This is a genomic window from Paenibacillus konkukensis (assembly GCF_023523925.1).
In the GTDB taxonomy this organism is placed as follows: domain Bacteria; phylum Bacillota; class Bacilli; order Paenibacillales; family NBRC-103111; genus Paenibacillus_S; species Paenibacillus_S doosanensis.
On sequence record NZ_CP027059.1, the window covers coordinates 6,080,242 to 6,310,927 of the forward strand.

General features: G+C 54.2%; 199 protein-coding genes and 1 riboswitch (2 of these 200 running past the window's edge). Of the genes, 143 read left to right on the top strand and 56 right to left on the bottom strand.

All coding sequences use genetic code 11. The features are described from left to right. A protein-coding gene (ftsW, locus tag SK3146_RS26455; RefSeq protein ID WP_249861573.1) for a putative lipid II flippase FtsW crosses the window boundary here: on the bottom strand, nt 1–644 show its start. The gene continues 688 nt to the left of window position 1, outside the view; only the first 644 of its 1,332 coding nucleotides appear in the window; it begins with the start codon at nt 642–644; its stop codon lies beyond the left edge, outside the window. A gap of 213 nt (nt 645–857) precedes the next feature. Here ftsW and SK3146_RS26460 point away from each other — a divergent pair, with 213 nt between their 5' ends. The 8 genes from SK3146_RS26460 to SK3146_RS26495 all read left to right on the top strand — a co-directional run bounded on the left by SK3146_RS26460 (nt 858) and on the right by SK3146_RS26495 (nt 9,247). Beyond that, entirely contained in the window at nt 858–1,229 is a 372-nt protein-coding gene (locus SK3146_RS26460; protein ID WP_249861574.1) for an arsenate reductase family protein, read from the top strand. Between the two features lie 40 nt (nt 1,230–1,269). Beyond that, nucleotides 1,270–2,331 carry a site-2 protease family protein gene (locus SK3146_RS26465; protein WP_249861575.1) on the top strand — a complete coding sequence of 354 codons (1,062 nt, stop codon included), beginning with the start codon at nt 1,270–1,272 and terminating at the stop codon, nt 2,329–2,331. Nucleotides 2,332–2,378: 47 nt separating this feature from the next. Then, nucleotides 2,379–3,548, top strand: a complete 1,170-nt coding sequence (locus SK3146_RS26470) for an LL-diaminopimelate aminotransferase (RefSeq protein ID WP_249861576.1) — start codon at nt 2,379–2,381, stop codon at nt 3,546–3,548. Nucleotides 3,549–4,030: 482 nt separating this feature from the next. Further along, a complete protein-coding gene (locus SK3146_RS26475) occupies nt 4,031–5,113 on the top strand; it encodes a Gfo/Idh/MocA family protein (protein WP_249861577.1) in 1,083 nt (360 codons plus the stop codon). A 146-nt stretch (nt 5,114–5,259) separates the two neighbouring features. Beyond that, a complete protein-coding gene (locus SK3146_RS26480) occupies nt 5,260–6,279 on the top strand; it encodes a Gfo/Idh/MocA family protein (protein ID WP_249861578.1) in 1,020 nt (339 codons plus the stop codon). A 242-nt stretch (nt 6,280–6,521) separates the two neighbouring features. Beyond that, on the top strand, nt 6,522–7,490 hold the full coding sequence (locus SK3146_RS26485) for an AraC family transcriptional regulator (protein WP_249866450.1): 969 nt from the start codon (nt 6,522–6,524) through the stop codon (nt 7,488–7,490). 112 nt (nt 7,491–7,602) lie between these two features. Further along, nucleotides 7,603–8,490, top strand: a complete 888-nt coding sequence (locus SK3146_RS26490; protein WP_249861579.1) for a 5'-3' exonuclease — start codon at nt 7,603–7,605, stop codon at nt 8,488–8,490. A gap of 439 nt (nt 8,491–8,929) precedes the next feature. Then, the gene (locus tag SK3146_RS26495; protein WP_249861580.1) at nt 8,930–9,247 is read left to right on the top strand and encodes a cupin domain-containing protein; all 318 of its coding nucleotides are present in this window, start codon (nt 8,930–8,932) and stop codon (nt 9,245–9,247) included. A gap of 189 nt (nt 9,248–9,436) precedes the next feature. Here the strand turns inward: SK3146_RS26495 and SK3146_RS26500 are convergent, their stop codons facing one another. Then, nucleotides 9,437–9,730, bottom strand: a complete 294-nt coding sequence (locus tag SK3146_RS26500) for a DUF3055 domain-containing protein (protein ID WP_249861581.1) — start codon at nt 9,728–9,730, stop codon at nt 9,437–9,439. Between the two features lie 210 nt (nt 9,731–9,940). On the opposite strand from SK3146_RS26500, the gene ilvD reads away from it, so the two are divergent. Continuing rightward, entirely contained in the window at nt 9,941–11,626 is a 1,686-nt protein-coding gene (ilvD, locus tag SK3146_RS26505; protein WP_249861582.1) for a dihydroxy-acid dehydratase, read from the top strand. A 261-nt stretch (nt 11,627–11,887) separates the two neighbouring features. Here the strand turns inward: ilvD and SK3146_RS26510 are convergent, their stop codons facing one another. Beyond that, complete coding sequence (locus tag SK3146_RS26510; RefSeq protein ID WP_249866451.1) at nt 11,888–12,187, bottom strand: hypothetical protein; 300 nt, start codon at nt 12,185–12,187, stop codon at nt 11,888–11,890. Between the two features lie 204 nt (nt 12,188–12,391). Here SK3146_RS26510 and SK3146_RS26515 point away from each other — a divergent pair, with 204 nt between their 5' ends. Next, nucleotides 12,392–13,420: an HRDC domain-containing protein gene (locus SK3146_RS26515; protein WP_249861583.1), complete on the top strand. Its 1,029-nt coding sequence runs from the start codon at nt 12,392–12,394 to the stop codon at nt 13,418–13,420. A gap of 134 nt (nt 13,421–13,554) precedes the next feature. On the opposite strand, the gene corA is transcribed toward SK3146_RS26515, so the two are convergent. Beyond that, nucleotides 13,555–14,490, bottom strand: a complete 936-nt coding sequence (corA, locus tag SK3146_RS26520) for a magnesium/cobalt transporter CorA (RefSeq protein ID WP_249861584.1) — start codon at nt 14,488–14,490, stop codon at nt 13,555–13,557. A gap of 508 nt (nt 14,491–14,998) precedes the next feature. Beyond that, nucleotides 14,999–15,139, top strand: a riboswitch (SAM riboswitch). A gap of 121 nt (nt 15,140–15,260) precedes the next feature. On the opposite strand from corA, the gene metA reads away from it, so the two are divergent. The 10 genes from metA (at nt 15,261) to SK3146_RS26565 (ending at nt 25,922) form a co-directional block, all read left to right on the top strand. Then, a complete protein-coding gene (gene metA / locus SK3146_RS26525) occupies nt 15,261–16,187 on the top strand; it encodes a homoserine O-acetyltransferase MetA (RefSeq protein WP_249861585.1) in 927 nt (308 codons plus the stop codon). Then, nucleotides 16,184–17,371: an aminotransferase class I/II-fold pyridoxal phosphate-dependent enzyme gene (locus SK3146_RS26530; RefSeq protein WP_249861586.1), complete on the top strand. Its 1,188-nt coding sequence runs from the start codon at nt 16,184–16,186 to the stop codon at nt 17,369–17,371. Before metA ends, SK3146_RS26530 begins: the two co-directional genes overlap by 4 nt. A 6-nt stretch (nt 17,372–17,377) precedes the next feature. After that, a complete protein-coding gene (locus SK3146_RS26535) occupies nt 17,378–18,559 on the top strand; it encodes a trans-sulfuration enzyme family protein (protein WP_249861587.1) in 1,182 nt (393 codons plus the stop codon). A gap of 295 nt (nt 18,560–18,854) precedes the next feature. Continuing rightward, nucleotides 18,855–19,991 (top strand): cyclic dehypoxanthinyl futalosine synthase, encoded by a 1,137-nt coding sequence (gene mqnC, locus SK3146_RS26540; RefSeq protein WP_249861588.1) that lies wholly within the window; start codon nt 18,855–18,857, stop codon nt 19,989–19,991. A 201-nt stretch (nt 19,992–20,192) separates the two neighbouring features. Next, entirely contained in the window at nt 20,193–21,110 is a 918-nt protein-coding gene (locus SK3146_RS26545; protein ID WP_249861589.1) for a putative sporulation protein YtxC, read from the top strand. A 319-nt stretch (nt 21,111–21,429) separates the two neighbouring features. Further along, a complete protein-coding gene (gene thrS / locus SK3146_RS26550) occupies nt 21,430–23,373 on the top strand; it encodes a threonine--tRNA ligase (protein ID WP_249861590.1) in 1,944 nt (647 codons plus the stop codon). Between the two features lie 172 nt (nt 23,374–23,545). Continuing rightward, nucleotides 23,546–24,238: a 3D domain-containing protein gene (locus tag SK3146_RS26555; protein WP_249861591.1), complete on the top strand. Its 693-nt coding sequence runs from the start codon at nt 23,546–23,548 to the stop codon at nt 24,236–24,238. A 62-nt stretch (nt 24,239–24,300) separates the two neighbouring features. Further along, on the top strand, nt 24,301–24,429 hold the full coding sequence (locus SK3146_RS35060; protein WP_259619109.1) for a hypothetical protein: 129 nt from the start codon (nt 24,301–24,303) through the stop codon (nt 24,427–24,429). 441 nt (nt 24,430–24,870) lie between these two features. Beyond that, nucleotides 24,871–25,215, top strand: a complete 345-nt coding sequence (locus tag SK3146_RS26560) for a hypothetical protein (RefSeq protein ID WP_249861592.1) — start codon at nt 24,871–24,873, stop codon at nt 25,213–25,215. A 230-nt stretch (nt 25,216–25,445) separates the two neighbouring features. Beyond that, the gene (locus SK3146_RS26565; protein WP_249861593.1) at nt 25,446–25,922 is read left to right on the top strand and encodes a hypothetical protein; all 477 of its coding nucleotides are present in this window, start codon (nt 25,446–25,448) and stop codon (nt 25,920–25,922) included. Between the two features lie 157 nt (nt 25,923–26,079). On the opposite strand, the gene SK3146_RS26570 is transcribed toward SK3146_RS26565, so the two are convergent. Continuing rightward, a complete protein-coding gene (locus tag SK3146_RS26570; RefSeq protein ID WP_249861594.1) occupies nt 26,080–27,372 on the bottom strand; it encodes an ammonium transporter in 1,293 nt (430 codons plus the stop codon). 193 nt (nt 27,373–27,565) lie between these two features. Between SK3146_RS26570 and SK3146_RS26575 the strand changes: the two genes are divergently transcribed. The 8 genes from SK3146_RS26575 (at nt 27,566) to glnA (ending at nt 38,515) form a co-directional block, all read left to right on the top strand. Continuing rightward, nucleotides 27,566–27,982 (top strand): YugN-like family protein, encoded by a 417-nt coding sequence (locus tag SK3146_RS26575; RefSeq protein ID WP_249861595.1) that lies wholly within the window; start codon nt 27,566–27,568, stop codon nt 27,980–27,982. Between the two features lie 2,228 nt (nt 27,983–30,210). Further along, nucleotides 30,211–31,782, top strand: coding sequence for a S1C family serine protease (locus SK3146_RS26580; RefSeq protein WP_249861596.1), 1,572 nt, complete (start codon nt 30,211–30,213; stop codon nt 31,780–31,782). 119 nt (nt 31,783–31,901) lie between these two features. Then, entirely contained in the window at nt 31,902–32,594 is a 693-nt protein-coding gene (locus SK3146_RS26585; protein ID WP_249861597.1) for a response regulator transcription factor, read from the top strand. A gap of 2 nt (nt 32,595–32,596) precedes the next feature. Next, nucleotides 32,597–34,123 (top strand): sensor histidine kinase, encoded by a 1,527-nt coding sequence (locus tag SK3146_RS26590; protein WP_249861598.1) that lies wholly within the window; start codon nt 32,597–32,599, stop codon nt 34,121–34,123. 24 nt (nt 34,124–34,147) lie between these two features. Next, on the top strand, nt 34,148–35,101 hold the full coding sequence (locus SK3146_RS26595) for a 4-hydroxy-3-methylbut-2-enyl diphosphate reductase (protein WP_249861599.1): 954 nt from the start codon (nt 34,148–34,150) through the stop codon (nt 35,099–35,101). A gap of 21 nt (nt 35,102–35,122) precedes the next feature. Beyond that, complete coding sequence (locus SK3146_RS26600; RefSeq protein WP_249861600.1) at nt 35,123–35,662, top strand: DUF2062 domain-containing protein; 540 nt, start codon at nt 35,123–35,125, stop codon at nt 35,660–35,662. Nucleotides 35,663–35,796: 134 nt separating this feature from the next. Continuing rightward, on the top strand, nt 35,797–36,840 hold the full coding sequence (gene aroF, locus SK3146_RS26605) for a 3-deoxy-7-phosphoheptulonate synthase (protein WP_249861601.1): 1,044 nt from the start codon (nt 35,797–35,799) through the stop codon (nt 36,838–36,840). Nucleotides 36,841–37,090: 250 nt separating this feature from the next. After that, on the top strand, nt 37,091–38,515 hold the full coding sequence (gene glnA, locus SK3146_RS26610) for a type I glutamate--ammonia ligase (RefSeq protein ID WP_249866452.1): 1,425 nt from the start codon (nt 37,091–37,093) through the stop codon (nt 38,513–38,515). A gap of 110 nt (nt 38,516–38,625) precedes the next feature. Here the strand turns inward: glnA and SK3146_RS26615 are convergent, their stop codons facing one another. Beyond that, complete coding sequence (locus SK3146_RS26615; protein WP_249861602.1) at nt 38,626–39,450, bottom strand: 2-phosphosulfolactate phosphatase; 825 nt, start codon at nt 39,448–39,450, stop codon at nt 38,626–38,628. After that, the gene (locus SK3146_RS26620) at nt 39,438–39,908 is read right to left on the bottom strand and encodes a GNAT family N-acetyltransferase (protein WP_249861603.1); all 471 of its coding nucleotides are present in this window, start codon (nt 39,906–39,908) and stop codon (nt 39,438–39,440) included. Before SK3146_RS26620 ends, SK3146_RS26615 begins: the two co-directional genes overlap by 13 nt. Before the next feature lie 409 nt (nt 39,909–40,317). On the opposite strand from SK3146_RS26620, the gene SK3146_RS26625 reads away from it, so the two are divergent. The 3 genes from SK3146_RS26625 (at nt 40,318) to SK3146_RS26635 (ending at nt 44,066) form a co-directional block, all read left to right on the top strand. Continuing rightward, nucleotides 40,318–41,562, top strand: coding sequence for an IS110 family RNA-guided transposase (locus tag SK3146_RS26625; RefSeq protein WP_249860219.1), 1,245 nt, complete (start codon nt 40,318–40,320; stop codon nt 41,560–41,562). A 518-nt stretch (nt 41,563–42,080) separates the two neighbouring features. Next, nucleotides 42,081–42,374, top strand: a complete 294-nt coding sequence (locus SK3146_RS26630; RefSeq protein WP_249861604.1) for a hypothetical protein — start codon at nt 42,081–42,083, stop codon at nt 42,372–42,374. 15 nt (nt 42,375–42,389) lie between these two features. Further along, a complete protein-coding gene (locus tag SK3146_RS26635) occupies nt 42,390–44,066 on the top strand; it encodes a S9 family peptidase (RefSeq protein ID WP_249861605.1) in 1,677 nt (558 codons plus the stop codon). Nucleotides 44,067–44,085: 19 nt separating this feature from the next. Here SK3146_RS26635 and thpR read toward each other — a convergent pair whose 3' ends face one another. Then, entirely contained in the window at nt 44,086–44,649 is a 564-nt protein-coding gene (gene thpR / locus SK3146_RS26640; RefSeq protein ID WP_249861606.1) for an RNA 2',3'-cyclic phosphodiesterase, read from the bottom strand. 182 nt (nt 44,650–44,831) lie between these two features. Between thpR and serC the strand changes: the two genes are divergently transcribed. Next, the gene (gene serC / locus SK3146_RS26645) at nt 44,832–45,920 is read left to right on the top strand and encodes a 3-phosphoserine/phosphohydroxythreonine transaminase (protein ID WP_249861607.1); all 1,089 of its coding nucleotides are present in this window, start codon (nt 44,832–44,834) and stop codon (nt 45,918–45,920) included. Nucleotides 45,921–46,070: 150 nt separating this feature from the next. On the opposite strand, the gene SK3146_RS26650 is transcribed toward serC, so the two are convergent. Further along, entirely contained in the window at nt 46,071–46,784 is a 714-nt protein-coding gene (locus SK3146_RS26650; RefSeq protein WP_249861608.1) for a response regulator transcription factor, read from the bottom strand. Nucleotides 46,785–46,908: 124 nt separating this feature from the next. Between SK3146_RS26650 and SK3146_RS26655 the strand changes: the two genes are divergently transcribed. Beyond that, nucleotides 46,909–47,373, top strand: a complete 465-nt coding sequence (locus SK3146_RS26655) for a tRNA (cytidine(34)-2'-O)-methyltransferase (protein WP_249861609.1) — start codon at nt 46,909–46,911, stop codon at nt 47,371–47,373. 194 nt (nt 47,374–47,567) lie between these two features. Continuing rightward, nucleotides 47,568–47,822: an AbrB/MazE/SpoVT family DNA-binding domain-containing protein gene (locus SK3146_RS26660; RefSeq protein ID WP_249866453.1), complete on the top strand. Its 255-nt coding sequence runs from the start codon at nt 47,568–47,570 to the stop codon at nt 47,820–47,822. A 251-nt stretch (nt 47,823–48,073) separates the two neighbouring features. Here the strand turns inward: SK3146_RS26660 and SK3146_RS26665 are convergent, their stop codons facing one another. From SK3146_RS26665 to SK3146_RS26680, 4 genes are read right to left on the bottom strand one after another with little or no spacing between them, the layout of a single operon-like run. Continuing rightward, nucleotides 48,074–49,147 (bottom strand): phosphodiester glycosidase family protein, encoded by a 1,074-nt coding sequence (locus SK3146_RS26665; RefSeq protein WP_249866454.1) that lies wholly within the window; start codon nt 49,145–49,147, stop codon nt 48,074–48,076. A 15-nt stretch (nt 49,148–49,162) separates the two neighbouring features. Continuing rightward, nucleotides 49,163–49,603: a hypothetical protein gene (locus SK3146_RS26670; protein ID WP_249861610.1), complete on the bottom strand. Its 441-nt coding sequence runs from the start codon at nt 49,601–49,603 to the stop codon at nt 49,163–49,165. Continuing rightward, nucleotides 49,600–51,216 carry a response regulator gene (locus SK3146_RS26675; RefSeq protein ID WP_249861611.1) on the bottom strand — a complete coding sequence of 539 codons (1,617 nt, stop codon included), beginning with the start codon at nt 51,214–51,216 and terminating at the stop codon, nt 49,600–49,602. Before SK3146_RS26675 ends, SK3146_RS26670 begins: the two co-directional genes overlap by 4 nt. A 44-nt stretch (nt 51,217–51,260) precedes the next feature. Further along, on the bottom strand, nt 51,261–53,054 hold the full coding sequence (locus tag SK3146_RS26680; RefSeq protein WP_249861612.1) for a cache domain-containing sensor histidine kinase: 1,794 nt from the start codon (nt 53,052–53,054) through the stop codon (nt 51,261–51,263). A gap of 195 nt (nt 53,055–53,249) precedes the next feature. Between SK3146_RS26680 and SK3146_RS26685 the strand changes: the two genes are divergently transcribed. The 4 genes from SK3146_RS26685 to SK3146_RS26700 all read left to right on the top strand — a co-directional run bounded on the left by SK3146_RS26685 (nt 53,250) and on the right by SK3146_RS26700 (nt 58,034). Further along, on the top strand, nt 53,250–54,134 hold the full coding sequence (locus SK3146_RS26685) for a carbohydrate ABC transporter permease (RefSeq protein WP_249861613.1): 885 nt from the start codon (nt 53,250–53,252) through the stop codon (nt 54,132–54,134). Further along, the gene (locus tag SK3146_RS26690; protein ID WP_249861614.1) at nt 54,134–54,970 is read left to right on the top strand and encodes a carbohydrate ABC transporter permease; all 837 of its coding nucleotides are present in this window, start codon (nt 54,134–54,136) and stop codon (nt 54,968–54,970) included. Before SK3146_RS26685 ends, SK3146_RS26690 begins: the two co-directional genes overlap by 1 nt. Nucleotides 54,971–55,135: 165 nt before the next feature. Then, nucleotides 55,136–56,440, top strand: coding sequence for an ABC transporter substrate-binding protein (locus SK3146_RS26695; protein ID WP_249861615.1), 1,305 nt, complete (start codon nt 55,136–55,138; stop codon nt 56,438–56,440). 316 nt (nt 56,441–56,756) lie between these two features. After that, the gene (locus SK3146_RS26700) at nt 56,757–58,034 is read left to right on the top strand and encodes an MFS transporter (protein WP_249861616.1); all 1,278 of its coding nucleotides are present in this window, start codon (nt 56,757–56,759) and stop codon (nt 58,032–58,034) included. Between the two features lie 86 nt (nt 58,035–58,120). Here the strand turns inward: SK3146_RS26700 and SK3146_RS26705 are convergent, their stop codons facing one another. Continuing rightward, nucleotides 58,121–60,661 (bottom strand): PEP/pyruvate-binding domain-containing protein, encoded by a 2,541-nt coding sequence (locus SK3146_RS26705; RefSeq protein WP_249861617.1) that lies wholly within the window; start codon nt 60,659–60,661, stop codon nt 58,121–58,123. A 244-nt stretch (nt 60,662–60,905) separates the two neighbouring features. Continuing rightward, nucleotides 60,906–61,367: a MarR family winged helix-turn-helix transcriptional regulator gene (locus tag SK3146_RS26710; protein WP_249861618.1), complete on the bottom strand. Its 462-nt coding sequence runs from the start codon at nt 61,365–61,367 to the stop codon at nt 60,906–60,908. 207 nt (nt 61,368–61,574) lie between these two features. Here SK3146_RS26710 and SK3146_RS26715 point away from each other — a divergent pair, with 207 nt between their 5' ends. Next, on the top strand, nt 61,575–62,528 hold the full coding sequence (locus tag SK3146_RS26715; protein ID WP_249861619.1) for an NAD(P)/FAD-dependent oxidoreductase: 954 nt from the start codon (nt 61,575–61,577) through the stop codon (nt 62,526–62,528). A gap of 83 nt (nt 62,529–62,611) precedes the next feature. On the opposite strand, the gene SK3146_RS26720 is transcribed toward SK3146_RS26715, so the two are convergent. Next, nucleotides 62,612–63,484 carry a polysaccharide deacetylase family protein gene (locus SK3146_RS26720; protein ID WP_249861620.1) on the bottom strand — a complete coding sequence of 291 codons (873 nt, stop codon included), beginning with the start codon at nt 63,482–63,484 and terminating at the stop codon, nt 62,612–62,614. A gap of 96 nt (nt 63,485–63,580) precedes the next feature. Further along, nucleotides 63,581–64,501: a DUF2161 domain-containing phosphodiesterase gene (locus SK3146_RS26725; RefSeq protein WP_249861621.1), complete on the bottom strand. Its 921-nt coding sequence runs from the start codon at nt 64,499–64,501 to the stop codon at nt 63,581–63,583. Between the two features lie 244 nt (nt 64,502–64,745). Between SK3146_RS26725 and SK3146_RS26730 the strand changes: the two genes are divergently transcribed. The 3 genes from SK3146_RS26730 (at nt 64,746) to SK3146_RS26740 (ending at nt 68,954) form a co-directional block, all read left to right on the top strand. After that, entirely contained in the window at nt 64,746–66,095 is a 1,350-nt protein-coding gene (locus SK3146_RS26730) for a sn-glycerol-1-phosphate dehydrogenase (protein ID WP_249861622.1), read from the top strand. Between the two features lie 397 nt (nt 66,096–66,492). After that, nucleotides 66,493–68,388 (top strand): PrkA family serine protein kinase, encoded by a 1,896-nt coding sequence (locus tag SK3146_RS26735; RefSeq protein ID WP_249861623.1) that lies wholly within the window; start codon nt 66,493–66,495, stop codon nt 68,386–68,388. A 257-nt stretch (nt 68,389–68,645) separates the two neighbouring features. Beyond that, entirely contained in the window at nt 68,646–68,954 is a 309-nt protein-coding gene (locus SK3146_RS26740) for a hypothetical protein (RefSeq protein WP_249861624.1), read from the top strand. Between the two features lie 93 nt (nt 68,955–69,047). Here the strand turns inward: SK3146_RS26740 and SK3146_RS26745 are convergent, their stop codons facing one another. From SK3146_RS26745 to SK3146_RS26760, 4 genes are all read right to left on the bottom strand, one after another. Continuing rightward, the gene (locus SK3146_RS26745; RefSeq protein ID WP_249861625.1) at nt 69,048–70,601 is read right to left on the bottom strand and encodes a PAS domain-containing sensor histidine kinase; all 1,554 of its coding nucleotides are present in this window, start codon (nt 70,599–70,601) and stop codon (nt 69,048–69,050) included. Nucleotides 70,602–70,631: 30 nt separating this feature from the next. Next, nucleotides 70,632–70,964, bottom strand: a complete 333-nt coding sequence (locus tag SK3146_RS26750; protein WP_249861626.1) for a hypothetical protein — start codon at nt 70,962–70,964, stop codon at nt 70,632–70,634. 162 nt (nt 70,965–71,126) lie between these two features. Next, nucleotides 71,127–71,297: a hypothetical protein gene (locus SK3146_RS26755; protein ID WP_249861627.1), complete on the bottom strand. Its 171-nt coding sequence runs from the start codon at nt 71,295–71,297 to the stop codon at nt 71,127–71,129. A 31-nt stretch (nt 71,298–71,328) separates the two neighbouring features. After that, nucleotides 71,329–72,105, bottom strand: coding sequence for a YwaF family protein (locus SK3146_RS26760; protein WP_249861628.1), 777 nt, complete (start codon nt 72,103–72,105; stop codon nt 71,329–71,331). Between the two features lie 201 nt (nt 72,106–72,306). On the opposite strand from SK3146_RS26760, the gene SK3146_RS26765 reads away from it, so the two are divergent. The 4 genes from SK3146_RS26765 (at nt 72,307) to SK3146_RS26780 (ending at nt 77,434) form a co-directional block, all read left to right on the top strand. Continuing rightward, nucleotides 72,307–73,077, top strand: a complete 771-nt coding sequence (locus SK3146_RS26765; protein WP_249861629.1) for a class I SAM-dependent methyltransferase — start codon at nt 72,307–72,309, stop codon at nt 73,075–73,077. Nucleotides 73,078–73,265: 188 nt separating this feature from the next. Continuing rightward, nucleotides 73,266–75,194, top strand: coding sequence for a DUF2334 domain-containing protein (locus tag SK3146_RS26770; protein ID WP_249861630.1), 1,929 nt, complete (start codon nt 73,266–73,268; stop codon nt 75,192–75,194). A gap of 221 nt (nt 75,195–75,415) precedes the next feature. Next, nucleotides 75,416–76,114: a response regulator transcription factor gene (locus SK3146_RS26775; RefSeq protein WP_249861631.1), complete on the top strand. Its 699-nt coding sequence runs from the start codon at nt 75,416–75,418 to the stop codon at nt 76,112–76,114. Nucleotides 76,115–76,135: 21 nt separating this feature from the next. Further along, nucleotides 76,136–77,434, top strand: a complete 1,299-nt coding sequence (locus SK3146_RS26780) for a cupin domain-containing protein (RefSeq protein WP_249861632.1) — start codon at nt 76,136–76,138, stop codon at nt 77,432–77,434. Between the two features lie 101 nt (nt 77,435–77,535). Here the strand turns inward: SK3146_RS26780 and glsA are convergent, their stop codons facing one another. Beyond that, nucleotides 77,536–78,474: a glutaminase A gene (gene glsA / locus SK3146_RS26785; RefSeq protein ID WP_249861633.1), complete on the bottom strand. Its 939-nt coding sequence runs from the start codon at nt 78,472–78,474 to the stop codon at nt 77,536–77,538. Between the two features lie 228 nt (nt 78,475–78,702). On the opposite strand from glsA, the gene SK3146_RS26790 reads away from it, so the two are divergent. Next, complete coding sequence (locus SK3146_RS26790; RefSeq protein WP_249866455.1) at nt 78,703–79,632, top strand: manganese-dependent inorganic pyrophosphatase; 930 nt, start codon at nt 78,703–78,705, stop codon at nt 79,630–79,632. 118 nt (nt 79,633–79,750) lie between these two features. Here SK3146_RS26790 and SK3146_RS26795 read toward each other — a convergent pair whose 3' ends face one another. Continuing rightward, nucleotides 79,751–81,178, bottom strand: coding sequence for a SpoVR family protein (locus SK3146_RS26795; RefSeq protein ID WP_249861634.1), 1,428 nt, complete (start codon nt 81,176–81,178; stop codon nt 79,751–79,753). Then, complete coding sequence (gene yhbH, locus SK3146_RS26800; protein ID WP_249861635.1) at nt 81,175–82,332, bottom strand: sporulation protein YhbH; 1,158 nt, start codon at nt 82,330–82,332, stop codon at nt 81,175–81,177. The genes SK3146_RS26795 and yhbH overlap by 4 nt, the downstream gene beginning before the upstream one ends. A 416-nt stretch (nt 82,333–82,748) precedes the next feature. Here yhbH and SK3146_RS26805 point away from each other — a divergent pair, with 416 nt between their 5' ends. The 16 genes from SK3146_RS26805 (at nt 82,749) to SK3146_RS26880 (ending at nt 102,184) form a co-directional block, all read left to right on the top strand. Beyond that, the gene (locus SK3146_RS26805) at nt 82,749–83,642 is read left to right on the top strand and encodes an AraC family transcriptional regulator (RefSeq protein ID WP_249861636.1); all 894 of its coding nucleotides are present in this window, start codon (nt 82,749–82,751) and stop codon (nt 83,640–83,642) included. 27 nt (nt 83,643–83,669) lie between these two features. Continuing rightward, nucleotides 83,670–85,490, top strand: a complete 1,821-nt coding sequence (locus SK3146_RS26810; protein WP_249861637.1) for a cache domain-containing sensor histidine kinase — start codon at nt 83,670–83,672, stop codon at nt 85,488–85,490. Next, nucleotides 85,487–87,016 carry a response regulator gene (locus tag SK3146_RS26815; RefSeq protein ID WP_249861638.1) on the top strand — a complete coding sequence of 510 codons (1,530 nt, stop codon included), beginning with the start codon at nt 85,487–85,489 and terminating at the stop codon, nt 87,014–87,016. Before SK3146_RS26810 ends, SK3146_RS26815 begins: the two co-directional genes overlap by 4 nt. A 148-nt stretch (nt 87,017–87,164) precedes the next feature. After that, entirely contained in the window at nt 87,165–88,514 is a 1,350-nt protein-coding gene (locus tag SK3146_RS26820; RefSeq protein WP_249861639.1) for an ABC transporter substrate-binding protein, read from the top strand. 136 nt (nt 88,515–88,650) lie between these two features. Next, a complete protein-coding gene (locus tag SK3146_RS26825; protein ID WP_249861640.1) occupies nt 88,651–89,517 on the top strand; it encodes a carbohydrate ABC transporter permease in 867 nt (288 codons plus the stop codon). Then, nucleotides 89,514–90,347 carry a carbohydrate ABC transporter permease gene (locus tag SK3146_RS26830; RefSeq protein WP_249861641.1) on the top strand — a complete coding sequence of 278 codons (834 nt, stop codon included), beginning with the start codon at nt 89,514–89,516 and terminating at the stop codon, nt 90,345–90,347. The genes SK3146_RS26825 and SK3146_RS26830 overlap by 4 nt, the downstream gene beginning before the upstream one ends. A gap of 215 nt (nt 90,348–90,562) precedes the next feature. Beyond that, nucleotides 90,563–91,186 carry an adenylyl-sulfate kinase gene (cysC, locus tag SK3146_RS26835; RefSeq protein ID WP_249861642.1) on the top strand — a complete coding sequence of 208 codons (624 nt, stop codon included), beginning with the start codon at nt 90,563–90,565 and terminating at the stop codon, nt 91,184–91,186. After that, nucleotides 91,183–92,616: a sulfatase family protein gene (locus SK3146_RS26840; protein ID WP_249861643.1), complete on the top strand. Its 1,434-nt coding sequence runs from the start codon at nt 91,183–91,185 to the stop codon at nt 92,614–92,616. The genes cysC and SK3146_RS26840 overlap by 4 nt, the downstream gene beginning before the upstream one ends. Nucleotides 92,617–92,882: 266 nt before the next feature. Beyond that, nucleotides 92,883–93,989 carry a Gfo/Idh/MocA family protein gene (locus tag SK3146_RS26845; RefSeq protein ID WP_249861644.1) on the top strand — a complete coding sequence of 369 codons (1,107 nt, stop codon included), beginning with the start codon at nt 92,883–92,885 and terminating at the stop codon, nt 93,987–93,989. 94 nt (nt 93,990–94,083) lie between these two features. Beyond that, nucleotides 94,084–94,890: a sugar phosphate isomerase/epimerase family protein gene (locus SK3146_RS26850; RefSeq protein ID WP_249861645.1), complete on the top strand. Its 807-nt coding sequence runs from the start codon at nt 94,084–94,086 to the stop codon at nt 94,888–94,890. 42 nt (nt 94,891–94,932) lie between these two features. Then, nucleotides 94,933–96,321, top strand: coding sequence for a sulfatase family protein (locus tag SK3146_RS26855; protein WP_249861646.1), 1,389 nt, complete (start codon nt 94,933–94,935; stop codon nt 96,319–96,321). Nucleotides 96,322–96,468: 147 nt separating this feature from the next. Then, nucleotides 96,469–97,473, top strand: coding sequence for a Gfo/Idh/MocA family protein (locus SK3146_RS26860; protein WP_249861647.1), 1,005 nt, complete (start codon nt 96,469–96,471; stop codon nt 97,471–97,473). A 22-nt stretch (nt 97,474–97,495) separates the two neighbouring features. After that, nucleotides 97,496–98,440, top strand: a complete 945-nt coding sequence (locus SK3146_RS26865) for a carbohydrate ABC transporter permease (RefSeq protein ID WP_249861648.1) — start codon at nt 97,496–97,498, stop codon at nt 98,438–98,440. 10 nt (nt 98,441–98,450) lie between these two features. Beyond that, nucleotides 98,451–99,269, top strand: coding sequence for a carbohydrate ABC transporter permease (locus tag SK3146_RS26870; RefSeq protein WP_249861649.1), 819 nt, complete (start codon nt 98,451–98,453; stop codon nt 99,267–99,269). A gap of 30 nt (nt 99,270–99,299) precedes the next feature. Further along, nucleotides 99,300–100,775, top strand: coding sequence for an ABC transporter substrate-binding protein (locus tag SK3146_RS26875; protein ID WP_249861650.1), 1,476 nt, complete (start codon nt 99,300–99,302; stop codon nt 100,773–100,775). Then, nucleotides 100,772–102,184: a sulfatase family protein gene (locus SK3146_RS26880; protein WP_249861651.1), complete on the top strand. Its 1,413-nt coding sequence runs from the start codon at nt 100,772–100,774 to the stop codon at nt 102,182–102,184. The genes SK3146_RS26875 and SK3146_RS26880 overlap by 4 nt, the downstream gene beginning before the upstream one ends. 178 nt (nt 102,185–102,362) lie before the next feature. Here SK3146_RS26880 and SK3146_RS26885 read toward each other — a convergent pair whose 3' ends face one another. Both SK3146_RS26885 and SK3146_RS26890 read right to left on the bottom strand, forming a co-directional pair. Next, nucleotides 102,363–104,177: a sensor histidine kinase gene (locus tag SK3146_RS26885; protein ID WP_249861652.1), complete on the bottom strand. Its 1,815-nt coding sequence runs from the start codon at nt 104,175–104,177 to the stop codon at nt 102,363–102,365. Beyond that, the gene (locus SK3146_RS26890) at nt 104,167–104,919 is read right to left on the bottom strand and encodes a response regulator transcription factor (protein WP_249861653.1); all 753 of its coding nucleotides are present in this window, start codon (nt 104,917–104,919) and stop codon (nt 104,167–104,169) included. The genes SK3146_RS26885 and SK3146_RS26890 overlap by 11 nt, the downstream gene beginning before the upstream one ends. Before the next feature lie 180 nt (nt 104,920–105,099). Between SK3146_RS26890 and SK3146_RS26895 the strand changes: the two genes are divergently transcribed. From SK3146_RS26895 to SK3146_RS26910, 4 genes are all read left to right on the top strand, one after another. After that, nucleotides 105,100–106,425: an ABC transporter substrate-binding protein gene (locus SK3146_RS26895; protein WP_249861654.1), complete on the top strand. Its 1,326-nt coding sequence runs from the start codon at nt 105,100–105,102 to the stop codon at nt 106,423–106,425. A gap of 112 nt (nt 106,426–106,537) precedes the next feature. Continuing rightward, a complete protein-coding gene (locus SK3146_RS26900) occupies nt 106,538–107,434 on the top strand; it encodes a carbohydrate ABC transporter permease (RefSeq protein ID WP_283942786.1) in 897 nt (298 codons plus the stop codon). Beyond that, nucleotides 107,434–108,294, top strand: coding sequence for a carbohydrate ABC transporter permease (locus SK3146_RS26905; RefSeq protein ID WP_249861655.1), 861 nt, complete (start codon nt 107,434–107,436; stop codon nt 108,292–108,294). The genes SK3146_RS26900 and SK3146_RS26905 overlap by 1 nt, the downstream gene beginning before the upstream one ends. 55 nt (nt 108,295–108,349) lie before the next feature. Beyond that, nucleotides 108,350–109,723, top strand: coding sequence for a sulfatase family protein (locus SK3146_RS26910; RefSeq protein ID WP_249861656.1), 1,374 nt, complete (start codon nt 108,350–108,352; stop codon nt 109,721–109,723). Nucleotides 109,724–110,016: 293 nt separating this feature from the next. On the opposite strand, the gene SK3146_RS26915 is transcribed toward SK3146_RS26910, so the two are convergent. From SK3146_RS26915 to SK3146_RS26940, 6 genes are all read right to left on the bottom strand, one after another. Beyond that, nucleotides 110,017–111,045, bottom strand: coding sequence for a stalk domain-containing protein (locus tag SK3146_RS26915; protein WP_249861657.1), 1,029 nt, complete (start codon nt 111,043–111,045; stop codon nt 110,017–110,019). Nucleotides 111,046–111,292: 247 nt separating this feature from the next. Next, complete coding sequence (gene cyoD, locus SK3146_RS26920) at nt 111,293–111,625, bottom strand: cytochrome o ubiquinol oxidase subunit IV (RefSeq protein WP_249861658.1); 333 nt, start codon at nt 111,623–111,625, stop codon at nt 111,293–111,295. A 1-nt stretch (nt 111,626) separates the two neighbouring features. Further along, nucleotides 111,627–112,241: a cytochrome o ubiquinol oxidase subunit III gene (cyoC, locus tag SK3146_RS26925; protein ID WP_249861659.1), complete on the bottom strand. Its 615-nt coding sequence runs from the start codon at nt 112,239–112,241 to the stop codon at nt 111,627–111,629. Continuing rightward, on the bottom strand, nt 112,241–114,214 hold the full coding sequence (locus SK3146_RS26930; protein WP_249861660.1) for a cbb3-type cytochrome c oxidase subunit I: 1,974 nt from the start codon (nt 114,212–114,214) through the stop codon (nt 112,241–112,243). The genes cyoC and SK3146_RS26930 overlap by 1 nt, the downstream gene beginning before the upstream one ends. A gap of 23 nt (nt 114,215–114,237) precedes the next feature. Continuing rightward, complete coding sequence (cyoA, locus tag SK3146_RS26935) at nt 114,238–115,233, bottom strand: ubiquinol oxidase subunit II (protein WP_249861661.1); 996 nt, start codon at nt 115,231–115,233, stop codon at nt 114,238–114,240. A 269-nt stretch (nt 115,234–115,502) separates the two neighbouring features. Next, nucleotides 115,503–115,766 (bottom strand): hypothetical protein, encoded by a 264-nt coding sequence (locus SK3146_RS26940; RefSeq protein WP_249861662.1) that lies wholly within the window; start codon nt 115,764–115,766, stop codon nt 115,503–115,505. 348 nt (nt 115,767–116,114) lie between these two features. On the opposite strand from SK3146_RS26940, the gene SK3146_RS26945 reads away from it, so the two are divergent. Next, nucleotides 116,115–116,861 carry an SDR family NAD(P)-dependent oxidoreductase gene (locus tag SK3146_RS26945; protein ID WP_249861663.1) on the top strand — a complete coding sequence of 249 codons (747 nt, stop codon included), beginning with the start codon at nt 116,115–116,117 and terminating at the stop codon, nt 116,859–116,861. A gap of 172 nt (nt 116,862–117,033) precedes the next feature. On the opposite strand, the gene SK3146_RS26950 is transcribed toward SK3146_RS26945, so the two are convergent. After that, a complete protein-coding gene (locus SK3146_RS26950) occupies nt 117,034–117,651 on the bottom strand; it encodes a TetR/AcrR family transcriptional regulator (protein ID WP_249861664.1) in 618 nt (205 codons plus the stop codon). A 335-nt stretch (nt 117,652–117,986) separates the two neighbouring features. On the opposite strand from SK3146_RS26950, the gene SK3146_RS26955 reads away from it, so the two are divergent. From SK3146_RS26955 to SK3146_RS26980, 6 genes are all read left to right on the top strand, one after another. Next, nucleotides 117,987–118,922: a LytTR family transcriptional regulator DNA-binding domain-containing protein gene (locus SK3146_RS26955; RefSeq protein WP_249861665.1), complete on the top strand. Its 936-nt coding sequence runs from the start codon at nt 117,987–117,989 to the stop codon at nt 118,920–118,922. A 138-nt stretch (nt 118,923–119,060) separates the two neighbouring features. Continuing rightward, nucleotides 119,061–119,894, top strand: a complete 834-nt coding sequence (locus tag SK3146_RS26960) for an ABC transporter ATP-binding protein (RefSeq protein WP_249861666.1) — start codon at nt 119,061–119,063, stop codon at nt 119,892–119,894. Then, nucleotides 119,891–120,601, top strand: a complete 711-nt coding sequence (locus tag SK3146_RS26965) for an ABC transporter permease (RefSeq protein ID WP_249861667.1) — start codon at nt 119,891–119,893, stop codon at nt 120,599–120,601. Before SK3146_RS26960 ends, SK3146_RS26965 begins: the two co-directional genes overlap by 4 nt. Nucleotides 120,602–120,850: 249 nt before the next feature. Next, nucleotides 120,851–122,035 carry a glucuronate isomerase gene (locus SK3146_RS26970; RefSeq protein WP_249861668.1) on the top strand — a complete coding sequence of 395 codons (1,185 nt, stop codon included), beginning with the start codon at nt 120,851–120,853 and terminating at the stop codon, nt 122,033–122,035. 95 nt (nt 122,036–122,130) lie between these two features. Next, nucleotides 122,131–123,087, top strand: a complete 957-nt coding sequence (locus SK3146_RS26975) for a Gfo/Idh/MocA family protein (RefSeq protein WP_249861669.1) — start codon at nt 122,131–122,133, stop codon at nt 123,085–123,087. A gap of 327 nt (nt 123,088–123,414) precedes the next feature. After that, nucleotides 123,415–123,945 carry a hypothetical protein gene (locus SK3146_RS26980; RefSeq protein WP_249861670.1) on the top strand — a complete coding sequence of 177 codons (531 nt, stop codon included), beginning with the start codon at nt 123,415–123,417 and terminating at the stop codon, nt 123,943–123,945. 306 nt (nt 123,946–124,251) lie between these two features. On the opposite strand, the gene SK3146_RS26985 is transcribed toward SK3146_RS26980, so the two are convergent. Next, nucleotides 124,252–125,739: an IS1182 family transposase gene (locus SK3146_RS26985; RefSeq protein WP_249861671.1), complete on the bottom strand. Its 1,488-nt coding sequence runs from the start codon at nt 125,737–125,739 to the stop codon at nt 124,252–124,254. 361 nt (nt 125,740–126,100) lie between these two features. Here SK3146_RS26985 and SK3146_RS26990 point away from each other — a divergent pair, with 361 nt between their 5' ends. Next, nucleotides 126,101–127,093 carry a LacI family DNA-binding transcriptional regulator gene (locus tag SK3146_RS26990; RefSeq protein WP_249861672.1) on the top strand — a complete coding sequence of 331 codons (993 nt, stop codon included), beginning with the start codon at nt 126,101–126,103 and terminating at the stop codon, nt 127,091–127,093. A gap of 192 nt (nt 127,094–127,285) precedes the next feature. Further along, a complete protein-coding gene (locus SK3146_RS26995; protein WP_249861673.1) occupies nt 127,286–128,800 on the top strand; it encodes an arabinosylfuranosidase ArfA in 1,515 nt (504 codons plus the stop codon). A 303-nt stretch (nt 128,801–129,103) separates the two neighbouring features. Here SK3146_RS26995 and SK3146_RS27000 read toward each other — a convergent pair whose 3' ends face one another. Continuing rightward, complete coding sequence (locus tag SK3146_RS27000; protein ID WP_249861674.1) at nt 129,104–129,874, bottom strand: IclR family transcriptional regulator; 771 nt, start codon at nt 129,872–129,874, stop codon at nt 129,104–129,106. Nucleotides 129,875–130,127: 253 nt separating this feature from the next. On the opposite strand from SK3146_RS27000, the gene SK3146_RS27005 reads away from it, so the two are divergent. From SK3146_RS27005 to SK3146_RS27030, 6 genes are all read left to right on the top strand, one after another. After that, entirely contained in the window at nt 130,128–131,516 is a 1,389-nt protein-coding gene (locus tag SK3146_RS27005; RefSeq protein ID WP_249861675.1) for an MFS transporter, read from the top strand. A gap of 34 nt (nt 131,517–131,550) precedes the next feature. Further along, nucleotides 131,551–132,261 carry a 5-oxoprolinase subunit PxpB gene (gene pxpB / locus SK3146_RS27010; protein WP_249861676.1) on the top strand — a complete coding sequence of 237 codons (711 nt, stop codon included), beginning with the start codon at nt 131,551–131,553 and terminating at the stop codon, nt 132,259–132,261. Nucleotides 132,262–132,265: 4 nt separating this feature from the next. Next, nucleotides 132,266–133,270, top strand: coding sequence for a 5-oxoprolinase subunit C family protein (locus tag SK3146_RS27015; RefSeq protein WP_249861677.1), 1,005 nt, complete (start codon nt 132,266–132,268; stop codon nt 133,268–133,270). A 13-nt stretch (nt 133,271–133,283) separates the two neighbouring features. Then, nucleotides 133,284–134,063 carry a LamB/YcsF family protein gene (locus tag SK3146_RS27020; protein WP_249861678.1) on the top strand — a complete coding sequence of 260 codons (780 nt, stop codon included), beginning with the start codon at nt 133,284–133,286 and terminating at the stop codon, nt 134,061–134,063. Between the two features lie 18 nt (nt 134,064–134,081). After that, nucleotides 134,082–135,788 (top strand): FAD-binding protein, encoded by a 1,707-nt coding sequence (locus tag SK3146_RS27025; RefSeq protein ID WP_249861679.1) that lies wholly within the window; start codon nt 134,082–134,084, stop codon nt 135,786–135,788. Between the two features lie 68 nt (nt 135,789–135,856). After that, a complete protein-coding gene (locus SK3146_RS27030; RefSeq protein ID WP_249861680.1) occupies nt 135,857–136,168 on the top strand; it encodes a 2Fe-2S iron-sulfur cluster-binding protein in 312 nt (103 codons plus the stop codon). Between the two features lie 167 nt (nt 136,169–136,335). Here SK3146_RS27030 and SK3146_RS27035 read toward each other — a convergent pair whose 3' ends face one another. Next, entirely contained in the window at nt 136,336–137,430 is a 1,095-nt protein-coding gene (locus SK3146_RS27035; RefSeq protein WP_249861681.1) for a Fic family protein, read from the bottom strand. A gap of 209 nt (nt 137,431–137,639) precedes the next feature. On the opposite strand from SK3146_RS27035, the gene SK3146_RS27040 reads away from it, so the two are divergent. Beyond that, nucleotides 137,640–138,404 (top strand): exodeoxyribonuclease III, encoded by a 765-nt coding sequence (locus SK3146_RS27040; protein ID WP_249861682.1) that lies wholly within the window; start codon nt 137,640–137,642, stop codon nt 138,402–138,404. A gap of 137 nt (nt 138,405–138,541) precedes the next feature. Here the strand turns inward: SK3146_RS27040 and SK3146_RS27045 are convergent, their stop codons facing one another. Beyond that, nucleotides 138,542–140,806, bottom strand: a complete 2,265-nt coding sequence (locus tag SK3146_RS27045) for a helix-turn-helix domain-containing protein (RefSeq protein ID WP_249861683.1) — start codon at nt 140,804–140,806, stop codon at nt 138,542–138,544. Nucleotides 140,807–141,033: 227 nt separating this feature from the next. Here SK3146_RS27045 and SK3146_RS27050 point away from each other — a divergent pair, with 227 nt between their 5' ends. From SK3146_RS27050 to SK3146_RS27105, 12 genes are all read left to right on the top strand, one after another. After that, nucleotides 141,034–141,939 carry an ABC transporter permease gene (locus SK3146_RS27050; protein ID WP_249861684.1) on the top strand — a complete coding sequence of 302 codons (906 nt, stop codon included), beginning with the start codon at nt 141,034–141,036 and terminating at the stop codon, nt 141,937–141,939. 16 nt (nt 141,940–141,955) lie between these two features. Further along, nucleotides 141,956–142,837 carry a carbohydrate ABC transporter permease gene (locus SK3146_RS27055; protein WP_249861685.1) on the top strand — a complete coding sequence of 294 codons (882 nt, stop codon included), beginning with the start codon at nt 141,956–141,958 and terminating at the stop codon, nt 142,835–142,837. 66 nt (nt 142,838–142,903) lie between these two features. Beyond that, nucleotides 142,904–144,541 carry an extracellular solute-binding protein gene (locus SK3146_RS27060; protein WP_249861686.1) on the top strand — a complete coding sequence of 546 codons (1,638 nt, stop codon included), beginning with the start codon at nt 142,904–142,906 and terminating at the stop codon, nt 144,539–144,541. Between the two features lie 28 nt (nt 144,542–144,569). After that, the gene (locus SK3146_RS27065) at nt 144,570–145,589 is read left to right on the top strand and encodes a Gfo/Idh/MocA family protein (RefSeq protein WP_249861687.1); all 1,020 of its coding nucleotides are present in this window, start codon (nt 144,570–144,572) and stop codon (nt 145,587–145,589) included. Next, nucleotides 145,582–146,601 carry a Gfo/Idh/MocA family protein gene (locus SK3146_RS27070; protein WP_249861688.1) on the top strand — a complete coding sequence of 340 codons (1,020 nt, stop codon included), beginning with the start codon at nt 145,582–145,584 and terminating at the stop codon, nt 146,599–146,601. Before SK3146_RS27065 ends, SK3146_RS27070 begins: the two co-directional genes overlap by 8 nt. Before the next feature lie 7 nt (nt 146,602–146,608). Continuing rightward, the gene (locus SK3146_RS27075; protein ID WP_249861689.1) at nt 146,609–147,223 is read left to right on the top strand and encodes an HAD-IIIA family hydrolase; all 615 of its coding nucleotides are present in this window, start codon (nt 146,609–146,611) and stop codon (nt 147,221–147,223) included. A 189-nt stretch (nt 147,224–147,412) separates the two neighbouring features. Next, complete coding sequence (locus SK3146_RS27080; protein ID WP_249861690.1) at nt 147,413–149,056, top strand: AraC family transcriptional regulator; 1,644 nt, start codon at nt 147,413–147,415, stop codon at nt 149,054–149,056. A gap of 158 nt (nt 149,057–149,214) precedes the next feature. Further along, on the top strand, nt 149,215–149,742 hold the full coding sequence (locus SK3146_RS27085; RefSeq protein WP_249861691.1) for a hypothetical protein: 528 nt from the start codon (nt 149,215–149,217) through the stop codon (nt 149,740–149,742). A gap of 248 nt (nt 149,743–149,990) precedes the next feature. Further along, nucleotides 149,991–150,605, top strand: coding sequence for a nucleotidyltransferase family protein (locus tag SK3146_RS27090; RefSeq protein ID WP_249861692.1), 615 nt, complete (start codon nt 149,991–149,993; stop codon nt 150,603–150,605). Between the two features lie 127 nt (nt 150,606–150,732). Continuing rightward, nucleotides 150,733–151,779 carry an ABC transporter ATP-binding protein gene (locus tag SK3146_RS27095; RefSeq protein WP_249861693.1) on the top strand — a complete coding sequence of 349 codons (1,047 nt, stop codon included), beginning with the start codon at nt 150,733–150,735 and terminating at the stop codon, nt 151,777–151,779. After that, nucleotides 151,776–152,588: an ABC transporter permease gene (locus tag SK3146_RS27100; protein ID WP_249861694.1), complete on the top strand. Its 813-nt coding sequence runs from the start codon at nt 151,776–151,778 to the stop codon at nt 152,586–152,588. Before SK3146_RS27095 ends, SK3146_RS27100 begins: the two co-directional genes overlap by 4 nt. 6 nt (nt 152,589–152,594) lie before the next feature. After that, nucleotides 152,595–153,416, top strand: a complete 822-nt coding sequence (locus tag SK3146_RS27105; protein WP_249861695.1) for an ABC transporter permease — start codon at nt 152,595–152,597, stop codon at nt 153,414–153,416. Between the two features lie 216 nt (nt 153,417–153,632). On the opposite strand, the gene gerQ is transcribed toward SK3146_RS27105, so the two are convergent. The 4 genes from gerQ to SK3146_RS27125 form a co-directional block, all read right to left on the bottom strand. Next, a complete protein-coding gene (gene gerQ, locus SK3146_RS27110; protein WP_434006912.1) occupies nt 153,633–154,082 on the bottom strand; it encodes a spore coat protein GerQ in 450 nt (149 codons plus the stop codon). A 194-nt stretch (nt 154,083–154,276) separates the two neighbouring features. After that, nucleotides 154,277–155,104, bottom strand: a complete 828-nt coding sequence (locus SK3146_RS27115; RefSeq protein ID WP_249861697.1) for an aldo/keto reductase — start codon at nt 155,102–155,104, stop codon at nt 154,277–154,279. A 160-nt stretch (nt 155,105–155,264) separates the two neighbouring features. Continuing rightward, on the bottom strand, nt 155,265–156,821 hold the full coding sequence (locus tag SK3146_RS27120; protein ID WP_249861698.1) for an ABC-F family ATP-binding cassette domain-containing protein: 1,557 nt from the start codon (nt 156,819–156,821) through the stop codon (nt 155,265–155,267). A gap of 522 nt (nt 156,822–157,343) precedes the next feature. Beyond that, the gene (locus SK3146_RS27125; protein WP_249861699.1) at nt 157,344–157,853 is read right to left on the bottom strand and encodes a GyrI-like domain-containing protein; all 510 of its coding nucleotides are present in this window, start codon (nt 157,851–157,853) and stop codon (nt 157,344–157,346) included. A gap of 795 nt (nt 157,854–158,648) precedes the next feature. On the opposite strand from SK3146_RS27125, the gene SK3146_RS27130 reads away from it, so the two are divergent. The 3 genes from SK3146_RS27130 to SK3146_RS27140 all read left to right on the top strand — a co-directional run bounded on the left by SK3146_RS27130 (nt 158,649) and on the right by SK3146_RS27140 (nt 165,493). After that, entirely contained in the window at nt 158,649–159,050 is a 402-nt protein-coding gene (locus SK3146_RS27130) for a hypothetical protein (protein WP_249861700.1), read from the top strand. Nucleotides 159,051–159,210: 160 nt separating this feature from the next. After that, a complete protein-coding gene (locus SK3146_RS27135; protein WP_249861701.1) occupies nt 159,211–163,971 on the top strand; it encodes an NEAT domain-containing protein in 4,761 nt (1,586 codons plus the stop codon). A gap of 208 nt (nt 163,972–164,179) precedes the next feature. Continuing rightward, the gene (locus tag SK3146_RS27140) at nt 164,180–165,493 is read left to right on the top strand and encodes a sulfatase family protein (protein ID WP_249861702.1); all 1,314 of its coding nucleotides are present in this window, start codon (nt 164,180–164,182) and stop codon (nt 165,491–165,493) included. Nucleotides 165,494–165,541: 48 nt separating this feature from the next. On the opposite strand, the gene SK3146_RS27145 is transcribed toward SK3146_RS27140, so the two are convergent. Continuing rightward, nucleotides 165,542–166,405 carry a helix-turn-helix transcriptional regulator gene (locus SK3146_RS27145; protein WP_249861703.1) on the bottom strand — a complete coding sequence of 288 codons (864 nt, stop codon included), beginning with the start codon at nt 166,403–166,405 and terminating at the stop codon, nt 165,542–165,544. Between the two features lie 439 nt (nt 166,406–166,844). Between SK3146_RS27145 and SK3146_RS27150 the strand changes: the two genes are divergently transcribed. Further along, complete coding sequence (locus tag SK3146_RS27150) at nt 166,845–167,960, top strand: IS110 family RNA-guided transposase (RefSeq protein ID WP_249861352.1); 1,116 nt, start codon at nt 166,845–166,847, stop codon at nt 167,958–167,960. A 479-nt stretch (nt 167,961–168,439) separates the two neighbouring features. Next, a complete protein-coding gene (locus tag SK3146_RS27155) occupies nt 168,440–169,867 on the top strand; it encodes an SGNH/GDSL hydrolase family protein (RefSeq protein WP_249861704.1) in 1,428 nt (475 codons plus the stop codon). A gap of 71 nt (nt 169,868–169,938) precedes the next feature. Here SK3146_RS27155 and SK3146_RS27160 read toward each other — a convergent pair whose 3' ends face one another. Continuing rightward, on the bottom strand, nt 169,939–170,844 hold the full coding sequence (locus SK3146_RS27160; RefSeq protein ID WP_249861705.1) for an amidoligase family protein: 906 nt from the start codon (nt 170,842–170,844) through the stop codon (nt 169,939–169,941). A gap of 426 nt (nt 170,845–171,270) precedes the next feature. Between SK3146_RS27160 and SK3146_RS27165 the strand changes: the two genes are divergently transcribed. The 24 genes from SK3146_RS27165 to ptsP all read left to right on the top strand — a co-directional run bounded on the left by SK3146_RS27165 (nt 171,271) and on the right by ptsP (nt 197,259). Then, nucleotides 171,271–172,719, top strand: coding sequence for a response regulator (locus SK3146_RS27165; protein ID WP_249861706.1), 1,449 nt, complete (start codon nt 171,271–171,273; stop codon nt 172,717–172,719). A 38-nt stretch (nt 172,720–172,757) separates the two neighbouring features. Beyond that, entirely contained in the window at nt 172,758–174,551 is a 1,794-nt protein-coding gene (locus tag SK3146_RS27170) for a cache domain-containing sensor histidine kinase (protein WP_249861707.1), read from the top strand. A gap of 84 nt (nt 174,552–174,635) precedes the next feature. Then, nucleotides 174,636–176,165, top strand: coding sequence for an extracellular solute-binding protein (locus SK3146_RS27175; RefSeq protein ID WP_249861708.1), 1,530 nt, complete (start codon nt 174,636–174,638; stop codon nt 176,163–176,165). Between the two features lie 44 nt (nt 176,166–176,209). Further along, complete coding sequence (locus tag SK3146_RS27180) at nt 176,210–176,983, top strand: AraC family transcriptional regulator (protein ID WP_249861709.1); 774 nt, start codon at nt 176,210–176,212, stop codon at nt 176,981–176,983. A gap of 159 nt (nt 176,984–177,142) precedes the next feature. After that, a complete protein-coding gene (locus SK3146_RS27185) occupies nt 177,143–177,979 on the top strand; it encodes a phytanoyl-CoA dioxygenase family protein (protein ID WP_249861710.1) in 837 nt (278 codons plus the stop codon). Nucleotides 177,980–177,994: 15 nt separating this feature from the next. After that, nucleotides 177,995–179,056 (top strand): amidohydrolase family protein, encoded by a 1,062-nt coding sequence (locus SK3146_RS27190; RefSeq protein ID WP_249861711.1) that lies wholly within the window; start codon nt 177,995–177,997, stop codon nt 179,054–179,056. Nucleotides 179,057–179,094: 38 nt separating this feature from the next. Next, a complete protein-coding gene (locus tag SK3146_RS27195; RefSeq protein WP_249861712.1) occupies nt 179,095–179,505 on the top strand; it encodes a Rieske (2Fe-2S) protein in 411 nt (136 codons plus the stop codon). A 12-nt stretch (nt 179,506–179,517) separates the two neighbouring features. Then, the gene (locus tag SK3146_RS27200) at nt 179,518–180,588 is read left to right on the top strand and encodes an amidohydrolase family protein (protein ID WP_249861713.1); all 1,071 of its coding nucleotides are present in this window, start codon (nt 179,518–179,520) and stop codon (nt 180,586–180,588) included. Between the two features lie 199 nt (nt 180,589–180,787). After that, nucleotides 180,788–181,822: an Ldh family oxidoreductase gene (locus tag SK3146_RS27205; protein WP_249861714.1), complete on the top strand. Its 1,035-nt coding sequence runs from the start codon at nt 180,788–180,790 to the stop codon at nt 181,820–181,822. A 35-nt stretch (nt 181,823–181,857) separates the two neighbouring features. Then, nucleotides 181,858–183,369 (top strand): extracellular solute-binding protein, encoded by a 1,512-nt coding sequence (locus tag SK3146_RS27210; protein WP_249861715.1) that lies wholly within the window; start codon nt 181,858–181,860, stop codon nt 183,367–183,369. Nucleotides 183,370–183,387: 18 nt separating this feature from the next. Continuing rightward, on the top strand, nt 183,388–184,347 hold the full coding sequence (locus SK3146_RS27215) for an ABC transporter permease (RefSeq protein WP_249861716.1): 960 nt from the start codon (nt 183,388–183,390) through the stop codon (nt 184,345–184,347). A 14-nt stretch (nt 184,348–184,361) separates the two neighbouring features. After that, nucleotides 184,362–185,240, top strand: a complete 879-nt coding sequence (locus SK3146_RS27220) for a carbohydrate ABC transporter permease (RefSeq protein ID WP_249861717.1) — start codon at nt 184,362–184,364, stop codon at nt 185,238–185,240. Nucleotides 185,241–185,290: 50 nt separating this feature from the next. Continuing rightward, complete coding sequence (locus SK3146_RS27225) at nt 185,291–186,589, top strand: hypothetical protein (protein WP_249861718.1); 1,299 nt, start codon at nt 185,291–185,293, stop codon at nt 186,587–186,589. Nucleotides 186,590–186,650: 61 nt separating this feature from the next. Beyond that, nucleotides 186,651–187,532, top strand: a complete 882-nt coding sequence (locus SK3146_RS27230; RefSeq protein ID WP_249861719.1) for an NAD(P)-dependent oxidoreductase — start codon at nt 186,651–186,653, stop codon at nt 187,530–187,532. Next, nucleotides 187,529–187,807: a YciI family protein gene (locus tag SK3146_RS27235; protein ID WP_249861720.1), complete on the top strand. Its 279-nt coding sequence runs from the start codon at nt 187,529–187,531 to the stop codon at nt 187,805–187,807. The genes SK3146_RS27230 and SK3146_RS27235 overlap by 4 nt, the downstream gene beginning before the upstream one ends. A 277-nt stretch (nt 187,808–188,084) precedes the next feature. Then, nucleotides 188,085–190,184 carry a BglG family transcription antiterminator gene (locus tag SK3146_RS27240; protein WP_249861721.1) on the top strand — a complete coding sequence of 700 codons (2,100 nt, stop codon included), beginning with the start codon at nt 188,085–188,087 and terminating at the stop codon, nt 190,182–190,184. Between the two features lie 27 nt (nt 190,185–190,211). Then, entirely contained in the window at nt 190,212–190,655 is a 444-nt protein-coding gene (locus SK3146_RS27245; RefSeq protein ID WP_249861722.1) for a PTS sugar transporter subunit IIA, read from the top strand. Beyond that, nucleotides 190,652–190,915 (top strand): PTS sugar transporter subunit IIB, encoded by a 264-nt coding sequence (locus SK3146_RS27250; RefSeq protein ID WP_249861723.1) that lies wholly within the window; start codon nt 190,652–190,654, stop codon nt 190,913–190,915. Before SK3146_RS27245 ends, SK3146_RS27250 begins: the two co-directional genes overlap by 4 nt. Nucleotides 190,916–190,941: 26 nt before the next feature. Continuing rightward, a complete protein-coding gene (locus tag SK3146_RS27255) occupies nt 190,942–192,237 on the top strand; it encodes a PTS ascorbate transporter subunit IIC (protein ID WP_249861724.1) in 1,296 nt (431 codons plus the stop codon). 197 nt (nt 192,238–192,434) lie between these two features. Next, nucleotides 192,435–193,427: a phosphotriesterase family protein gene (locus tag SK3146_RS27260; RefSeq protein ID WP_249861725.1), complete on the top strand. Its 993-nt coding sequence runs from the start codon at nt 192,435–192,437 to the stop codon at nt 193,425–193,427. Between the two features lie 13 nt (nt 193,428–193,440). Next, entirely contained in the window at nt 193,441–194,193 is a 753-nt protein-coding gene (locus tag SK3146_RS27265) for a creatininase family protein (RefSeq protein WP_249861726.1), read from the top strand. A gap of 47 nt (nt 194,194–194,240) precedes the next feature. After that, nucleotides 194,241–194,975, top strand: coding sequence for an SIS domain-containing protein (locus SK3146_RS27270; protein WP_249866457.1), 735 nt, complete (start codon nt 194,241–194,243; stop codon nt 194,973–194,975). Between the two features lie 257 nt (nt 194,976–195,232). Then, on the top strand, nt 195,233–195,502 hold the full coding sequence (locus SK3146_RS27275; protein ID WP_249861727.1) for an HPr family phosphocarrier protein: 270 nt from the start codon (nt 195,233–195,235) through the stop codon (nt 195,500–195,502). Continuing rightward, nucleotides 195,502–197,259: a phosphoenolpyruvate--protein phosphotransferase gene (ptsP, locus tag SK3146_RS27280; protein WP_249861728.1), complete on the top strand. Its 1,758-nt coding sequence runs from the start codon at nt 195,502–195,504 to the stop codon at nt 197,257–197,259. Before SK3146_RS27275 ends, ptsP begins: the two co-directional genes overlap by 1 nt. A 162-nt stretch (nt 197,260–197,421) precedes the next feature. On the opposite strand, the gene SK3146_RS27285 is transcribed toward ptsP, so the two are convergent. Further along, nucleotides 197,422–198,351 (bottom strand): phosphotransferase family protein, encoded by a 930-nt coding sequence (locus SK3146_RS27285; RefSeq protein ID WP_249861729.1) that lies wholly within the window; start codon nt 198,349–198,351, stop codon nt 197,422–197,424. A gap of 200 nt (nt 198,352–198,551) precedes the next feature. Between SK3146_RS27285 and SK3146_RS27290 the strand changes: the two genes are divergently transcribed. After that, complete coding sequence (locus SK3146_RS27290; RefSeq protein ID WP_249861730.1) at nt 198,552–199,235, top strand: DUF2238 domain-containing protein; 684 nt, start codon at nt 198,552–198,554, stop codon at nt 199,233–199,235. Nucleotides 199,236–199,244: 9 nt separating this feature from the next. Here the strand turns inward: SK3146_RS27290 and SK3146_RS27295 are convergent, their stop codons facing one another. Beyond that, the gene (locus SK3146_RS27295; RefSeq protein ID WP_249861731.1) at nt 199,245–200,573 is read right to left on the bottom strand and encodes a hypothetical protein; all 1,329 of its coding nucleotides are present in this window, start codon (nt 200,571–200,573) and stop codon (nt 199,245–199,247) included. A gap of 219 nt (nt 200,574–200,792) precedes the next feature. Between SK3146_RS27295 and SK3146_RS27300 the strand changes: the two genes are divergently transcribed. Together SK3146_RS27300 and SK3146_RS27305 are read left to right on the top strand one after the other, a co-directional pair. After that, entirely contained in the window at nt 200,793–203,093 is a 2,301-nt protein-coding gene (locus tag SK3146_RS27300) for an Ig-like domain repeat protein (RefSeq protein ID WP_249861732.1), read from the top strand. A 164-nt stretch (nt 203,094–203,257) separates the two neighbouring features. Further along, the gene (locus SK3146_RS27305; RefSeq protein ID WP_249861733.1) at nt 203,258–204,880 is read left to right on the top strand and encodes a DUF5050 domain-containing protein; all 1,623 of its coding nucleotides are present in this window, start codon (nt 203,258–203,260) and stop codon (nt 204,878–204,880) included. Here SK3146_RS27305 and SK3146_RS27310 read toward each other — a convergent pair. Further along, nucleotides 204,857–205,288: an Lrp/AsnC family transcriptional regulator gene (locus SK3146_RS27310; protein WP_249861734.1), complete on the bottom strand. Its 432-nt coding sequence runs from the start codon at nt 205,286–205,288 to the stop codon at nt 204,857–204,859. The genes SK3146_RS27305 and SK3146_RS27310 overlap by 24 nt on opposite strands. 125 nt (nt 205,289–205,413) lie before the next feature. On the opposite strand from SK3146_RS27310, the gene SK3146_RS27315 reads away from it, so the two are divergent. Next, nucleotides 205,414–206,160, top strand: a complete 747-nt coding sequence (locus tag SK3146_RS27315) for an MBL fold metallo-hydrolase (protein ID WP_249861735.1) — start codon at nt 205,414–205,416, stop codon at nt 206,158–206,160. Nucleotides 206,161–206,285: 125 nt separating this feature from the next. On the opposite strand, the gene SK3146_RS27320 is transcribed toward SK3146_RS27315, so the two are convergent. From SK3146_RS27320 to urtA, 6 genes are all read right to left on the bottom strand, one after another. After that, a complete protein-coding gene (locus SK3146_RS27320; RefSeq protein ID WP_249866541.1) occupies nt 206,286–206,699 on the bottom strand; it encodes a hypothetical protein in 414 nt (137 codons plus the stop codon). 788 nt (nt 206,700–207,487) lie between these two features. Continuing rightward, a complete protein-coding gene (gene urtE, locus SK3146_RS27330; RefSeq protein ID WP_249861736.1) occupies nt 207,488–208,183 on the bottom strand; it encodes an urea ABC transporter ATP-binding subunit UrtE in 696 nt (231 codons plus the stop codon). Then, entirely contained in the window at nt 208,167–208,958 is a 792-nt protein-coding gene (gene urtD, locus SK3146_RS27335) for an urea ABC transporter ATP-binding protein UrtD (RefSeq protein ID WP_249861737.1), read from the bottom strand. Before urtD ends, urtE begins: the two co-directional genes overlap by 17 nt. Before the next feature lie 476 nt (nt 208,959–209,434). Then, the gene (gene urtC / locus SK3146_RS27340; protein WP_434006825.1) at nt 209,435–210,550 is read right to left on the bottom strand and encodes an urea ABC transporter permease subunit UrtC; all 1,116 of its coding nucleotides are present in this window, start codon (nt 210,548–210,550) and stop codon (nt 209,435–209,437) included. A gap of 147 nt (nt 210,551–210,697) precedes the next feature. Beyond that, nucleotides 210,698–211,603 carry an urea ABC transporter permease subunit UrtB gene (gene urtB / locus SK3146_RS27345; RefSeq protein WP_249861738.1) on the bottom strand — a complete coding sequence of 302 codons (906 nt, stop codon included), beginning with the start codon at nt 211,601–211,603 and terminating at the stop codon, nt 210,698–210,700. 94 nt (nt 211,604–211,697) lie between these two features. Continuing rightward, the gene (gene urtA, locus SK3146_RS27350) at nt 211,698–212,936 is read right to left on the bottom strand and encodes an urea ABC transporter substrate-binding protein (protein ID WP_434006913.1); all 1,239 of its coding nucleotides are present in this window, start codon (nt 212,934–212,936) and stop codon (nt 211,698–211,700) included. A 437-nt stretch (nt 212,937–213,373) separates the two neighbouring features. Here urtA and SK3146_RS27355 point away from each other — a divergent pair, with 437 nt between their 5' ends. From SK3146_RS27355 to SK3146_RS27400, 10 genes are all read left to right on the top strand, one after another. Beyond that, nucleotides 213,374–213,682, top strand: coding sequence for an urease subunit gamma (locus tag SK3146_RS27355; RefSeq protein WP_249861740.1), 309 nt, complete (start codon nt 213,374–213,376; stop codon nt 213,680–213,682). A gap of 60 nt (nt 213,683–213,742) precedes the next feature. Then, nucleotides 213,743–214,114: an urease subunit beta gene (locus SK3146_RS27360; RefSeq protein ID WP_249861741.1), complete on the top strand. Its 372-nt coding sequence runs from the start codon at nt 213,743–213,745 to the stop codon at nt 214,112–214,114. After that, complete coding sequence (gene ureC / locus SK3146_RS27365) at nt 214,114–215,847, top strand: urease subunit alpha (RefSeq protein ID WP_249861742.1); 1,734 nt, start codon at nt 214,114–214,116, stop codon at nt 215,845–215,847. The genes SK3146_RS27360 and ureC overlap by 1 nt, the downstream gene beginning before the upstream one ends. Before the next feature lie 39 nt (nt 215,848–215,886). Continuing rightward, nucleotides 215,887–216,585 carry an urease accessory protein UreF gene (locus SK3146_RS27370; RefSeq protein WP_349655166.1) on the top strand — a complete coding sequence of 233 codons (699 nt, stop codon included), beginning with the start codon at nt 215,887–215,889 and terminating at the stop codon, nt 216,583–216,585. A gap of 65 nt (nt 216,586–216,650) precedes the next feature. After that, nucleotides 216,651–217,313 carry an urease accessory protein UreG gene (gene ureG, locus SK3146_RS27375; protein WP_249861743.1) on the top strand — a complete coding sequence of 221 codons (663 nt, stop codon included), beginning with the start codon at nt 216,651–216,653 and terminating at the stop codon, nt 217,311–217,313. Next, nucleotides 217,306–218,190 carry an urease accessory protein UreD gene (locus SK3146_RS27380; RefSeq protein ID WP_249861744.1) on the top strand — a complete coding sequence of 295 codons (885 nt, stop codon included), beginning with the start codon at nt 217,306–217,308 and terminating at the stop codon, nt 218,188–218,190. Before ureG ends, SK3146_RS27380 begins: the two co-directional genes overlap by 8 nt. Nucleotides 218,191–218,896: 706 nt before the next feature. Beyond that, the gene (locus tag SK3146_RS27385; RefSeq protein WP_434006914.1) at nt 218,897–220,159 is read left to right on the top strand and encodes a pectate lyase; all 1,263 of its coding nucleotides are present in this window, start codon (nt 218,897–218,899) and stop codon (nt 220,157–220,159) included. Between the two features lie 302 nt (nt 220,160–220,461). Next, nucleotides 220,462–221,403 (top strand): heme o synthase, encoded by a 942-nt coding sequence (cyoE, locus tag SK3146_RS27390; RefSeq protein WP_375295463.1) that lies wholly within the window; start codon nt 220,462–220,464, stop codon nt 221,401–221,403. A 193-nt stretch (nt 221,404–221,596) separates the two neighbouring features. Next, on the top strand, nt 221,597–222,067 hold the full coding sequence (gene tnpA, locus SK3146_RS27395; protein ID WP_249860177.1) for an IS200/IS605 family transposase: 471 nt from the start codon (nt 221,597–221,599) through the stop codon (nt 222,065–222,067). A 215-nt stretch (nt 222,068–222,282) separates the two neighbouring features. Beyond that, a complete protein-coding gene (locus SK3146_RS27400) occupies nt 222,283–222,897 on the top strand; it encodes an SCO family protein (RefSeq protein WP_249861746.1) in 615 nt (204 codons plus the stop codon). A gap of 10 nt (nt 222,898–222,907) precedes the next feature. Here the strand turns inward: SK3146_RS27400 and SK3146_RS27405 are convergent, their stop codons facing one another. After that, complete coding sequence (locus SK3146_RS27405; protein WP_249861747.1) at nt 222,908–223,279, bottom strand: ribonuclease M5; 372 nt, start codon at nt 223,277–223,279, stop codon at nt 222,908–222,910. A 261-nt stretch (nt 223,280–223,540) separates the two neighbouring features. On the opposite strand from SK3146_RS27405, the gene SK3146_RS27410 reads away from it, so the two are divergent. Next, the gene (locus SK3146_RS27410) at nt 223,541–224,320 is read left to right on the top strand and encodes a pirin family protein (RefSeq protein ID WP_249861748.1); all 780 of its coding nucleotides are present in this window, start codon (nt 223,541–223,543) and stop codon (nt 224,318–224,320) included. A gap of 97 nt (nt 224,321–224,417) precedes the next feature. Here SK3146_RS27410 and SK3146_RS27415 read toward each other — a convergent pair whose 3' ends face one another. From SK3146_RS27415 to SK3146_RS27425, 3 genes are all read right to left on the bottom strand, one after another. After that, entirely contained in the window at nt 224,418–225,998 is a 1,581-nt protein-coding gene (locus SK3146_RS27415) for an S-layer homology domain-containing protein (RefSeq protein ID WP_249861749.1), read from the bottom strand. Nucleotides 225,999–226,223: 225 nt separating this feature from the next. Further along, nucleotides 226,224–226,319 (bottom strand): YjcZ family sporulation protein, encoded by a 96-nt coding sequence (locus SK3146_RS27420; RefSeq protein ID WP_249861750.1) that lies wholly within the window; start codon nt 226,317–226,319, stop codon nt 226,224–226,226. 172 nt (nt 226,320–226,491) lie between these two features. Further along, nucleotides 226,492–227,670, bottom strand: a complete 1,179-nt coding sequence (locus tag SK3146_RS27425; protein ID WP_249866461.1) for an MFS transporter — start codon at nt 227,668–227,670, stop codon at nt 226,492–226,494. 322 nt (nt 227,671–227,992) lie between these two features. Here SK3146_RS27425 and SK3146_RS27430 point away from each other — a divergent pair, with 322 nt between their 5' ends. From SK3146_RS27430 to SK3146_RS27445, 4 genes are all read left to right on the top strand, one after another. Next, nucleotides 227,993–228,145, top strand: coding sequence for a hypothetical protein (locus tag SK3146_RS27430; protein ID WP_249861751.1), 153 nt, complete (start codon nt 227,993–227,995; stop codon nt 228,143–228,145). 72 nt (nt 228,146–228,217) lie between these two features. Then, a complete protein-coding gene (locus SK3146_RS27435) occupies nt 228,218–228,628 on the top strand; it encodes a hypothetical protein (protein ID WP_249861752.1) in 411 nt (136 codons plus the stop codon). Between the two features lie 56 nt (nt 228,629–228,684). Next, nucleotides 228,685–229,839 (top strand): transglutaminase domain-containing protein, encoded by a 1,155-nt coding sequence (locus tag SK3146_RS27440; protein WP_249861753.1) that lies wholly within the window; start codon nt 228,685–228,687, stop codon nt 229,837–229,839. A gap of 210 nt (nt 229,840–230,049) precedes the next feature. Next, a protein-coding gene (locus SK3146_RS27445) for an HAD-IA family hydrolase (RefSeq protein WP_249861754.1) crosses the window boundary here: on the top strand, nt 230,050–230,686 show its 5' portion. Its footprint extends 77 nt past the window's final position; the window shows 637 of its 714 coding nt (coding positions 1–637); the start codon lies at nt 230,050–230,052; its stop codon lies beyond the right edge, outside the window.

Sequence of the window (230,686 nt, forward strand, 5' to 3'; positions counted from 1 at the left end):
GCAGCGAATAGGGAAGCCAAACAAGCGCCTGCGAGACCTAGCAGAAACATATGACGCATTCTCGCTCCGCCGACAAAGATCATGACGAGAGCGCAAGCGCATAAAATCGCGGTAGAGCCGAAATCCGGCTGCAGCATGATTAACGCGGAAATAAACCCTATCACCGCAAGCGGCGGGATAAATCCGGTTTTGAAGTCGCGGATTCCTTCTCCTTTTCGGCTGAGCAGCCCGGCGAGATAGAGAATGACCATCAACTTGGCCAGCTCCGTAGGCTGCAGCGTGAAGAAACCAAGCTTGATCCAGCTTCGCGCATTGTTCAAGGACGCTCCGATGACCGGCGTTGCCAGCAGCAGCAGGACGACGGAGATGAACAAAGGCTTGATCCACTTTTGGAATTTACGGTAATCGATATTCATACAGACCAGCATGCAGAAGATTCCGACGGTAATATTAATCGCTTGCTTGAAAGCAAACGGCCAAGGCGTATTTGCATTCAGAGCCATACTGGCGCTAAAGACGAAGGCAAAGCCGAAGCATACGAGCAGAAAGGTCAGAAACAAAAAAAGAAAATCGGGGGTGCCGCGGCGGCCTGATGCGCTTGTTGAGCGATCGGAAGGGAGCGCCCTTTGATTTCGAACAGCCATACTGGAGATGAACCCACCTTTCCTGATCAGGACCGATCTGCGTGCCCGCAAGTCCCTTATATCTTATTATACTTCTAAAAATGGAAAAAAGTTTCAGGAATTTAACGATTTTTGCAGATCTCTACTCTATATACGAGCCGAAATGCGGATGGATTGTTCATTTTGCCGGTAATTTTGTATACTTAAAGGAAACTGAAGATAAGGAATGAGCGTATGAATAAGACAAAGCAAGTGATTTGCTACCAATATCCCGCCTGCGGCACATGCAGAAATGCGATGAAATCGCTAAAAGCCAAAGGCTTGGATGTACAAGCCGTGCACATATTCGACAATCCGCCCGGCGTGTCGGAGTTGAAGAAGCTTATTACGGATAGCGGGCTGGACATCAAGAAGTGGTTCAATACATCGGGCGAAGTGTATAAAGAAATGAAGCTCAAAGACAAGCTTCCGCAAATGACCGACGATGAGAAGATCGAGCTGCTGGCTTCGAACGGCCGATTGATCAAGCGCCCCGTTGTGACCGACGGGACCAAAGTTACCGTTGGATATAAAGAAGAGCAGTATGCGGAAGTATGGGGTGCCTGAAACGCTAGAACAATGCGTTACCTAAAGGAGTGTGCGGGCGTTGCAGCCAAACAAGCAGAAGAAAAATCCGTTCTGGGTATTCGGAGCGGCCGCGGCATTTGTGCTTGCGCAGGGAAAATGGTTATTGACGCTGTTAAAATTCGGCAAATTCGGCGGCGTATTTTTGTCGATGCTGCTGTCGATCGGCGCTTATGCGATTTTGTTTCCATGGGGGTTTGCGGTCGGCATCGTGCTGCTGATATTGGTGCATGAGCTCGGACACGTGATCGCAGCCAAGCAAAAAGGGCTTCCGGTGAGCGCGCCGGTGTTCGTGCCGTTCGTCGGGGCGATGATCAATATGAAGCGGCATCCGCGCGATGCCGTAACCGAAGCGTATATCGCGTTCGGCGGTCCTTTGCTCGGAAGCATAGGGGCGCTTGCCGTATTCGGCCTGGCGTATTATGTCGACAGCAAGCTGCTGTACAGCGTTGCGTTATCCGGTTTTCTGATTAACCTGTTCAATCTGCTGCCGATCCATCCTCTGGACGGGGGAAGAATCGCGACGGCGGTATCCCGATGGCTGTGGCTGGTCGGCCTGGTCGGCGGGCTGGTGCTTATCTTGTATCATTTTAACATTATATTGCTTATTATTTGGGTGATGTTCGCGTACAATTTGTATAAAAAATTTGTCAAGCATCGCGAACACGGCGAGCAGCGCGCAGTTAGCGCCAGCTTCCTGATCCCGGCCGAGCCTTTGATCGAGCAGGGCTATATCATCCCGGGCGAAGAGCATAAGCGGGAGCTGCCGTTCGTCACTTATTCCGATCTGGAAGGACAGCAGTATGTCCGCGTCGTTTGGGACAGCTTGAGCTTTCAAGGGACGATTCCGCTGATGCAGCAGGGGCTGATTCAGCGAACGCATGTGACGAGGCTGGAGCGGGTTCAGCGGGAGGACGGCTTGCATCTGATGATTCACTGCCAAGTCGACTACGAGCCCTACGAAAACGATAAATACTACGAAGTTCCGAACGCGGCGCGCTGGAAATTCGGCTTTGCCTACCTCGGGCTGGCCCTATTCCTGATCGCCATGATGTCGATGGTCCATAAGGTCGGGAATATATAAGGCTTGACCCTTCAACCGTAGAAAACAGTAAAGAGGTCGTTTACCCAATGAAACAATTTCAATCGAAGCGGTTATCCCGGCTGGGTTCCGCTATTTTTTCCGAAATGGCGCAGTGGAAAGAAGAAGTGAAGCGAAGCGGGATGGACGTGATCGATCTGGGAATCGGCAGCCCGGACCGGCCTCCCTCGGAGAAAGTCATTCGGGCGCTGGAGCAGGCCGTACGCAAACCGGAGGTATACGGATATCCGACCTCGGAGGGCAGTCCGGCTTTCCGCGGCGCGGTGGCCCGCTGGTACAAGTATCGGTTCGGCGTTGCCCTAGACCCCGATACAGAGATCGTCACGCTGATGGGCTCGCAGGACGGCCTGGCGCATTTGGCGATGGCGGTCGCCGATCCGGGCGATCTGGCGATGGTGCCCGACCCCGGTTATCCGATCTACTCCGCCAGTCTCGTGCTTGCCGGAGTGGAGCCGTATTTGCTGCCGCTGCGGGAGGAGAACGGCTTCCTGCCGAGACTGGACGAGATTCCGGAGGAAGCGGCGCGAAGAGCCAAGTTTATTCTGCTCAACTATCCGAGCAATCCCGTATCAGCAGTAGCTACGCGTCCGTTCTTCGAGGAGCTTGTCGCCTTCGCGCGCAAGCACGGCTTGCTGGTCGTGCATGATCTGGCTTATTCGGAGATGGCGTTCGACGGCTTCCGCCCGATGAGCATTCTTGAGATCGAAGGCGCCAAAGATGTCGCCGTGGAGTTTCATTCCTTGTCGAAAAGCTTCAACATGGCCGGCTGCCGGATCGCCTTCATGGTGGGACAGCCGGATGCGGTGCAGGCGCTGCGCGTTTTGAAGTCGAACATCGACTACGGCGTGTTCGCGGCGGTGCAGGAAGCGGGCATTGCCGCGCTGGAGGAAGATATGGAGCACGGCGAATCGGTAGCCGCGCTGTACGAGCGCAGACGCAATGTCGTAATCGACGGGCTGGCTGCGGCAGGCTGGACGATTCCTCGACCGAAAGCGACGATGTTCATTTGGGCTCGCATTCCTGAGGGCTGGACATCTCGACAAATTTCCCGGGAAATCCTGTACCAGGCCGGCGTCGTCGTCATTCCGGGCGATGCCTTCGGTCAAGAAGGCGAAGGCTATGTCCGCATTGCGCTTGTGCAGGAGGAAGAGCGGCTGCGGGAAGCGGTGCGGCGGATCGGGACGTTTTTGAATAAGTAAATATGGGAGTAAAAGACGGAACAAGCTGCTTTAGGGCGGCTTGTTTTTTATTGTTAAGGAAATGATGCGCAGCCATATCCTGTGGAAATCCGGGGGCCCCCCCCCCGAAAGTAATGTCTAACCATAGAACGATCCCAGAGGAGTGGTCAGACGCCGATCCAGCTTAGGCTGGATGCGGACGGAATAAGCTTCAGAGCATCACGTCGCTTTTGGGGGATTTGTTCCTTCCGAAGGCTTAGATGAAACCTGTCGGAACGGACATTGCGAAGGTTAATTTATAAATAAGCAGCGACGCGCATTAGTCTCGGATAGTCTGCCATTAAACCTCCTAACCACTTTCGCAGCCTCCTTTTACCTCCTAAGACGCGTCTTCCCTAATGTCGCCTTTTCTTACTTTTTCCTGTCATCTATTTGCAATTCAAACTATTCGGTAAACATGCTAATATGAAACCAAGTCATCATTTTATAGGAGGGTTTATCTTATGTCTGCGAAGTTGAAAGTAGCTATAATCGGCTGCGGCGGCATTGCCAACGGCAAGCATCTGCCGAGCCTGGCCAAATTGGATCAAGTGGAGCTTGTCGCTTTTTGTGACATTGTATTGGAGAGGGCGCAGAAGGCGGCGGATAAGTACGGTGTCGTCGGAGCGAAGGTGTACGAGAATTATTTGGAGCTGTTGAACGATGCGTCCATCGATGTTGTTCATGTGTGTACGCCTAACGATTCCCACGCCGATATTTCGATCGCTGCTTTGGAATCGGGCAAGCATGTGATGTGCGAGAAGCCGATGGCCAAGACGGCGGCCGATGCCCGCCGCATGGTGGAAGCGGCCAAGCGCAGCGGCAAGAAGCTGACGATCGGCTATAACAACCGGTTTCGTCCGGACAGCCTGTATTTGAAGAAAGTATGCGAGGAAGGCGATCTGGGCGACATTTATTATGCCAAGGCTCATGCGATCCGCCGCCGTGCGGTACCGACATGGGGCGTGTTCCTGGATGAAGAGAAGCAGGGCGGAGGGCCGCTGATCGATATCGGTACGCATGCGCTCGACCTTACGTTATGGGTGATGAACAACTATGAGCCGAAGGCGGTTCTCGGTACGGCGTTTCATAAGCTTTCACAAAAAGAAAACGCTGCCAACGCCTGGGGCCCTTGGGACCCGAGCAAATTTACGGTAGAGGATTCGGCGGTCGGCATGATCACGATGAAAAACGGGGCGACGATCGTTCTCGAATCGAGCTGGGCTCTGAATACGCTGGATGTGAAGGAAGCCAAATGCACGCTGTGCGGCACGGAAGGCGGAGCGGACATGGAAGAGGGGCTGCGTATTAACGGAGAGAAGCACAGCCGTCTGTTCCAAAATAATATTCAGCTCGAAGCTGGCGGGGTCGATTTCTACGACGGCAAGAAAGAAAGCATGCAGGATACGGAAATCCGCCTGTGGATCGACGCTGTCATCAATGACAAGCAGCCTACGGTAACTCCGGAGCAGGCTTGCGTCGTGTCGGAAATTTTGGAAGCCATCTACGAATCGGCAAGAACGGGCAAAGCCGTTTACTTCGATTAATCTACGAGCATTAGAAAGTCCGGTGACAAACGAGAACATAATCCGAAGAATCCGATTTCAACAGCGTTTGGAGGATCAAACGGACGCCCCAGCGGACTTTTTTACCACATGTTTAGACCATTAACCTTAAGCGGAGGTACATAGCGATGATTAGAGTAGCGATGTTAAGCTTCTGGCATGTCCATGCCAGAGATTATGCCCGTCAGGCGACAGAGCATCCGGGCACGGAGATCGTCGCCGTATGGGATGAAATCCCGGAGCGGGGACGTCAGGAAGCGGAAGCGCGCGGGGCGCGGTTCTTTGAAGATTTGAACGAGCTGCTGGCGCAGTCCGATATTGACGGCGTCATCGTCGATACGCCGACGAATATGCACCGCGACGTGATGGTGGCTGCGGCGAAGGCGGGCAAGCATATATTTACGGAGAAGGTCGTCGCAACGACCTTGAAGGAATGCAATGAAATTTTGGCGGCCGTCGAGGAAGCGGGCGTCAAGCTGACGGTCTCGCTGCCGAGGCTGAACGCCGGTTATACGCTGGCGGCGCAGGACATTTTGAGCCAAGGCCTGCTCGGCGACATTACGCTTGTTCGCACACGCCTGTCCCATAACGGCGCGATTCCTTCGGAGCGCGGACCGCAAGGCTGGCTTCCGGCCCATTTCTTCGATGCGCAGCTGTGCGGCGGCGGGGCGATGATCGACCTCGGCTGCCACCCGATGTACCTCGCCAGATTGTTCCTGGGCTTGCCGGACAGCGTGACGGCCAGCTACGGATACGTTACCGGCAAAGACGTGGAAGACAACGCCGTCTCCGTGCTAAGATATGCGAGCGGCGCGCTGGCGGTCGTAGAGGCGGGCTTCGTCAACCGGTTCTCTCCGTTTGTCGTTGAGGTGCACGGAACCGAAGGTAGCCTGTTGTACTCGACGCATGACGACAAGCTGCTGGTGCGCAGCTCCAAGCTCGGAGAAGACGGTTCTCAAGAGTGGAAGGTTCAGGAATTGCCTTCGGATCGCCCGTCGGCGTTCGATCAATGGGTAAGCCATGTCGAGAACGGCACGAAGGCCGAGGAAAATATTCAATTGGCCTTGGATTTGACCAGGCTGATGGAAGCTTCGAACGCTTCCGCACGGACAGGCGCGGCGTTCAAGCTGAGCGATTTGGCGCAGTAACGGCAGGAAACTTACAGGAAGGGCCGATTCGCTCCTTGGCGCGCAGCCAGCGGGGCGGCGGCCTTTTGCCGCCTGCGGCCGCCTGACCGAATGCCGGGAGCTGTGGTATGCTTGAAGCGAGGACGGCAGCCGGTTTCTTAAGCCGAGGATTGCTCCGCCTGACACAGGACAGATGAGATGAGTGAAGGCGGCGCATCGGCGCATTGCAAACGATTTACATGCTCTTCCCGGGAGGCGCGATGATGGATAATACGACACGAACGGCCCCTAAGCCGTATTCTTTTGAACTGATGCTTGAGCAGCCCTTTGCGCTGGACCGCCTGGACGTCCAATTCCGCTGGGGCCATTACGGTATCCGGATGCTGAGATTTCATCATACGAGCTTTCCACCGGGGCATGTGATCAGCTTCCACAAGCATTCGGAATTTGAATTTCACTACATTCCCCGGGGCAAAGGCAAGGTTATTCTGGGAGAAACGCCTTATTTGCTGCAGGAAGGCATGCTGTACTTGACCGGCCCGAACTTGCTGCATTACCAGGAGGCGGATGCCGACGAGGCGATGGACGAGCTATGTCTCCATATCGATATCGTCAAGCTGGAGGATACGGCGGATAGCGGAGAAGGCGCGGAGCTTTCCGCCGAATGGGGGCATAAATGGGAAGTGGCCGAGGCGGAAGCCTGTATTCGGCAGCTGCAAACGCTTCCGGCAAGACCGGCGATAGATCAGTATCGGGCGATGGATTGCTTTCTGACCGCGTACCGGGCGTGGTATGAGAATCAGCCGGGGCTGTTCACCGTCATCAAGCAGTCGATCATCCAAATTTTGCTGCGTACGATCCGGGCTTATTCCTCGGGTCCACGCACCGATGTGCCTTCCCGCGATATGAAGCATTACCGGTATCAGCTCGCCGTACAGTTCATCAAGGACAACTATATGGAGCCGCTGACCCTGGAGACCGTCGCCGAGCGCGTGCAGATCAGCCCGAGGCAGCTGCAGCGCATTTTCCGCGAGCATACGGGGGGTACCTTCAGCGAATATATCGAGCAGGTGCGGCTTTCGCATATTTGCACCGAGCTCAGCCTGAGCGAGGAAACGATCGATCAGATCGCTTTCCGTAACGGATTTTCGAGCGCGAACTATTTGCACTATGTGTTTAAAAAGAAATTCGGCACTACGCCGATGCAATTCCGCCTCGCGCATAAAAATTAAAGCGGACGGCAAAAGCTTGACCGCAGGTTTCGTTAGCGGCATTAACATCTTCTGGATATCCCCGCAGCCGCCGGCGGCATGGTATAATAGGATTATCTTGGCTTTGGGAGAGATGATGTTGATTCAAGAAACGGAACAAAATCAATCGGTGCTGCTGGTCGACGGCATGGCTTTATTATTTCGCGCGTTTTATGCGACTTCCTATAGCGGCTATATTATGAGAACGAGCGCAGGCGTTCCTACGAATGCCGTGTTCGGCTTCGTCAAATATTTCTGGGATGCGGTGCAAACCTTCCAGCCCGCACATGTCGTCTGCTGCTGGGATATGGGGAGCAAGACGTTCCGCAGCGAGAAGTTTACGGATTACAAGGCAAACCGCGCGGATTGCCCGGAGGAGCTGAAACCGCAATTCGATCTTGTCAAGGACGTCGTTGAGAGCTTCGGCGTTCCTAATGTCGGATTGAGCGGCTATGAAGCGGACGACTGCATCGGAACGCTGGCGGATACATACAGCAAGGATAGGGACGTTTATATTTTGACGGGCGATCATGATATGCTGCAGCTGCTGCATGAGCGCGTCAGGGTCATTATTATGAAAAAAGGCCAGGGCAATTACGCCGTCTACACTCCGGAGACGCTGATGGAGGAGAAGCAGCTGACGCCCCGGCAGTTTATCGACCTGAAAGGATTGATGGGCGATACGGCGGACAATTATCCTGGAGTGAAGGGCATCGGAGAGAAGACGGCGCTGAAGCTGCTGCAGGAGTACGGATCCGTTGAAGGCATCATCGACAATTTGGCTTCGCTGCCCAAAGGCGTCCGGGCCAAAATCGAAGCCGAGCTGGAGATGCTTCATCTGTCGCGCGAGCTTGCCACAATCCGCTGCGATGTGCCGGTGAGCTGCGAGCTTGCCGCCGGCTGCTGGGAAATCGACCGGCATAAGGTGATCGCCAAATTCGAGGAACTGGAGTTCAAAGGACTGTCCAAGCTGATCGGATAATCCGGTCTATAAAAGGAAATGGATGACGGCCGCCCCCTGAATTCGCAGCAGCAGGCGGTTTGGGGAGGGCGGATTTTTGCTTGCCGACTCCCCCTGCTTTGCAACATCCGCTCTATGAAAACCGATATACAAGCTCTGCTTGCTCAGGTATACTAAAAAGCGCATGGTGAAAAAGTGACCAGCGAGTGGAAGCTTCTAGCGACCGCAGGACACGACGAAATCACCCCACCTCTATAAGCGTGGTGAAAAAAGAGCGCAGGGGCCATTTGAATCTGGAAAAGCGAAGCGTTCGCCTTTGAACAATCCAAAAATCCGATTTCAACAGCGATTGGAGGATCCAATGGACGCCGCAGCGGACTTTTTCACCATCCTTCTAAAGGTGGATGCAAACGTTAACAGTGCTTGTAACAAGCTCTGAATCACAAGGAGGCACATGCGGATGAGCAATATCGGAGTATGGGAAAATGCGGAACCGGGCGTCAAGCGTAAAATTTTCGAACCCGGCGAGTCGATTATGATGATGGAAGTTCATTTTGAAGCCAATGCGGAAGGCTACCAGCACAGCCACCCTCATGAGCAGTTTTCCTACTGCTTGAAAGGGAAATTGGCGTTTACGGTGGACGGCGAGACGAAGGTTATTTCCCAAGGGGAGACGATCTATATTCCAAGCGGCGCCAGACATGGCTGCAAGGCGCTGGAAGCGAGCGTGCTGCTCGATACGTTCACTCCGGTGCGCGAGGATTTAGTGAAACGGTAACGATTTCCTTTTCCAACTTCTATTCCTATATGGTAAGCAAAGACCGCCGGCTTTTTTAGAGCCGAGCGGTCTTTAGGGTTGGAACAGTGAGGCTGGTATAAAATTGTCCCCAAAAAGGGGCTTGGATTTACGATTCATTCGCTCCGCAGCCTCGCCGGCGGTTCAATGTTCCCTTATTTAACGGGGAAGTTAAATATCGGTAAAATTAATCGCTCCGACGACTTGAGACAGGAAGTGGGTCAGCTCGGTCGCTTCTTCTTCCGTCAATTTGTAAACATGTTCCAGGTAGCCTTCTTCTTCCAGATCGTCGGGGCCGATGACCGCCGTGCGGCCGCTTTGCAGGTCGGTGATCAGCTTTTTGCCGTAAAACCGGTTCGTATTCGTAATCGCCAAGTCGAAGCGGCGCATCGACTCCCCTACGAAACAGACGAAGCGCGTCGTCGTATCCTCGCTGGAATCGTATAAATAATCCAAATCTGACATTATAGGTTCACTCCGTTCTTCGTTCTGTGGGGCATGCGAGCCGCCGATAGTTTTTATCATTATACCTCAAGTCGGGGACGCGGGCAAAAGGCATTCGTCAGATATTTCGCATAAGAACATTTTCATTTCTCGACAAACATGATAGAATTTATAGAATGATAGAAAGACGCTAAGTCATAGACTATTAACATATTTGGGAGGCCTTACGAAATGTCCAAGCCAAAAATGAGAAGCGACATGATTAAAAAAGGTTTCGACCGTGCGCCGCACCGCAGCTTACTGCGTGCCGCCGGCGTAAAAGAGGAAGACTTCGACAAGCCGTTCATCGCGGTGTGCAACTCCTACATCGATATCGTGCCAGGCCACGTGCATTTGCAAGAGTTTGGCAAAATCGTTAAAGAAGCGATTCGCGAAGCGGGCGGCGTACCGTTCGAATTCAATACGATCGGCGTCGACGACGGAATCGCAATGGGTCACATCGGAATGCGCTATTCGCTGCCGAGCCGCGAAATTATCGCCGATTCCTTGGAGACGGTCGTATCCGCCCACTGGTTCGACGGCATGGTATGTATCCCGAACTGCGACAAAATTACGCCGGGCATGATGATGGGCGCGCTGCGTGTGAACATTCCGACGATGTTCGTCAGCGGCGGACCGATGAAAGCCGGCAGAACGAGCGACGGCCGCGCCATCTCCCTGACTTCCGTATTTGAAGGCGTAGGAGCTTACCAAGTCGGTAAAATCGACGAGAAGAGCCTGCTTGAGCTTGAGCAATACGGATGTCCGACTTGCGGTTCCTGTTCCGGTATGTTCACGGCCAACTCGATGAACTGTCTGGCTGAAGGTCTCGGCCTTGCGCTGCCGGGCAACGGTACGATTCTGGCGATTTCGCCTGAACGTAAGGAATTCGTTAAACGTTCCGCTAAACAACTGATGGAATTGATCAAACTGGACATCAAGCCTCGCGACATTGTCACGATCGACGCTATCGACAATGCGTTCGCCCTCGATATGGCGATGGGCGGTTCCACGAATACGGTGCTTCATACATTGGCGCTGGCTCATGAAGCCGGCTTCGAATATCCGATCGAGCGTATCAACGAAATTGCTAACCGCGTGCCTCATTTGGCCAAAATCGCTCCGGCTTCCGATTACCATATCGAAGACGTGCACAATGCGGGCGGCGTGAGCGCGATCATCAACGAGCTGCTCAAAAAACCGGGCGCGTTGAACGGCGAGTGCATCACCGTAACCGGCAAAACGCTTCGCGAAAACGTAGCGGGCTGCGACATTTTGGACAAGGATGTTATCCATCCGCTGGATAACCCGCATTCCGAGCGCGGCGGCTTGGCCGTATTGTTCGGAAACCTGGCTCCGAAAGGATCGATCATTAAAGTCGGCGCGGTCGACAAATCCGTAGGCGGCTATCACAAAGGTCCTGCCATCTGCTTCGACTCTCAGGAAGACGCGCTCTACGGCATCGCCAACGGCAAAGTCAAAGAAGGACATGTCGTTGTTATCCGTTATGAAGGGCCTAAGGGCGGTCCCGGCATGCCGGAAATGCTCGCTCCGACTTCGCAAATCGTCGGCATGGGTCTTGGCGCCAAAGTCGGCTTGATCACGGACGGCCGTTTCTCGGGCGCATCGCGCGGCATCAGTATCGGTCATATTTCTCCTGAAGCGGCTGAAGGCGGTCCGATCGCTTTCGTCGAGGACGGAGATATCATCGAGCTGGATTTGGAAAACCGCACCATTCAACTGATGATTTCCGACGAGGAATTCGAACAGCGCAGAGCGAACTGGAAAGGCTTTGAGCCGAAAGTAACGACTGGCTACCTGGCCCGTTACTCCAAGCTCGTAACGAACGCCAGCACAGGCGGAGTCATGAAGGTATAATAATCGTTTAGCAAAAAGACAGGCAGTGAGGGAAATTAATCCCTCCTGCCTTTTTTGTTGTTTAGGAAATGATGCGCAGCAAATTCCTGTGGAAATCCGGGGGCTTCCCCGAAAGGAATGTCTACCCATAGAACGATCCCAGAGGAATGGTTAGACGCCGATCCAGCCTAGGCTGGATGCGGACGGAATAAGCTTCAGAGCATCACGTCACTTTTGGGGGATTTGTTCGTTGCAGCCTAGCGGGACGAGGACGCCCGCTGATCAATCATCAATCAAATCGTCGCCCGGACCGTCATGCGTAGGATGAGATCCCGGGTAATCCCGGGAGATTCCTTCGTGGAGCTCGCGGTTCTCGTAAGTGAAACGATTGGGAGGACGCTGATCCTCACGCCACGGAGAACTTTTGCCCAAGGTGGCTTCGTGAAACGTCGCGCCGTACGGCCCTTCAGGGAACTCTTCGGCGGTTAGGTCGTTGCGCTGAGATTCGACGGTTTTGACATCGGTATAACGATGGCGGTCCTCTTCCAGGAAGCCGTTTTGTTCATTTTCCGGATTGGCCATCATGCTTGCACCTCGCTTTTTTTACAGTACTGCTTTTAGATTGCCTTCATGGGAAAATCGTTATTCCTCTTGCTTTCATGGAGGTTGTATGATAATATGGGAATAATTTCAAACGCGCTTAGAGGAAGCACCTCTCTTACTTTACGTAGGAGGGGTGCTTTTTTGCGTTTGAATATATATCTGATGGCGAGGGTGGGATATGGAATGAATCTGTTATTTCTGAACAGTATGGAGAAGCAGGTTGGCGACGACCGCACGCGGGGAGCGCAGGCTTCCATCGGTGAAAGTCATGGGAAGTGGATCGCAGGATGGCAGGAGACGAAAGAAGACGGCAGATTAACCCATGAAACTTGGTTTGAAGGAACGAGCTGGGAGGAGCTGATCGCGGCGTTCCGCGAGCGGATGCTCGTCAAGCGGCATGAAGGCTTCAAGCCGGTATTGGACCCGGCCCTGCTTCTGGAGCGGGTTTCGTTGGACAGCCGCTCCGCGCGAATCCAGCTGCTGCAGTTTTACAGCGAGCAGCACACGAGCGAAGAACTGTACGAGGCGCTTCGTCAATGGCGGCTTAAGCAGGCGGGCAAAGAAGGCAAATCGCCCTTTTTGGTCGCGACCAACCGTCTGCTGCGGATGATCTGCGCGTTCCTCCCTCACACCGAAGAGGAATTAAGCCAAATTCCCGGATTTGGCGCGAATAAAGCCGCGCTGTATGGAGCGGAGCTGTTGAAGTTCACGCGTCAATATGAGCGGACGACTTCATTTCCGCTGGATTGGGTGGAGGACAGTGTGAATCTGCTGCAGTTTCAAGCCTGGCAGCAGCAGGAGAAGCAGCGCAAGCAGCAGCTGGAGCAAACGAAGCGCGAGACGAAGCGCAGGCTGCTTGAGGCGGTGACCCGCGGCGACAGCCTGGAACAGCTGCGGGAAGAGCTGCAGCTTCAGCCGAGAGATTTGATGATCTGGCTGGAGGAGCTGGACAGGGAGGGCTATGATTTGGAGGCGTACATTGAGCTTGAACTGAAGCGGGTTCCGGAAGAAGAGCTGAGTCTGGCTTGGGAGGCTTTCGAGCTGCGCGGGGACAAGTATTTGAAGCCGATTTTGCAATCGCTGTATAAGCAAGAGGAGCTTGACGGAAAGGAGGTCGACCGGATTTATGAATGGTTGCGCCTGCTGCGGATGAAGTTTCGTAAGGCACAAGCATCGCAGGAGCAGGCAAGCCAGGAAGCCGTCGCCGGTTAATCGTTTCGTCCCGGCCGCCTAATATGACAGCTTCGGCTTCGGGCTCGCTTACGGTCCGAACGCAAAAAACTCTTGCCTTAAGCGGCCGATACCGTCCAAGGCAAGAGTTTACTATATATAGAAACGAGCCGCGTTCATAGCCAGCCCTTTTTACGAAACAGAACGAACATCGAAATGCCGATAACAAACATCAGGATGACCGCAGCGACGCCGCCGTACTCCCAATGGATGCCGGGAATATGCTCGAAGTTCATTCCGTAAATACCGGTGATGAATGTGAGCGGCATGAAAATGGTCGTGAGCGCGGTAAATATCCGCATGATTTCGTTGGCGCGGTTCGACAGGCTGGACTGGTAAGCTTCTCGTAAGTTCGCCATCAAATCGCGGAACGTATCGAAATTCTCGGATATTTTTACGGCGTTTTCGTAGATGTCGCCGAAGTATTTTTTGAGCGGATCGCTAATGAGCCGCAGTTCTTTGCGGTTTAACGTCGCGATCACTTCTTTTTGCGGAACGAGCACTTTCTTGAGCCATAAAATTTCGCTTCGCAGACCGATAATTTCGTTCAAATGCGATTTTTTCGTATTCATCAGTATATCTTCTTCCAGCTTCTCGATCTTCGCTTCGATCCGGTCGCCGACATTCGTATAGTTATCGACGACAAGGTCAATCAAATGATACAAGAAACGGTCCGGCGCGCCGACTTCCTCTTCCCAAAGCACCGGTTTCAAAGCGCGCAGCTCGTTAATTTTTTGCCGGGTCACGGTAATGATATAATGCTTGCCGAGAAATATATTGAGCGCCCGCAGAAAAATTTCTTCATCATCAAACCGGATGCTGTTGACGACGATAAAATAATGGGTATCGTACAGCTCGATCTTCGGACGCTGTTCTTCTTCCGTCAAGCAGTCTTCCACCGCCAATTCATGAAGATGAAATAAGGGCTGTAAAATCGTCAAATCGTCAACATCGGCATCGATCCAATAAAATCCATGCTCCGGCGCCTCGATCGTTTGGGTAATATCCTCAATTAAAGTAAAAATGCCGTCCTGAACCAAACGTGCTTTCATCTGCTCCACCCCTTCACATGTAGCTTGAGTTAGCTCGTGAGGAATGCAGACGGAAGAAACGTCGCCGATTCGCCGGACAGCATCTAGGTTAGGCGTAGAGGTCAAAAAGTCAGAAGCCGGCCGTAAACGGCTGCGGCGACCTGGTTCCTAAGCAAAGGACAGTCCGGTGCATGCGAACGAGCGGCGTAAGCCGTCGGCATTCCAAACGAAATATTCTGTTGTCGCTGAACGAAAGATACTACTCCTCGGGTCTCCGTCCATTCGTTTGGTGCACCCCTTTGCTAGTGTTGTCGAATTACTTGTCTAGTATAACCGCTCGATTGCCGCTCTTCAAGGTGGGTCTGCTCTATTTTTTGCAATTTTTTTCGGGTCTACGATATAATATGCCGTTTGCGGGGAAAGTGATATTCTTAAAGAGCGGAGCGGGATGCGGAATACTGTCTTGACGTTCCCTTTATTTTCGTATACAGTAGGTATAGAACTACAATTTCATATTTCAAGTTTCAAACTCTTATCAAGAGCAGGTGGAGGGACTAGCCCGATGATACCCGGCAACCGACTATCCTTAAGCTCATATCCGCGCAGGCGGGCATGGACAGGAAGCACGGTGCTAAATCTTGCGGAAGCGTAAGCTTCTGAGAGATGAGAGAGGACATTGTTGAATTGACAAGGCCTTTCTCGTGCGCGCGAAAAAGGCCTTTTTTAGTGCCTTTTTGCAGGAGTTTACCCGGAAACAAACACAAACGCCTACAAAAAAGGAGGATATACCTATGCCAATCAAAATTCCAGATCATTTGCCAGCCCGAGAAATTCTGATGAACGAAAACATCTTCGTGATGGATGAAACGGTGGCTTTCCACCAAGATATTCGTCCGCTGCGAATCGCGATAATGAACCTGATGCCGACCAAGGAAACGACGGAAACGCAAATTCTCCGGCTGATCGGCAATACCCCGCTGCAAGTCGAGTTTGTGCTGCTGCATCCGAGGACGCATACTTCGAAAAATACGTCCGTCGAGCATCTGGAGCAGTTTTATAAAACGTTCGACGATGTGCGGGGAGAGCGCTTCGACGGTCTGATCATTACCGGCGCTCCGGTTGAACAGCTCGACTTCGAGGATGTGAATTATTGGGATGAACTGAGGCAAATCATGGATTGGAGCCGCGAAAATGTGACGTCGACGCTGCATATTTGCTGGGCCGCCCAGGCGGGGCTGTATCATCACTTCGGCGTTCCGAAATATCCGCTGGAAGAGAAAATGTTCGGCGTCTTCCCGCACTATATCAGCACAAGCAACGTGAAGCTGCTCCGCGGCTTCGATGAGTTGTTCCTCGTTCCGCAGTCGCGCCACACCGAGGTGCGCCGCGAGGACATTGAGAATGTTCCCGAGCTTGAAATCTGGTCCGAGTCTTCGGAGGCGGGCGTCTATATCGTCGGCACGAAGGACGGCAAACAAATATTCGTAACCGGACATTCGGAATACGATGCGTGTACCTTGAAATACGAATACGACCGCGACGTCAACAAAGGGATGGACGTTGCCGTTCCGAAAAATTATTACCCGAACGACGATCCGACCAAGCAGCCGCTCGTATCGTGGAGAGCGCATGCGAACCTGCTGTTCTCCAACTGGCTTAACTATTATGTGTACCAAGAGACACCGTTTGATCTGCACAAGGAGGAATACTGTATATGAGCGAGCAGCACAGCGAGAGCAAGTTGAAAATCGAGAGCCGGTTAGCCCAAATCGGCTCTCAGGAAGAGCCTGTGACAGGCGCAGTCAGCTTCCCTATTTACCAAGCGACGGCGTTCCGTCATCCGAAGCTCGGACAAAGCACGGGCTTCGATTACGCCCGCACGAAGAGCCCGACCCGCAAGGTGCTTGAGGACGCGATAGCGGAGCTGGAGTCCGGTGACGCCGGATTCGCCTGCAGCTCCGGCATGGCTGCTCTGCAGACGATCTTTGCCTTGTTCAGCCAAGGCGATCATCTGATCGTCTCTCTGGATTTGTACGGCGGGACGTATCGGCTTCTGGAGAAAATTATGTCGCGCTTCGGCGTGACCGCGACTTATGTGGATACGAATGATCTGGACGCGCTCGAATCGCATTATCAGTCGAATACGAAAGCGGTGTTGATCGAGACGCCGACGAACCCGCTGATGATGATTACCGATCTGGAGCTCGTTTGCGGCTGGGCGAAGAAGAAGGGCATTTTGTCCATCGTGGACAATACGCTGCTGACGCCGTTCTTCCAGCGTCCGATCGAGCTTGGAGCCGATATCGTCATTCACAGCGCGACCAAATACTTAGGCGGACATAACGACGTGCTGGCCGGTCTCATCGTGACCAAAGGCAAGGAATTGTCCGAGCAAATGGCGTTTTTGCACAATTCGATCGGCGCCGTGCTGAATCCGCAGGATAGCTGGCTTTTGATGCGCGGGATGAAAACCCTCGCCATCCGTATGGAACGCCATCAACATAACGCGACCAAAATCGCCGAATTTTTGTTAAATCATCCTCAAGTGGAAGCCGTCTATTATCCGGCGCTGGAGAGTCATCCGGGCTATGTCGTTCAGAAGAAGCAATCATCCGGGAATACCGGTATTTTCTCTTTCAAAATGAAGGACGCCCGCTTTATCGAGCCGATTTTGCGCCATATTCAGCTGATCGCATTCGCCGAAAGCCTCGGCGGAGTAGAATCGCTGATGACGTATCCGGCTGTGCAGACGCATGCCGACATTCCGGAAGACATCCGCCGCCGGGTGGGCGTCGACGACCGTCTGCTGCGTTATTCCGTAGGCATCGAGCATGCGGACGATCTGATCGCGGATTTGGCTCGCGCTATCGATTTGGCGCAGTCCGAGATAGAGGGGGCTTAAGGCGTAATGGCAGCAAACGAGCCTAACGGCAAGAACGAACAGACAGAGCGTCAGTTTGCAACCAAGCTGATCCACTTCGGGTCGGAGATCGACCCGAGAACGGGCGCTTCCAGCGTACCGATCTATCAAGCGTCGACCTTCCATCAGTTTTCGCTCGATGAACAGCAGGAATACGATTATACCCGTTCCGGCAACCCGACGCGGCAAGCGCTGGAGGATTATATCGCCCTCCTGGAAGGCGGCGACCGCGGCTTCGCCTTCGCCTCCGGCATGGCGGCCATATCGGCGGCGTTCATGATGCTGTCGGCAGGGGATCATGTCATCTGCACCGAGGATGTGTACGGCGGAACGTACCGTTTGCTCAGCACGATCATGACGCGAATGAACGTGGAGACGACATTCGTCGATATGACCGATCTGGAGCAAGTGAAGGCGGCGCTCAAGCCGAATACGAAGGTTGTCTTTATGGAGACGCCCTCCAATCCGACGTTGAAAATTACGAACATCGCGGAGATTACGGCTTGGGCCAAGCAGCAAGGGCTGCTGACGATGCTGGATAACACGTTTATGACGCCGTATCATCAGCGTCCTATCGAGCTCGGCGTCGATCTGGTGCTGCACAGCGCGACCAAGTTTTTGGGCGGCCACAGCGACGTCACGGCCGGTCTGGCCGTCACCGCCAACGAGAGCCTCGGACAGCAAATGAAGCAGGTGCAGAACGGAATGGGCACGATTCTCGGCGTATACGACTCCTGGCTGCTGATGCGCGGGATGAAGACGCTGCAGGCGCGCATGGAAGCGCATGAGCAGAGTGCCCGCCGTCTGGCCGAATGGCTGTCCGCTCATCCGAACGTGGAGAAGGTATATTATCCGGGGCTTACCGGACATCCCGGACGCGAAATTCATGAGAAGCAGTCCAAGGGCTACGGGGCCGTCGTTTCCTTCGACATCGGTTCCGGCGAGCGCGCCAAGCAGGTGCTTCACCAGGTGCAAATCCCGCTCGTAGCGGTCAGTCTCGGGGCTGTAGAGAGCATTCTCTCGTACCCCGCGATGATGTCCCATGCGGCGATGCCGCGCGAAGTGCGTCTGGAGCGAGGAATTACCGACGGTCTTGTCCGTTATTCGGTCGGTCTTGAGAATATCGAGGACATCATCGCCGATCTCGATCAAGCGCTTCGCGGCGTTTAGCCTCCTCTTATAGAAGCGTGGCGAAGCTGCAACAGCGAGAGGAAGCTTCTATCGACGGCAGGCTGCTTGTTTTTCACCGCCCTTTTAAAAACCTGCTATCAAAGCGGACGGGGCATAATTTTTGGCGCCGTTAAATATGAATAGAGAGTGTCTTTTCGGGTGCATACCCGGGAAGGCAGTCTCTTTTTCACGTTTTTTTCAATGACTCGGGCCTATGTTTGTGGTACCATGATTTTATAAGTTTTTTCGTATGCAAAATAGTTTGGCAATAGATAGCAAAAGGAGTGAGCACAGGATGAGTTCCATAGACCGCATCCTAGATAGTGCGCTGGCCGGAAACCGGATCGGATTGGAAGATTGTATTCGGTTGTACGAATCCGACGAGATCGAAAAAATGGGTCATGTCGCAAATCAAATTATGCTGAGGCATCATCCGGAGCCAATTACCACTTTCGTCATTGGACGCAATATTAACTATACGAACATTTGCGATGTATACTGCCGTTTTTGCGCGTTTTACCGCTCGCCGGGCTCGAAGGAAGGCTACGTGCTCCCGGACGAAACGATCTTCCAGAAAATCCAGGAGACGCTGGATGTGAACGGTACCGAGATTTTGATGCAGGGCGGAACGAATCCGAACCTTCCGTTCTCCTACTATACGAATTTGCTGCGCGAGATTAAGAAACGCTTCAATATTACGATGCACTCCTTCTCTCCTGCGGAGATTATGAAAATGAAGGAAGTATCCGAAGGGTTGACGCTGGAAGAAGTCGTTCGTGAGCTGCATGCCGCCGGATTGGACTCGCTGCCGGGCGGAGGCGGGGAAATTCTCGACGACCGCACCCGCCGCAAAATCAGCCGCCTGAAAGGCTCCTGGCGCGATTGGATGGACGTCATGCAGACGGCGCACCGGGTCGGCATGTCTACGACCGCCACGATGGTTATCGGCTTCGGCGAGTCGATGGAAGAGCGCGCCTTGCATCTGCTGCGCGTCCGCGACGCTCAAGACGAATGCATTGCCAACAAATGGAATTCCCCGGGATTCCTGGCGTTTATTTCCTGGACATTCCAGCCGGACAATACGAATCTGAAGGCGGATAAGCTCGGGCCGGAAGATTATTTGAAAAATGTGGCGATCAGCCGGATTATGCTCGACAATATTCCGAACTTCCAATCGTCCTGGGTGACGATGGGGCCGGAGGTCGGCAAACGCTCGCTGCATTTCGGCTGCAACGACTTCGGCAGCACGATGATCGAAGAGAACGTCGTCTCCGCCGCCGGCACGACCCATAAGGTCAACATCGGCTCGACGCTGGACATTATCCGCGAAGCGGGCAAAATCCCCGCGCAGCGCAACACGAGATACGAGATTCTTCGCGTGTTTGATGATGTGGACGAGAAGGTTGACAACGACTTTATTATGCAAAATTAATTGGCCAATTTAGAATTCGCTGCACTTACGGCGCATAACGCTTGTCTATATGAATCCGATGGAGGGATTCGTGTAGATAAGCGTTTTTTGTCGTTCTTGAAAACGGCCGGCGTTAGTCATGGGAAATTGTTGTTTGTATATATGCTCTCCGGCGACCATATACTTAAAAAAGAGAAGTAAGGGAAGAAAGGAGTGAGCAAGATGAAACTGTTTGCCTTGACTGTGGCGAAAATGCCGGATGATGCGGTTCAGCGTCTTCGCGATGCTGTGGAGCAGGCGGCGCGGCAAGTATATAAAAGTCATCTGGCGGTACACGTACAGCGTTTCGGCGCTTGTTCGACCATTCTGGCCGAGGGCATTTTTCCTCGCTTTCAATTGGACAGACGGACGGACACCCTCTATTCAAAAACGGCGGATGCGCTCGCGGAGTGGATCATTCATGAGGAAGAAGAAGGCTTGCTCCGTTCGCTGATCGCGCGTCATTACGAATATAAGAAGGATGAAGAAATACGCTCCATCTTAAGCTACTGCCTTCCCGGGGCCTTCGGCGAAGCCGGGGAACCTCCGTTCGAGCAGACGTTCTCCCGCCGCAAGCAGATTATCGCACAGGCGGTTTTCGAATATTTGCAGGAGCACACGGACTTGAATCTGGAAGGGTTTATCCATTTTCGGCTGCACGATTATATGGAGGAGCTCCATGAAATGGTTGAATATGCGGTCGATGAATTTTTGATGGATCAGCAGTATCAGGAGTTCATTTCTCTTTTGAAATATTTTGTCTATATCCAGGAAGCCAAAATACCTGTCGCTCATTTGATACATAAAGGCGGCAATGAATTCGCTTTGCTCAACGATTCGATGGAGCCCATCGATACGAGCGAGAACGATGCTACGGTGACCGTTGAAATGCTGGAGAAGGACATCAATTTTGAAGATGTGATCGTCAGCACTTTAATCTCGGTTTCGCCGCAGCAGATCTATATCCATACTCGAGACCCTGAAGTTCAGGTTATTAAGACGATCAAGCAAATTTTCGAGAATCGCGTCCAGCTGTGCGACTATTGCGGACTATGCCATAATCTTGACCGATCCGCCGCCGCCGACTATAATAAAGGGTAAGGCAACGATCAAAGATAACAATGGTTGAAGTGCTGCTCAGAGAAGGAAGTCTTAGGCTGCAAGCTTCCTCAGTCAACGACAATCATTTACCCCTTTGTAGCCGAGATGTGGAACGCTGGTTTAGTCGCAAGCGGACGATTCCCGGTTAGTATATATCTCCGGTTCATTCCCGTTACAGGATGCTTACGAGGATTCGCCGGCTGTTTCCAGCTACGCGAATTGAACTAGGGTGGAACCACGAGACCAAGCGCACTCGTCCCTTCTATGGGATGATGCGCTTTTTATGTTTTCCAGCATAATACAGGAGGAATGGATAAGCATGGCAGCGGTAAAAGTAACGTTCCCCGACGGGGCGGTAAGAGAGTACGAGCAAGGAATGACAATTGAAGATGTGGCGGGTTCGATCAGCTCGGGCCTTAAGAAAAATGCGGTTGTAGGCAAGGTGGGCGGCAAAGTCGTCGATCTGAACACTCCTTTGGAGCAGGATGCCGCGCTGGAGATCGTCACGTTGGACAGCGAAGCGGGGCTTGAAGTATACCGTCACAGCACGGCTCACTTGATGGCTCAGGCGCTGAAGCGCATTTACGGAGAAAAAGCAGTCAAGCTGGGAATCGGCCCGGTGATCGAAGACGGGTTTTATTACGATATCGATTTGGAAACGCCGGTAACGCCGGAGGATCTGGTCAAGATCGAGAAAGAAATGGAGAAGATCGCGCAGGAGAACTTGCCGATTCGCCGCCGTGTCGTCAGCCGCGAAGAAGCGATCCGCATTTTCACCGATATGGAAGACCCGCTGAAGCTGGAATTGATCCGCGATTTGCCGGAGGATTCCGTGCTGACGATCTACGATCAAGGCGAGTTTTTCGACTTGTGCCGGGGGCCGCATTTGCCGTCCACAGGCCGCATTAAGGCGTTCAAGCTGCTCAGCGTAGCGGGCGCATACTGGCGCGGAGATTCCAAGAATAAAATGCTCCAGCGCATTTACGGCACGGCGTTCCCGAAAAAAGCCGAGCTTGAAGAGCATCTGCATCTGCTGGAAGAAGCGAAGAAGCGCGACCACCGCAAGCTGGGGAAAGAACTGAAGATGTTCACCTTCTCCCGCGAAGTCGGACAAGGCCTCCCGCTGTGGCTTCCTCACGGCGCCAAAGTGCGCCGCACGATGGAGCGCTATATCGTCGATCTGGAAGAGAGACTCGGCTACCAGCACGTCTATACGCCGGTTCTCGCCAATGTAGAGCTGTACAAAACTTCCGGACACTGGGAGCATTACCAAGAGGATATGTTCCCCAAAATGATTATGGACAACGAGGAACTCGTGCTTCGCCCGATGAACTGTCCGCATCATATGATGATATATAAGAGCGACATGCGCAGTTACCGCGATTTGCCGATCCGCGTAGCCGAGCTTGGCACGATGCACCGCTACGAAATGTCGGGCGCATTGACGGGCTTGCACCGCGTGCGCGCGATGACGCTTAACGACGCGCATATTTTCTGCCGTCCGGATCAAATCAAGGAAGAATTTGCGCGCGTCATCAACCTGATTCGCCAAGTGTACGAAGATTTCGGAATCACCGAGTACCGGTTCCGTCTGTCTTACCGCGATCCTCAGGATACGGAGAAATATTTCCCGGACGATAACATGTGGGAAATGTCGCAGCGTATGCTGCGCGAAGTCGTAGAGGAGCTGGAGCTGCCGTTCTACGAAGCGGAAGGCGAGGCGGCGTTCTACGGCCCTAAACTGGACGTACAAATCAAAACGGCGCTCAAGAAGGAAGAAACCTTGTCCACCGCGCAGCTGGACTTCCTGCTCCCAGAGCGGTTCCAGTTGGAATATGTCGGCGAGGACGGCCAGAAGCATCGTCCGGTCGTCATTCACCGCGGCATCATCTCCACCATGGAACGGATGACGGCGTTCTTGCTGGAGAACTTCGCCGGCAATTTGCCGACTTGGCTGTCTCCGGTTCAAGCGAAGGTGATCCCGGTATCTACGGCCTTCGAAGGCTATGCCAAGCAAGTTGAAGAAAAGCTGCAGCTGGCGGGCATTCGCGTAGAATCCGATCTGCGCAACGAGAAGCTGGGCTATAAGATCCGCGAAGCGCAGCTGGAGAAAATCCCGTATATGCTCGTTGTCGGCGAGAATGAGATGAACAGCCAAAGCGTTTCGCTCCGCAAGCGCGGGCAGGGCGACCTGGGCGTGCAAAGCCTGGACAGCGTCGTGCAGCTGATTAGCGAAGCGGTTCGTACGAAACAAATCGATTAATCGTCCCTCGGACGGTCGGCGAGGACTTATCCTTTTACTTAGGGTAAGTCCTTTTTTTTACTTCAAAAATCGGTTCAAGACGCGCGGCGGACAAAGAACCATTTCGCAAGCTTGTATAATCCTAGAAGTAATTGGACAGCCTCTTATATTAAGGGGAGGTTTTAAACCAAGTATGTTACCAAAAGCCGCAAGTCATGCGAAATGGATCTGTTTGATCGTCATTTTGTTGGGATTGTTCATGGTGCTGGATCAAGAGCAGCAATCGCTCGCGCAAAACCGTTCCGCCGATAGCGAGTGGAATCAGGTTATACCGTCACTGGCTTCAAGCGTAAGCACGTCTGCTCCGGCCAAGCCGGAAACGCAAGATGGAGTTAAAGAGACCAAGGCCGTATCTTCGGTAAAACAAACAAGCCGTGCTGAATATACCGAAAAACAAAGCGACAAATATATGTTTTTGCCGAATTTGAAAAAAGATATCTCCAAGTTCACCGCGGTGGAAGTGGTTGCTACGGGCTACTACGCAGGCGAAGAATCGACCGGAAAAAATCCAGGTCATCCCGAATACGGAGTGACCTTCTCCGGAATGAAGGTGCAGCGCAACAAAAATTCATTCTCTACTATTGCCGCCGATCCGAATGTCTTCCCTCTGGGAACCGTGCTCTGGATACCGGGATACGGATACGGAGTCGTAGCGGATACGGGGAGCGCCATCAAGGGCAACCGGATTGACCTGTATTTCGAGACCAAAGACCAAGTGTATCGGGAATGGGGAAAAAAGACATTAAATGTGTTCGTTGTTAAAAAAGGCGACGGAAAAATTACGAAAATGATCTGGAGCCAGTTGGAAAACGAGATTTTGTTTTAAACTTCCAACATAATCGCCTTTCACCTTGCTCATACTAATGATTGTAAGGGGAGGTGAACATCATGGCTAAAAACAAAAATAAGAAGCAACAAAACGATACAGAGTTTTCCCAAGAGGTAACAGCTAAAAACGCAAAACAATCGGCGCAAAACAACGCTAACGAAAGTGCCGACAATAACTCTAAATACTAACATACCAGACCGGCGCGGATGCGCCGGTTTTTTCATTTAGGAAATGATGCGCAGCAATATCCTGTGGAAATCCGGGGTCTCCCCCGAAAGTAAAGTCTACCCATAGAACGATCCCAGAGGAAGGGTTTGTCGCCGATCCAGCTTAGGCTGGACGCGGACGGAATAAGCTTCAGAGCATCACGTCACTTTTGGGGGATTTGTTCATCAATTGAAAATAATTGGAACGTCCCTACCTCCCTCTTTTTAACGCTTAAGAATGCCTGCTAACCTCCGTTTGTTTATTTTAATTATTCAGATCTCCTCCTTAATCGTCATGAAAAAAATTAGTTATTTTCAAAACGGGCTATTTAGTGTAAAATAAAATCACTGTTATGAAAGTTGACATTAAAAGATAGGTGATATCCCATGCTGAATGCTTTGACGATGGGGAGTATGAGCGCGATGACTAAACGAAAAGCAGCAGAAGTTTTCCCTTTTTTGGAAAGGTATATTGCCCGCAAGGAAGAACAGATCGCGGAAATAGAGCAAGTGATCGAAAGGTACGAGAAGAAACGATTGATAGAAGAAAGGAACTATCAGGCGATGTCATCTTTTCGAAAAATATTTGCCGGAAAAAAGCCGGATCATCATTTGGCTGTGGAATATATCCATTATGTGAAAAGGCCGATGGAGCAAATTCGTCAGCTCCGCGCGGAGGCGGAACAGGCGAGGGCGATTTTGAACGGCAGCAAGCCGTCGGATTATGTAGCTATCAGCGACGACCTGGAGAAAGAGATCGGCCTGTAATGGAAGCATTCGTTTTAAGGAACGAGAGCACGGCTCCTTCGCCAATCCTCGACATGAGATGCGAAAAAGGGGCCTATTTTGTGCGTTTTCACGCACATTTTTGGTGATAATAAACAGTAAAGTCGACACCTGGTTTTGCTTTGCGACAAAAAAGTCGTTATAATGAGTTCTAGTCGAGCGGCTGCAGACTAAGGTCATCTGTGAATGACAATCATGAATGGAGGGATCTGATGAAGCGCCAAGCACTCATCGCACTATTTGCTTTAACTATGTTAGTTTCCGCTTGCTCCAAGCAAACGGACCAAGCAGGCACGGCATCGCCGACGCCTACGCCGGATACGTCGCAGCAAACTCAATCTCCTGCACCATCCCCAACGCCGACGCCTACGCCGGCTGCGCAGGACTCGAATAACAACAAGTCGGCCGATCAGGGGCAAACGAAGGAAAATCCGCCTGTGGAGGCGCCGAAAGGAGCTGCGGAGCAACCGGTCGTTACGACGGATCAATACAGCAAAGTCGATTTCGGCATGTCGTTCGACGACGTAACCAAAACGATGGGGCAAATGGGCAAATTGATCAGCGAAGCGAAAGCCGAAGACGGCAGCAACCCTGTGCAAACTTACGAGTATAAGCTAAAAGACGGCGGTTCGGCCAAGATTACTTTCCGCAACGGAAAAGTAACGTCGAAGTCGGACAGCTCCAAATAACGGCATCTCCAATAGACGCCAATGAAGGGCTATCTTGAGCAGATTGTATCTGCCCGGATAGCCCTTCATTCGTTTTATCGCATCCACGGTTCGAAGCCGGGGATGGATCAGGTTTTGCTAAAAGGATTTTGTCGGCCGGCTTGCCGCGCCGGGGGAATTACCGGCTCTTCAGCTTGTTGAGTTCGATGAAATCATGCTCCTGACTGTAGGCGGGAACGCCGTGAATGCCTACGTCGAGACCGACCAGCTCCTCGTCCCGGCTGACTCGAACCGGAGCTAAGCGGCCTATTAGCTTCAAGGCGATCCAGGTTAAGGCGAAACCCCAGACGGCAACGATAATGAGTCCGAGCGCCTGCACCCCTAAGAGCGACCAGCCTCCGCCGTAAAATAACCCGCTGTACCCTTGCCCTACGCTCGCGGCAAGCTCCGGCTTGGCGAACAGGCCGACTGCTAATGTACCGATGCTGCCGCTGACTCCGTGAACGGCGAATGCGCCGACCGGATCGTCGATCCGTTTGGACTCAAGAAATTCGGTAGCAAAGACCATCGCGATTCCGCAGACGGCTCCTATGAATATGGCGGCCCCGTCGCTTACAAACGCACAGCCGGCCGTTATCCCGACAAGCCCGGCCAAGGAGCCGTTAATGACCATTGGCGGGTCGGCTTTGCGGTAGCGCAGCATTGTAAACAGAATGCATGTGGCGCCGCCGGCGGCTGCCGCCAGCATGGTAGTGACGGCGATATGCCCGATCGAGCTGTTCGTCGCGCTCAACGTGCTGCCGGAATTGAAGCCGAACCAGCCGAACCAGAGGACGAAAGCGCCGACAGAGGCCAGCGGAAGATTGGACGGGGGTACAATATTCGGCGTACCGTCATCGGAGAACTTGCCGATGCGCGGCCCGATGAAAATGGCAGCCGCCAAGGCGGAGAAGCCTCCCATCGCGTGGATGACGGCGGAACCTGCGAAATCGATCATGCCGAGGCTGCCGAGCCAGCCGCCCGCGCTCCAAACCCAATGACCGGCAATCGGATAAATAAACCCGGTCATCGCGACAGTGTAAAGAATATAAGCGTGAAAGTTGATGCGCTCGGCGACTGCTCCCGAGACGATGGAGATGACTGCAATGACGAAGGCGCACTGGAACAGCCAATACGTATCGTTGGAGATGGAAAGCTTGATATGTGTCAAGTCTCCTCCCATCATGAAACCGCTTGTACCGATGAGACCGGAAACATCCTTGCCGTACATAAGGCCGAATCCGAAGAAATAAAAGATGAGCGCTCCGAAGGTGATATCGACAAATACTTTCATGATGATGCTGACGGCATTCTTTTGCCTTACGAAGCCGGCCTCCAGCAGCGCGAAGCCGCCTTCCATCAGCAGGATCATCGCAGCGGTCAGGACTACCCAGATCGTATCCAAGCCGCTCGCCAATGCGGATAAATCCATGTGTTCAACTCCTCTAGACCAACGATATGAAAAATCTACGCCACTCATTATACGTTTCCTATGATAGTTATGTCAACGAACTACGTAAGATATATTGACATATTGATCCGATCATTCGCATTTCTCTTGTGTGGATAATTTCTGCATGTAACGTTTATTCTATATACTAAAAACATGCGGGAGGATACATACGATGATTTCTTTGGATTCCAGCTTAATAAACCGGGAAGAGGGCTACGACCAAATCCGCGATTATTTAAAGGATCATCAGTTTACTTTGGGCGGCAATTGGGAATACGATCACGGTTATTTCGACCGGGCCCTGGACGAGGAGAACAAGGTATGGCTAAGAATACCTTTTACGGTGACGCATGGGGTGTTGGACGGAAATACCGATGCGACGAATGCGATCATCTCCATCGGCCGTCCGTTTGTATTGAAGCACTTATATAATGAAGGGCTGGATAAGGAAGCCCAAGTCAGCACGTACGGAGCGCTCGTCGATCAGTTCCAGGAGCCTGTGGACAAGGACGCCTCCTTGGAAGACCGATGGGTGAGCAAAGCGAAGGATGTTTTGCGGGAAGTGGAGAGTTCAATCCCCCTAACGTGAAAATCAATCCCCCTATATCCCCCTTACTCTTAAGGGGGACCCCGGGCGCTGCGCCCCTGGACCCCGCATGTTCGGTGCGAACTCAGAGGCTTGCGGCTTCGATGTGACGTTGGCGCTAGGAACCGCGTTCATCCCCTGTTCTTTGCTTGGCAAAGGGACAGGGGATACGCTTCGACTGCAGTGCGGGAACGGGCTAGTGCTTGGCGGGGCGTAGAGTGGATCGGCGCGCGTCGGTCCGGTTCTGCTTTGCTTAGCGCAAAGTTTGAACCGGACACGCTTGAGGGGGGGAGCAAAACGGATGGGTTCGCTGGGCTGTTTCGATAGAAAATCGCGCTCACGGTTTTGGTCAGGGGGCAGTCGCCCCTGGACCCCGGCAAGGACGAAGCGGCTTCGAGAGCACGCTTGAGGGTGGAGCAAAACGGATGGGTTCGCTGGGCTGTTTCGGGAAAATCGCGCTCACGGTTTTTGGACAGGGAGGCAGTCGCCCCTGGACCCCCTGCAAGGACGAAGCGGCTTCGAGGGCCCGCTTGAGGGTGGAGCAAAACGGATGGGTTCGCTGGGCTGTTTCGGGAAAATCGCGCTCACGGTTTTGGACAGGGAGGCAGTCGCCCCTGGACCCCCAGCAAGGACGAAGCGGCTTCGAGAGCACGCTTGAGGGTGGAGCAAAACGGATGGGTTCACTGGGCTGTTTCGATAGAAAATCGCGCTCACGGTTTTGGACAGGGAGGCAGTCGCCCCTGGACCCCCGGCAAGGACGAAGCGGCTTCGAGAGCACGCTTGAGGGTGGAGCAAAACGGATGGGTTCGCTGGGCTGTTTCGGGAAAATCGCGCTCACGGTTTTTGGACAGGGAGGCAGTCGCCCCTGGACCCTAGCAAGGACGAAGCGGCTTCGAGAGCACGCTTGAGGGGGGAGCAAAACGGATGGGTTCGCTGGGCTGTTTCGGGAAAATCGCGCTCACGGTTTGGACAGGGATGCTGTCGCCCCTGGACCCCGGCAAGGACGAAGCGGCTTCGAGGACACGCTTGAGGGTGGAGCAAAACGGCGGGTTCGCTGGGCTGTTTCGGGAAAATCGCGCTCACGGTTTTGGACAGGGATGCTGTCGCCCCTGGACCCCAATAATTTGGATGTGTAGCATATGCTGTATCATTATAATTAGAGAGACGCAGGTATTGTCACGCGTCTCTTTTTGATACATACTAATATGAAGGTATGAAATAAAAGGTAGAATTAAGAAGAGAGTATGTTCACTCGCAGTAAAGCGCTTCCTGCCGGTTCTTTGCCGTAGGCAAAGGCCGGCAGGACGGGCGCGCGCTCTATCCGGTAAAGTAGCTCTCTGTACGAGCCTGTTCACGCACTGCAGCCAAGCGTATCCCCTGTTCCTTTGCGGAGCAAAAGAACAGGGGATAAACGCGGCTCCCGGCACCAACGCCCCATCGAAGCCGCAAAACTCCGAGCTCGCGCCGAATCTTGCGGGGTCCAGGGGCGCCAGCGCCCGGGGTCCCCCTTGAGGTCAAGGGGGATTTAGGGGGATGGATCATGTAAAGCGCTTCCTGCCGGTTCTTTGCCGTAGGCAAAGGCTGGCAGGACGGGCGCGCGCTCTATCCGGTAAAGTGGCTCTTTGCACGAGCCTGTTCCCGCACTGCAGCCAAGCGTATCCCCTGTTACTTTGCGGAGCAAAGAACAGGGGATGAACGCGGCTACCGGCACCAACGTCCCATCGAAGCGGCAATCCCATGAGTTTGCACCAAACCTGCGGGGTCCAGGGGCGCGAGCGCCCGGGGTCCCCCTTGAGGTCAAGGGGGATTTAGGGGGATGGATTAAGTAAAGCGCTTCCTGCCGGTTCTTTGCCGCAGGCAAAGGCTGGCAGGACGGGCGCGCGCTCTATCCGGTAAAGTGGCTCTTTGCACGAGCCCGTTCCCGCACTGCAGCCAAGCGTATCCCTTGTTACTTTGCGGAGCAAAGAACAGGGGATGAACGCGGCTACCGGCACCAACGTCCCATCGAAGCGGCAATCCCATGTGTTTGCACCAAACATGCGGGGTCCAGGGGCGCGAGCGCCCGGGGTCCCCCTTGAGGTCAAGGGGGATTTAGGGGGATGGATCAATGATTTTACTCTCTATTTATTTAATTTTAAGGTTTCTTTAAGGTTGGCGAGGCAATATATAAATCAAGGAAAGTAAATGAACTCAAGAAATCTTTAAAGCTAGTGGATGGAGGGGTTAACAATATGGAAGATAATAAAAAAGGATACGATGATTTTTTTCGCCGGCCTGAAGGCGATTCTTCTAACGATACTTCTTCCCGTGAAGCGGCGGGAAATTCGGATAGGGGCGAGGGGCAAGAGAAGCCGTCATACTATTATTCCTACGGGCCTTATAAATCCTCAATGAATCAAGATGAGACGAACGCTCACATTACATCTACGACAGGCAGCGGGGAGCCGGTGGAAGTGACGCCGCCTAGACCGGTAAGACCGTTCTCTTACAATGTCTCGGATGGCGGGGGCGACGACCCTATGAAAAACTGGCAGTTCCCGCAGCAAAAGAAAAGAGGCTCTTCGTTCCGAAGCGGGTTTATTGCTTTCTTGGCTGGGGCCGTCGTCGTCGGGGGGCTTATGTTCGCATCGGACAAGATGAATTTGTTTACCGGATCGAAGGGCGTCCTGGGCAGCACAGCGGCCCCGAGCTCCAGCCAATCCTCCAGCGGCGGAACGGCGAAGCCGACTTCGTTCAGCCTCGGCAGACCGGATAACATCGCGCAGATCGCCGAGCAATCGGGTCCTGCGGTGGTTAAGATCGAAACGAAAGTGAAGACTAAGGCAAGCAGCGGCAATTCGCTGTTCGACGATCCGTTTTTCCGCCAGTTTTTCGGAGGCAACGGAGGCGGTCAGCAAAGACAAAAAAGCCAGGACACCGAGCAATTGCAGCCGGGCGGAATGGGAACCGGGTTTATTTTTGAAAAATCCGGCTATATTCTGACCAACGAGCACGTGATCGACGGAGCGGCTGAAATTTGGGTGACGGTGCAGGGCTACGACCAGCCGTTCAAAGCGCAGCTGCTGGGCAACAGCTACGATCTCGATTTGGCCGCACTCAAAATCGAACCGCAAGACGGCAAAGAATTCGCTTCCCTGCCGCTCGGCAAAGCGGAAGATACGAACGTAGGCGACTGGGTTGTCGCTATCGGTAACCCTTACGGCTTCGACCATACGGTAACGGTTGGGGTGCTCAGCGCCAAGGAACGTCCGATCTCGATTCCCGACAGCCAAGGCACTCGCGAATACAAGCATTTGCTGCAAACCGACGCATCGATCAACCCCGGCAACTCCGGCGGGCCGCTGCTCAACTTGAACGGCGAAGTGATCGGGATCAATACGGCGGTCAGCGCGCAGGCGCAAGGGATCGGCTTCGCGATTCCGACAAGCACGATTTCCAGCGTTCTGGATAATTTGAAAAACAACGTGAAAATTCCTAAAGAGCCGTCCCCGTATATCGGCGTGCAGCTCGGGGCTATCGATAAAGAATGGGTTTCCGAGCTGAAGCTCGAAAATACCGATGGAGCGATCGTCTCCGACGTGGAACGCAAAAGTCCGGCATTCAAAGCGGGCATCCGCCCTTACGACGTTATCGTCGAGGTGAACGGAACTAAGGTGAAAACTTCGCAAGAGGTTGTCGATAAAATCAAAGCTCTAAAAGTGAACGATCAAGCGACGCTCGGCGTTATGCGCGACGGCAAGAAAGAGTCGATCACCGTCACGATCGGGGACCGCAATGCCGAAGCCGACAATACCGTCAAATAAGAAACAGAAAAAGGTTAGATAACAGGAAAGAAGTAGAGCGAAGCCTTTTGTGTAGCTCTGCTTCTTTTTGTATCTGACAGGCTAATTTTGATACAATAACTAATAAGGGCGGTGTTGCTATGAGAGAAAAAATATTGGTAATTGACGACGATGAAAAAATCACTTCCATGCTTCGCCGGTCGTTGGCATTCGAAGGCTATACGGTATTTACGGCCAATCACGGCATGGACGGCTTGAAGCAAATTTTGGAGCATGATCCCGATGCGGTTATTTTGGATGTGATGATGCCGCAGCTCGACGGCTGGGAGGTTGTCCGGCGTATCCGCGAAGGCGGGACGACGGTGCCGGTCCTGATGCTGACGGCCAAGGACGAGGTCGCCGACCGGGTCAAGGGGCTCGACATCGGAGCCGACGATTATTTGGTGAAGCCGTTCGCGCTCGAAGAGCTGCTTGCGCGGATTCGCGTGCTGCTGCGCCGCAAGACGGCGGAGAAAGCGGAACAGCCGACGAACCGGCTCCAGTACCAGGACGTCTTCATGGATCTGGACACCCGGGAGGTATTCCGCGGCGGCCAGTTGATCGAGCTGACGACGAAGGAATTCGAGCTGCTGCATTTATTTATGCAAAATCCGAAGCGGGTGCTTTCCCGCGATTTGATTATGGAAAAAATATGGGGTTACGACTATAGCGGCGAGTCGAACGTCCTTGAGGTTTATATTGCGCTGCTTAGACAAAAAACGGAGGAGCACGGGCACAAGCGGATGATTCAAACCGTTCGCGGAGCCGGGTATGTATTGAGAGGAGAGGGCTGACGTTGTCCATTCGTCTTCGTCTAACATTATGGTATACGGGCATTTTGTCGGTCACGATATTGCTATTCGGCTTCGGATTGTACGGTCTGCTTTATTTTAACAACTACAACTATTATAAAGAGGATCTGACGAATCAGGCGAACGATGTATACGCCCGCATTCAGCCGCGGATGGTCATTACGCTCGGAGGCGGCGTCAGCTGGGATTTCGGACTGCAGGGCAGAGATTTGCTCAAAAGCTCCACGACGTTCTACCAGTTGGACAATTTTCTTAACGGAAGGACCGATAAATCGTCCAATTTGCAGCAGCTGCAGCTGACGCTTCCCGAGCTGACCGACAAGCAGAAGCAAGCGCTGATTCAGGATCAAAGCCTGATCCGCAAAACGAAAATTGAAAATCTCGATTTTATCGTCTACAGCCTGCCCATCACGGTGCTCAAAAACGGCCAGCAGCAGCTGGCCGGCGTTTTTCAGGCGGCGGTCTATACGGAGTCGTTCGAGAAGCTGTTCGCGCTGCTGCGCATCATTCTCATATCCGCATCGATCGTGACGATATTGCTGGCGGCCTCGATCGGCTGGTTCCTTGCGCGCAAGGCGCTCAGACCGATCGATCAGGTCATCGCCGCGGCGGATCAGATTGAGAAGGGCGCCGATCTCGGCAACCGGATCAATTACGACGGACCGGATGACGAGATCGGAAGATTGACCAATACGATCAACGGCATGCTAGGGCGCCTCCAGACGACCTATTCCGATCTGGAGGAAGCTTACCGGAGGCAGCGCCGGTTTGTGTCAGATGCATCTCACGAGCTCAGAACCCCGCTAACGACGATCCGGGGCAATGTCGATTTGCTGGAGAAGATGTGGCGGCAAACCGCCGCCATCGGCGAGCTGCAAGACCGTCAGCAGCTGGAGATGTCGCTTGAGGCTATGCACGACATCGCCGGCGAATCCGAACGGATGACGCGGCTTGTGAACGACTTGCTGGCGCTGGCCAGAGCCGATGCGGGCTTTCAGATGGAGAAGAGCGAAATGGAGCTGAAGCCGATTGTCGACCAGGTCATTCGCAGGGCGCAGCTGCTTCCGCATAACGTCGATTGGCAGGCCGGAGATTTGAGTGCGTTGGAGGGCGTTGTCGTCATAGGCAATCGCGATTACCTGCAGCAGCTGTTGTTCATTTTCGTCGAAAATGCTTTTAAATATACGGAGCATGGCTATGTGAAGCTGGATGCGCTGCGCATGAACGATCAGATCGGGGTGCGGATCGAGGACACGGGAATCGGCATGGATAAGGAAGAGATACCGCTCATTTTCGAACGATTCTACAGAGCCGATCCGTCCAGAGGCAAGACATCGGGCACCGGTCTCGGGCTATCGATCGCCAAGTGGATTATCGACGAGCATCAAGGCTCTATCGAGGTGAAGACGCGCAAGGATGAAGGGAGCACTTTTGTCATCTGGCTTCCTATGCTAGAGGATTCGACAACATTCGTGCACAGGCATTCCCTAGAGGAGAGTAATCAGGTATAATGGATGTGAAGGGCAGGTGCAGGAATGGACATTATCAAAATCTCGCCTCGAGGCTACTGCTACGGGGTTGTAGATGCCATGGCGCTGGCTATGCAAACGGCAAAAAATTTGGATCTGCCGAAACCCGTGTATATTTTAGGCATGATTGTGCATAATTCCCATGTTACGGATTATTTTGATAAAGAAGGCGTTATTACGCTGGACGGACCGAATCGTCTGGAAATTCTTGAACAGGTGGAAAAGGGCACGGTTATTTTTACCGCTCACGGCGTATCGCCGGAAGTGCGCAAGCTTGCCAGAGATAAAGGGTTGACGGTAGTAGACGCTACATGCCCGGACGTTACGAAGACCCACGATCTGATCAGGGAAAAAACGGCGGAAGATTATCACGTCATTTATATAGGAAAGAAGGGGCATCCGGAGCCGGAAGGAGCGATCGGAGTAGCGCCGGGACGCGTGCACTTGATCGAGAAGCTTGAAGAGATCGAGAAGCTGGAGCTGGGCTCGGAGAAGATCATCATTACGAATCAGACGACGATGAGCCAGTGGGACATTAAGCATATTATGAACCGGCTGCTGGAGAAGTTCCCTCGGGCCGAAATTCACAACGAAATTTGTTTGGCGACCCAAGTGCGGCAGGAGGCGGTAGCGGAGCAGGCGAAGGATGCCGATCTCGTGCTGGTCGTCGGCGACCCGCGCAGCAACAACTCGAACCGGCTCGCGCAAGTGGCCGAGGAGATCGCCGGGGTTAAGGCGTACCGGATTGGAGACATAACGGAGCTGCGCCGCGAATGGCTGGAGCCGGTGAGGCGAGTGGCCGTAACTTCAGGCGCTTCTACGCCGACACCAATCACTAAGGAAGTCATAAACTATTTGGAACAGCTTGATCCAAACGATCCGGAAACTTGGGAAATCAAGCGAACCATTAATTTCGAGAAGCTGATTCCGCCGGTGAAGAAAAAAGCGGGAAACGAATAACAAACGTTAGGATGAAGGGATATGCAGCAGAAGAGAACGGCAAAAAGCAAAAAGCCTTTTCATGTCCGCAATATTGCACGCTGGTTTAAATACAAATATTTGCTGCTGACTCGGGCTAAAGGCGGGCCAAGCATGGTTGCGATGGGGTTTTCCATCGGTTTGGCTATAGAAATGTTCACGCTGCCGACGGCTGGACTTGCATTCTTCCTTATATTTCCATTCGTTTATTTGTTTCGAGGGAGTATGGCTGCGGCTTTGATCGGCTTCGTTTTCGGCAAAGTGATCTATATTCCCATGACGTACTTCCACATGAAGGTCGGAGGCGCGCTTATGCCGCACGGCGCCCGCAAGTTTCTTGCGTATCATCTGCCCGATTGGATGGATGCGTTTATCCGCTCGAACCTGAAGCTGTTTATCGGCGGCGTCATTGTCGGGATCTTCCTCGGTTTGCTTGTGTACTTCCCAATCAAATGGGGACTTGAATTGTACGACTCGCGGCGCAAGGAAAAGCGGAAAAAAAGAAAGGCTCAGCTGATGGTCAGACCGGAGTCGACGCAATAAAAAAGGAAAATAAAGCCTCCTACTTGACGGGAGGCTTTTTCTTATTGTATAGTTACTTTAGTGATTAAAAGCTTAAAAGCGTATAAGCGTCGAAGCGTTCAAGTGAATTTTATATAAAAGGGAGTGCTGTTATTATGATCGTTATTATTTCGAATAAAGTATCCGAAGAGAGAATTCAGGAAATTGTCCATCATATCGAAAAGCACGAGGTGCAGGCGCATGTGTCCAAAGGAGTGGACCGCACCGTGATCGGCATTATCGGCAAAGCCGATCCGATGCTTGCCGAGCAGCTTCGCCAACTATCGGGCGTAGAGCAGGTGGTGAAAATTTCTAAATCATATAAGCTGGCGAGCCGCGATTTCCATCCGGCGGATACGGTCATCAAGATTAAGGATGTGGAGATCGGCGGGGAGCAGCTCGTCATCATGGGCGGACCTTGCGCCGTGGAATCTCCCGAGCAAATCGATGAAATCGCCCGGCTCGTGAAAGCATCGGGAGCGCAGGTGCTGCGCGGCGGCGCCTTCAAGCCGAGAACCGGCCCTTACAGCTTCCAGGGCGTCGGCGTGGAAGGTCTTGTCATGATGGCGGAAGCGGGCAAGAAGCACGGTCTTCTGACGATTACCGAGGTGATGACGCCGGAGTATGTAGATGTATGCGCCGAATACGCGGATATTTTGCAGGTCGGTACGCGCAATATGCAGAATTTCGATTTGCTGCGCAAGCTCGGAACGATTCAGACGCCGGTTCTGCTGAAGAGGGGCTTCAGCTCTACGTACGACGAATTCCTGAACGCCGCCGAGTACATTTTGGCCGGAGGCAATCCGAACGTAATGCTCTGCGAGCGCGGAATCCGAACATTCGAACCTTACACGAGAAATACGCTTGATCTCGCCGCCATTCCGGCGCTGCAATCGCTGAGCCATCTGCCGGTCATTTCCGATCCGAGCCACGGCACGGGGCGCAGAGAGCTGGTCGAGCCGATGAGTAAAGCTTCCGTAGCCGCAGGCGCTAACGGGCTGATCGTCGAAATGCATACCGATCCGGACAATTCGATGACAGGAGACGGGGTTCAATCGCTGTTCCCGGATCAATTCGCCAAGCTGATGGTCGATTTGGAGAAGTTGGCTCCGCTGGTAGGGAAACGGTTCGATACGAAAAAAGAGTCAATTACCGTATAATCTCACAAGCAAATAAATAAATGACAAGACTTGATTTCCCGTTAATGAGGAGATCAAGTCTTTTTTTGTCGAAAATATGAACAAAATCGATCGATGTGTGAGAATACCTTACATATCCATAAAAAATACCTGACATAACTATTGACGGTTATTCACGAAAAGTTTTATAATAACACCATAATAAATAAAAAACTTGAACAATGTACGAACAAACCGTGAAGAATGTTCGGAAATTAGGAGGTTGGCTACAATGTCAATTCAAAACGTATTAAGCATCCTTAAAGAAAAAGGCATCGAGTGGGTAGATTTTCGCTTTGTCGATCTTTCCGGTAGAGCTCATCATATTTCCTTGCCAGCGAATGAAGTTGACGAAGCTACATTTGTGAACGGGGTAGCGTTCGACGGATCTTCTATTCCTGGTTTCAAAGGTATTGAAGAATCTGACATGGTTATGCTTCCTGATACCGAGACGGTATATGTAGACCCTTTTACTGCTCATCCTACGCTGATCGTGATGTGTAATATCCACACTCCTGAAGGCGAGCGCTATGATCGTGACCCGCGGAGCATTGCTCAAAAAGCGGAAGAGTACTTGCAATCGGCAGGAGTAGGCACAACGGCATTCTTTGCCCCTGAATCCGAATTTTTCATCTTCGACGAAGTTCGTTTCGAGAGCGGACAAAACAAATCTTCTTATTTCGTAGATTCCGAAGAAGCTCACTGGAACTCGAACCGTAAAGAAGAAGGCGGAAACCTTGGCTTCAAAGTCGGTCATAAAGGCGGTTACGTGCCTGTAGGTCCTACGGATACGCAGCAAGACATTCGCAGCGAAATGTGTCGTCTGTTGATGGAAGCCGGTCTTCGTATCGAGCGCCATCACCATGAAGTGGCTACCGCCGGTCAAGGCGAAATTAACTTCCGCTTCGACACATTGACTACAACGGCCGATAACCTGATGAAATATAAATATATCGTACAAAACACAGCCAGACAATACGGCAAAGTGGCTACGTTTATGCCAAAACCGCTGTTCGGCGACAACGGAAGCGGCATGCACGTTCACCAATCGATCTTCGACGGCGATACTCCTCTTTTCTATGAAAAAGGCGGCTACGCTAACCTGAGCGAAATGGCATTGAACTACATCGGCGGTATTTTGTACCATGCGCCTGCTTTGATCGCGTTGACGAACCCGTCCACGAACTCGTTCAAACGTCTGGTTCCTGGCTACGAAGCGCCGGTTAACCTGGCATTCTCCAAAGGCAACCGTTCCGCAGCGATTCGTATTCCGGTTGGCGCCGTTACGCCTAAAGGCTGTCGTATTGAGTTCCGTACTCCGGACTCCACCGCGAACCCTTACCTTGCTTTCGCAGCTATGCTGATGGCCGGTTTGGACGGCATCAAGAAGAAAATCGACCCTCGCGCTCTCGGCTATGGTCCGCTGGATAAAAACATCTACGACCTGTCCGACGCAGAAAAAGGCGAAATCCGCAGCGTGCCTGGCACGTTGGACGAAGCTCTTAACGCTCTGGAAGCCGACTATGAGTTCTTGACTGAAGGCGGCGTATTCACGAAAGACTTCATCGATAACTACATCGGTTTGAAACGCAGCGAAGCCAAAGCCGTATCCATCCGGATTCATCCGCATGAATACTCCTTGTACTTCGATCTGTAAGATCCGCTCTAATACGATCTATATAATAGAAAGAAGGCAGTCCCGGTTCATATTCGGGGCTGCCTTCTTTGTGCTGAAGGACGGCTGCGCGCCGCCGGGTGCTCCGGCGGTTACAAGGCATCGCCGATGAGCGCATCGGGGGCGGAGGCATCGACGAACCGTCCGCCTTGCAGCATGGGGACCGCCTCGTAGCGATCCGTGCTCGAGCAATGCGCGACATCGTCTTCGAAGCCGCGCAGACGAAGCTCCCGGCCGCTGGCGCAGTCCAGGAGCAGCGCCCTCACGTCGCTGCGCACCGCCTCGTAGGCAGCAGCGCACAGCCGGGCCTCCGGGGAGCGGCTGCCGCTCAGCCCGGAGAGAATGGCTCCTGCGCCCAAATAATCTTCGATAGCGGGACGCAGGCTATTTTCTTCTTGGCGGGCGTTGTCCCACCGTTCCCCGCAGGCGATGACGGTAACGGCTTTGCCGGGTCGCAGGAGTCTCAGCCGTTCGGCAGCGCGTGCCGCGGCGGAGGCGTTGAGCAGACTGCCTGCGATGACCGCGGCCGTTTGCGCTGCGGCTCCGGCTGCGGTGCAGGCGGCTCCGTTGGCGGAGCAGAGGACGAATGGCCTGGATCGGTCCGCAGAGCCGAACGATAAGGGAGAGAGCGAATGGCCTCCGGTCTTGGCCGCTTCGGCCCGGCCGGTAACGAGCTCCGCTCCCTGAGCTGCGGCAAAGGAACGGGCGCCCTCCATCGGCGGGGGATACGGTATAATCAGCGCGCCGTAATGCAGCGCGGTAACGACCGTCGAGGAGAAGCTGAGAACATCGACGATGATGACGATATCCCCTCGTTCGGCGGCAGCTCTGGCCCCGCGCGGGCCCCATTCGATTCGGCAATCGTAAGGCGCTTGATCAGTGTAGTGAAAACCGTGTAGGACGTTCATGAGTTCCATCCTTGCATAGGATACATGTACACAATCTTTTGCGCGATCCACTCGAACCCCTCCGCAGCGTAGAGAGAGCGGGCCGGAGCGTTATCCAGGTCGGTTTCGAGCTGCATGCGGCCCGCGCCCCGCTCCTCGGCCAAGGCCGCCGCGCGCCGCAGCAATGCGCTGCCGACACCGAGCCTACGGTACAACGGAGCCGTAAACAGATCCTGAATCCGCATAATCGGCAGCCCTTTCGAGGTGGAGAAGCCCCAGTTGTACGTAAGAAAACCGGCCGCATGGGAATCGAACCGGGCGAGCAGACCGAAGGCGTTCGGGAACTGCAGCAGCCGTTCCAAGGCATGGCGGCATTCTTTCGTCAGATGGTCTTCATGTTTGGCGTCGCGGGTACGGTACATCGTTAATAAGCGGGTCATTTCGTCCAAATGCTCCGTTCCCAGCTCGGCTACAGTTACATGGTTCATGTTTTAACCTCCTCGTATAGTATTTCTAGAACCAAGTTTTAAGCCGATTTCCAGTTCCCATGGGAACTGGCCGCAAACTTTTCGATTTCCAGTAAATCGCACCTTGAAAATTGCAAAAGGGACTGGACTTTCCCGCATGCCTCTGGACAATAGATCATAGGGATCTATCGGGGAAATTCTTTCTCCTCCTGTAGCACGTCTACATTTCTAAGTCTGTTTCTCCGGTACGTGTCTGAGCTTCTGACCCGCTGGCCGTTCCCTTCGGCACCCCATGCCTGGCCTAGCAAGCCAGGGCAGCTCATGGACCGAAGCGTGTTCTTATAGGCGAGGGTGATTGATCTGCGCGTGCGCCGGAGGCATCCCGGAGAGTCTATTCCCTGCATCCCTCATCGAAAGGAGGAAATTCCATTTGACGCTTTTTGTCGGTATTGACGTCAGTTCGAAAGAACTGGAAACGTGTTTCATGAACACAGACGGGGATAAGCTCGAGACCCTCACAGTGAAAAACAATCTGGAGGGGGCTGCTCATCTGCGAGATCGCATCGTTGCCTTAGCGGACAAGCACGCGGTCTCCGAGATTCACATTGGGCTTGAATCGACCTCGGTCTACAGCTGGCATCCCGCCATGTACCTGCATAGTGACCCTACACTCCAGGAGCGCCATACCAAGGTCTTTACCATGAATCCAAAGTTGGTCAGCAAGTTCCGAGAAACCTATCCCGACCTGAATAAAACCGACCGGCTTGATGCCTGGGTGATTGCGGACCGTCTGCGCTTCGGGCGGCTGACAACCACCATTGTCATGCAGGAGCAGTATGTTGCGCTCCAGCGTTTAACGCGCATGCGGTTTCACTTGATCCATAACCTGACGCGCGAGAAACAGTACTTCTTGCAAAACCTGTTCTACAAGTGCAATGCCTTCACGACCGAAGTCGAGAGCTCGGTGTTCGGCCATGCCATCCTTGAGATGCTCTCCGAAAAGTACAGTCTGGACGACATCGCGACGATGGATGTCGGCGATCTGGCCGACTACTTGCGGGACAAGGGGCGCAATCGCTTCCCGGATCCCGAGAACGTCGCGCGCTGCATTCAGAAAGCGGCCAGAGCCTCTTACCGGCTGTCCAAAGTCGTCGAGGATTCCATTGATCTTGTGCTGGGTACATCCATTCAAGCAATCCGGAGCATCCAGGCTCAGCTCAAGGATTTGGACAAGGCGATTGAGCAAATTCTCGAGACGATCCCTGGCTCCCTGTGCCTGCGTTCTGTTCCCGGCATTGATCGCGTCTATGCCGCTGGCATCCTTGCCGAGATCGGTGACATCGAGCGCTTTAGCGACCAAGCCGCTGTCGCCAAGTATGCTGGCCTCACCTGGCGCAAGAGCCAGTCTGGCGCCTTTGAAGCCGAAGACACCAAACGGATTAAATCCGGCAACCGATTCCTTCGCTATTACCTCGTTGAAGCTGCCAACTCGGTAAAGAACCGCGATGAAGAATTCGGCGAGTACTACCGGAAGAAATACAAGGAAGTGCCCAAGCACCAACATAAACGCGCCCTCGTCTTAACCGCAAGAAAGCTTGTGCGTCTGGTCGATGTGCTGCTACGCAACGGCCAACTCTATACGCCACGGAAGAAGGTGACGCCTGCGAAGGATTAACGCCTCCTTTGCTAAAGTCCCTGGCATAATTCCCAGTTAAAATCTGGATATTATCTCGATTTTTCGCTGGGTTTAGTTTGAGCTGTCCTTTTTTCGGCACTCCCAGCTGTTACAGCCAAGAAAATTTCCAATTCCACCGATTCGGGGACTTGACATCATACCGCTGGACTTAGGTATGGGCTTGCAGGAAAATTGTGACATGAAATCCGGGAAAAATATAGACTGATACTGAGCGGTTTGTTATGATGTTGAATAAGGAGTATCCGAATTTCCGGACTCCCTGAACGTATGAGTGAAAATCAAATACTACACATGACGGACCGCTGAAGCAGCGGTCCTTTTTGTATATTTCGGTGCAAAGGTAAAAGATGGGATCGACCTATTGAGCCGGGAATAAAGTTAGTGGTAACCTTGATTTAGTAGAAGGATTTTCCAAATATATCATTTTCAACATTAGCTCATGCTTGAGATTTCAGCCTAATACAGAAATTTAATAAAGATGGGAAGGAAGCGGTAAAATGGATGTTTATATCGACGATCACAAGCTGATCGAGGAGATTAACAAACTTCATTATCGGCAGTTTCTGGAAGTCCATATATCCCCTGATGATAAAGATATTTTGGTAGTGTTCGGCAGCTCGGATGTTCCGGAACCCAATTATGCATTCGATGAATATAACCGGTCGATTTGGAAGTATTCCCTGGCAAGCAAAAGCTGGATTCAGATGACATCGCCGGAGGAAGATTCGTCAAAGGTGGCCTGGTGTCCTCTCGGCCTGAAAATTGCCTTTGTATATTTGAACAATGGATAAAAAGAGCTCGGCATCATGAACCGGGACGGATCGGATAGGAGAATATTAACACAATCCACATTCGGCGGCAGAGACCCTTTCAACGGAACAACATTATGCTGGTCTCCGAACTCTCAACACCTGGCTTATGTAGTGATGCCTAATGGCAGCAAATACGGATTAGCCAAAAAAATGAAAGAGAAATATAGAAATCCTGATGATATTACTATTTATAAGGGCGGCGATGATTTATATAAAAAAATGCGTCTGGAGTTATCGGTGTTTGAATCCGAATTGCATCTTATAGACGTGAACACGCTTGAGGACCGGAAAGTCCTATCGGTCAAAGAGAAAATGATAAAATTGGAACAATGGTTTCCTGAAGGGAATAGCCTGCTGATTTCAATAGGGGATGAGCTTTGCCGATTAAACTTGGACAATGGTCAATGTACAAGTCTATATAAAGGGCGCATCGAATTAACCCAAATGATAGGCAGCGAGATTCTCATGGCTAGACGGGCGGCAAATGAAATACAGGCAGGGAAAATTACCGACGGTGAATTTCAAATTGAAAATGCAGTACATTCCCCAGGTTATAATAACCAATTGCATACGTGGTCGAATGATGGAAAGTATATCGTTTTCAGCGCCCAGAACGGTGTTACGAATGCATTGTATACGATATCAACTTCGGATTCTCAAGTGAATCAAATTACCCCTATAAATCATGCAGTATGGTCGCCCAGACATCGCGCAGGAGCAAAGAGCTTTCATTATTCCAATAACCTTGCTTTCCCGCTGGGAAATCCAGGCTCCGCTACAGAAATCGTTGTTGCCGATATTAACGGAAACTTTATTGCCACAAGTGAATTGAATCAAAATGATCTCTTTGCAGACCTGAAAATTGAGATTGTACATTATAAAAGCGGTGATAATTTAGTTGAAGGAATTGTCGTTTTGCCTCCCGGCTTCAAGATACAAGTCAAAAAAAGCCCGACATTAGTATTTTTACATGGAGGACCGGCGAATGGTACAGTAACCGCAAGCTTGACGGAGCTCATTTCGGCGCGGGGTGAAAGCGCCGCATTTTATCTTGCGCTGCATGGTTATGCCGTTTTTCTGCCGAATTTTAGAGGTAGCAGCGGTTACGGCGATACGTTTATGGAGGAGGCGAAGGGTGCAAGTTTAATGTCTGCACCCTATGAAGATGTCATTGCAGGCGTTAAGCATCTTATTGATCTAGGAATTACGGACCCCGACCGATTGGGAATTTACGGATCAAGCTTTGGGGCTATGCTGGCAACGTGGACTGTTGCTAAAACATCCATATTTAAAGGTGCGGCTGCAGCCGTCGGTATTTATGATCTTCTATACGATGACCGATATGGCAATAAAGGCAGCTATGAAGAAAAGTGGGTAGACAAACAAATATACAAAATGAATTCGCCGATTGAGCAGGTTAATGATATTGAAGCACCTGTACTTTTTTTCGAAACCAGCGCAGAGCGCTCGCTCTATGGCAGTGTAGCCACTCCGTTCATAAACGGATTGAGATCCAAAAACACGGAAGCCTATTTAATTTGCTATCCAAAGGCTTTCCATAATGGGGGATGGAATGATATTTACAAAAAAGATTATATGAAAAGACTTCGGCTTTGGTTTGATCATTGTATTCACGGCAAAGATTTGCCTGGAAGCTTTTATGAAGCATAAACTGCGGCTTGCGGTTGATTTACATAGAAAACCGCGCCAATATTTCATACATCGGCTGATGGTTCATCCGTGTGCGGTACAGAACGAACTGTGAGCAGCTCCATGAAGATTCGCCGCTTCGCATCCATTCGGAATCCAGCTCGGCAGCCGGAGGGAAGGGCGATTCGTCCGCATACTTCCTCGCTATAGTAATATGGGGGCGGTAAGGCCGATCCTCCGGCCGGAAGCCGAGGGGCGTCACCGACTGCTCGATGCGGGACTGCAGCGAATGCAAAGCGTCCAGCTCCCCTTGCACGCCCATCCACAGCACGCTCGGAGCGAGCGGTCTGCCGAACGTGCCGAGGCGACCGAGCTGCAAGCGGAACGGCGCTCCCGCAGACGCCGCATCGTTCATTGCCGCCTTGACCTTGTCGGCTGTCACGGTGTCGGTGTCGCCGAGAAAGGTCAATGTGATGTGCAGGTCGTCCGGATACACCCATTTGCGGAAAGCCAGTTTGGGCTGCAATTGCTCCATAAGCTTGCTCAGCTCGCTTCGCGGCTGCGGAGGAACGGGAATAGCGATAAAAAGCCGGTCTTTGGTCACAACTGCTTCCTTCCTTCTCTCATTGAAGTTTCATCTTCATCAGCATTTCCGGCAGGTTGTGAAATATGTATCAATGATGTGAAGAATGCGCATAACTACTTGATGGATAGGGACAAACTTGCTATCATAGCCATATCATATCAAAAGATGCTGATGCTAAAAACAGGTGAAGGTGTGAAACCATGACAAAACGCGCGTACAATTTTAACCCGGGTCCAGCCGCTCTGCCGCTTGAGGTGCTGCAGCAAGCACAGGAGCAATTCGTCGATTACAATGGAATCGGCATGTCCTTGATGGAAATTTCTCATCGCAGCAAAGAATACGAAGCGATCAACGCAGAGACGCAGGCGCTCTTGCTGGAGCTTCTCGGATTGGAATCCGGATATAAAGTATTGTTTATGGGGGGCGGAGCCAGCACGCAGTTCGCTACCATTCCTTTGAACTTCCTGAAGCCGGGCAAGGTCGGCAGCTATATTATTACCGGCAGCTTCTCGGAGAAAGCCTATGAAGAAGCGAAAGTGTTAGGGGAAGCGGTTATCGCGGCATCCAACAAGGAAGGCAAGTGGAGAAGTCTTCCGAAAGCGGAAGACCTGCGGATCGATCCGAATTCGGCTTACGTTCATATGACGACGAACAACACGATCGAAGGCTCGCAGTTTTCTTATATTCCGGAGACGGGCGGCATTCCGTTGATCGGCGATATGACGAGCGGCATTTTGAGCCGTCCGATCGACGCCAAGAAGTACGCGATGATCTATGCGGGAGCGCAGAAAAACCTGGGTCCGTCCGGCGTGACGGTAGCGGTGATCCGCGACGATCTGCTGGCGGACGAGCCTAAGCATGTTCCGGTTATGCTGCGATATTCGACGCATGCGAAGAACAGCTCGCTCTATAATACGCCTCCGGTTCACTCGATCTATATGGTGAATCTGGTTTTGAAATGGGTGAAAAACAACGGCGGCGTCGCGGCGATGGAGAAAAACAACATCGAGAAAAGCAAGCTCGTATACGACGTCATCGATGCGAGCGGCGGCTTCTACAACGGTAACGTCGATGCCGACAGCCGTTCCATTATGAATATTACGTTCCGCTTGCCGAGCGAAGAGCTGGAGAAGCAATTCGTGAAGGAATCGGAGAAGCATAACTTCGTCGGTTTGGCGGGACACCGCAGCGTTGGCGGCATTCGCGCGTCGGCTTACAACGCCGTGCCGTACGAAGCTTGCAAAGCGCTGGCTGATTTTATGGCCGACTTCCAGAAGCGCAACGGATAAGGAATCGAACGGGCAGTCCTTGCTGCACAAGGGGGACTGTCTTTTTCTTTTGCGGGCGGGCGGCTCGATAAGAAGCGCCGCTTCGGTGACAGCAAGCGGCGCTTCTCGGGCCAGGCAAAATAAGAGAGGGAGCTTGAGAACGGGGCGGGCTTAAGCGAGCGATTCTTTAACTGCAGGCTCCGCCAGCTTGTAGCCGACATTGCGGATCGTGACGATATATTCCGGGTTGCGGGCGTTATGCTCGATCTTATCGCGCAGATGGCTGATATGCACGTCGACGATGCGCGTATCCCTGAGAAAATGGTAGTCCCACACGCCGTGCAGCAGCTGCTGGCGGCTTAACACTTTGCCTCGGTGCTTGCAGAGAAACAGCAGCAGATCGAATTCCTTCGGCGTCAGCTCGATAATTTCGCCGCGCAGCGTCACTTCACGCTGATCGGGTTGAATTTCGATCTGGCCGATCGTTACCGGAGTGTTCTCCGCAATGGACGGCAGCGTCTGAATTCGGCGCAGAATGGCTTGAATCCGCGAGATCAGCTCCTGCGGGCTGAACGGTTTCGTCATATAATCATCCGCTCCGTTATCGAGGCCGGCGATTTTATCGGATAAGTCCTGCATGGCGGTCAGCATAATGATCGGCACGAGATTGTTTTGTTCGCGCAGCTTGCGGCATACTTGAATACCGTCCATTTTGGGCAGCATAAGGTCCAGCACGATAACATCGGGGCGAAAATGCTGAATGGCCGGAAATACCGCTTCGCCGTCATATACGCAATGCACCTCGAAGCCTACCAGCTTCAGGTTAAACTCTATTAGCATCGAAATGGAAGGTTCGTCGTCTACGACAAGAATTTTCTTCTTCATCCTTCGAATCTCCTTTTGTCTAAGCGCTTGATAACTTTATTATGCCGGATTACTATCAACACGATATTAAGATCAAGTAAACCGAGTGTAAAATTTTTTGTACAGAGAGGCGGGTTATACACAGATGGCTTTTCATATCGTATTGGTCGAGCCGGAAATTCCGGCGAATACGGGCAACATCTCAAGAACGTGCGCGGCGACGGGAACGTGGCTGCATCTGGTCAGACCGCTCGGATTTGATACGGATGACCGCACTTTGAAGCGGGCCGGGCTCGATTATTGGCATTCGGTCAAGCTCGAATATCACGATTCGTTTCAGGAAGTGAAGGATAAATACAAGGACGGCCGTTTTTTCTTCGCGACGACGAAGGCGGATCGGCTTTACACTGATTTTACATTTCAGGACGGCGACTTTCTCGTCTTCGGCAAAGAGACGAAGGGACTGGCGCCGGAAATATTGGCGGAGCATCCTGGACAATTAATGAAGCTGCCGATGTCGGATGCGGTCCGTTCGCTGAATTTGTCCAACTCCGCAGCGATCATTTTGTATGAAGGCTTGAGGCAGACCGGCTTCCCGGGATTGCATTAAAAAAACGGTGCAACCGATTCGAGGGGCAGGCTCAGCGAACTTTTTCACAGTACTTCTAGAGGTATGGCAGGAATTTTGACATATTCAACGAATAGTATAATGACAGGCTGCAATCCGATGGTTACGGTTGTCGGCTAGGATTGTACTGTTCGTTTTTTTTTGCGTTGGAAAGACGAAAGAGAGGTGAATTTATGATGAAACCAGCAGGTGTAGTTAGAAAAGTCGACCAGTTGGGCCGGATTGTGCTTCCGAAATCGCTGCGCAAGCGTTATCAGATGAATGAAGGGGACCCTGTTGAAATATTGGTTAGCGGAGACCACATTATTTTGGAGAGATACCGTCCGCGCTGTGTGTTCTGCAGTTCCATGGAGCAGGTCAGCGAATTTAAGGAGCGCCATATTTGCGGGGAATGTCTTGCAGAGATGGGCGCGATGAAACAAAAGGCATAGTTCGGGGAAAAGCAGAAAGCATCACGGAGTCCTTACAACGTAAGGAGCGTGATGCTTTTTATCATGATTGGAAGGAAAAGCCCCTTACAGGCCTTTCGTCTTGTCGTCATTATAAGCTGCAGTGCACATTGCTACAATAAACATTAAGAATACTAAAATGACAATCCAAAATGTTGCTGACATCGGATGCACCCCCTGCACATTATTATAACCAATGCTAGGCGAAAAAAATATTACCAAAATGTGAACATTTATTTAAAAAACAAGAAATGCGTCGGCAGCAGGCGCAATTTTCCGTCGGAAGGGCGATTGATGATCTGGCCTTCATAAATCAGGCTGGAGGAGCCGCCGCCGTCCAAATTGTACGCATCCTTGACACCCATCGCTAACAGCTTGTCTTGAAGCTCGGCGAGCGTAGCTCCGGAATTGCCCCGTTCGTCATAACCGTCGGTAACGAGGAAAATCAACTGGTCGTTCTTGAAATTGCCGACCACCGTTCTCGGGGCGCGGGCAGGAGAGGTCTGCCACTGCGGCGGAATCGACTGCTTCTTGCCGTTCTGCAGCAGAACGGGAACGAAGGTGGCTCCGAACGCCGGACTCAGCTTATCCAAATCCTGCTGCCGGGAGAAGCGCCCTCCGATCAGCTTGCGGTCCGTGCTCAAGCCCACGAAGGCCAAATCTTCAAACGTCGGCTCGAAGCCGTATACGTATTTGCTGTTGTAGACGGTCGTGCTGAGCGGATAGCGTTTGCCGGTTTTGCTGTCGTCGGCGAAGCCTCCGGCGTTAACTCCCGCGACCGCGCCATAGCGCCGGGCCGCGTCGAGCGTCGTTTCGCTGCCGCCGACGGCATCCTTGCCGAGCACCATCTTCATCGCCTTGTCCGATTTCATATTGACTTTGAGCGCGTAGCCCTTATAGTTCGAATCGCTGAAGTTGTACAGCTTCAGATCGATGTTCGAGCTGACGGTTTGTCTGGCGAGCTTCCCGCCGAGCTTGGAGCTAATGCGCGAATCGAAGACGGCTTCGGGCTTGGCGGAGGCTGCCTCGGCCGTCGCCACCATCGCAGTCACATCGGAGGCGCTTTTCTCGTACAGCTCGAAGAAGCGTTCGATCGTCGACTTGGTCTGCGTCGCGTCGTCTTTTGCTTTATCGAGCTGCTCGCTTGATTTTTGCAATTCCTCTTGGATGGAGAAGTCGGTCTTGGCGATTCGCTGCAAATCCGGCAGCTGTACGGACAACTGGGATAAAAGTAAGAAAGCGACGATTCCGATAAAAGGAGCAAGGGCCAAGAGCATCGTGCGGTTAATAAGTTGAACCGGATTCATTTTGTTCACACTTCCTTATTGCAGTACATCCAGGTTTTTCTTCAGGTCGTCAAGCTTTTTCTTCACTTCGTTCAGCTGTGTGTACAGCTGGTTGCTGTTGTCCGTCTTACTGTTGGCGCTGTCCTTGGTAAACGCCAGCAGCTCGTTCAAGGCGTCGATCTTCGTCTGCATCTTGGCCAAATCTCCGCCGACGCTTTCCTTCAACTGATCCAGCTGCTTCTTATAATCCTCCTGCACGGCCTGCAGCTGCTGATCCGTCTGCGCGGCGATTTGCTGGGCAATCTGCTGGCGCAAATGATCGGTGTACATCTTGGCGCCTAGCCCGCCGAGCGCGATGAGCAGCGTCCACGCCATAAATAACAGAACGTAGGTTCTTCCTTTTCCTTTCCGCTTGACCGGCTTGCTCGGCCGCGCCATCGGCTGCTCGAAAACGGCAGGCTCAACGGGCGTGTTCATGGTTGATTCACCTTCCTGTACTCATTCGGTGAGAGGCCAACCAGCTTTTTAAACACCTTGCTGAAATATTTCTCATCGTCGTACCCGACCATTTCGGCGATCTGCGCAATCCGTAAATGCGGGTTGAGCAGGAGCAGCTTCGCTTTCTCGACGCGGATATCGCTCAAATAGTCGGATAAATTGACTTTAAACTCTTGTTTGAATTTACGGGAAATATATTCACGGCTTAAATAAAAATGATTGGCAATCTCTTGAAGCGTAATATCCTGATGATAATGGTTTTGAATATACTTTGCAATCTCGAAGATCGCGTTGTTATCCCGATGCTGATGCTCCAGCTGAAGCTTTGCGAGAGCGGTCAGATCATCGATCAGCTGCCGTCTCCACAGCTGCGGCGACAGCGCTCCGTCCTGATCGAGCGGCAGACTGACAAAGCCCGGAGCCGCGCGGATGTTCAGCTCGGCCTGGCGCTCGCCGAACCATTCCGCCAGCCAGCGGCTGCGCAGCACGTTGTATTCGCTCTGCCAATGCCTGAACTGCTCCACGGTCACGGTGTCGAGAGCGCGAACGGCGTCCAGCCACAAGTCGACGGCTTTGCCGATCTGCTCCTCGCTGCCGCTTTTTACCGCCAGGCGGATTTGCTCGGCATAGTCGGAATAAGAGAGCAGCGGCTGCTGGGCGGAAGGCTGGCCGGCCGCATAATATATCCGCTTCTCCTTCACGCGCAGATTGCGGCGCCGGAGGGCCGACTGGGCTTCCCGGTACGCTGCCGGCAGGCCGTAGGGGAACGGCTGGACGAGGCTGACACCGATGTCCAGGCTGCTGCGCAGCGCGGCCGTGAGACCGCGCTGGATATCGGCGAGCACCGGGTCCGGGTCGGGCGATGCGCCGTACAGCAGGATGAGAATCTCCCCATCGCTGTTCCAGTAACGGTAAGCGACGCCGTGACGGCCCGCCCGCAGTATCTCGTTACATATATTCGTAACGGAAAAGAATAATAGGTCCGAGTTGGCGTCGAACTTCGCCTTTAATCCGGCGCTCATCGTATCGAAAGCGATGATGGCGAGGCGGCATTCCTTCATGCCGCGCTCAATGCCGAAGGCTTCGTCCAGCGAAGCGGCCGAAGCCTCGTACGCGGACGGCTCGGCAACGAGATTGGACAATGTCTTCTCCCAGTATACCGGACGAATCTGATTCATCTCGATATTGCTCTGCACTTTGCGATGACGCTCGTTCTCCTCGCGAATCCAGCAGTCCACCGCTTTGCCTACTGCGGCGTGGAGCTGCTCCGCGTCGATAGGCTTCAGTATGTAATCTACGCCTCCGTGCTTAACGGTATGGCGGACGAGCTGGAAGTCGTCATGCCCACTGATGACGATCGTCTTCCCGTAGGCATAATGGGCCTCCAGCCATTCCAGCAGCTCAAGGCCGTTTTTGGTCGGCATCATCATATCGGTAAAAATAATTTGCGGCCGGTGCTCGCCGATCATCTCGATAGCTTCTTCTCCGTCTTGCGCTTCCAAAATCGTATCGATTCCGAAATGGTTCCAATCGACGAGCAGCTTGACCGCTTCGCGCACATGTTTCTCGTCGTCGACAATGATCGCTTTCATGCGTTTTCCTCCTTTTCCAGCCGCGCTCAAGTTAGCCGAGCGGACTAGCCGTTCTGATGAGCCCCCGGCGCATCCAGCGGAATCAAGAGCACGATCCGCACGCCCGAAGGGCTGCATGGCTCAATCTTCATCGCTGTGCCCGGGTAGTAGAGTGCAAGCCGCGACCGCACGTTCAGCAGCCCGATGCTCTCCGCCGGCTCGGAGGCGATGTCGGGATGCTTGCTCAGCTGCCGCCGGAGCCGGGCGAGCGTATCCGGATCGATGCCGCGGCCGTTATCCTCGACGGTCAGCCGCAGCCTGTTATCCTGCGTGATCGACCCGGTAATGAGCAGCCGTCCGGTCTTCTCGCGCGGATCGAAGCCGTGCTTAAAGTAGTTTTCCGCGAGCGGCTGCAAAATCATTTTGGGCACGGTCCTATCCAGCGTCTCCTCGTCAATCTCGAACGAAACGGTCAGCTCGTTTTCAAACCGCTGCATTTGCAGCTCCAAATACGATTTTACATGAGCGATTTCTTGTTTGAGCGGGACTAGCGTTTCATTCGTATTCATACTGTAGCGCATCATCTTGGCCAGGGACGACAGCAGCGAATAAATTTTCGGCGCTTGATGCTGCAGGGCGAGCGTGCCGATCGACTGCAGGCTGTTGTACAGAAAATGCGGATTAATCTGGGCTTGCAGCGCCTTCAGCTGATTGGTCTTATTGGCCAGATCAAGCTTGTATTCGCTCACGATCAAGTTGTTGATCGTCTGCATCATCTGGCGGAAGCGCCTCGCCAAAATGCCGATTTCATCATGGCTCGTCACCTGAATGTCCACCTGCATGTCGCCGGTTTGGATTTTGCCGATATAACCGATCAAGTTTTTGATCGGAGCGGTAAACTTGAACGAAATGTACAGCGTTGCAAAAATCACGACAATCAGAAACAGACTGAAAATCATCGTGTTGATTTGGGTCAGCTCGCGAGCGTTTTTGTACAAATTTTCGTAAGGAATCCGCTTCACGAGCGTCCATTCCATATAAGGCGACGTCATCCGCTCGTATATATGGATGCCCGAGAACGGCTTGCTTTTCCACTCGAAGCTTCCTTTATCCTCGGGCATCGCCAGCAAATGCCGCACCCAATCCTCGTCCAGCGCCTTACCCCACGTCTCGCGGTCGGTTCCGTAAATCACGGTTCCGTTCCGGTCGAGAATGTACAGTTCTTCCTGTCCCGGCGTGTACAGCTGCTCGCAAATGCTGCGGATGACATCGACACTGAAGTCGATCGACAAAAAGCCGAGCTCCTGCTGCGTCAGCGCATTGCGAATGGAGCGGTGCATTGTGACGACCGTCGCAGGGGGGACGTAGAACAAGCCGCCCATTCGGTAATCATGGCTGATATGAGTAGGCTCCAGCCGCACCTCCGCGCCGTTCATCTCCGGGATGTATTTCGGTCCCGGCCCTTCGTTGCGTCCCGGATTTCCCTGGGCGATCATGAAGGAGCGGTTCGTTTTGGCTATGTATAAATACGCCTGCTTTATTTCTTTGACCGAATTGGCAATCGCCTGCACGCCGCGGAAAATTTCGCTCGTGCTGATGTAGTCCGTGTCGCCGCTTTCTATAATATTGTACAGCGTCGTGTCGTTATACACGGACAGCGAGCTTTGCTCGATTACCTTCAGGTAGTTCATAATGTTCGTTTTACCTTGGTAAATCAAATTGGAGTTGCTGACGACCGTCTCCTGCGACACTGAATGCTTGGTGAAAAAGTAGGTAATGATAATCGATGTGGCAATGGGCACGATCGTAGCCGCGAGCAGGAAGACGATCAATTTGTTGCGGATGCTGTTACGGATCATAAGTCTTCCCCTTTCTTTCACAGAGCGTCTAGGCGTTGTGCCAATGCGGTACTACAAGAGCTCGGCTCCTTGCGCAAGCTATATTGTATCAAGGGATATCAATAAATTCCACCTGATGGGTCATCATAGTCGGTGTTTTTAAACCGTCTCCGTTTCTATACTAGGGTTATACTTAACCAAAGGGGGAAAGATGCTATGAAAGCTAGGCATCGCTTGTCGGATTGGATGCTGCAGACGGTATTCGTCGGTCCGGCGCTCGTCTTTTTCTCCATTATCGTTATCGTGCCGTTTCTGATGAGCATTTATTATTCGTTCACCGAATGGAACGGAGTTACTTCTACGATCAAATGGATTGGGCTGGATAATTTCAAAAAAATCATTGTGGACGATCAAGATTTCCACTCTTCATTTTGGTTTACGGCCAAGTTTACCGTAACGAACGTGCTGCTGGCCAATCTGGTCGGCTTCGCGCTGGCGCTGCTGCTGACGCAGGCGCTGAAGAGCCGCAATGTGCTGCGAACGGTGTTTTTTATGCCGAATGTGATCGGCGGCTTGCTGCTCGGGTTCATCTGGCAGTTTATTTTTGTCAAAGGGTTCGCTACGATCGGCGAGCTTACGAATATCGGTTTTTTCCAGCTTCCATGGCTGGGCGACGCGCCGACGGCGTTTTGGGGACTGGTCATTGTCAGCGTATGGCAGACGGCCGGATATTTGATGGTCATCTATATCGCCGCGCTGGCGAACGTCCCAAGAGACATTGTCGAGGCGGCTTATATCGACGGCGCGAACCGCTGGCAGACGCTGCGCACGATTACGTTTCCGTTGATCATGCCCGCCGTCACGGTCTGTCTGTTCCTGACGATATCCTGGGCGTTCAAAATGTACGACCTGAACGTTTCCTTGACCAAAGGCGGGCCGTTCAACTCGACGCAATCCGTGGCGCTCAACATTTACGATGAAGCGTTCCGCAACAACCGGTACGGACTCGGAACCGCCAAGGCGTTCCTGTTCTTCATCGTCGTGGCGCTCATTACGATGATTCAAGTGTGGACGACCAAGAAGAAGGAGGTTGAAGTGTAATGGAAGCGAAAAGCACTTACAATCTTCGCTTGCTGGGATTGGAAATTGTAGGCATCATTGTCGGCTTGCTGTTTCTCGTCCCGTTTTACTTCGTCATTGTCAACTCGATGAAGACATTCGGAGAAATTCTGATCAACTCGTCGAGCCTTCCGAGCTCGCTTAATTTCAGCAATTACGTCAAAGTATGGGACATCATGAAGTTCCCGAAGGCATTCCTGAACTCGCTGCTGATTACGGTGTTCAGCAATCTGGGACTGGTCGTGATCAGCTCGATGGCCGCTTACCGGCTGGTGCGCCGGCCTTCCCGGTTCAATAATCTCGTCTTTCTCGCGTTCGTCGCGGCGATGGTCATTCCGTTCCAATCGATTATGATCCCGCTTGTCCGCGTAGCGAGCGAGGTCGGGCTGATGGACAGCATTCCGGGCTTGGTCGTCTGTTATTTCGGCTTCGGAGTCTCGCTGAACGTCTTCCTGTATCACGGGTTCATTAAGTCGATTCCGATGGAAATCGAGGAGTCGGCTACGGTAGACGGATGCACACCGTACGGCGTGTTCTGGAAAATCGTCTTCCCGCTGCTCAAGCCGATGACGGTCACGATCATCCTGCTGAACAGCCTGTGGATTTGGAACGACTTCCTGCTGCCGATGCTCGTTCTGAACAGCCCCGATCTTAGAACGATTCCGCTGACGACGTACTCGTTCTTCGGACAATATACGAAGCAGTGGGACTTGGCGCTGGCTGCGCTCGTGCTCGGCGTCCTGCCGATCGTCATCTTCTTCCTGGCGATGCAGCGCCATATTATCGAAGGGATTACCGCCGGCTCCGTCAAAGGATAAAGAGGGCGGGGGCGTCCGCAGCATGATGATGCGGTCAACAGGTTACACCTTTTCGTTCAATATAGTCCGTGTTCGAAGAGGGTCCGATTTCTTACAATAAATACAGGAACAAGCAACAAAGATAACTTTTACAAAAAAAGGTTTGATAAAGGGAGGTTTCTTAGAATGAAAAAGAAATTTGCGGTTCTCGGTTTGACTACAGTGATGCTGGCTTCTCTGATGGCGGGATGTGCCAAGAGCGGTACGCCGGCGCCTGAAGCCGGAGGCTCGAATGCCGGAAGCGGCGGAGCCAAAAACGTGACGCTCAAAATGTTCCAGTTCAAGGTAGAGATCGCCGAGCCGCTCGCCAAGCTGGCCGCCGAATATGAGAAAGAAAATCCGGGCGTCAAAATTCAGATCGACACGGTGGGCGGAGGCTCGGACTACGGCGCCGCGTTGATGGCGAAGTTTAACTCGGGCGACAAGCCGGATATTTTCAACAACGGAGGCTTTTCCGATCTGGACAAATGGATTGAGCATCTGGAGGATTTGTCCGACCAGCCGTGGGTGAAGGATATGGTAGCGGTCGCCAAGGAGCCGATGACCAAGGACGGCAAGCTGTACGGACAGCCGCTCAACCTGGAAGGCTACGGCTTCCTGTATAATAAGGATCTGTTTGCGCAAGCGGGCATTACCGAGCTGCCGAAGACGCTGTCCCAATTGGAAGCGGCCGCGCAGAAGCTGCAGGACAAAGGCATTCAGCCTTTCGTCAACGGCTACGGCGAATGGTGGGTGCTGGGCAACCACTTCGTGAACATTCCGTTCGCGCAGCAGCCCGATCCTAACGCCTTCATCGACGGTCTGAACAAGGGAACGGCCAAGTTCCAAGGCAACGCCGCGTTCGAAAACTGGGTGAAGCTGTTCGATCTGCAGCTGAAATACGGCAATAAAAACCCGCTGCAAACCGACTACAAAACGCAGGTGACCGAGTTCGCCACAGGCAAAGCCGCTATGACGCAGCAGGGCAACTGGACGCAGCTGCAGCTTACGCAGACGAACCCGAACATCAAGGTCGGCTTCCTGCCGATGCCGATCAGCGACGATCCGGCGGCGAACGACAAGCTTCCGGTCGGCGTGCCTAACAACTGGGTTATCAACAAAAACTCGCCGAACAAGGATGAGGCGAAAAAGTTCCTGAACTGGCTCGTAACCTCCGATATCGGCAAAAAGTATATTACCGAAGAATTCAAGTTCATTCCGGCGTTTACGAACATCCCTGCGGATGAGAAAATTCTCGGACCGCTGGCCGCCGATATTATCAAATACAGCAAAGAAAACAAAACGCTCAGCTGGAACTGGTTCAAGTTCCCTGGCGGCGAAGCGAGCAGCCAGAAGTTTGCCGCGACGATGCAGGCTTACGTGGCGAAGCAGAAGACGAAGGATCAAATGTTCGACGAGTTCCAAAAAACGTGGGACAGCTTGAAAAAATAAAGCAGACCGACCGACTCCCCGGCCCCTTGGCCGGGGAGTTTTCCGATTGTTTGGGGAGCGATGCGCCATCATGTCCTTGCGGTTAACAGGGGATAGGTTCGGCGGTCGCCGCGGGTCGCTTACGCTTTTTACAATAAAGAGAGCTTTAGGAAGCAATGGAGAAGAAAAGGCTACCAAGGAATGATTAGGGAAGTAAACCGCTAGTAAACCCGCTTACAAGTGCTTACATCGGCATTTGCCGCCGCTTTGCCGAGTTAACATCGGACGGGGCCGCTGTTACAATGAGGATGAGTTTGCTAGCGGATGCTGACGGGGGATGGACATGATAACGAGGCTTATTACGGGTGGCAGGCAGTGGTATGTGGCAAGGAAGCGATTTTTACCTGAGGATAAGCGGCTATCGAAGGATGCGATGGTTTCCCTGTTTATTCATTTCTGTTTCCAGTTCGGAGCCTCCATGTCGGGGATTTTCCTGACCCTGTACTTGTGGAGGCTAACCGAAAGCTTATGGATTAACGGCATGTACTACATCGTCAACTATGCCGCGGCGCCGCTGGCGTTCGCCCTGGGCGGGCTGATCATCAAGCGGAAGGACCGGATGGTGACATACCGGCTCGGCATCGGCCTGATTGCTTTATTTTATCTTGTCGTCGTATTCGCGCAGGAGGCGGTCGTCGATTATTATGTGCTGTTCGCGATTTTCGGCGGCGTAGCGGGCTCCTTCTACTGGGCGGGTTATTTGACGCTGATGTACGACGTTTCCACGGAGCGCAACCGGATTCGCTATTTGGCGATCAATATGATGGTGTTTACGTTGGCCGGGCTGATCGGGCCGGCGCTGGCCGGCTTTATTATCCGCGAGAACGAAGGGCTGCAAGGCTATACGATCGTTTTCTCGATCGCCTTCTTCATGTTTCTGATCGCGACGCTGGGCAGCTTCAAGATTAAAACCAAAGCATCTCATCATAAAGCATATTATTTAAAATTCGTCGGGCTGCTGATGAACAAAAACAAGCGCTGGTTCAAATCGCTGCTCGGCTTTTTGACGATGGGGTTGTTCCAAGGGATTATGTTGTTTTTGCCGAATATATTGCTGTTTCAAATTGTCGGCCGCGAAGATTTGGTCGGATATTTGGGCGTGCTGTACGCGACGCTCAGCATTTTGACGGGCATCGTGCTGACCAAGTACGGCAGGGAAGAGCGGGCGCGCAAATTTCTCGTCATTTCGACGATAGGGTATGTGGCGGGCACGCTGTTCATTCTGTGGAAGCTGACGCTGGTCACGGTCGTCGCCTTTATGGTGCTGTACTCGATTTGCTCGCCTTTGCAGGGCAATACGATTACCTCGTTCTATTTCCGCCTGATCGGGGCTTTGCCGTTAAAAGGACAACTGCGGGTGGAATCGGTCGTCATGCGGGAGACGTTTCTTAACTGCGGGCGGGTCATTTCCATTCTGGCGCTGATTCTCATTACCGAATACAGCGGGAACGAGCTGCTTCCATGGGTGCTGTTCGCGGCGTCGATAACGCAAATCGGGATTGTCTGGCTGCTCGAACGGGTGCCGGAGGAATCGGAGGAAAAGGAAGCGGCTTGAGCGCGCAGCGGCGGCAGCAACAAGGAATCATTTGCAGCAAAGAGCCCGGGCGGATCAACACGCCAGGGCTCTTTTTAATAATATATTCAATCCAGCAAGGTGACGATGCCTTTGGTGCCGTCCACTCGAATGCGCTGCCCGTCCTGCAACAGATTCGTCGCATTGTCGATGGCGACGACGGCAGGGATGCCGTATTCCCGGGCTACGATGGCGGCATGGGAGCCGGCGCTTCCGATTTCCGTGACGGCCGCCCCGGCGATTTTGAAGAGCGGCGTCCACATCGGGGCGGTATAAGGAGAGACCAGCACATCTCCTTTTTTCAGCTTCTTAAATTGTGCGGGATTTCTCACGATACATACCGGCCCTTCATATATGCCGCGGCTAGCTGCGCTTCCGCGGATGACGCCCGCGTTGGCGGCATCGTCATCCTGACGCTTCTTCTCGGAAAACACAGGGAAGGAGCCTGTGGAGATCAGCCAATGTACGCCTTGTTCATGCGCTGCGTATACCCTTGCGAACGCGCTCTTCCTTCTGCCGATACGCTCGCGTACTTCCATCTTGCCCTGCGCCGCATCCCGGAGCTCCTCCAGCAAGAGGAAGAAAATATCGTTAGCTTTATCGATAACCTTGCGCTCCGCAAGCATTTCTCCGAGCTTCAGCGCGATCCTGTGCAAGTAGCCTGCAAGCTTCTCCAAATAAAATACGCTTTCCTCCCGGATGACGGTGGCCTCTCTCACGGAGTCAAGCAGTTTCAGAAACTTCGCGTAGGCCGCAGGCTTCAGGCCGTCGCGGACAAGCTGTTTGGCCGCGTTAAACTCCGCCTCCTGCCGGCGGAAGCTCTCTTCGGGGTCCGGCGCCGAGGAATCCGCGAGCAGCGCCTCAATCACCTCGTCCATTTTCTCCGGTTCTTCACGCCATGTGGCCGGGGACAGCATGCGTCCCATGCCCAGCGACGGCCGGTCCCCGTATTCCCGAAGAAATTGCTTCAGCTCCTTATGATACGCCGGACTGTCCTTGCCGTGCAGCCGCGCGGCTTGAGCCATCTTCAGCAGCGCCTGATTTTGCAGTGCGGTTCGGAACGGCAATGCCCGCAAGAGGCTGGCGGTAATATCATCCGCGTTGGCTTGACCGGCCGCTTGTTTAACCATGCTCGCAAGTTTCTTCTCGGAGCAGCTGCTCGGCATGGCAATGACGGCAAAACGTTTATACACAAAATGCTGATAGTCTTTTAGGGCTTGCTCGAAAAGATCAACCATTTGCCGGGCATCGCCGGCATGGTTTAATACGCCGTCGGTTTTTTCGATCCATGCTTGAACTTCGCTCGCGAAATCATGCCATGTATATTTGTTTTTGAAAAATGAGTTTTTCACCCATGCCGCCGGTAATTTCCACAGCATCGCCGGAGATACGGACAAGCCGGCGAAATGTAAGGCAACCACTCCATTCTCGCGTTCAACAGGCCGGTCATCCCCCTTCGGCGAAAAGCCGGATTCCATAAAGTTTTGATGAACCCCTTTATAAAAATAGCAGAAGCTGGCGAAATCCAGGGGCGCATGCGGATAAGGGCTATGCTCGATCACGCTTTGCAAACCGAAGGGCTCCTTGGCGCCCTTGTAAATAATCTCGTCCTCGGGCCCCAAAACCTCCAGATCTTCTGCGGTCGGGGTCATTGCCGTAATCGGTCTTGCCTGCAGCAGATAGATATTGCCTTGAGACAAAGCCCACTCGGTATCCATCGCGCAGCCGTAATGCTGTTCCACAAGCTTAGCTAACCCGCTTAGCCGAGTAAGCTCCGTAGGGCCGAGACAGTAGCTTTGACGCTCCGCAAGCGGAACTTCTTCCGTGACCGTTCCATCGCTTTTCAGCTGGATGCGCAGCTTCTTGGAGCCGAGCGTCCGCTCTTGCACCCGGCCGTCCTTCGTAACGATAAACGTATCCGGTGTGATCAAGCCGCTGACCACAGCTTCCCCAAGTCCGTAGCCGGCGCTGATCAAAATTTCATCCCGCTTGCCGCTGACGGGGTTGGCTGTAAACATCACGCCCGCGGCTTGGGACGGAATCATAGCTTGAATGACGACGGCAAGAGCGACCTCAAGATGGTCAAAATTCATATTCATCCGATACGTTATCGCCTGCGGCGTCCAGAGACTGGCCCAGCATTTTTTTACATGGGCGGATACGGCTTCCTTGCCGTACACGCCTAAATAGGTTTCATGCTGCCCCGCAAAGGAAGCCGTGGGCAAGTCTTCCGCCGTAGCGCTGGAGCGAACGGCCACGGATAACCCTTCGTTCCCGCCCGCGGCATGGGCCAACTCCCCGTACATTTGCTCCAACTCCGCTTGGACGTCGCGCGGCATAGCCGCTTCTTCAATCCATCCCGATATTTCCCGGCTCGCCGCCGCGATGGCATCGATATCCGGCTGCCGCAGCTGCGCAAGCGCCTCCTGAATCCGGCGGGTCAGCCCGGACGCTTCGAGATGCGCCCGGTAAGCGCGCGTCGTAACGACAAATCCCGGAGGCACCGGAAGACCGGCGCGGATAAGCGTTCCCAGACTCGCGCCTTTGCCGCCTGCTTCCGGCAGGGCGTCTTCGGACAATTCGTTTAACATCTTCATATACGCTGTCATGGTTATAATCTCCTTATGTTTTAGGTTGACCTCTACCTATTTCATTAAAAAAACGTATTAGTGAAGCGAACGCTACGTCCTCTAGAAGGGGGTGAAAAAGTCCGCTGCGGCGTCCATTTGATCCTCCAATCGCTGTTGAAAACGGAGTTTTTTCGTTTTTCTGCGGAGAGAATCCGATTTTAAAGGCGAACGCTTACGCTTTTCCAGATTCAAATGGCCCCTCCGCTCTTTTTTCACCAGGCTTCTAGAAGTTCCCGCTTCGTTCATCTATATTTTTCCATGCTTTGACGAGCAGGTCCAAAAACAGCTTTTTCTCTTCTTCAGTCATTCCTTTCAGCAGCTGCTGTTCGGTCTCTTCAAATACTTGCTCCATTTCCGATAGCAGCTTCTTGCCCTCCGGAGTGATCTCGATATGAAAAGCGCGGGCGTCGCCGGCTTTCGTGCTGCGGATAATATATCCTTTGCGCTCCAGGCCGTTGAGCAGATTGGTGATGGTAGGTCCTTTCAACTGCATGACCTCACCCATATTTTTTCGGCTGATCTCCTTGCCCATTCGTATGCCGCGGTCAATGATCTCAAGCAGCAGTCCCTGCGGCGAAGTGAGCTGGTATTCCGCCAGTTTTGCGTCGTTGGTATAGCGCATTTTATTCGCGATCGTTTTGATAAATAAGTCATAGGGGTATTCCCAATCATGTTGATGCGTCAAAGCGGATCATCCTCATTTTCTATTAAAGGTAGACGTCTACTTAAATTTATAAATCAATTCAACCGCGCTGTCAACCGCGTTTCCAGCAACTGCTTGAGAACGATTTTCCGTTTTATCTTATCTCAGGCCAAGATCGGCCGGTGCATGACGCCGCCGCAGCTTGGAAACCCTAACGGGGATAACAGGCAGGGAAGGGCGGTAATCGGGATGACAGCGCAGACGAAGTGGGATTGCATTATTATCGGCGGCGGCATAGCGGGGCTGCAGGGAGCGATTCAGCTTGGCAGATACAGGCACAGCACGCTGGTCATCGATAAAGGCACGGGAAGGTCGACCTTATGCCGGAACTATCATAATGTGCTCGGCTGGCCGGACGGCATATCCGGACCGGAGCTGCGCAGGCTGGGCAGGCTTCAGGCCGAGGCGCTCGGCGTCCGGTTCGAGCGCGATGAGGCGATCCGGCTCGCATCGAAGGAAGACGGCGGCTTCGTGGTAGAGACGAAGGGGAGCGAACGGTCGTACCATGCCGAGACGCTGCTCCTCGCGACGGGGCTTACCGACCGATTCCCGAACCTTCCGGGTCTTGAACGCTGTCTCGGGCTGTCGGTATATGTATGCCCCGATTGTGACGGCTATGAAGTCAGCGGAAGACAAACGATCGTTATGGGCGCAGGCAGCGTAGGGGCTGCGATGGCGGTAACGCTGTCATACTGGACGGACCGGATCGTGTATGTCCGGCATGAGCCTGAGCGGGCGCAAGTGAGCGAGGAGCTGCAGGAGCAGCTGAAGGACAAAGGGATACGAATGATTTCCGTACCGCTTGCGGAAGTCATCTCGACCGAAGCGGGCGAGTTCCGGGGAGTGAGGCTAGCGGACGGGCAGATCGTAGAAGGAGAGCGCGGGTTTATCGCTTTCGGAGGCAATGAAGTGCATTCGTCTCTGGCGGCGCAGCTTGGAATCGAACGGCTGGAAAACCGTCATATCGTCACAGACCCCCGGTCCAAAATGACCAATGTGCCGGGGGTTTGGGCTGCGGGAGATGTCGGCGTGCATTCGGAGCAGGTGACGATTTCGATGGGGGAAGGCTCGCAGGCGGCGATTTGGATTCACAAGGAGCTGTTGAAGCGGGCATCCGCCGCAAGACAAGCTTGCCTAACCTAAGGACTAAGGAAGCAGCACCAGGTACAACGCAATGGGATTCCACTGTTTGCGCGCAGGGTGCAGCGGCGGGAGCGCCTGCACGATCATTTTTCTAATCTGGATATCCATCGGTCTATCGACTCCTCTCCATTGACGAAAATTCGTTTCAGCTTCAATTGGTCTTGCTCCGGCGTCGTCACTCCTTGCTCGATCGTGAACGCATAGCGGAAATGATGCTCCTTCAGCAGCTTCAGCGTCGTTTGGTTCCATTCTCCGTAAGGATAGCAGAATACGTCCGCGGTCGTGCCGAGCCGCTCTTCGATCTGCCGCTTGGCTTCGGCGATCTCATTCAACTGATCGTTCGCCTTGAGCAGCGGCAGGTGAGGATGGGTCATCCCGTGCGGCTGAATATCCCATCCGGCTTCATGCATTTCCTTGACTTGATCCCAGTCCAGAAAATAACCGTCATCCGTCATGCCGGGCGACATAAACAATGTGGCGTGAAAATCGAGCTCTTGCAGGAGCGGCAGCGCATGTTCGTAATTGTCGGCGTACCCGTCGTCGAACGTCAGCAGCACCGCCTTGTCCGGAGCTTCTTCACGTCCCTCCATAATGTCTGCGAACTGCCGCAGCGTAAGCGTAGTATATTCGTTGTTCTTCAAATAGTTCATCTGCGCGGCAAATTTCTCCGGCGTGATGGTGGCGCGATTGCCAGGATCGACGGTAATGCTGTGATAGTTGAGCACGGGAATGAGCGGCGGCGCGGCAGGCTTCTGCTCCCCGGCTTTGACGGCGGGGATGCGGTCTTGCAGAAACGCGGCTTCGGACGCCTCGGCGCGGGCGGACGGGAGCGGGCACAGCCCGGACAAGCAGAAGAGAAGGAGCAGCACGGTCAGCAGGCAGCGCGTTCGGAAGGAGGATGGCCCCCCGCGGGCGGTTTCGGCCGGCGGGGCTAAGGATAATACCGGCTTGTTCATAGACGTTAGACTCCTTTGCATAGAAATCTAGTACTCTATTTATATCCGGCGCTAGAGGCGAATATGACACTTCATGGGAATTCGCTCGCAGGAAGCTTAAGCGTTTGCCGAGCCCTCCGCGGCCGCCGGGGAAGCCGGCTTCGCGCCTATAGAGGCGGGGAGCCCCTCAACGACTCGGGCATATGTCAAGAGCGCTTCCTCGCCGAGCGGCGTCAGCCGGTATACGCCGCGGGCGACCCGCTCGAACCAGCGGTAGTAATTTTTTTGCAGAAGATCGGCGGCATTCTTGATGCCGGTCTGGTCGCGCAGCAGCCGCGGGCTCATCGGGCCGTTGCGGTGCAGCAGCAGGGCCATATGGAGCGCCTTCTCGCGGTAAGAGGTGACCAGCTTGCGCTGCGTGCTCCCCCCGACGTTATAATCCGCGCTGCGTTCCTTGAACTCGCGGACGATCCGTTCCGCCGCCCGTTTGTTAGGGCGGGGCAGCGTCAAAGGCCCTTCGGAAGCGGGCAGCAGCGCCGCCGCGGACGCCGTGCCGGCTGCAGCTTTCTCGACTGCCGCGTAGACCAGTTCAGCGGCCGAGGCCGCCGTCTCCACCGCTTCCAACAGCAGCGGGCTTGAGGGCGCCGCCGCGTCGGGCAGGCCGTCCTTGAACGCAGCCGGGTGGCATTCCACCTGAACCTGCGGTTTTTTGCGCTTGTAAAATTGTACGGTGATCATCCCGATGCCAAGCATCCGGCACAGTCTGCGCAGCTCGGTCCAGCTCGCTCCGTGCGGGGCCCGGCCTTTGCTCGGCAGCTCGAAGGCGACATAGACGCTGCGGGTTAAGCGCAGCCTGTCGATACCCTGCAGCAGCAAAGGGATGGAGAAGCTTTTCTTCAATTCCACGATGACCGGAGGCTCGTCTTCGCGAATCGCGACGAGGTCGCAATGATGCACTTCGCCGCGCACATGATAGCCCTGCTGCTCGAAATAGCTTTTGACCGGCGCGTACAGCTCCGTTTCGGTTTTGATCGGCACAGTCTCGGTCTCCTTTATTTAATCGCATCGATATAATAACAATATATATGTATTCTGCGTCTGCGGCGAACGATGCCGGACGGATGAAACGGCCCCCTTTAGACAGGGAAGCGGCCGCGAGATTTCCAAGCGATCCGCTAGGGATTGGGTGTTCTTTCTGTATCCGCCAACGCAAAGTAATGTAATTATAGCACAGATTTGGTAGTATAGACTTAAAAGACAAGTAGGGCAAGGGGGAAACCGGATGTTAGAGCAAGCGGGAGAGATTCAGCCGTGGCTGGGCGCCAGCTTTGTATGCGGCTGCGGACAGGAGCACACGGTGCCGATCCGCAGCGTTGTCATCGAGCGCGGGGCGCTGGCCGCGCTGCCGCCATATGCCGCGGAGCGCGGATATAGCGAGCTCCTGATCGTCGCCGACCGCCGCACGATGGAGGCGGCCGGAGAGGAGCTGCTGCAGCGCTGCAAGGCGGCTTCGCTGCAGGCGCAAGCATGCGTGCTCGCGGAGGACGAGCGCGGGGAACTGGCCGCCGACGAGCGCGCCATCGTGCAGCTGATGCTGCATATGACGCCCGGCGTGCAGGCGATCGCGGCCGTAGGCTCGGGCACGATCCACGACATCGTGCGGTTCGTCGCCCACCGGACGGGGCGCGTGTTCCTGTCCGTGCCGACGGCTCCGTCGGTGGACGGCTTCGCGTCGGTAGGGGCGCCGCTCATTATCGGCGGCTTTAAGCAGACGATTCCGGCCAGCGCGCCGGAAGCTATCTTCGCCGATCTGCAGCTGCTCGCACGGGCGCCGCAGGCGATGATCGCCGCCGGCTTCGGCGATATGCTGGGCAAGTATACCGCGCTGGCCGATTGGCAGCTCGGCCGGGAGCTGTTCGGCGAGCCGTACTGTGAGCTCGCCGCGGAGATGACCCGGCAGGGGCTGGCGCTGTGCATGGACCATGCCGAAGAGATTGCCGCGGGGACGGAGCTCGGCGTGCGCAAGCTGATGGAGGGCCTGACGCTGTCGGGCATCTCCATGCTGCTTGTCGGCCACTCGCGCCCGGCCTCGGGTGGAGAGCATCATCTCTCCCATTTCTGGGAGATGCGGTTTATTCAGCAGCGGCGCCGGGCTCTGCTTCACGGCGCCAAGGTCGGCGTCGCGGCCGTGCAGATGGCCGCGCTGTACGAAGCGGCCGCCGGCCTCACGCGGGAGGCGGCCGCCGAAGCCGTCGCCGCGCGGCTGGCGAGCGGCGATGCGCCGAGCGTGGAGCGGATGCGCGCGCAAATCGAGGCCGGCTACGGCACCATCGCGCAGCAGGTGCTGGCCGAGAACGGCCTCGGGGCGGCGGCGGACTCCGCCCCGGCGGCATCCGTGCCGGCAGCCTCGCCGCAGCTGCCGCAGCGCATTGCGGCGCGTTGGGACGCGATCCGCGAGATCTGCCGCTCCGTGCCGTCGCCGCAGGAGCTGGCGGATGCGCTGCGCCGCGCCGGGGGCCCGGCCGCTGCGGAGGAGCTCGGCATCGAGCCCGAGCTCCTCGCGGAAAGCCTGCGGGTTGCGAAATATGTGCGCAACCGGTATACGATCATGCGGCTCTGCGAGTGGCTGTAACGAGCCGCCTGAGCGCAGCGCCGGTTCATGCGCTTTGCGCGTCTTGGCGTATATAGGATCGGTCGATAGCCCTCGCCTGAATGATAGGCGGGGGCTATTAATCGCTCGCAGCATCTCGTCCGGATAACGGGCACGGACGGTTTTTTACGGCAGTGTCTCGTCGTCCGCACGGCTTCTTTCGTTCGCGGCGGAACCGGGGAAATTCCGTCCGTTTACCGGCCAAGAGGCGTTTTAAAAGCGATCCGCGACGGCTTGTCCTTGAAAACGGCTGCGCCGATGTTTTCTCAATTTGTCTTAAAATTTCGGTCAACTTATCCCTCCGGCCTGCATAATTATTTAATACACTTCGTTCTTAGATGTTGTGACCGTAAATGCACCGTACGGAGGAGGTTAACTCATGGACATATTCAAAAGGATCACAGATTACCGCGCAGAAACCGACAGACTTGCTTGGACCGGAACCTTTGCCGATTATATTGCCTTGGTTCGCAAAAACCCGCATTTGGCGATGACGGCGCATGCCCGTGTGTACGAGATGATTGCAGCGCAAGGTATAGCAAACGACAACGGTAAACGCAAATACCACTTTTTCGAACAGGAAATATTCGGACTCGATACGGCCATAGAGAAACTGGTCGAGGAATATTTTCACTCTGCAGCCCGGCGACTGGATGTCCGCAAACGTATACTCCTCTTGATGGGGCCCGTCAGCGGCGGTAAGTCGACGATCGTCACGTTGCTGAAAAAAGGCCTTGAACAGTTTTCGCGTACGGATCAGGGCGCGGTTTACGCCATCAAAGGATGCCCGATGCATGAAGAACCGCTGCATTTGATTCCTCATGAGCTGCGGGCCGAGGTCGAAGAAGAGTTCGGCATTAAAATCGAGGGCAATTTGTGCCCGTCGTGTCAAATGCGCCTCAAAACCGAATATAACGGCCGCATCGAGGATGTGCTCGTAGAGCGGGTGCTGATCTCCGAGGATAACCGGACGGGGATAGGGACCTTCAGTCCTTCCGATCCGAAATCCCAGGACATCGCCGACTTGACGGGAAGCATCGACTTCTCCACGATAACGGAATACGGCTCCGAGTCCGATCCCCGCGCTTACCGGTTTGACGGGGAGCTGAACAAGGCCAATCGCGGGTTGATGGAGTTTCAGGAGATGCTGAAGTGCGACGAGAAATTTTTGTGGAATTTGCTGTCGTTAACCCAGGAGGGGAACTTCAAGGCAGGCCGCTTTGCGCTCATCTCCGCCGACGAGCTGATTATCGCCCACACGAACGAATCCGAGTACAAGTCGTTTATATCCAACAAGAAGAACGAGGCGCTGCAATCGCGGATGATCGTCATGCCGATTCCATACAACTTGAAGGTGTCGGAGGAAGAGAAAATTTACTCCAAGCTGATCAAGCAAAGCGATATGTCGCATGTGCATATTGCGCCGCATTCCTTGCGGGCGGCAGCCATCTTCTCTATACTGACCCGGCTTAAGGAGTCGAAAAAGCAGGGGATGGATCTGGTCAAAAAAATGCGCATGTACGACGGCGAGGAAGTGGAAGGCTTCAAGGAAGCCGATCTGAAGGAAATGCAAAGCGAATATTTGGATGAAGGGATGTCGGGCATCGATCCCCGCTACGTCATCAACCGGATTTCCAGTGCGCTGATCCGCCAAGGCCTCGAATTTATCAATGCGCTGGATGTGCTGCGCGCGTTGAAGGACGGCTTGGACCAGCATCCTTCGATTACGAAGGAGGAGCGGGAGCGGTATTTGAACTTTATTTCCGTGGCGCGCAAGGAATACGACGAGCTGGCGAAAAAAGAAGTGCAAAAAGCGTTCGTATACTCGTTCGAGGAATCCGCCAAAACGCTGTTCAACAATTATCTCGACAATATCGAAGCTTACTGCAATTGGACCAAGATCAAGGACCCGCTGACCGGCGAGGAGATGGACCCGGACGAGAGGCTGATGCGATCCATCGAGGAGCAGATCGGCATATCGGAAAACGCCAAAAAAGCGTTCCGCGAAGAAATTCTCATTCGCATGTCGTCCTACTCGCGCAAAGGGCATAGGTTCAATTACAGCAGCCACGAGCGGCTGCGCGAAGCGATCGAGAAAAAGCTGTTCGCCGATCTGAAGGATATCGTGAAGATTACGACATCGACGAAAACGCCGGATGAAACGCAGCTGAAGCGGATTAACGAAGTCATCAAACGGCTTGTTGACGAGCATGGATATACGACGGCTTCGGCCAACGAGTTGCTGAGATATGTCGGCAGTCTGTTGAACCGGTAATCCCCGAGTCGTTCCGCCTGAACATGTATCGCCGCGCATAAATGAATAGGAGTGAACTTAAAGGGGCCATCCGTTCAGATGGCTCTTATTGTTCGCCGCAAGCAGCGGCCTGCCGCCATGAGCCGGCTGTATCCAGAACCGGACGGCGGCAGGCGGACTTCGTCCGCCAATAGGCGTTCACCCTCCCGGGCCAATGTACATATGCTGTAAGCAGGGAATGACAAATGCCTATTTTTGAAAGAATGGAGCGAAGCGAAATGACAACAGGTGCAATCGAATCGGGAGAAATCAGACCGGTCCACGATACCGCGAGGGGCTTTCACGGAGGAGGTTTTCATGGCGGCGGCGGCTTCCATGGAGGAGGCTTCCATGGCGGGGGCTTTCACGGAGGCGGCTTTCCTGGAGGAGGTTTCCACGGAGGCGGCTTTCACGGGGGGTATCCCGGAGGTTTCTATGGCGGCTTTTATAACCCGCTGATTTTTCCTTTTATTTTTGACGGCGGGTATTATCCTTACTATAATTATCCGTATTATCCTTACTATCCTTACTATCCGGTCGTTATTTAACGCCGTCGGGCGACGGTCCCGCCGCATAAAGAAAGCCCCGGTATCCGCTGATCAACCAATCAGCGGAGCCGGAGGCTTTTTTTTGTATTTTCATTAATCGATTAGTTTTTCCCTTATGACGGGCATGAAAATTTCCACGGTCGTGCCCTGATTGACCTCGCTGCGGATTTCCATGCGGCCCCCGTGATTTTCGATAATTTTGAACGTGACCATCAAGCCGAGGCCGGTTCCTTTTTCCTTGGTCGTGTAGAACGGTTCGCCGAGCCGGGGAATCCGTTCCTCCGGGATGCCGCAGCCCTGATCGATAAACCGGATGAGCAGCGTATTTTCGTCCCACATCCCGAGCTCCATACGAATTTCTCCGCCGTCGGGCATCGAATCGATCGCATTGTTCAAGATGTTGATGAACACCTGCTTGATCTGATTTTCATCGCAGTTAATGGGGGGCAGCGGCTCATCCGCACTCATCTCCAGCACGACGTTATGTATCATCGCCTGGGAGCCCAACAGCGCGACCGTATTCTGCAAGATTTGGACCACCTGCTTCTGCTGATAGCGGACCGACTGCGGCTTGGCGATGACGAGAAATTCGCTGACGATAAAGTTGATGCGTTCCAGCTCGTCCAGCATAATATCGAAATACGATTCATAACCGGAGATTTTCATCTGCATAAGCTGGACGAATCCTTTGAGGGAGGTTAACGGGTTACGGATTTCATGGGCGACCCCTGCGGCCAGCTGGCCGACGATCGACAGCTTCTCGGAGCGCAGCAGCATCTCCTCGGCCCGTTTGCGTTCGCTAATATCTTTGCCGATCATATAGACCCCGTTCATCTGACCGTTGACGACAATCGGAACATTCAGCACGCTAAGCTCTACCGGATGCCCTTTTTTATGTAGAAACGTAATTTCGTAAAGATGATTTTGTCCGCTGAGCGTTCCGTTGAATTGCTCCTGCCACCGTTCCATATGCTCCGGCACGATCAAGTGATGAATCGACTTGTTCAGCAGCTCATCCTCCGTATAGCCGGTCATCCGGAATAAGGCCGGATTGGCGCTTGTGCAGTATCCGTAACGGTCGAAGGAGCAGATGGGATCGGGATTATGCTGGAACAGCGATTTGTAGCGCTGCTCGCTTTGCTCAAGCTTCTTCTCCGCCTTCTTCCTCTCGTAGATCGCTTGAATCATGGCGTAGGATCGCGCGAAGCGGCTGTCTTCCTCCTGCTCCACGATCGAGGCGAAAATATCGTCCTGGAAATCGTCGGGATCGCTGCTTCGGTCAAGCTTTTTAACTTCACCGAGCATATTTTTGACGTTGGCGATGTGATCTTTATGGATCCAAGCGGCCGATGCCGTTTTGGAGCGGGTTTCATTCTCTGGACTCAAATAAACGATGCCTTTTTTCACATCGTAATCGGTCACGTGATTCATATTCACGACATTCATCTGGTCGATCAGCCGGAAGCCTTCTTCATACATCCATTCCTCGAACGCTTCTAATGAAGCGGCCCAATAATATTTGTCGTTCACGGTGTGAATGACGTATTCCTTATCTTTTACCGATTCGATCTTTACGACGTCGTCGGAGTGGATGATCATGATATCGGAGCCTTTTTTTCCGTCTCGAGTGACGGGAATTTTCTGCATGTCCTTCGTTCACCTGCCTGCCTACATCATTCAATTATACCAGAAAAATTTCAGCGTCAAAACAACAGGCGGATATAAGTGCGAGTAGTGTAATGAACTGTGTTGGAACGGCCAGAATAATGCCCGCTGCACGAAAAAAACCAACTGACGCTGATGCTCTTGCGAGATAACATACGAAGCCACTTCAGGGTGGCCAAGGAAACGGAAGCCGCCGATATGCCGGGACAACCGGAAAGCAAGAACCCGCTTGGCAGCAGCACGGTCAGTGCATGAATAGGCGGTGTGAATAAGCGGCTTAATATTGACCCAAATGCTGGTGATTTGCGGAGTAGAGGCGAAATCGGAGCGTAAGCCGTCTGCCAAAAAATAAACACAATGCCTCCATTATATCCTTAGTCGATTTCAGAAGTAAATGCAATAATTAGAAAAATATCGATTTTTCCTTCGGCTGCTTGCACAACGGACGCCCGGCTTGCAGTCCGGCACAAAAAACCGCCCTAAGCAAGGGCGGAGGAAGGCGAAGCATCAAGGTTCGTCTACATATTCGTCCTGGTCGCTGCCCCATATGAAGTCTTTGGTATAGTCGATGCCTGGGGCGGTTTCCGCGGCGTTCGGCTTCGCCGTTACGGCGCTGGAGACCAGAGCGGATTGCTGCGTCTCTGCCGCCGCTTCTTCCGGTTTATGCTGCCCGTTCATTGGTTACCCTCCCTTCTGCTCTGTTTGTCGGCTAACGCCCGTCGTAGTATTCTCTCTTGCCGGGAGTTTCATGAAACTTTTTGGATGACGGGAAGAGCAGGGCGGGCATGCGGAAGAAGAGAAGGTAGAGCAGGACGAACATGGTGAGGGCGATGGCTTCCTCCGCGATCAAGTAATAAGGGTGAGGCCCCAGCATATCCAGCATGGAGGGGGTGTCCGGCTTATGCATCAGGAACATATAATTGGAGCCGAGCATCCTGTTGACGCCTCCTACGCCGAGCATCAGCAGGTTAAGGAACAGCATGGCTGCGCCGACGGATTTCCAGGACGGCTTGCAGTTTTCGATCCACGTCATATAGAGAGACGCCATAATAATGGCTCCGTGTGCAATGAAAAAATGGAAAAAACGAAAATGCGGAAACGGATACCCGAGACTCGGCGTCGCGATAGCCTGCAGGGCGCCGCAAATTCCGGCGAAAAACAAAATCGAATACAGTCTTCGGCTGCGGGTCCACAGCATGAAGACGGACAAGACGAGGGTAATGCTGCAAAGCTCCAAAGGAAGGGTGCTCTTCACATTCCACAAGCCTTCCGCCCCGTACCATATATTCAGAGCGATTTCGGGAAGCAGCAGAGCGGCGATGATGCCGCAGCGGACGAGGTCCTTGTACGGCCTGCTGCGCCCGAGCGGCTCCCTCCAAACATACAGGGCCGCGGCTGCGATGGCGATCAAGGCGGCAGCGGCGAGGTGGGAAGGGGAGAACATAGCGAAATTCGCCGGATGCTGCGCATTCCAAAACGTATTCATCGGCATTCTCCTTTTGGCAGAGCAGCGGTTTAGCTCATTGTAACCGGCTTCTGCCGATTGCGGCAGTACTAACTTGGAGTAGTACCCCGACGGCCGCCGTCTTATAGGAAATACCTATTAAAATAATATGTATTATATATTTCCTTTACTAAGCTTGCAAAGCCATAATAGAAGGATAAGAAAACTAAGGAGATGGTAGCTATGGTACAATCGGATGGCCAACAATGGAATGCGCAGCTGTATGACAGCAAGATCGGGTTTGTTTCGCGTCTCGGCAAAGGCGTCGTCGATCTGCTGGCGCCCCGCCAGGGAGAGAGGATTCTCGACCTCGGCTGCGGCACCGGAGATTTGGCCCGGGAGATCGCCCAATTCGGGGCTTCCTGCAAAGGAATCGACAGCTCGGCGGAAATGGTGGAGCAGGCGAGGATGAAGTATCCCGAGCTTGCGTTCGAGACGGCCGATGCGCATACGTTTCGGCTTGGGGAAAGCTTCGATGCGGTATTCTCCAACGCGGCGCTGCATTGGATGAAGCGGCCCGAGGAAGTGATCGAGTCGGTGCGCGCTGCTTTGAAGGACGGCGGGCGATTCGTCGCCGAATTCGGCGGAAGCGGCAACGTCGGGCGGATTTACAAGGCGATCGTTCAGGTGCTGAAATCGCATGGAATCGATGCCGAGGCGCGTAATCCGTGGTATTTTCCGACCGTAGGACAATATAGCGGTTTGCTGGAGAAGCACGGCTTCGAGGTTCGTTATATGGAATTGTTCGACCGGCCGACGGAGCTTGTCGACGGGGACCAAGGGATGCGCTACTGGCTCGATACGTTCGGGGGGATGTTTTTTGCCGGAATGACGGAAGAGGAGAAGCGGGAGGCGTACGACGAATGCTGCGCGCTGCTTCGTCCCGAGCTGTTCAACGGCGCGTTCTGGACGGCCGATTACCGCAGGCTTCGTTTCGCGGCAGTCTGCCGGTAAGCGGCCTTCGACCGCGGGAAAAATTACCGTCTCTTTGAACTCGGTTCGGGCATATTTTTTTATGGAAAACGATATTCGGCGCAGCGGATTTTTGATACAATCATCCTAGAGCAAAATGGAAGCGGAAACGGAAGCCAAACGCAGCCTTTTTTGTTTCGCACAGCATGAAGGGAGCATGATGAACCGGGATGTCCGCCATAATTCGATCCGTATGGCTGCGTTACGCTGTATCGGCACTTGTTATTTTTATGATGCTCGCCTCTTATCATATTCGGGTGGAGGGGGAGGCGACCAATCCTCGTTTTGTTATGATGCGCCTGGAAGATATCGGTCCCGGCGGGCAGTACGGCTCGATCGACAATCTTGGCAAGTTAAGAACCGTTTTGGAATATTTGCGCGACCGGCATATCGCTTATCATCTCGCGGTGATCCCGCGCTGGCTGGACTTTCCGCCTGACGGCAGCCGATACGACGTGTCGCTGGATCAGAAGGATAATCCTTATGCGGCAGCTTACGTGAAGCTGCTGAAGCAGGCGGTTCACGACGGGGCGGTGCTCGGTATGCACGGGTACACGCATCAGGTCGGGATGGTCCGGCGCGACGACGGTCATCATGAATCGGGAATCGGCAACGAATTTGACGAACCGGGAGAGGCTTCGACCACATCGGCGGCGTTCGCCGAGCCGCGGCTTGCGGCAGGGCTCGACATCTTGCGCAATGCGGGCCTCAGGCCGATGTTCTGGGAGTCGCCCCACTACCGTTCGACGCCGGAGCAGGATGAATTGTTCCGCTCGTTCTTCGGATTGAATTATCAGGCGGATGTTCAGGCCAACCGCAACGCTTCGGCGGCCCAATATATGAACACGCGCAACCTGAGATACGGGGAAGCGAGCCTGGGCTCGGTCTACGTTCCGACGCCGTTCGACTATATTCCTTACAATAAAGACGAGAAAATGATTACGGACCGGCTCGGCAAGACGAATAATCTTAACTCGTTCTTTTATCACCCGTTTCTGGAGTTCAAATATTTGCTGCCCGTAACGGATGAGAACGGGGAGCAGGTCATTCGCGACGGCCTGCCGGAATACCGCTATCCGGATCAGGACCGCAGCATTTTGCAAAAGCTGATTGCGTCGATTCGGGCGAAGCATTATTTGTTCTACACGATCGAGGATTACGTTCCGTTTACGCCTTCGCAGAGCATCCGGTGGAACGCGCCGGATAGCGCTCAGCCGGCAATGGGCGGGCAAGGAAGACCGATGTTTGCCGATGTGACGGGCGACGGGCAGGAAGATATGATTGCATGGGACCGCAAGAGCGGGCTCGTCACCGTAGCGGGCGGATCGTTCGCCGGGCTGCGCAACGAGCCGCAGGGAGCGCCGGCCGTCTGGGCGAACGTACCGTATACGAACGGTTCCGCCGCCGCCGTGAGCGGCGGCATCGGCGGGCAGCGGCCGAGCTTGTGGGTCGTGCAGCCGGCAGGCAGGCTGGAGAAGTACGTCTCCGACGGCCGCCGCTTCGTTCTGCAGAGCAGCTGGAAGACGGAGGCGCGCAGCTGGGCAAGTCTTCAGGCGTACCCGCAGGCCGACGGGGATATGGTGCTGGCGGGCTTGTCGTCGGATCGAATGCAGCTGAACGGCATCTGTATTACCAAAGGGGAAGCGAAGTCGCTTAAGCCGTATAAATTCAAGAGCGAATGGAAAACGGACATTCAGTCGCATATGCAGGAGGACGGCAGCCGGTACGTCTTCTTATCCAGGCCGGATACGGTCAGCGGTATCGTGCTGTCGCCGGATAAAGCGGGATGGGAGTGGAAGGCGGAAAGAATTCATTTGAACGTCCCGTACGAGGACGGGGAAATCCGGCTCGGAGATTTTAACGGGGACGGCAAGGAAGACGTGCTTCGCTACAATCCGGAAACGTCCCGCTATACCGTATATTTGCGCAAGGGAGACAATGAATATCAGCTGTTGTCCACGTTCGGACCGTGGGGCAAGCCCGGCTCCCGCCTGATCATTACCGATTTTGACGGCAACGGCAAAGACGATCTCGGCTTGTTCGATCGTCAGGACGGTTATCTGGATACGGCTCTTTCGTTCGAAAGCTTGTCATTGTAACGGGTTCATTTTTTACGGCACTTATTTCATTCATTTTTTCGATTTTCAGGGGATTCGGCGCATGGCGCCGGGTCCTTTCTTTCTTCTATGTACGGAAAGTTTCGAGCGGGTCCCGAAAGATGCCGGTTTTCCATATAAAACGCTTGACCGGCGAACGTCCGCTCGTCTATTCTGAAATGGATAAAAAGGATTGTTAATCTACCTTGGTGGTGTGAGTATTCGTGGCAGAACAAACGATATTAGTCGTTGAGGATGACGAAGAAATTCGGGATATTATCCGCGTTTATTTGGAAGCGCATCAATTTCGCGTGATCGGGGCCGGGCGCGGCGATGAGGCAGTCCGTTTAGTCGAGACGATGCAGCCCGACCTGCTTATACTGGACGTGCTGCTGCCGGGAAAAGACGGGTTTGAAGTATGCAAGGAAGTAAGGGCAATGTCTTCGGCTCCGATCTTGTTTTTGAGCTGCAAGAAGGATGAGCAGGATAAAATTACGGGTCTTGAGCTTGGAGGAGACGACTATATCACGAAACCGTTCAGTCCTAACGAACTTATCGCCCGCGTCAAGGCCAACTTGAGGCGTCCGCATCTTAGCGGGGAGGCTCCTAACCGAATGCGGTTCGGCGCCGTCGAGCTGGACCCGGTCAGCCGCAGCGTGACCGTAAACCGGTCGGAGGTCACTTTGTCGAGAAAGGAATTCGATTTGCTGTATTATTTGGCCCGGCATCCCGGCCGCACGGTGACGCATGAGGAGCTGTTCCGCGAAATATGGGATCAGGAGATGATTAACGATACGCGCACGATTATCGTGCATGTCAGCAATTTGCGCAAAAAAATCGAGACCGATCCCGCCAACCCGAAGCATATTATTAATGTACACGGAGTCGGGTACAAGTTTATTTTGCCGCTTCAGAAGGTTTAAAACGATAAGGGAGGGAATGTAATGAAAGCGCTATTAGTAGGCGTCGGCGGCTTCGGCTCCAGCTGGTACCGGAGAATTCGCAGTCAGCACGGCGATGTGACGCTCGCCGTCGCCGACAGCGACGAGAGCAAGCGAAGCCAGATCGAAGGGGACGGCATCCCTTTCTATACGTCGTTGACGGAGGCGATCGAGCAGGAGCGCCCGGATGTGCTGCTGAACGTAACTCCAAGACAAGCGCACAAGGCGATTAACGATATTGCGTTCGGCTACAAGCTGCCGGTGTTCAGCGAAAAACCGATCGCCGCCAATTACGAGGACGCCAAAGCGATGGTGGAGCGGGCGGCGGCCGAAGGCATTCCCTACATGATTGCCGAAAATTACCGCCGGTTTCCGTTCGTAAGGAAGCTGAAGCGGTTGCTGGACGAAGGAAGCATCGGCGCCGTTCTGACGGTCGACGGAGAGTTTTATCGCGATACGGATAACAGACCGATGCAGGATAAGCTGGATGTGCTCGAAGAGCTGGTTGTGCATCATTTTGATCTGGTGCGCTACTTGACCGGACGGGAAGTAGGCAAAGTGTTCGCCACCTATCGGCATCAGCTCCACATCGTGATGGACATGCAGGCGGCCATTACGGCCACCTTTACCTGCTCGACACGTTCCAAAGGCAAGCAGACGGATTGGGCGGGCAATTGGCGGATCGAGGGCACGGAGGGGTGCCTTGAGCTGATCGATAATGTCGTTTACTTGACCAAGGGCGGGGAGACGACGAGATTCGACGACTTTAGCGATATCGTCTCGCCGGGAGCGTTCGCCGAGTTTTTGCAATCGCTGGAGGAAAACAGGGAAGCGGAGACCAGCGCCCGCGATTATTTGAAAAATCAGGCGTTGGCTCACTATACGCGGGAATCGATCCGGCAAAGTCAAATGGTCGATACGTCGTCGAGCTGGGGCTACGGTCCGATGATCGTCCGCAATTACTTGGAGGCGGAATTCGGCGAGCCCGGCGTCAGCCATCACGGGAAGGGATTGACCTACGGCAAGCGGCTGTTCTCCAACGAGGATTTCGATACGCCGATCCAGTTTATGGGATACAGCGAGCTGCCGCCGGGAACGTCCATCGGCTACCACGGCCATCGCGAGGACGAGGAAGTGTACATCATCCTCGAAGGCACGGGCGTCATGACGGTCAACGGGGAAGAGCGGCAGGTGAAGGCCGGGGATATTGTGCTGAACAAGCCGTGGTGGAAGCACGGGTTGGAAAATAACGGGGATCGTCCGCTTCGCGCCATTATATTTGAAGTGATGAAGAAAAGCTGAGCAGCGGGGCCGGGCCTTGCGATTCCTTAATAAAAACAAGCGGCTGTTCCTCCCGAAGGACAGCCGCTTGTTCGTGTCGGACGCCGCTGCGGCGTCCCGTATTAGAAGATGCTCCAATCGAATTCCGCCGATAGCGTCTGCAGCAAATGCACTCCGGCCGTGCTGTTGCCTTTGGCGTTCAGCGCCGGTCCGACGACGCCGATCCCGTACCGTCCGGGCACCAGCGCCAGAATGCCGCCGGATACGCCGCTCTTCGCCGGCAGGCCGACCCGGATGGCGAAGGCGCCGGACTCGTTGTACATGCCGCAGGTGATCATGAACGATTTGGCGATCCGCACATATCGGCGCGGCACCAGCTCGCGGCCGCTCTCCGGATCGGTGCCGTCGTGAGCGAGCACCAATGCCATTCTCGCCAGCTGCCGGCAGTTCGCTTCGATCGAGCAGTGCTTGAAGTACACCTCAAGCACTTCTTCGACATCCGCGTCCAGCACGCCGTTCGCCTTCAGGAAGTAGGCGAGCGAACGGTTGCGGTGCGCGGTTTGCGTCTCGGAGCGGTACACGTCCTCGTTGCAGGCCAGCGAGTGATCGCCGGCCAGCTCGCGGAAGAAGGCGAGAATCCGCTCCGTCTTCTCAGCCGGGGTCGCGCCGTGAATGAGCGAGGAAATCGCAATCGCCCCGGCGTTGATGAGCGGGTTGAAGGGGATGCCCGGATCGACCAGCTCCAGCTTCAGCATCGAGTTAAAGTTATCTCCGGTCGGCTCCATGCCGACCTTGGCGAACACGCCGTCTTCTCCGTTATCCATGAGCGCGAGCAGCAGCGTAAATACTTTGGAAATGCTCTGCAGCGTAAACGGCAAATCGGCCTCGCCCGCACGGGCAACGCCGGAGGCGCCGTCCATAATCGTAATTCCAAGCGCACCCGCCGGGGCGTGGGCGAGCTCGGGGATATACGCCGCCACGCTTCCTTGAGCCGTATACGCGCGGCTTGCTTCCAGCCAGCGCGGTAAACCTTCAACCAATTGATTCCATTCCGTCGTCATAACGATGGCCTCCCTCTAAGACTCATGCCGTATACTTTAATTAGTATGGCCCCGATTTTCTCTATTTTTCGACAGGGAGACCGCTCTTTCCTTTCAATTTGACGAATTTGTAACAATTCTCTGTAAAGTCATTGGAATAAGTAGGATTTAACGATATAATCTAGAATACAGATATCGTTCTGTGATATACTTTTGCTTAGCCAAAAAATATGATTAAGGAGTACGATGATGGAAAAAACACTTATTTTCGGTCACAAAAACCCGGATACCGACTCGATTAGCTCCGCGCTCGTTTATGCGGATTTGAAAACCAAGCTGGGAGCTAACGTAGAGGCCGTTCGTCTTGGCAGCGTCAGCAGCGAAACGCAATTCGTGCTGGACCATTTCAAAGTCAACGCGCCGCGCCTTGTTGAAACCGTAGCGAACGAAGTGAACCAAGTCATTCTCGTCGACCACAACGAGCGTCAACAAAGCGCCGGCGATATCGATAAAGTACGTGTAGTTGAAGTTATCGACCATCACCGGATCGCCAACTTCGAAACGAGCGGACCGCTTTACTACCGTGCCGAGCCTGTAGGCTGCACGACGACGATTTTGAACAAATTGTACAAAGAAAACGGCGTAGCCGTTGAAAAAGAAATCGCGGGTCTTATGCTTTCCGCCATCATCTCCGATACATTGCTGTTGAAATCTCCGACTTGCACGGAGCAGGACGTAGCCGCCGCGCGCGAGCTTGCCGCAATCGCCGGCGTAGAGCTGGAAACATACGGCCTGTCCATGCTGAAAGCCGGAGCCGACTTAAGCGACAAAACGATTCCGCAATTGATCTCCCTCGACTCCAAAGAGTTCCAAATGGGCGCAAGCAAAGTGGAAATCGCGCAAGTGAACGCGGTGGACGTGAACGACGTATTGTCCCGCCAAGCGGAGCTGGAAGCGGCATTGTCCGGGATCATCGCCGATAAAGGACTTGATTTGTTCCTGTTCGTCGTAACCGACATTTTGAACAACGATTCCATCGGTATCGCCTTGGGCGGCAAAGCGAGCGCAGTGGAGCAAGCCTACAATGTGACGCTGGAGAGCAACAAAGCGGTATTGAAGGGCGTCGTATCCCGCAAATCGCAGATCGTACCGGTATTGACCGACATCTTGAGCAAGTAATCATAGAGGCAGTGAAGCAGGCTGTTCTCCCTTCGGCGGAGGATGGCCCTTTTTTCGTTCATTGGGCTGATATGGAATGAAAAACCGAAGGCCCCCGGCCTCCGGCTTCGCAACTGCGTTATAAAAATTTCCGGTTATGCTTCTTGCCGTCATACGTGAACAGCACCTGCTTGGATTCGACCATCGTCTCCAGATGGACGGTTTTGCCCCACAGCCTGTGGATGTAAGGAAGCGTCCGCTCCACATATTTGAGATCGAGCTCAACGCCCTCATAAGAATGCTTCAGGTACAGCTCGCCGTTTTTCTCGTAATCGCCGTCTTCGACCACGATATAAGGGAAGCCGCCGTTGACGCGGGAATAGACGAGCTGGTCGCGGATATTCGCCCAGGTTTTGTCGGTAATTTTCCATTCGGGTCCTTTTTTCTCGAAAACGTACAGGTCCAAGTCGTCCACGAGCTGCTTGGTTAAATAGTTGCGGATGAAGGACAGGTCGGAATCGTATTCCCGCACGTCGAATATTTTGCGCCGTCCTTGACCCGGTTCGCGGCCATAGCGCTCGCGTTCCTCTTCGGTCGGCTTATCCCACCGCTTTTCGATATCCTCGAATATTTTGAGGCCCAAATAGTAAGGATTGAGGCTGTGTCTCGACGGAACGACGACAGAGGAATTCAGCTTGGCGAATTCGATCGTTTCCTCTTCGGTCAGCTCCATTTCGCGGAGGATGCGCTGATGCCAATACGAAGCCCAGCCTTCGTTCATAATCTTCGTTTCGAGCTGCGGCCAGAAGTACAGCATTTCGTCGCGCAGCATCGTCATGATGTCGCGCTGCCAATCGGTGAGATAGGGCGCGTGCTCTTCAATGAACAGCACCAGGTCTTTCTCCGGCTTGGGAGGGAATTTACGCGGCTCCTCCTTGACGGTTTTCCCCGCGCCCCGATCGTCCAAATCCCATAAATCCTCATATCCGAGCCGCCGTTCTCGCGTTTCCTCTTCTTTAAGCGATTTTTCGTTATTTCTTCCGTATCGGGAAGCCGAGTAAGGGGTGGAGATCAGCGGATCGACATGCTCTTGAATGGCCAGCACCGCATCGATGAATTTCTCGACTTCGTCGGTTCCGTACAAAATTTCATACTGCCTGACGCGCTCCGCCGTTGCGGACATGCTCTCGACCATATTGCGGTTCGTTTTGGAGAAGCGGGCGTTGTTTTTGAAAAAATCGCAGTGAGCGAGCACGTGGGCGACGATAAGCTTGTTCTGAATCAGCGAATTGCCGTCCAGCAGGAAAGCGTAGCACGGGTCGGAGTTAATGACCAGCTCGTAAATTTTGCTCAGCCCGAAGTCGTATTGCATTTTCATTTTATGGAACGTTTTCCCGAAGCTCCAATGGCTAAAGCGGGTAGGCATGCCGTAGGCGCCGAACGTGTAGATGATGTCGGCCGGGCAGATTTCATAGCGCATCGGATAATAGTCGAGCCCGAAGCCGGTGGCGATTTCGGATATTTCTGCAATGGCGTATTCGAGCTGCTTGATATATTCGGCGTTCATCGGGCGATCCTCCCTTCGGATTTGGGGAAAAAGGTGCGCAGCGCTTTATACACTTCGCCTTTTTCGCGGATGACGTAATGGACGAATTTCGGATCATGAATATTCCGGTAGGCGGACATCAGCGTGCTGCTCCGGTTGTATTGATTGACTTCGCCGTAGCCGAACAGGTTGGACCGCTTCACCAGCTCCTGGATGAGCTTGACGCAGCGCTCGTTGTCGGAGGTCAGATTGTCGCCGTCGGAGAAGTGGAACGGATAAATGTTATAGCGGGCCGGAGAATAGCGCCGGTCGATCAATTCCACCGCCAGCTGATAGGCCGACGAGCAGATCGTGCCGCCGCTCTCGCCTTTGGTGAAAAATTCCTCCTCGGTCACTTCCTTGGCTTCCGTATGATGGGCGATGAACACAATCTCGACATGCTCGTATTTGGTCCGCAGAAACCGAGTCATCCAGAAGAAAAAGCTGCGGGCGATATATTTCTCGAACGATCCCATCGATCCCGAAGTATCCATCATGGCGATGATCAGGGCGTTGGATTGCGGGACGACGATTTCCTCCCACGTTTTGAAGCGCAGGTCATCGGGGCTGATGCCGTGAATGCCGGGGATGCCGGCGCCTGCGTTGCGGCGGAGATTTTCGAGTATCGTCCGCTTTTTATCGATATTGGACATAATTCCCTTTTTGCGAATATCATTGAAAATGATGTCCTTGGTCATCACATTGTCTTTTTCTTTTTGCTGCAGGTTAGGCAGCTCCAATTCCTCGAACAGCATCGTCTGCAGTTCTTCGAGCTGCACCTCGGCGTCGTAGTAGTCGTCGCCCGGCTGATCGCCGGCGCCTTCGCCTTTGCCCGGTCCTCCCGACGGAGTAGGGTCCACGCCCAGCACGTCGCCGACCTGACTGTCGCCGTCGCCCTGGCCTACATGCTTGCTTTTATTGTAGTTATACCGAAAGCGGTATTCGTCCAGGCTGCGGATCGGTACTTTGATGATGTGTTTGCCGTCAGACATAACGATGCTTTCGTCCGTAACAAGGTCAGGCAGGTTCTGCTTAATCGCTTCTCGTACTTTTTGTTGATGGCGGGTTTGGTCCTGATAGCCTTTGCGATGTAAAGACCAATCCTCTCGGGAAACGGTAAATAATGGTTCTGTCATGTCGGACACCTCCTGATTTGGGCTTGGGATCATGCATATAAAGAACGGATGTGACAAGACAAAAGGAAAAAAAGTGCTTGTTACTAAATATATTCAAGTAGCAGGGGGATATGTGAGTAGGACAGGGGGCTATTTTTTGGAGGAGTCTAGCTTAAGCTCTCCGTACGGCCCGCGATCGCTCCCGAATAGCCGTTGCCCAAGGAAGACGACAGTTTTCCTGCTTTTTTGCGTACAAATCAGCTATAATAATGTCTGAATTGACCATGACCGAACCTCCGGGTTCTCGTATGATTAGGTTGTGGGCCGTCATCGCGCTTACGCTTCTCCACTAAACCGCCGGCTTACAGGATTGGCCGTCTGTCGGTAAATGACCTTTCCAAAGGAGTTTCGAATTGTGATATGTAGGAGGTTTCCTCATGGAGAAACAGTTGCACAGCAGCCAATTTATTAAAGAGCACTCGTTTCCGTTCTGGATTCGCCGCTTTTTTCACGATCATGAGCATGTGCCTTTGCTGCACGGCCACGACTTCGTGGAGCTGGTCTACGTGGTCCGGGGAGAGGCGCAGCATGTGTTCGAAGGGCATTATTACGACATCCGCTCGGGCGACGTATTTATTATCAATCCCGGCGAAGTGCACACCTACAGCATTAATCCTGGCAAGGAAATCGAGATTATCAACTGCCTGTTTATGCCGGATCTGATTCAGGGCAATTGGCTGCTGGACCTTGGCATTTCCCAGTCGATGGATTATTTTTACGTTCATCCGTTTCTGGATAAAAGAGAGCGGTTTCATCGCTGCCTGAATTTGAACGGGCAGGATGCGACGCGCTCGCTGTTCCTGCTGGAAACCATCATTCACGAATTCGATAACCGCCAGCCCGGCTTCGAAACGTTAATCCGGCTGCAGATGGTGGAGCTGCTCATTTTGCTGTCCCGCGCCTACCGGCAGGCGGAAGGGCAAAACGGCAGAGAGTCCGTGCGCAATAGCGCCAAACAGCTGCTCGTTCGCCGCATCTGCGGCTATTTGGAGCGGTATTACGATAAGAAAGTATCCATCCCGGTTTTATGCGAGCTGTTTAATATAAGTTCCAGGCAGCTGAACCGGATTTTCAAGGAATCCTTAGGCATGACCGTCGTGGACATGATTCACCGGATACGGATCGAGCGGGCGAAGCATCTGCTGCTGGAAACCGACGAGAAGGTCATCACCATCGCGGGGCGCGTCGGCTACGAGGACCCGGCTTTTTTCAGCAGGCTGTTTCATCGCGAGGTCGGCTGCTCGCCGGGCAAATACCGCGAATCCTCTTGACTTCCGCTGGGCGAAGGAGGGGGCAGCATGCGCCGCTGGAATGACCGGATGCTGAAAACGAAAATGTTTATAGCTTTTTCCGTCGTATCCTTGTTCATTGTCGGGATCACCTGCTCTATTTTTTATTACAAGAACACCAGCGATATTCAGCATCAGACGTTTTCCTTATCGAACATTATTTCGAAGCAGTTTTCGGAGATGATCGATTTGTACATGCGGAGCGTCGAGGAGCTGTCGCTGGCCATTTCCATTGACCCGTCGATTCAGAACATCCTGTTCGATTTCTACAAGGCGTCCGATCCGGTCGAGAAGGAAGTGGTCGGATACAAGCTCAATCCTATCCTGTTTAATTTCTCTTATCCCAAAACCTACGTTCAGAGCATATCCATTTACTCGCTGGATAAGCATCTGTATCAATATTCCAAGCTGGTGGAGCCGAAGCCGCGGGAGCTATTGTCGGAAGAGCAGCTGAAGGAGTTCTCAGGCTCGCTGAACCGGGAGCCGTTCGCCCTGCTGCCTTCCGCCGAAGTACATGCCGATAAAGAGGGCTCCCCTGAACGGGTCGTTTCCTTTATCCGCAAGATCACGAAAATCCCGACGCAGACGATCATCGGGTTTGTCAGCATTCAGATCAATGTGAACGCATTCAATATGGTGCTTGCCAATGCCACAGCCAACGAGCTGGAAAGTACGATGCATGTGCTGATCGTGGCGGACGAAGGACGGATCATTTATGAAAATGGCAGCAGCCCGAACGAGGAGGCCCGGTTCGATACCCGCGTGTTTGAGCATACCGGCTCGGAAGGCGAGCTGCGCTGGAAGGACACCGATTACCTGTATACGTTCGTGCGGTCAAGCTATACCGGGTGGCATACGGTGATTTTAATTCCGAAGCATGTGCTTTTGCTGAAGCAAAAGCGGATTCAGGATATCGTGCTGTTGGTCGGCATGCTGACGATGCTGTCCATCGCGGCCGTCTCCTATTTGTTATCCCATCAAATCACCCTTCCGCTGAACAAGCTGATGCGCCATATGTCGCGGGTCGAGCTGGGCGATTTCAGTCACAGGATGGAATATGCCGGACGCAACGAAATCGGCAAGCTGAGCCGGATGTATAACCATATGCTCGGCAGCATTTCCCGTTTGATCCACGAGGTGTACGAATCGAAGCTGGCGGAAAAGAACGCCCAGTTGTCGGCGCTGCATGCTCAGATTAATCCTCATTTTCTGTACAACACCCTCAACATCATGAAATCCATCAGCCGGCTGCGCGGCATCGAAGAGGTCGCCGAAATTTCCGAATCGCTTGCCGGACTATTCCAATACAGCATGAAAAATTTACATCAGCCCGTCACGCTGCGGGAGGAAATCGAGCATATCGGCAATTATTTCAAAATTCAGCAGCATCGGTTCGGCAGCCGGATTCTCCTGCACTGCGACATTCCGCCGGAGCTGCTTGAAGCGTCAGTGCTCAAGCTGACGGTGCAGCCGCTCGTGGAGAACGCGGTGAATCACGGGCTGCGCAGGGTGAAAGCGGGAGGACGCATCACGATCCGGGCGGCCCAAGCGGAGGGCGTGCTGACGTTAACCGTGCAGGATAACGGAGAAGGCATTGCGGACAAGGAGAAGGCTCGCCTGGAGGAATCGCTTCGCAAAACGAACCCGCTGAATCCCTACGACGAGGATTCCCGCGGCATCGGACTGCTCAATATACGGCAGCGCATTCAGCTATATTACGGCAAAGATTACGGCTTGAGCATTTACAGCAAGCCGGGGGAAGGCACTTCGGTATCGCTGGTGATACCGCTGGCTGTGAAGCTTGATTCGGCGAAGGAGGCTGCGCTTTGAACATTTTTGTAGTGGAGGATGAACGCTGGGCGCTGGCGGAGCTGGAGACGCTGCTGGCCCGATACGAGCCGGAGCATGGCATCTACGCATTCGACAACGGGGACGACGCGTTGGCGGCGGCGGCCGATCTGCGCCCGAGTCTTGTGCTGACGGATATCAACATGCCGGGCATCGACGGCCTGGAGCTGATCGAGCAGCTGACCAAGCTGGATTCCACAGTCAAATGCATGATTCTGAGCGTCCATGACGAGTTCGAATACGCCCGGCAGGGGATGCAGTTCGGCGTGGGCGACTATTTGCTGAAGCCGGTCAAAAAAGAAGTGCTGTATCAAGCGGTCGATAAAGCGCTCCATCAGCTGGAGCAGGAGCATCGCCGCCGAGACGCCTGGGTGAACGGCTCGCTCGCCCAGATGCTGCTGGCCGAGGACGACAGCATGCCCGATGCGGAGCTTGGGCGCGAATGGAACGAGCGGTTGTACGCCGTAGTGCTGCTCACGTTGGAAAAGGCTCCGCAGATCAAAGGGTGGAAGACGGCTGCAATCGATTTTGACGCGTGGTTCCGGCAGCTGGCTCAGTCTCCTTATCCCTGCTCGCTCATTCAATGCGTGGACCTGGACTGCAGGCAGAGGGTGCTGCTGGTGCCGATGGCTGCGGCGGCGCAGACGGCCGCTATGCAGCCTGTGCTGCTGGAGCTTTTCGGGGAGCTCAGGCAGCTTCCGGTGCCGGCGCATATGGCGGTTGCTCTCAAGGAAGAAAGCGTGCCGCTGCGCCAAGTTTATACCGGCCTGAAGGATTCGCTGGAAGAGCATGCGATCTTCGGGGCGGCCACCTGCCTGCCGTTCGGGGCGAAGCCGCAGGAGGCGGAGCTGTTAAGCGCGTGGGACAAGGTGCGCATCATGGAGGTTCACTGCAAGAAGGGCGAGCTGCTGAAGGGACAGGAGACGCTGGGGCATATTGTCGACGAGATGCGCTTGAAGCGGGTGACGAAACGGCAGCTGCGGTTATTTATTCAGGATGTGCTGTTCTCGCTGAAATATCATTTGCTCTCGTCCGGCGGCGATAAGATCAGCTTGAACGACTTGCAGGAGGATGTGCGCTGCTTGAATGATTTTACCGGCTACGGCGAGCTGTTCGACTGGCTGAAGGAGAAGCTGTTCCGTTTGTACTGTGTGCAGCAGGAGACTAAGGATTTGAATCCGAAGGGGCTGGTGCCCGTGCTTTTGCAGCATATTCATGCCCATTATCAGAACCCGATTTCGCTGCAGCAGTTCGCGGCCGAGCATCATGTCAGCCTGGGGTATTTGTCGCGCATGTTCAAGAGCCAGACCGGCACGACCTTCTCCGATTATATTGCCGGCTACCGGATTCGCAAGGCGCAGGAGCTGCTAGCCGGCGGCATCGAGCGGCTGCAGGAGGTCAGCCGGCTGGTCGGATATGAGGATACGAAGCATTTTAGCGCCCTGTTCAAAAAGTTCGTCGGGGTCTCGCCGATGACGTACGCGAGAAAGCGGCCGACGAGCAAATAGGAAAAATCCCCCCCTTATTTCGTACAAATCGCATGTATTCGGTGCCTGACGCCGGCTATACAATGAAAACATGACAACGCCACTGCAATACTGGAAGGGTCGACGCATGAAGTTTCAGCCGGTTTGTCAAATAAAGGAGGAACGATACATGAACCGAGCCAAAAAGTTCTCTGTATTCACCTATGCTGCTTTGATAGCCGTGCTTGCGGCGGGCTGCAGCTCATCCGGCCAGCCGGCTTCCGGGACGGCTCCGGGCTCCGGAGACGCCAAAGCCCCTGCGGACGGCAAATCCGCCGAGCCGACGACGCTGACGCTGCTGATCGGCTCGACCGGCACGCCGTACCCCGCTACGCAAGCGGTCGCCGCCGAAGCCGAGAAGAAGCTGAATATCAAAATCAAATTTGATATTAAGCCGGACGGCACCGAAGGGGACAACCTGGTCAAGACGCGCCTGGCTACCGGCGAGATGGCGGATATTTTGTATTACAATTCCGGCTCGCTGCTGAAGGCGCTGAATCCGGAGGAAAACTTCGTCGACCTGTCCAAGGAGCCGTATATGGCGAAGCTGCTGGATTCCTATAAGGAAACCGTCAGCTCGAACGGCAAAGTATTCGGCGTTCCGGGCGGTTCCTCCAATGTCGGCGGCATCCTGTACAACAAGAAGGTGTACGCGGAGCTTGGGCTGACCGTTCCGAAAACATGGGCGGAATTTATCGCCAACAGCGACAAAATCAAAGCCGCAGGCAAGACCGCGGTGATCGGCTCCTACAAGACGACATGGACCTCGCAGCTGTTCGTGCTGGCCAATCAATTCAACGTACAGACGCAGGTTCCGACCTTCACGCAGGACTATACGGCCAACAAAGCCAAATATGCAACGACGCCGGCGGCGCTTCGCGGCTTTGAAATGACCGGAGAAGTATTCAAGAAGGGCTATTATAATAAAGATTTCCTCGCCACCACGTACGATACGGGCCTGAAAATGCTTGCCGAAGGGACGGGCGTCCAATATCCGATGCTGACCAGCGCGATCGACGCTCTGGCCCAGAACTATCCGGAACAGCAAAAAGATATCGGCGTCTTCCCGATTCCGAGCGACGACCCGAACATCAACGGTTTTACGGTTTGGATGCCGAACTCCTACTATATCAATAAAAAAGGCAAGAACGTCGAGGCCGCCAAAAAGTTCGTCGAATTCCTCATCTCGGAGGAAGGCCAGAAGGCGTATATGTCCAAGAGCAAGGCGAACGGCCCTTATGTCGTCAAAGGAATCAACGTGCCCGACGACGCTTACGAGGCCGTGAAGGATATGCAGCCATACTTTGACAGCGGCAAGACGATGCCGGCGCTGGAGTTCATTTCCCCGGTGAAAGGGCCGAATCTGGAGAGCATCCTGATCGAAGTCGGCACAGGGCAAAAATCGCCTGCGGACGGAGCCGCCGACTACGATAAGGATGTGAAGAAGCAGGCGCAGCAGCTCAACCTGCCGGGCTGGTAACAGGGACCGGGCTTAGGCTTTTAACCGTCCGGCGTTTGCGCCCAGCTTCCATGCGATACGATATCCGGCCCTGCAATCGTATTTGCAGGGCCGGTTTTATCCGTACCGCAGATACACCCGTACAGGAGGGAAATGAATGACGACGACGCAAAAGAGAATGTACTCGTATTTGTTCCTGCTGCCCGCAGGCATTATTTACTTCATCTTTTATTTGCTGCCGACGGTCATGTCGCTGTTCTTCAGCTTGACGCGATGGACGCTGACGAGCTGGCAGTATATCGGCTTGGATAACTACGTGATGTTTTTCGAGGAATCCTCGCTCAAAATCGGCTTTAAAAACACGATCATCTTCGCGGTCGTCACCTGCGGCCTGAAGGTCGTTCTCGCGCTGCTGCTCGCTACGCTGCTGACCTCGCGCATCTGGTTCAAGGATTATTTTCGCTCGATGGTGTTTTTTCCGACCTTGCTGAGCACGATCGCCGTCGGGATCGCCTTCAGCACGATGATGCATCCGACGCAAGGGGTCATTAACACCGCGCTGGCCGCGATCGGCATTGAAGGTCCCGACTGGCTGGGCGATACGAAGATCGCGCTGCTGTCCGTCGCCCTGGTCGACGTATGGAAGGGCGTCGGGATCGCAACGGTCATTTATATTGCCGGAATTTTGTCGATTCCGCAGCATTACTACGAAGCGTTGAAAATGGACGGGGGCAGCGCGTTCCGCAGCTTCTGGCACATTACCCTGCCCTTGAGCCGGCCGGCGATGAACTCGGTCATTATTCTGGCGTTTATCGGCGGGCTGCGAACCTTCGACCTGATCTGGGCGATGACCAAAGGGGGGCCGGGCTTCTCCACCGACCTTATCGCTTCCATTATTTACAAGCAGTACCAAGCCGGATTTTACGGGCTGGCTACGGCGGGCAACGTTATCTTGTTTATCGCCATCTCGGTGCTGGCATTTCCGCTGTATATGTTCCTGAACAGAAGAGAGGTGGATCTGTGAGCCGCACGGTACAAAAGTGGAGCGTCAGCATTGTGCTGCTGATCCTCTCGACCCTCATATTCTGGGTGCCTTTCTACTTCGTCATTATCAACTCGTTCAAGTCCCCCACCAAAGCGGCGGATATGAACATGAGCTGGCCGGATACGTTTCATATCGTCGAAAATTATAAGGCGGTGCTGGCCGCCGCAGACCATATGCTGGTGCGCGCGTTTTTTAACAGCTCGGTGCTGACCGTGCTGTCGATCGTGGGCATGGTCGTCTTCAGCTCCCTGGCCGGCTTCGTGCTGCAGCGCAGGGAGAAGGGGCGGGGAGCGGCGCTCTTGAATTTCCTCGTGCTGGCCGGATTAATGATTCCGCCTGCCGTCGTGCCGACCATCTGGGTGCTGAATACGGTCGGACTGTTCAAGACGCTGCCGGGGCTGACGCTGGTCGAAATCGCGCTTCATTTTCCTTTTTGCGCCATTTTGTACAAAGCGTTCACGGCGACGATTCCCCGGGATATCGACGAGAGCGCGTTCATCGACGGCTGCGGCGGGCTGAGGCTGTTTGCACATATTATTTTTCCGCTGCTGAAGCCGGTGTCTTCAACGATCATCATTATTCAATCCGTCAGCGTGTTTAACGATTTCGTCAATCCGCTGTACTTTCTGCCCGGCTCGGAGAACGCCACCGTGCAGCTGACGCTTTACAACTTTATGAGCATGTATTTGACGTCCTGGAATCTGCTGTTTGCCGATGTCGTGCTGATTTCCCTGCCTCCTCTTATCCTATTTCTTTTCTTTAACAAAAAAATCGTCGCCGGTATGACCGCCGGATCGGTCAAAGGCTGACCGTACCGGTCAAAGGCTGCACCGAAGTAAAATTAGGCATCAAATCAAAGTTAGGCTGCAATCCAAGTTAGGCCGCATCGGCCATGCGATTGGCGGAATGCACAATGAACCGGTCCGGAGGGCGAAGTACAATGAGGCTAGAAGTCGGGGCTATCGCAAGATCGACCGATTAAGCGAAGCTTTCGCATCGAAAACGCTAATGAGGAGGCAAGTACATGGAAAGCTCCAGCGGTAGTGTACTTTGGTTTACAGGCCTCTCGGGCTCGGGGAAAACGACCACCGCCGTGCAGGTGTACCGGCGGCTGCAGGAGGCGGGCCGACCGGCGGAGCTGCTGGACGGGGACGCCGTCCGCACGACGCTCGGCAGAGGGCTCGGCTTCAGCCGCGAAGACCGGCTTGAAAATATACGCCGCATCGCGTTCGTGGCGAACCTGCTGTCCAAGCACGGAATTACCGTGCTGGTGTCCGCAATCACGCCTTACCGCGAAATGCGGGATTATTTGCGGGAGCATGTGAGCGGATATACGGAAATCTACGTCAACTGTTCGCTAGAGCAGTGCGAAGCCAGGGATGTGAAGGGATTGTACGCCAAAGCAAGGAGACAGGAGATTCCGCTGTTTACCGGCATTTCGGACGTCTACGAGGAACCCGAGCAGGCGGATATCGTGATCGATACGCAGCATCACCCGGTTGAAGCCAATGCGCAGCGGATTTTGGAGTGGCTCTGCAGCAACCGTTACAAGGAAGCCGCCGATTGGGCCGTTCAACCGTGCGTTGCAGCCGGTCAAGAGCTGTTGAACGCGGATAACGCAAGCAGCCGGGAGGCGCGCCCGCGATGAAAATCATTATGATTTCGTTCGATACGCTGCGCGCCGACCGGCTGGGCTGCTACGGGTACGGCAAGCCGACGAGCCCGTATATCGATCAAATTGCTTCGGAAGGCGTACTGATGGAGCGGGCTTATGCGGCCGACATTCCGACCGAGGTCGCGCATACGGCGATTTTTACCGGCAAAATCGGTCTGACCACCGGCCTCGTCTCGCACGGCTCCGACCTGTCGTATTTGCCCAAGTCGGTCGAGTGGCTGCCGTCCAAGCTGAAGGCGGCGGGCTTCGCCACTTGCGCCGTAGACAATTTGTACAATCTCAAGGAATGGTTTGCCCGCGGATATAAATATTATTTGAACAGCTCGGGACCCAAGCGCTGGATTGACGGGAGAGCCGTCAACGACTTGGCGCTGCCGTGGATTCGTGAGCATAAGGAGGAGGATTTTTTCTTATTTCTGCATTATTGGGATGCGCATACGCCGTACTTGCCGCCCGAATCCTATGTGCCGGCGTTTTATGACCCGAACAAGGACCCGTACCGGGAAGGCGGCTCCGGCATGGAGCGGGCCTACGGGCATCCGGCCTATCCGTTCTTCAAGCAGCATCATTACAAGCTGCTCGGACCGGTGACCGACGCGGAGTATATGAACGCGCTGTACGACGCGGAGATCCGCTATCTTGACGATCTGCTCAGGGAGCTGGACGAGACGCTGATCCGGCTTGGCATCAAGGAGGAGACGCTGCTCGTGCTCTTCGGCGATCACGGCGAGAGCTTGACCGAGCACGATATTTATTGGGATCACTGCGGCCTCTACGAGCCGACGGTCCATATCCCGCTCATCCTGCGGTGGCCCGGGCAAATTCCCGGCGGCGGACGCGTGCGGGGCTTCGTCCAGCATGCGGACCTGCTGCCGACGCTGCTGGAGGCCGTCGTCCGCAATCCGTCGCCGGGCTTGAACTTGCCGGCGCTGCACGTGCCGGAAGGCATCGACGGCCGCAGTCTGTGGCCCTCGATGCTGGGCGAGGCGGACGGCACGCTCGACGAGGTGTACTTGAGCGAGTGCGCCTGGCAGGCGGCAAGGGCTGTCCGCACGGATCGCTACAAGCTGATCCGTTATTACGACCCGGGCCCGTTCCGGCGTCCGGTCACGGAGCTGTACGACCTGCTGGCGGACCCGCAGGAGCTTGTCAATGTGGCCGGCCGGGAAACGGCCGTCGCCGAAGAGCTCGAAGCGAAGCTGACGCGCTTCGTCGCCCGCAAGCTGGGCGGGCGGCCGGACCCGATGCTGCGGCAGCTTCGGGAGTCGCAGCTGCCGTTCCGGCGCAGAATCGAAGCGATCCTGGAAGGCGTAGGCCTCTCCTGGGAAGCGTGGATGCAGAACCCGCTGCGGGAGCGCTACGACGCGCTGGACGAAAAGCGGCGGGCCGGGCGCGGCACTTAGAACTCCGTTCGGCTTAAGCCAGGACGATTGTCGCAATCGGCCCTGAGGATGTCGCAATAGGCAATGCCGCAGCCTGCGGCGAAGATTATGATAAAGGCAGGAACTACCGGCGCAACAGATGCAGATTCAGTTTCATAATCAAGGGCAGACACCGAGGGAAGCTTTCGCGGCGATACGAGCATTTTACACTTGAACCAAGAAAGGTGGTGCAGTCCCCGCTTGAACGGCCGAAGCATCGGCGTAAACGGGCGACGGGACGGAAACGAATGGCATTGAAAATCGGCATTGTCGGAATGAACGGAATCGGGAATCGGCATGCGGACTGCTACGCGGGCGAACCGCTGGCGCAATTGGTTGCCGTATGCGACGTAGTTAAGGAACGGGCCGATAAAGCGGCCGAGAAGCACGGGGTTAAAGCCTATTACAGCTTGGAGGAGATGCTGCGGCAGGAGCCGGAGCTCGAAATCGTCGATATTACGACGGGCGGCATCGAGAACGGAAGCTGGCATTTCGAGCCCGCGATGCAGGCGATTGCGGCCGGCAAGCATGTGCTGATCGAGAAGCCGCTGGCCAATAACATTGAGGAGGGCAGAGAGCTGGTCCGCTTCGCGGCCGAGAAGAAGGTGTATCTGGGCTGCAACCTGAACCATTATTTCTCCGCCCCGGCTCAGCGGGCCAGACAATATATGGATGAAGGAGATATCGGCGAAACGGTGTACTGCCTGGCCAAAATGGGCTTCAACGGCGGCGAGGAGCTGTATGCGACGCCGAAATCGCCGAAGGATAAAGGCCAGCCTTACTTCCATATGAAAGCGTTCTTAACCCATCCTTTTAGCGTTATGCGCTATTATTGCGGCGATATTACCCATATCCAGACGTTTTCGAATCAAGCGGGCTTCCGCAAAAGCGCCGGCGATATCACGGTTTCGATCAACAGCATCCACGTCAAGTTCGCCAGCGGCGCCGCAGGCTATCTGCTCAGCCAACGGGGCGATGCCACGTACGGCCTGGGCGGCTGGTGGACGATGGAGGTCGGCGGCACGAAAGGAACCTTCTGCATCGAGAACTGCGTGGAGAAGGTATCGTACTGGCGGGCGCAAAAGGGCGTTCCGTCGATCGGCTCGCATCCGCAGCCGGAGGTGACCTCGTCGGGAGTTACGGAATTCAACTCCACCTTTAACAACAGGCTGCGCGCCTTCCTGGAAGACGTCTCCAATGGCGTGCCCCGGGAGCATATCCGCGCCTCCGGACGCGACGCGCTGGCTGTGCTGGAATATACGTATGCGGTGATCGAGTCGTATGAGCAGGGCGGCGCCGTCGTCAGACCTCATCCGCTTCCGGCTTTCCACGGCGACCCGCTGTGGATGAAATAAGCTTGCCGGACATACGGAAGGGATCATTGGGGAATCCCCGTCTCTAATACAATGGCAGAATGAGCTGCCGCTATAAGGAGCGTGTCAAAGGAATATGATGAAATTAGGTGTCAATTCGGTGCTGTTTAAAGAATATAGCTTCGCGGAAGCGGCGCGGCATATCGCGCTCAGCGGGTACGACGGCGTAGAAATTTCGGCGATTCAGGGGATGTGCGAGCATTTGGACCTCTCCCGTTGGAAGGAGCAGGCGGCACAGCTGCGGTCGATCGTTCAAGGTGAAGGATTAAGCTTCCTGTCGATGGAATTCGGGAGCGTCAAGGACGAAGAGCGCCTGTTCACCGCATTGGAAGCGGCGGCGGAAATCGGCATTCCGATCGTCAACATCGGCCCGGGCGGCAAGACGGGCGTCGAGGAGGATGTGCAGCGGTCGATCGAGCAGCTGCAGCGCTTCTCCGAGCGGGCGGCGTCCTGCGGGGTTACGCTGTGCGTAAAGGCGCATATCGGCCAGGCGATTCACGACACGCCGACGACGCTGCGGGCGATGGCCGAAGTGGCTTCCCCGGCGTTCGGAATCGATATGGACCCGAGCCATATTTTCAGAGCCAATGAAAATCCGGAGGATGCGCTGCCCGCCGTGATCAGCCGGGTCAAGCACGTTCATATCCGCGACTGCAAAGGACGCGAGCAAGGACCGGGACCGATCGAGCTGCAGGCCTGCGGCCGCGGCGATATCGATCTGTTCGCCTACTGCAAGGCCATGACCGATCATAAGTACGACGGTCCGGTCGTGCTTGAGGTCATCGGCGCGAAGCCGGAGCATTCCCTCGCGCAGCTGTCCATTATCGCCGCAGAAACCTACGGCTACTTGAACGCTTGCCTGAAGCAGCTGGGCGCCCGCTAAACGGGCGTTCTTCACGGATATTATAAGGAGAGTGAAGAAGCAATGCCGACTTCCCCGAAAAAACCGAATTTGATCGTTCTGGGCATCGACAGTCTGCGCAGAGACCGCATGAGCGGCTACGGCTACGGCAGGCTGACGACCCCTCATCTCGATAAGCTGGCAAGCGAGGGCGTGCTGTTCGAGCAGCATTTCAGCCCGAGCATCCCGACTACGCCGGCCTACGCGGCCATGCTGACCGGCAAGGACTGCTTCGGCACCGACGTCGTCGCGCTGCGGCATAAAGGCCCGGTAGGGGCCCCGACGTTGGCGGAGGTGCTGGAGGAACAAGGCTATAACACGACCTGCGTCGGGTTTACCGGCAATCCTTCCGCGCGCGGATTTCAGAAGTATCTCGATTACGAAGCCTGGATGCCGGACGAAAGCGGCCGATGCCCGAAGGCGGAAAATTTGAACGAGGTGGCCGTGCCCGAGCTGCAACGGCTGGCGCAGGACGACAAGCCGTTCTTCCTCTTCTTAAGACATATGGACCCGCATTCGCCGTACCTGCCTCCGCAGCCGTACGAGCGCATATTTTACGGCGGGGACGAGAAAGACCCGGCGAACGATTCGATGGAGCCTGTGTACGGGTTCAAGCCGTTTGCGGATTTCCTGAAATCGTGGATTCCCGAAGGCGTGACCGACCAGGAATACGTCAGCGCCCAGTACGACGGCGCCGTCGCTTATATGGACGCCTGCATTCAGAACTTGTTCCAAGCCGTCGAAGCGTTGGGCTTAACGGAAGAAACGCTGATCGTCGTCACCTCCGACCACGGGGAAACCTTGTATGAGCATGACTGCTACTTCGATCATCACGGGCTGTACGATTGCACGCTGGTCGTGCCGCTCATTCTCAAGTTTCCGGGCCGAATTCCCGCCGGCAAGCGGGTACAAGACGTCACGGTCATCCATGACATCATGCCGACCATTATGGAGCTGCTCGGCATCGATACGCCAATGGAGCCGGACGGCCGGAGTCTGGTGCCGTTCATTCAAGGTCGGCCGGAGCGCAAAATCAGCGAGCTGTATTTGACGGAGTGCACGTGGATGCGCAAGCACGGCTGGCGCACGCCGCACTGGAAGCTGATCCGGGCGCTGGAGCCGGACTTTCATTTCAAGCCCGAGGTGGAGCTGTACAATCTGATCGAAGATCCGCTGGAGAATCATAACGTCGCCGAGCAGGAGCCGGCTGTCGTCGAGCTGCTGACGGCCCGCATGGAAGCGCATATCCGCCTCCGGGAAGCGGAGACGGGCCGGACGAACCCGATGTATACGAATCTTGGCTGGCACGGCAAAGGGGACGCGCCGTTCGCCTCCTCCCAGCAAGCCTACGATACGCTGCATATCGGCAGCTCGCTTACCGCCCGTTCGCTGCAGGCGAACAAAGCGAAATAGCATGTTCCGCACCGCAGAAGCATCGCGGTGCGTTCTTCTTTCCTACCACAACGGGTGAATGCCGCAGCGCAGCGCATCCCCTAATGATCCATGCGCGACGAGGTCTGCGATGCGTCATTCGCCTCAAACCAAGGAGGCCGCCGTTTTATGATACGAATAGCCGTAGTCGGCGTAAACAATATCGGCAAAATCCACTGCCGCTACTATAAGCAGCATCCGGACACCGAATTGGTGGCGGTATGTGATCTGATGGAGGACCGGGCCCGCGAAGCGGCGCATACGTACGGGGTGAAGGCGTATACGGATCTGAGGCGTCTGCTGGAGCTCGAACAGATTGACGCGGTCTGCGTAGCGACCGGCGGCGAGGAGAAGGCGAGCCATCACTACGAGCCGGTCATGCTCGCTATCGAAGCGGGCAAGGACGTGCTCGTCGAGAAGCCGATCTCTAATAATATCGAGGAAGCGAGAGCGATGGTGAAGGCCGCGTCCGAGCGGGGCGTCCGCTTCGGCTGCAATTTGAATCACCGGTTCACGCCGGCGGCGGCCAAGGGCAAGGAATGGATCGAGCGCAATATGCTCGGCGCTCCGCTGTTTATCAATATGCGGCTGACGATCGACAACAAGGCGGATTTCACCGAATGGTTTCATATGCGCGCGCTGCATCCGCATTCGATCGATGTGATGCGTTATTTTTTCGGCGATGTGAAGCGGGTGCAGTCCTTTATGACCAAAGCGCCGGGAAGGAAAACCTGGTCGACGGCCAGCGTCAATCTGGAATTCGTGAGCGGTGCGGTCGGGCATTTGACCGGAAGCTACGATATGTCGATGCTGCATCCGATCGAATGGTGCGAGGCGGCGGGGACGGAGGGGCGCTTCGTGATCGAGAACGTGTACGAAAACGCGACCTACTATCCGCACCGCAGCAGCGATAAGATCGTGATGAGCAATTCCATCATGCGGGGGATGCAGGGCTTTAACGATACGTTCGGCAACCGGATCGACCGCTTTATCGAGCAGATCAAGCAGCAGGCGGCCCCCGGGGAGATCGAAGGCTCGGGGGCAGAAGCGCTGGCCGCGCAGGAAATTATCGAGGCGGCCATTCGTTCGCATCAAAGCGGAGGTCAGGTTGTCGAGGTGCCCGGCACAGAGTGAGTAGTTAAGGAGGGGGGACGCTTTGTTGAAAGCCGCTCCGTCGAAATCGTATCCTTCCGTAAGCGTGAGCCCCGGCGCCGCCTGGAGAAGGCGGGGCTGGAAGCATCTGAAGGCGTATTTGTTTCTGGCGCCGATTCTCATATCGGTCGGGCTGTTCAAATATACGCCGTTCGTGCATGCGTTTGTGCAGTCGTTCTATGAATGGAACGGGGCGAATGTAGACCGGTTTATCGGCCTGGACAATTACACCGCGTTATTTCGGGATCGAACCTTTTATGCTTCGTTGAAAAATATCGCCTTGTTTACCGGCAGCTTCGTCCTCATTCAGCTGACGCTTCCGCTGCTGGCCGCCGTCGGCGTATTCCGGCTGCGGCAGGCGGGATTGCAGTCGTTTTTTAAATCGATGTTCGTCCTGCCGATGGTCGTGCCGTATATTATCGTCTTCCTGCTGTGGAAATGGATTTATGTCGGGGACGGCTTATTGGACCGTCTTCTCGAAGCGCTCGGTCTGGAGAGCTGGATTCACGCCTGGCTCGGCGAGAGCGGCACGGCCCTGTGGTCGATCGTGTTCATCAACTTCCCCTGGGTTTCCGGCATCTATTTCCTGATTTACTTGGCCGGATTGCTGGCGGTGCCGCAGGAGCTGTTCGAGGTCGGGGGGATGGACGGCATGAACGGGCTGCAGCGGCTTCGGCATATCGAGCTGCCGCTCATTCGCAGCCAGCTTCGCCTAGTGCTCGTGCTCGCGTTCATTCAGCAGTTTCAAAGCTTCGAGAATGTGCTGGTGCTGACGAACGGCGGGCCTGGCTTCTCAACGCTTACGCCCGCGCTGTATTTGTACAAAAAAGGCTTCGAATACAACGAGCTGGGCTACGCCTCGGCGATCGGGGTTGTCGTGTTCGTCGTGCTCCTATTGTGCACGCTCGCGGCGAACCGCTTCATTAAGCCGGCGGACCGGGCGGAATAGAAGGGAGAACATGATGAAAAAGATAGGCGCCTGGGCGAATTACGCCGTTTTGACGCTGCTGCTGCTTTTGACGCTTGTCCCCTTTTATATGCTGATCATCACTTCTTTAAAATACCGGGATCAGGTCATTCACGAGTTCTGGCTTCCGTCGCTGCCGCTGCATGGGAGCAATTACGCCAACGCGTTTGTCCAGCTGTGGCCCTTTTTATGCAATTCGGTCATCGTTACCGCCGGCATTATCGTCTGCGTATTGGTCAACGCGAGCTTGGCGGGGTATGCGTTCGCCCGGTTTTCCTTTTGGGGAAAAAGCTTGCTGTATTATCTGATCATAATGCTGATGATGGTGCCGTCGTTTCTGATCCTCATTCCGCAGTTTATTTTGTTCAAAAATCTGGGCTTGATCAATACGTATTGGGCGCAAATTTTCGGCCCGATGGCCGGCGCGTCCGCGATGGCGACGATGCTGATCCGGACGTTTTTCGAGGGGCTGTCCACCGGCGTATTGGAGGCGGCGGAGGCGGAGGGAGCGGGGGACGGCCGAATTTATCTGCAGATCGCGCTGCCTCTGTCATTACCGATCCTGTCCACGGTAGCCGTTATCAATGCGCTGCTCGGCTGGAACAATTACGTATGGCCGCTCGTCGCCACGTCGGGAGACAAGGTGAAGCCGGTTATTCTTGCGCTCTCCAGCGTCCACGGCTCGCTCGATCAGGTTCAGGGTCTGCAATTCGCAGGCTATGTGATCTCGTCCGTTCCGCTGCTGCTGCTGTTTCTGCTGGCTACCCGGTCGTTCGTCTCGGGGATTACGGCCGGAGCGGTCAAAGGGTAAGTCCCTATGGGCCTGTCCGATGACTCTTATATGAGAAATGATGAGGTGAAGCAAATGAACATTCGCAGCCACTGGATGCGGCCGCTGCTCGGCGCCGTTTCCGCACTCCTGCTGCTCGGCGGCTGCTCCGCCGAATCCGGGGGAGTCTCCTCCGGCGGCGACGGCAAGTCCGTCGAGTTAAACGTCATGGTCATGCTCGAGAGCGACGGAGACGAAGCGGAGCGCCAGTCGTGGGACAGCATCGCCAAGACGTACATGGAGTCGCATCCCGGCGTGAAGGTCAACCTGCAGATGCAGCATTTCGCGGGCGTCGAGCAGCATCGCACATGGGTGACCACGCAGCTGATCGGCAAGACGGCTCCGGATATTTTTACGACCCGTTATATATGGGATCAGGAGGATTTGAAGAAGGGGCTGCTGGTAGATCTGACGCCGTACTATAAGCAATCAACGGCTTATTCCGGAGGCCAGCCCTGGGAAAAGCTGTTCTCCCCGACCATTCTGCAGCAGCTGCTCGGCGACGATAAGACGTATGCGAGCGTCCCGAACTACGTCAATTCGGTGCGGGTTCTGTACAATAAGGATTTGTTCGCTCAGGCGGGCATCAAGGAAGCGCCGAAAACCTGGAGCGAGTTTCTCGATGCGCAGGAAAAGCTGCTCAAGCTGAACGTCGTTCCGTTTGCCTTCCCCAACTCGAAGCCCGGCGACTATAACTATAACTGGACGATTCGGATTTTGACGGAGGAACTGCTGACCGGCGTCTACGAGAAGCTGGATATCGACAAAAGCGGCTTCATCGAAGTGAACGAATACGTGAGGGGCGTCGATCAGGGCATCATCGATATTGAAAAATCGCCTTACAAGGACGTCTTCGCCATCGTCAAGGATTGGAGCAAATATTGGCCGAAAGGGTATAACGGCCTCGATTTTGAAACGGCGGGCGACTTGTTCCTGCGCGGCAAGGCGGCGATGGTCATGCGGACCTCGGCGCAAAGCAAGGCGTTGTACGAAACCTCGGCGCGCAAGTTCGAGATGGCGGCTTTCCCGTTGCCGTACTTGACCAAGGAGAATCACCCGGACGCAGCCGGAAAGCTGATGGAAATCGGCGGCGTGCCTGCGGGCAATATGGCGATTCCGAAGACGATCGCGCCGGAGAAGATGGATGCCGCGGTCGATTTCCTCGCCTATACGACGTCTCCGCAGGTGCAGGGGCTGCTCGCCGAGAGCCTGTACCGCACGCCGGTTGTCGAGAATGCGGCGCTGCCGGATAAGCTGAAGGGCTTTCAGTTTGTCGGCGACCGGATGCAGCTGAATATTTATGCGGGCGAGGTCGACAAAAATGTGACGGAGAACAATCAGAAGCTGGGACAGCTGTATCTTGAAGGCACAAGCACGCAGGAGAGTTATTTGGCCGAGCTGAAAAAAATTATGGTGGACGGGGTTAAGAAAAAAATGAGCGAGAATCAGTGGTCCAAGGAAAACAATTACGGGATCAAGCAGCCATGACCCAGCCCAACCTTCTTATCATTATGCTGGATCAGCTTCGCTATGATTGCATCGGTTACAGCGGCGCCTACCCGGTACGGACGCCGAATATCGACCGCTTGGCCGCCGAGGGCTTATGGTTTGAGAATGCGTTTACGCCTATCCCGACCTGCTGCCCGGCCAGGCAGGCGTTCATTAGCGGGCGGCGGCCGGAAACGTTCGGGGCGCTGTGGAATTTCAAGAATGGCCTGCCGGTTGCGGCGCTGGACCCGTCCGAATATGCCTGGCCGCGCGAGCTGGGCAAGCACGCGTATCACCGCGTGCACCTCGGCAAATGGGATGTGCATCCGAAGCGCACGCCTCTGGAGTACGGGTACGACGAATACGTCGGATTTGCGCCGTATCAAGAAATGATCGCGCGCAAATACCAAGGCGTGAAATGGGAGGCGGGCTATGCCGGGGAGAACAGCCCGATTCCGCTGGAGGATACGCAAACCCACTGGCTGGCGGAACGCGCCTGCGAAACGGTCAGCCGGCTGACGGCGAAAGAACGGCAGCTTCCCTGGTATATCCAGCTGAATTTTACCGAGCCGCATCTCCCGTGCCGGCCTTCGGAGCCGTTCGCTTCGATGTACGATCCGGCGCAGATTCCGCCGTGGGGCGGCTTCGGCGATACGTTCGCCGGCAAGCCTTATATCCAGAAGCAGCAGCTGCTCAGCTGGCAGGTTCAAGATTATACTTGGGACGACTGGGCTCCGATTGCGGCCCGCTATTACGCCGTTATCAGCCAAACCGACGACGCGGTCGGCAGGGTGCTGCAAGCGCTGGAAGCTTCGGGCGCGGCGGACGACACGATGATTGTTTTTACCGCGGATCACGGGGATATGTGCGGCTCGCACGGGATGATGGATAAGCATTACATCCTGTATGACGATGTCGTCAAGGTGCCGCTGATCGTGAAATACCCGCCGCTCACCGGGCAAGGCGGGGAGAAGCGCGGCGGGTTCGTCTGCAATATGCTGGACCTTCCTCCGACCGTACTGGAGCTGCTCAAGCTGCCGGTGCCCGGCTTTTTTCCGGGGCGCTCCCTGCTCCCTTGGCTGAAGGGAGAGGAGGTGCCCGACTGGCGTTCGGAGGCGGTGACCACGTATAACGGTCAGCAGTTCGGCCTCTATACGCAGCGGATGCTCCGTACGAAGCGGTGGAAGTATATTTGGAATACGACGGATGTGGATGAACTATACGATTTGGAGCTGGACCCGTATGAATTGACGAACCGGATTCACGATCCGGGCTGCCGGGAGCTCGTTAAGGCGTACCGGCTCCGCCTGTACGAGCGTTTGACGGAGGAAGGCGACGGTCTGGTCGGCAGCGAATGGATGCGTAACCAGCTGGTGCACAATGCTATCTCCGACGGGCGGCAGGACTAACCGGACGGTTGGAACCCTATGCCCATCCCTCCTATGCTCAAGAGGATGGGGATGGGGCTACACTGGATATTACAGAACCTGGGGCGCAGCCTCAGTTTTTTGTTGTTTAGGAGAGGAATGGTTAGACGCCGATCCAGCCTAGGCTGGATGCGGACGGAATAAGCTTCAGAGCATCGCGTCACTTTTGGGGGATTTGTTCCTGCTTGCTCCCTTGCGGGAAATGCAGCGTGACCGCGGTGCCCCAGCCTTTTTTGCTGACAATCTTGATGCCGCTCGTCTCCCCGTATTGCAGCATGATCCGTTTATTGGTGTTGCTGAGTCCGATATGGCGTCCGGAGTCTTCCTCTGCATGGAGCGAGGCGCGGATTTGCAGAAGCCGCCGCTTATCGATGCCGCCCCCGTTGTCGATAACGGTTACTTTGAGCGTATCGCGCTGCATACGGAACTTGACCTTGACGAGCAGGCGGGACGTATGCTCCATCCCGTATTGGAAGCTGTTCTCAAGCAGCGGCTGCATGCTCAGCTTGATCACTTCACAATCGCGGAAAGGCTCCGTCTTGTCCCATATCACCTGAAACCGGTCTTTATGACGGATTTGCTGAATTTCTACATAGCTCTGCGTATGCGCAATCTCCTCCTCCAGCCGGACAACCTTCGTCGAGGAATCCAGCGTATATTGCAATATCGCCGTCAAGAGCTCGATCATGCGGCTGGGCGCATTCGTGGAACGGGTCAATTGGAACGTTTTCCAATAGATCGAATTGAGCGTGTTATACAGAAAATGAGGGTTGATCTGGGATTGCAGCGCCTTGAATTCGAGCGCCTGCATCCGGTACAGCCGCTCGGACAGCTGGATTTTCAAATACTTTTGCTCCAGAAAGCTTTCCAGAATATGCGTGATGATGAAGGCGTAAATATCATGCCCTTGATTCGGAACGTTCTCCATCGAATCCGGGGCGTCCGCCGATTCGAGCAGGCGAAGAATGCCGTAAACTTGCCGGTAGTTTTTGCCGGTCAGCCATAAGGCGGCCAGCGCGCACAAGATCAGGGCGGCTAGCGCCAGCAGGCAGGTGATGACGATCAGGGTGAACGACAAGCTGTATAACGATTTGCGCGGGACGACGGAAATAAGATTCCAGTTTAACCGCGGCGCTTTTTTGACAGTCAAATGATAAATTCCGCTATCTGCCTGCAGCGTGTCGAATTGCTCGGGCAGCTGCAATGACGGGAGCAGTTGATCGTACTCGGTGCCCCCGGATTGCATAATGACCCGGTTCTGATCGTCGGTAATATAAAAGCTGCGGTTCGGATATTCGCTAATGGACGTAAACGATTTAACAAAGTAGTCGGGGAACAAGTTCAAAACGATAACGCCCTTCTTGCTCGCGTTGTTCCGGTCGTTGATTAATTTGTAAACGCTCACGACACGGGTCGGGTCGCTTTCGAAGCTGTAATTGTACAGGCTGCGCACTTCGGTTGTAAAGCCCGCCGTATTCGAATCGTTCCAATAGCTGTCATACCAGCCTTTATCCAAATAAGACTGCAGGTTGACCAGACCTTCGCGCGAGCTGAGAAACCGCTGCTGGTCGTTGGGATAGTAGACGTAGATGGAATGCACGTACGGTCTGGAATTGGCCGACACATCGATAATATGCTTGAGATAGTACAGCGCGTCCGCATCTTCGTAGGAGTAGTTGGGCTTGGATAAAATGTTGTAGAGCTTGTCCGCGATTTTCGGATTCGTATTGAAGGATAAGCTGAGCGAATCGATCTCCGATGCAACGACCTGAAACAGCTCGTTATATTGATTCAGCAGCTTTTCCTGATTTTGTTCGGCGTCGACGCGCGTGTAGCGCTGCGACAAAATGATCGATAAGGAGCCGAGCAGCAGCAGCGGAATTAAACAAAGGGCCAAAATATTGCGCAAGTTGTTGACGAAAAATTTGATCTTTAACGACCGGCCGATATGCGGCTGCTTCAAATTAACGCCCATTTTTGAACTGCCCCGGTGTTATGCCGTGAAATTGCTTGAATGCCCGAATGAAGTTTTTCGGGTTGGCATAGCCTACCGCCTCGCTGACTTCAAACGCTTTCATATATCCGTGCTTTAACAGCTCCGCCGCTTTTTCCATTCTTACCTTCAGAACGTATTCGGAAAAGTGCATCCCCGTTTTTTTCTTGAAATAGACGCTGACGTAGCTTGAGTTCATCTCCACCGTTTCGGAGACAAGCTGCAGGGTCACGGTGCGGTAATCCGTGTTCACGCATTTGACGATAGTGGAAATAACCGGATCGCCCCAGCCTGAGCCGGGCAGCGCTCCGCCATGCTCCGCCGCTTCCGCGGCAAGAGAGTCCTTCGCTTCGTCGAGAGCCGTCTTAAGCTGGGTAAATACCCCAACGATGTCGTCGTATTTGGCCGGCTTCAGCATATAGTGGGACACGCCGTAAGTCATGGCCTCCCGGGCGTATTCGAAATCGCGGTAAGCGCTTAACAGCACGATCCGGACTCCCATCCTGCGCTGATGAATTTGCTTGCACAGCTCCAAACCGGACATCATCGGCATTCGTATATCGCACAGCAGCACATCCACCGGATTCGCTTCCAAATAAGAGAGCGCCTCCAATCCGTTGCCGGCTTGATGAACGACGGTAAAGCCGACGGATTCCCACGGGAAGCAGTTGCACAGCGTGTCGCGCGTATCTTCTTCGTCGTCCGCAGCCAAAATTTTATACATCCGATTTCACCTCACGTATCATTATAGCAGATAATGGGCAGATGAAAATCTAAAATAATGATACTTTTCCCCAACGAGACAAAAAAATGTAAACGTAATCAATAGGAGAGGACCTTTTGTTGTGTTTGTTTCCGATGCTATGATGAAAGCGTCAACACTATAGACTTAGGGGGAATCAAGTTGAAGAAATCGGTTAAGAGAATCGCTTCCACTCTCGCTATTTGCTCCGTGATGGGTATGACGCTAGCCGCTTGCGGGGGAAATTCAGCCGGCGATCCGCAAGCGCAGAAGGGAAGCGCGGACGGCACCAAGCCCGTTACGCTGCGGTTCAGCTGGTGGGGGAACGATACTCGTCACCAGGCGACGCTGAAGGCGATCGACGCTTATACCAAGCTGCACCCGAACGTCAAGATCGAAGCGGAATACACGGGCTTCGACGGCTTTTACAACAAATTGCTCACTCAATTCGCAGGCAGCACCGCTCCCGATTTGTTCCAGTTCACTTATGAATGGGATAACGACATGTACGATTTCCTGCTCGATCTGAAGCAGTCCAAATCGCTGGATACGAGCGGCTACGACCCTTCCGTGCTGAACAATTTCGCCAATTACAAGGATAAGATGGTCATGGCGCCGGCCGGAGCGACCGCTACATCCTTATTCTACAATCAAGCCTTCTTCCAGAAATTCGGCATTCCGGAAACGACGGAATGGACTTGGGACAATCTGCTGGAAATCGGGAAAAAGGTTCACGCCCAGGACCCGAACGCGTACCTGATGTCGGCCGATATCGACGTCATATACAAATTGATTTTGCAGCCTTACGTAGCCCAGATGACCGGGAAAAACTGGATCAATGACGATTACACTCCTGCATTTGACAATGCCGCTTTGACCAAAGGGCTTGCATATTTGTCCGAATTGTACAAGGGCGGCGTTCTGGAACCGTTCGGCGACAGCTCGGCGTTCGTCGGCAAGATGGAGCAGAATCCGAAGTGGATTAAAGGCCAGGTCGGCGTCTTGTTCGACTACATCTCGGCCTTCGATAAGTATAAGCAATCCGTGCCCGACGGCAAGCTCGGCGTAGCCGCTTATCCGATGGCTCCGAACGCGCTGCAATCCGGCAACCCGATCGCGGCGGGAACAGGCTTTGCGGTGAATAAAACGTCGCCGAACGCGGAAGAGGCGGTTAAGTTTATTAACTGGATGGTAAACGATAAGGACGCGGCGCTCATCCTCGGCGCGCAGCGCGGCATTCCGGCGACGAGCACGGCCAGGAAAGCGCTGGAGGACGCGAAGCAGCTTGATCCGAACATTACGAAGGGGCTGGACCTCGCGGCCAAGCAGAAGACGATCGCTCCTAACGTCATCAGCATCAATGCCGATCTCGCGCAAATTGCCAAAGATACGCTGCAGAAGCTGATTTATCAGAAGGAGACGCCGGAGCAGGCGGCGGACGAAATTGTCAAAGCTTACGGCTCCAAGCTGACTGCGTTAAAGAAATAAGAGCCTGACGCTGCAGGAGCCCGAATCATTCGGAGAGAAGCCGCCTTATACGGCGGTATTCTCTCCGTTACCAAATGACCGGCATGTTTGAACACAGAAGGGAGTCAGAATATTGAAGCAGTCAATGAAGTTCACGAATGCCGCTTGGGGACTATTGTTCATTTCTCCGTGGATTATCGGATTCGCATGGTTTCAGTTTTATCCGCTGCTCTTGTCGCTGTATTATTCGTTTACGGACTATTCGATCGTGAAGGCGACGCATTTCGTCGGTTTGCAAAATTACGTAACGATGTTCAAGGATGATAAAGATTTCTTCCCGTCGTTGCGCGTAACCCTCTTGTATACTTTAATGGCGGTGCCGCTCAAGCTGGCATTCGCTTTATTCGTAGCGATCATTCTGAACTCCAAAGGGAGATTCATTAACGTATATAGGACGATGTACTATTTGCCGTCCATTTTGGGCGGAAGCGTGGCGATCTCGATTTTATGGCGGTTCCTGTTTATGCGCGAAGGTATCGTTAACCAGGCACTGTCCTTTTTGCATATACCGTCGATCGATTGGCTGGGCAGCCCGAACGTGGCTCTTTGGACGATCAGCTTCCTGGTCGTATGGCAGTTCGGTTCTTCGATGGTATTGTTTCTCGCCGGGTTGAAGCAAATTCCTACCGATCTGTATGAAGCCGGGATGGTCGACGGGGCGAGCAGGGTAAGAATGTTTTTTAACATCACCATGCCGCTGCTGACGCCGATCATATTGTTTAACCTGGTCATGCAGACGATCGGGGCTTTGCAGGAATTTACCGCCGCTTTCGTCGTGACAAACGGCGGGCCGATGAAGTCGACGTATTTGATCGGAATGAAAATTTACGACGATGCCTTCAAGCTGCTGCATATGGGGTATGCGTCCGCCTTGTCCTGGGTGCTGTTTGCGATCATTCTGATTTTGACTTTGCTTATTTTCCGTTCATCCAGATCCTGGGTGCATTATGAAGACGGGGGGAAAATGTGATGATGCTGCAATACGGAAAGCAGCCTACGGCTGCCGGCAGATGGATCAAAAATTTGCTGCTGCTCGCATTCGGCCTGCTTATGATCTATCCTCTGATCTGGCTGTTCTTCGGTTCGTTCAAAACGAACACCGACTTGTTCGGCTCGCTGTCGCTGCTCCCGAAAACGTTCGTGTGGGATTCCTACAGCAAAGGATGGCAGGGGACGGGGCAGTTTACTTACGACACCTTCTTCTTCAACACGCTGCTGCTCGTCGTGCCGACCGTATTTTTTACCGTGGTGTCCAGCGCGATTGTCGCTTACGGCTTCGCCAGGTTCCAGTTTCCGCTCAAGAGCGTGCTGTTCGCGCTGATGATTTCGACGCTGATGCTGCCGCAAGCGGTCATTATTATTCCCCGGTATTTGATCTTCCGTAATCTGGGATGGCTTGACGGGTATTTGCCGTTTATCGTGCCGGCGATTTTTGCCTGCTATCCGTTTTTTATATTTATGCTGATCCAGTTTTTTCGCGGGCTGCCCCGGGAGCTGGACGAATCGGCGGTTATGGACGGATGCAATCCGGTTACGATTTTGTTTCGAATTTTGCTGCCGCTCTGCAAGCCCGCATTGTTCTCGGCGGCGATCTTTCAGTTTATCTGGACGTGGAACGATTTCTTCAATTCGCTTATTTTCATCAACAGCGTCAAGAAGTATACGGTTTCGCTGGCGCTCCGGATGACCATCGATTCGACCGGAGGGACGGTGGAATGGAATCAGATTATGTCGATGTCCGTCGTCGCCATTTTGCCGCCGCTGCTTATCTTCTTTATGTTCCAGCGCTACTTCGTAGAAGGCATCGCCACGACGGGGATTAAAGGTTAACTTGCGTTCGGAACGAAGCGGACGCGGGAAATCATCGAAGGAAGGGTGTTAGGCTATGCCGCAACAGAAAAAGCAACAGAAGCTTCAAAAACCGAATGTCATTGTGTTCTTTACGGATCAGCAGCGCTGGGATACGACCGGACTGCACGGCAATCCGTTAGGGCTTACTCCCCATTTTGATCGGTGGGCCGCGGAAGGGACTCATTTATACAATACGTTCACATGCCAGCCGGTCTGCGGGCCGGCCAGAGCGTGTCTGCAAACCGGACTATATGCTACGGAGAACGGATGCTATCGCAACGGAATTCCGCTTCCGGACAGCTCCCGCACGCTGGCTCACGAATTTCGTGATGCCGGTTATCGAACCGGGTATATCGGCAAATGGCATTTGGCGTCCACGAGGACGGAGCCGGTGCCGGAGAAGCTGCGCGGCGGCTACGAATATTGGCTCGCGGCCGACTCTCTCGAGCATACGTCCGACGCTTACGATACGATCGTTTACAACAACGACAACGAGCGGGTTAAGCTGCCGGGGTACCGGGTGGACGCTTTGACGGACGCGGCGATCCGCTATGTGAGCGATCATCAGGACGAGCCGTTCTTCCTGTTCCTCTCCTTCCTGGAGCCGCATCATCAAAACCGCAGAGACGATTATCCCGCGCCGTCGGGACTTGAGACTTCTTACGTCTCCGCCTGGACGCCGCCCGACTTGGCAGCGCTCGGAGGAACCGCGCAGCGGCATCTGCCCGGCTATTACGGGATGGTCAAGCGGCTGGATGAAGCGCTGGGCCGCTTGATGGACGCATTGATCAGTCTCGATCTGGCGGGCGACACCATCGTTCTCTTTACATCCGACCACGGCTGTCATTTCAAAACGCGCAACGAAGAGTACAAGCGCTCGTGTCACGACAGCTCGATCCGCATTCCTGCGGCCGCCTGGGGGCCAGGCTTTCAAGGCGGAGGGCGCGTCCGCGAGCTCGTCAGCCTGATCGATCTGCCGCCGACGCTGCTGGATGCGGCGGGGCTTGAGGTACCCCAAGCGATGCAGGGGCGTTCGGTCATGCCGCTCGTCAGACGGCAGGAGACGGAATGGCCGAGCGAGATGTTCGTGCAGATCAGCGAGTCGCAGGTCGGACGGGCCGTGCGCACCGAGCGCTGGAAATACAGCGTAAGCGCTCCGCAGCGGGACGCCATACTGGATAGCTGCAGCGATCTCTACGTCGAGGAATTTCTATATGACTTGCAAGCCGACCCGTGGGAGCTGCATAACCTTATAGCAAGCGAAGCTCATCGGGAAGTGAAGCAGGTGATGAGAGAGAGGCTCGTTCGCCGAATGATCGAGGCGGGAGAAGCGCCTCCACGCATAGAGGCCGTCCATGAGCAAGCGATAGGGCAGCTGAAGGTGCTGGAGGACGAGTGCCGGGCTTGAAGCTGGACAGAGGATGAAGCATAAGGCAAGGGGCCGTCTCCAGCCGGGATGCTTCCCACACCGGCTTCCGTCGCTCCCGGACATTGCAGATAAGGCTGGCATTAGCCCGATATAGCGATCCGACCGCCGCGTTCCGTCAGCGGATTGCCGCCGCATAAAAACGCCGAAGCCGCCCGGCCGCAGAAGTCTGCGGCCGGGCGGCTTCGGTATGGAGCGCGGTTCGTGCTGCCCGCAGAGGCTAATCAAGCTGAGGCACCAGCCGGCCAGCCGCGGTACAGTCGGCATCGCGCGATTTACTCGGCTGCGGCTTGCAGCACGATCTTCGCCGCTTTGCCGATCGGCGGCAAGCTGCGGATCATCACCGGGCTGTAGACGGCGATAACTTTGGCGCCTTGCGTCAGTTTGCTTGCGTCGACGGCTTCGCCTTGGATATCGGTGAGCTTCGTTTGCTCGGACAACTGCAGCACGATCTCGCCGGGCGATGTTTCCGTCAGCCCGGTTCCTTTGATCAGCAGGCTGGTCGAGCCGTCGCTTCCCGTACGGACCTCTTCAATCGTTCCCGACGTGCCCAGCATATCCTTGGACTCAGCGCCGCTGATCACGGTAAGCTTGTACGTCGGCGTTTGCGGAGGCAGGCTGAGCGTAGCGGCAAGGGAATGCTCCGCTTCGACTTCCATGCCGACGGCAAGGTCGGCGAAGGCGAGCGCCGCGCCCTGCGCATCTTCGTATACCGTATCGTCCGATACGTTCAGCACGATGCCGTCCACGGCGACGCCGTTAAGCTGAATCGAGCGGTGACCGTCGGTGTCGCGGATTGCGGTGATGATCCCTTTGGTTTGGGCGGTCTTTTTCACTTCGCTGTTAGAAATCGTCACCGCCGCTCCTTCCGTCTGAACTTGCGCGTTCAAAATTTCGCTTACGAACGAAGCGGGAATATATAAGGTATTGTCGACGAGCTCGGGAGCCGCGCCTAACGTTTTGATCGCTTTATTCAAGCTGTACTGGTCTTCGCCGGTTTTCAAATGCGCGGAAGCAGCGCCTTGGACCAAGTCGACCGAGGCGTCCGCCTGGTTCCACGTCAGCGTAAAGCCTAACGCTTCGGATACGGCGCGGAGCGGCAGCATAGGCTGTCCGGCTTTCAGATAACCGGCTGCCGCCAGCGGTTCGTTATTTAACGTAATTTGCACCGGCGCAGCTATAGGCTGAGCGGTTACGACCGCCGCCGCAGGCACGGCGTCGCCGGGAGCGGCATAAGCGGCTCCTCCGGTTAATGTCATGGAAAGAGCGAGAAGAGCTGCGCTTCGTTTCATTGCTTTGTTCATAAATACGTTCTCCTTTAAGTGTGATCATTAGATGTAACCAATTGAATTACAATAGCATTGACGGAACTTCAGCCCGATTTGTTGCAGTTTTCGCAGAAAAAAAGAAAGAGCATTCTCCGGCGGACCGAAGAATGCTCTCTATTTTAACATTATAGCGTTTATAAATTTCGGGGCTCCCCGCAAAGTACCTGAATCCGCTTCGAAGCCAAGGCCCCACTTTGTGGGGTTATTTTACCCCAATGATCGATCAATGAGCGACTTGGTTGTAGGTCATGATCCAGATGGAGCCTGCGACGATCGTCAGCAGAATAATCAGACCGAGCACCAGAGCCATGATGTTCCAGCGGGCGTTCTCGCCTTCCTTCAGATGCATGAAGAAAGCGAGCTGAACGGCGAACTGCAATATCGCCATGATCAGAATAACGGCAATTCGGGCCGTTTCGCTGAACATATGGTTCATGATGACAACCAGCGGAATGATCGTGAGCACGATGGACAGAATGAAGCCGATGACATAAGATTTGAGCGATCCGTGCGAACCGGAATGCGCGTCATGCGAATGGGTATTGGATTGACTCATCTTACATCACCCCCATCAAATAAACTACCGTGAAGACGAAAATCCATACGACGTCCAGGAAATGCCAGTACAAGCTGATGACGTCGACCTTGCGCTTGGTCACGGACGTAATGCCGTGTTTTTTCAGTTGGAACATTAAGCCGATCATCCAGCACAAACCTAAAGATACGTGAAGTCCGTGCGTGCCGACGAGCGTAAAGAAGGCCGATAAAAAGCCGCTGGTGGAGATCGTAGCTCCTTCATGGGTAACCATGTGCACGAACTCGTTGACTTCAAGCGCCACAAACGATGCGCCGAGCAGCGCGGTAACGGCCAGCCAGCCGATCAGCTGGTTTTTGTTGCCTTTGTGCATGGCGAGCACGGCAAGGCCGCTCGTGAAGCTGCTCGTCAAGAGAATGAACGTTTCGGCGATAATGCCGGGCATGGAGAACAGCTCTTTGGCTGTCGGTCCTCCGGCGGTGTTACCGTGGAGGACGATATAGGTTGCAAACAAAGATCCGAATAAAATACAGTCGGTGATCAGGAATATCCAGAAACCGAACGTTTTGAGCGATTCATGATCGTGATGATCATGATCGTGATTGTCGTGTCCGTGATGCGCTGCCGCATGTGCCATTAGACCTTCAGCCCCCTTAGTGCAGCTTCCGTCTGCTTAATTTCATCTACTGGAATATAGTAGTCCGTATCGTAAGAGAACGAACGCGCCAGCATGCAGAGGAGCACGCCGATCATGGCCGGAATGGCCAGCCATAGCCAGCCCCATACGAAGCCGAAGCCTGCAAAAAACCACAGAGTCGACTTGATGAACGGGATAGCCGAGTTTTTCGGCATATGAATCGGCTCCAACGGCGCCGTAGGCTCAGGCTTAGCGCCTTGAGCGAGTTTTTGCTTCGTTTCCCACCAGTCGTCTACGGCATGCACTTGCGGCAATGTCGCAAAGTTGTACATAGGCGCAGGCGAAGGAATAGACCATTCGAGCGTGCGGCCGTTCCAGGCGTCGCCGGTCACGTCGCGTTTATGATGCTTGATGCTGTAGGCGATTTGCCATACTTGGAAAATGAAGCCGATACCCATCAAGAAGCCGCCGACGGTCGAAACCAGGTTGAGCGGGCCCCAGCCCATATCGAAATCGTACGTGTACGTACGGCGGGTCATACCGTCCAGACCCAGGAAATATTGCGGCATGAAGCATACGTAGAAGCCGATGTTCCACAGCCAAAATGCCCATTTGCCCAAATGCTCGTTCAGACTGAAGCCGAACATTTTTGGCCACCAGTAATACAATCCTGCGAAATAACCGAACACGACGCCGCCGATCAGCACTTGGTGGAAGTGCGCGATCAGGAAGTAGCTGTTATGGAACTGGAAGTCGGCCGGCGCTACCGAAAGCAGCACGCCCGTCATCCCGCCGATGACAAAGCAAGGTATGAAAGCGACGGTCCACAGCATCGGCGTAGGGTAGGATACACGGCCGCGGAACAAGGTAAACAGCCAGTTAAAGACTTTGACCCCTGTCGGTATCGCGATCGCCATCGTCGTGATGGCGAAGAAGACGTTAACGTCGGCGCCCGAACCCATCGTGAAGAAGTGATGGACCCAAGTAAAGAAGGACATTACGCTTATTATAAGCATGGCAAAAACCATCGAAGAATAACCGAACAGCTTTTTCTTGGCGAACGTGGCGACGACTTCGGAGAATATACCGAACGCCGGCACGACGACGATATACACCTCGGGATGTCCCCACATCCAAATCAAGTTGATATACATCATCGGGTTACCGCCCATATCGAGCGTGAAGAAATGCGCTCCGAAGAAGCGGTCCAGGAATAGCAGCGCCATAGTGACGGTCAAAATAGGGAAAGCGAAAATAATCATGATACAGCTCGACAATACGGACCAGGTGAACATCGGCATTTGCATCAGCTTCATGCCTGGTGCGCGCATTTTGAGAATGGTGACGATAAAGTTAATCCCTGTCGCCAAAGACCCGATACCGGAGATTTGGATACCCCAAATATAGAAGTTTTGGCCTACGCCCGGGCTATGCGAAAGCTCGGACAACGGAGGATAAGCCAGCCAGCCTGCGTCCGGCGATCCGCCGATGACGAAGGAAACGTTGAACAGCATGGCGCCCCAGAAAAACATCCAGAAGCTCAGCGAGTTCAGGAACGGATAAGCGACGTCGCGGGCGCCGATTTGCAGCGGCACGACGACATTGAACAAACCGAACATGAGCGGCATCGCCATGAACAAGATCATGATGACGCCGTGAGTTGTAAAAATCTGATTGTAGTGCTCCGGCTCCAGGAACGAAGCGCCGGGAAGGGCGAGCTGCAGACGCATGAGCAGAGCGTCCACCCCGCCGCGGAACAGCATAAGGATCGAACATAAAATATACATGATGCCGATACGTTTATGGTCGACGGTAGTAAGCCATTCGCGCCACAGCCAAACCCATTTTTTGAAATATGACAGCACGAACACGATGGCTACCATGGCGAGCGCAATACTGACTTGTGCGCCAAGAATCATCGGGTCGCCGGTTACGAAAAACCATGATGCAAAATCTTTAATTTTATCCAGCATGTGAGTGCCCCCTTCCTTTCATTCTATTGTGCAGCATGTTGACTATGATCCTGTTTCATATCCGTACTGCCGGAGTCCATCCCCGATTTCTTCGGATCGGCAGCTTTAGGCTGCTCCTGTTTGGCGGCTTCTCCGCTCTCTGTCGATCCGTGATGGGCGTGACCGCCGCCTGTGACGTATTTGGTCACGATCCGGTTGAATAATCCTTCAGGGAAGGAAGAGAACAGCTGTCTATCCGATGTGCCCGGCAGCGCCAGCTGATTATAGCCTTCCTCAGTAAGAGGATTTGATTTCTTCTTCACTTCATTGATCCAGTTGTTAAATTCTTCATTCGATGTGGCATGAACCTGGAACTTCATGTCCGCAAAGTGCTTGCCGCTGAAGTTGGCTCCGGTACCGAAGTAATCGCCTTGCTCGTCGGCTTGCAGGAACAAGGTCATCGCCATGCCGGACATCGTGTACATCTGCCCGCCGAGCTGAGGAATCCAGAACGAGTTCATCGGCGCATCCGACGTTAATTCGAATTTAATCGGCGTGTCTTCCGGAATCTCGATGTAGTTCACCGTTGCAATGCCTTGTTCCGGGTATGTGAAGAGCCATTTCCAATCCAGAGACGTCGCTTGAATCGTAATAGGCTTTTTATCCGATGCGATAGGCTTAGACGGCTCCAGTGCATAAGTGTCGCGCGCTGTGAAGGCGGCCAGAGCGATGATGATGACGATAGGAATGCCCCACCATACGATCTCCATTTTCGTGCTGTGCGACCAGTTCGGCTTGTATGCGGCCTTGTTATCCGGCTTGTCGCGGTACCGCCATACGATATACGCGGTTAAGATCAGAACGGGCACCAACACAATGGCGCACAAGATCGTCGCGATAATAATAAGATCTTTTTGACCGGCAGCTATCGGTCCTTTCGGGTTCATAACCATCATGGATTCGCAGCCCGAAAGGAGTACGATCATGGCCAGAAAGAGCAGCGGAACCGCAATCCGAGCAGCCTTTTTCGTTAGTCGCATGTAATATCATCTCCTTGAAATATCTCCGAACGCCCCGGATTACTGACTTGTGAAATATTGAACGTTCTTGTCTATGACTAAGATAACAGATAATCGGTCCGATGTGTGAGCTGTTAACAAATACGTCAAGGTTTCGACTTTTTTCCGTAAAAAAAAGTTCACGAAAAAGATGAATGTAAATTAACGGAAAACAAAAACCCCTCTAAGATTTGCTCTTAAAGGGGTTTCACTGGAAAAAGTCTAACAGACTGTGGGAAAATTGCAATCAATTATTTATCATCCGATTGCTCGGCGCGAGAATGAACGAGATGAATGGCGGTGCGAATGACATAAATATGAACGCTGCCGACCAGGAATCCAATCCCTACCATTAGCGAGGTATTGTGATCGCTGAAATGATGCAAATTAAACAGACACATTAGAACGCCGATGCCAAGAATCGTCCAGGCAGCCGCTGTCATCCAATTAACAAGCCGCTGCACATCCCTCTCATTGTGGCGCACGCTGCTTACGGATACGGTTTTCGTCGTCATAATGATCACTTCCATTTCCTTTGTAAGTGTTTTCTTTGTTACCAGTATAACATACTATACACAATTTGTTCAAGGAATGTTCGATTTTTTATCGCAATTCGGACAAAATTAGATGAAGGCCGACTTCTCCGGAAGTCAGGACCGGCATTTGCCCGATAATATGTTAAAATCCCCGATTTATAAGGGTTTTATGCGCGGCTTTATCCAAATAAAAGACAAGGCTGGACAAAAATATTCCTTCCCATAATTTGATTTAATGGACATTGTGTATAATACTTCACGAAATTGATGATTTGGGTGTATACTCTGTACATAGCTTCTAAACAAAAAAAGGAGAGGAAGATAATCATGGGACGTTTATCGGGAAAAGTAGCCGTTATCACTGGAGCTGCGCTGGGTATGGGTGCGGCGGAAGCCAAATTGTTCGCGAAGGAAGGCGCTGTCGTGATCGGAACGGACGTGAAGGAAGACGTGTTGCAGGAAGTGATGGAGGAGATCCGCGGCGCCGGCGGACAAGCTGTAGGGTTGAAGCATAACGTCGCTTCGGAGGAAGAGTGGAAGCAGGTCGTTCGGGAAACGGTGGAACGGTACGGCAAAATCGACATTTTGGTCAATAATGCCGGCATATCGACGACGAAGACGATTGCCAACATGGGGATGGACGAATGGGATAAAGTGATGGACATTAATTTGTCCGGCTGCGTACTCGGCATGAAATACGTCATACCCGAAATGCAAAAAGCCGGCGGCGGCTCGCTGATTAACATTTCTTCGATCGGCGGCATCGTCGGGATGGCCGGGACGAGCCCTTATACCGCAGCCAAAGGCGCGCTGCGCGCTTTATCCAAATCGGCCGCGGTCGAATACGGCAAAGATAAGATTCGCGTCAATTCGGTACATCCGGGCATCATCGTCACTCCAATGACGGAGCCTTCGATGAAAGACGCGCTGCCTTATTATCAGACTTATACGCAGCTGCCTTATTTCGGCAATCCGGAGGATGTGGCCTACGGCGTGCTGTTCCTCGCTTCGGACGAAGCCAGATTCGTTACCGGTTCGGAGCTGGTGATCGACGGCGGCTGGACGGCGCTGTAACGATCCATGTTCCATAAAGAAAGACCGCTTGTTTAGCTTGAACTGCGCCTCCGATCGGCAGATGCGATCTGCCCGGCCGGGGTTACGGTTAATGGCTATACGGAGCGGTCTTTTTTTGTTTGCTCGGACCCTTAATCGCTCATCTATGAAGGGGCGTTTGATAGATGTTTGCTCACTGCGGATTGCGTCTGCCGGGAATGCGGATGTAAGGTCCGTGAATGGACAGATTCATAAGCTGCGCGGCCATATCGGATTCGGAATAGGGCATCTGCCGCTCCAGCCACCAAATGATGACCTCCAAAAAGGCGGACTCGACGTATTTCACGACGACCTCGCGGCGCGCTGTCAAATTGCCGTCGTCCGGCTCGGTCCGGTCAATCCCCCGGGACACGAATTCATGAATGACTTTCAGCAAGCCTTCGGCAAATGGAGCAACCCTGTTTTTGACCAGCATTGCGGTATAGAAATTGTAATGAACGGAGATGTGATGGAACAGGCGGACAAAGCTCGGATGAGGCTCGCCGCTTAAGTAGTCGAAGCTTTCGTAATCGGATTCGGCTGTATCGACTTGCTCGCGCAGCTCGTTCAATAATTCGTCGATGCATTGGGTCAGCAGCGCTTGTTTGTCTTCATAATGAAGGTAGAAGGTGGCCCGTTTGACGGTGGCGCGCTCGGCGATGTCCTGGACCGTAATTTGCTCCAGCTCGCGTTCCTCCATCAAATCGATCAGCGCCGCGCGAAGCAGACGCTGCGTCCGGATCACTCGGGGGTCTTTTTTGGCATGGGTCATAGTTCGGCTGATGTCTCCTGTTATTGATACTGTATTTCTATTATATATAGAAGAGTCGTTGAAATACATAATATCCCGTGAACATTCCGCATATTTTGATCAACCATCAAAAACTCAGCTATCGTACTTTAAGAGCTTCACATAGCGCTGCAACGCTGCGTCCCGAAAAAAGCTGCAGCATCGCGATTTTGTTGATGAGCAGTGTTAAAAAGAGGAAATAATAATCTAGTGATCATTTGCGATTATTAGATGTATGTTTCCAATGGAAGCTGACAAAAAATAATTCAATCATTATAATTGTTTCATGTATCCAAAAGCAGCGATAGGAGGACGGCATGCAATTTCAATCCGTGTATAATGATGGGGAATTATTTCTTCCGAAGATCGAGTTAAAGATGGCATGTAACCAATTGCTTGGCATTATAACAGACTTGAGGCGAAAGCGGATTTTAATGAATCAATTGCGGGATCGTTCCCAATATTATATATTCCGAGCTCAACAAAACGAGTATATCCATTTAACAGTGGAAGAATTAATCACGTTTCTAATCAACGTAACAGAGCGGAATGAGCGTGCCGCTCTATTATTGGATTATTTTGCTTTAAAAGAAGACCGGAAGGTGAAAATCAAGAATCTAAGCCCATCCAAAAGAATGTATGTGACCTTGCTGCGTGTCTATTTTGCGCATCAGCCTACACTTGTATTGGAGGAGCCTTACTTTTATTTGGAAGAACAAGATCGTCGCCAGTTTAAACGGATTTTGGATGATCTTTCGAAAGAAAAGCAGATTTTAATTTTAACTTCGAATTTTGAGGATGCCCTCATTTCCTGTGATGTCATTTACCGGTTAAATGAGCTTGGCTTTCATCCTTTGGATATTCAGGACTCTGAAGAAGATCAACAGGAAGCGCAGCAGCAGGACTCGGCCAATATCACCTTACAAAAGATTTATACAAAAAGAAATGGCAAAGTCATTTTATTTAATCCGCCTGAAATTGATTTTATCGAAAGTGTAGAGGGCTCGATACTTGTTCATGTCGATGGCGAAAATTATGACTGCGCTTTGACGTTAACCGAGCTTGAGCAGAGATTGGCGAGCTTCGGGTTTTTCAGATGCCATCGATCCTACATCGTTAATTTGCAAAAAGTAAGAGAGATCATTACATGGACGAAAAATAGCTACAGCCTGCGATTACATACTGGCAAAGATACCGTTGTTCCATTGTCTCGAACAAAATTACAGGATTTAAAAGCACTTCTTAACCTTTGATTCCGCGTCAAAGACGGCTCAGTCAAGCATTCCAGGGTACAATTCAGAGCAAAACAGCTACATTTCGGGGGATTTAGATGGCTGGGGGCATGCAATCTCTGTATAGTTAAGCCATTAACTCTTAAGGAAGTGGTGTGAATGGCTGTTATTCAGGTCGAACATATTGGGAAAAGGGACGTACTCTCCGATGTGTCTTTTTCCATCCATAAGGGAGAAATTTTTGGTTTTCTAGGACCGAGCGGTTCAGGAAAAACAACATTAATAAAGCTGTTAACGGCGCAGCTAAATCCGACAAGCGGACAAGCAAGCGTATTTAACGGGCCATCGGAAATGATGCATCAGTCAGCACAGAAAATGCGTTTTGGCATTTTGACCGATAATAGCGGTTTATATGAGAGATTAACAATCGAGGAAAATCTGAATTTGTATCGCCAGCTATATGATTTACCGGAATCTTCAATGGATACGGTGCTGCATTTTGTAAACTTAAGCGGGGAGCGAAAAAAGAAGGTGAATCTCCTCTCCAAAGGGATGCGCCAGCGTGTCCTGTTGGCATGTGCGATTATTCATGAGCCGGAATTGTTATTTTTGGATGAACCCACCTCGGCGTTAGATCCGATCAATACAGTACACATCTATAAAGGATTACGCTCTTTAAATGAGAACGGAACAACGATTTTTTTAACAACGCATGATATGGCTGAGGCGGAATTGCTGTGCAACCGTGTAGCCATCCTGTATCAAGGACAAATCCAAGCCATCGGCACGCCCAAGGAGCTTAAAAAGCAGCATCGGGATAATGCCGTTTGTGTAGAACTAATAAACGGGGAAGCATATGAACTTCCGATCAATGAGGAAGCGGCTGACAAAATAGCTCATTGGATGAAATCAGGATTAATTGATCGCTTAGAGACGAAAGAACCCACTCTAGGCGATATTTTTATCAAAATGACAGGAAGTGAGCTGTTATGAGCATCTCATTGAAACGTGCGCGAGCGATATTCGTGAAGGATTACAAGGAGTTTTCACGCAATTACGCCATCTCCATTATGCTGATTTTCCCCATTATTTTAGCCCTTCTTTTTCGCAGCGCAGGCCCGAATTTGCCTGGAGCTATCGGTTTCCTTCACAATATTTCGTTTGTTCTCCTAACGTGTTTTGTACAAGCATGCCTGATTGCGGAAGAAAAGGAACGCAACACGTTACGCTCATTAATGATGACGCCGGCAACGATCATAGATGTGTTAGTCGGTAAAAGCGCGTTAGTTTTTGTCATGTCCGCTGTTGTTCTGATTATTTCACTATTTATATTTGGCTATGAGCCGGCTAGCCTATGGGCGTTTGTGGCAGCAAACATTGTTTCCATTATTTTATACACAGCGCTCGGAACGATCTGCGGATTATATTCCAAAACGCTGCTTGACGCTTCCTTATCGATCCTTCCTGTGGCGATGATATTCTCCGGGGCGCCATGGGGAGCGGTAATAGCGGATGATTATCCGATCTTCAAAGTGCTAGATTACATGCCAAGCAGCCAGCTTGTGCACTTGCTAAATGTACCCCAAACGGGCTTTACGATAGGAGACTTAATGAAGCCTCTCCTCATTATTTTGGCATGGACGATTGTATTAACGATTGTGTCTGTTGTTTTGTGCCAACGGCGGTTAAAGGATGAGTAGAATGAGGAGGGAGCAAACGTTACCTGCACAAGCTTCAGCGATTGAATTCGAAGAAACAGTAACTTTGTCGGATAGATTCTTAGAACAGCTGCGAAAAAGCAGACATCTCCAAACCGGACCCGGCAGGAGGAAAAAAACGTAAAAAACGACAACCCCGATTCTAAGTTAAGCCATGGCCGGCACTGCGGACAAATAGTATGATGGTTGGAAGAGCTTCAACATTCAATGAAAGAGAGGGTGGATCGACTGATGTTGAATCAAGAAGCATGGATGGAAGAGATTATGGGACTGGACGTATTGGATACGCATACTCATTTGGTCGGGGATCGGCTGGCGGCGCGGGATTTCTGGGAAATCGCGCATTATTTTTGGCTGAATCGGGAGATGCAGGCCGGAGGCTATCCGGCTAATGCGCTGGAGCTGACGGAGGAAGATAGAATCGCCGCCTTCCTGCCGGCTTACCGCGCGACGCGCAATACGCTGATGAACGGGGTGTTTACCCATATTTTTCGAAATTTGTACGGCATTACGATTTCCGACGAGCAGTCGATCCGCGACGCCGACGCGGCGGTGCGGGCATCCGCCATGCGTCCGCAATGGGCGCAGGAGGTGGCGGATAAGCTGAACATTCGGGCTTTCGTGACGAATATTCCCGAGCATGCCAAGTTCAACGATATGCGGCGGGATGCGATTGTGATTCCGAGGATTGACGGGAGATTGTTCGAATGGACTAGAACGGTTCACGAAGCTGAGTCGCCTGTGCAGGCATTGGATGCTGTGAAGCAAACTATCCGTCAGTTAATATCCGAGTTCAAGAAGCAGGGCTATCCCGGGATCATGACGACGCTGCCCGGCTACGATGCGCAGGCGAACCGGGATTATTCCGTAACCGAGGGCGCGACGCGGGATCAGATGATGATGGTGCTGCTGCACGTGATTTGCGAGACGCTGGAGCAGCACGGCATGTTTCTTCAGCTGTTTCTCGGCGTGGAACGGTCGTGGTGCGGTGAGGCGGTGCCGGCCAACGACCCGCAGCGGATATTGAAGCTGTCCGGCTTGTTCGAGAAATATGCGATCGCGTTCGAGCTGGTCGTCGCCTCGGAGATCAACAATTTGGACGTCGTGCAGGCCGCCTGGAATTTTCCGAACGTTCATGTCGGAGGCATGTGGTGGTTTAATTTCCGCGCCAGCACGTATCGCGATAGTATGCAGTACCGGCTCGAAGCCATTCCGGCTATAAAAAGTTCGCTTATCGTATCGGATGCGCGCTGCATCGAGTGGAGTTATGGTAAAATATACTTGGTTAAAAAGCTGATTGGCGAATTTTTGTATAAGCAGATTGAAGCCGGCTGGTTGGATGAAGAGACGGCTTTGCAGACAGCCAAAGGCTGGCTGTATGAAAGCGCGGCGCGCCGCTACGGGTTTAACGGCTGATCGTCCGAAGTAGAAAGCGTATACTTCGGAAGTCGGAAGGCCGAAAACGTTGGCGAGAAAGCGGCCGCTCGCGAAGGAGAAGGGAGCAGAAATCGATGAAGGCATTGTTGGTGGGACTGGGGAGCGCGGGGTTCTCCTGGTATAAGAAATTAAGAGACAGAGGGCTGCTGGCCGCTGTCGTAGAGATGGACCCGTCGATGAAGAGCAAAATGGAAGCGGACCCGTTTCCGTTCTATACGTCGCTGGAGGAAGCGCTGCAGAAGGAGAAGGTTGATTTCGTCGTCAATGTGACGTCGCCGATGGCTCATACGCCGGTAAATAACGCCGCTTTCGACCGCAAGCTGCCGGTTCTGTGCGAGAAGCCGATCTCGTTCGATTACAACGAATCGATAGAGGTCGTCAGGCGCGCCGAGCGCGAAGGGATTCCTTTTATGATTGCCGAAAATTACCGCTGCCTCGCTTCGGTCCGCAAGCTGAAGCAGGTGCTCGATTCGGGAGCTATCGGTCGGATTTCCACCCTGGACATCCTGTTTTACCGTTACCATCATGTGGAGCGCAAATATACGGTCAGCCTGCTCGACGATATCGGGGTGCATCATTTCGATATGATCCGGTATTTGACCGGAGCGGAGGGAATCTCGGTGTATGCCGATATGTACAATCCGATCGGCGGCTGGGAGGAAGAAGGCGCCGTCATTAATACGAACGCCGTTCTGGAGCTGGAGGGAGGCATTAAGGCAAGCTATACCGGCTCCATCGCTTCCCGGGGCGTACAGACGCCGTGGATGGGCAACTGGCATATTGAAGGAACGGAAGGGATGATCGAATACAAGGATCAGATCATCCATGTTGTTCGCGGCGACGCTGTGGAGACGATCAGCGATTTCAGCGGCGTTCACGCTCCGGATGCGCTGACGGAGTTTGTGCGCTCTCTTGAAGAACGGCGTCCGGGTGAAACCAGCGGCACGGATTATTTGAAGACGCAAGCGCTTGTCCATTATGCCAAGCTATCGAATGAAGAGGGGCGCAGAGTGCCTGTTGTGCTCCCGTAAACCGTGTAAGGAAAAGGTCGCCGCTGCCGGGGTATCTATAACCGGACGGCGGCTTTTTGTTCAACGATGACGATGGTGCGGAGGAGGATGCAGAATGTTCGGGAGAAAATGCTTGGCCGCTTATTTCGCTTCATGGGCGATGGTGCTATGGCTGTCTTTTCCTTATTTGAGTTTGGGAGGCGGGGCTCCGCAAGCTGCGGAACACTACTTGTCGTGGGCAGCGGTGATCGCGTTATATGCGGTACCGGTTATTTTCGTTTACGGCATTATCGTTTCCGTGCTGCTGGAGCTGGCGGCCCGCAAGCTTAAGGCAGCGGGTCCGGGAGAATGGATCGTGTCGGGTCTTCTTCATACCGCTATGGGCTTTGCCTTCGGCTTCGTCGTTCAGTCGTCCATGTTCGCGATTATGGGGGCTTGGCCGCCGTGCTGTTCTTCGTCTTCGACCGGTTCGTTCCCTGGTTTCTGCAGTTTGGCCGAAAGAGAACCCGGGCCGCGGTGCTGGCTACTCCCCTGCTTTTATTCGGGCTGCTGGCAGGCGCCGTGTATGCGGCCTCCCCGCCTCTGCCTCCGTTCACCGCTGCCGATGCGGCTGCATTCGCCACCTCGGGCAGCGGCACGCTGATCGACCTGTTTCCCAAGCAGGAGGGGGAAGTAAGGAAGCTGCAGATCGAAGGCTACGACGTGGAGCGGGAAACGGCGGTAACGCCAATGAAGGGGAAGGAGCGGTACCAGGTCGATTTTATCGAGCGCTGGAGCAAAGGAGCGGAGAACGGAGAGCACCGGATGAGCTATGAGGTGACGCGCGGCTCGATGGGAGCGCATGGAGGCGGGGGCGCGGAGCCTCCGTATCGGCGTTAAACGCAAGGTCTTTAGAAGCGTAGTGAAAAAAGAGCGGAGGGGCCATTTGAATCTGGAAAAGCGTAAGCGTTCGCCTTTGAAAACGGATTCTCTCCACAGAAAAACGAAAAAACAATCCAAAGAATCCGTTTTCAACAGCGATTGGAGGATCAAATGGACGCCGCAGCGGACTTTTTCACCATCCCTTTAGGAGTCTGTCCGACGGAGTTACTTTTGTAGGTCCCTTCGGAGTAAGACTCGGTTTTCAAATGATTTTTCATCACGATTTGAGTATAATCACTGTGTCTTTCTTTGCCTTTGTGGGAGTTACGCCGCTTTTTTACGTTTTTGGGCAGACCTCTCCCGTTTATACACCGTGGATGGTTTGGGATATTTGGCAGAATGAAGCTTTCTTAAATTATAGCTTAAAGCCAAAAGGACGAACTCACCCTCTACCTTATCTTCGCCACGGAGGTGAAACTGACGAAAGCCCTGACATTCTTTCATTTGCCCCCACGCGGGTTCCACGATGGCTTTACGTAACCGGTAAATGTCTTTACCGGCATCGCTTTGCACTTTGGTTCTCATGGCTTCTCGGATCGGATCGCCTTCATTGCGTTTGACCCTTCGTTTACCGGATCCGGACTTAACGCAGTCCTTTTGAAACGGGCAGGTCAGGCAGGCATCGCTCATATACACCCATTGAGTCGCTTTTTGAGGATCCTTTTCATAGTATGTGTACTTGTGGATCAGCGTTTGTCCCGCTGGGCACACATAGGTATCCGTTTCCGGGATATACGTAAAGTTGGTTTTATCGTACGGATTCCCGTGCGGCTTGTTTTCACGGGTTGCCGCGATGTAGGCGTCGGTCTCGGCCTTCGTCGCCGCCTGAATGTTGTCCGCACTAAAGTACCCTGCGTCCGCACTCACTTTCTCGGGCACCTTTCCCGTTATGTTGCGGATGGAACCGAGCACCGGCTGGAATTGGTGTTGGTCGCTGCTGCTAGGGTTCATCTGCAGTCCGACGATGAATCCCTGATCCGCATCTACGGCAATTTGCGGATTATATCCTTGGATGACGCCTTGGGTTTTCGTATCCATGATTTGGGAATCTGGATCGGTAAAGTTGAATTGATCTTTGTCCGGTGTCTTCGATTCCTCTACCGGTTTGCGAGTTTCCAACTGTCTGAGCGCCTCTCTGATTTTTTCAAGTCGGGATTGGCGATTGGTCACCGATTCCGGCAACAGCGAAAGGGGCTCTTCGTTCTCTTGGTCGTCTATCTGGCCGGCTTGCTCGAGAGCTTCGCGGATTTCCTTTTCCAGACGCTCGATTTCCTGGTTCATCCGATCTCGCGACATCGACTTATGCTTCGATGCATGGGCTTTCAGCTTCGAACCATCGATGCTGACATGACCGAGGGACACGTACCCTAGCTGTATGGCGATGTGTACCACTTGTTTGAAAAGTCCCGGTAATGATTCGAGGTGATCCTTTCGAAAATCGCTGAGCGTACGGAAATCCGGTCGATGGCCGCCACATAGCCAACGAAAAGGAATATTTTCATCCATAGCCTGACGAAGGGTCCGGGAGGTGAACACACCCGTAGCATAGCCATAGAACCATAACTTCAAAAGCATGGCGGGGTGATAGGCTTCTTCTCCGCGATGGGAATACCGATTTGTCATGACCGTGAGATCCAACTGATCCACGATGTCGCTAACAAGCCGCACTAAATGATCTTCAGGGATCCAATCGCTCAAATACATCGGAAACAATTCACCTTGTTCCGTGGAGTAAGATTTAAATTTTGCCATAAACCACACACCCTTTTTTACCAGATAAACAGATTACAGTTAAGTTTCGCGACGAAACTATGCTTTTCCTGTTTCGTCGGACAGACTCTTAGAAGCGTGGTGAAAAAATAGCGGAGGGGCCGTTTAAATCTGGAGAAGCGTAAGCGTTCGACTTTGCAGACGGCGATCTCCGCAGCAGCGAGTGAACCCCTTATCGACCCCAGGTCGCGCGGCAATCGCCGTACTTTTTAATATTGACTCCTGAAATGGATCGGTTTATAGTGAGATTAGCAATGAACGTGTGCGCACACGAAAAGAAGTAAGAGCATGCTGAAGAGCAATGGGGACCATGCCTGCGGCAGCCAGAGGTGCAGGAGGAGTTATGGGAGTTACAATCAAAGAAATCGCCGTCATCTGTGGAGTATCTCCCGGTACCGTCGACCGAGCCTTGAACGATCGCCCGGGAATCAGCGAGAAAACGAAAGCGAAGATCATCGAGGTAGCCAGGCAGCTTAATTATCAGCCCGATTATATGGCGAGAAGCTTGGCCAAAGGAAGAACGATGACCATCGGCGTCGTGCTGTTCGATCTGTACAACCGCTCGTTCGCCCAGCTCATGAACTCTATTGAGGCCGAGTGCAGGCGGCAGGGCTATTTTGTCGATCTTGTGCTGACGAACAAGGACCCGGACAATGAGAAGAAATGCATCGAGCATCTGCTCCACCGCAAGGTGGACGGGATCATCATCTTTGCGATCAACTACGGGGAAGCGTTCGATCATTATTTGAAAAGCTTGAACGTTCCGGTCGTTACCGTATGCAACCGGGTGTCCGGCGATTGGAGCTATATCGGCATCGACGACCGCAAAGCGATGAAGGAAGCCGTGCAATACATCTGCGGCAAAGGCTACGAAAGGTTCGTGTACGTATGCCCGCCGCTGTCTTATCGAGGGAAAACCAATATTTTTACTCAGGAAGAACGTTTCGCCGGATGTCTCGAGGGCTTGAAGGAATGCGGAATACACGAACCGCCTGTCATCGTCACGGACAAAGACTATGTGGGGGCAATCGGCCGGATGAGCTTCGGCGATGGCGAGCCGCGTACGGCGATTGTTTGTTCTTGCGATATTTATGCGCTGGAAGTGATGAATCATTTGAAGGGCAGAGGGCTTCGCATTCCCGAGGACGTCGGCCTGATGGGCTTCGATAATATCGACGTGCTGAAATATGTAACGCCGGCCTTGACGACGGTGGAGTACGATGTAGAGCAGTTTGGTCTGCAAGCGGTCCGCTGCGCGGTGGAACAAATCGAGCAAGGATCGGCGGCGCCGGTGCCGCTGCTGCCTTACCGCATAATTGCCGGAGCTTCGATATGATCCGGCGGTTGTTTTTTACTCATGACCGTGTGCGCACACGATACCGTTCAAAGAAATTCGGGGGCGGGCAGCAGTCGGAAGACGTTTTCGCATGCACAGTCGGCGTTTTTCGCCATCTTTCTTTTTTGCTAAAATCGTGTACGCACACGGAGCACTTATCCCAATATGATAACGAGAGAGGAAGTCATTTCAATGAGCGGCAAACAAGCCAAAATGATTGTGGACAAAGACTTTATCATTTCGAACATAGATAACCGGATTTACGGCTCATTCATCGAGCATTTGGGGCGCGCCGTCTACGAAGGGATTTACGAGCCGGGGCATCCGCTCGCCGATGAGCAGGGCTTCCGCCAAGATGTCATCGAGCTGGTGAAGGAGCTGAACGTGCCGCTCGTCCGTTACCCCGGAGGCAACTTCGTATCCGGCTACAACTGGGAGGACGGCGTAGGTCCGAAGGAGGATCGTCCGCGCCGGCTGGAGCTGGCCTGGAAAACGATCGAAACCAATGAGGTTGGAACGAACGAGTTCGCCGACTGGGCGAAGAAGGTCAACTCCGAAGTCAATATGGCCGTCAACCTCGGCACCCGCGGGATTGATGCGGCGCGAAATCTGGTCGAGTACTGCAATCATCCGTCAGGCTCTTATTGGAGCGATCTTCGTATCAAGCACGGTTACAAGGAGCCGCATAAGTTCAAAACGTGGTGCCTTGGCAACGAAATGGACGGCCCGTGGCAGATCGGGCATAAAACGGCGGAGGAATACGGACGCATCGCCTGCGAGGCGGCCAAGGTAATGAAATGGGTCGATCCGACGATCGAGCTGGTCGCTTGCGGCAGTTCGAGCCGCGCGATGAAGACGTTCGCCGATTGGGAAGCGACCGTGCTCGATCATACTTACGATCATGTGGAGTACATATCCTTGCATACGTACTACGGCAACAGAGATAACGATACGGCCAACTTCGTGGCGCGATCGCTCGATATGGACGCTTTTATCCGCTCGGTGGCGGCGATCTGCGACTACGTCAAGGCCAAGAAGCGGAGCAAAAAGACGATCCATCTGTCGTTCGACGAATGGAACGTATGGTATCATTCCCATGATGCGGACAGCCAGAGAGACCCTTGGCAAATCGCGCCGCCGCAGCTGGAGGATGTGTACACGTTCGAGGACGCCATTCTGGTCGGCTGCATGCTGATCACGCTGCTGAAGCATTCCGACCGCGTGAAGATCGCCTGCATGGCGCAGTTGGTCAATGTCATCGCTCCGATCATGACGGAGAAGGGCGGCGGCGCGTGGAAGCAGACGATCTTCTATCCGTACATGCATGCGTCGGTGTACGGCAGAGGCGCGGCGCTGAATCCGATCGTCTCTTCGCCGCTGTATGACAGCAAGGACTTTACGGATGTGCCGTATTTGGAATCTACGGCCGTATATAACGAAGAGAAAGACGAGCTGACCATCTTCGCGGTCAATCGCGATCTGCACGAGTCGCTGCTGCTGGAATGCGATATCCGCAACTTCCAGGAGTACCGGGTCATCGAGCATATCGTGCTCGAGAACGACGACGCGAAGGCGCGGAACACCGCGGCCGCGCGCGGGCAGGTGCAGCCTCACAACCGCGGCGACGCCGGGGGGAAGGACGGCTTCGTCGTCGCCTCGCTGCCGAAGTTTTCCTGGAATGTGATCCGCTTGGCCAAGCGGCCGTAAGCGCGGAACCGGATAGAGAAAAGGACAAGTCGCTGTGATGGCGGGCTTGTCCTTTTTTTGTTGTCTAGGAAATGATGCGCAGCCATATCCTGTGGAAATCCGTGGTCTCCCCCGAAAGTAAAGTCTACCCATAGAACGATCCCAGAGGAAGGGTTAGACGCCGATCCAGCTTAGGCTGGATGCGGACGGAATAAGCTTCAGAGCATCACGTCACTACCCTGGAAATTACTCTTGGTACCCCATTTCCATTGTCTGTGGTGCCGCGTAGCGGCATGGATGGCTTTTGGGGGATTTGTTCTACGATTAGCCGAATGATCTCGTCTCGTTGCAGCCGAGCCTCCGCGATATTTCTGCGGCGGCCTGTCTGACTTGATGTATCAGTTCAGGCAGGTTTTCCTCCCCGAACTGCACTTCGAGCGCTGCGGAGCTAAGCGCGGCGATAATTTGTCCCGTATGATCGAAGATCGGGGCGCTTAACTCGGCGGTATAATCTTCAAGCTCGGAGCGGCTGAAGCTGTAGCCCCGTCGCCGGGTAAGCTCCAGCGAGGCGCGCAGCGCATCCTTATCGGTCATCGTTCCGGAGCTGATCGGCAATAGTTCAATCTCATCGACGTAGCGTTCCCGCTCATCGTCAGGCATGAAAGCAAGAATCGTCCGCGAGGATGCTCCGGCATACAGGGGGGCTTTTTTGCCTATTTTGGTGAACAGCCGAACGGGATGATTCGTATCCAGTTTTTCAATGTATATGCATTCTTGCCCGTCCCTGAGGACGAGATGGACCGCGTTCCCGATGTCGTCCCGCAGCTTTTCCATCACCGGCAAAGCGATCCGGCGGATGTCCAGCCGCTCGGCGACCAGATTTCCGAATTGAAGGAACAACAACCCGAGGGAGTAATACCCGTCTTTGTCTTTATGAAGAAAGCCCATGTCTTCCAGCGAACCGATCATTCGATGCACGGAAGTTTTGGGAATACCCGAGAGCTGTACGATTTCATTCATGCTCAGCTTGAAGCGATCTAAGAAAAGGTTAAGAATATCCATCGATCTGACGACGGTTTTATTTTTGTTCTGCACGTTGCGACGGTTCCTCCCGAATTGGCTGATGACGATTTTGCAATATTGACTGGCGTTTCCTTTCGTAAATCAAGTATACACTGAATGATGGGGGAACTCCATGGCCGCTGCCGTCATGCAATGAATCGGGTGCAAAAGTTTTTCTTGATTTTCGTTAAATACCGACTATAATGATCGTATATATATGGATTGAAAAACGGAATTACAGTTCCGAAAATCGGAACAAATAATCGAAGAAGGAGTCAATGACAAGATGAATGAGCAGGCGCGAGTATTGGAAGTCAGGAGCAGACGTGACATCGTCGATTTCATCAACTCCAATCCGGTAAGCAAGCCGGGATTCAAAATTATTTTGCTGGCGCTGGCGGGCGTGTTTGTAGACGCTTACGATTTCACGAGCATCGGAATCGGCACCGCCCAGCTGCAGCAGCAGTTCGGTTTGACGGCGGTCGAGCTGGGAAGCTTGACGGCCATTATGGCCGTAGGTTCTTTATTGGGGGCTGTATTCGGAGGGTACTATACGGATAAATTCGGCCGTAATAAAATGTTCTTGATCGATTTGTTTTTGATGGTGTTCGCCGCATTCGGCGCAGCCCTCTCGCCAAACTTCGGCTGGCTCGTTTTTTTCCGTCTGCTCATGGGCATCGGGGTCGGCCTGGATATTCCCGTAGCTTTAAGCTTCATTGCGGAATACAGCAATATGAAGAAAAAAGGCGCGAATGTCACATTATGGTGCCCTCTATGGTTTAGCGCCGCTTCGGTTACCGGGTTGATTGCACTGCCGTTTTATTTTTTGAATCAGCATGAATATATTTGGAGATGGTCTGTCGGTCTGGGCGGCGTGTTTGCACTCATCGTGTTGTTTTTACGGTATTTTTATATGAACGAAAGTCCTTTATGGGCCGCTCATCATTTGTCGCTGGAGGAAAGCGCCAACGTGATCCGCAAAACGTATCAAATCGAAGTTCGCGTTCATCCGGCCGCCAAAAGCACCCCCGATGCGCCGAGCAAGGCGAAGCTGTCTTACGCCGAAATCTTCAGGGGGAAATACAAACTTAGAACCATACTCGCTTCGATCATTACCTTTACGCAAAGTATGGAATATTTCGCCGTAGGCTTCTATATCCCGACGATTTCGACGATTATTTTCGGAAAAGGCGTCATCTACGCCATCATCGGCACGATTGTGTTCAATTTGTTCGGGGCGCTCGGCGGATTTCTCGGCGCATCCCTCAATACCCGCTGGGGCGTCCGCAAGCTGTCGATTGTCGGTTACGTGATAGCGGTTATCGGTTTGCTGCTCATGGGGACGACAGGGAATTCTTACGTCGGCGTCTCGGCCGTGCTGCTTGCAGCCTTTATATTCGGTCATGCTTTCGGACCGGGCTCGCAAGGGATGACGATGGCGACGCTGTCGTATCCTACGGAGCTTAGAGGACTTGGCGCCGGATTCGGACAAGGCATTACGCGCGTCGGCAGTATTTTGGGCTTCTTTCTATTTCCCGTCGTGCTCGCTGCAGCCGGTTTATACAATACGCTGCTGCTGCTGGCGATCGTACCCTTCCTCGGGCTCGCTGCGACGCTGCTGATCAAGTGGGAACCGATCGGACAAGATGTGGAAAGCGAAGGAATCGCTTCTTAAAAGTAAAGGGGTTGTTGTTATCCGATATGTAGAAATGTCCCCGCTAGGGGAAAGCGCCATTGCCGTGAAGCTGGGAGAGCGGGCGGATGAGGAGACCCATATGAAGGTCCGAGTATTGTCCGATCATTTGGCCAAGCATCCGTTCGACGGAATGGTTGAATTTATCCCGGCGTTTACTTCGGTTACGGTCGTATACGACCCTGTGCGGCTTTTTCTGAATGACGGCATGGCGCCGCCAGAAGGAGAATTGCGTTATCCGTATGACATTGCGAAGCATCAATTGCTTGCGATCGTGGAGCAGCTGAATGAAGGCTCGGTGCCTGAACCTAAGGTTGTCGACATTCCCGTCTGCTACGGAGACGAATTCGGGGCGGATTTGGAGCATGTGGCGGAGATCAACGGACTCAGTACGGACGAAGTGATTCGGATTCATTCCGGCGGACGCTATTTGGTCTACATGCTGGGGTTCGCTCCCGGCTTTCCTTACCTGGGAGGAATGGATAAGCGGATTGCGGCTCCTCGCAAGCCGTCTCCGCGTCTTGCCATTCCGCCGGGAACGGTCGGCATCGCCGGGGAACAAACCGGCATTTATCCGATCGAAACGCCGGGCGGCTGGCAGCTGATCGGGCGCACGCCGCTCTCTTTGTTTTTACCGGATCGGCAGCCTCCCACCTTGCTCGAAGCGGGGAATCTGATACGATTTTACCCGATCACCCGCAAGGAGTATGACCAGTGGAGGGAATAAACCGATGACGATTCATGTTCGCAAGCCCGGCCTGCTCACGACATTGCAGGATGCGGGCAGGTACGGTTACCAAAAGTACGGTGTCATTGTGAGCGGGCCGATGGACAGCTTCGCGCATCAAACGGCGAATTTGCTGGTCGGCAACGATGCGAAGGAAGCCGCTCTGGAAGCGACGCTGATCGGTCCGACGTTATATTTTGCAGCGCCTGCGCTGATCGCCGTCTGCGGACCGGGCTTTACCGCATCCATCGACGGCGTTCCGGCGCCTCTATGGAGACCGGTGTATGTAAACGCCGGGGCGACGCTGCAGCTCGGCTCTTCCCGCGAAGGCTGCCGCTGTTATATCGCCGTCTCGGGAGGCTTCGACGCTCCGGAGCAGCTCGGCAGCCGCTCAACTTATCTGCGTGCCGGTCTCGGAGGCTTGGAGGGCCGGGCGCTGAAGGAAGGCGACCGGCTGCGGCTTAAGGACGCAACGGAGCTCGGAGAGAACATAATGCGGCGGCTTCATGCCGATGCAGGCGATGCGGCCTTTCAATCCGTAAAATGGCGCGTATCCTACGAAATGATGCCCGCCTATAACCCGAATCCCGAAATTCGCGTCATGCCCGGCGCGCAATCCGATTTATTCGATGCCGCGGGCCTGGAGGCCCTGTTCTCGGCGGAATTTAAAGTTCAGCCTCAATCGGACCGGATGGGCTACCGGCTCGCGGGGCAGCCGCTGTACTTGCGGGAGCCGCTGGACATGCTGTCCGAGCCGGTGACGTTCGGAACGGTTCAGGTTCCGCCGGACGGGAACCCGATTGTATTGATGGCCGACCGCCAAACGACCGGAGGGTATCCGAAGATAGCGCAGGTCCTTGCGGCGGACTTGCCGTTGCTTGCGCAGGCGCAAATCGGCAGCAGCATCAGGTTTAGGCATGCGGATCTTGTCGAGGCTCAAGAATCGTATTTGCTGATGGAATGGAATTTGCGCAATTTGAGAAAGAGCATTCAAATGTATTTCTTTTAAGGAGGCATGTTTCATGAGATATGTGGATCTGAATTGCGATATGGGAGAAAGCTTCGGCGCTTACCGTCTCGGCAGAGACGAGGAAATATTATCGTATGTCACGTCCGCCAATATCGCCTGCGGGTTCCATGCGGGGGATGCCGGCACGATGAGAAAAACGGTCAAGCTGGCGCTGGAGAACGGAGTGGCTATCGGCGCGCATCCGGGCTTGCAGGATTTGATCGGCTTCGGCCGGAGGAAGATGGATATCTCTCCGCAAGAAGCTTACGACATCGCCGTATACCAGATCGGCGCGCTATGGGGATTCGTCCGGTCCGAAGGCGGTACGATGCAGCATGTGAAAGCCCACGGCGAGCTGTACAACATGGCGGCGGTCAACCCCGGTTTGGCCGAAGCGATCGCCGAAGCGGTCTATAAGGTCGATCCCGAGCTGATCTTGTTCGGGCTGGCGAACAGCGAGCTGCTCAAGGCCGGGAAGAAGGCCGGGCTGCGCACGGCGAGCGAAGTATTCTCCGATCGCACGTACCAGGACAACGGTACGCTGACTCCGCGCAGACAGCCGGATGCGATGATCACGGACGACCGGGAGGCTGTGAAGCAGGTCATCCGCATGGTCAACGAAGGCAAAGTGCTTTCAAGGCAAAATACGGATGTCCTCATTCAGGCGGATACGGTTTGCATTCACGGCGACGGAGCGCACGCGCTCGAATTTGCCCGGATGATTAACGAATCGCTGCGGCAAGCGGGCATCACGGTTCAATCGATCGGAAAAACCATTTCCGACAATTCCTGACACGGATAGGAGCGCGCAATGATGAATCCTTTGCATATCAACACGGATGTTTTGGTAATCGGCTCCGGCGCGGCCGGCATGATGGCCGTCAAAGCGGCCGCGCTCGAAGGGGCGAAAGTGGTGCTGGCCGATAAAAGCCTGGTCGGCCGCGGCGGCGCGACCATATTGGCGCAGATGACCGTCGCGGTTGCGCTGGGAGAAGCGGAAGAAGATCATCCGGATATTCACTTTGAAGATACGATGAACGGCAGCCGGGGAATGGCCGATCCGGATATCGTGCGAACGATTGTGGATCGCGGGCCCGAGCTCATTCTGGAGGCGGAGAGCTACGGGGTCAAATGGGCGAGAACGCCGGACGGGAAGCATTCCCAAGTCGTGGCTCCGGGTCATTCGCGGCGGCGCTGCGTATATGTGGACATTTTGAACACAGGCGGCGCGACGTCGGCGGGGCTGAGAAAAGCGATTTGGAAAGACGAAGCCATCGAACGGCTCAAAAATATAATGATCACGAAGCTGGTCGTGGAAGACGGAGCGGTCGTCGGCGCGGTAGGATTTGCGATGGAACAATTCCGGCCTGTGACGATCGCGGCGAATGCGGTTATTCTGGCGACCGGCGGCTTGACCGAAATCTATGAAAGAAACAGCGCCTCGGCGAATATGACGGGCGACGGGTTTATGCTGGCGGCCGAAGCGGGAGCGGAGCTGCGGGATATGGAGATGGTGCAGTTTTTCCCGATCGCTCACCTGCATCCGCCTCTCGTCGGGATCGACCCGATTATGTGGGACCCGTTCCGCTATAAATTGGGCGGGCGCCTGTTGAACGGCCAACACGAAGAATTTATGGATAAATACAATAATGAAGTTGCGGGCAAATATACGGCGGCGCGCGACCAGACGACGCTGGCCATCTTCAAGGAAGTCGAAGCCGGGAGAGGGACGCCGCACGGCGGAGCGTATCTCGATTTTCGGATGGTGCCGGAGGAGCGATTGAAAGAAGCGTTCGGACCGGTCATCCCTATTTTGAAAAATCAAGGCGTCGATTTGACCAAAGATATGGTCGAGGTGGCGCCGATGGCGCATTTCACGATGGGCGGGATTCGCGTCAACAGCAGGATGGAAACGACCGTCCCCGGGCTGCTTGCCTGCGGCGAGCTGATCTACGGCATGCACGGAGCCAACCGGTTGTCGGGCAACGCGATTACAGAAGCGCTGGTGACGGGGCGCATTGCCGCGGAGACGGCCGCTCAAGCCAAGCCGAAGGCGCCGTCCGGCCGGCTGCAAGCCGAGCTGGAGCAAGAGCTGGAGCGGTTGGAACGGCTCTGGCATCCGCGCCAGGTTGAACGGGACGAAGCTTCGATGCTGTCGGTGAAGCGCGAGCTGCAGAAGCTGATGTGGGAAGGCGCGGGGCCGCTGCGCACGGAAGCCGGCTTGACCCGCGCGCTGGAGGAGCTGCGCGAGCTCACCGCACGTGTGGACAATATCGCCTTGGCCAGACAAAACTATTACGCGCTGACGTTGGTAGAGAAGATAGAGCTCGTTCATATGCTGAAATTGAGCGAAACGATCATTACCGGGGCGCTCGCCAGACGGGAATCCCGCGGCGCGCACACCCGTCTTGATCACAATCACGCTTATGAGACCGCGGTCAGCACGAAGTTCCGGCTGGATGCCGCGGGCCGATGGTCGATGGAGGAAATTCCGCTGCCCGGACCGGCAAGATCCTAAGCAACCGGCGGAGCAAGCGGCCGGAGCGAACCTTTTCACCACACTTCCCAGCAAAGGGGGATAAATCAATGTCTTACGTAACATTGCATGTCGTCCGCGGCGATGCGGAGGCGGGGAGAACAATCGAAGATTACGAGGTGCCGTATCATGAAGGCATGAGCCTGCTGGACGCGATCTTCTGGATTCGCGAGCATAAGGACACTTCGTTATCGGTCAGATATTCCTGCCGATCGGCCAATGCCTGTAAGGAATGTATGGCCGTCGTGAACGGCAAGGCCGGTTACCTGTGCAGTATTAGAGCGGTTCCCGAATCCGAGGTTCATATCGAGCCGCTGCCGAGTTTGCCTTGGATCAAAGATTTGACTACTGCGTTAGAGTAACCGGCGCTGAAGCCGGATTGCTGCGCAGCCGATACGATAGTTCAGCCGGACGAGATGTCCGTCGTCATCCCAGCCTGACCCGGTTCTTCCTAGGGTCGGGCTTTTTGGTATGATGCCGGGGGATTATATATCAAGCCGGCTTAAAAGCGAAGGGCTACTATGATCTATTAGCGTAGTTTGTCAAGGAGATTATAATAATAATAGGTTTTGGAACGCGTTTTTCCGTCAGAAAATATAATCTTCTGCGATTCCAAAATAGATAGATATCTTCTGCAAGTGGCTTCCGGAATTTCTGCCGCTGAAGAAATCGTCTGAACTGTGAAAATGGGCTTTTGGTATATGGCATCAATTAACTTTTTTACACCGCTGCTGTTAATTAGAGATTGAGCTAAATTCAAATCGTGCTCATACAAGCGATTAACATCATTGATTAATTGGATATTTTTATTTGCCTGAAGTATGATCGCTTCTAAGAAAAAGTGAATCCATTGATTCCAGTCGCCTTTATACCGTGTATCATTAAGAAATCGATAATATTTATGCTTATCCCTTTCCAATGCTTCACTTAAAAAGAAATTAGGATAATCGATAACATTCTTGCTGAATAAGTACAAAGGGATCAAAATGCGTCCGATTCTCCCATTTCCATTAAGAAATGGATGAATCGTTTCGAACTGTGCGTGTATGATGGCGGCTCGAACGAGTTCATCCAATTGATCCTGAGGATTATTAATATATATTTCTAAATTATTCATATAAGTATCGACCAGTTGAGGCTGCGGAGGAATGTATGTTGCTGTTTCCATGGTGCAGCCTTCAGGGCCGATAAAGTTTTGGATTTTTCTATACTCACCCGGAGAACGATTGCTTCCACGAACGCCATTTGACATTAGTGTTACGTGCATAGCTTTAAAAAGCCGCGTGGAGATCGGCAGAACGGCGAGATTGTCCATTCCATCCCGGAGCGCATGGTAGTAATTGAGTACTTCTTGTATATCTTTATTATTTTTTCTGCTATGGGCTTCAACTTCAAGAACTTCATCGAGAGTGACTTGGGTGCCCTCGATTTTGGTTGACTGCACCGCTTCATTCAGCATGACGGGGTTTAATAATAAATGGGAAGGTAACTTTGTATTTTGAAGCAGCACCTGATATTGGGCAATCTTTTTATTGGCTTCTATTAATTCCCGAAGGAACATTAGCTGGTTAATTCGTTCGCCGGTTAAAGGTAAATTTTCAGGTGTGAAAGGTGTTTTCGCCATGACTAAACCTCACTTTCCAAAGGGATGTAATATATTATTAACATTTTAACCGATTTGTGATTATAAATACAAGGAAAGTTGGGATTAACGATCAAAATATAGATAATTTGATTGCAACCCAGCCTGACCCGATGCTTCTTAGGGTCGGGCTTTTTGGTATGCTATACTATGTAGTATAAAGAAACCGTTATAGTTGGGAGATTAAGAGAATGAAGCTCGTATCATGGAACGTCAACGGGTTGAGAGCCTGTGTTAACAAAGGATTCAACGATTACTTTCAAGCGGTCGACGCGGATTTGTTCTGCATTCAGGAGACCAAGCTGCAGGAAGGGCAAATTCAACTGGAGCATCTTGAAGGCTATGAGCAGTATTGGAACTATGCGGAGAAGAAGGGTTATTCCGGCACGGCCGTATTTTCCAAGCATAAGCCGCTTTCCGTACGGTACGGTCTGGAAGAGGACAGCGAGCCGGAAGGCCGGACGATTACGATGGAGTTCAAGGACTTTTATCTGGTCAATGTGTATACGCCGAATGCGAGACGCGACTTATCGAGGCTGGATTACCGGCTGGAGTGGGAAGAACGGTTCCGGGCTTATCTGCAGCAGCTCGATGCCAAGAAACCGCTAATTGTTTGCGGAGATTTGAACGTGGCGCATGAAGAGATCGACCTGAAGAATGCGAAGTCCAACCGGAACAATTCGGGCTTCACGCCGGAGGAGCGGGGAAAAATGACCGAGCTGCTGGAGGCCGGATTCGTCGACAGCTTCCGTCATCTCTACCCCGAGAAAACCGATGCGTATACATGGTGGTCATTTATGCCGAAGGTACGCGAGCGGAATATCGGATGGCGGATCGACTATTTTCTTATTTCTTCCCGGTTGACCGCTTCGCTGGAAGATTCGCAAATCGCCTGCGAGGTGATGGGCAGCGATCATTGCCCGGTCGTTCTTCAGATGAAGGAGCTGGAGGCCTAACAGGCTGCCGCCGGCCTGTCCGGGAGCCTCTTGCTTCGCCTTCAGCCGCTGTCGGACACCGCGGCGCTTTACCGGTTGCGATCGGCCCGGTTGCCCGCAGCTACAGCTGCAGCCGCAGCCGCTACGGCCGCCGCAGCTTACCGCTGGGCGACCATAGCGCTTCTCCGGTATTCGCTCGGCGTCATGCCGGTCCACTTCTTGAACATCCGGTTAAACGACGTAATATTGCGGTACCCAATCTGCACGCTGACGTCGTTGATGCTGGAATCGGTGCCCGCCAGCAGCTCCTGCGCCTTGCGGATACGGATGTCGTTCAGATGATCGCTGAAGTTGACGCCGGTTTTTTCCTTAATATAGACGGATAAATAAGCGCTCGACATATTGAGCTTATCGGCCAAGTAATCGAGGGACAAATCGTCCCCGTACTTGGTATGCAGATGATCCATCACGAACGTGACGATCGGATCGCTTTCCTCTTTTTTCTCCGAAATCAGCGCCGCGACCAGCTTCAGAATGTCCCGGCACGTTTTTTTATATTCCTCCAGCGTGCAGCATTCCTTCAACTGCTGCATCAGCGGCTTGAGCGGCCATGAGGCGCCGGGCCCGATACCGTACAAATCCATAAACTTCCATATCTTGGCTTCGAGCCATCCGGCGAAGGAAGCGAACTGCGTGATGCTCGCCTCTTTCGCATACATATCGTCGAGAAAGCGGACGACGAGCTCCAGCGAGCCGGATTCGTCGCCGGCCTGCAGCCGGGCGTTCAGCTCCTGATCCTGGGCGGGACTGAGCGTAGAGGCGGACGGAACGGCCCTATTCTCCAGCATAATCTGCGTCTCTTCCTCCAGCTTCGCCTGCTTGACCATCTCCAGCACTTGCCGGTACGCGTGATTGAACTGGGTCGAATGCTCGAACCAAGAGCTGACGGCGACGGTGAACAGGCTGTAGTCCTTGTCCCGGTCGAAGACGATCTTTAGCTCGCGCAGCACCTCGGCGATCTGTTCCTTCTCCTGCCGGCCGGTAATGACGGTAAGAATTTGATTTTTTTCCATTTGAAACGTATGGCAGCCGGGAAAACGCTCGGAGAAGATCAGCGCGATATGCTCCCGGAAATAGTAGGCGGCGCGCTCTTTTTTGATCAGATTATCGTCGAACGGACCTGAGCGGAATCGCAGCAGGTAGAGGACGATGGTGAAGCTCTCCTCGGCGGCCATGAAGTCTTTCCATTCGCTGATGTCGGTATTGATGCTTTTGAGCTTGTTGATGTAATTGTAGCTTTTCAGAATCGATTGCTTGCTGGACAGCTCGCTTTGAATGACGTTTTTTTCCTTGACCAGATCCATAATTTTGTTGTGAATAAAGGCGAATTCACTGATCGAGCTGGCCGCCTTCATCAGTTCGGACGACGAGCCGTTGACGATCGAAGAAATCAGCTGCTTCACCGGGCGGTTAATCCGCTTGCTGTAATAGAACGAAACGGCGATACCGAGAGCCAGCGACAAAATAAACAGCACCAACAGCGTAACCATCAGCCGGTTGAGCTGGGAGGCGATGGCCGCATTGGGCACGGTGGTGACGTAAGTGATCCCGTCCGCGTCGGTTTCCTTGAAATAATAATAGCCGTCCTCCAGTACATAATTGCTCCCCGGAGAAAAGGCCGGCAAATCGCCCGAGGACCACTCTCCCGCAGCCGGGTACAGAGCCGTGCCGTTCTTATCGATAATCATAAACCGGCGGGCGTTATCGGTATCGTCGAAGAACGCTTCCTGCGCCTTGGCGATATCCATAAAGGCCGTAATCATATAATTGCTGTCCGGGAGCTTGAAGCTGATCGGCAAAAGCGATTTCTTCTCGGGCACATTCCACCCCGTGTAAAAATCCGATACCGGCAGGATGGAGAAGTTCGGACTCTCGGCGAGCTGCTTGCTCCAGGAGTCGAACGGATACTGCTCGCTCGTATACAGCAGATTGTATTGATCCTCGGCCTGGCTGCTGCCGTCCTTGTCGAAGGTCATCGACTTGGAATTGTAATAAACGATCATATTGTCCAGGTACAGCTGCGGATTGAACACTTCGGCGCGCAGCAAACCGATAATTTTTTTGCCTTGCAGATAGTCGATATCGTTCTCGTCCTTCGTGAGCAGCTGGCGATTGAAGCCGACGACGTCGGTGTCGTTGTACGATTGGTAGAGCACGGACTTAATCCGATTGAAATGCGTGTTGTACCGCTCCGCCGTATTTTGCAAGGTGAGTCGGTTATAGCGGATCAGCTCGTCCTGATATTTGCTTTTGAAGAACACGAAAGCGACCATATCGAGAGCGAAGAACAGCAGCACAATGACCAAAAAGCTGATCAGGATGGTGACGAACAGAGATGTTTTTTTGGGCTGAGCTTGATACATCGGGACGCGCTCCTTTGACGGCTTGGTTATCTCTTCCATCTTACAGGAAGCGCTTTTGCGAGGGAAGGAGCAAAATTTTAGATTCTTATCACTTTTTTAGAAACGAAGGTAAAGCCCGAAAACAAAAGAAAGGTCTATAGGCAAAGCGGGCTTGACGGGCTTATGATTCGGGTCGGGGAGCAGGCCAGGTGACTGCCATGAGCAAGGGGGAAGAAAGGAAGGTGAACATGAATACAGCTTTCAAGCGCATCAAAAAAAATTACGATCTGTATCTGCTGTTTTTACCGGTGCTGGCATTTTTCATCATTTTTGAATATGTGCCCATGTACGGCGTGCAAATCGCCTTTAAAGATTTTATCGCAACCAAAGGCATCTGGGGCAGTCCATGGGTCGGGTTTAAACATTTTGAGCGGTTTTTCGACAGCTTCTATTTTTGGCGGCTGATCCGAAATACGCTGGGCATCGGACTGTATCAGCTGATCGTCGGCTTTCCCGTGCCGATTGTGCTGGCGCTGATGATTAACGAGGTGAAGTCGAGCCTGTTCCGCAGATTTGTGCAGACGGTGACATATGCGCCGCATTTTTTATCCACGGTCGTTGCGGTCGGGATGATCATGATGTTCCTCTCTCCGGAAACGGGGCTCGTCAACATCGCCATCCGCCTGTTCGGCGGGGAACCGATTTCCTTCATGACCGAGCCGGGCTGGTTCAAGTCGATCTACGTCTGGTCCGGCGTATGGCAGCAAATGGGCTGGAGCTCGATCATCTACTTGGCTGCGCTGGCCGGGATCGATCCGCAGCTTCACGAAGCCGCCCGGGTAGACGGGGCTAGCCGGCTGCGCCGCATTTGGCATATTAATTTGCCGGGCATTATGCCGACCGTCATCGTGCTGCTCATTCTGAACGTCGGGTCGATTCTCGGCGTCGGGTTCGAGAAAGTGTTTCTGATGCAAAACTCGCTGAACATGGCGGCATCCGACGTCATCTCGACCAGCGTGTACCGCAGCGGCATTCTCGGGGCGGAATTCAGCTATTCCGCAGCCGTCGGCCTGTTCAATTCGGTGGTCAACTTTATTTTGCTGCTGACGGTAAACCGGATCGCCCGCAAAGTCAGCGAAACCAGCTTATGGTAAAAGAGGGGAGAAGTCTATGCTGGAAAGCCGGTCCGACCGATGGGTCAACGCGCTCATACATACGCTGCTGATTGTCGTCAGCTTGGCGGTGCTGTACCCGCTGTTCTTCGTCCTGATAGCATCCTTCAGCAGTCCGGAGGCGGTCATTCGCGGCGAAGTATGGCTGTGGCCGAAGGGCGTCACCCTGGTCGGTTACGAACGCATTTTGCAGAATAAAGAGATTTTGTCGGGCTATATGAACACGATCTCGTACACGGTCGTTGGAACCGCTATCAATCTGGTCATGACGGTGGCGGCCGCTTATCCGCTGTCGCGCAAAGATTTTTACGGACGCCACGCGTTTACGGCGCTGATTTTGTTCACGATGTTTTTCAGCGGCGGGATGGTGCCGACCTATCTTCTGATCAAGAAGCTGGGCATGCTCAATACGTACTGGGCGATGGTCATTCCGTCGGCCTTGTCGGTGTGGAACATCGTCATTATGCGCACGTTTTTTCAAAGCAGCATTCCGAATGAAATTCACGAAGCCGCTTCCATTGACGGCTGCTCCAATATGCAGACGCTGGTGCGGATCGTGCTGCCGCTGTCGGTTCCGATTTTGGCCGTCATGGTGTTGTTCTACAGCGTGGGACATTGGAACGCATATTTTAACGCCTTGATCTATTTGACCGATCGCGCCAAATATCCGCTGCAGCTGATCTTAAGGGAAATTCTCGTGCAGGGTCAAATGCAGGAGATGGTCGACGTCAGCGACGATTCGCTGGCAAGAAGCATTATGGATGCGGAGGCGATCAAGTTCGCGGCCGTGATGGTGGCGAATTTGCCGGTGCTGCTGCTGTATCCTTTTTTGCAAAAATATTTCGTCAAAGGCGTGATGGTCGGCGCTCTGAAAGGATAATGCCGAAGGACGCGGACAAGAAAGAGTATATAATGTGATCAGGGATCATTGGAGGAGGAGCACGATATGAAAAAAAACAATAGATGGATGGCATCCGTATTGACTGTGACGATGGCCGGAAGCATGCTCGCCGGATGCAGCGGCAATGCGGACAGCGCCGGCGAAGGCGGCGGCAAGCAGGGAGCGGCAGGCGCCCCCGAAGGTCTGAATAAGAGCGGCATGCCGATCGTGAATACGCCGATATCGCTAAAGTTTTTTACCGGCAAATCGCCGACGAACGGCAGCAAATTCGAGGATACGCTCGTATGGAAGGAATACGCTAAGCAGTCGAACATGAACGTGACGTTCGAGCTGGTCCCGTTCGAGAATTTGACGGAGAAGAAGAATCTGGTGCTGGCCGGCGGGGATTATCCCGACGCCTTCTATTCCGCGCGCCTGTCGGCCGCGGACTTGACGAAGTACGGCAGCCAGGGCGTGTTCATCAAGCTGAACGATCTGATCGACCAATATGCGCCCAATTTCAAGCAGCTGATGGAGAAATACCCGGACATCAAAAAAGGCTTGACGATGCCCGACGGCAACATCTATTCGCTCCCTTCATTTTACGATCCGACCTTCCTGCCGATGCTGATCGGGACGCCGCTGTGGGTGAACAAGGACTGGCTCGATAAACTCGGGATAAAAGAACCGGCGACGACGGAGGAATTTTACCAGTACTTGAAGAAAGTGAAAGAGACCGATTTGAACGGCAATGGCGAAAAGGATGAAATTCCTTACAGCAGCGCCGGCATCGGCAATCTGATCAATCAGCTGAAAGGGGCGTGGGGACTCGGCAACCGGGGACTCGGGCATCCGTACGTCGATGTCGATCCTGCGACGAATAAGCTCCGGTTCACCAAAACCGATCCGAAATACAAGGAAGTGCTGCAGTATATCAATAAACTGTACTCGGAAGGCTTGATCGACAAGGAAATTTTCACGATTAAAGACAGCGCGCTGTACGCCAAAGGGCAGAAGGGCGTGCTCGGCTCCACCGTCATCCCGAACCCGGCCACGCTGATGAATCAGAAAAATTATATCGGGCTCGGCGCTTTGAAGGGACCGCACGGCGACCAGCTGTATTCGCAGGTGAAGGTGCCGATGGTGCATGTGGGCGCCTTTGCGATTACGAACAAAAATAAATATCCGGAAGCGACCTTGCGCTGGATGGACTACTTCTACGGCGAAGAGGGAGCGAAGTTCTATTTCATGGGGCAAAAGGACGTGACCTACAAGGAAGGCGCCGACGGCAAGCTGGAATATGTGGACGATATTATCAAAAATCCGCAAGGCTTGACCCAGGACCAGGCGCTGGCCAAAAATTTCACCTGGCTCGGCGGCAGCTACCCGGGCTATGTGCAGGAAAAATATTTCAAAGGCTCGGAGACGCTTCCGGAATCGGTGGCGGCAGGCAAAAAAGCGGAGCCGTACGCGGTCAAGGAAATTTGGAACAATTTCAATTTTACCGATGCGGAAACGGAGATTATGTCGTCGATCGGCAAAGACATTCAAACGTATGTATCCGAGATGGAAGCCAAGTTCATCAACGGCACCGCTTCGTTCGACGAGTGGGATAAGTACGTGGCGACGATTCAAAAAATGGGCCTTGATCAATATATGAAAACGTACCAAGCGGCGTATGAACGGTATAGTCAACAAAAATAACGTCCTTGTTTGAAAGGAGCGCGTTGCTATGAAGGCAGCAGTATTGGGCTGCGGTATTATGGGGAAAACGCATGCCAGAAACTGGCCGTCCGTGCCGGGGGTGCGGCTGGTCGGAGTCTGCGATGCGGATCGTCCGACGGCGGAGAAGGTCGCCGCGGAGAACGGCACGAGGGCGTACGCAAGCCTGGAGGAAATGCTCGAAGCGGAGCGGCCGGATGTGCTGAGCGTCTGCCTGCCGACCTATTTGCACAAGCCGTATGTGCTTCAGGCCGCTGGGGCGGGCGTGCATGTCGTCTGCGAGAAGCCGATCGCGCCGACGCTGGAGGACGCCGAAGACATCATCGCGGGCTGCCGGTCGCACGGAGTCAGGCTGTTCATCGCGCAGGTCGTGCGCTTTTTCCCGAGCTACCGGGATTTGGCGGCGAAGGTGCGCGCGGGAGCGATCGGCGAGCCGGGCGTCATGCATACGAAGCGGATCGGCGGTCATCCGGGCCAAGCGAAGGCTTGGTATTACGACCGCGAGAAAAGCGGCGGCGTCATTCTCGATCTGCTCATTCACGACATCGATTACATGCGCAGCGTCTTCGGCGAAGTCGAGACGGTGTTCGCCTTGAACCGCGTGACGGAGGAGACGGATTACGCGCTCGTCACGCTGCGCTTCAAACAGGGAGCGATTGCGAATCTGGAGGGCCATTGGGGCTATCCGGGGCCGTTCACGACGGCGGCGGAATTCGCCGGAACGAAGGGCGTTCTGCGCTTCCATTCGGACGACGCGGTATCGCTGCGGGTGCATGCGTTCCGCAAATCGGCGGAGGACGGGCCGAAGGTAGCGGTGCCGAAGAGCCCCGCTTACCATGACCCGTATTATTACGAGCTGGAGCATTTTGCGCAATGCATCCGCAGCGGCGAGGAGCCGCTCGTGACGGCGGAGGACGCCTACCGCGCCATGGAAATCGGCCATGCGGCGATCGCCTCCGCGAAGTCGGGTCAGCCGGTTCGAATGGACGAATTCGCGCGCGGCAGGAAGGGAGGAAGCCTCGATGTCTGAACAGACCAAAGTGAACATCGGCGTCATCAGTCTCGCCCATTCTCATGGACGCAGCTATTTCCGCGAGCTGGCATCGATGCCCGGCGTGGAAATCGCCGGCATCGCCGACAGCGATAAGCTGCGGGCTCAGCCGCTGGCGGACTCGCACGGCGCTTCGTATTATGAGGATTACCGCGAGCTGCTCGCGCGGCCGGAGCTGGATGCGGTCGTGATCTGCTCCGAGAATATCCATCATGCGCAGCTTGCGATCCACGCGGCCCGGGCGGGCAAGCATATATTGTGCGAGAAGCCGCTCGGGACGACGGTTCCCCAGATGCAGGCGATGATCGCAGCCAGCGAGGAAAACGGCGTCCTGCTGATGACGGCGTTCCCGTGCCGCTACCTGCCTGCCGTCGTGCAGGCGAAGGAAGCCGTGGACCGCGGGGCCGTCGGCGACATCCTCGCGATCAAAGGCACGAACCGCGGCTCCATGCCGGGCGGCTGGTTCGTCGATCCGGCGCTGTCCGGCGGCGGGGCGGTGCTCGACCATACCGTGCACGTGATGGATCTGATGCGCTGGTTCCTCGGCAGCGAACCGGCGCGCGTATACGCCGAGATGGGCACGCTGTTCCACGATCTGCCGGTCGAAGACTCGGGCATGGTGCATGTGACGTTCGAGAGCGGCGTCATCGCCGTGCTCGACACGAGCTGGTCGCGCAGCAAGTCGTTCCCGTTCTGGGGCGACGTGACGATGGAAATTATCGGAACGGAAGGCGTTATCAGCGTCGATGCGTTCGGACAGAAGAACGAAGTGTACAGCGACGAAGCGGGCAAAGCGCAGTGGAGCCACTGGGGCGACCGGATGGACCGCTATATGCTGCTCGATTTCGTCCGCGCCGTCCGCGAGAGGGGGCAGGCGCCGATCAGCGGCGAAGACGGCATGCGCTCCGCGGCGGTGGCGCTGGCCGCCTATGAATCCGTGCGCCGCAAGGCGTCGGTTGATATGAAGGACATTTTGGGGCCGACGGTGTAGTCCTTTTTTGAGCAGATGGCTCTACAGGGAAGAAAATATGGGGTTCATAGGATTCGAATATGCCGATGAGGGAGAGATGGGGATGAAGTATCAGGCGGTCTTTGTAGACAGAGACGGTACGATCGGCGGGAACGGGCATTTCGTACACCCGAAGGAGTTTCGCCCGTATTCTTTTTCGGAGGAAGCTATCGGCATGCTCAGGGCGTCAGGACTTCGCCTGTTCGCATTTACGAATCAGCATAGAATTTCCCGGGGCGAAGCGGCCGAAGAAGATTTTTACGAGGAGTTCGCAAAGCTCGGGTTCGAGCAAGCGTATATTTGCCCGCATGAACCGAATCAAGGTTGCGATTGCCATAAGCCGGCGCCGGGGATGCTGCTCCGCGCCGCGCGGGAGCATGCCCTCGATTTGACCCGATGCATCGTCATCGGCGACGTTGGCTCGACGGATCTACTGGCCGCAGCGGCCGTAGGCGCTACGAAAATATTGGTCAGAACGGGCTGGGGAGAAGGCTCCATCGGACGTTACCGCAACAGTTGGGCGCAAACGGAGCCGGACTACGTGGCCGATGATTTGCTGGATGCGGCCTTGTGGGTTGTAGAGCAGAACAACACACGACTTTAACAGCGGTTGGAACCCCGTATCCAATTCCCACTGCATGCACAAACGTATCGGTTTCGACAAGGACCCAGCCGCTAGGCTGGGTTATTTTGGTATTGAAGGGCTGTTCTTTTTGAATTACAATGAGATCAATGATAATGATTCTCATGTGATGCTTGCTTGCAAGAGCAGTCATCGCCGGGAGAGAGGGCCATGATAACTTACAGTGAATTTCAAGGAGAAGCGGGCCCGCCGACGCTGGACGAAACGGCGTTCAGACTGCGCGGCGCAGAGCTGCTCAAGGGAGAAGGATGCCTGGTCGAGCAGCGGCTGCTTAATTCGTATACGTTGATCGTCGTATCCGGCGGCGAAGGACTGCTGAAGCTGAACGAGGACGAAGGTTTGCTTCGCCCCAATACGGCGTACACGGCGAATCCGGGCGATACGATCGGCATTATGTCGGAGGCCGCCGAAGGGGTGCGGCTTTTTGTGCTCAGCTTTGACGTGTTCCGGGAAGAGCGTCTGCCGGATGCGGGTACGGCGTATTTTCAAGGTGGAGCGGCTCCGCTGTATCCCGAGCAAGGAAGCGCTCAAGTTCCGGTAACCGCGCCCATTGTAACCTTATGCGATACGGTGTACGGCCATTGGCAATCCGGCGACCCGCTGGAGCGGTTCCGCAGCCAGTCGGCATTTCAGGAATTGCTGTACCTGCTTATGAAGCACAGCCTGTACGGCTCGGATCGCGGCGCCCGATCCGGGCTGGAGCTGTCGAAGCGGTATATGGACGCGCATTTTCATGAGAAAATATCGGTGGAACAGCTGGCCGGCATGACCGGCTTAAGTCCTAAATATTACATCGATTTGTTCAAAAAAACGTATGATATCGGGGTTACGGATTATTTGACCCTGCTGCGGATGAACCGGGCCAAGCAGCTGATGAGCCAAGCCGATCACCGGCTGAAGGATTTGGCCCAGCAGATCGGCTATAGCGACGAATATTATTTCAGCCGCAAGTTCAAGCAGGAGACGGGCGTTTCTCCGACCGTCTATATGAACAGCAGACGGCGCAAAATCGCCGCGTACCAGATTCCGATCACAGGCCAGCTGCTGGCTCTGAAAATGATCCCTTACGCGGCGCCGCTTCATCCGAAATGGACCGGATATTATTACAAGATGTACGGCTCCGAAATCCCGGTTCATCTGAGCGCCTACCGGTTTAACCAAGACTGGGAGGCGAATATCGAGAAGCTCCGGCTGCAGCCTCCCGATCTTATTCTTAGCCCTGATACGGTCGGCGGCCAAGAGCGGGAGCTGCTTGAGCGGCTCGGAGAGGTCTATTTCGTTCCTTCAAAGGCGACCTGGCGGGAGCAGCTGCTGTGGACCGCGCAAACGTTAAGGGAAGAAGGGGAAGCGGCGGCTTGGCTGCAAAGCTACGAGAAAAAGGTCAAGGAAGTCCGGGAACGTCTGGAGCGGGAAATCGGCGATGAATCCTGCCTGATCCTGAGCTTCAACGAGCGGACCGTGAACGTGTACAACAGCCGCAGCGTCAGAGAAGTGCTGTACGGCGATTTGCAGCTGCGGCCGGCTTGCGATCCCGGTGCGGCTCAGCCGGTGCAGCCGGTGACGGTAGAAAGGCTGGCCGAGCTGGACGCCCAGCGCTTGTTTGTGATGATCCGGCAGGAGCCCGTCTCGCTTGCCGGCTGGCAAGCGCTGCGGCAGTCTCCGGCGTGGCGGGATTTGAGGGCGGTGCGCACTCATAAAGTGAGCATCGTCCCGTCGAGCCCGTGGCGCGAATATTCGGCTTCCGCCCACTACCGGATTATCGGCGATATGCTGGAGCTGGTTGCGCGCAAATAGTCCCGGTCTGATGGATATCATCTATTGTGCAGGGAGCGGCTGATCGCATACGACCGGCGGCGGGGATTCAGGGGCAAGAATTCGGCGGTAGGCTTCACTTTTTGCCGTGTGGGCACATATAGTAAAAGTATCCATAGGCAAAGGTGGAGTTTTGAACGATGGCAATGAACAACCGGCAATATTCAACCGAATTTGACGAAGTATACAAGCTGCTGCTGCAGCTGAGCGTCAGCATACAGCATATCCGGGAAACGTCGTTTCACTTGACGAGAGCCGGGGGAGGCGCGCTGCCTCCGGCATGGAGCGGATTCCAGCATTTTTTTCAAACTGGCGAGTATTTCCATCACCGTTGTCAAGGGTACGTAGAGAGCCTGCTCGTCACCGGAGGCTATGCTCCGCGGTCCGTTAACATCTGGGTCAATCAGCTCGTCTACACGGCCAATGAGCATTTCAAGCAGGCGATGCCGTATTGGGACCAAGTGATGCGCAGCCCGGGCTTCGCCGCGCTGCCGCAGTTTGCCGCGCTGGATCGGCAGCTGAAGGAGTTTTGGCCGACGGAGGGCCGGATCATGGTGGCGGCGAACCGGTTGAATACGGCGGCGCCCCCTTCCGGCAAGGCAACCCAGCCGGCTGCGGGGCAAGCCGCCGCAGGAATTCCTCCCGCCCCCGCTCCCGCAGGGCAATAAGAATTGTTGTAAGCTTTGGCAAGCCATTTAGCCATAAGACGGTAAGCAAGACCGCTTTTAATGGAACTGGAAACGGAATAAGAACGACAACAGGCTGCCGCGTACATTACCGGCAGCTTCATTTTTTATTTGCCGGGCCGTCATGTTCAATAACTGCTGACGCAGGAAAATAATGGTCGTCCCTAGAATGTTTAATGATCTGTTTTGACGCTTTTTTTAGCGTTTCTTTTATTGAGGAGGTGAAGCTGATGGCTAGCTGGGAAAAAGCTTTATTGAAGATATGTGAGCTTTTAGAATCAAATTCAAATTTGGAATGGATATTAGTGGGCTCGGTCGGTTCGGTTTTGCAGGGATGCGATATGATCCCGGGCGATGTAGATATTTATGTGAAGAACCAAGCGGACGTTGCGCAATTTGCACACCTGCTTAAAGATTTTTCGCTGGTGTCCAGATGCGAGCTGCCTTACGGGGATCAATGGTTATCTTCGTTGGAAGAGCCGATTTTTACACAAACCTTCGGGTCGGGGTTCACATGGACAAAGGGGCGTTGGCGGATAGAAGATTTCAAAGTTGAAGTCGTTCAAATATCGAATTCGGCGGGTATTCCCGATTCATTGGACGGGGATGGAATTTGGGAAGGCGGGCGATTCATATGGAGCCATTGTAGGAACGTAACCTTTGGAAGGCACACAGTTCCTACGGTTCCTTTAGAAATACAATTGGAATCGAACTTAAGACGAAAACGAGCCGATAGAGTACAATCCATATTGGCAGCGTTAAAACAGTATGGTTACGATGAAAAATTAATTCAAAAAGCGTTATCCAGAGAGAACCTCATTTATTTTTCCACTGAAATGGATTAAAGCTATGCTGCTTTTTTATTGCCTAGACATCATGCCGCTCCCTTATAAAAAATAAATGTACCAAATAATGTAAAAGATGCTATAATACATTTCACGATTCATTAAGCATTATGGGGGGATGAGACAGGTGCCGCTGATCGAAGTCAATCATGTACGCAAAGTGTTCGAAATGAACGTAAGAAGGGAAGGCAGGTTCGGAACGATGCTTAGTCTCGTAAGACCGGAGAAGCGGGAAGTAGTCGCTGTCGAAGATATTTCCTTCACGATCGAACGCGGGGAAAGCGTCGCTTATCTCGGACCGAACGGAGCCGGCAAATCGACGACGATCAAGATGCTTACGGGGGTATTGGAACCGAGCGGAGGGGAGCTTCGGGTAGCCGGCAGGGTGCCGCACCGAAACCGCAAGCTGAGCAGCTATCAAATCGGGGTCGTATTCGGGCAGAGAAGCCAACTGTTGTTCGACCTGCCGGTTCAGGATTCGTTTGATTTCCTGCGGTATATGTACAGCATTTCATGGGAGCGCTATCACCGCAATCTGAAGGAATATGCGGAGCTTCTGGAGGTGTCGCATCTGCTGAAGCGGCCGGTAAGAACGTTGTCGCTCGGGCAGCGGATGCGGTGTGAAATTTTGGCGGCGCTCCTGCACGATCCCGATATTTTATTTCTGGACGAGCCCACGATCGGTCTGGATGTCGTAGCCAAGGAGCGAATCCGCGCCTTTATTGAGAGCATCAACCGCGAGCAAGGAGTCACGCTGCTCTTGACGACCCACGACATGCACGATATTGAACGGCTCTGCCATCGAACGATGATCATCGATAAGGGAAAGCTGATCTATGACGGCAGTCTCCAATATATTAGGGATCATTTTGCAACGGAACGTCAAATCCGCGCGGTCTTCTCCGACCCCGCAGCGGCGTCGAACGCAGCTCAAGTGTTCGCCGGCATGCGCGAGGTGGCCGTCCATACGGAAGAGCAGGTGGTCCGGGTAACCTACGACCAGCACGCGACGGATACGTCGGAGCTGCTGAGGCTCCTGCTGCAGAAGGCGAATCCGCGGGATTTGACGATGCAGGACGAGAGCATCGATGCGCTGATCAGCCGCATTTACCGCGAAGGGATCGATTCGGGGGCAAGGCGGCCGGCGGCAAGTGTGGGGGGATCGGGCAGATGATGCAGGCCGTTCAGCGTATCGCCGGGATGTCGCGGATTGCCGTCCGCCAGCGCATGCAATTCCGGTTCGATTTTGTTATGACGCTGATTTCGACGTTGATGTTCAGCGTTATGTACTACATGTTGTGGAAAGCGATTTATTGGTATTCCACGGAAACGGCGCTGCCTTGGGAGCAGCTGATCACTTACGTTATGGTGGGGCAAGCGATCAACTTCGCCCGCTGGTCTCCGGCGGAACGCGCGCCGACCTATGCGATGGCGTCTAGGGTGCGGAACGGAGATATCGCGCTCGACCTGATCCGCCCCGTCGATTTTCAAGCGCAGCGATTCGTAGAGGCGGCCGGCTTTTTCGCCGTGGAGATGCTCTGGGTGAACCTGCCCGCCATGCTGCTGCTTATTTTCATACTCGGCATTTCCCCGCCTCCGGATGCGGCCGCCGCTCTCGGATTCGCCGCGAGTCTGTGCATCGGCTTCCTGGTGGCGTTCAGCATCAATTCTATCATTATGATGATTTCCTTTATGACGACGAACACGTTCGGCGTACAACTGGCGAAGCGGGCCGTCGTCGATATATTCGCCGGTACGCTGATTCCCTTTGAGTTTTTCCCCGGGACGCTGCGCACGATCATGGAATATTTGCCGTTCCAAGCGATGGCTTATATCCCGCTCTCGATTTATACAGGCAAGTTATCCGGCGGGGCCATGCTGCAAGCGCTGCTGGAACAAGCGGTATGGGCTTTCATCATGATAGCGGTCAGCCGGCTGCTCTGGATGAAAGCCGCCAAAAGGCTGACGATCAATGGAGGGTGAGAAGGGATGCTCGTACCCAAACGAAATTGGCTGCAGCAAGCCGGCTTTTTAACCGGGCTGTACGGTCAATATCTCAAGGTCTACTTGAAAACGCTCGTCGAATACCGGGCGGATACGCTGATTGCGCTGGTTGCCGGTATTGTGGCGCAGGGAAGCACGCTGCTTTTCTTGACGGTCATCTTTCAGAAAATTCCGAAGCTGGCGGATTGGAGCTTTTATGAGCTTGTCTTCTTGTTCGGGCTCGCCGCTACGGGCAAATCGATCAATCAAGCGTTTTTCAACGCTCCGTTCTCGTTAACGGGGTATATCCGCCGCGGTCAAATGGACATCATGATGATCCGTCCCGTGGGCGTGCTGCTGCAGGCGATCGGAAGCTCGCAGGAATTGAACGGCGTCGGTCAGCTAGTGACCGGCATTGCGATCATGGGCTTCGCCGGGGCCCATCTTGATCTGCAGTGGACGGCGGGGACGCTGCTGTACGTTGTGATAGCGCTGCTGAGCAGCGCCGTTATCCAGTTCGCCGTCCTGCTGACGATCAGCGTGCTGACATTCTGGGTTCAAGAGGTGCGCTCGGTCATCTACCCGGTGAACTGGCTCTACGATTTTACCAGATATCCGCTTGAAATTTTTCACCCGCTGCTGCGAGGGCTTCTGACTTATGTCATCCCTTACGCGCTCGGCAGCTTCTTTCCGGCGGCGTTCCTGCTGAGGCCGGAGAGTTACGGCTGGGCGATGTGGGGCGTGCCGGCCGCAGCCGTTATCACGATGTCGCTGGCTTACTGCCTATGGACCTTCGGCATAAGGCGTTATTCCAGCGTAGCGGGTTGAATGCTCGTCGCGTCGGCCGGTTTAATGCGGCGGAGCGGAGGAAATCGAGAGGCGGCTGCACATCGGGGCCGCATAACAAAATGGTTGAACAGTCCGATTACGCGCTGTTCAACCATTTTTTGCAGCATTTAACGTTTTTTACAGCGATCAAGCGCTGTTAAGCGGTATTCCGGGCGGGCGAATCCCTATCCGCCCATCGGCACGGCCTGCAACTGTTTACCGCTGCTGCGCGAAAGGATAGCTGTACTGCAGCTCTCCTTCGAACGTAACGTAATCGAGATTGACCATCAGCAGCAGGTAACGCATGCCGGTTTTCGGGTCGCTGATAATAATGTGATCGCGGCCTGCGGCTTCAATGCGGCCTTTGAAAATTTTGGCGTTCCACTCGCTGTTGTTTTCGTAGGTCATGTAGAACGTGCCGATTTTGCCGAGATTAAGCCGCAATATGTTCTCGATATACGACTGCTCGATGGGCAGCCCCGGCTGCATCATCTGCTGGGAGGGGGCTCCTCCACCTCCGGGCGGCTGCATTATGTATCCTCCGCCAGGCCCTGCCGGTCCGGCTGCAGGAGCTCGTTGGACCGTAGGCTGGCCAGCGAAGCCTTGCTGCAAGCCCGGGAAACCGCCGAATTGCTGCGCTCCTGCATTGTTGTACGGGTTGTTCATCATTTGGCTGATTCCTCCTTAATCAAGAGTAAATGACTCCTACATTAATTACTATTATGGACGCTTGGACAATTAGACGTGTTGGAGGATAAAAAAAAGTACTTGCAGGGGAAGGACAGGCGGCAGCCGCGCGAAAAAGCCGCCGTCTTCGCGCGACGGCGGCTTCCTGCTAGTGCAGAGGCGGCAAGCCTAAGCTAGAAGTTAAAGTTATCCGGATCGGGGCCGAAGCGGTGGTCTTCGTTAAGCGCATCGAGCTTCGTCATATCGTCCCCCGAGAGCTCGAAGTCGAAGATATTGCCGTTCTCGCGGATACGGCTTTCGGTAATCGACTTAGGAATGACGACGACGCCGTTTTGCAGATCCCAGCGCAAAATAATTTGCGCCGGCGTCTTGCCGTATTTCGCACTCAGCTCGGACAGCAGCGGCAGATCCAAGTGGCCTTGCATAAGCGGACTCCACGCTTCCATCTGAATTCCGTTCTCGCGGCAGAAGCTGCGCAGCTTCTGTTGGCTTAAGCGGGGGTGCAGCTCCACTTGGTTCACCATCGGTTTGACTTCGCTTTGCGCCATAACGTCCTCAAGGTGGTGGACATGGAAGTTGCTGACGCCGATCGCTCGGACGGCGCCGTCCTTGTACAGCTTCTCCAGAGCGCGCCACGTATCTTTATATTTGCCTTTGACCGGCCAGTGAATCAGGTAAAGGTCTACGACGTCGAGGCCCAGCTTGCGGCGGCTTTCGTCGAATGCTTTCAGCGTGGAGTCGAAGCCTTGATCCGAGTTCCATACTTTGGTTGTGATGAACAGCTCGTCCCGGGCAATCCCGCTTTGTTTGATCGCTGCTCCTACGCCGTCCTCGTTGCCGTAGGCAGCCGCCGTATCGATGCTGCGGTAGCCTGCTTTCAGCGCTGCGGAAACGGACTGGATCACTTCGTCTCCGTTCTTGGTTTTCCATACGCCGAGGCCAAGCCACGGCATCTTGACGCCATTGCTCAGAACGGTGCTGTCGGAAATATGCTGGGTCATGATGATCCTCCTCCATGGTTGTAGTTTCCTTATTTATCATACCATAGGTTTCCTGCGAGACCAAAAAACGCCGGGCGGCGGAGCGTGAAGCACAGAGCACGGGTACGGCAAAAAGCCTGCCTGACCGGATGCGGTCAAACAGGCCGTATTGGTTAGCGAATTAGAACACTTTCGTCGTCCAAGACTCGCAGTTCCAGGTTTCCGTCACGATGTCGCGGTAAAATTCCGGTTCGTGGGAAATCATCAGAATGCTGCCTTTATACGCCTTCAACGCGCGCTTCAGCTCATCCTTGGCATCCACGTCCAAATGGTTGGTCGGCTCGTCGAGCACGAGCAAATTCGTTTCGCGGTTGATCAGCTTGCACAGACGCACCTTCGCCTTCTCGCCGCCGCTCAGCACGGCAATTTTGCTCTCGATATGCTTGGTCGTCAGGCCGCATTTGGCCAGCGCCGCGCGAACCTCGAATTGAGTGAACGAAGGGAACTCATTCCATATTTCTTCGATACAAGTATTGTAGTTGGCATCCTTCATTTCCTGCTCGAAGTAGCCGATGTCGAGATTGTCCCCAAGCCGGACGGAGCCGGACAGCGCCTGAATTTCGCCTAGAATGCTACGCAGCAGCGTCGTCTTTCCGATTCCGTTCGCGCCGACCAGCGCGATCTTCTGCCCGCGTTCCATACGCAGATCGAGCGGCCTGGATAACGGGCTGTCGTAACCGATAACCAGCTCTTGCGTTTCGAAAATCATTTTGCCGGACGTTCTGGCATCCTTGAAGTTAAATTGCGGCTTCGGTTTTTCCTTGGCCAGCTCGATAACGTCCATTTTATCCAGTTTCTTTTGTCTGGACATCGCCATATTCCGCGTAGCTACGCTCGCTTTGTTCCGGGCGACGAAATCTTTCAGGTCGGCAATCTCCTGCTGCTGACGTTTGTACGCCGATTCGAGCTGCTGTTTCTTCATCTCGTACACTTGCTGGAAATGATCGTAATCGCCGACATAGCGGGTCAGCTGCTGATTTTCCATGTGATAGATGAGGTTAATGACGCTGTTCAAGAACGGAATATCGTGCGAGATGAGAATGAATGCATTCTCATATTCCTGCAAATAGCGCTTCAACCACTCAATATGCTGTTCATCCAAATAGTTCGTAGGCTCGTCCAGGAGCAGAATGTCCGGTTTCTCCAGCAGCAGCTTGGCCAGCAGCACTTTGGTCCGCTGTCCGCCGCTCAAATCGTTGACGTCCTTGTCCAGACCGATATCGGTCAGCCCCAGGCCGCGCGCGGTTTCCTCGATCTTGGCGTCGATCATATAGAAATCCTGATTGGTCAAAGTATCCTGAATCGTGCCGACATCCTCCAACAGCTGTTCCAGCTCTTCCGGGGATACCTCGCCCATCTTGGCATACATGTCGTTCATCTCCTGTTCCATGTCGAACAGGTATTGAAACGCGCCCTTCAGGACGTCGCGAATCGTCATCCCTTGACTGAGCACGGCATGCTGGTCGAGATAGCCGACGCGCATCCGCTTGGACCATTCGACTTTGCCGTCGTCCGGCTGCAGCTTGCCTGTAATAATGTTCATGAAGGTGGACTTGCCTTCGCCGTTCGCGCCGATGAGTCCGATGTGCTCGCCTTTGAGCAGGCGGAAGGAGACGTCGTTGAAGATGGCGCGGTCTCCAAAGCCGTGACTGAGTCGTTCTACATTTAATATGCTCATTAATGACACCTTTTCTAAGTAAACTTTTTTCTCGTACTATTATAAGCTTGAACAGGCGCAAAACTCAATGCGGCAGGCCGTGTATACCATAAATTTATATATGGGAAGAGGCAAGGGAAGGGCAGGCATCGTCTAGATGCCGGGGTTCGCTTCAAGGGGAGCGTAAGAAGCGAGGTGATTCGTCGTGTCCTGCGGTCGATAGAAGCTTCCATTCGCTGCTGCAGCGTCTACAAGGGAGACCGCTGACGCTGTTCCAACAGCGCATTTTTCAGAGAGTATAACGAAGATTTAGCAATTGGATCTTATTTTGTGCAATAGGTCAGGCAGAAGCGCAGGGCGATTTCCGTGAATCTAAAGAAGGGGGGAAAACGCCTGCTGCGTATGCGAAAGCATCTACAGGTCGCCGCCTCCGGTTTTTTCGAATGGCTGACTCAGTGAAACGGGTGAAATCCGGGAGCAGAGGCTAATCGCTTACGCTTTTCCAGATTCAAATGGCCCCTCCGCTCTTTTTTCACCAGGCTTCTAAGCGCCCTTGCGTTTAACGGGAATATAAATGTCCATCTGGACCTGCGTTCTTCCGGGAGCGCAGCGATCGTCGTACCATTCGAATTCGGGCGTGCCGGCGTGCTCGTATTCGGAGAAGGGCATCCATTGTTCGTGAATCGTTTTCCAAGTTTGCTGAATAGAAGAGCTGAACAGCTCCGGCGTTGTGAGCGGCGTCGTAAATACTGCATATTCGGCCCCCATGAAGGTGCGGCAGGCGAGCTCCTCGGGGACATGATCGAAATGCTCCGCTTCCATGCCGATCATATAAGTGAAGGTTCCGGACTCCATATCGAAGCTGTGACAAATGCCGAGCTCCACCGGATTGTCGCCGTGAACGCGGTTCGGTATGCGGCAGGACCACCCGTTCTGAAGATACTCTTGCCAGAAGGCGGGAATCTGCCGTTGATTTTCCCCGTCGCGCACCGATGTGCGCAGCTCGTACCCGATTGCTTTGAACGCCGGTTTGTTTACAATACGATATTCCATAGCCAATGTGTCCTCCAATACATTTCGTCATCTTCGAGAGCCCTTTGTACAGACAGAGAAGTCTTCAAGAGAGCGCGAGGTTATTACTGTAAGTATATCGTAATATCGATTCGTATGAAACATACCGATTCAAGTCTGCCATTAGGCATTTAAGAGAATGATAATCAATATTATTTGGTTAGTCAATCCGTTTATATATAGAGAAATATTATAGATAGCGTTTTTCTTGCGGGTCGAGCTTTCCTGGGGCTGTCAAAGCCTAGGTATACCGGGCGTTTTCCCGGCTGCAGCCGTAATTTTGACTATTTTTGCTTTAAATAAGGCGCATTGACACATGAAAATACGGTATGTATCATCGGGTTGTGTATGAGTTTTCCATGCGCCGGAAATGCGGTGAACAAGCAGCCGGAGAGCCGGAAAAAGAAATGCTCCCAAACGGAAGCAAAAACTTTTTTCGAAAAAGTAGGTTGACAGTATTTTAAAAATGTGTATAAAATTGGATTGTCGATGGCGATGTACACGTCAGCGGCGATTCAAACATCAAGAGGACCTGTTTATAACGCGCGAAACATGGACCTCTCAGCCGCAGGAAGTTTTTTTTTACTCACCAATTGATAATGATTATCATTATCCATACAATCTATCTTCTCTGTGGCAACGATAACTAGAAAGAGGGGTGAAGGCCGGTACGATTGATTTGATTTATGGTAGCTGATGCAGAGCTCGAATCCACGCTATTTATTTAGTTCCTGAATACCATTAAAAAATTTAAAAAAACCAAGGAGTGTGTTGAAGATGAATTTGTCCATGAAAAAAGCGTTCTCGATGATGCTGCTCGTGTTTGTCGTTGCCCTCGCGTTTGCCGTTCCTGCTTTCGCTGCAAGCCAGTCCTACGAGTTTTATTACCAAGGAGATCCGTCTTCGCCTTATAACTCCCATGTGAACGGATATATCGTCGGTGACGCAGATGTGACAGGAACGACAGTAACGATTACACTGGCTGGCGATAACTATGGCGACTTGCAAGCGGATAACGGCACTACCGGATTTGTAACGGCATCCAAATCGATTAATGGTAACGGCGATTCTGTTTTCACTTTCACTAACTCCGATCCATCGGAAGATATTGAAACACTGCTTTATGTTAATGCCGGACCTCACACGCAAGCTTTCGATCTGACACTTCACTGGAATTAATCTTATTGCACCATAAGAAATTGAAATGAACAAGCCAAGGCGAGAGGCGGTCTTTATTCGGCCGCTTTTCGCTTTGGCGTTTGCCTATGGTCCAAGACCGAATAAGAAGGAGTGTACATACACGTTGAAAAGCAATAGGAAGCAATCCATAGCTATATGGTTGTCGCTGGTTTTATTTCTGTCATCTTTTTTCTCCGCATTTCATATTAACACGGGAACAGCCTCGGCTGCCGAAGCGATTGCCGATGGCGAGCTTGCAGCTCAGTACCGGTATTTGAAAGACAACACGAACGAATCTTCCGCTGCAAATCCTTTTATGTCCGTGGAAAACTCAGGGAAGCTGATTGTCCAGAATGGAAAAATACAATTTGAACATCAAATTACGAAAAGCAATTACAATTATTTTCAATACCTCGGTTTTCGTAAACCGGGAGCGACTAAAGCTGTCATTAATTCTGTGACACAAGAAATTCAAGGGATGGACGGTTACCAGACTGTACCGGTTCGGGATGCGTCAGACGGTTCCGGCAACAAAATCGTAACGTACGATGTCGAAGACATCGCCAAAAAACCGGATGTCCTTATGCATATCGTTATTAAGAATGATCCTGCCTACCCTGGTTTGGATTATGACTACTGGTACAATGTGCAGTTGTCGATCAATACGGGCGACGAAGAATGCGCTACTATCGATCAGCCGGTGACGTTCACCTTGGAGCAGCTGCAAAGTCTTGTCGCCGAATCGAGGTCGGTAACGGCAAGCACGTATGAAGGAACGAATTTGGGAGATTATCCGATAGGCTCCAAGCAGCAGCTGAATACGAATATTTCGCTTGCGGAGGAATATATTGCTTCCGGCAACCCTTCTTCCGAGCTGATTAAGAGCGTCTACAGCGCATTGACGAAAGCGTTGGATACGTATAAATTTAGCGTTAATTCTCAAGAAGGCAAGACGGAGCTTTTTGAGCAGTATTTTGCGTCTCAGGAAGCTTATAAAAATATGCACGAGATCGGATATGCAGAATGCAAAGAAGGTTATACTTATCCTCCTGTCACACCGGGTGAGTATAGAAAAGGAGCCAAGGATTCTTTAAATACGTATTTGACTTCAACTTCAACCTCGACTATGCCGCGAACCGTGCTGCAAAACGTGTACGCGACGGCAAGCCAAATTAGAACTGCGACAACTCGATTGAAAAATTATCAACCGGCTGAATTTGTTGTTGTAGAAACACCAAAACTGATCCTGCTGGATTCGCTGCAGCCGACCAGCGTAGCTTCGAATAAAGCTCCGGAGCTTGAGGGAACAGCCACATTTATTAATACGCTGGACAATTCTGACGCGTTGCGAGCCAATCTAACCTTCATTGGAGCGGCTCCGGAGGAGATGGTCCAATCCACAGCACATTTGTTCAGTCAAAATTACGGCGCAGGTTTCTCCATCGAGGGTCTCGATTACGCCAATGAAGCTCAGCGGGCGCTACCGCTGCTCAAGAGCTCCGACGAGCAAAAGAAAGTATATCAAGTGATCGTGCGCGGTTCAGGCAGCAGGGAGCCTTATTGGGAAGGCCGCTCCTATATCCGCTATAAACTGAACGGCGAAACGAAAGAAGTATACATCAGCTACAACGGCAATCAATTGGATGCGTTAAACCGGACGCTGAGCGAGGCGCAAAATTTGTATGACTATTCGGAACCATTGGCTGGACAGGAACAAGCATTTGCCGATGCGAAAGCCGATCTGCAGACGAAACTCGCTGACGCCAAGCCGATAGCGGCCAATCTGGCAGCCATTCGTCCCGACATTGTTGCGGCAAACGACGCTTTGACGCAGGCGCTCGACGTCTTTAAAACGACAGCGACAGCGGTTGAAGTTACTCCGCTGTATTACTCGGCTGTCGATGCAGCCGGAGATACGTTCTCCAGCATGGACAATTACTTCTTGAAGCCGGCTTCCGTAAGCACGGTCGGCGGAGCAACTTATGTTTCTTTCACGATTAAAGACAGCACGACGATCAAAGAGTTTAAAGTGAAGTCGGGCAATGAATATGTCGATACGACGGTTGTCAGCGAAGATACGGCAGCCAATACCCGGGTTGTCCGGTTCAAGGTAGATAACTTGGCTGCGTTGATTGACGCCAAAGTACACATCGTCGTTGCGGCGCAAAACTATGATAAAACGTACGATATTCGTTTGAACTTGAACGGTGTGGACAACAGCGCGCTGGCGCAAGCCGTGTCCGCTGCCAAAACGCTGATCCGGAGCGCGGTCGTCGGCACGGAGCCGGGCCAATATCCGCAAGCGGCCAAGGATGCGCTGCAAGCGGCCGTTAATACGGCCGGAGCCGAAGCGTCCAACGTAACGGGCACGACCGAGAAGTCTGCGGCTGCGCTGCAGGCGCTGGAGCAAGCGGTCAACACGTTCAAAGCATCCGTCAATGTGAAGAATCCCGATCCGGGAACTGGGATCGCCGACGGCGAATATGCGATCGATTTTGCAATTTACAAAAAAGGTTCTGACGAGAAGTCGGTTATGTATGATTATGTCGACGCCAAGAGCGGCAAATTGACGGTAATCGGCGGCAAATACTATGTATCTTTCGCGTTGAAGCAAAGCGCGGAGATCAAATCGTTCAAGACGGAAGTAAACGGCGTCTTGACGGAGACGGAAACGGTCAGCGAGGATACGGCGGCCAATACGCGCGTCGTTCGCTTTGAAGTCGGCGACCTGAACGCCCGCTTGAACGGCTGGGTGAAAATTTACTGGCAGCTGCCGCCTCCAATCGGCTTGTACGATCATGAGTACGAGGTTGAACTCGGCTTCAGCAACCTGCCTACAGGCAATCCGGAAAATCCGGGCAATCCCGATCCTTCCGTCGACAAGTCGCTGCTGCAATCCGTGATCGGAAATGCGCAAACGATATACAACAATGCGGTGGAAGGCAGCGCGTTCGGACAATATCCGGCAGGGTCGAAAGCAGAACTGCTGGCGGCGCTGGAGCAGGCGCAAGCCGTAAATGCAAATTCAGCGTCCACGCAGCAGCAGGTCGACGCAGCGAAAGCTTCGCTGCAACAAGCTCTTGACGCCTTCTTGGCTTTGGTTATTAAGACCGTGCAAACTTTGCCTGACGGCGAATACAAAATCGCTTATCAATTGTTCCAAAAGGGCACCGGCAATACGTCGCCGCTGGCTGACTATGCCGATCCGGCAAGCGGCAAGCTGGTCGTTCAAAGCGGTAAAATGTACGTTTCTCTCCAATTGAAAAAGAGCTCGGAGCTGACCAGCTTCCAGACTAAGCCTGACGGTTCGCTGGTTGATTCGATGGTGTTAGACACTGATGCCGCCGCCGATACGAGAATCGTTCGCTTCGACGTTGCGGATTTGACGAAACGTCTCGAAGGATTGGCCAAATCAACCGCCAACGGAGGGCAAGAATACGCGTTTGAAATCGGGTTCGGCGCGATTACCGTCGATTTGGCGAGTCCGGTCAAAGACGGCAATTACAGCTTCAGCTTCTCTGCATCCTCCAGCGACCCGGATGCGGCTCCAATCAGCAATTGGATGGAAAGCGCGGGAACGCTTAAGGTGCAAAGCGGCAAGCAGCTGGCAACCTTCAAGCTGAAAAAAGGAGTTACCGTCAAAACGATCAAGCAGTACAATCAAGACGGTTCCTTCAATAAAGACCTTACGCCGCAATACGCCGCAGCCCAGCCGGGTACGGTAAGAGCGCTGGCCAATGAAGAGACGACGAGCCTGCAATTCGAAACGGATGATTTGCAAGCGACTTATGCGCTCGCTCTGGCGGCAAGCGACGGAACGGAAGCGGAGTATAAGCTGCAGTTCAGCAGCGTAGCTCCCGTTAGCTCGATTTCGGGCACGATCGTGAACAATAACAACAGAAAAAACAGCAGCAGCGGCGGAAGCAGCGCTGTCGTTACAACGAACACGATTGCCGACGGCAAATATAAGATGAACTTTACCGTGCTGAAATACGGCACAGACCAGCAATCGGTTATGCAAACTTATGTCGTCACTCCGGGGCTTCTGACGGTGAAGGACGGCAAGCAGTACTTCTCCTTCGAGCTCAAGCAAAGCAAGGAGATCACGGCCTTCAAGACGGAATCGAGCGGTACTTTGAACGACGCAACGGTAGTTAGCAACAATGAGGCGGCCAATTCGCGCGTCGTGCAGTTCGAGGTGAGCGACCTGGCTTCCAAGCTGAAAGCATGGGTCAAAATCGATTGGGCTGAAATGAACTACTTCCATGAGTACGACGTTCAAATTACGTTCGACGAAGACAGCATGAGCAAAGTCAGCGATGATTTCACATTGGGCGGAGAAGCGGCTGCGGGTTCCGATAAGCCTTCGACTCCAAGCGCCAAAACGGATTTTGCCGACATGAAAAATCATTGGGCTAAGGCCGCGGTTGAACGGGCCGCCGCTCTCGGCATCGTCAACGGCTATGAGGATGGAAGCTTCCGTCCCGAAGGCGAGATCAGCCGCGCTGAATTTACCGTCATGGTAAGCCGCGCCCTCAAGCTGGATAGCAAAGGAACGAAGCTTCAATTCACCGATATGAGCAGTATCCCGTCTTGGGCGCTTTCTTCCCTGGAGCAAGCTGTCGGAGCGGGCATCATTAACAGTTATGAAGACGGCACCTTCCGCGCCGACCGGAAAATTACGCGCGCCGAAATTGCCGTTATGGTGGCAAGAGCGCTGAAGCTGCCGCTGGATAACGCAGGGGCTCCGGCTTTTGCCGACGCCAAATTGATCCCTGATTGGGCAGCGGCTCAAGTTGCCGCAGCAGCTAAAGCAGGCATCATTAACGGCAGAGACAATAACTTGTTCGCGCCGCAAGACAGAGCGACTCGGGCGGAAGCCGTTACGCTGATTGTCGCGATGCTGGATCATTCCAAGTAAAATAACGCTTGAATCAGGAAAGAAGCATCCCTCTTACGCCGGCAGGCGGCAAGAAGGCGTGCTTCTTTCTCTTTGCGGGGCGAACTAGTCTTTTATACCATCCGATTCGCCGTTTTTGACATTGGTTCTCGAGCGCCCATTCGCTACTATAGAACATGTCGGAAGCGGCAGCCTAAGGCTGCCGGGCAATAGAGGAGGCCAATATAAAATGAAGAAACCGAATGTCGTCATGATAGTTGCCGATGATCACCGTTACGATGCGCTGCATTGCGCGGGAGATCCGGTTGTAAGGACGTCCCATTTGGATGCGCTTGCAGCCAAAGGAGTCCGTTTTGCCAATACGCATATGATGGGAGGCCGTTCCGCGGCCTTGTGCACGCCTTGCCGCGCCTGCATCCATAGCGGCGTCAGCGTGTTCCGCTGCGCGGATGGACAGACGATCGCGCCCCATTTGGCGCTGCTGCCCGAAACGCTGCGTCATGCGGGATATGCTACGTTTGCCGTAGGCAAGTGGCATAACGACAAGCATGCGTTCGACCGCTCTTTTGCCGGGGGGAGCCGGTTGTTTTTCGGAGGGATGAACGATCATTACGATGTTCCGCTTCATGACTATACTCCCGGCGGCACTTACGAGAAAGAGGACGCTTATCGTTTGGAGGCGCATTCGACGGATGTATTTACGGAGGCGGCTGCCGAGTTTCTCAGCCAATATGAACGGGACGAGCCTTTTATGCTTTATTTGGCCTACACCGCCCCGCATGACCCGAGGATGGCGCCCCCGGAATACCATGCGATGTATCGGGAGGAAGAGATACCGCTGCCGCCCAATTACATGCCGGAGCATCCGTTTGACAACGGAGAACTGCAAATTCGGGACGAGCAATTGGAGGCTTGGCCGAGAACGCCGGAGGCGGTGCGCAAGCATAACGCGGATTATTACGCGATGATTACTCATATGGACGCAGGCATCGGGCGGGTGATGAGAACGCTGCAGGAGCGGGGACTGGCGGACAATACGATCGTCGTCTACACCGCCGATCACGGGCTCGCGCTGGGCCGCCACGGATTAATGGGCAAACAAAACCTGTACGATTCCAGCGTACGGATTCCGCTTATCGTTGCCGGAAGCGGCGTGCCCGAAGGAGCCGTCGTAGCCGATTTGACCTGCCAGATCGATATTTTTCCGACGATATGCGAGCTGACCGGCACTCCCGTTCCGGAGACGGTGGAAGGCCGTTCCCTGGCGGCTGCCATGCGCGGCTCCGACGATGGCCGCAGGGCCAAGGTAGGCGCGGCGTATAAAGAGCTGCAGCGTATGATCAAGGACGAGCGGTGGAAGCTGATCCGCTATACGAAGACGGCGGACGGACAGGGCACGGACAAGCTGCAATTGTTCGATCTGCAGGAGGACCCGTGGGAGATCAACGATCTATCGGGCTTACCGGAGTACGCCGATAAAGTGGAGGAGCTGCTATATAAGCTGCGCAAGTGGCAGGAAGAGGTTGGAGATCCGTTCTTATAAGAGTCTGTCCGATGAACCCATGCACAAAATTAACTCCGTCGGACAGACTCATAAGGCGGGGGTGACGGAAGACGGCGAGTACCCTCTGTACTTTTTGAATTGCTTGGAAAACGTATACGGATCGGGATATCCGATGATCAGCGCCAATTCTTTGACCGACTGATTCGAGTGTTGCAGCAAATATTCGGCATACTCCATACGTTTCATGACCTGGTATTCCTTTAGCGGCATCCCGTAAGCCTGGTGAAACTTTTTGGAGCAATAATGGGCCGACAGTCCGGCTACTTCCGCCAATTGCGGCAGGCTGGACCGTTCCGTCGGGCGATCGTCGATATATTCTTTCAGCTTTGCGATTCCGGGATGAATTTTGTGCCGGTTCAAGGCTGACTCGTAATCGCTGTGGATCGCCGCCAAAGCATGCGAGAGAACGGCGTGAACGAGGGCGTCCTTCGTGATCGACGGAGGCAGCTGACGGTATTTATGAATCGTTTCGAACAAGTTCTGAATCAGCATCCGATTGCCCGGGCAATAACAGAAATGAAACGGCTTTATGCGGGAGACGATCAGCTTATCCTCAGTCGGGTCGTAGATGCGAAACCGCATGGGAATGATCCGAAAGGAAGTGTCCTGCTTACGGTAAGCGTAGTGCCGCGTGCCGTTCATCAGAAATAGGAGATGGTTTTGCGTCAGCCGGATAGTCCGGTCTTCCACGACATAAGTGCCTTCGCCCGAAACGACGTACAGCATATGGATATCGTCGAGGATTCGATCCGGAATGAACCATTTGGAGTTTACGCCCAGGTGGACATTATGGCTGGAGATGGCCCGGAATGTATACGGCTGAAGCAGAACCTCGCTGATCAAGCCTTCCAGAGAGTTTAGCACAGATAGATGAGTATCTTCTTTTGACATGAATCGTCCCCCTTAAACATCCGCTATAGCTATAATAAAAAGCGGGGATACGAACTGTCAAATGGGATGCTCTTTTTCCATATTGTATCGAGTTATAACATGGTATGGCAGCCGCTGCCGGAAGTTTGGCTTGTTCGCCGGGGCAACGCTTGATTTGAACGGTGTTCAATCGTAAACTAGGGAGTGCGCCTAGAAGCCCGGTGAACAAAGAGCGGAGGGGCCATTTGAATCTGGAAAAGCGTAAGCGTTCGCCTTTGAACACGGATTCTCTCCACAGAAAAACGAAAAAACAATCCAAAGAATCCGTTTTCAACAGTTATCATGAACGAGACAGACTCCCCGTCAGTGCAACGTCTTAGGTTAATTTTGGGAATAATGGTGTAGTAGAAGCTAAACCAAAACCAAAATCAGAGCTAAATTGCAAAGGAGAGTCTGTACTATGAAGGATACCATAAAATACGTAGGCTTAGACGTATCGAAGGAAAAAATTGCTGTATCTGTAGCAGATCCAGGTAGAGAAGGCGCTCGGTATTTGGGTACGATTCCTCATACGGAGTATCACATCTTGAAAACATTGAGAAAGTTAGGCGAACCCAATGAGTTAAGCATTTGTTACGAGGCAGGACCAACAGGATATCCTTTAGTTCGTTTGCTAACCGCACACGGATATGACTGTATAGTTATCGCCCCTTCACTCATGCCGAGTCGTCCAGGAGAACGGGTAAAAACGGATCGCAGGGATTCGATGCGTCTGGCACAATTACTTCGAGCAGGTGAATTAACCCGTGTGCATGTACCTAGCCAAGAGGAAGAAGCACTTCGTGATCTGGTACGGATGCGTGAAGATGTCAAGGAAGATCGGGCTCGAATCCGGCAGCGGATCGGGAAGTTTCTTCTTCGTCATCAGATTGCACCTAAAGAGCGGCTTCGCCGCTGGACGGCAAAGTATCGGTTGTGGTTAGGACGTATTCCATTGGAGTCTGCTACTCAGCGTTTGGTTCTGCAGGAAATGCTGCATCAGATGGATGAAAATGAAGAACGTCTGAAACGTATAGAAGCAGCCATTCACGAGGAAGCGACGAAAGGGCACCACGCTCCATTAATACAAGCCCTTCAAACCTTACGTGGCGTAGCTGAAACGACCGCAACAGGTATCGTAGCCGAAGTATGTTCATTTACCCGGTTTGGAAATGCGAAGGCTTTTATGGGGTACACAGGTTTGGTGCCGCGGGAATACTCAAGTGGTCAAAGCCGATGGCAGGGAAGTATTACGAAATCAGGGAATACCCACCTTCGCCGTTTGCTGGTCGAATCCGCTTGGAGTTATCGCTATACACCTGCGTTGAAAGGAGAGTTAAAGAAACGTCAACAAGGAAAAACACCTGAAATACAGGCCATATCCTGGAAGGCACAGCATCGGTTACATCGAAAATATACGAAAATGCTGTCAAAGGGGAAGCCAAGTGGCAAAGCAGTTGTGGCTGTGGCGCGAGAATTAAGTGGATTTATTTGGTCGATTGCCAGAGAACTTGAAGAAAAAAGAATACATGGATGAATCGCCTGTTTTACAGGACGCTTGTTATATCAAAGTTCAATTTTGTTGATTCAAGGTAGTCCCATGCCCCCTCCAATGCAAGTGAGATGAAAAGCTGAGTTAGAAGGCAAAGGGAAAAGCCGTAAGAGAGAATCCACGTAATCGCTATGTGCCAACCCTAAAAGGGAAAGATGCACGACAACAGTTCGTGGTGCCACTCTCTATAACGGAGAGAAAACATGCGGTATATCCGAACCCGCGAATATCAGACTGCTCACCGTTGATAGCTTTTGCCTTCTAGTTCAGCTTGTTCACCCCTCTTGTATAAAAAGGGGCAAGGGAAAACCAAGGGGAGTTACAAACTGCCTATTGACAGTCTCGTTCATATCAGCGATTGGAGGATCAAATGGACGCCGCAGCGGACTTTTTCACAGCCCTTCTAGCGGAGCGCGATTAGTGCCCGCAGCGATTTTTGGCAATAATAGGCCAAACGACAATTCATGAAGGAGCAGCTGAGCATACCGATGAAGAAAAATATCGCAACCATCATGGCAGCTTGTACGATTGCCTGCACTATAGCATTTTCAGGCTTCACCGCCACCGCGGCGGCTTCCGCGCCGGGTCCTGTTCATTCGTTTTACGAAAGCTCCAAATCCGGCAAGCGGATCGATTTTGTCGGCGACAGCACGACGGAAGCGGCGGCCGCGATGTTTGACCGTTTGAAAAGCAAGTATGCCTTGCCGGGAGGACCGCTGGAAGGGGCGGTATTGCAGAACCGGGGAACCAGCGGCATTACGCTGCATAATTTTGTCAATAACAGCTCGAAGAACGGCAACACGCTGGATCAGGCGGTGGCCGACCAGGCCGATTTGTATATTCTGTCTTACGGCATCAACGATATAAGAGGCAGCTCCGATTCGCCGGGGCGCAGCCCGGAGCAGATCCGGGCGGATCTGCAGATTGCCGTCGACCGCCTGCTTCATGAGACGAACGGAGCCGTGCTGCTGAGAATACCGAATCCGTTTTTAACGCAGAATGTGTCTTCTTCCATTTATTTGTCGCCGATCGAGAATGCCCAGCTGTATTCCGATCAGTTGTGGGAAGTGTACAAAAGCTTCGAGGGCTATGACGAGCGGGTCGATGTGCTGGATATTCCGAATTTGGTGTTCGGCCGCAAAGCGATGCCGCATCATCCTTTGATGAACGACACGATTCACCCGGCCGCAGCCGGATACGAAGCGATTGCGGATGCGATTGCCGACCGGCTCAGCGGGAAGATGGCCGTCAATGAACTGCCTATGGATGCGTATCTTCAAGAAAGCCCGGTAAGCAAGACGCTGTCGATTTTCAAGCCGGAAAATTTGTTTAACGACATCCCGGCAGGCGGCGCGGCGTGGGCGATCGCCAAGATCACTCCGCAAATTCTTCAGGTCGTCGCGCAGAAGGGCGAATTTTATAAAGTGAAGACATGGCTGGGAGAAAAGTGGATTAACCCCGAAGGCGGCGCTTTGGAAATTATGCCGAGCAAGCCGGATGAAAGCTTGGAGCTTAAGTCCACGACCTTCGTATTCGACGACCCTTATACGGTCAATATGGGCAAAGGGAGCGGATTTCTGCTTACGCCGCAAACGGTGAAGGTGCTGGCCCGCTGGCACGGCTACGCTTATTGGAAAAACGAGTGGTATTATCAAATTCAGACGGTGCTGGGCCCCAAATGGATCACTCTGCGATACTCGCTTCCCGAGGATGTAAAGCCCGTTCAGGAGCCGGTCGAAGTGAAGCGCGTGACCGATTTGAACGTATACCCGTGGGACGACGCCTACAAGCTGGGCCAGATTACTCCGCAAAAAGTAACTGCTTTCGAAAAAGGCGGCGACGGATGGTACCATATCCATTCCTGGGCGGGCGATGCCTGGATCAAAATATGAAGCTTCTGCTTCTGTCGGTCGAGCCGTGAAAAGAAGACCCTTCCGCCTCGGCGGAAGGGTCCATGTCGTTGTTACGGAATGCGGCGTACGATGTTCCAGCCCGCCGCGGGAAGCTCAAGGGCGTATCGGCGCAATCTGCCGTCGTCGCCTTCTATGGCTACGGACAAGCCGTCCGCATACGGCAAAATGTGATGGATTTCCCCGCCGGGCACCAGCTCGCCGGCCATAGGAGCGAGCAGCGGGATCAGGGCATTGTCCAGCCATGTCCGCTCCCGAAACCAGCAGGGCGGCGCGATCGGCGCCGGATAGCCGCGAGCGGGGACGCCGAGGAGGGCCGCCAGCTCATGCGGCTTGCCGGACAGCTTGTGGCCTGCGCCGACGGCGGCTATGAAGCGAAGGCAGAGCTGCACCGTCCGGAGGATCTCTTGATAGTCCATGCTGCCGTTCGCATACCGGATCTCGGCGGTGCCGATGTCGAACCATGCGGCGGCATTGATTCCGCAGCGATGGGACTGGGGACGCCCGCGGCGGCGGACGGAATCCTCGCTCGCTTCGGCTGCGCAGCGGTCCCGCATCTCCGCGGTCACAGGAGGGCAGAACAGCAGCCGATGCTCCGCCGTGCGGAGCAAGGCTCGGAGCGCATGCTGATAAGCCAGCGCCGCATCCAGCAAGGGGAGCAGTATCCGCTCTCCCCACGGCTCGAGCCCGACGTGAACATGCAGTCCGCAGCTCCAGTTGACGGCGGCTCCTTGGGCCTGCAGCCGCTCCAGCATGACGGCGATTTGTTCGCGTTCTCCCCATAAGAGGGGAGGCGTCTTCAGCTCGCTGCCCGATTCCTCCCCCGTTTCGTCGATCTGACGTTCGTCCAGAGACATCACCCAGCCGGGCAGCAGCTCCAAATGCTCCGGCTCGCCGCCGATAAATTCGATTTCCACTCCAAACTTCAAACTCGTCCAATCCGTTTCTTTAGGCCACATCGGTTATCCTCCCGCTTTCATTATCGATTTGTACCAGTACCAATAAGAAAACGAAGAGGCGGTCCTCGGGGTTACCGGGGAACGGCGCTTGGATCGGCTTCAAGGCTTAAGGATCGCTTGGCGGGGACATTAGGTTTTGCCGTCATCGCTTGTCCTCCTTAACATTTTGTGTTGGGTATATGGGAATTATATACAATAAAGCGCGGTTTAACAACGGCATGGCGAGCGTGCTGCACTTCCTTGGCCCGGACCCGGCGAAAATGCGTCGCATCGACCGTTTTCGACATAATCCCCGCGGATTCCCCAGCCACGTTTCGCATATTTTTTTAAAGTGCCTGCCGTATAATGAAGATTATAGTAGACTTAAACCGCATGCAGGCTTAATTGTAAGCCTGTGTTTTTTCTATCGTCAGAAGGGGGAGGGCTATGTACCGAGTAGCGATTGTCGATGACGAACCGTGGGTGTTGAAAGGAATCCGCAATACGTTCCGTTGGGACGATTACGGCTTCGAGGTAGCTATGGAGACGACGGATTCGCAGGAAGCCTGGGAGTACATCCGGCAGGAACGGCCCGATGCGGTAGTGACGGATATTCGAATGCCGGAAATTTCCGGCATGGATTTAATGCGCAAGAGCAGAGAGGAGGGGATCGGTTCCGAATTTATCATTATTAGCGGAGCGGCGGATTTTCATTACGCTCAGGAATCGCTTCGCTTGGGCTGCTTCGATTACCTGCTGAAGCCGCTGCAGTTCGAGGAGGCCGACGCCGTGCTGAAACGGCTGCATGAGCAGCTTGAAGCTGCGCAGCGTCAAAAGGATAAAGATGTTATGGAAGCGCTGTATAAAGGGGAAGAAGCCCGCATCGAGGAGCTGCTGAGCGCCAGAGGGTTCCGGCGGCAGGGCAAGCCGCTGCAGGCGCTGTGGATGGAATCGGCGTCCGAAGCGAGGCTGGCCGAAGCGGAAGGCTGGCTGGAAGGAACCGGGCATATCGCCTTCCGGGCCGATCCGGGCCGTACGGTTATACTGCTCGCGGGCGCGTCATGTATTCATTCAGCGCTGGAAGCGCGGTGGCTGGCGGCGGACGCGACCGGGCTGTTTATCGGCGTCAGCCGCCCGTCGCCCGGAGACAGGGGCATCGCGGAAGCGATTGAAGAGGCCCGTTCGGCGCTGCAATCGTCGTTTCTATTCCCCGAAGGCGGCGTATTTCTGTTCCGAAAAGAAAGTCTCCCGGAGCTTAGAAAACGGGTGTACGAGCTTTGTTCCGCCCTGCAGCAGCCTGCGGGGGAACATCCGATTCCGCAGTACGAGTCGTTTCCCGAACTGTTCCGCAAGAAGAAGGCAGGGATCAAAGACGTCATTTATTTCTGGAATCAGATCGTCTCCGCGCTGCATAAGCCGTTCGGTGAAAGCTCCATGCGGGAGGAACTGCAATTTATGGATTACGAGGAATTAACGGCGCGGTTTGCCGATTTCGAGGAGCTGTGCGCTTACTTGAAGCAGTTGGCTTTGCCGGCGGCAGAGGCTTCCGGCGCGGATGCGAATTTTGCCGTCAACGAAAACTTCGGACAGCTCCTGGAGTACGTCGACAGCCATTATATGGAGGAGCTTCATCTCAAAGAGCTTTCCCATCGGTTTTACATTAATTACACGTACTGCTGCGACTTATTCCAGAAAACGACCAAATCGACCTTCACCGATTATATGACCCGGCTGAGAATGAAGAAGGCGGAGCTGCTGCTCAGGGAGCGGAGCCATTCGATTTATGAAGTATGCGAGAAAGTAGGCTACAAGGATTATGCGTACTTCAACAAAGTGTTTAAAAAATGGTACGGGCTCACTCCATCGAATTACCGTAAGCTCAAGGCAACCTATTGAAACGGAGGCTGGCGAGAGAAGTGCGTATCGTAACCGGCATGTCCCTGAAACAGAAGCTGCTGCTGATGGTCGGCATTTCGACCTTGATGATCTTTCTTTTGCAAATTTATTATTATATGAATTTTTACGGGCTGACCGAGGATAAGGAAAATATCCACACTTCGAATATTATGAAGCAGGTGGAAGAGAGACTCGTATCGTTTAACCAGGATATTAAGGACGCCGCATTGGCTTCCGCTTACAACACGATGACGCATGATTATCTGGGGTCGGGCGATCCGATTTACCGGCTCAAATTGAATAAAATGGTCATGGAAATTCTCTCCGGCGTAAAAGCCGCTAACAAGAACATTCAGTCGATTCTGATGGTCGACAAATCGGGCAACATCATCGGCGCATCGAACCCGGACGATTACGTCGTTCTGGACGGCGTCAAAAAGAAATACAGCTTGAATATTCAAAATCCGAAGGCGCAGTTTTACGGCAAAATAACGGCCCCGGAATTGGCCAACCCCGCTTACGTTTATATCCAGCCCATCTTTTCGTCGATCAACGACGCCAGCGACACGCCGGAGCTTGGAACCTGCGTCGTCATCTACAAAACCGACGCATTGGATCATATCGTCAGAGATATTAAGGGAACGCCGAATTCCCGCCTGCTGATTGTCGACAACGAGCAGCGTATCGTCACGGCTAGCGAAGCCGCGGCCAAAGGAAAGTTCTTCGACGTCGAGTCTCTGGACGAGCTCAGCAAAGCCGATCACTTGCAGATCAAGGAAATCGGTTCCCTCCAATGGAAAATCGTCAGTTTAATCCCGATCAAAGAAATGACGGACGAGCTTCGCGCCATCCGCAATATCGGTCTCATCATCGGCATGGTGATGACGCTGATCATTCTGCTTATGGGATTGCTGTTTATTCGCAGCGTGACGATCCCGTTAAGCGCGATTATTCGTTTTGTCAATTATATCGGCAATTACGGCGGGAAGCAGCGTCTTCTGCTGTCGGTGCGCAGCGAAATCGGTATATTGGCGACGGAGATCAACCGGATGCTCGATAAAATCGACGAGGCGAATGAGAAATTCATTCAGGCCAATACCTCGCTGTACCAAATGGAACTCGCCAAAAAACAGGCGGAACTGTCCTCCCTGCAAAGTCAAATTAATCCCCATTTTTTGTATAACACGCTGGAATGTATCCGCAGCATCGCTCTAGCGAGCAAAGTGATGGAAATTGTCGAAATTTCCATCGCGATGGCGCAAATTTTCAGGTACGGCATTAAAGAGGAAAACTTCGTGCTGATCCGCAGCGAGATCGGCTGCATTCAAGATTATTTGCGCATTATGTCCATCCGGTACGTCGATAAGTTTCATGCGGATATTCGGATTGAAGAAAGCCTGCTCGATTTGAAAATGCCCAAAATGATTTTGCAGCCGATCGTGGAAAATGCGGTATATCACGGGCTGGAGCGCAAAAGCGGCAAAGGCGGCATCAGCATCAAAGGCTGGAAAACCAAAGACGGCTGGGTATGCTTTGAAATTGCCGACGACGGCAAAGGGATCGGGGAAGAGGAGCTGCGCGACCTTCAGCATTATTTGTCCCGGTCCGAGACGCATCAGCAGGTTCTGGGCGAGAGAGGCATGGGGCTTCTGAACATTCACAAGCGTATCCGGCTGGCCTTCGGAGAGCAGTACGGCATCGAGATTGAAAGCCGGATCGACGCCGGCACCCGGGTGACGCTGCAGCTGCCCGCGCTGGATCGCAAGGACGATGAAGGGGACGAACTTCCGAAACCGGAACCAAATCGTCCGAAACGAGCCCCTAGCATCTAAAAAGAATGCGCTTACAATAATAATAAGATCTATCCGTTAACGCGCTTTCCTCAAAAGCAGGGAAGGCAGGAGGAGGATTGGCTAATGGCTCATCTGCGCTTCGGGAACAAAATATTGACATTAGCGTTATCATCGGTCGTTTGCTACACGATGGCGGCCTGCGGTACGAGCAAATCGGAGCGAATGCTTCCTAAACCGGATGCGGCGAAATCGTCCGAGCAAGCGGCCCGGTGGGATTGGGGGAAGCCGTTTACGCTGAATGCGCTGTCCAATACGCCGAGGGAAATTCCGGATCTGGACAACCGCTTTTGGACCAAGGTTCAAGATTTGTTCAAGGTGAAGCTGCAGGCGGAATTTGTTCCGCTGGACGATTACGAGACGAGACTGCGTCTGGTGCTCTCCTCGGGCAGCTTGCCGGAAGTGCTGGTGGTCAACACGCTCGACGACGGCGTCTTCACCAAGGCGGTCAAGCAGGGCATGTTTTGGGAGCTTGGCGAGCTGGCCGGAGATTTGAGCGATTTCCCGAATTTGGCGAAAAACATTCCGGAGGAGGTGTGGAAATACACAAGCATCGACGGCAAACGGTATGTGATCCCGAGAGTGCGCCCTCTGCTCGACGGAGGGCTCCATTGGCGGCCGGATTTGTTTCGGGCGCTGGGGCTTCCCGAGCCGGCTACGCTGGATGACTATATCGGCGGTCTGAAACAAATCGTCGATGCCTATCCCGAGCGTCAATATGTCGGACTGCATTTCGAGGAGTCGTTCTTCGGAGCCTTCGGCGGGTTCGAACCGGTTTACAACGGGGAAGGAGGGCTTGTTCACAAATATTTTACCGACGCTTATACCGATTTTGTAGCCTGGTACCGCAGCGTGTACGCGATGGGGCTGATGTCCAAGGAGTTTGCCGTTCTAAAAGGGAGCGACAAGGAATATATGTTCCGCTCGGACAAGGCGCTGACGTTTCAGAAAAATATGTATCACAGCTATACGTACGATCAGGATTTGAAGAAGCTCGACCCGCAGTACGAGGCCGGCGTCATTACATATTTGAACGGCCCCGACGGGCATACCGGAGAATTCGGGGTCGGATATACGGGGGGCTTCGTCATTTCCCGGGAGGTGCCGAAGGAGAAGGCGCTGCGCATTCTTCACATGTACAATCAGGCGGTCTCGCCGGAAGTGACGGAGCAGCTGCTGCATGGTTTCCAGGGCATTCATTACCGGATCGTCGGCGGAGAGAGGGTGCCGACCGAGCTGGCGCAGAAGGAAATCAGCAATGCGGTGATGCAAATTTTCCCCAATGCGCTGGACCCGTGGCAGAAGGTGATCAATACGGCCGCCCCCAAAGAATGGAACGACCGGATGATAGCGACCGCCAGAACGCTCTACGATGCCGAGCATGCGATCGACCCGTTCCGCGTCATCCGCTCGGAGACGTGGCTTAAGGAATGGCCGAAGGTTCAGGACGAATATATCGCGATGAGGACAGCGGCCATTATGGGAGTGATTTCCATGGACGAATACCGCGAGTATGTCGGGAAGCAGCGGGAGCAGCCGCAATTTCGCAAAGCGTTTCTGGAGTTTGCCGAAAGCTACGAGCTGATGTTTCAGTAGATGTCCAAGAGAGAGAAGTTACCGCGAAGGGAGCCGATGTCGATATGTTAAACATTCATTCCTGTTATGTGAGAGATTTGAGCGGCAAATGGGCTTTGGGCCGATCGTTGACGCCGAGCTATTTGCTGATCTTTATTACGAGCGGGAGGCTGGTTTATCACGTGGACAACGAGGACTATCCGCTGCAGAAGGGAGACGCGCTGCTCATTCCGGCGGGCTCCTTTCGGTGGGCGAAAGCGCTGGAGGATCATCAGCGGTATGCCGTTTTTTTCGAGCCTACCGGAGACGACAAGCAACTGCTGCCCATCTTATCCGAGAACCGGGCGTATAAGCTTAGGCTGGACAACACCGCCTACTTTAAGCAGAGGCTGTCCATCCTGCTGCATCATTGGCTTCAGAAGGGGCCTTACGTCAATGCGGCCTGTTCGGCGATTTTGATGGAGGTGCTCAGCGTTATCAATCATGAATTGGATCATAGAGGAATTAAAGGTAAAAAAACCAAGATGGTCAAAGATATTAAAAATTATATCGCCGCCCATTACAGCGACCCTCTGAAGCTCCAGGATTTGTCGGCTTACAGCGGGAGAACGCCCAATTATATTACGTGTGCCTTCAAGGAAGTGACCGGATTTACGCCGATTGAATATTTGCATGTCGTCCGGGTTTCCGTCGCCAAGGACTTAATGCTGGAGAAGTCGATGTCGGTAAGGGAAATTTCCGAAAAGACCGGATTTTGCGATCAGGCCTATTTCAATCGGGTGTTCAAAAAGGTGACCGGTCATTCGCCGACCGCTTTCCTGCATCGGAAGTCGGGGTAAGCATCGACAAAAATATTTGCCGCCGAACCGTAGAATCGTACAAATGCCAACGGATCATTAATGGTCTGAGCCGTGAAAACGAACTATGATGTAGTGGAAAGCCGGCGGTCTTCATTCGGGCCGCCCGCCATTAGACCAAAGAACGGAGGCAATGAACCCATGGATGCCAGCTGCTTGCGGTACTCGCTGACGGAAGAAGAACGCCAAACCTTTGACAAGACGGGTTATCTCGTGCTGGAGGACGCTTTAACCCCTGAGCAGGTCGAGGCTTTGACCCGGGAGGTCGACCGGATTCACGATGAGAAGGTCCAGGCCGGGCATGAGGCCAACAAGGCTTTGTTTTATCCGAACTTTATTCCCGATCACAAGCTGTTTCTCGACCTGGTGGACTATGAGAGGGTGCTGCCCAAAGTATGGGGGATTCTGGGCTGGAACATTTATTTGTATCATGCGCATATGATCGTCACGCCGCCGAGCGGTCAGGAGAAAAGCGACAAGACGTTCGGCTGGCATCAAGACAGCGGACGAATGAACGTGGATATGGAAACGGTGCCGAGACCGAGAATGTCGCTGAAAGTGGCCTACTTTCTGTCCGACTTGCAGGAGCAGGGAAGGGGCAACTTCTGGATCGTGCCGAACAGCCACTTGAACAATACGCTGGATAAGCCCGCAGGCGGCCACGGCCAGCCGGAAGGCGCGATTCCGATCTGCGTGAAGCCCGGGACGGCGGTGTTCTTCGACCGGCGGCTGTGGCATACGGCGAGTCCGAACTGGTCGGATATTACCCGCAAAGTATTGTTCTACGGATACGGCTACCGCTGGATTCGGACCAAGGACGATATGACCGTGCAAAGCTTGTGGGCCGATAGCGAACCGATCCGCCGGCAGCTGCTGGGAGCGGGGACGAACTGCAACGGATATTACACGCCGACGGAGGAAGATGTGCCGCTGCGAGGTTGGCTGGAGCGGCACGCTCCCGATCAGGTGGCCAGATAAGGAGGGGGAGCGGCAATGGCAGGAAAAGAAAAACCGGGAATTATCGATTGCGACGTTCACCCGATTCCGAAGAGCCTGGATCAAATCCGGCAGTATATGCCGAAGTTTTGGCGGGACCGGTTTCGCGGAGGCGGCAGGGGGCTGTTCTACGGCAATCCGTCGCATGGCATGCGGCTTGATTCGAATCCGCCGGACGGCGGTCCGGCCGGTTCCGACCCGCAGTTCGTTCGCAAGCAATTAATCGAAGAATACAACATGAAACATGCGATTCTCATTCCGCGCGAAAACAGCTGCCAATTTCCCGATCTCGACTACGGCAACGCGATAGCGTCCGCCTACAACGAATGGATCGCCGATACGTGGATCGGGCCGGATAATCCCGACGGCGTGTTCAAATCGTCCATCGTCATCAACCACAGCGACCCGATCGCTTCCGCGAAGGAGATTGACCGCTGGGCCGGCCATAAGCATATCGTGCAGGTGACGACCGACTCGGGGGCCCGGTTTCTGATGGGGCACCGCAATTTCCATCCGATCTTCGAGGCGTGCTGCCGCCATAATCTGCCGCTCGCCATTCATCCGGGACTCGACGGCATCGGCATCAATATTTTGCCGTCGCCGGGCAATCCCAGCCATTATATCGAATGGCATACGTGCATGTCGCTCAGCTTCATGGCGCATCTGGTCAGCCTGCTGACCGAAGGCACCTTCGAGCGCTACCCGGATTTGCGCATCGTGCTGGTGGAGGGCAGCTCCACATGGATCGTCCCTTTAATGTGGCGGCTCGATATGGAATACAAGGCGCTGCGCCATGAAATTCCATGGGTGAAGAAGCGGCCGAGCGAATATTTGCGCGATCATGTCCGCATCACTTCGCAGCCCTTGGAGAGACCGGACAGCGACGAAGACATGATGCACATGCTGAGGATGATGGACGCCGAGCATATTCTGATGTTCTCCAGCGATTATCCGCACTGGGACTTCGACAGTCCGAAGCTGGCGTTTCCGAGATTGCCGGAGAAGCTGTACAACCGGATCTTTTTTGAAAATGCACAGGAGTTTTACGGGCTGGCGTAAAGCTTGACTGCCGTTCATCGGGGAGGAGAGTATGGTCAATGGGCAAACATGTCGTAGGAAGCACCGGCGATATTAAAGCCGGGGAACGGAAAATCGTTCGTCTGGAAGGCATTTCGATCGGCGTTTTTAATATTAAAGGAACATATTATGCGGTAAAAAACAGCTGTCCGCATCAGCTGGCTCCGCTCTGCCTCGGCAAGGTGACGGGAACGACGCTGCCGTCCAAGCCCGGGGAATTTCTGTACGGCAAGGAGGGCGAGGTTGTCCGCTGCCCTTGGCACGGCTGGGAATTCGATCTGACGAACGGGCAATCGCTGTTCGATCCCAACAAATGCCGGGTCAAAACATATGAAGTCGGAGTCGAAGCTCCCGGCGAGGAAGAACCGAGACTGGAGACCTTCCCCGTCGATGTTGAGGAGGAGCAGGTCGTCGTCACCATTAACCGGTAAGGAGCAGATCGTATGGACAAAATCAACCGGCACAGCAATTATCCGTATGGCATCATCGATTGCGACGTGCATCCTTATCCCGCCGATAAGGATGCGATCAAGGCCTACTTGAGCCAGCCGTGGCGCGACCGGTACAACGGCGGAGGCCGGGGCCATTACAGCAATCCCGTTCACGGGGAGCGGCTCGATTCCCGGCCTCCCGGCGGCGGTCCCGGAGGATCGGACCCCGATTTTCTAAGGGAGCAGCATATTAAGCCGTACGGAATCGACCACTGCGTGTTGCTTCCGCGGGCGTTCTGCAACCTGCACCCGGACCCCGATTTCGCCACGGCGATCGCTGCGGCCTACAATGAATGGCTCGCCGAGACATGGCTCGGCAAGCATAACTATGACGGCGTATTCAAGGGCTCGATCACGATCGCGCATCAAGATCCCGCCGCCGCAGCCGCCGAGATCGACAAGTGGGCGGGGCATCCGCATTTCGTGCAGGTGATGACCGATTCCGGCGCGAGAGCGCCGTTCGGGCAGCGGCAATATTATCCGATCTACGAGGCTTGCGCCCGCCACGGCCTGCCGTTCGCCATTCACCCGGGCACCGACGGAATGGGCATTAACATTCAGCCTTCGCCGGGGTATCCGACCCATTATATCGAGTGGCATACATGCCTTCCTCTCGGCTTTCAAGCGCATTTGGTCAGCTTTATTACCGAGGGCGTCTTCGAGAGATTTCCGGACTTCCGGATCGTTCTGGTCGAGGGCGGCGTCGCCTGGCTGCCGGCGCTGATGTGGCGGCTCGACGCGGAATATAAAGCGCTGCGCTATGAAGTGCCGTGGCTGACGAAGCGGCCGAGCGAATATTTGCGCGATCATGTCCGCATCACCTCCCAGCCGCTGGAGCGGCCGGATCAGGACAGCCATCTGCTGCAGACGCTGGAGATGATGGATGCGAAGCAGCTGCTGATGTTCGCCAGCGATTACCCGCATTGGGATTTCGATTCTCCGCAATTCGCGTTTCCCAAGCTTCCGGTCGACTTGCGCAAGCGCATATTTTCCGATAATGCCAGAGCTTGGTATGGATTATAAGACCGGCGGAGCCGCCTGACGCGCCCCGGAGCTTCAATAAGCTTGCCGCGTCAGGCGAGTCCGGCGCAAAGACTGCGTTGGCGCGTTGGACAGAAGCGCGGTGAAAAAAGAGCGGAGCGGCCATTTGAATCTGGAAAAGCGTAAGCGTTCGCCTTTGAAAACGGACTTTTTCACCACATTTTTAGAGGAGGGACAGAGCTTGGTTCGCATTTCGTTATCGGAGCTGGAACGGTTAACATATGAGCTGCTCAAGGCGGCCGGATTATCCGCAGAGCATGCGGGCGTAGTAGCCGACGTCTTCATGCGGGCGACGTACCGGGGCGTCGGGCATCACGATATTTATGAGCTCCCGGGCCGGATTGACCAATTGCTGAAAGGCGGCATTAACGCCAAGCCCGCGATCAAAAGGCTGCATAAATATGCCGCGCTGGAAAATTACGACGGAGATAACGGGCTCGGCGAGCTGTGCGGCATGTTCATTATGAGACGCGCCGAGAAGCTGGCGGACGAACACGGCATCGGCTTGTGCGCGATCCGCAACACCCGCCATATATTGGCGTCGTCTCCGTATGTGGAGGCGGCTGCGCAAGACGGCTACATCGGCTATATCGTAACGAGGGGCGCGCCGACGATGGGAGCTCCCGGCCGCAAAGAGAAAGTGATCGGCACGAGCCCGATGGGCTACGCGGTGCCTACGGACAAAGGCTACCCCTTAATGTTCGACGCCTGTCTGGCGTACGCCTCGAACGGCGTATTGTCCGATAAGGCGCAGGCGGGGGAACGGGTGCCGGCGCACTGGGGGCTGGATGCGGACGGCAATCCGACCGACGACCCTGCGGCGATGTCGCTACCGAAGGGAGGCACGCGACTGCCGATCGGAGGACATAAAGGCTTCGGCCTGACGATTCTCGGCGAAATACTGACCGGTCTCCTGTCCGAAGGTCAGCTGATCGACGAGCCTCAACCAGGCACAGGCGAAGTCGGCGTGCCGTCTCATACGGCCGTCTGCATTAAAGCGGACGGACTATTGGGACGGGAGGGTCTCGCCCGCAGAACGTCCGAGCTGATCGGCCGGATGGAAGCGCGCGCGCCCGGTCTGATCGTCCCCGGCAAACGTTCTTCCGAGAGCAGGGTTGGCATCTTGAGCCGGGGCGGAATCGATGTGCCGAAGGGATTGATCGACAAGCTGAATGAACGGGCGTCCCTGCTGGACGTGACTCCGTTAACGGGTTGAGAATGGCGTCTATTCAAGATAAGGAGTTGGTTGAAATGGAAAAAAGGGTGATCAAGAAATCGGCCGCTTTCCTTACGCTGGCTTTATCGCTGGCCGCACTATCCGCATTATCCGCTTGCAGCTCGTCCGAAACCGCGGGAACGAAGTCAGGCGGCGGCGACGGAGCCGAGGCGGGGGCTGCGGATAAGCCGTTCCGCTACAGCACGATGGTCTCGACATTCGCCGAAGTGCCGGATATGAAAAATCAATTTTGGACGCGCTTTCAAAAGGAAAACAATTTGGAGATGGACGTTCAGTGGATTCCCGATCCCGAGTTTCAAACCAAGCTGAACCTGGCGCTTGCCTCCGGGGAGCTGCCGGATGTGGTCTCCGCGCAAAACCCGGACGACATCAACACGCTGAATGCGGTCGAGAAAGGCGTATTCTGGGATTTGGACCCGTTCCTCGGCGACTTCAGCCAATATCCGAATTTGAAGAAAAACATTCCCGAATCGGCGTGGAAATATTCCAAATACAAAGGGACGCATTTCTTCATCCCCCGGGCCCGCTCGCAGATTAATACCGGGTATTTGATCCGCAAAGATTTGCTCGATGAAGCGGGAGTGCCGCTGCCGCAAACGACCGACGAACTGTATAACGCCCTGAAGGCGGTCAAAGCCAAAAATCCGCAAATGATCGGCACCTTATTTATGGAAAACATGCAGTCCGCCTTCGGCTCGTTCAAGCCGCAGTACAATGCGGAAGGCGGGATGTACCGGAACGTGCTGACGGACGGGTATACGAGCATGGTCGAATGGTACCGGATGCTGTACAAGGAGGGCTTGATGTCGCCGGAGTTTTCCGCGATCAAGGGGGCGGAGCCGGACAATTTCTTCGCAGCCGGCAAAACCGTATTCCATACGAAAAACTTCTGGCATCAGTACCGGATGGAGCAGGAGAACAAGAAGATCAAGCCGTCCGCCGAAGTCGACATCGTCCCGTATATTACCGGCCCCGGCGGCAACGCCTCATATTTGGAACCGGGCTACACCGGCGGTCTGTTCATTCCGAAGAAAGTGCCGGAAGACAAGGTGAAGAAAATACTGGAGGTGTTCAACCGGGCGGCGAGCGAAGAGAATTCCAAAGCGCTCTTCTACGGCTACGAGGGCACGCATCATAAAGTGGAGAACGGCAAATATATTATGACGGATGTCGGCTTGAAGGAAATTCAAAGCTTCACCAACGATCCGTTCTCGATTAAACGCAATGAATGGGATAAGGTAGACAGTCCGCTGGCGCCGGTCGAAGTCGACCTGGCGAACCGGGAAACGGTCAAGGTCGTGTACGATAAGCTGACGGTCGATCCGTTCAAAATCGTCCGCTCGGCGACATGGGCCGCCGAATGGCCGAAGTACGCCGATGAATTCGAAACGAAGCGGACGGAAGCGATTATGGGGAAAATTACGATGGATGAATACAAAAAATTTATCGACGGGCTCAGAAACAACGCCGCCCTCAAAAAAGCCTTTATGGAGACGGCCCAAAGCTACAAAGAGTATTTTGGCTAAGCCGGAAGGAGCTGGCATATGAAATCCAGGGAGCTTGCGTTACACAAAGCCTCTTTCAAACTGAACGAACGGCTCGGCCGGCGCTGGTCCGCTTATGTGAAATACCGGCACATGTATTTGCTGGTGCTGCCGGGCTTTCTGTTCTTCGTCATCTTCAAGCTCGTTCCGATGTGGGGGCTTCTCATCGCCTTCAAAGATTATAATCCGGTCGTAGGCTTCGCCCAAAGCCATTGGGTCGGACTCCAATATTTTGCGGAGATGTTTGCCGACGAGCATTTTTATATTATGCTGCGCAATACGCTGCTTATTAATATCTTCGGGCTCGTCTTCTTTTTCCCGCTGCCGATTCTGCTGTCGGTCATGTTGAACGAAGTCAGGCATGAGGCGTTTAAACGGATCAACCAGTCGCTTGTGTATATGCCCCATTTTTTGTCGTGGGTCGTCATCGCCAGCCTCACCTTCTTTATGCTGTCCGTGGACGTGGGGCTGGTCAATAAAATCGTTAGAACGATGGGGCTCGAGCCTTATTCCTTTATGAACGACAGCAGGCTGTTCTGGGGGCTGCTGACCGTGCAGGGCATATGGAAGGATACCGGCTGGGGGACGATTATCTTCCTCGCCGCCATCGCCGGCGTCAACCCGGAGCGTTACGAGGCGGCCGTCGTCGACGGAGCGAGCCGCTTCCGGCAAATATGGCATGTCACCCTGCCCGCGATCCGGCCGACGATCGTCGTGCTGCTCATTCTCCGTTTGGGCCATATGACGGATGTGAACTTCGAGCAGGTGCTGCTGATGATGAACCCGCTGGTGCGGAATGTGGCCGATGTGTTCGATACGTATGTGTACAACAACGGCATCCTGCGGGGGATGTACAGCATCGGCGTCACGGTGGGCTTTTTCAAAGGGTTCGTCGGTCTCGCTTTAGTGATGACTTCCAATTATATCGTCAAAAAAATGGGGCACGAAGGCATTTATTAGGAGGGATACGAAAGATGAGCTTTGTGCACCGCAAAAAAAGCACCGCATTCGATTATGTCAATTACGTACTGCTTGCGCTCATTTCGGTCTGCTGCATATTTCCTTTCTTCTACGTATTGGTCGTGTCGCTGACGGACCGTTCCGTGTACGTGCCCTATTCGTTCCAATGGTTTCCCAAGAAATGGTCGCTCGAAGCTTACAGCTACATATTGTCGTCGAACAGCTTTATCAACGCCTTAAAGAGCACCGTCTTCATCACGTGCTGCGGAACGGTTCTGAATTTGCTGTTTACCTTCACGATGGCTTACGGTTTGACGGAAAAGCGGCTTCCCCACCGGAAGCTCATTTACGGCCTGGTCGTATTCTCCCTTGTGTTCAGCGCAGGGATTATCCCGAGCTTCCTGCTCGTCAAGCAGCTCGGGCTTATGAATTCGTACTGGGCGCTCATTTTGCCGGCGCTGACCAACGCCTGGAGCCTGATCGTCGTCAAAAGCTTTATGGACTCGCTGCCGCACGAGGTTATCGAATCGGCCAAAATCGACGGCTGTACCGATCTCGGCGTATTTATCCGCATCATTTTGCCGCTGTCCAAACCGGCGCTGGCCGCGTTCCTGCTGTTTTTTGCGGTATCGCATTGGAACACGTACTTCAATGCCGTCATGTTTTTGACCGACTCCAAGAAGTGGACGCTGCAGGTGCTCGTCAAGTCGCTCGTGCTCGACAACAGCGCCAAGACGGCGGGGATGGAGGCGTCCATCGGAGATTCCTCGCCGCCGTCGGAAACGGTTCGCTCGGCATCGATCATGCTGGCCGTTCTGCCCATTTTATTCATCTATCCGTTTTTGCAAAAGCATTTCGCCAAAGGCGTCATGATCGGCTCGGTGAAGGGCTGACCGCCGGATGAACGCCCCGTTCAATTACAACGTAATCGGGAGGGAAACCCATGTATATTAAAGAAATTGCCGCCAGCTTGTACCCTTGGGATTTGCACGATGAAGGCGCCGATGCTTGCGTCGGCAATCTGATGGAGCACGCCGATGTCAACAGCGTGTATTTGGTAGGCATTATGCATAAAGAAAAGCGTCCTCTGCGGGGGCTGTACTATCCGCACAATCCGAAGCGCAAGTTTTACTTGCCGGAAGACAGCCGGGTTTATTACCGGATGGACGAGAACAACTTCCGCAATACGCCGCTGAAGCCGATCTACAGCTCCGTGGAATGGCTGAAGGGAACCGATTGGCTGGATACGCTCATCGAGAGCGCCAGAAAAAACGGCCTGAAGGCGGGGTGCGAAATATCCCATACGATTTTTGACGCGAAGGTCGCGATGTCCGAGTTTCCTTATACGATGCAGCGCAACGTAAAAGGCGAGATCGTGGGCAACATCGGAAAGCTGCTGTGTCCGAACAACGATCATGTGCGGGAGTATATTTTGGCGCTGTTTTACGACACGGCCAAAAATCACGATATCGATTTTATTCAAAGCTGCCTCATCTTGTTCCATGAAGGCGCGAGGACGAAGGTACCGAACGACGGCGCGAGCACCGATCATGAGCTGGACCTGCTGATCGGCTCGCTGGAAGGAGGATGCTTCTGCGACAGCTGCAAAGCGAAGGCGCAGCAGATGGGGTACGATTGGGAGAAAATAACGGCCGATCTGTCCCGCTTGTACGACATGGCGAAGCAGGCCGAGCTGGGGGATTTGATGGAGAAGAAGCTGCTGGATGCCGGCAATTTGACGGCGGCGGGCTTTCTGCTGGAGAATCCGTCCTTATATCAGTGGCTTGAATTCAGGCAGAAGAGCATCACCTCGCTGTTCCAGGGCATTTACGCCCGCGTGAAGGAAGCGAATCCGAAGGTGGAGTTCCGCTATAACACGTATTTGAAATATCCGGAGATGGCCGGATTAAGCTTCTCGGCGATCAAGGATTATATCGATTCGGTGCGGGAATCCGATTATGCCGAACGGCTCGGCGACATTGCCCAGTTGAGAGCGAAGCGGGAGAAGCTGATGAAAATCAGGAGGGGTATCGGCTACGAGAAGGATTTGATTGCGGCCGTCGACGTGCGGCCGACGGATAAAGGCGAATCGAACGAGCAGGTGCTGCGCACGAGCGTCAATCTGCTCAGCAACTACGGCATTGACGGCATCTCTCTCGGCCATTACGACGAGGCGACGTTCTCCAGGCTGAAGGCGGTTAAGGACGGCATGGCGGACGGGGAAATTCAGTTGTTCAAATAAGGACCCGGCGGGCGGGGCTTCCGGCCGGGAGCTCTCGCCGCACAACAAGGAGGAGTGGAGCATGAAGCTGGCTTTTATCGGCCTGGGCAATATGGGGCTGCCGATGGCGGCGAACCTGGTTCAGGCAGGCTACGAAGTGTACGGATTGAACCGGAGCAAAGGAGCGGAGGAACGATTCCGCGAGAGAGGTGGGAAAGTCGCCGGCTCGCTGTCCTCGGCCGCCATGCAAGCGGATATTGTGATGACCTGCCTGCCGATGCCGCAGGACGTCTTGGACGTCTACACGGGACGCGACGGCTTGATCGCGGGTGCCCGCGAAGGCGCGCTGCTGATCGATTTCAGCACGGTGTCGCCCGATGTGAACCGGACGATCGCCGAGGCGGCGGAGGCCCGAGGCGTCCGCTTTCTCGATGCGCCGGTCAGCGGCGGCACGACAGGAGCTGCGGCGGGAACGCTGAGCATTATGGTCGGCGGACGGCAGGAAGATTTCAAGGAGGCGCTTCCGGTGCTGGAGAAGCTGGGCTCCAACATTTATCATGTCGGCGGCACGGGCAGCGGCACGATCGTCAAGCTGCTGAACCAGCTGATGGTCGGCATCCATACGCAGGCGGCGAGCGAAGCGCTGGCGCTGGGCGAAGAGATGGGTGTGCAAGCCGATGTGCTGGTGCCGATACTGACCAACAGCTTCGCGCAAAGCCGGATTCTGGAGCGCCATTATTCCCAGTTCATCTCGCGCAGCGAGTACGCCCCCGGCTTCGCGCTTAAGCTGCTGCACAAGGACGTCGGCCTGGCGCAGCAGATGGCGTCGGGACGGAGCATGGACATTCCGCTCGGACGGCATGTGCTGCAGCTGCTGTCCGAAGCGGCGGATACCGGTCTGGCCGCACAGGATATGTCGGCGATGTATTTGCGGCAAAAACAGCAAGGAGGCGTAACCCGATGAGCATATTCGTTTGTTTGCTGCCGATGCTGGATGCGGAGAAGAGCGCGCAGTTTCGGGAGGAGCATCTCGCCCACCTGGACCGCCAGCGCAGCCTGGGGCGCATTATCGCCAACGGACGGTTCGCCGACGGCTGGGGCGGCATGGTGATTTACAAGGCCGAAAGCTTGGGCGAGGTGAAGGCTTGGGCCGAGAACGATCCGTATGTGATCAAGAAGGCGAGAACGTACGACATTCACGAATGGGATATGGTGTCCGAGCATTTCAAGCTCGGCTAGAAGTTTGTCTGACGGAACTTGTTCGCCAGGCTTCTAGAATCGCCGGGCTTCCCGAAGATGTTCATGTTAAGTATGCCCGAAACGGCAAATGTTTACCACTGCTTCGAAACTTAAGCCCCGCGCTGCGGGGTTATTTTGCGTTCACTTTTGCACAAACGGACCTCCACAAATTGAACTGTCTTTCCTTTCCCGTCTGTAGGTATAATCGAACTGAAAAAAGCGTCACACTAAACGGTAAAGGAGTTGATGCCGTATTCTGGACGAACGCAGTACCCGGATGCTGACGCTGCTTCTGGACGCAGCGGATTATGTATCGCTGGAAGAGCTGATGCAAAAGCTCGGCATCTCCAGACGAACCGTTTATTATGATATGGACAAAATTAACGGATGGTTGAAAGCGATTCATCTTCCGCCGGTCGAATATGTCAGGACCGCCGGCTATTATTTGCCGGACGAGAGCCGCAGCGGCATTCCGCAGCTGGCTGAAGGGGGCGGTGCCCAGCCATACTATTTATCCCCGAGAGAGAGGCTTGCCTGGCTGGCGCTTCAGCTGCTGTCGGCGGAGGAGCCGCTATTCGTGCACCATCTGACGGACCTTCTGCAGGTAAGCAGAGGAACCGTGCTCAAGGATTTGAATATCGTCCGTCCGGAGCTGGAAGATTGGAAGCTCCGGCTAACCTACGACCGCAAGCAGGGCTATCGCGTTCAGGGAGACGAGAGCGACAAGCGGAAGGCGCTAAACGGTTACTTCGGGCATATTGCCGGGGGACCGGGCTGGGAGAGAGCGTTTCACCGCAAGCATGAGCCGGGCGAGCCCGATCTGACCGAGGCGCTGTTTCCTCCTATGAAGGAAGAGCAGCTGAAGCAGGTGTACCGACTTATTGCGGATAGCGCAATGGCGATGGGCGCAGATTTGACCGACGAGATGATTTTTAATTTGACCACCCGCTTCCTGCTGTATACGCGGCGGATTCAGGAGGCGCGGTTCATTTCGATCGACGAAGACGAGCGCGGCGTGCTCCGCAAGATGCCGGAATTCGCGGCCGCCGCCCGCATCGCGGAAGAACTCGGCCGGATGTTCGGCGTCTCCTTTCCCGGCGAAGAAGTCTGCTACCTGACGATGCATCTGCTCGGCGCCCGGGTCAACCGGGTGGAGCAAATGACCGGCTCCGCAGAAGTCATTCAGCGTCTGCGGGAAGCGGCCAAGCAGATGGTCGACGATTTTCAGCGCCATGCCTGCGTATTTCTGCCGAACCGGGAGACAATGGAGGACAATCTGCTCGTCCATCTGAAGCCGGCGTACTATCGGATCTTGTACGGTCTTGAGCTGGAAAATCCGCTGCTGGACAATATCCGCTCCAAATACGGGGAAGTGTTCGAGATCACCCGCCGTTCGGCGGCGCCGTTTGAACGGATGGTCGGACGAAAGCTCAACGACAACGAAATCGGCTATTTGGCGATGCACTTCGGCGGCTGGCTGCGCAGGGAGAACACGCAGCCGGCGGCAAGAAAGCGGGCGGCGATCGTCTGCGTCAACGGCATCTCCGCTTCGCGGATGCTTAAAATCCAGCTGGACCATCTGTTCTCGGCCGTCGATATTACGGCGGTGCTGTCGCTGCGCGAATACGAGTCGTTCAATGAGGAGAGCGTCGATTTTATTTTCTCGACGGTGCCGCTGCCAGGCAGCAAAGCGCCCGTGTTCGTGGTCAATCCGATTTTGAGCGACAAGGACAAGGAGCATCTGCTGAACCGGATCAACACGGTCGCCGGCCTCAAGTCGAGAACGCAGGCGAGCACGGTTCAGGCGCTGCTGGATATTGTCCGCAAGCATGCCGAGGTCCATAACGAGCAGGGGCTTGCCGAGGAGCTGAACCGTTACTTGTCTGCGGGGAAGACGTGGCTCAGCGAGGCGCGCAAGCCGTCTCTGACCGATCTGCTTACGGAGCCGATGATCCGCGTGAAGAAGGAAGCGGCCGATTGGCGGAGCGCCATTCGCGAAGCCGCCGAGCCGTTGCTGAGCGACGGGCGCATCGACGAGGCTTATATCGAAGCGATGATCGCCAAGGTCGAGGCGCTCGGCCCTTACATCGTCGTCGCGCCCGGCATCGCGATCGCTCACGCAAAGCCGCAGGACGGGGTGAAGAAGCTCGGGATCAGTCTGCTGCGGCTCGCGAAGCCGGTCGCTTTCTCGGAGGAAGCCCGCCATCAGGTGCAGATTATTCTCGTATTGGCGGCGATCGACGGCGAATCCCATCTGAAGGCGCTGTCGGAGCTGACGCTTCTGCTGAGAGAGCAGGAGAGCCTGACTCGGCTCAAGGAGGCCAGCACGAAGAAACAAATATTGCAGCTATTACACGCCGGTCCATACACCCGATGAAGCGACCGGATTGGGGAGAGATGAGAAATGAAATTTTTAGAACCGTCATTGATTGCCTTGGATGTTGAAGCCGAGACGGCGGAGGAGGCGATACGCCTGGCGGGAGCGCTGCTGGCGGAAGCGGGGGCTGCGGAAGCGCGCTATGCCGAAGCGATGGTGCAATCTTACCGCGACAAAGGCCCTTACTTCGTTCTCGCGCCTCGCATCGCCCTGCCGCACGCCCGTGCGGAGGACGGGGTGAAGGAAGCGTCCGTCTCGCTTCTGCGGTTAAAGAAGCCTGTCGCATTCGGCCATTCGGCCAACGATCCGGTACAGCTTGTATTCGCGCTCGGCGGCTCCAACAGCTCGGAGCATATCGCCATGCTGCGCAAGCTGACCACCTTGCTAAGCAATCCGGACAACGTGGAACAATTCAAGCAAGCATCCGATGTGGAAACCATCCAACAACTAATTAGGGGGAACGAACAATGAAAATTTTATGCGTATGCGGTCTGGGACAAGGAACAAGCCTGATTTTGCGAATGAATGTGGAAAATGTGCTGAGCGGCATGGGAGTCAGCGCGGATGTGGAGCATACGGATGTTTCTACGGCATCCGGAACGGCCGCCGACTACATCATCACCAGCAACGAGCTGGCACAAAGTCTGCAAGGACATGCGGCCAAAATCGTGATCGTCAACAACTATTTCGACAACAATGAAATTAAACAAAAATTGGAAGAAGTAATGTAATTCACTTTTAGAAGGGAGAGGGCTTTATGGACGTGCTTTTTTGGATCGCCACCAATATTTTCGGAACACCGGCCATTCTGCTCGGCTTTATCGTTCTGGTAGGTCTTCTGCTTCAGAAGAAGTCCACGAGCCAGCTCGTCAGCGGCACCTTTAAGGCGATCATCGGGTTCCTCGTCATCGGCGCGGGTTCCGATGTTATCGTCAAAGCCTTGAACGTGTTCGAGCCGATGTGGAAGGAAGTCTTCGGTCTGGAGAGCGGCTCGCTCGGCACTTTTATGGGGCAGGATGCGTTTAACGGCAAGTTCGGCAGCGCCGTCACTCTGGCCATGCTCGTCGGCTTTTTGATTAACGTGGCGCTGGCCCGCTTCACCCGGTTTAAATTCATTTATTTGACAGGACATATGATGTTTTGGACATCGACGATTTTTGCCGGGGTTATCGTGCATGCCGCCAGCGGCGTCGCGATCTGGAAGCTTGTGTTGATGCTTGCCGTCGTGCTCGGCTTGTACTGGACGTTCCAGCCCGCGCTCGTTCAGCCGTTTCTGCGCAAAATTACCGGCAACGACAATATCGCCCTCGGTCATACGTCGGCTTCGGTTGCTTTGCTGGCGGCGTTATTCGGCAAGCTGCTGGGCAATAAAAACAATGATTCCGAGAAAATTAAAGTGCCGAAGGGCTTCGAGTTTCTTCGCGATTCCAACGTAATTACTGCGCTCAGCATGGGGATTTTGTTCCTGATCGGGGCTGTCATCTTATCGACCAAAGGAACGCCGGCCGCCGAGGAATTGATCAAGCAATCGGGCGACCAGAACTTTATTATTTATTCCATTATCCAATCGTTTACATTCGCAGGCGGTATCGCCATCGTGCTGATGGGCGTCCGGATGTTCGTCGGCGAGCTGGTGCCGGCCTTCAACGGGATTGCAACCAAGCTCGTGCCCGGAGCCAAGCCGGCTCTCGATGCGCCGGTAGTGTATCCTTACGCTCCGAATGCGGTCGTTCTCGGCTTCCTGGGAGCTTTCGGCGGTGCCATCATCTGGCTGCTTGTACTGGGCAACACGGTTTCCTACATCTTCGTGCCGACGATGATCGTCTTGTTCTTCCACGGGGCTACGGCCGGCGTGTTCGGCAACTCGACGGGCGGCGTGCGCGGTGCCGTGATCGGCGGCTTTATTACATCGACCATTGTCGCATGGGGACAATTTTTGATGGTCCGCTTCTTTATCGCTTCGACGGTGCCGGATACGGCCATGTGGGCGGCGGATTCCGATATGTTCATCATCGGGCCGGTGCTGCATTTCCTGGCGAAGCTGTTCTTTTAACGGGAAACAATCGCTTTTGTCCCCGGGTTTCTTGAATCGTTAATTCGCAAGACGGTTGAACTCCGGGGATAAAGGCGAACGCTGCCGCTTCTACAGACTGTTTTGGCTTACCAGAGTCTGCTTGTTCACCGGTATCCATTCGATCTTCCTGTCGCTGCCGGCGTTCATACTTAAATAGAGAGTGGAGGAGAAACCTTATGAGCTTTATACGTACTTTACATGGAGATATCCGCAAGGAAGAACTCGGCTTCACCTATTCTCATGAGCATATCGTATGCCGTCCGGCCTTCTGGCAGGAGCGGGGAGAAGACGATCTGCTGCTCGACGATAAGGAGAAATCCAAGCTGGACGTTCTCGATTTCAAACGGCACGGCGGCCGCGCGATCGTCGATGCGACGGCGGTCGATTACGGGCGCGACGTTCAGGCGGTGCAGGAAATTGCTCTTGAGACCGGCATCCGCATCGTCGGCACGGCCGGTTTCAACAAGAGTTTCCTGTGGGACGCGCAAATCAAGGAGGAGCTGAAGCCGCTCACCGGCGACTATGCGACGTATACGCAGTGGATCGAAGCGAAGAGCATCAATGAGCTGGCGGACTTCGTCATCCGCGAAGTGGAAGAAGGGCTCGAGGGCTCGCCGTTCAAAGCCGGTCAGGTGAAATTCGGCACAGGGTACAACCGCATCACGCCGCTGGAGGAGAAGACGCTGCGCGCCGTCGCCCGCGCCCATCACGAGACGAAAGCCCCGATCCATTCCCATACGGAAGTCGGGACGATGGCGCTGGAGCAAATCGAGCTGCTGAAGAGCGAAGGCGTCGATTTGACTTACTTGAGCCTCGGGCATATGGACCGCAATCCCGATCCGTATTATCATGCGCAGATTGCGGCGACCGGCGCTTATATGAGCTTCGACGGCATCGGCAAAATCAAATATGCGCCGGAGAGCACGCGGATTGCGCTGATCTTGGAGCTTGTCCGCAAAGGCCACGAGGATCAAATACTGATCAGCGGAGACACCGCCCGGAAAACGTATTACAAGCATTACGATCACGGCCTCGGCTTGGAGTACATTATAGCCAAATGGGTGCCGCGTTTTATAGATGAAGCGAATCGTGCGGGCTTTGACGGGCAGAAGCTGATTAATAAATTTTTTATAAGCAACCCGGCAAACTGCTTCTCATTCAAAAAATAAGGAGGAGCGCGCGATGAACTTCGAACTCGAAAATTCCTATGAAGTGCAGGAGAAAATCCGCAGCAAGCGCTCGGTTATACTTCCGGTCGGAGCGGTCGAGGCGCATGGCCCCCATCTGCCGCTCGGTACGGACAACCTGCTGGCGGCCAGACTCGCGGACAAGCTGGCGGAGCGGACGGACAGCTTCGTTCTGCCGGTTCTTCCTTACGGCCAAGTGTGGAGCCTGCGCAATTTCCCGGGGAGCATCAACGTCTCCAACGAAGCTCTTATCCGGCTGCTGGCCGATATCGGCGAAAGCTTGTACAAACAGGGGTTCCGCGTCTTTGTCATGGTCAACGGCCATCTCGGCAATGCGGTGGCGCTGAAGGAGGCCGCGCGGGTGTTATATGACAGGGTGCCCGGGTTGAAAGTGTTTTATTTCTTTTATCCGGGAACGAAGGAAATTACCGCCGAGGTACGGGAAACTCCCGCCGCCCACGCCAGCTATATGCATGCGGATGAGATTGAAACGTCTTATATGCTTTATCTCGCAGAGGAATACGTGGATATGAGCCGGGCGATCGACGGAGCTCCGCATATCCCGGACGATGCCGATTGCACGCCTACGCCATGGGAGGAAATGACTTCCTCTGCGGTGCTCGGGGATGCAACGCTGGCGACGAAGGAAAAAGGGCGGAGGATTATCGAGCGAAGCCTGGATGTTATGGCTGAGATGGTGCTTCAGGCGAAACGGGAGCACGCCGAATCTCCGGCTGGAACAGAATGACGGACTGCTGAAGAAAGTATGACAACAGGAGCTATGAGGTGAGAACGATGATGACCAAATACTTTGATATTATAGGAGAGCTGCTTAACAAGGTTCGTGACGAACAGGCCGGAACGATACGCGAAGCGGCCGGTAAAGTGGCGGACTGCATCCGGGGCGGAGGCATTATTCATTTGTTCGGCTGCGGACATTCGCATATTTTGACCGAGGAAGTGTTTTACCGGGCCGGGGGGCTCGTGCCGATTCGTCCGATTTTCGTCGAAAAGCTGATGCTCCATGAAGGAGCGGTGCGCTCGTCGGAGCTGGAGAGGCAGAACGGCCTTGCCGCCGGGTTTATGAAGGAACAGGATATCCGGCGGGATGAAGTCGTCTTCGTCCTGTCCACATCGGGCCGCAATCCGGTGCCTGTGGACGTGGCGATGATGGCCAAGGAAAAAGGAGCCTATACGGTAGGCATCACTTCGCTGGAATATTCCAAAAGCCAGCCGTCGCGTCACGAAAGCGGCCGGCATCTGGCGGACGCCGTCGATCTGGTGATCGACAATTACTCGGTTAAAGGGGATGCGGTGTTAACTCATCCCGGTCTGCCGGTGCCGTTCGCGCCGAGCTCGACGGTGATCGGAGCGGCCATATTGAATGCGCTGCTGGCGGAATCCATTGAAATAATGATTGAGCAAGGGTTCCGGCCTCCCGTATTTTTAAGCGGAAATATCGACGGCTCGGATGAGCATAACCGGGCGTTGATTGCAAAGTATAAGGAGCGGATTGCCCTGTTGTCCTAATAAGCGCGTGAACAAGCGGCCGGAGAGCGGGTAAGGAGTTGGAATAGCGAGTGGAAACTTCTATCGACCGCAGGCCGCGAATAACTCGCCACCCTTTTAAATCCAACGCATGAAAACGATAATGATAAATCAAGCCGACCGCCGGGCCTGGATGAGCCGAAGCGGATCTAGCGATAAGGCGGGGAAGAAGAGCGCCCGTGCAACCGCACATTTCGCAGGCCGCGAAGCCGCCCGGCGGTTCGGGAAGGAGGAAAGACATGTTCTCACAAACCGTAACGATACAAAATGAGCAGGGCTTTCATGTCCGTCCGGCGCAGCTGTTCGCAGAGACGGCAGGACAGTTTAACGCAGAGGTTCGTTTGAAAACCGGAGATGGAGGCTCCGCGGATTGCAAAAGCATGCTGGAGCTGATGACGCTGGGCATTGAAAAAGGGACCGTTGTCACGATCGAAGCAAGCGGCGAGGGCGAGCGGGAAGTCGTCGAGGCTTTGGCGCAGCTGGTCGAAAGCAAGTTCGGTGAAGCCTGATGAACGGGCTGCATATTCAAGGAATCGGGGTGTCGGAAGGCATTCGGATCGCGAAAGCCTACGTCTATAAGCCCGAGTCGGCCGCCGGCGCCGAAGCTTCCGCAGTGGAGCTTATCGCCGATCAACCGTCTGCGGTCGAGGCTGAGCTTGCCAAGCTGAGGGAAGCCAGAGCGCGCTGCGCGGGGCAATTGGATGAGCTGACGGCGAAAGCGAAGGAGGCGGTCGGCGAGGAGCAAGCCGGCATTTTGGCGGGGCAGAGGAAGCTGCTTGACGATCCGGCCTTCTATCCGAAGATGGAAGCTCGGGTTAGAGAGCAATTGGAGCCGGCGCCGCGAGCCGTTTCCGCCGTTGTAAGCCATGTCGCTTCGCTGTTCGAAGGAATGAACAATGATTATATGAAAGAACGCGCCGCGGACATCCGCGACATCGGCAGCCGTCTGCTGGCCTGTCTGTCGTCCGAACAGCCGCGCGGGCTTGCAGCTATTGCCGGAGAAGTAATTCTCGTTGCCGACGATTTGGCTCCGTCGGATACGGTGCAGCTCGACCCGGCTTCGGTGGTCGGCTTGATCACCCGCACCGGGGGAGCCACCTCGCATACCGCGATCCTCGCGCGGTCGCTCGGCATTGCCGCGATCGTCGGCGCAGGCGACGGCATCGACGCGATCCGCGACGGCGACACGCTCGTCGTCGACGGCTCCGCCGGGCTTTGCATCGCCCGGCCGCAAGAGGCCGAAGCGGAGCGGTATCGGCTCCGCATGAACCAGGACCTCGAGCGCAGACGGTCGCTCGAGGCGTACGCGGCGCGCCCGGCGGTGACCGCCGACGGAGCGCGCGTGGAGCTCGCGGCGAACATCGGCAGCGCCGCGGAAGCCGAGGCCGCCGTCCGGCAGGGCGCCGACGGCGCAGGGCTGTTCCGCACGGAGTTTCTGTTCATGAACGCCCGGTCGATGCCGGGCGAAGAGGAACAGTTCCGTGCGTATGCGGAGGCGGCCCGCAACCTGGAGGGCCGCCCGCTGATCATCCGCACGATGGACATCGGCGGGGATAAGGAGCTTCCGTATTTGCAGCTGCCGAAGGAAGCGAATCCGTTCCTCGGCTTCCGGGCCATTCGGATCGGACTTGCGCGCCAGGAGCTGCTTCGCACGCAGCTGCGGGCGGTCGTCAGAGCCAGCGCCTTCGGAACGGTAAAGGTGATGTTCCCGATGATCTCCGGCCTCCAGGAATGGAGGCAGGCCAAGGCGGTTCTGACCGAAGCGCAGGCGGAGCTGAGAAATGAAGGCGTATCGTTCGACGAGAGCATGGAGGCCGGCATCATGGTGGAAATTCCGTCCGCGGCCGTCATGGCGGGGCAGTTCGCGCGGGAAGTCGATTTCTTCAGCATCGGAACGAACGATCTTGTGCAATATACGGTCGCGGCGGACCGGATGAACGAGCATGTGGCTCACTTGTACGATTATTTTCACCCGGCCGTTCTGCACCTGATCCGCAATGTCATCGAGGCTTCCCACGCCGCCGGCAAATGGACCGGCATGTGCGGCAGCATGGCGGGCGACCCGCTCGCCGCTCCGCTCTTGCTCGGGCTCGGGCTTGACGAATGGAGCATGGAGGCGGGCGGCCTCAGCCCGATGAAGGCGCTGCTTGCCGCGCTGGATCGCGGGGAGTGCCGCGCGCTTGCGCAGCGCATTCTCGCCCTCGACACGCCGCAAGCGGTGCGCCGGGAGCTGGAGGCATTCCGCGCCGCCAAGCTCGGACGCTGAGCCGCTTCGCTCATACACGAATCATCGCTCTCCGGCTTGCGTTCAGGCAAGCCGGAGAGCGATTTTTCGGGACCGGCCAAACGGGCCGGATTACGATCGACTATCCGTTCGAAGGGTACGGGAAGATCGTATCCGTGTAAAGGGAATGAGGAGTACCGTATTTTAAGACAGGGCCGCAAAAGAGGACAGCTTATTTTTCATAAAATCATAGGCGGCCCGGTCTTCTTTCTTCGCGTAAAACCGCAATCCGTCCAGCCCCTTGAAGAGCAGATAGCACAGCAGCCGTTCCTCAAAATAAGGGATGGCGCGCCCCTCGGCCGCCCAGCGCTCGCGCACACGATAAGGAAATTGCAGCTGCGGAGCCCACATGTGCAGTACCGCCGCGTCCAGCATAAAATCGCCGTACATCGCGATCTCCCAATCGACGATCCCCGTTATGGTCCGCCCGTCGGACAGCATATTGCCGAAATGAAAATCGCCGTGAACCAAATAGCGCTCGGCAGGAGCAAAGCGAGACAGCTCCACCATCCTCCCGTAGTACGCGTCGAAAACATCCTTCTCCAGTATGCCTCCATCGAATAAAGCCCGCCAATTTTCAAAAAATCCTTGTTGCCGCTCCGCAAAGGCCGATTCCAGGAAAGCGGTCCAATCGTCGAACGGAGCTTTGCCCGAAGGGGCGATCCACCCGCAGCCCGCCGCTGAATCGATCGGGATGCCGCACAAGGCAGTGAAGGTGTCGATAAGACGGGGAGCGATTTCCCGAATCTCTTGTGGCGAGAGCAGGCTGACCGGCTTTCCCGGCACTTTCTCGGAGATGGCGTAGTACATGTCCCCGAGCTCTCCTACCGCTTCAAGCCGCGGAATCGGAACTCCGCAGCCTGAATAATGCTCCGCTATAAACCCGGCTCTATCGAAGCTTTCCCGGCTGTTTTTGAAATGGATGACATGCTCGCCCCGTTCGTCGCGGAAGCTGAACACTCTGCTGAGTTCTCCCATCTCGATCGGCGTTACGCCGGTTATATCCTCGCCTGCGATCTGCTGCAAATAATGCAAAGCCGATTCCGCGCTCATTTCCGGTTTGAATGTTTTCACTTCTGCTCCTCCTAACGCCATTAGGCTATGGTTGCCGCGCTGCTCCATTGTAGCAAAGCCGTCCGAGCTGCGTCCCAAGTCAGTTTGACTATAACGAAGCTTTCCCGGCCGGGTCGGCCGAGTGAAAAGGGGCATCCGGGTATAAAAGGAAACATCCCGTGGGGAAGATAAACCATCAGGTATATTTTGGAGGGAAGCTTATGCCGGAATCTTCGGAACTATTTTCACGCAAACGGACGCTGTGGCTGCGGAAGCACGATATCCCGTTTTTGCAAAACAGGCCGCTGCATATCATGCTCGCGGTTATGGCGCTATTCTGGATCGCGGTGGCGATTCGCCCGGTCGATCCCAAAGATTTTTGGCTGGAGAGCGCGCTTCCTGCAGCATTTATCGCTGCGCTGGGCTTTCTGTACCGGCGCTTTGCCTTAAGCAACCTTTCCTATTTGTTGATCGTCTTGTTTCTCATGCTGCATTTGATCGGGGCGCATTATGCGTATAAGGAAGCGCCGCTGGATTTTTGGTTCCAAAATACGTTCCACACCGAGCGTGGCATTTCCGATAGAATCGTCCATTTCTCCTTCGGTCTGCTGATGACGTATCCGTTCTTCGAGACGATCGAACGGGAGATCGTTAGGCGCAGCGTCTGGTCGTACTTCACGGCGTTTGCCGTGCTGCTCGCCTGCAGCGCCTTGTTCGAAATCGTCGAGATGCTGGTGGCGCTGATCGCTAACCCTCAGCTCGCCGCGGAGTATTTGGGCATCCAGGGCGATATTTTGGATACGCAGAAGGATATGACAATGGCGCTGATCGGCTCGGTGCTCAGCTTGGCGTGGATCGTCTATTTCCGCTACCGCCGGGAAACCGTCTGGCAAACCAGACTGTAGAGGCTCAGGCTACTCTTCGAACCATTCGATGTCTGCCCTCGGTTTCTTTTTCCTCCGTTTAAGGTTTGCCGGCGGCTTGGCGGCCTTTCTTTTCTTGGAAGAGCGGGCCGGAGCTGCGAATTGCGGCGTTGCGGCATCCTCGGTAATGAATACTTGCCTCCTCAGCACCGGTCCCAGCAGTTCGAAGTAAGACCGGTTGCTTCCGGGCAAGGGACCGTAATGGGTAGCGCCGACGTAAGGCGTTGCATTAAAATTCGTTACCGGGTGGACGGAATTGAGCGCCCCCGTTTGCCCAAGCGCCAGCTGTTTGGTAGTCAAATCGTAAAACGGCAGCACGGAATCTTGAATGGAGTACCATACGCTGATGCCTATAATTAACCCGTTGCCTCGCGGAGGGTTCGTTACTAAAGGAGCATTTGGCGTTATGCCTGTTCCGCTGAACGCATTCGCAGGAAGCGCGGCGGCCATACAAAGCCACTTTTGGAAAACCGGTCTTTGTCCCGGATTGGCCGCCATAAACCGGTTGGCTCCCGTTGCCGCGACATAGCATCCCAGTGAGTGGCTGACCAGCGCGTTAACGAACGGAGCTTCGTTCAGCTCTTTCATTTTGCCGAGAAAAGGGATCAGCACGCGATTGGCTGTTACAGAGGCTCTGCGCTCCAGCTCCTTCCAGGCTACTGCGGCGATAAGGTCGGGCGAATTTCCGGTAACGACAGTGCCCAGCACGGTAGCTATAGCATTGCGAATGTTGACGACGTCTTGCGAAAAGATCTGACTATCGTAGCTTACCAAATAGATGTCGGCAAATTGATTGTAGTCGAACCGCGTATCGGATGAAGTAGACTGAAACAGCCGGGCCCCCGCTTCAAAGGAACTGAAATAATCGACGGCCGCCTGTACGGTTTGGGGGACGAAAGCTCCGTGAATAAAGACGATCGGCCAGCGACCGGGGGTCAGCCGAAAGTTGTTGAATTGAATCTCGGTGCAGACCGGGTTGTCATCCAGGCCGGTGTAATACCTGCTTGCGTTTTGAAAATAATACATTTTGGGTTTCGGATCTCTCACCAGTCTTTGCCCCGTTACGCGAAACGCCCGGTCCACAAGATCCGTCGGCAATATCCCCGAGTCGAATAGCACCCTCGCAGTAAACGTCTCGTATTCCAACGCTCTTTGCGTTATTCTGACGCCTAACCGGCCGGCGGCCTCCGCGCATGATCCGATGCCGCCGAGGATGGCGTTAATGTCGTTTATGGAATTATTAATGAACGCTTCGGTAGTATCGGCAACGGATTTAAAAGCGCTTTTCGTTTTATTTTCCAAATCTTTGAGACTTACCATGGAACCCCTCCTAAGTGCCGCAATATACGCATTTCTGAAAGTATACTCCGCGGCAGACCGTCCAATTCTCTCCCCAGGGAATGTCCTGCGGCAAATGGAATGCCAAAAGCAATTTTCCCCAAAATTTTAAGCTTGCCTCCTTACCAGCCGGTAAATATGTGATAAGATGAAAGGGTGTGAAGAAATCGGGAAACCGCTAAAGCTGGAGGCTAGTAAGCGATGAATGGCGCTAATAGAGAATGGACACGGGTAAGACGCAGATTGGCTATCCTGATGACAGGGATTCTTCTTACGGCGGCGGTATGCTCCGGAACCGCCTTCGGGGAGAACGGTGTCAGAATCAGTATGACAAGCAGTCCGGCGATGCCGGTCTACGGAAGCGAGTTCGTGCTGAGCTCTACCGTCACGGATGCGACTCCCGGAGGAAGCACGCCTGCCGGTACGGTGACGTTTACCGAGAATGGAACCTTGCTCGGTACGGCGGCCCTGCAAGCATCGTTGCCGGTTGTGGAAACGGCTGCGGGAGACCCTCCCTCGATTCCGGCGGGCGATAAGGTTACATGTATCGCCGATCCGAACAGCTTGACGCCGGCGAGCTGCCCTGTATTGAAATGGGGCGATCATACATATTGGGCGTTCAGTCTTAGCGACAACTCCGATAATTTCGACATCGTCGCCTTCGATTCGAGCGGCTCGATCGTCAAGCAGCAGAAAGCGAGCGGCGCCCGCTATTTGTACCGGATCACCGTCGACCAAGCCGCTCAGACGGTGACATTCCGCGGGCAGGGAGACTATTCGGCGACGCTGGCTTGGTCCCAATTGGAAGGCTGGAACGCGCGGGCGAGTCTGTCTCTTGCTTCTTTGCCGGTGGGGAGCCATACCATTCGAGCGGAGTATTCGGGCGATGCCAATCATACCGGAGGCATTGCGGCAATGGAGGTAACCGTTAACCCGGTGCCGACGTCCATTTCGTTAAGCAGCGCCGAGCCGCTGTCCGTGTACGGCGAGAAAGTCGGCTTAACGGCCGCGGTCACGGGCGGATTGGCGGCGACCGGCACGGTGACGCTGCTGGACGGGGACCGGCCGCTCGGAACAGGCGAGCTGCAAGCGGACGGCACAGCCGTATTTTCCCTCTCCGGACTCGGAGCCGGGATGCACTCGATAACGGCGGTGTACTCGGGCGACGACCGCAATGCCGGGAGCGTATCCGTTGCGGTCAACCAGATGGTGGCTCAGCGCCCGACCTCGCTCGCAGTGAGTACGAACGCTCCCGCCTCCCGTTACGGCGATACCGTGACATGGACCGCCGCGGTCATCGGCGGATCGGAGCCCGGCGGGACGGTAACATTTAGCGACGGTGCTCAGGACTTGGGTACCGTAACGGTACAGACGTACGGAGAGGCTTCCTTCTCCATGGCGGCGCTGCCGGTAGGAGATCATTCGATCCAGGCCTTCTATTCGGGTGATGCGAATCATACGGGAAGCTCCGCGGATCTGATCCAGGTCGTGGACAAAGCCGGCACGTTAACGAAGGCGAATGCGAATGTGACGCAAGCCGTATACGGAACCGCGGTTACGTTGTCCGCGGCGGTTGCCGGCGGAGGCGGCGGGAGCGTTCCGACCGGCCGGATTGAATTTGCGGACGGGTCGGCCGTGTTCGCTTCCGTCCCGATGCAGGCGGACGGCACCGCTTCTTGGACCGTGAGCGGCCTGCTTCCGGGAATTCATCCGATAACGGCCGCATACTCCGGCGATGCCAGTTACGACGGCAGCAAGTCGGGAGCTTATTCTGTGGTAATCAATAAAATTCCGACGGCAACGACCGTCGGCGCCAGTGTCTATCAGGCGACCTACGGGGGAGATATCACATATACGGCCCGGGTAGCGTCGCAGAGCGCGTATATCCCGACGGGGACGGTGATGTTCCAAGCCGACGGAGACAAGCTGGCATCCGCTTCGCTGCAGCCGGACGGAACGGCAACCGTAACGGTTCCGCTGCTGGCGGTCGGATCGCATCAAGTAGCTGCGGTTTACTTGGGCGATACGATTTTTGCGGAAAGTGCTTCGAACGGCGTTCCGGTTATTATCGATCCCAGCAGCCAAGCCGGTTTATCGGAGCTAAGCGTCCAAGGGGCCGCCTTGTCTCCTGCGTTTCGCCCGGATCAAACCCGTTATCTGGCGCTGGCAAGGCAGGAAGCGGACAAGGTTGCGCTGACGGCCGTAACGAGCGATCCGAACGCGGCCGTCACCGTCAACGGGCAGCCGCTGGCCGGGATGAATCCCGTTCCGCTGCAAACGGGACTGAACCCGTTTACCGTTACGGTTACGGCGCAGGACGGATATACAAGCAAATCGTATGTTGTCTTTATCATTCGCGCGGCATCATCCCGCCTGGATATCGGCCAGGTCGTTTCCATGATGCAAGCCGAGCCCGATCTGAACCAGAACGGCGTATTTGATTCGCAGGATGTGCAAGTATTACTCGAACTCATCGAACCTTTATCCGTCATCAAGCCATAAAGACGATCATGGCCCCGAGAACACCCGTCTAACACCGCAGCTTTGCGGCGCTGGACGGGAGCCGGGGCCATTTCTTTTTCCATCCGCTGTAACAATTCCCCGAGGGGTTTCGTCTAACCTGTATGAGCATGCCGCAAGAAACCTGTACATGAGGAGGACTTTCCATGGGGAAAAGAACGCTTTCCTTCACGACGGCCTTGACCATAGGACTTGGTCTGGCATTGTCTCCGGCGCACAGTAATGCCGCTGAGCCGCGCGTGAGCGTAGCCTTGCCGGATTTTGTCGTGAAGCTGAACGGAAATTTGGTGGAAAACCAGTATCGCCAATATCCGCTGCTCGTTTATAAAGACATCACATACGTCCCTATGACCTGGTACGATTCGAGGCTGCTTGGGCTTGAGACGTCCTGGTCGCAGAATAGCGGCCTTGCAATAAGCAAAGGAGACGTGTCTTCATCCTATGCGCCTTACCCAACGGAGAAGAAGAACCCTGGCAGATCCCAAGCAAAGGTGCCTAATTTCGCGGTAACGATCAACGGCCGAGCCGTCAATAATGCGGCGGAGCCTTATCCGCTGCTCAGTTATAACGATATCATTTACTTTCCGCTGACCTGGAAATTCGCCCATGACGAATTCGGCTGGGACTATGAATGGAGCGATGCGGAAGGGCTCGCCATCCGTTCCGGCAATCTTCAGACGGAGGCGGTGAAGCTCCCTCCTTCTGCGGGCGACAACGGGGTGGCGTTGTTTCAAGGGCATTATTACTTTGTGGAGACGGAGGGAACAACGAACCGGGTGTACCGTACGCCCGAACGGGATTCGGCCAACAAACAGCTGGTGTACTCCTATGACGGCGACAGTTCGTACGGCTTCAATAAACGCGTTTCGTTTTGGACTCAGGATAATGAGTTGTGGTTTTCCTATCATGTCGGCGGAGCGATTATGGGGTCCGACGTATACTGCAAAGTGAGCGAAGACGGCAAGGCGTCCGTGGAGCATCGGGGTTATCTCGATTTTAAACGTACATCCCGGGGAACCTTGATGATCGATCAATCGGTGCCTCCGGGAGGCAATAATTTATCCCTCGTCCGCGAGGGAGGGGAGGAGCGGGACGGAAGCCATGTCGGCGATCCCGGCCTGATCTACGGGTGGCATGTGACAATGGACGAAGGAAGCGACGGCTACGGGGGGGACGATTCGACGACGGTGGTCGGTGATGACGTATATGTCATGGGCTCGCCGTACCCGATTGAACAAGGCAAGCTGAACCGCATTTACAGAATCAATCCGGATGCGAATCAAACGGAACCCATTGTATCGTCTGCCGTCACCGGCTTCAAGGTAATGGGCGGCAAGCTGTATTACGTCAAAGAGCAGGATCATCTGCTGTACCGTTCAGAATTGAACGGAAGCGGCGAGACGCAGCTGTCGGATCATCCGGTTGCCCGTTGGTACGGCGAATGGTCCGGGCAAGTCTATTATACGGCGGCGGAGGATGGCGGAGCGGGAGGAGCGTTCCGGCTGTATCAAGTGAACCCGGAAGGCGAAGATTCGCTTGTTATGCAGGACGCCGTGGAGAGCGTCCAATTCGCGGACGGCGTTATGGTATGCAAGCTCGCCGACGGAGCGGATTACGGTATCAAGCTGCTGGACGCCGCCGGACATGTTAAGATGGCGTTCGCCGATCATCCGTCCTCCGTATTTACGGATCAGCATACGATCTTGTACGTATCCGCCGAAGATCAATCCGTCAAGCGGATCGAGCTACTTGATTTGCCCGATCGATAAACTGAGCTTATAATTGCCGTATTTCAGCAGCTCGTCCAGAAATGTATTCAGCTCGGCGGCCGAGGCGACGCGCACCCGCAGCCAGTAGCAGCCTTCCCCGCTGACGCGATGCGTCTCGGCGATGCACTCCGCTTGCCTGACGAACGTTTGGAACGACGAGTGAGCGGTATTCGATTTCATAAAAACGGTAACGAACGCGTGCACCGACTGTCCGATTTTATCCGGGTTCCAGCGCACCGTATAGCCTTCGATCACACCGAGCTCCTGCAGCTTCCGTATGCGCGAACCGACGGCCTGTCCGGTCAGATGAACGAGCCCGCCGATCGCCTTATGGGACAGAGTGGCGTCTTGGAGCAAGCAGTTTAATATACGCAGATCGACTTCATCGATGGAAGATTGGTTCGGCATGATGAAATTCCTTTCAATGTGAAAATGAAAGTCCGCTTTTCGTTTCACGGGACGGTATGCGGCTCTCTTCGGCTTATTATACAATGGGAACAGAACGATAAGCCAGAAGATAAGAGGTGTATATTATGAAGCTTCAGTTGATTCGCCATGCAACGCTATGGCTGCGCTATGCGGGACTAGCTTTGCTGATCGACCCGATGTTCAGCCATCAAGGGGCTAATCCCCCAATCGCCAATTCGGCTAACGATCGCCGTAATCCGCTCGTGCCGCTGCCTTTTGCCGAGGCGGAGAAGCTCCGCCCGGATGCGGTGCTGGTTACGCACTTGCACCGGGATCATTGGGACGAAGCGGCCGCGGCCGCGCTGCCCGAATCGACGCCGATTTGGTGCCAGCCGGGAGATGAGCCCGCCTTCGCCGCCGCCGGATTCGCTTCGATAACCGCTATCGCGGAAACATTCTCGTTCCAGGGCGTGAAGGTTACCCGCACGTCCGGGCGGCACGGGACCGGAGAGATCGGACAGCGAATGGGTCCGGTATCCGGTTTCGTGCTGCAGGCGGAGGGAGAACCGACGCTGTATATTGCAGGGGACACGATCTGGTGCGATGAAGTCAAGCAAGCGCTGGACGCATATCGTCCCGAGATGACCGTGGTCAATGCGGGGGGCGCGCGCTTTGTCCAAGGGGACCCGATTACGATGGATGCCGACGACGTAGCGGACTTATGCCGGTATGCGCCTTATACCCGAGTCGTCGCAGTTCATATGGATGCGATTAATCATTGCCTCGTGACCCGAGCGGATCTACAAGCAGCGCTTGCCGCCGCGGGATGGCTCCGGCAAGTCGCAATACCCGGCGACGGGGAGTGGGTGTAAGGGCAGCGCCCGTCGGATCGAAGGCTGCCGCTACGATTTCATGCGGTAACTAAAGGGGGCGCGCTGCTCCTGGCTAACATTTTTCGGAGAAAATAAAGCGAGAGCCGCTGCGCCAGCCCGTTGAGTTAATGACTTAATTGAACAATAGTTAAAGATCGATTCATATAACCTAAAACAGGAAAATCCGTACTAATACTTGCTCCTATTGTGTCTCCTGCCGCCAGCGTAGCTTGAACCACAAACGATGAACTGCTTCTATTGGCAATCTTGAAAAAGGTAGTGGTGTCCCCGAAAATCGGCGCGCCATTGTTAGTAATAATAGCGTCTAAATAGGGTTCATCCGGGTCTGGATCAGTCGTGGCTTCAGCGTTAATCGATATCGTTATTTGATAAATTCCGCTTTCTCCTACCACTAATTCATTGCCTGTAGCGCTAACTGTGATAGTAGGCGATAAAGGTCCGACTATACTAAAGGGTACGGATGTAAATGTCGACCCGGGTGTTTCTACGCTAACTCCCCTTAAAGAGCCGTAAGCCAAAACAACGTCCCCGGTAGGTCCCGTAGCGCCGGTAGGCCCGGTAACGCCCGTGGCTCCAAGGGCACCCGGCAAGCCCATAGCGCCGGTAGGTCCCGTAGCGCCGGTAGGCCCGGTAACGCCCGTGGCTCCAAGGGCACCCGGCAAGCCCATAACGCCGGTAGGTCCCGTAGCGCCGGTGGGCCCGGTAACGCCCGTGGCTCCAAGGGCGCCCGGCAAGCCCATGGCGCCGGTAGGTCCCGTAGCGCCGGTAGGCCCGGTAACGCCCGTCGCTCCAAGGGCACCCGGCAAGCCCATGGCGCCGGTAGGCCCGGTAACGCCCGTGGCTCCAAGGGCACCCGGCAAGCCCATGGCACCGGTAGGTCCCGTAGCGCCGGTGGGTCCTTTCAAGCCCGTGGCTCCGGTCGCGCCAGTAGGTCCAGTAGGTCCGGTAGCCCCTCTTCGTCCTCGTTTGCCTTTTATATAAACAGGACAGCAGTAATAACTTGTTTTACAACTCGTTTTACAAATACGCTTTAGTTTTGAGGTAGGTTTTTGAGAAGGACGTTTAGAGCGGGATTCCATATTTTTTCCAACTCCTTTCTGTCATAAGATATTCCATTCCTATAATAAGGGCTGTACTTGTACCTAACTCACATAAAAATTAGGCCGTATTATAAGTCTGAAGCCGTATCAAAACTGGAAATGGATGGATGATAAGCAAGTTTGAGAAACATCAAAAAGCCGCATTAGAAATTAATCTAATGCGGGTTAAATAAGTAAGCAATGACCTACTTTACTTTTGAACACCGTTACACCGCCAAATGCTTCTTGACCTGCTCTTCGCTCAGCTGGGTGGAGCTGCCTTCGGCGACGATGGAGCCTTTATCCAGCACGTAATAGTAATCGGCGATGCTGGTGGCGAAGGTCAAGCTTTGCTCGACGAGCAGGACGGACATTTGCTTGCTCGCTTTGATCGATTCGATCACGTGCTCGATCTCCATGACGATCGAAGGCTGGATGCCTTCCATCGGCTCATCCAGCAGTAGGAGCTGCGGTCCGGCGACCAGGGCGCGGGCGATGGAGAGCTGCTGCTGCTGGCCGCCGCTTAAGTCGCCGCCTTTGCGCCGCTTCATGTCGTAAAGCACCGGGAACATGTCGTACACGCGCTCCGGTACGCTGTAAATGCGAGAGCTGGAAGCTTCGAGCCCGAGCAGAAGGTTCTCTTCAACCGTCAGCTGGGGGAAAATATCCCGGCCCTGAGGAACGTAACCGATGCCGCATTTCGCTCTGCGGTCGGTGCTCGCATGCGTCAGGTCTTTTCCGCCGTACGAGATCGCGCCTCGCTTCATCTTGATAAGCCCCATGATCGTTTTCATCAGCGTCGTCTTGCCTACGCCGTTGCGGCCCATCAGACAGACGACCTGCCCGGGCTCTACCTTCATACGAACGCCGCGCAAAATCATGCTCTCCCCGTAACCGGCCTCGACGTCACTCAGCATCAGCATCGCGCTCACCCCGTCTTCCCAAGTAAACTTCGGCGACTTTATCGTCGTTTTGAATATCCTGCATCGTCCCCTCCCGCAGCACGGAGCCCTCATGCATAACCGTTACGGTTTTGGCGTATTTGCGGACAAATTCCATATCGTGCTCGACGACGATAACCGTCTGCCGGTCGCTGATTTTGTGCAGCAGCTCGCCCGTTTTCTCCGTTTCGCTGTCGGTCATGCCGGCGGCAGGCTCGTCGAGCAGCAGCAGCTCCGGCTCCTGAATCAGCAGCATGCCGATCTCCAGCCACTGCTTCTCCCCATGGGAGAGCGAACCGGCTACTTGCTTGGCTTTATCGGCGAGGCCGATCATGCGGATATAATACTTCATTCGCTCCCGCTGTTCGGGCGTCGTCTTGGTAATCAGCGAGCTGAGCAATCCGCGCTTTTGGCGCATCGACAGCAGCAAATTTTCCTGCACGGTCAATGTGACGAAGATGGACGGCGCCTGGAATTTTCTTCCGATGCCGAGCTGGGCAATTTGATGCTCCTGATGCTTGGTCAGATCGATTTGCTTGAACCTTACCCTCCCTTTGGAGGGCTTGACTTTGCCGCAGAGAACGTCGAGCAGCGTCGTTTTTCCGGCGCCGTTCGGCCCGATCAAAAAGCGCAGTTCCCCGGGTTCAAGCGAAAAGTCGAGGCCGCGGATCGCCTTGAATCCGTCGAAGTCGACTTCAAGCTGCTCGATGCGAACCAGCTCCGCCGCCGTTTCTTTTCTTGGTAATGATTGTAGCATGGTTTTCCCCTCCTGAGAGTTTTGCGAAGCAAAACTTGCTTCGTAAGCATATGCCGAGTTTTGCTTCGGCATTAAGGCAGTTTAACATTTCAACGACGCCCCGCAACATTCCCAAATCGGCTTCGAAGCCGAAGTTCCGCTGTTTGATAGAGTTTGCTTCGTAAAAACAACAAAAACATCGTATGCCGAAGTTCATAGCGCGCCGACGGCGGGAGCCCGGCGGCCTGTGCCGGTTTTGCCGCCGCATGGTTGCGGTCTACGGTGAAAGCCGGAGCCGTAAGAGAAATTCCTGTGCATCGGCGTCAGATGCCGCCGTAATATTCGGGCTATCGAGTTGATCTAAAAGAGCGAAAGGCGTATGAAGCCGGCACAGCTTGAGCGTTCGGCTTTGCCCCCGGACTTGAACCCTTTCAAGGGTTAACCCTTCAAGGAATCCGGGAACAAGAGCGATCTGAAGATCAGGGGGAGGCTGCTGTTTACTTGGTCTGCAGCGAATCTTTATCCAGCTTGGCATAAACCGGCAGCGATGCGCTCAGCGAAGCCGCGCCTGTCTTGCGCATAAACCATCCCCGTTTGGCGGCCGTTTCCTTGATCGTCCCTACGATGCCTTTGGGCAGGAACAGCACGACGGCGATAAACATGGCGCCCATAATGATCGGCCACCATTCCGGGTACGCTTCGCTGAAGGTCGTCTTGGCCGCATTCGTCACGACGGCTCCGAGAATAGCCCCGAAGATGGAGGCGCGGCCGCCGATCGCTACCCACAGCACCATCTCGATCGACGGGACGATGCCCATTTGCGCCGGAGAGATGATGCCTTCTTGAAGCACGAACAGGATGCCCGCCAAACCGGCCAGACCGGCGGAGAAGCAGTAGATGAATACTTTGAACGTAACCGGATTGTAGCCGATGAAGCGGACCCGGTTCTCGGCATCGCGCACGGCGACGAGGATTTTGCCGAGACGGCTTCCGGCCAGCCACAGGCATAGAAGCAGCGTTCCGATCACGACGGCGACCGTAATGTAGTACAGCATCAGCTTGGTCGAATGGTTGGCCACGGAGAAGCCGAGGAATGTATCGAAGTTGGTCAGGCCGTTCGTGCCTCCCGTGTAGCCCTGCTGACCGACGAACAGCGTAACCGTAATAATGACGAGAGCCTGCGACAAGATCGAGAAGAAGGTTCCCTTAATCCGGTTGCGGAACGTCAGAAAGCCCAGTATAAAAGCGACCGCCATCGGCACGAGCAGAGCGAGCAGAATCGCGACCGGGGCCGACTGGAACGGTTGCCAAAACCAGGGCAGCTTCTCGACGCCGCTCCAGGACATGAAGTCCGGCAGCTCGCCGCGAGAGGCGACCAGCTTCAGATGCATTGCCATGCAGTAAGCGCCGAGTCCGAAGTAGACGCCGTGCCCAAGGCTTAAGATGCCGGTGTAGCCCCAAATCAGATCAAGCCCCATCGCAACAATCGCGTAGGCGAGAAATTTGCCGAGCAACGACAGCCGGAACTCGCTGAGAAACATCGGCGCCGCCGCCATCAGCACGAGCAGCAGCAAGGTAAAGCCGATTTTTATTTTCGTATTGGTCATGGTCATAGTATTCACTCCTAACGTTTTCCGAAGGAAAACGGACTTCGAAAGCATAAGCTAAGAGTTTCCGGTAGGAAACTTACTTCGAAAGCGTAAGCTAAGAGTTTCCGGTAGGAAACTTACTTCGAAAGCATAAGCCTGTTTTCCGCAATCTTAATCCAGCGCCCGCGACTTGATCGTAACAAGTCCCGACGGCCTCCACTGCAGGAAGGCAATAATCAGCGTAAATACGATTACCTTGCCGATCGTAGCGCTCGTCGAATACTCGAACGCGGTGTTCAGCACGCCGATGCCGAGCGCTCCGGCGATGGTGCCGACGATTTTGCCGATGCCGCCGAGCACGACGACCATGAAAGCATCGACGATGTAGTTCGTGCCGATCGTCGGCCCGATCGGTCCGATCAAGGTCAGCGCGCAGCCGGCGATACCGGCCATGCCGGAGCCGAAGGCGAACGCCTGAGCGTCGACGCGCCGCGTGGAGATGCCGAGACACGAGGCCATACCGCGGTTTTGCATGACGGCCTGCATATTGCGGCCGCCCCGCGTATGGTACTGGTACACGTAAATGATCGCAATGCAGACGATGACGAGTCCGATAATAAACAGCCTTTTGTAAGGCAGCATCAGATCGGCGGTGACCGCAAGGCCGCCTTCGAGCCATTCCGGGGCTTTGACCGCTACGTTGGGCGCGCCGAATATTTCTCTGGCCAGCTGCTGCAGCACGAGGCTGACGCCCCATGTCGCAAGCAGACTGTCGAGCGGCCGTCCGTATAGGAAGCGGATCAGCAGGGCTTCGAGCAGCCAGCCGACGGCAAAGGCGACCGCGAACGCAACGCCGAGCGACAGCACGAAATACCAGCCGAAGGCCGAAGCGGGGAGGAATTTCTGGAACAGCTGCTGGATCGTATAAGCCATATAGGCGCCGATCATAATGAACTCGCCGTGCGCCATGTTAATGACATTCATCAGGCCGAACGTAATCGCCAGACCAAGAGCGATCAATAGCAGAATGGAGCTCAGCGACAAGCCGTTAAATAATTGAAGCAATACGATGCTCATTAGGTCATCCTCCTTGATAAAACGGGGGACCGCCCTTATAAGGGCAGCCCCGGTCTAATAATCGAGTTCGTCTGCGGCTTGCCTGAAGCCCATATTATTTGGCGGCGGACTTCGTCACCTCGGCGCCCCAAGGATACGTCTTGAGGAACGGGTCCGGCTTCACCGGCTGCCCGGAATTCCACACTTCCTTGATCATGCCGTCGCCTTGAATTTGCCCGATGCGCACCGTTTTGTAGACGTGCTGGTTGTCGCCGTCGATCGTTACTTTGCCGCCCGGGGCGTTGAATTCGAGACCTTTGGCGGCCGCTTTGACTTTCTCGACGTCGACGGAGCCGGCTTTCTTCACCGCTTCCGCCCACAGATAGACGCCGAAGTAGCCGGCTTCGATCGGATCGTCCGTAACGCGGTCTTTGCCGTACTTGGTTTTGTAAGCTTCGACGAATTTCTTGTTCTCCGGCGTATCCGTCGTTTGATAGTAGTTCCAGGCCGTATAATGGCCTTCCAGCACCGACGCGCCGATGCCGCGGATTTCTTCCTCGGCGATGCTAACCGACATCGTGGTCAAGTCTTTGGAAGTGATGCCTGCGTCCTTCAGCTGCTTGAAGAAAGCGACATTGCTGTCGCCGTTCAGCGTATTGAAGACGACGTCCGGCTTTTCCTGTTTGATTTTACTGATTATCGTGTTGTAATCCGTATGTCCGAGCGGAGTGTATTCTTCGGCGATCAGCGTGCCGCCTTCGGCTTTTAGCTGTTCTTTAATAATTTTGTTAGCTGTTCTCGGGAAGACGTAGTCGGAGCCGAGCAGGAAAAATTTCTTGCCTTTGTTTTGCAGCAGCCAGGTGACGGCGGGAACAATTTGCTGGTTCGTCGTAGCGCCGGTGTAGAAGATGTTAGGCGAAGCTTCCAAGCCTTCGTACTGCACCGGATACACGAAGAGGCCTTTGTTCTGCTCGACGACGGGCAGCACGGCTTTGCGGCTCGCCGATGTCCAGCCTCCGAAAATGACGGCGGCTTTGTCTTTTTGCAGCAGCTTTTTCGTTTTCTCGGCAAAAGTAGGCCAATCCGACGCTCCGTCCTCAATGATCGGCTTCAGCTGCTTGCCGAGCACCCCTCCGGCTTTGTTGATTTCTTCGATAGCCATCATTTCGGCGTCTTTGACCGAAACTTCGCTGATCGACATCGTGCCGGTGAGCGAGTGGAGGATGCCTACGGGAATCGTATCTCCTTCCGCTTTCGTATCGGCGTCGGACGGCGCGGACGATGCGGCTGTGTCCGTTTTCGATTGAGTGGCGCAGCCGGCCAGCAGCGCGGATAAAGACATGCACACCGCCATTAATACCGGAAGCCCTTTTCTGCTTACTTGGTTAATCATCGACCATCCACTCCTCTTCATAATGGGTTCTTGCGCGAATCCACCGGCGGCGTCGGCATTCGTTCCGCTATGTTTGTATCGCCCTGCCTCGTGGAAATTTTTATTACACGAACTATCATAGTTGCAACGTAACTTGCATGTCAATATACTTTACATAAAATTTGTTTAATCAAGTTTCAAATCCTGATATATGTAAAAAAACGCTTTTTATTAATTTGTTTTATACAAGTTTGTATGTAATATGGAAATAAAATCCTTTTATAATGTTATGTTATTTAACATTAATGGTTTACAAAGCAAAAAGCGGCGAATATAATAAACGTAATGGCAGTCGATTATGCGCATTTTTGAATGTCACATAACATAACATAATGCTTCGACAAGGAGGATGCCCTCACGTGCATTTAACGGAACGGGAAAAAGAGAAGCTGCTCATTACGGTAGCCGCCGATTTGGCCAGAAGACGGCTGCAGCGAGGGGTGAAGCTTAACTATCCGGAGAGCGTCGCGCTCATTACGTCCGAAATGATGGAAGGGGCGCGCGACGGCATGACGGTGGCGCAGCTGATGCAGTACGGCACGACGATTTTGAAAGCCGGTCAAGTGATGGAAGGCGTGCCTGAAATGATCCATGAGGTGCAGGTGGAGGCGACGTTTCCGGACGGGACGAAGCTTGTTACCGTTCATCAGCCTATCGGATACGAGTAAAACATTTAGATGAAGGAACGCATTCGGCGAAAGGCCGGGCGACAAGAAAGGAGTCGGGCTATGGTTCCGGGGGAATACCGCGTTCAAGCGGGAGAGATTGAGCTGAATCAAGGCAAGCGGACGGCGCGGATCATCGTCGTCAATAAGGGCGACCGGCCGATTCAGGTCGGCTCGCATTATCATTTTTTTGAAGTGAACCGGGGCTTGGCGTTCGACAGGGAAACGGCGTTCGGGATGCGGCTCGATATTCCGGCCGGCACGGCCGTCCGGTTTGAACCGGGTGAGGAGAAGCCCGTGCAGCTCGTCGCTTTGGGCGGGGCCGGACGATCCTACGGTCTCAACGGGCTTACCCGCGGCGATACGGCCGGCGGCGTGATGCCGGAAGAAGTGAAGCGTCGGCTGGAGCAATGGAAGGAGGGCGTCACTACCTGATGGTCAGGATGAATCGGACGGCTTATGCGCAAATGTTCGGTCCGACGGTCGGCGATGCCGTGCGGCTGGCCGATACGGAGCTGTGGGCGCAAATAGAGCGGGATTACACCGTATACGGGGAAGAATGCAAGTTCGGCGGAGGCAAGGTCATCCGCGACGGGATGGGGCAATCGAGCCGGCATACGCGGAGCCAGGGAGTTCTGGACACGTTAATTACCAATGCGGTCATTATCGACCACTGGGGGATCGTCAAAGCGGATATCGGCATCCGCGACGGCGTTATTGTCGGTATAGGCAAGGCCGGCAATCCCGATCTGATGGACGGGGTGCATCCGGAGCTGGTCGTCGGGGCGAGCACGGAGGTCATCGCCGGCGAAGGAAAAATAGTTACGGCTGGGGGCATCGACACGCACATTCATTATATATGCCCGCAGCAGATCGAAACCGCGCTGGCGTCGGGGGTTACGACGATGATCGGCGGCGGCACGGGACCGGCCGCAGGCACCAGCGCGACGACATGCACGCCGGGAGCGTGGCATATGCGCCGGATGCTGGAGGCGGCCGAAGCGTTCCCGATGAATCTCGGCTTCACGGGCAAGGGCAACGCCTCCTTCGCGGAGCCGCTCGTCGAGCAGGTGGAGGCCGGAGCGATCGGGCTGAAGCTGCACGAGGATTGGGGCACGACCCCGGCTGCGATCGATGCGTGCCTGCGGGTGGCGGACGAGTACGACGTACAGGTCGCTATCCATACCGATACGCTGAACGAGTCCGGGTTCGTTGAGGACACGCTAGCGGCGATCGGCGGCAGGACGATCCATACATATCATACCGAAGGAGCCGGCGGCGGTCATGCTCCGGATATTATCCAAGCGGCGGCGGAGCTGAACGTGCTTCCGTCATCCACGAATCCGACGCGCCCGTATACGATCAACACGGTCGAGGAGCATCTCGATATGCTGATGGTATGCCACCATCTCGACAGCCGGATTCCCGAGGACGTCGCTTTCGCCGATTCGCGGATTCGCCCGGAGACGATCGCCGCCGAAGATATACTGCACGATATGGGTGTATTCAGCATGGTGAGCTCCGACTCGCAGGCGATGGGCCGGGTCGGCGAAGTGATCATCCGCACGTGGCAGACGGCGGATAAGATGAAGAAGCAGCGCGGCTATTTGCCCGCGCCGGATGAACCGCCGGGCGCGGCGGAAGCGCAGCACGATAATTTCCGCATTAAGCGCTATATCGCCAAATATACGATCAATCCGGCGATCACGCATGGCGTCGCTCATTTGGTCGGCTCCGTCGAAGCCGGCAAGCTGGCCGACCTGGCCCTTTGGAGCCCGATGTTTTTCGGGATCAAGCCGGATATGGTGCTCAAGGGCGGAATGATCGCCTACGCGCAGATGGGCGACCCCAATGCGTCGATTCCTACGCCGCAGCCGGTGTTCGGGCGCCCGATGTTCGGTGCCTTCGGCAAGGCGGTGCGCCACTGCATTACATTCGTCTCGCAGGCTGCCTTCGATAAGGGAGTGCATAAGGAGCTCGGCCTTCAGAAGCGGATCGAGCCCGTCCGAAACTGCCGCAGCGTGACCAAGAAGGATATGATCCATAACGGCGAGACGCCGCGGATCGAGGTGAACCCCGAAACGTACGAAGTGAAGGTAGACGGCGAGGCGATTACTTGCGAACCGGCGGCGGAGCTCCCGATGGCTCAGCGGTACTTCTTGTTCTGACGAAGGGGAGGGGGAGTGAGAGCAATGCAACAACCGGCTATGTCCATGTCATTGCCGTCGTGGCTGTCCTACGTTCAGATGCTGGACTCCGCGCTGCCGATCGGCGGCTTCTCCCATTCCTTCGGACTGGAGACGCTCGTACAGATGGGGATCGTCGAGAAGCCGGAGCAGCTGCAGGAATATATCGCAACGATGCTGCTTCAGAGCTGGGCGCCGGTCGACGCGCTGGCGGTCAAGGCGGTGTACCTGTACGCTCCCGCCGAAGATTGGCAATCGCTCTGGGAGGTCGACCGGATGCAGCATGTACAGAGGGCGGCCGTCGAAACGCGGGAAGGCGTTCTGAAGATGGGGCGGCGGCTGTTTCAATTGGCGTCGTCGATTCATCCGCGGCTCGACTGGGAGCCGCTGCAAACGGCCGTGCGCGAGGGGCGGTGCTTCGGAACGCATCCTCTCGTGCACGGATGGGTCAGCTACCGGCTGCAGGTACCGCTCGCGATGGCGGCCGAAGGCTATCTGTACACGTGTACGATGACCTCCATTAACAGCGGCTTGAGATTAATGTCGATCGGCCAAACCGAAGGGCAGCGGCTGATAGCGGAGCTGGCGCCGATCATTACGGAGGCTTGGCGGAATGTGCGGCATCTGGACCCGCTGGAGGACGGATTCTCCGGCACGCCGGCCGCGGAGATTGCAATGATGCGCCACGAGGCGTTGTATTCGAGATTGTTTATGTCCTAGTCAGTTTGCAAAAAAAGATTGGATAAACCAAAACCTACCTACTCTATATAAGGAGGCATCCGCCTATGTGTCAAGGAGGAGCGCATCACCATCATCATTGGGAAACGCCGGAGCACCGGCATTCGGATAGGCCGATGAGAATCGGCATCGGGGGCCCAGTCGGATCGGGGAAGACCGCGCTGGTGGAACGGCTGGCGCGCAAGCTCAACCACCGCTACAGCATCGCCGTCATTACCAACGACATTTACACGAAGGAAGACGCCAACATTTTGATCCGCTCGGAGGCGCTGTCGGCGGAGCGGATCATCGGAGTGGAGACGGGCGGCTGCCCTCATACGGCTATCCGCGAAGACGCCTCGATGAATTTTGAAGCGATCGAAGAACTGGAACGCCGGTTTGCGCATCTTGATCTCATCTTTATCGAGAGCGGCGGCGACAATTTGGCGGCGGCGTTCAGCCCTGAGCTGGTGGACCGCTTCATCTACATTATCGATGTGGCGCAAGGGGAGAAAATTCCGCGCAAAGGCGGCCCCGGCATTATGCGCTCCGACATGCTCGTGATCAACAAGATCGACCTCGCCCCGCATGTCGGCGCCAGCTTGACCGTCATGGAGGAAGATACGCGCAAAATGCGCGGCGACCGCCCGTTCATTTTCTCCAATTTATTCGACGGCCAAGGGCTGGACGACATCGTCGACTGGATCGAGCGGGAATGCCGTCATGCCTAGAGTAACCGGCCGCATTTCGGCCGCTTTTCTGGAAGCGGACGGGAAGACGCGGCTCGGTGACCGGTATCACGCTTATCCGCTCAAAATCGCCAAAGCGTTTCCGTTTGATGATGGGCAGCTCGGCGTCTATATGATGGACGCTTCCCCCGGGATTATGTCGGGCGACCGTTACGAGCTCGACTGGCATTTCGGAGCGCATACGAAAGTATACGTGACGAATCAGTCGTATACCAAAGTGCATCCGCGGCGGCTTGATGAAACGGGGCAAGCCGTTCATCCGCCGAGCGAGCAAACGCAGCGGCTTACGCTCGGCCAGGGCGCATATGTGGAATATATGCCGGAGCCTTTGACGCTATATAAGGACGCCTGCTTCCATAGTACGACGGATGTGCGGATGGAGCGGGGATCGACGCTTATTTTGTCCGAGGTCGTCTGCCCCGGTCGAACGCAGCGCGGCGAGTTGTTCCGATACTGCCGCTATCGGAGCCGGCTTGCCGTTCGCTTCGGCGACGAATGGGTATACTGCGGCAGGCAGCAGGTGGAGCCCGGCGTTCAGCGGCTTGCGAGCATAGGCGCCTGGGGGAGCTTCACCCATATGGGGACGCTGTACGTGTTCAGCGAGCTGGCGGACGCCGCGATGGCCGAAGCGCTGCGAATCTTTATGAACGGGGAGCGGGACGGCTTCGATGCCGTCGCCCGGGGCAGGCAAGACGCTTCGTCCGGTCTCTATGCCGGGATAAGCCGCACCTACAAGCACGGTTTGATCGTATCCGTTATGGGGCGCAAAGCGTACGAGATTCAGGATTATTTGGAACGGGCCTGGGCATTTATCCGCAGCCGGTATTTTGCCTCGGCTCCGCTTCTGGTCAGAAAGTAGAACGGTGCTGCGGGAAACGGCAACCGATTAGCCAACAGCCCTTGAAGGGGAGGGAGGGGCCGCTAGAGCGGCTCTTTTTGCTGTTTAGGAAATGATGCGCAGCAATATCCTGTGGAAATCCGGGGTCTCCCCCGAAAGTAAAATCTACCCATAGAACGATCCCAGAGGAAGGGTTAGACGCCGATCCGGCTTAGGCTGGATGCGGACGGAATAAGCTTCAGAGCATCACGTCACTACCCTGGAAATTACTCTTGGTACCCCATTTCCATTGTCTGTGGTGCCGCGTAGCGGCATGGATGGCTTTTGGGGGATTTGTTCCTGCGCTTTTCTTCTCGTTTTCACATACATCGATTTCAACTTGAGGCTCATTCCGTTCTACCCGCGGTAGATTAAAAGCGGCACGCTTAGTTATGCAAAGACTATTTGTCATTCAGATCACTTCCGCGGAAGCCGCTGCTACCGAATGTTAAATAAAGTTAAATTCGGACTATAGCCAATCGATTGCGATCTGCCGAATAATGGAAACAGCGAACGGATAGCGCTTACATCCGTTTCGCTTTTCATAAGGGCAAGGAACCGAAATTTGGAACGAGGGAGGCGAAAATAAGGGCAATCATTCATCAGGAGCTGCAGCAGCGGATTGGCAAAGCAATCCAGACTATGTATCCGGAGGGATCGAATGATGAAAAAGCTTATGAAATCGTTGATGGTGACTACGGTCATCGCATCTTTGGCCGGGGCCGTTCCGGTGACGGCGGCCACTGACCTCGGACACCAGGTGCTCGCGTCCAATGACGGCTGGGCGGCATACTCGACCGGAACGACCGGAGGCTCCGCGGCCACTTCCGCCAATGTGTTCACGGTGACGAACCGCAAGCAGCTGGTGACGGCGCTCGGCGGCGGATCAAACACGACGCCCAAAATCATCTATGTGTCCGGCACGATCAATATGAACGTGGACGACAATAACAATGCGATGGGACTTAACGAATATAAAGATTCGGCCTATGATTTCAACGCCTATTTGGCGGCTTACGACCCTGCGGTATGGGGAACGTCGAAGGTGCCGAGCGGCACGCAGGAGGATGCGAGAAAACGGTCGCAGCAAAAGCAGGCCGGCCGCATCGTCGTGGACATCCCTTCCAATACGACGCTTGTCGGCTCGGGGACGAACGCCAAAATCGTCGGCGGCAATCTGAATTTGAAGAGCGGCGTGACGAATGTCATCATCCGCAATATCGAATTCCAGGACGCGTACGATTATTTTCCGCAATGGGACCCTACCGACGGCAGCAGCGGCAACTGGAACTCGATGTACGACAGCATTACGATCAAGGGCGCCAATCATATTTGGATCGATCACTGCACCTTCGACGACGGCTCGCATCCGGATAGCGGCAGCGGCACTTATTTCGGCAGGGAATATCAGCATCATGACGGCACGGTGGACATCTCCAATGCGGCCGATTATATTACCGTCTCTTATAACTATTTCCACGACCATGACAAGACGACGCTCATCGGCTCCAGCGACAGCGCAACCTCCGATGACGGCCATCTGAAGGTGACCATGCATCACAACTACTACAAGGATGTCGTGCAGCGTGCGCCGCGGGTCCGCTTCGGACAAGTCCATCTGTACAACAATTATTATGAAGGAAGCAAGAGCGGCGGAACCTATCCGTTCAGTTACGCGTGGGGCATCGGCAAATCGTCGAAAATTTACGCGCAAAATAATTCGTTCAGCATTCCCGGGCTGTCCGCAGCCAAAATCGCCAGCGTCTTTAGCGGCGGGACGGCGCTGTACGATTCGGGAACGCAATTGAACGGCTCATCCGTCAATGTCGCTTCGAGCAACAGCCTGAGCACTTCGGTCGGCTGGACGCCGTCCTTGTACGGCACGATCGATGCGACCGCCAATGTGCCGTCCGTCGTTAAGACGAATGCGGGCGCAGGCAAAATCCAATAATCGACCGTTCGATCCATAGTCCATCCTCAGACCGGCCGCCCCCTGCGGCCGGTCTTCTCTTGCCGCATAGACGAGGACGTCGAACCGTTTCGGGCGGTCGGTCAGGGACAAGCTCGGTACGCCGATGAACTATCGACAATATTTTGAACTCGCGCGCGGTTTGTTGTCAAACGGGTTCCGTGTTGATATGATGGAAGGAGATTAAAGGAAGAACGGTTTCGTTACGTCACGAACATTCGTTTTTCGACACAAGGTTTCCTTTACGGAAGCTTTTGAGGGAGGTACTATAGGTGGAAGAGCAAATGAGGCTGGATCTTCCTTCGGAAGGTTTGGCTGCAGGGCAGGACACACAACTGGAAACCACTCAACAACACGGACCCGTTACTTGGAGAGACTTCGTACAGCTTGCCAAACCGGGTATTATTTTTTCCAATTCGATCACGGCGTTCGGCGGCTTCTGGGTAGCTTCCGGCTGGCACGTCAATTGGCTGCAAATGCTCTACACGCTGATCGGTACCGCGCTGGTTATGGCTTCCGGCTGTGTTCTGAACAATTATTTGGACCGGGACATGGATGTGAAGATGGCAAGAACGCAGAAGCGCGCGCTCGCTACGGGTAAAATGTCTCCGCAAACGGTGCTCGTGTACGGAATCATTCTCGGTGTAATCGGGGTGTCCGGGCTCGGCCTGCTCGTCAATCCGATGACCGCGCTGCTCGGGATGATCGGCTTGTTCGTTTACGTCTGGATTTATACGGCCTGGTTTAAGCGCACTTCCGTCTGGAGCACGGTGGTAGGCAGCTTCTCCGGAGCGATGCCGCCGGTCATCGGCTACTGTGCGGTGACTCCGACGATTGACGCCGGGGCGATTATTTTATTCGGCATTTTGTTCCTGTGGCAGCCGCCGCACTTCTGGGCGCTCGGCATTCGCCGCGCGGAAGAATACCGCGCCGCGGGATTTCCGCTGCTGCCGGTAGTGAAAGGATCTTATACGACGAAGATCAGCATGATGCGCTATATCGTTCTGCTGGTTCCGGTATCGATGCTGCTTTACGTCTACGGCTACGTGAACGTCATTTTCTTTTACGCCGCGGCTGCGATGGGATTGTATTGGGCTTTCCTGACGATGAAGGGGTTCAAAGCGGAGGACGAAGTCCAATGGGCGAAAAAAACATTCATCTATTCCATCAATTACTTGACGCTGTTGTTTATCATCATGGTTATTACGACCGTGAAGCAAGGATAATTCGGCTCCCGGCACGGGGCAAGGCGGACGGGCTTCATCCCATGGCAACATGGGATCTTTTTTGTCTAAGAAAACCCCCAGTTCGACTGGGGGTTCGGGAAAGCTTATAGCTATGAGTAAAAATCCCTTGACCTTTATGATAAGATGATAGCCGGTCTGCCAACCGCAACATCAAATCAAGGAGGACAAGGGAATGGATAAGAGCAGTCTAGCACATACCCGCTGGAACTGTAAATACCATATTGTATTTGCACCGAAATATAGACGGCAAGTCATCTATGGGAAATTAAAAAGAGAGATCGGAAAGATCATCCGGGAGTTGTGTGAGCGCAAAGGGGTGGAGATTCACGAAGCGGAAGCGTGCCCGGATCACATCCATATGTTGGTGAGTATTCCACCGAAACTGAGTGTATCGGAGTTTATGGGGTACTTAAAGGGAAAAAGTTCGCTGATGATCTTCGATAAATTTGCGAACCTGAAGTATCGATACGGAAATCGGCAATTTTGGTGCAGAGGCTATTTTGTGGATACGGTAGGGCGAAACAGGAAAGCGATAGCCGAATACATTCGAAATCAACTAACAGAGGATAAGAACTACGAACAAATCACGATGAAAGAACTGTTCGACCCGTTTACGGGTGAGTCGGTAGGAAAGGGCAAATAAAAGAGCCCCTTTGAGGGGCAAGCCCGGGACCGCTCGCGGTTGGCAGACTTTCAGTGCGCCTTCTTAGGCGCGTGCTAGTACCATGCCCTTATAGGGCTGATGGAAGCCACCGGCTAAGCCGGTGGTTATGACTTGCAGTGCAATAGGGGACAGGTTTTGCGAGGAAAACTTACGATCATTAGAAGCTGAATTTGGATTAGAGGAAGGGATGAACCATGAACGCAGCCCTGCAAAAGAACGGTTTTAAAATTGTTGTCATCATCGTACTGCTGGCTATGATCGGAACTTTCAGCTATATGCTGATGAAGGGCAATGACACGAAGATGGGCGTCATCAAGAAAGCCCCGGACTTTAAGCTGACCAATCTCGATGGCAAGCAGGTAGGGCTATCCGATTTGGCAGGGAAGACGAAGCTGGTTTATTTCTTCTATTCGACTTGTCCGGACGTATGTTTGCCGACGACCTATACGTTGTCCAAAGTTCAGGATACGCTTGTCAATAAAGGGGTTTTCGGGGATAAAACAGCCATCGTATCGATTACCTTCGATCCTACTCGGGATACGCCGGAGCAGCTTAAGGATTTTTCCGGCCATTATCATGCCGATCCGAAAGGCTGGTATTTCCTGCGCGGGGACGAGGCGACGGCCTTCGATATCGCTAACAAATTCGGCGTCATGGTCGTAAAGGACCAGCAGGGCAATTTCACGCATAACAACGTCATTTTGCTCGTCGACAAGAAGGGGGATTTGCGCACGTATTATAACGGCAACGACGCCGATCTCGACGTCGAGAAGATTGCCCAGGATATGATTGCGCTGAGCAAGGAATAGCAACGATCGATTACAATTTAGCCGAGGGAAAGTCCAGAGCCGGTTCTTGCGGAGGGTATATAATGTACTCTTCCAGGCCGGCCTTTTCCAGTTGCTGGATTAGATACTCGTCCGGAGTTCCTTCTACGCCGGCGTACCCTCTTCTCGTATAAATTTGCTCCGCATCCGGAAACGTATCACGTAGTATGCCGCGGATTTTTTTGCCGGAAGAGTCGTTGTCCGTAAACAAATACACTTCGCAAGAGCCCGCTTTCTTCTTCAGATCCTCCAATTTCTCCGTATTTAAAGAGCCGTAGGTGCAAAACAGCAAAACCTCCTCCTTCAAAAGACGGCGAAGTCTGCTTCGGTCGTTTTTGCCTTCCACGATGATGGCGATGGTCATAGCGATTCTCCTCCGATCAATACCGAACATTACCTCGCTTTAGTATACCCAGTTCCCCGGTTTATTCCAAGTATGCGTGATGCTGGGATTTCCCAGGAAATGTCGAAACAATGACCAAAAAAGTTTCGCCGTCAGTCTCTTGACGAAACGGATAATAATTATTACAATGAAATTACTAACTAACAAATAATAAGTTAATTACTTTATATTAGATATACGCTTTTTGTTGCGATCAATCGATTCCATTCGGGAGGGATACACATGAACATCGTTATTTATCCGCAAGAGCAGCAGGCGTCGGGAGGCTTTGACGGAGGCAAAATTACCGAACAAAAGCCTATTGGTTTTCCGGGCGAAGGTTCGGCGGTTAAACGCATCGGTCCGTTATTTTATTGGGCGTGGGCGCATGCTAAGGTCGAAGGTTTTATTCCGATGCATCCGCATCAAGGCTTTGAGATTATTACTTATATGGTGAACGGCCAGGCGGAGCACGCCGATACGCTCGGCACGCAGAGCCGCGTGGATGCCGGAGGGGCTCAGGTAATGCAAACCGGTTCCGGCGTGTCGCACAGCGAACGGTTCATCGGTCCGGATTCGGAAGGCTTCCAGATTTGGTTCGAGCCTCATCTCCGGGATGCGCTTCAGAGACGGCCGACATATAACCAATATGAGCATGAGCAGTTTGCTTTCTCCGGGGAAGACGGAGCGACGGTGAAGACAGTCATCGGGGAAGGGGCTCCGGTTGAACTGACGGCCGATGTCCGGATGTGGGATATCGAGCTTTCGGCAGGGAAGACGTACCGCCATCGGCTGGCAGCCGGCCGTGCGCTGGCGGGTCTGGCGATTCGGGGCGACGGCGGATGGTCCCTGGGGAAAGCGGGACAGTCTTCGCTTGTCAGCTTCGCACATAAAGATTTCTCCGTGCTCGGCGCTGATGCGGGGGAAACGGAGGAGGCGCTGCTGACAACGGATACCGGCCTGCGGATGATTCTGATCGAAGCGCCGGTTCAGGTGGATTATCCGTTATACCCGAAACGGTAAGCGGACGGGCTTCTTCTCATACAAAAAAACAGCCTGACATGTCAAGAAGTCAGGCTGTTCTTATGAAATGGAGAGTGGATACCGCCCGAGAGCAGTATTAGTTGTTGATAAAATCGGCTTTGGTCAGCAACCGTTTCAGCATCGCTGCCGATTGCGCCCGGGTAGCCTGTTTCGAAGGAGCGATCGTAGTATCGGTCATTCCGTCTACGATGCCTGCTTCGATAGCTGCAGCCAATTCTTGCTGTGCCCATACGATTTGATTGGAATCGCTGAATTTGGCGAGCAATTCCGCTTGACGGTCAGCCGATACGTCCGGTTTGGCGCCTGCATATGCCAAGGCGCGAACGACCATGGCCGAGAGCTCTTCGCGGGTAATCGGTTGGTTCGGTCTGAATGTGTGGTCTTCGTAGCCGTCGATGATTTTGGCGTTGACGGCCGTTGCGACTACACTGGAGAACCAATCGCCGGAAGATACATCCGTGAAGGAGCTGCCGCCGGCAAGTTGATCAAGACCGAGTGCACGAACGACCAAGGCTGCGAATTCGGCACGGGTAATGTTGCGTTCCGGCTCGAACGAAGTATCCGTTACACCATCGATGACCAGCTTGTTAGCCAGCAGATCGATGTAGGATTGCGCCCAATGCCCTTGGCTGTCGGCAAAGCTTTTGTTCAATTCGATGACGGTATAGATGCTGTTGCCGTTGCGTTTGATCGTCGCTTCGTTGCTGTCGTCCTCGGACGAGAACAGTGCAGGAGCGAAGCTTAATTTTTTGCTTGCCGGGTCGAATACTACGGCCGTTGCTTTGGAAGGATCGACCGCTTTCGTCAGCGGAAGCGTACGGCTAATGTAGTTGTTGCCTAATTCGACAGGCGTCGTCGTTGTGCTGTCCGTGCCGTAAGCGACAAGATCGAAGTCGACCGATCCGCTGGCTACGGTGCCGCCCAGCGCTTCTGCAGCCGCTTGGATATCGCTTGCGACGCTATCGTCGGCAGCGCTGATGGAAACCTTGATGGTCATGTCGTCTACAGAGGCAGAGAGCTTGTCAGCAAGGCCGTCCAGGTTCAGAACATAAAGAGGAAGCGTATAAGTGCCGTTTCCGTTAGAGATAACAAGCGCTTTGTTTTTGTCGCCGACAAAGTCCTTCAGCGCTTTGGCCGGAATGAGTACAGTGTCGCCGCTCAGAACCAGCTCAATGACGTCGTTGTTGGTCAGTGCGTTGATCAACGTATTGGCGTCAATATAGCCGTCGGAAGAAACGGTAATGCTAGGTCCGGACGGAATGTAGCTGCCGCCGCCCCCGCCGCCTTTATGACCGCCGCTGCTGGATGAAGTCGAATTGTAGACCGTGCCGTACACGGAATCCGTTACCTTTTCCAGCAAATTCAAGTAAGTGTAGCTGTTAGAAACGCTGCTAGAGAAATTGTAAGTGTACACGCCATCGTAAACGCTGTATGTAGCGGTCGATGCGGTGCCAAGATAGTTACCGTTCGGATCGTACAAATATACTTGTGCATTCTCGGAATACACATCGGAGTAGACCGAACCGGAAACGGTGCCGTCGCGGTAAGTCAGATTTTTAAAACCGGTCGCCGCGAAGGCTAATACGGGCAGTAGCGCCGAAATGATCAGCATCAATACGGTTACTTGCGCCGTCTTTTTAAAGACAGCTGGCTTCATGAAAAATTCACTCCTATCTTCTTTACGTGAATAATGGGGTATGCTGCCGGAAGGCTTCTTCATCAGATGTATTTCACCTCCTTTTCGGAACATCTCATTACAAAGTTCGAACGGGCCTGGCGGTATAGGTCCGTCTGTTTCGATCGGAAAAAGATAAATAATGTCCAATAAGCCGTCCGGCATGCCGGACGGCTTTGACTGCTTAATTCGAGAAGCGTATCTAAATTAATAAATAAAGCCGCGACTTACAATAACAAGCAGAATGAACAACACCAAAATGACTCCGGTAGAGGTCCAGATTCCAACGCCGTCAACTCCCATGGATATTCCTCTCCTTTCAACTTCAGTAATCATTTGACACTATCTATATTATGTGAAAGGAGCGGAGCGGCTTGTGTGTACACCCAGTCGCTAAAGATTTGATAGTTACTTGTCTTGTGGGACACCTATCTGCATTTGCCGGCCGACGAAGAGCGTACGCGCTGTCCGCCGTTCAAGCGGGGGCCGGTTTGAAGAAGCTTCTTAGAGGAAGCGCGCAGAGCGCCAGCATTAAAGCTAGAAAAGCAATAAAATAAGGCGAAGTATGACTTCTCATATGTCCGGCAACAATGGGACCTATAAAAGCGCCGATCGAGTAGGCGATGGACAAGTACGAGAAAATGCGTCCGTACCGGTTGGAAGCCGTGACGCTGGCAAGTAAGGAGGCTATCGACGGGAAGATAACCCCCTTGGTCATGCCGATCAGGAATAAGGCGACGTGAATCGGCACAGGCCAATGAACGGACATGCCGAAGAAGATGAGCGCAAGCGACAAGCTCCCCGATATCATCCGGACAAACGGCGAGACACGGTTAAGAAACAGCATGCTTAACGTCACGAGGGCGCCCAGGCTGACGAGGGAGAAGAGAATGCCCGACGTCATGATCGAGCCGGCGGCTTCCTTCATCAGAGGAAGCTCGAAGAAGAGGATGCCTTGCGAGCAGGATAGCGCGAGCGGAACCCCGAAGAACAGCCACGGAATGCCGCCGTAGGGCTGGCCCTCGGCTTCCGCATTCGCGCCGCTCCGGCCGGCGGCGGGAAGCCCGTGCGCGTCGGTGGGGAATACGGCTTGCGCCGCTTCCGTAACCTGCCGTTCTTTCACGCCGAATAAGGCGAGCACCCCGGTGACGATAAGAATCCAGCCCAGTACGGTGAACGATTGGACAAATCCCAGCTTGGCTACCAAATAAGCGCCCACCGCAGGGCTGAGCACGGAGGCCATCGTATGCACCAGCCCGTTGCCCGCCATCAGCTTGCTTTGCTGCACTTGATCCTTGGCGATTTTGGCCAACAGGGAGAGACAGGCGGGCGACAAGAAGGCGAGAACGAACCCGCTGATCGAGCGGATGATAAGCAGCTGCCACGGGTCGGAAACCCGGGATTGAATTAATAGTACGATACCTGCTACAATCAGGCTGAATACAATGAAACGCTTGCTGCCATACTTGTCGACGCCGTACCCGGCCAGTAAATTTCCGGGCAGATGAGTAATGGAATACACGCCCAGAATAAGACCGATGAACGAAGGGGCTGCGCCGAGCGAAATGGCGAACGGGGATAAGATCGGATACTGCGCATGAAGATCGAAAAAGGCTACGAACATGAATAAATAAAGCCAGATTGCGGTTTTCAACATCATCACCTCGCATTTCACGATTGTAGGAGCGTCCTTCGAAGCTCTGCGGCACCGGCGGGCCTGCCGCATCTTTCACCGGGTTTGGGCCGTTCCGCCTACAGTATGGCTTGGTTCTCTATCGAGCATCGGGCGGGGGCGCAGTTTTACGGGCGGACGCTTACAGTTCATTGGAACGTTTTTTGGTTTCCGAGACATTACTCCAGGGTTGCAAAGAGACGGCCTTATCATTACGTTTACGTGACAAGCCTTAGGGTTAGTACCATTATTTTGGAACTCTTTGTGACGGTTTCCGTACTACATTTCCGGGAGGGCGGCATTATTGGATTCATTTCTGATCATCGTATTGGCCGCCGTTGCGGCGGGCGTGCTGCTGCGCGTAAGATCCACCTATAAGAAGATCAAGCGGGCGGACAAGTCGGAAGAGATCCAGCGCAAACTGGCCGAGCTTAGAAGGCGCAGAGAAGAGGAGTAAACGGCGGCGCGTCAGAGCGTCGGGCGCAAGAAGATTGAAAGGGGAGAGATGGATTTGGATGCGAATTTCATTATGACATTTCTAGAAGAGCGATGGTTCGTCGTCGTGGCGGCGATCGTCGTATTGTTCATCGTCGTCAAAATTGTCAAGACATTAGTGAAATGGATTATCGTGCTGGCGGTTATCGCCGGGCTGTTCTTTTACGGAGCGAGCTACAAGGATAAGCTGATGGAGATCGGCACCGCGGTAACGGCGGAAGCGAAGGCTCAGGCGATCAAAACCATTTCCGGGGAAATGAAGGACGCGCAGTACAAGCAAAATCCGGACGGAACGTTCACCGTAACGACCAAAAGCTTGCGAATTGACGGAAATCCCGGAGCCAATGAAGTGAAGGTGACGTTCATGAATCAAACCTTTACGATGAAAATGGATGATGTCGTCAATGCGCTGATCGAACAAGCTAAGAAAAATACGAAGATATAAATAACGAAGCTTTCAGGGCTTTCGCAGCCTTGCGAAAAAAGAGAGAGGTGACAGGCATGGCTTCCTGGCTGAGTTCCATCGGCTCGTACAATTGGATCACGATCGCGCTGGCGGTCGTCGTGGCCGCGTCGGCCGTTCAAGGGGTGGTGCGCGGCGCGTCGGCGTCGGCCCGCCATTTGCTGCTAATGCTGGCCGAAGCGCTGGCGACCGTACTGGCGCTGCTGCTTGCCTGGAAGCTGGCCTCGTGGGCTTCGCCGCAGGTGCAAACATGGCTTGCCTCCCTGAAGCTGGACATCCCGGCGGAGGACCTCGGAGCGCTCAAGCAGCTCTACTACACGCTGATGACAAGCATGCGCGATTTCTCGCTGCTGCGCTACGGCATATTATTCGTGCTCGGCTATTGCCTGATCAAGCGTGTGCTTTACATCGCTATCGATCCGCTGATGGACAGCTGGATGTCCGGACCGCCGCGGCCTGGGGGCCGTCGGGGAGGATTCTCCCATATCGTCAGCAGTCTTGCCGGCGGCGTCATCGGCTGCGCTACGGGAATCGGGCGCTCTTTGGTTATTATCGCCGTCTTGTTTATTGCGGCCGCTTTGTTTCCGCAGACGCCCGCCGCCGATTATATTCAAGCCTCTGCTTTATACCAAAAAGGCGCAGGCACCGTCATCAAGCCGGTCACCGGCGATTTTTTCGAGAATCGGCTGCCCGTGTTCACCAAAGCGGTGGAGCAGGAATTCAGCAACATTTTGCAGCGCAAATACGAGGTGCTCGACGCGAAGATTCCGAACGACATTGCCGAAGCGGCCAAGGAAGTGACGGCCAAGGGCAAAACCGACGAGGAGAAGGCGCGCCTGCTGTACGACTGGGTCGGAACCCGCGTCCAGTACGATTGGGATAAAGTCGATCTCTACGAGCAGCAAAGAATCTGGAAGGAGCAAACGCCGGAGCAAACCTTTGCGACGCGCAAAGGGGTCTGTATCGATTATTCGCGTCTGTATGCGGTGATGGCGCGCTCCGTCGGGATCGACGTCAAGGTCGTGACGGGACTCGGCTTCGACGGCAAAGGAAGCTACGGTCCCCATGCCTGGAATGAAGTTTATTTGAGCGATAAAGAGAAATGGGTTCCGCTTGATTCGACCTGGGTTTCCAGCGGAGGCAACTGGTTCAACCCGCCGAATTTCAACGAAACGCATATACGCGAGGTTTGAGCCATTGGGCAAATAACCGATGAGGCCGGACATCCAACCGCAAGGTTCCGGGATGGCTGGCTTTTTCCCTTTGGGCCGAATTATGTTACACTACAATATAATAGGGTGCTAGAGCCCGATTGCTGTCGAATTTGGGGAAATTTAGAAGAACGGTGGGTAACAGCGATCGGAAGACGTTTCCGCGTACCTAGGGGAGAAGGAGCCATTCTTATGATACCAAAACCATTACATGCGTATAAAGCCGTCTTTTTTGACGTAGGGGATACGCTGATGACGATACCGGCATCACAGACGATAATGCGGCAATATTTGGCCGATCGGTCGCTTCGGCGCGACGAAGAACGGGTGGGACGGCTGTTCACCGAAGCGTTCCGGCTCTTTTACTACGGCAGACAGGTCGATGCGTACGAGCCCTGCACGCCGGAGTCGGACCGCGCTTTCTGGATGAAGCTATACCGTTACATTCTGGAAAAACTCGACGTGCACGAGGAACGGTGGACCGACGAGCAAATCGACGACTGCTGCCGCGGCATGTACGAGCTGTTTACGGGACCTCAGCCGTACCGGCTTTTCGATGATGTGAAGGAAAGCGTGGAGGCGCTGAAGCAAAGAGGATTCCGGCTCGGCATTATTTCCAATTTTGCGCCGACGCTGACGGACATTCTCCGGCATCAGGGGATTCTGCATCATTTCGATCCGGTCATCGTATCCACCGAGGTTGGCCTGGAGAAGCCGGACCCGGCTATTTTTCATCTGGCGCTGGAGCGTTCGGGACTTGCCGCGTCGGATATTTTGTACGTCGGCGATCACGATACGAATGACATTTGGGCCCCTGCGCAGGCGGGGA

What these genes read in the sequence shown, in the direction of transcription:
- SK3146_RS26940 (WP_249861662.1), bottom strand. Translation starts at nt 115,766, where the DNA reads ATGACGACGAAAACCGTATCCGTAAGCAGCGTGCGCCACAATGAGAGG.
- SK3146_RS26490 (WP_249861579.1), top strand. Translation starts at nt 7,603, where the DNA reads ATGATGTTGATTCAAGAAACGGAACAAAATCAATCGGTGCTGCTGGTC.
- mqnC (WP_249861588.1), top strand. Translation starts at nt 18,855, where the DNA reads ATGAGTTCCATAGACCGCATCCTAGATAGTGCGCTGGCCGGAAACCGG.
- SK3146_RS26670 (WP_249861610.1), bottom strand. Translation starts at nt 49,603, where the DNA reads ATGAACACGCCCGTTGAGCCTGCCGTTTTCGAGCAGCCGATGGCGCGG.
- glsA (WP_249861633.1), bottom strand. Translation starts at nt 78,474, where the DNA reads ATGACGACGGAATGGAATCAATTGGTTGAAGGTTTACCGCGCTGGCTG.
- tnpA (WP_249860177.1), top strand. Translation starts at nt 221,597, where the DNA reads ATGGATAAGAGCAGTCTAGCACATACCCGCTGGAACTGTAAATACCAT.
- glnA (WP_249866452.1), top strand. Translation starts at nt 37,091, where the DNA reads ATGTCAATTCAAAACGTATTAAGCATCCTTAAAGAAAAAGGCATCGAG.
- SK3146_RS26745 (WP_249861625.1), bottom strand. Translation starts at nt 70,601, where the DNA reads ATGCAGAAAATTCCCGTCACTCGAGACGGAAAAAAAGGCTCCGATATC.
- SK3146_RS27380 (WP_249861744.1), top strand. Translation starts at nt 217,306, where the DNA reads ATGCCTAGAGTAACCGGCCGCATTTCGGCCGCTTTTCTGGAAGCGGAC.
- SK3146_RS26715 (WP_249861619.1), top strand. Translation starts at nt 61,575, where the DNA reads ATGACAGCGCAGACGAAGTGGGATTGCATTATTATCGGCGGCGGCATA.
- SK3146_RS27195 (WP_249861712.1), top strand. Translation starts at nt 179,095, where the DNA reads ATGGGCAAACATGTCGTAGGAAGCACCGGCGATATTAAAGCCGGGGAA.
- ilvD (WP_249861582.1), top strand. Translation starts at nt 9,941, where the DNA reads ATGTCCAAGCCAAAAATGAGAAGCGACATGATTAAAAAAGGTTTCGAC.
- SK3146_RS27255 (WP_249861724.1), top strand. Translation starts at nt 190,942, where the DNA reads ATGGACGTGCTTTTTTGGATCGCCACCAATATTTTCGGAACACCGGCC.
- SK3146_RS27190 (WP_249861711.1), top strand. Translation starts at nt 177,995, where the DNA reads ATGGCAGGAAAAGAAAAACCGGGAATTATCGATTGCGACGTTCACCCG.
- urtA (WP_434006913.1), bottom strand. Translation starts at nt 212,936, where the DNA reads ATGGCGGTGTGCATGTCTTTATCCGCGCTGCTGGCCGGCTGCGCCACT.
- SK3146_RS26635 (WP_249861605.1), top strand. Translation starts at nt 42,390, where the DNA reads ATGAACCGGGACGGATCGGATAGGAGAATATTAACACAATCCACATTC.
- SK3146_RS27415 (WP_249861749.1), bottom strand. Translation starts at nt 225,998, where the DNA reads ATGAAGCCAGCTGTCTTTAAAAAGACGGCGCAAGTAACCGTATTGATG.
- SK3146_RS27275 (WP_249861727.1), top strand. Translation starts at nt 195,233, where the DNA reads ATGTTCTCACAAACCGTAACGATACAAAATGAGCAGGGCTTTCATGTC.
- SK3146_RS27290 (WP_249861730.1), top strand. Translation starts at nt 198,552, where the DNA reads ATGCCGGAATCTTCGGAACTATTTTCACGCAAACGGACGCTGTGGCTG.
- SK3146_RS26700 (WP_249861616.1), top strand. Translation starts at nt 56,757, where the DNA reads ATGGACATGATAACGAGGCTTATTACGGGTGGCAGGCAGTGGTATGTG.
- SK3146_RS27220 (WP_249861717.1), top strand. Translation starts at nt 184,362, where the DNA reads ATGAGCTTTGTGCACCGCAAAAAAAGCACCGCATTCGATTATGTCAAT.
- SK3146_RS26570 (WP_249861594.1), bottom strand. Translation starts at nt 27,372, where the DNA reads ATGGATTTATCCGCATTGGCGAGCGGCTTGGATACGATCTGGGTAGTC.
- pxpB (WP_249861676.1), top strand. Translation starts at nt 131,551, where the DNA reads ATGTCCCCGCTAGGGGAAAGCGCCATTGCCGTGAAGCTGGGAGAGCGG.
- SK3146_RS27185 (WP_249861710.1), top strand. Translation starts at nt 177,143, where the DNA reads ATGGATGCCAGCTGCTTGCGGTACTCGCTGACGGAAGAAGAACGCCAA.
- SK3146_RS27005 (WP_249861675.1), top strand. Translation starts at nt 130,128, where the DNA reads ATGAATGAGCAGGCGCGAGTATTGGAAGTCAGGAGCAGACGTGACATC.
- SK3146_RS26690 (WP_249861614.1), top strand. Translation starts at nt 54,134, where the DNA reads ATGGAAGCGAAAAGCACTTACAATCTTCGCTTGCTGGGATTGGAAATT.
- SK3146_RS27295 (WP_249861731.1), bottom strand. Translation starts at nt 200,573, where the DNA reads ATGGTAAGTCTCAAAGATTTGGAAAATAAAACGAAAAGCGCTTTTAAA.
- SK3146_RS26795 (WP_249861634.1), bottom strand. Translation starts at nt 81,178, where the DNA reads ATGAACGCCGAATATATCAAGCAGCTCGAATACGCCATTGCAGAAATA.
- thrS (WP_249861590.1), top strand. Translation starts at nt 21,430, where the DNA reads ATGGCAGCGGTAAAAGTAACGTTCCCCGACGGGGCGGTAAGAGAGTAC.
- SK3146_RS26885 (WP_249861652.1), bottom strand. Translation starts at nt 104,177, where the DNA reads ATGGGCGTTAATTTGAAGCAGCCGCATATCGGCCGGTCGTTAAAGATC.
- SK3146_RS26855 (WP_249861646.1), top strand. Translation starts at nt 94,933, where the DNA reads ATGCCGACTTCCCCGAAAAAACCGAATTTGATCGTTCTGGGCATCGAC.
- gerQ (WP_434006912.1), bottom strand. Translation starts at nt 154,082, where the DNA reads ATGAACAACCCGTACAACAATGCAGGAGCGCAGCAATTCGGCGGTTTC.
- SK3146_RS26890 (WP_249861653.1), bottom strand. Translation starts at nt 104,919, where the DNA reads ATGTATAAAATTTTGGCTGCGGACGACGAAGAAGATACGCGCGACACG.
- SK3146_RS27210 (WP_249861715.1), top strand. Translation starts at nt 181,858, where the DNA reads ATGGAAAAAAGGGTGATCAAGAAATCGGCCGCTTTCCTTACGCTGGCT.
- SK3146_RS27130 (WP_249861700.1), top strand. Translation starts at nt 158,649, where the DNA reads ATGAATTTGTCCATGAAAAAAGCGTTCTCGATGATGCTGCTCGTGTTT.
- SK3146_RS26655 (WP_249861609.1), top strand. Translation starts at nt 46,909, where the DNA reads ATGGCTTTTCATATCGTATTGGTCGAGCCGGAAATTCCGGCGAATACG.
- SK3146_RS26615 (WP_249861602.1), bottom strand. Translation starts at nt 39,450, where the DNA reads ATGGAACTCATGAACGTCCTACACGGTTTTCACTACACTGATCAAGCG.
- SK3146_RS26965 (WP_249861667.1), top strand. Translation starts at nt 119,891, where the DNA reads ATGAGCATCTCATTGAAACGTGCGCGAGCGATATTCGTGAAGGATTAC.
- SK3146_RS26585 (WP_249861597.1), top strand. Translation starts at nt 31,902, where the DNA reads ATGAGAGAAAAAATATTGGTAATTGACGACGATGAAAAAATCACTTCC.
- SK3146_RS27050 (WP_249861684.1), top strand. Translation starts at nt 141,034, where the DNA reads ATGAATACAGCTTTCAAGCGCATCAAAAAAAATTACGATCTGTATCTG.
- SK3146_RS26990 (WP_249861672.1), top strand. Translation starts at nt 126,101, where the DNA reads ATGGGAGTTACAATCAAAGAAATCGCCGTCATCTGTGGAGTATCTCCC.
- SK3146_RS26780 (WP_249861632.1), top strand. Translation starts at nt 76,136, where the DNA reads ATGAAAGCGCTATTAGTAGGCGTCGGCGGCTTCGGCTCCAGCTGGTAC.
- SK3146_RS27150 (WP_249861352.1), top strand. Translation starts at nt 166,845, where the DNA reads ATGAAGGATACCATAAAATACGTAGGCTTAGACGTATCGAAGGAAAAA.
- SK3146_RS26575 (WP_249861595.1), top strand. Translation starts at nt 27,566, where the DNA reads ATGATTTCTTTGGATTCCAGCTTAATAAACCGGGAAGAGGGCTACGAC.
- SK3146_RS26460 (WP_249861574.1), top strand. Translation starts at nt 858, where the DNA reads ATGAATAAGACAAAGCAAGTGATTTGCTACCAATATCCCGCCTGCGGC.
- corA (WP_249861584.1), bottom strand. Translation starts at nt 14,490, where the DNA reads ATGAAAGCACGTTTGGTTCAGGACGGCATTTTTACTTTAATTGAGGAT.
- SK3146_RS27370 (WP_349655166.1), top strand. Translation starts at nt 215,887, where the DNA reads ATGTCCATGTCATTGCCGTCGTGGCTGTCCTACGTTCAGATGCTGGAC.
- SK3146_RS27035 (WP_249861681.1), bottom strand. Translation starts at nt 137,430, where the DNA reads ATGGCGAAAACACCTTTCACACCTGAAAATTTACCTTTAACCGGCGAA.
- SK3146_RS27270 (WP_249866457.1), top strand. Translation starts at nt 194,241, where the DNA reads ATGATGACCAAATACTTTGATATTATAGGAGAGCTGCTTAACAAGGTT.
- SK3146_RS27235 (WP_249861720.1), top strand. Translation starts at nt 187,529, where the DNA reads ATGAGCATATTCGTTTGTTTGCTGCCGATGCTGGATGCGGAGAAGAGC.
- SK3146_RS27120 (WP_249861698.1), bottom strand. Translation starts at nt 156,821, where the DNA reads ATGAGCATATTAAATGTAGAACGACTCAGTCACGGCTTTGGAGACCGC.
- SK3146_RS26675 (WP_249861611.1), bottom strand. Translation starts at nt 51,216, where the DNA reads ATGAAAGCGATCATTGTCGACGACGAGAAACATGTGCGCGAAGCGGTC.
- SK3146_RS27230 (WP_249861719.1), top strand. Translation starts at nt 186,651, where the DNA reads ATGAAGCTGGCTTTTATCGGCCTGGGCAATATGGGGCTGCCGATGGCG.
- SK3146_RS27245 (WP_249861722.1), top strand. Translation starts at nt 190,212, where the DNA reads ATGAAATTTTTAGAACCGTCATTGATTGCCTTGGATGTTGAAGCCGAG.
- SK3146_RS27315 (WP_249861735.1), top strand. Translation starts at nt 205,414, where the DNA reads ATGAAGCTTCAGTTGATTCGCCATGCAACGCTATGGCTGCGCTATGCG.
- SK3146_RS26530 (WP_249861586.1), top strand. Translation starts at nt 16,184, where the DNA reads ATGAGCGAGCAGCACAGCGAGAGCAAGTTGAAAATCGAGAGCCGGTTA.
- SK3146_RS26565 (WP_249861593.1), top strand. Translation starts at nt 25,446, where the DNA reads ATGAAGCGCCAAGCACTCATCGCACTATTTGCTTTAACTATGTTAGTT.
- SK3146_RS27060 (WP_249861686.1), top strand. Translation starts at nt 142,904, where the DNA reads ATGAAAAAAAACAATAGATGGATGGCATCCGTATTGACTGTGACGATG.
- SK3146_RS27420 (WP_249861750.1), bottom strand. Translation starts at nt 226,319, where the DNA reads ATGGGAGTTGACGGCGTTGGAATCTGGACCTCTACCGGAGTCATTTTG.
- ptsP (WP_249861728.1), top strand. Translation starts at nt 195,502, where the DNA reads ATGAACGGGCTGCATATTCAAGGAATCGGGGTGTCGGAAGGCATTCGG.
- SK3146_RS27170 (WP_249861707.1), top strand. Translation starts at nt 172,758, where the DNA reads ATGTCCCTGAAACAGAAGCTGCTGCTGATGGTCGGCATTTCGACCTTG.
- cyoC (WP_249861659.1), bottom strand. Translation starts at nt 112,241, where the DNA reads ATGGCACATGCGGCAGCGCATCACGGACACGACAATCACGATCATGAT.
- SK3146_RS26950 (WP_249861664.1), bottom strand. Translation starts at nt 117,651, where the DNA reads ATGACCCATGCCAAAAAAGACCCCCGAGTGATCCGGACGCAGCGTCTG.
- SK3146_RS26770 (WP_249861630.1), top strand. Translation starts at nt 73,266, where the DNA reads ATGTCCGCCATAATTCGATCCGTATGGCTGCGTTACGCTGTATCGGCA.
- SK3146_RS26560 (WP_249861592.1), top strand. Translation starts at nt 24,871, where the DNA reads ATGACTAAACGAAAAGCAGCAGAAGTTTTCCCTTTTTTGGAAAGGTAT.
- SK3146_RS26680 (WP_249861612.1), bottom strand. Translation starts at nt 53,054, where the DNA reads ATGATCCGTAACAGCATCCGCAACAAATTGATCGTCTTCCTGCTCGCG.
- SK3146_RS26740 (WP_249861624.1), top strand. Translation starts at nt 68,646, where the DNA reads ATGACAACAGGTGCAATCGAATCGGGAGAAATCAGACCGGTCCACGAT.
- SK3146_RS26510 (WP_249866451.1), bottom strand. Translation starts at nt 12,187, where the DNA reads ATGGCCAATCCGGAAAATGAACAAAACGGCTTCCTGGAAGAGGACCGC.
- SK3146_RS26545 (WP_249861589.1), top strand. Translation starts at nt 20,193, where the DNA reads ATGAAACTGTTTGCCTTGACTGTGGCGAAAATGCCGGATGATGCGGTT.
- SK3146_RS26535 (WP_249861587.1), top strand. Translation starts at nt 17,378, where the DNA reads ATGGCAGCAAACGAGCCTAACGGCAAGAACGAACAGACAGAGCGTCAG.
- SK3146_RS26665 (WP_249866454.1), bottom strand. Translation starts at nt 49,147, where the DNA reads ATGAATCCGGTTCAACTTATTAACCGCACGATGCTCTTGGCCCTTGCT.
- SK3146_RS27140 (WP_249861702.1), top strand. Translation starts at nt 164,180, where the DNA reads ATGAAGAAACCGAATGTCGTCATGATAGTTGCCGATGATCACCGTTAC.
- cysC (WP_249861642.1), top strand. Translation starts at nt 90,563, where the DNA reads ATGGAAAGCTCCAGCGGTAGTGTACTTTGGTTTACAGGCCTCTCGGGC.
- SK3146_RS27310 (WP_249861734.1), bottom strand. Translation starts at nt 205,288, where the DNA reads ATGCCGAACCAATCTTCCATCGATGAAGTCGATCTGCGTATATTAAAC.
- SK3146_RS27260 (WP_249861725.1), top strand. Translation starts at nt 192,435, where the DNA reads ATGAGCTTTATACGTACTTTACATGGAGATATCCGCAAGGAAGAACTC.
- SK3146_RS26555 (WP_249861591.1), top strand. Translation starts at nt 23,546, where the DNA reads ATGTTACCAAAAGCCGCAAGTCATGCGAAATGGATCTGTTTGATCGTC.
- SK3146_RS27100 (WP_249861694.1), top strand. Translation starts at nt 151,776, where the DNA reads ATGATGCAGGCCGTTCAGCGTATCGCCGGGATGTCGCGGATTGCCGTC.
- SK3146_RS26945 (WP_249861663.1), top strand. Translation starts at nt 116,115, where the DNA reads ATGGGACGTTTATCGGGAAAAGTAGCCGTTATCACTGGAGCTGCGCTG.
- SK3146_RS26905 (WP_249861655.1), top strand. Translation starts at nt 107,434, where the DNA reads ATGATGCTGCAATACGGAAAGCAGCCTACGGCTGCCGGCAGATGGATC.
- SK3146_RS27025 (WP_249861679.1), top strand. Translation starts at nt 134,082, where the DNA reads ATGATGAATCCTTTGCATATCAACACGGATGTTTTGGTAATCGGCTCC.
- yhbH (WP_249861635.1), bottom strand. Translation starts at nt 82,332, where the DNA reads ATGACAGAACCATTATTTACCGTTTCCCGAGAGGATTGGTCTTTACAT.
- SK3146_RS26875 (WP_249861650.1), top strand. Translation starts at nt 99,300, where the DNA reads ATGAGAAATGATGAGGTGAAGCAAATGAACATTCGCAGCCACTGGATG.
- SK3146_RS26730 (WP_249861622.1), top strand. Translation starts at nt 64,746, where the DNA reads ATGTTAGAGCAAGCGGGAGAGATTCAGCCGTGGCTGGGCGCCAGCTTT.
- SK3146_RS26845 (WP_249861644.1), top strand. Translation starts at nt 92,883, where the DNA reads ATGGCATTGAAAATCGGCATTGTCGGAATGAACGGAATCGGGAATCGG.
- SK3146_RS27080 (WP_249861690.1), top strand. Translation starts at nt 147,413, where the DNA reads ATGATAACTTACAGTGAATTTCAAGGAGAAGCGGGCCCGCCGACGCTG.
- SK3146_RS27200 (WP_249861713.1), top strand. Translation starts at nt 179,518, where the DNA reads ATGGACAAAATCAACCGGCACAGCAATTATCCGTATGGCATCATCGAT.
- SK3146_RS26810 (WP_249861637.1), top strand. Translation starts at nt 83,670, where the DNA reads ATGCGCCGCTGGAATGACCGGATGCTGAAAACGAAAATGTTTATAGCT.
- SK3146_RS27055 (WP_249861685.1), top strand. Translation starts at nt 141,956, where the DNA reads ATGCTGGAAAGCCGGTCCGACCGATGGGTCAACGCGCTCATACATACG.
- SK3146_RS26620 (WP_249861603.1), bottom strand. Translation starts at nt 39,908, where the DNA reads ATGAACCATGTAACTGTAGCCGAGCTGGGAACGGAGCATTTGGACGAA.
- SK3146_RS26915 (WP_249861657.1), bottom strand. Translation starts at nt 111,045, where the DNA reads ATGAACAAAGCAATGAAACGAAGCGCAGCTCTTCTCGCTCTTTCCATG.
- SK3146_RS26860 (WP_249861647.1), top strand. Translation starts at nt 96,469, where the DNA reads ATGATACGAATAGCCGTAGTCGGCGTAAACAATATCGGCAAAATCCAC.
- SK3146_RS27115 (WP_249861697.1), bottom strand. Translation starts at nt 155,104, where the DNA reads ATGACCCAGCATATTTCCGACAGCACCGTTCTGAGCAATGGCGTCAAG.
- SK3146_RS27045 (WP_249861683.1), bottom strand. Translation starts at nt 140,806, where the DNA reads ATGTATCAAGCTCAGCCCAAAAAAACATCTCTGTTCGTCACCATCCTG.
- SK3146_RS26485 (WP_249866450.1), top strand. Translation starts at nt 6,522, where the DNA reads ATGGATAATACGACACGAACGGCCCCTAAGCCGTATTCTTTTGAACTG.
- SK3146_RS27410 (WP_249861748.1), top strand. Translation starts at nt 223,541, where the DNA reads ATGAACATCGTTATTTATCCGCAAGAGCAGCAGGCGTCGGGAGGCTTT.
- SK3146_RS26975 (WP_249861669.1), top strand. Translation starts at nt 122,131, where the DNA reads ATGAAGGCATTGTTGGTGGGACTGGGGAGCGCGGGGTTCTCCTGGTAT.
- urtD (WP_249861737.1), bottom strand. Translation starts at nt 208,958, where the DNA reads ATGCTACAATCATTACCAAGAAAAGAAACGGCGGCGGAGCTGGTTCGC.
- urtC (WP_434006825.1), bottom strand. Translation starts at nt 210,550, where the DNA reads ATGACCATGACCAATACGAAAATAAAAATCGGCTTTACCTTGCTGCTG.
- SK3146_RS26755 (WP_249861627.1), bottom strand. Translation starts at nt 71,297, where the DNA reads ATGAACGGGCAGCATAAACCGGAAGAAGCGGCGGCAGAGACGCAGCAA.
- urtE (WP_249861736.1), bottom strand. Translation starts at nt 208,183, where the DNA reads ATGCTGATGCTGAGTGACGTCGAGGCCGGTTACGGGGAGAGCATGATT.
- SK3146_RS26600 (WP_249861600.1), top strand. Translation starts at nt 35,123, where the DNA reads ATGCAGCAGAAGAGAACGGCAAAAAGCAAAAAGCCTTTTCATGTCCGC.
- SK3146_RS27070 (WP_249861688.1), top strand. Translation starts at nt 145,582, where the DNA reads ATGTCTGAACAGACCAAAGTGAACATCGGCGTCATCAGTCTCGCCCAT.
- SK3146_RS27400 (WP_249861746.1), top strand. Translation starts at nt 222,283, where the DNA reads ATGAACGCAGCCCTGCAAAAGAACGGTTTTAAAATTGTTGTCATCATC.
- SK3146_RS26475 (WP_249861577.1), top strand. Translation starts at nt 4,031, where the DNA reads ATGTCTGCGAAGTTGAAAGTAGCTATAATCGGCTGCGGCGGCATTGCC.
- cyoD (WP_249861658.1), bottom strand. Translation starts at nt 111,625, where the DNA reads ATGAGTCAATCCAATACCCATTCGCATGACGCGCATTCCGGTTCGCAC.
- SK3146_RS26630 (WP_249861604.1), top strand. Translation starts at nt 42,081, where the DNA reads ATGGATGTTTATATCGACGATCACAAGCTGATCGAGGAGATTAACAAA.
- SK3146_RS27085 (WP_249861691.1), top strand. Translation starts at nt 149,215, where the DNA reads ATGGCAATGAACAACCGGCAATATTCAACCGAATTTGACGAAGTATAC.
- SK3146_RS26980 (WP_249861670.1), top strand. Translation starts at nt 123,415, where the DNA reads ATGGATCGTGTCGGGTCTTCTTCATACCGCTATGGGCTTTGCCTTCGG.
- SK3146_RS27030 (WP_249861680.1), top strand. Translation starts at nt 135,857, where the DNA reads ATGTCTTACGTAACATTGCATGTCGTCCGCGGCGATGCGGAGGCGGGG.
- cyoE (WP_375295463.1), top strand. Translation starts at nt 220,462, where the DNA reads ATGAGGCTGGATCTTCCTTCGGAAGGTTTGGCTGCAGGGCAGGACACA.
- SK3146_RS27240 (WP_249861721.1), top strand. Translation starts at nt 188,085, where the DNA reads ATGCTGACGCTGCTTCTGGACGCAGCGGATTATGTATCGCTGGAAGAG.
- SK3146_RS26515 (WP_249861583.1), top strand. Translation starts at nt 12,392, where the DNA reads ATGAATCTGTTATTTCTGAACAGTATGGAGAAGCAGGTTGGCGACGAC.
- SK3146_RS26880 (WP_249861651.1), top strand. Translation starts at nt 100,772, where the DNA reads ATGACCCAGCCCAACCTTCTTATCATTATGCTGGATCAGCTTCGCTAT.
- SK3146_RS26595 (WP_249861599.1), top strand. Translation starts at nt 34,148, where the DNA reads ATGGACATTATCAAAATCTCGCCTCGAGGCTACTGCTACGGGGTTGTA.
- SK3146_RS27265 (WP_249861726.1), top strand. Translation starts at nt 193,441, where the DNA reads ATGAACTTCGAACTCGAAAATTCCTATGAAGTGCAGGAGAAAATCCGC.
- SK3146_RS27160 (WP_249861705.1), bottom strand. Translation starts at nt 170,844, where the DNA reads ATGTGGCCTAAAGAAACGGATTGGACGAGTTTGAAGTTTGGAGTGGAA.
- SK3146_RS26960 (WP_249861666.1), top strand. Translation starts at nt 119,061, where the DNA reads ATGGCTGTTATTCAGGTCGAACATATTGGGAAAAGGGACGTACTCTCC.
- SK3146_RS27440 (WP_249861753.1), top strand. Translation starts at nt 228,685, where the DNA reads ATGGCTTCCTGGCTGAGTTCCATCGGCTCGTACAATTGGATCACGATC.
- SK3146_RS27360 (WP_249861741.1), top strand. Translation starts at nt 213,743, where the DNA reads ATGGTTCCGGGGGAATACCGCGTTCAAGCGGGAGAGATTGAGCTGAAT.
- cyoA (WP_249861661.1), bottom strand. Translation starts at nt 115,233, where the DNA reads ATGCGACTAACGAAAAAGGCTGCTCGGATTGCGGTTCCGCTGCTCTTT.
- SK3146_RS26955 (WP_249861665.1), top strand. Translation starts at nt 117,987, where the DNA reads ATGCAATTTCAATCCGTGTATAATGATGGGGAATTATTTCTTCCGAAG.
- SK3146_RS26840 (WP_249861643.1), top strand. Translation starts at nt 91,183, where the DNA reads ATGAAAATCATTATGATTTCGTTCGATACGCTGCGCGCCGACCGGCTG.
- SK3146_RS26825 (WP_249861640.1), top strand. Translation starts at nt 88,651, where the DNA reads ATGACGACGACGCAAAAGAGAATGTACTCGTATTTGTTCCTGCTGCCC.
- SK3146_RS26720 (WP_249861620.1), bottom strand. Translation starts at nt 63,484, where the DNA reads ATGAACAAGCCGGTATTATCCTTAGCCCCGCCGGCCGAAACCGCCCGC.
- SK3146_RS27065 (WP_249861687.1), top strand. Translation starts at nt 144,570, where the DNA reads ATGAAGGCAGCAGTATTGGGCTGCGGTATTATGGGGAAAACGCATGCC.
- SK3146_RS26805 (WP_249861636.1), top strand. Translation starts at nt 82,749, where the DNA reads ATGGAGAAACAGTTGCACAGCAGCCAATTTATTAAAGAGCACTCGTTT.
- SK3146_RS26695 (WP_249861615.1), top strand. Translation starts at nt 55,136, where the DNA reads ATGAAAAAGAAATTTGCGGTTCTCGGTTTGACTACAGTGATGCTGGCT.
- urtB (WP_249861738.1), bottom strand. Translation starts at nt 211,603, where the DNA reads ATGAGCATCGTATTGCTTCAATTATTTAACGGCTTGTCGCTGAGCTCC.
- SK3146_RS26495 (WP_249861580.1), top strand. Translation starts at nt 8,930, where the DNA reads ATGAGCAATATCGGAGTATGGGAAAATGCGGAACCGGGCGTCAAGCGT.
- SK3146_RS27305 (WP_249861733.1), top strand. Translation starts at nt 203,258, where the DNA reads ATGGGGAAAAGAACGCTTTCCTTCACGACGGCCTTGACCATAGGACTT.
- SK3146_RS26685 (WP_249861613.1), top strand. Translation starts at nt 53,250, where the DNA reads ATGAAAGCTAGGCATCGCTTGTCGGATTGGATGCTGCAGACGGTATTC.
- SK3146_RS27015 (WP_249861677.1), top strand. Translation starts at nt 132,266, where the DNA reads ATGACGATTCATGTTCGCAAGCCCGGCCTGCTCACGACATTGCAGGAT.
- SK3146_RS26735 (WP_249861623.1), top strand. Translation starts at nt 66,493, where the DNA reads ATGGACATATTCAAAAGGATCACAGATTACCGCGCAGAAACCGACAGA.
- SK3146_RS35060 (WP_259619109.1), top strand. Translation starts at nt 24,301, where the DNA reads ATGGCTAAAAACAAAAATAAGAAGCAACAAAACGATACAGAGTTTTCC.
- ureC (WP_249861742.1), top strand. Translation starts at nt 214,114, where the DNA reads ATGGTCAGGATGAATCGGACGGCTTATGCGCAAATGTTCGGTCCGACG.
- SK3146_RS26660 (WP_249866453.1), top strand. Translation starts at nt 47,568, where the DNA reads ATGAAACCAGCAGGTGTAGTTAGAAAAGTCGACCAGTTGGGCCGGATT.
- SK3146_RS26790 (WP_249866455.1), top strand. Translation starts at nt 78,703, where the DNA reads ATGGAAAAAACACTTATTTTCGGTCACAAAAACCCGGATACCGACTCG.
- SK3146_RS27225 (WP_249861718.1), top strand. Translation starts at nt 185,291, where the DNA reads ATGTATATTAAAGAAATTGCCGCCAGCTTGTACCCTTGGGATTTGCAC.
- SK3146_RS27090 (WP_249861692.1), top strand. Translation starts at nt 149,991, where the DNA reads ATGGCTAGCTGGGAAAAAGCTTTATTGAAGATATGTGAGCTTTTAGAA.
- SK3146_RS27405 (WP_249861747.1), bottom strand. Translation starts at nt 223,279, where the DNA reads ATGACCATCGCCATCATCGTGGAAGGCAAAAACGACCGAAGCAGACTT.
- SK3146_RS27165 (WP_249861706.1), top strand. Translation starts at nt 171,271, where the DNA reads ATGTACCGAGTAGCGATTGTCGATGACGAACCGTGGGTGTTGAAAGGA.
- SK3146_RS26930 (WP_249861660.1), bottom strand. Translation starts at nt 114,214, where the DNA reads ATGCTGGATAAAATTAAAGATTTTGCATCATGGTTTTTCGTAACCGGC.
- SK3146_RS26470 (WP_249861576.1), top strand. Translation starts at nt 2,379, where the DNA reads ATGAAACAATTTCAATCGAAGCGGTTATCCCGGCTGGGTTCCGCTATT.
- SK3146_RS27300 (WP_249861732.1), top strand. Translation starts at nt 200,793, where the DNA reads ATGAATGGCGCTAATAGAGAATGGACACGGGTAAGACGCAGATTGGCT.
- SK3146_RS27215 (WP_249861716.1), top strand. Translation starts at nt 183,388, where the DNA reads ATGAAATCCAGGGAGCTTGCGTTACACAAAGCCTCTTTCAAACTGAAC.
- SK3146_RS27040 (WP_249861682.1), top strand. Translation starts at nt 137,640, where the DNA reads ATGAAGCTCGTATCATGGAACGTCAACGGGTTGAGAGCCTGTGTTAAC.
- SK3146_RS26580 (WP_249861596.1), top strand. Translation starts at nt 30,211, where the DNA reads ATGGAAGATAATAAAAAAGGATACGATGATTTTTTTCGCCGGCCTGAA.
- SK3146_RS26480 (WP_249861578.1), top strand. Translation starts at nt 5,260, where the DNA reads ATGATTAGAGTAGCGATGTTAAGCTTCTGGCATGTCCATGCCAGAGAT.
- SK3146_RS26995 (WP_249861673.1), top strand. Translation starts at nt 127,286, where the DNA reads ATGAGCGGCAAACAAGCCAAAATGATTGTGGACAAAGACTTTATCATT.
- SK3146_RS27250 (WP_249861723.1), top strand. Translation starts at nt 190,652, where the DNA reads ATGAAAATTTTATGCGTATGCGGTCTGGGACAAGGAACAAGCCTGATT.
- SK3146_RS27175 (WP_249861708.1), top strand. Translation starts at nt 174,636, where the DNA reads ATGGCTCATCTGCGCTTCGGGAACAAAATATTGACATTAGCGTTATCA.
- SK3146_RS26970 (WP_249861668.1), top strand. Translation starts at nt 120,851, where the DNA reads ATGTTGAATCAAGAAGCATGGATGGAAGAGATTATGGGACTGGACGTA.
- SK3146_RS26650 (WP_249861608.1), bottom strand. Translation starts at nt 46,784, where the DNA reads ATGAAGAAGAAAATTCTTGTCGTAGACGACGAACCTTCCATTTCGATG.
- SK3146_RS26760 (WP_249861628.1), bottom strand. Translation starts at nt 72,105, where the DNA reads ATGAATACGTTTTGGAATGCGCAGCATCCGGCGAATTTCGCTATGTTC.
- SK3146_RS27435 (WP_249861752.1), top strand. Translation starts at nt 228,218, where the DNA reads ATGACATTTCTAGAAGAGCGATGGTTCGTCGTCGTGGCGGCGATCGTC.
- metA (WP_249861585.1), top strand. Translation starts at nt 15,261, where the DNA reads ATGCCAATCAAAATTCCAGATCATTTGCCAGCCCGAGAAATTCTGATG.
- SK3146_RS26705 (WP_249861617.1), bottom strand. Translation starts at nt 60,661, where the DNA reads ATGACAGCGTATATGAAGATGTTAAACGAATTGTCCGAAGACGCCCTG.
- SK3146_RS27020 (WP_249861678.1), top strand. Translation starts at nt 133,284, where the DNA reads ATGAGATATGTGGATCTGAATTGCGATATGGGAGAAAGCTTCGGCGCT.
- SK3146_RS27125 (WP_249861699.1), bottom strand. Translation starts at nt 157,853, where the DNA reads ATGGAATATCGTATTGTAAACAAACCGGCGTTCAAAGCAATCGGGTAC.
- aroF (WP_249861601.1), top strand. Translation starts at nt 35,797, where the DNA reads ATGATCGTTATTATTTCGAATAAAGTATCCGAAGAGAGAATTCAGGAA.
- SK3146_RS26500 (WP_249861581.1), bottom strand. Translation starts at nt 9,730, where the DNA reads ATGTCAGATTTGGATTATTTATACGATTCCAGCGAGGATACGACGACG.
- SK3146_RS27155 (WP_249861704.1), top strand. Translation starts at nt 168,440, where the DNA reads ATGAAGGAGCAGCTGAGCATACCGATGAAGAAAAATATCGCAACCATC.
- SK3146_RS27105 (WP_249861695.1), top strand. Translation starts at nt 152,595, where the DNA reads ATGCTCGTACCCAAACGAAATTGGCTGCAGCAAGCCGGCTTTTTAACC.
- SK3146_RS27180 (WP_249861709.1), top strand. Translation starts at nt 176,210, where the DNA reads ATGTTAAACATTCATTCCTGTTATGTGAGAGATTTGAGCGGCAAATGG.
- SK3146_RS26850 (WP_249861645.1), top strand. Translation starts at nt 94,084, where the DNA reads ATGATGAAATTAGGTGTCAATTCGGTGCTGTTTAAAGAATATAGCTTC.
- SK3146_RS27145 (WP_249861703.1), bottom strand. Translation starts at nt 166,405, where the DNA reads ATGTCAAAAGAAGATACTCATCTATCTGTGCTAAACTCTCTGGAAGGC.
- SK3146_RS26985 (WP_249861671.1), bottom strand. Translation starts at nt 125,739, where the DNA reads ATGGCAAAATTTAAATCTTACTCCACGGAACAAGGTGAATTGTTTCCG.
- SK3146_RS26870 (WP_249861649.1), top strand. Translation starts at nt 98,451, where the DNA reads ATGATGAAAAAGATAGGCGCCTGGGCGAATTACGCCGTTTTGACGCTG.
- ureG (WP_249861743.1), top strand. Translation starts at nt 216,651, where the DNA reads ATGTGTCAAGGAGGAGCGCATCACCATCATCATTGGGAAACGCCGGAG.
- SK3146_RS27385 (WP_434006914.1), top strand. Translation starts at nt 218,897, where the DNA reads ATGGTGACTACGGTCATCGCATCTTTGGCCGGGGCCGTTCCGGTGACG.
- SK3146_RS26765 (WP_249861629.1), top strand. Translation starts at nt 72,307, where the DNA reads ATGGTACAATCGGATGGCCAACAATGGAATGCGCAGCTGTATGACAGC.
- SK3146_RS26910 (WP_249861656.1), top strand. Translation starts at nt 108,350, where the DNA reads ATGCCGCAACAGAAAAAGCAACAGAAGCTTCAAAAACCGAATGTCATT.
- serC (WP_249861607.1), top strand. Translation starts at nt 44,832, where the DNA reads ATGACAAAACGCGCGTACAATTTTAACCCGGGTCCAGCCGCTCTGCCG.
- SK3146_RS26820 (WP_249861639.1), top strand. Translation starts at nt 87,165, where the DNA reads ATGAACCGAGCCAAAAAGTTCTCTGTATTCACCTATGCTGCTTTGATA.